We start from the raw sequence: 230,686 nt of genomic DNA on the forward strand, positions 1-230,686 counted from the left end.
ATTATGACCTCTAACTTAGGCTCGGACATTATCCAAGAGCAAGCAGGTTCAAATGACTATGCGACCTTAAAAGAAAAAGTGATGGGCGTTTTAGTGAGTCAGTTCCGTCCAGAGTTTATTAACCGTATTGATGAAACGGTAGTATTCCATCCACTTGCCAATGAGCACATTAAAGAAATCGCTGATATTCAATTAAGTAAGCTTCGTGAGCGTCTAACTGAAAAAGGCTATCTGCTTGAAGTGACCGATGCTGCCCTAGAGGGCATTGCTGCAAGTGGCTTTGATCCGGTTTATGGGGCAAGGCCTTTAAAACGCGCTATTCAACATACCATTGAAAACCCGTTGGCGCAGCGCTTATTAGCTGGAGATTATCAGCCAGGTGCCATCATTCATATTGATGCCGATGAAAATGGATTGGTTTTTTCAAATCGCTAAATTAACCGCACGTAAAAAAGCCGCATCAATTTGATGCGGCTTTGTTTTTATCAATATATTTTATACTTTAAAAGTTAACAGCATATCGTTCACTTTACGTGAGCCCTCAACAAGGCCCGCAGCATCTTTTGCTACGTTGTAGCTTAGCTTTAAGTTTTCTTCGCTGTGTCCTTTGATGCTGTCTACATTGGTACGAATATCAACACTGACCACTTGTTGCTCTTCCGCAGCAGTTGAAATCTCTGTTGCAAGGCTAGAGATCTCATCAATTTGTGCAAAAATGCTCGCAAGCTCGGTTTGTGTATGTGTAGTCGTGCTTACACAGCTATCAGCTTGCTCTTTAGTTGATTGCATTACTTTTGACCAACTGAATAAAGTATCTTGAATTTCTTTGATTGAGCTGTGAATTTGTGACGTAGCATTTTGAGTTCGAGATGAAAGAGCTCGTACCTCATCGGCTACCACAGCAAAGCCTCGGCCATGCTCGCCAGCACGGGCCGCTTCTATCGCTGCATTAAGTGCTAATAAGTTGGTTTGCTCTGCAATACCTTCAATCTCACTCATAACTTGGCCAATTTTATCCGCCTCACTAGCAAGGGAGTTAGCTGTTGTAGCAGCTTGTTCAACTTGATTTGCAAGTGCAGACACCATACCGCTGTTATCTTCTATGTGCAGCTTAATGTCATTACAACTTTGATAAGTCGTATTAACTTTCTCTGCTGTGTGGTGTGTATTTGCAGATATTTCACCAATAGTTGCACTCATCTGCGTCATTGCTGTTGCAATATCGCCCAAGCGTTGACCTTGGGCTGCAATCCCTTGCTCAGTCAACGAAGACTGCCTATCTAAGTTTGTAGCAATATCTTTAAATGAATAGGTCGAATCTTTAATACGGCCAAGAACCGTACGCAGTTTTGCTGATAACATTTGCTGATTATAGGCTGCAACGCTAAATGGATGAGCACCTGAATACACATAACGAGACACAGAGTCAAACTCAGCACGCTGTTTTTTAAGCTCTGTTGGGGTCACGATTAGCTCGTCATAATTAAGAGCAACAAGAAATACTGTAACCATAAAAGAGATCGCCGCAATGACTGTTGATGTCATCAAGCCAAGCGCAACAATAGCCGCAGCCGCAATAACAACAGAAATGAGTTGTCGCAATGAGATATTTTCACGAAAAGATGAAATAGATTTACCATTATTTATTTTTTCGTATAGTGCCATGGCACGTGTTTTGAGCTCTTCTGATGGTTTTGTACGCACTGATTGATAGCCAACTAATTGCCCGTGTTCATAAATAGGGGTTACAAAGGCATCAACCCAATAATATCGACCATCTTTACAGCGGTTTTTCACCATGCCTCGCCATGAGTGACCCTGTTTGAGCTTTTCCCACATCTCCTTAAATGCAGCTTTTGGCATATCTGGGTGTCTAACCATGTTGTGATTCTTACCCAGCAGCTCTTCCTCGCTATAGCCTGCTATGGTGCAAAACTCTTTGTTTACGTAGGTGATTACCCCACGTAAATCGGTTGTTGAGACAAGCTCTTGATGTTCAGAGTAGGTTACTTCCTGATTGATTGTTTCTTGACCACGACGCATTTTAGTCCTTGAAATGTACTTTTTTACTATGTGCGGATTATAGTCTCAGAAAAATGTAAGGGAAGAGTAACTATGTTAATTAAGTGAAACTTTGAATTATTTCATATAAATATTGATCTAGAACAATGTCTTGTCTGAAAACATGTGTTTGTGGCTTAACCAAAAGGTCGTAATTGAAATAAATTTTATTGGCATGAGGTCTCATTATTGATTAGCGAAACAATTTCGCATCAATGAAGTGCTATCAAAGCAATTGTATTATAGTTATCTGAATGGCAAGATGATGACTAAGTGATGGAGTTGTCAGGGTATCGACATTAATTACAGTTGCATGGATAGAGATTCTAATTTTTCTCTTGAGAATTTATATTCTGCCCCCATACACTTGGGATTAAAGCCACGTGGCTCGAGGAAGCATTTTTGATAAAACATGATTTAAACAAAACGCTACAAGCGTTATCGGCACACTATCCAACCGCAATTAATGGGATTAAACGTGGCATCGAGCGAGAAGCATTAAGGATCAAACCTAACGGTGTTATTTCAAAGAAGGGGCATCCGCAAGGAGTAGGGTGCGCACTGACCAATGATCATATAACTACAGATTTTTCAGAATCTTTATTAGAGTTTATTACGCCAGTCAGTACCTCACCTGAGCAAACATTAGCGCAGCTTAAAGATTTACAGAAGTTTACCTTGTCTCAAATGGGTGACGAATTGTTATGGCCTATTAGTATGCCATGCTTTATTGATAACCAAGATGACATTGTGCTGGCGCAATTTGGTGACTCAAATATCGGTCGCATGAAAACACTCTACCGTGAAGGGCTTAAAAATCGTTATGGTAGTATGATGCAAGCCATTGCAGGTGTGCATTTTAATATTTCCTTCCCTGACACGTTATGGCAGGGACTACATGAGCTAAGTGATAGCACAAAGGACTTAGCAGATTTTATATCTGATGGTTACTTAGGTTTAATTCGTAATTTTAAACGCGAACTTTGGTTAATTAGCTATTTATTTGGTGCCTCCCCTGCGTTATGTCACTCTTTTCTTCAAGGGCGTCAAACTGAGCTGCCATTTAAAAAGTTAGGTAAAGGTACACTTTACTTAGAGGTTGGCACCGCTTTACGTCTTGGTGATTTGGGCTATACAAACAGCGCACAATCTTCTTTACGTGTGATGTACAACTCGTTAGATGAGTACGTTGTTGGTTTAAAAGAAGCCATTAATACACCATCAAATATTTATAATCATATTGATGATTACACCAGCGAAACACCAAAACAGTTGAATAAAAACATTCTCCAAATCGAAAATGAATTCTACTCACCGATTAGGCCTAAACGAAATGCTGCCAGTGGAGAAACCCCTACGGATGCTTTGCTACGAGGTGGAATTGAATACATTGAAGTACGTGCCTTAGATGTCAATCCATTTAGTGAAACGGGTATCGACTTACAACAGATCCACTTTTTAGATGTATTTTTAACTTATTGCTTATTAAGTGATTCCCCTGCGATGGACTGGCAGGAGCAAAGTCTCAGTACTAAAAACCTTGATGCCGTAGTAAACGAGGGACGTAGTCCTGATTTGCAACTGTTAAAGCAAGGTGAGTCAGTAAGCTTGACGACGTGGGCAACGTCAATATTCGATAAACTAAAGTCGGTGGCGCACTATATGGATGCTGCCTATGGCGTAAGTTATTACAGTGAAACAGTGGCAACGCTTGCGGCCTGGGTTAGTGAGCCAAATAAAACATTTTCAGGACGATACATTGATATATTAGCAAACACTAACCAAGATAATGGTGAGTTTGCATTAACACTTGCACAGCAATATAAGCAAAGTCACCTAGGCGCTGATTATCAATTTTACGATGAGGCTTTTTTAACTGAGCAAGCATCTAAGTCGGTAACAAAAGAACGCGAAGTAAAAGCAGAAGATAATCTGTCTTTCACTGCATTTTTAGATGATTACTTTGCAAAGGTGAAGTAAATTTTAGACATAAAAAAACGCAGCCTAGGGAGAGGCTGCGTCAAAGATTCTTCAGGGATGAAACAATGCTATACTGCTGCATTCATAAGTTCAGACTGACCCACTAAAAAAAAGTTCAGCGAGATACATAAAAAAATGAAAAAAAGTTTAATTATTTTATCGCTGGCCGCATCTTTGGCTGGTTGTGCTACAGCTCCTCCTGAGCAACCCCATGATATTTGTAAGATTTTCGAAGAAAAGCCTGATTGGTATTATGATGCTCGCGATGCTCAAGAAAAGTGGGGATCGCCAAAACATGTATTAATGAGCATGATGTATCAGGAAAGCTCGTTTCGTCATGATGCAACACCACCTATGGAATACTTTCTGTGGATCATCCCAATTGGTCGTGTAAGCTCAGCCTATGGTTACTCACAAGCAAAAACACCAACATGGTCAGACTATATTCGTGAAACTAATAACAGTGGTGCAGATAGAGATGATTTCGATGATGCCATCGATTTTATGGCGTGGTTTGTTTATAAAACACATAAAGTAAATGGTGTTTCAAAGTGGGACGCTTACGCGCAGTACCTTAATTATCATGAAGGGTGGGGCGGTTATAAACGTGGTACGTATAAAAAGAAAAAATGGTTGATGAGTGTGGCAAATAAAGTTAAGCATCGAGCAAGTCGTTATGGTGCACAACTTAGAAAATGCGAAGATGAGTTGGATAAAAACTGGTTTGAGCGCTTGTTTAGTTAGCAGTTATTTAGTTAAAAACCCACAAAAATGTGGGTTTTTTAATGATAAATTATTTGCCAGGAAATTGGTGAATGTGTACATCCCGTTGCGGAAACGGAATAGTGATATCCGCTGCATCAAAAGCAATTTTTACTTTTTCATACAAGCCAAAATACACTGGCCAGTAATTCTCTGAGTTAACCCACGCCCATACCAGCATACCAATATGACTATCGCCATGTTGACTAACATGTACCACCGGCTTTTTCGCATCTTGATCTTTTAGTACTAATTCATAGTCATTCAACACACCCATAAGCACTTCTCGCGCCTTATGAACATCATCGCCATAACTAATACCAAACTCTATATCAACACGGCGTGTAGGCTCTGCAAATTTGTTTTTGACACAGCCATTAGATAAAGCGCCATTTGGAATGATTATTTTTTCATTATCATAAGTAAGTAGCACAGTGACAAAAATTTGAATCTCAACAACTTTCCCCATATAACCTTGTGCTTCAATAACATCACCGACTTTAAACGGTTTAAAGAATAAAATCAGAACACCACCTGCAAAATTAGCTAAACTACCTTGCAGTGCCATACCAACGGCTAAGCCTGCAGCACCTAACATAGCGATGAATGAGGTGGTTTCGATGCCAATCATAGAGGCAACAGAAATCAGCAAGAGTATTTTTAAAATGACTGAAATAAATGACACTAAAAAGTGTGTGAGCCCAGCTTCAAATTTTACTCTGTTCATTGATTTTTCGGCCATGTTGGCGATGCGGCCAATCAACCACCACCCTATAACCAAGACTAAAATAGCTAAAATAAATTTTGGCCCATATAACATGAGTAATTCGATAGCTTGGTTATATACTTTTTCGATTGAAATATTGTCTATTGTTGCTCCATGTAAATAAACTTAACCGGACACAATACTAGACGAATTAACATGAAAGTGTGTTCTTTAGCAGAAAAATGTGAAACTTCAGAGGCGCTAATATGCGTAAGAAAAAAGGAGTAGCAAGCTACTCCTTTTCTTATTCTTGAATACGTTTACTGGGGATTACTTTAACCAGTTTTACCATATTTTCTTTAACTTCTAATACTTCGATAGGGTAGCCAGCAATACGCAAACTTAAGTTAGCATCTGGAATATCTTCAAGGTATTCTACAATTAAACCACTTAAAGTTTTTGGCCCATCTATAGGGAGCTCCCAGTTCATTTCTTTATTTAAGTCACGAATATTAGCGCCACCATCGACAAGTACAGAACCATCGTCTTGCTCTGTTACTTCTTCACTTGGCGTACGGGTTTGCGTTGTTGTGAAATCTCCAACCACTTCTTCTAAGATATCTTCAAGTGTCACGAGACCTTGAATATCACCATATTCATCTACAACTAGACCAATTCGCTCTTTTGATTGTTGGAATTTTAAAAGTTGTGTATTGAGTGATGTCCCTTCAGGAATAAAGTAAATCTCACGAACGGCACGTAATAGTGAAGGCTTATCAAATTGCTCTTTTGTTAACAGGCGCAGTGCATCACGCGAATGAATGAAGCCTACTGCATCGTCAATTTGGTCTCTATAAAGCAGTACACGCGTGTGTTGTGCATGTGTTAATTGGCGACTGATAAGCTTCCAATCATCATTGATATCAATTGCAACAATCTCATTTCGTGGGATCATGATATCTTCTACGGTGACTTGCTCTAAATCTAAAATAGATGTCAGCATGCTTTGATGGCGAGCAGGAAGCAGGGCCCCTGATTCATTTACCACCGTTTTTAGCTCTTCTTTGCTTAGGCTGTGCTCTTCAATTTGTGCCGTGGTAATGCCAAATAGGCGCAACATACCATTGGTCATCCAGTTAACGATAACGACAAACGGAAATAGTATTTTTAATAGCCCTTTAAGGATGATAGAGCTTGGAAAAGCGACCTTCTCAGGATAGAGCGCTGCGAGTGTTTTAGGGGTCACTTCAGCAAAAATAAGCACAACAAGCGTTAATACGCCGGTGGCAATAGCAATACCCAAGTCACCATACAGGCGAATTCCTATAATCGTAGCGACTTGAGCCGCTGCGATATTAACGAGGTTATTTCCGATTAAGATCAGACCAATTAGTCTATCAGGACGGCTTAACAGTTTACTGACGCGTTTCGCTGCACGGTGATCTTCTTTTGCTAAATGGCGCAAGCGAATACGGTTAATTGACATAATTCCAGTTTCAGAACCAGAAAAATAAGCAGAAATAAGTATCAATAATCCCAATACAATAAACAGGGTACTAGTCGATATGTCGTCCAACGATGGATCCTTTTTTTATAAACCAATGCATATTAAGCTAGAGACAGCTTGCTGAGTCAAGTTAAAACTTATTTAGTATCACTTCTTGTATGAAACGGCTGCCAAAATAAGCAAGTGATAAGATAAATGCGGCTATCATGATCGAAAATACCACAGGCTTCCCTCGCCAACCTTTACGCAGGTGACCGATAGTCACAACGGTAAAAATAACCCAAGCAAGTAAAGAGAGAATTGTTTTATGAATAAACTCACTAGCAAACATACCATCAAGGAAAATAAAGCCAGATAGCAGGGCAAAGGTGAGTAAAATCGTCCCTAAAGTAAGTAATTGATACAGCTGACGCTCAACCACCATTAAAGGGGGTAAGTGGCTGTGCACTATCGCTAAATCTTTACGCTTTAGGCGTTTATCAATAAAGTAAAACTGAATGGCATAAAGAGTCGATATAATGAGCACGCAGTAAGCTAATAAAGACAGGGAAATATGTGTAACCAGCCCTAGCTCGACATCAATTGTATGCAAAATAACGTGGTGAGGAATAAACAAGCTGGCTAAGGTAAGTATTGCCGCAAACCCATATACAACGGGGAGTAACAGTGTCGCTGGAAACTTTAAAGAAACTGCTGTGACAGAGACAACAATAACCCAACATGTCAGTAGGGCAACATTCACAATACTTAAATCTTGACCATCTGCACGAAACACAGAGTTAACCAATAGCAGCATATGAGCAAGGATAGCAACCGTGCTTAAAATGACCGTGAGTTTCTGGCTCGGACCTTGTTTGTGAAAAAGGCGTGATAGCACGTGTGACGTTGCTAACACATAAAACAAACTAGCAATAATAGTTAAACTAATAATCATCGTGTTTTGGCCATTTAATTTATATCGATAAATCCTTGTCTCTTTGATGCCATTGTATTTTATAGTAAGGAAAAAGCATAGAGTTTGTAAAAAGAAACTCAAACAGCACACTTGAACACTGTATTGTCGACCACCATTTACGGTATACTGTTAAGAATTGAAATTTTAATTTCTCCTGTTTTGGGCTTTATATCAATCTAAGAAACAGGCGAAACACGTTTTATCGGAACCTTTACATGTTTGAGAATCTCCAAGAACGCTTAGGTAAAACCTTAAAAAATATCAGTGGTCGTGGACGCCTAACTGAAGACAATATTAAAGATACATTACGTGAAGTCCGCATGGCATTTTTGGAAGCGGATGTTGCACTGCCTGTTGTTCGTGAGTTTGTTAAGCAAGTTAAAGAACGTGCGGTGGGTGTTGAAGTCACTAAAAGCTTAAGCCCTGGCCAAGTTTTTATCAAAATTGTCCGCGAAGAGCTTGAAAAAGCCATGGGCGAAGCGAATGAAGAGCTTAGCCTTAATGCGCAGCCGCCAGCTGTTGTAATGATGGCAGGCCTGCAAGGTGCGGGTAAAACGACGAGTGTCGGTAAACTAGCTAAATTTTTAAAAGAGCGTAAAAAGAAATCGGTACTTGTTGTGAGTGCTGACGTTTATCGTCCAGCGGCAATTAAACAGCTTGAAACACTTGCAGATGAAGTCGGCGTTGAGTTCTTCCCGAGTGATATTTCGCAAAAGCCGGTTGATATCGCAAATAATGCTATCTCTCATGCGAAGAAGAAATTTATCGATGTCGTGTTAGTCGATACCGCGGGTCGTTTGCATGTTGATAACGACATGATGGATGAAATCAAAGCACTTCATAGCGCGATTAACCCAATCGAAACTTTATTTGTTGTTGATGCAATGACAGGTCAAGATGCTGCAAATACAGCAAAAGCATTTGACGAAGCGCTTCCTTTAAGTGGTGTGATCTTAACGAAAACGGATGGTGATGCTCGTGGTGGTGCTGCACTATCAATTCGTCATATCACGGGTAAGCCAATTAAGTTCATGGGTGTGGGTGAGCGTACCGATGCACTTGAACCATTCCACCCTGACCGTATTGCTTCTCGTATCCTAGGTATGGGTGATGTACTTTCATTAATCGAAGAAGTCGAAATGAAAGTTGATAAAGAGAAAGCGGCTAAAGTTGCTGAGAAAGTCTTTAAAGGTGATGGATTTACACTTGATGACTTTGCAGAGCAGCTTCGTCAGATGAAAAACATGGGCGGTATGATGTCAATGCTCGATAAATTGCCGGGTATGCAAAACTTACCTGATGCAGTTAAGGGGCAAATGGGTGATAAAACGTTTGTACAAATGGAAGCGATTATTAACTCAATGACTGCGAAAGAGCGTGCGCGCCCTGAAATCATCAAAGGCTCTCGTAAAAAACGTATTGCAGCAGGCTCTGGTACACAGGTGCAAGAAATCAATAAATTGCTTAAGCAATTTACGCAGATGCAAAAAATGATGAAGAAAATGAAAGGTAAAGGCGGCATGAAGAAAATGATGCGTGGCATGAAAGGCATGTTACCGCCAGGTATGATGGGCGGAGGCCCTAAGTTTTAATACCACCTTTATAGTGCTTATCTTAAAGAAGGAGCAAATAGCTCCTTTTTTAATGGATAAATTATGCGTAATCACTATGCAAAGTTAAGATCGCTAGCGCAGATCAGTGTTTAATCAACTAAACTTACATTTTGCATCACTTCTTACTTGCAATGTTGCAAAAAACTCGTACAATTCCCCAGCTTCCCGTATTGGGGAGTAAATCTTATTAATGAAAACAGTCAATCTATTTAGAGGACGGTATGGTAACTATTCGTTTGCAACGTGGTGGCGCTAAAAAACGCCCTTTCTATCAAATTGTGGTTGCGGATAGCCGTTTCTCGCGTGACGGTCGCTTCATCGAGAAAGTAGGTTTCTTTAACCCAATCGCTTCTGGTCAGGAAGAAAAAGTACGTTTAGATTTATCTCGTGTTGAACACTGGGTAGGTCAAGGCGCATCTCTTTCAGATCGCGTAGCTAAATTAGTTAAAGACGCTCGTAAAGCGGCTTAATAGGCGTAAGTGTAACCATGAGTCAAGAGAACACCTCGATAATCGTTGTAGGAAAGCTCGGTGCCCCCTATGGTATAAAGGGCTGGCTTAAGGTGCATTCATTTACTGATGATCCCGAAGGGATCTTCGATTTCAGCCCATGGTTGATAGGGCAACAAGGTAAATGGCAGACCTTAGAAGTGGTCGACTGGCGTCGCCACAACAAAGGCTTTATCGCTAAAGTTGCGCAAGTAAACGACCGAGATGAAGCAATGGCGTTGACCAATGTTGAAATCTCTGTAGATGCAGCGCAGCTACCAGAATTACCGCAAGGTGAATTCTATTGGCGAGATCTCATCGGCATGTCTGTTGTAACTGATAAAGGTTATAATTTAGGCACGGTTGATGACCTAATGGAGACAGGGTCAAATGATGTTTTGGTTGTGAAAGCAAACAAAAAAGATGCATTTGGCCAAGCTGAACGTTTAATTCCATTTTTAACAGACTCTGTTATTAAAGAAGTTAAACACGAGGCGAGAGAAATTACCGTAGACTGGGATCCTGGGTTTTAATGTCACAAACGAGTTCATTGTGGGTAGGGGTGATAAGCCTTTTCCCGAACATGTTTGACGCTATTACCAATGAAGGGGTAACTGGTCGCGCAGTTAAAAATGGTCTAATCGACTTTAACTGCTGGAATCCACGTGACTATGCTACTGATAAGCATAGAACTGTGGACGATCGTCCTTATGGGGGCGGTCCTGGTATGTTAATGATGGTTGAACCATTGAAACAAGCCATTCTTGACGCAAAAAAAGCGGCAGGTGATGGTGCTAAAGTAATTTATATGTCCCCGCAAGGGCGCAAATTAGATCAGCAAGGGGCGAGCGAACTCGCAAGCTCTAAAAAACTGATTTTGATTGCCGGTCGCTATGAAGGTATAGATGAGCGAATCATAGAATCATATGTTGACGAAGAATGGTCAATAGGTGATTTTATTCTGAGTGGTGGTGAGCTACCCGCCATGACATTAATTGATGCAGTCGCACGATTAGTGCCAGGGGTGCTAGGTCACAACCAATCAGCAGAGCAAGATTCATTTTCGGATGGATTGCTTGATTGCCCTCATTATACACGGCCAGAAACATTGGATGATAAACAGGTGCCTGCTGTATTACTCAGCGGAAACCACCAAGAGATAGCAAAATGGCGCTTAAAGCAGTCATTAGGTAGAACTTGGTTACGTCGTCCTGACTTGTTGCATAACCTAGCTCTGACTGAGGAGCAAGCGGCACTTCTTGCAGAATTCAAGCAAGAGTACCAACAAGCTTGTGGCTAGAAGACAGTTACACCTAGGAAAGTGAGAAATATAATGGCAAAAGTAAACCAAAATATTATTAAAGCGCTTGAAGAAGAGCAGCTTAAAACAGACGTACCAGCATTCGGCGCTGGTGATACAGTAGTTGTACAGGTACGTGTAAAAGAAGGTAACAAAGAGCGTCTACAGGCCTTTGAAGGTGTTGTAATCGCTAAGCGTAATCGTGGTCTTCACTCAGCATTCACAGTTCGTAAAATTTCGAGCGGTGAAGGTGTTGAGCGTGTATTCCAAACGCACAGCCCTCTTATCGACAGCGTAACAGTTAAGCGTCGCGGTGCAGTTCGCCGTGCTAAGCTTTACTATCTACGTGAGCGTTCTGGTAAATCTGCACGTATTAGAGAAAAACTTAACTAATACGCGCTGTTTATCAACGCAAAAAAACGGGTTGCAGCCTTCGGGTTGCAACCCGTTTTGGTTTTTTAAAAAAGCAACTCTCTATAAACTTATCCTTTATACCAATCCGCAATAATACTTAATCATTTTGTGGGATTAAATCTGTCGCTAACGGCGTTAAAAATTTTTGATTTAGAACAACTAAATAACGAAATTTTTGCCTTATTATCAACGAGGTTTTATTGCCTCAAATAGACCACTTAATTAAGCGTATTGGTATTATTTCACCCTTCTTTGCACTTTATCCTGTCATACATTGATGACTCAAGTTTCCTCTATTTGTTAGCTCCTTAGGGCTTTGTACTTTGCAGCTTATGCTGTTACTATAATCTGTATTGTAAGCTTTACTTTTTTGTATATATATATTTACGTTTGGGGTTTGAGGTGTAGTAACGTGGCGACAGTGAATGAATTAGCTGATTTAAGAGCAGGAATAGATGAGTGTGATGCACAATTAGTGGCATTGCTAGCAAAGCGTAATAGCATTACAGAAAAAATAGGGGCAATTAAGCAACAAATCGGCGCTCCGTTACATGCCCCAGATCGTGAAGCTGATTTGTTGGCAGCACGTCGCCAAGAAGCGGTTAACCAAGGTGTTAACCCAGAGTTAGTTGAAGATATTTTGCGTCGTATGATGCGTGAAGCGTACCAAAATCAACAAGGAAATTTAGCCTGCTCGGCTCCTCAATTATCACCTATAGTCATTGTTGGCGGAAAAGGAGCGATGGGGCAATTATTCGCACAGCAATTTATTCGCTCAGGTTATGAAGTGCGTATTTTAGATAAAGAGCAGCAAGCAGAGAGTGAAGCTATCTTGGCAGGGGCTAAGCTTGTACTTGTCAGTGTGCCAATCAATGCATTAGAACAGGTTGTTGCAGCTTTGCCTAAGCTTGATGATGACTGTTTGCTTGTGGATATTACGTCAGTGAAGCAAAAACCATTAAACGCACTCATGGCGGCACATAATGGCCCTGTTGTAGGCTTACATCCGATGTTTGGCCCCGACATTTCTCACTGGGTTAAGCAGACAGTTGTTGTTTGTGAGGGACGTAATCATGAGGTTGCACAGGGCTTGTTAGCCCAGTTGCAAGTGTGGGGTTGTCAAGTTGTCGAAATGGAAGCAAAAAAACACGATGAAGCGATGCAAATCATTCAAGTCATGCGCCACTTAACAACTTTTGTCTATGGTCAATTCTTAGCGAAGCAAAGTCATACACTTGCAGAGCTTCGTAGCTGTTCTTCTCCTATTTATCAATTAGAGCTGATGATGGTAGGGCGGCTTTTTGCTCAGTCACCAGAGCTTTACTCGGATATTATGTTAGCGCAATTTGATGATGTGGAAGATTTACTTGCTAATTATCAAGCGACCTTTGCCGACACGCTAGAAAAACTAAAAACGGGTAATAAAGCTGCTTTGATAGAGGGCTTTGCGGATGCCAAAGAGTATTTTAGTGATGCTACCGTACACTTCTTAACGCAAAGTCGCAGTCTGCTAAATAAAGCCAATGATGCCAAGGTACTTGATTGATCATTGCTTTAAGAGCATTAAAGAAGCGAGTCTATACTCGCTTTTTTTAATTAATTTTATGTGGCTACTCTTTATAGACGAGCAAGACTAAGCGTTTAGTGCTCCAAAGTCTTAGGTGATTAATTACAATCTTAGCTTAAAGTTAGTTTATTTTTTCATTGCGAAGAGATTTTTATCCGCAGGGTACTTACTTTGCTTGTTAGTTGCTGATCATCTGGTACAATCAGTGAGTTGATCGCTTTTTGCGATAGAAGTAGGTGCTAACTCAAGTGGAAATTGAATGAGAATTTTTAAAGCGAAAAGTCCAGCAGGTTTTGCTGAAGAATACATTGTTGAATCTATTTGGAATGGTGACTTTCCGCCTGGCTCAATTCTTCCTGCTGAACGCGAACTTTCAGAACTAATTGGTGTTACCCGCACAACGCTTCGTGAAGTGCTACAACGTTTAGCACGAGATGGTTGGTTAACAATCCAACATGGTAAACCAACGCGTGTAAATAATTTCTGGGAAACATCAGGGCTGAATATTCTTGAAACGTTAGCACGGCTTGATGAAGACAAAATGCCTGAGTTAACCGACCAATTACTGTCTGCACGTACCAATATTAGCGCCATTTATACGCGTGCAGCGATCAAGCTTGCACCTGAACGCGTAATCGAAATTTTATCGCAAAGTGAGCAGCTTGAAGACAGTGCGCAAGCGTTTGCTGACTACGACTACAAAGTACACCATGAGTTAGCTATTGCGGGAAATAATCGCATTTATGTACTGATTTTAAACGGCTTTAAAGGCTTCTATTCAAAAATTGGTTGCCATTATTTTTCTGATTCACGTACCCGTGAATTAGCGCGTCAGTTTTATAAAGACTTAACTTTACTGGCAGAGCGTCGTGAACATGACGGTGCGATTTCTATGATGCGTAAATACGGTCATCAAACAGGTGAAATCTGGCAGCAGATCCGTGGCGATATGCCAGAAGATATAATGGATTAATATTTGTAAAGTATTAACTGTCACCTGAAAACCCAGCTTTATGCTGGGTTTCTTATTTTTACCCAAAATCTACTAAGGTATTGAAAGTTTGGTTTATTTCTGCACTTTATTGAGTAGATAGAAGTTGACTTCAAGTTGCTCAGCCATCAATTTAACCGAATCAATTTTTTCGATTGCATATATCGCTTTTTTCGATTGTTCATTTGTCTGTAACCTCTTTAAACTATCTTGCTAATTATCAGTGCTTACCCTTGGTTTTTGATTTTTCGTAACCATATACTAGTAAGTATTGCGTAGGCAATTGGAAATAAACTCAAATATTTGGAGATAAAAATGGGTGTATTAGTTGGCCGTCAGGCACCAGACTTTACTGCAGCAGCTGTTCTTGGTAACGGTGAAATCGTTGAAAACTTTAACCTAAAAGAAACTATCAAAGGTAAAAAAGCAGTTATCTTCTTTTACCCGTTAGACTTCACTTTCGTATGTCCTTCAGAGCTAATCGCTTTCGACAAACGTTTTGAAGAATTCCAAAAGCGTGGCGTTGAAGTAATCGGTGTTTCTATCGATTCACAATTCTCACACAACGCATGGCGTAACACTGCCGTTGCTGACGGTGGTATTGGTCAAGTGAAATATGCACTTGTTGCAGACGTTAAACACGAAATCTGTCAAGCATATGACGTTGAGCACCCAGAAGCCGGTGTTGCTTTCCGTGGTTCTTTCCTAATCGACGAAGAAGGTAATGTACGTCACCAAGTAGTTAACGACCTTCCACTAGGCCGTAACATCGACGAAATGATCCGTATGGTTGACGCACTCGCATTCCACAGCGAGCACGGTGAAGTATGTCCTGCTGGTTGGACTGAAGGCAAAAAAGGTATGGACGCAAGCCCTGAAGGCGTTGCTAAGTTCCTTTCTGAAAACGAAGGCGACCTATAATTTAGGCCTGAGTTAAAGAGTTAAAAAACCCGCCAGTTGGCGGGTTTTTGTTTTTAAGTCTTGATTAGTTTAATTAAAACGCATCGTTAACTTAGTGTAGAAGTAACGGCCACGTGGATTATGTACACTTGATACATAGCCATATAAGTCGCCATCACCATCACCAATTGCGAATGGTGGATCTTCATCAAATACATTATTAACGCCCACAGAGACCTTTAATTTATCTGAGAAGTTATAAGCGGTCTGTAAATCGACTAATGTTTGTGAGTCAACCATACGCGAAGTATTGCTGTCAAAATCAAGGTCACCATCGAAGTTAATATCTGGAGTGTCCTCAAACTCGCCAATGTAACTAACGTTTACATTCGTATTAAAGTCGCCCATCTCCCAGTTTGTGCTGAAAATCCAGCGATGTTCAGGGTAACGGTACTCGCCAGTGTAATCACGACCATCTTTTTTGAACTCATCTTGGTAGGCCCACTCTAGATTGAATTTCAAGAATCCATAGTCATTCATTGCATGCGTATAGTTTGCCGATACATCTACACCTGAGACTTCTTGCGAAGAGACATTCTCAAATGTGCTGTGTACTTTTTGAATAACACCTAGACTCAAACCATCCTGAGGCGCAAGTCGAACACATACAGTACTGTTTTGGTCATTACAATTCTCATTGTAAATAGGGCCGAACTCTTGCTCGTCAATCTTATTATCTTGAGTGATACTCCAGATATCCACACCAAAACCAAACTCAGCCGTTGGCGCCCAAATAAAGCCGACGTTCCACGACTCAGATTCCTCAGCTTCAAGATTTGGATTACCTGCAAATTGAATGTTGTAATCAAGCGCATCGCAATCTTGTCCAGTTGCTTGGCATCGGTAGGTATCTACAAAGAACTGGCTTTCTTCTGAAGGTCCCAAGCCTATTTGTGCAAGCGATGGCGCTCTAAACCCTTGTGCCCAAGAACCTCGAACGGTAATAGAGTCTGTTGGAGCCCAGCGAACTGCTACTTTAGGGTTTGTAGTCGAACCAAAGTCACTGTAATCATCGTAACGACCAGCAAGTTGTAGCTCTAGATTGTCGGCAAGTGGAATTGAAAACTCGATATAGGCAGCATATTGATCACGTTCAGCAGCCGCTGAAACAGATTCAGTACCAAAAATTAACCCGCGTTGGAATTGATCATCTGGAATGTCGCTAACATCTTCTTCGCGGTACTCAATACCGGCAGCCATCATCACAACATCATCGCCAAAGCTGAATGCTTCACCAGTGATGTTTGCATCAAATGATGTCATATGTGATTCACCACGGCGCACTAGGCTTGTTGTGATACGATCAATAACATCTTGACTATTATAGGTGCCGCCGAATGGGTTGTAGTTACCCGCGTCGATTTCTTGTTGTAAAAAGTCAGTACGTACCCAGCCTTGGCTTCTGTCGCCAGTTTGCATTGATTTGCTACGGCCTTTTTGTACCGCCGCTTCCCAGCTCCAGTCACTAATTTCACCTTTGAGTCCGGCAACAAAGCGTAGTGTATCTGATTCAATGTCCCACTGACGCGCTCCTGCATCCACTGTACGGTAACGACCAATATCAATATCTTGACCAAAAGGATTATTCGGATGACTTGCTGGAACTGTCAGTCCTGCGTCTTCATCAAGTGGAGTAGGCGCCCCAGCTGCTTGTGATGAATTGTGTTGAACCGCCACTTCTAAGAAAGCTGAAATTCCATTATCGAAGTTATATTCAAATTGTGAAATAGCACCCACTCGCTCAGATGCCGGCGTAATATAACCATATGGGCCATAGTCGAATAAACAATTACCATCTTCTTTAGCTCTGTCTGGAGGACAAGATGGATCAATTGTTTTTTCGCCATCTACATAAAAGTAACCTGGAAAACCGCGTGATGAGCGAAAATCCATACCACCATAGGGTTCTTGGTTTGCAGTACCTAATCGCCCCATTTCATCTGATGATAAAGCTGTGTTATTGAAGTAATCAATAATGATAGATGCACTACTTTTTTCAGTGCTCGTACCCCACACTAGACTGGCTGTTTTTTCTTCATAATTAGGCCCGTCTGTACCGCCATAACCTAGGTTAACTTCTAGCCCATTTATATCTTTCTTTAGGATGATATTAACGACACCAGCTACAGCATCGGAGCCATAAATAGCCGATGCCCCATCTTTTAAAATATCGATTCGCTCAATAGCTGATACAGGGATTGAGTTAATATCAACAAATGAGTTAGTGATGCTTTCAGCAAATGCACTAATAGACACTCGGCGGCCATTTATTAACACAAGCGTGGCATCAGAGCCTAATCCACGTAAACTCACTGCAGCAGCCCCGTTCGCTGTAGAGTCTTGGTTATTACCACGGGTAGAAAATGTACCATTACCGGCTACGGGCATACGTTCTAAAAGTTGTTGTAAGTTGTCGTAGCCCATATTATCAATGTCTGCACGACTGATAGATTGCACCGGCGAAGGGCCTTCAATATCAGAGCGTTTAATGCGAGAACCTGTTACTTCAATACGTTCGACCTTTTCAGCTCCATCTGTTTGAGCTGCAACAGACATAAAGCTTGTGCCTGCTAACGCTGCAATGGTAAATGCATAAAGTGGTCGTTGCATAAAGTGATGGGAGTTCTTCATAAAATTCAATCCTTGTTTCAATGTGAGAATATTGTGAATAAATATCACGAAAAAGATTGATACCATGTAAATGGCGTGTTTTCAAATAGCAAAAAGGTATGGGTTTTTAAGCTGATAATGGTTTTTTGGAGAGTGAAGTGTGTGTTTTCAAGGGGTACAAGCCTAACAAAAAAGTTAGGCTTTAATATTATTTTTAAGCTTTGTGCTTCATTAGGCGCTCTTTTTCACGAGCCCAATCTTTATTTTTTCCGTCTTCACGTTTGTCGTGCATCTTTTTACCTTTAGCAAGGTGGAACTCCAACTTCACCCAGCATTTTTTCCAGTACATAGCCGTTGCGATCAGTGAGTAACCTTCACGCTCTGTTGCACCGATAAGACGATCGATCTCACGCTTATTTAAAAGTAACTTACGATACCGAAGTGGATCGCAAATCACGTGTGTTGAAGCACTATTGAGAGGCTGAATTTGACTGCCAAGTAAAAATGCTTCGCCGTTTTTAATATGAATATAAGTCTCAGAGATGTTTACTTTACCTGCTCGGATACTTTTTACTTCCCAGCCTTGTAGTTCAACCCCTGCTTCAAACTTATCGTGTAAAAAATACTCATGGCGCGCTTTTTTGTTCAGCGCGATGGTATTACTTGTCGATTTAGATGATTTTTTCTTAGCCATAGTGTCCCATATTATACGTAAATACAGCGTTTTTACATCGCTTTTTTAAGGCTTTGCGTAAATTATACTAGTACGAAAATTTGGGGAAATAGCTAAAGCTTGCTAAAATTCGTCGACACAGTTGGGAGTGAATATGCCACAAATAGAAAAAAGTGCGCTGGTAATGTACAGCAGCAAAGAAATGTTTGATTTAGTCAACGATGTAGATGCTTACCCAGAGTTTTTGCCACATTGCTCAGATGCAAAAATTGTTTCAAAACAGCCCTCTGGTATGACAGCCAGCTTAGAGATTTCTAAAGCGGGTTTAAAAAAGTGGTTCACGACTGAAAACACCTTTATAGATGATCATACTGTGTCATTACAACTAGTTGATGGCCCATTTAAATCCCTAAAAGGGAAGTGGCACTTTTTACCTTTAGATGACAAAGCCTGTAAAGTGCAACTACATCTAGAGTTTGAGTTTGCAAGTAAACTTATTGAGCTTGCATTTGGCAAGGTATTTAATGAAGTTGCGAAGAATATGGTGAATGCCTTCACTCAGCGTGCTAAAGCGGTTTATGGAGCTCGTTTATGATCAGTGTAGAAGTTGTATTTGCATTACCGACAACAGCAACCAGTTTACTCGTTGAAGTGCCAACAGGCACAACGGCTGAGCAGGCAGTTATTAAGTCTGGAATTATCGACAAGTGCCCAGAAATAGATGCAAGTAATCTGACCCTAGGTATTTGGAATCGAACGTGTAAATTGACGCAAGAAGTTAAACAAGGCGACCGAATTGAAATCTATCGTCCCTTGATTGCTGACCCTAAGGATGCCCGCAGACGCCGAGCAGAAAAAGCGAAGGAAGAGGGGCGTGCGAATAAAATAACGGGTGGACGGCCTAAATAAAAAAGGTAGCACCTAGCTACCTTTTCTTGTCTTAGAACTTATTCTTGTTCTAGAGGGGTATTGAACTCGCTTGGTTGATCGTAATCACCTGAAATTGAAACCAGCTTGTCGTTCTCAAAGTTTACAGTGAGCGATTTTCGCTGCTCATTATCACGACCGATGTTAAATACATAAAGGTAATGCCAAGTGCTTTTATCAAAAGAGTCTTCTGCCACGGGTTTACCTAGGACATAAACCACTTGCTCACGAGTCATGTTTACGCGTAGCTTATCAACATCAGACTGCTCTAAAAAGTTACCTTGGGGAATGTTGATACGATAAACCCAGCTAGAACATCCTGCTGTAACAGTTAAAGCAAGGGAAAGTACGAGCCAAAAAGAAAAAGTTTTAAACGACTGCATTATTTGTTTGAATCCTTATTTTTTATACTTTGCATGATACCGATTAGTCACAGAAGGTAAAACCCTTTTCAACAATTGTTTTTGCTGAGATTGACGTTTACGAGGCACAAATTTGACCACAGACACGACAAAAAGTTTACCTGAATCAATAAAAAAGCGCGAGAGTATGGATGCTGTGTGGCATTTGTATATCGTTCAGACGCGTTTAGGGCATTGGTACACAGGAATAAGTACTGATGTTGAAAAACGTTTTGCCGCACACGAGGCTGGTAAAGGAGCTAAGAACTTAAAAGGCAAAGGGCCTTTAACGCTAGTATACCAACAAAAGGTTGGCACCCGCAGTGAGGCAAGTAAGTTAGAGGCACGTGTGAAAAAGTTAACCAAAATACAAAAAAAGCAGTTTGTATTGTGTACTCAACTCCCTGTTAAGTAAGTCACAAACTCCGCTATTTTTAAAATGGTTTGCTCATAAAGGTGAAAGTCGATATGTTCTAGCGTGTCTGTTACTTGATGATGATGTTTATCATCACCCATGCCGAAATAAATAAAAGGAATATCAGCTTTGGCAAATGCGTAGTGATCACTTGCTTTACGCCAGTTAATGTTAGTGCCAAGTAATCTATTGAGTCGTGCTGATGAACTGCTTACTATAAATGTTAATTCCTTATCAGAGAGCAAAGTTAACGCTTTTTTATACTGACTACCAGACTGCCTATCTAAATACACATAAATGCGTGGTTTGTGTTTATTAACCACTAACATATCAAGGTTTATACTTAGTTTGATATCACTTAAATTAAGTGTGGAGACAAGATATTTACTGCCGTGTAAACCGTTTTCTTCAGCATCCGTAGCGACAAAAACTAAGTTGTACTGTCGAGTTTGATGCGCTAAATGATGTGCTAAGTACAACAGCGCAGCTACGCCGCTGGCATTATCGTTCGCTCCTGGGTAATAGCGGCTTCCTGTTGGCCCTAGGTGATCATAGTGAGCGGTGAAAATGATCATTTTGCAATCAGTGCATGCTGTTTTCTGCGTGGCGATTATATTAACGCCTGAGCGTTTTTGGTTAAAAGGAACATCATACTCAAAGGGTTGTTTACGTACGTTGTAGTTTAGTTCTAAGAAGCGCTCACTAATAAACTCACCCGCATGTTTTGCACCAAGCGTATTTGTTTTCCTGCCATAAAATTGACTGGATGTAAGTGCTGTAATGTCCTTTTCGAGTGCGGTTTGTGCATTCGCATATGCATGACCAGTCAGAATAAGTAACAGACTACTAGTAGTGAGTAAGCTTAGCTGTGTGAGAGCGAATAGCTTGTAATTTGCTTTCATAGCGTTTTTTATCATGATCGAAATCAGCTTTGTTATTAGCGGATATTAAGTACTTTCTGGCAAGTTTTAAATCCCCTAATTGGTAGTAGGTTTTGGCAAGACCAAAGTCAGAATCATGAAGTTTAATGTTTAAGCTGCGTGCTTTTTTATAGTGTTTGAGTGCATCTTGATAGCGCGCTGCGGCATATGCATCGTTACCTAATGAAATATGATAGTAAGGATTGGATTGGCGCTTTTTATCTAGCCTAGTGAGAATGTCTTCTCCCTCTTTTTCACGGTTAGTGAGTTTGTAGATAAGTGCTAAGTTGCCAAGTGCGGTATGATTGTTCACATCAAGATCAATCGCATGCAGGTAAGCAGCTTCAGCCTGTTTAAAGTGATTAGTTAAACGCAACAGTACCCCTAAGTTACCCCAAGCACCTGAATATTTTGGGTCGACTTTAATCGCTCCAGTAAAATAACTGTAAGCTAAATCGTAGCTCTCATTGAGCATAGCGGCAGCGCCTTTGTTATTATAAAACATTGCAGTAATGCGCGCTTTATCAATGTAACTGGTTTTAAATGATTCTTGACGGCTATTAGGGTCAAAATCAATGACTAAAGCGCGCTCTTGCGGGTAAATGACCCTTAGATTCGTGAGCTGTTTGCCTCTTTCTTTCACTCTTAGGTTAATGTGTCCAGTGAGTAAATTAAACCCATTATTCAAAGCCCAATACTCAGGGATGTGTACTTTTTGAAATTGTCCATATAAACCCAAATGCTCAGCGAGACTATATGCGAGTATAGAAAGCGATAAACAGTTCGCATTTAAGTCGTTATAGGCTTGCGCTGCGGTAAGGGTCGCGCCTGACTGATAAGAGAGGGATTCATCGCCATTATCGAGTAAAAACTGCATCAGTCGCTTTGCACTGCGGATAGAGCGTTGACCCTCAGGAAAGCTCATGTCGAGGCGTTCTTTTATAGTGGGCGTTAATGTAAAGATATCTTTTTGGCTTTCGATCTCCAAAATGTTGAAATCTTCAATCTGGGTAAGGGCGTTGGGGGGTGAAAGAGGTTTATCAGCAGTACTATTGCACGCACTTAAAAAGCAAAGGTTTAATACAAGAATAAACGTTGTTGTTTTCATCTGACCCTCTTAAATTCACGGCCTAAATCACTTTAAGTATAGGCGGTGAATCAAAAAGGGTCAGTGTTAACTGTTACAAAACGTGTCAGCGTTTGTCAAAAGTAGCCACTAAATCATCCAGAGTTTGTGCGCTGGTTGCTAAATCTTTTATCGCTTGTTCAGTATCTATTTGTTCACGCATAACATTGTCACTAATATCGCTAATCTGTTCAATATTACGACCAACATCAGCGACGACGTTGCTTTGCTCCTCGGTGGCGGTCGCAATCAAGGTGGCCATATCATTTATTTCGTTTGCAGCATCATTAATTGCATTGAGTAACTCAACAGAGCTCTGCATCGCATCCACACTTAATTGAGCTTGTGATTTCGAGTGATTGATATGCTCAACCACTAAATCAGACGTATTCGTCAGATCGCTGATCATTGTTTGAATTTCATTAGTCGATTGCGATGTTCTGCTTGCTAGTGCTCTCACTTCATCGGCTACAACAGCGAATCCGCGACCATGTTCACCTGCCCGGGCTGATTCAATTGCCGCATTAAGTGCCAGTAAGTTCGTTTGCTCAGAAATTCCTCTGATGGCATCAACAATGTTTGCAATAGCTTGCGTTTTACCTGCCAATTCGTTCACTTGCACCGTTATATTATCTATATCAGCCGCAAGCTCAGTGATCGCTTGCTGGCTTTGTGTGACCTGAACATGGCTTTGTTCAGTATTTTGTTTACTGCTTTCAGTGAGCTTTGCTGTATTTGCTGCGCTTGATGCAATTTCTTGCACTGTTGCACCCATTTCGTTAATTGCAGCCGCAACGGAAATAGTTTGCTCTTTCTGATTATCCAATGCGTCTGAATTTTTCTGGGTTTGTTTAAATACATGACTTGCGCTTTGTCTGATCTCTCGACTTTCTTGCGCTACTTGGCCAATCGCTGTTTCGATTTTGGTCATAAATTGATTAAAGCCAGCACTCAAATTTGCAAGCTCTGGTTGCTCTGAGCTAGGTAATCGATAGGCTAAATTTGCATCACCAGAGCCTAACCGAGTAAATAACTCTGCCATTTTTGATAAAGGAGATGACAATGTTCTAGCTAGTAGTAAACCTGCAAAACTGGCAACGAATGCGATGACAATTGCAAAGCTGATAATTTGCCATGTCAATGTATCAATACTTGCAAAGACTTCACGCTTAGGCACTTGTGCAACAACAAACAGGTCTGTGTTTTTTATTGGGCTTGCAGCAACCAGCGTTTCTTCTCCCTTGATGCTGACTTCCTTAAGAGTAAACTCTTCACCAGTTAATAGTGTGCTTGTAATACCTGATTCATAAAGCGTATCAAGTTTTGCTTTGGCTACTTTACTGGCGTCTTTGTGCAGCTTTATCAAGCCATGTTTGTCAACAACAAAGACAAAACCGGTTTTCTCTATTTGAAACTTTTGCAGCATTGCTTGCATGTCATCAATACTTTTAGCAAGACCTGCCAAACCTAAGCCATTAGTTTGTTGGTGGTTTACAAACATTTTTACGTCTGTAGGTGATTCTTGGTAAATACTGATAGAAAAAGGGTTTTTTGACTGTTTAAACGCAAAAAACCAACCATCTTGCTCTTTAGTAAGTACTCTTAAAAAACCATCTTGATTCCAATATTGCGCTGTTTCACGGTTTGCCCATGAAGCTGTCGCAAGATCGTATTGTGCAACTAAGCGATTCAACTCTTTAAGTAAAATCGTATCATCAGTATCACTAGAGCGTGCCCAGTCGATAACAAACGCGTTACTTGAAAGCTGCTCAGCGGCACTGATCATTTGGTTTATATCGTGGCTAATATAATTATCAATTGCTTGTAACTTGCTTGGTAGCTCAGACTCGATCATTCGTTGTTCAATGATTTGTTTAGCACTATAAATTGCGGTTACGCCAATTAACGCAGCAACAATGAGTGCAATAGAGCTACCTAGTAGAGTGATTTTTTTAGTAATGGTAAGGTGATTTAACGCCATGAAAGTGTCTTAGGTTACAACATTAAGGTAGTTATTTTAGCATAGACTTTTCAGATGACGAATTAAACTAGGACCAAAAAAGCCCAAAGCATATGCAATTGGGCTTGGTTTCTAACAAGCGAAACTTACTTTCTAGGGTTAAACTATTTTCTTCATTGCCGACATGTAACCACGTAATTTACTGCCAACAATTTCAACAGGGTGCTCACGCAGGGCCTTGTTCACCGCGATTAAAGTTTGGTTGTCCACCTGATTTGATGAATCACCTAAACCTTTACCAATCACATCAGTGTCGATATCTTTCATAAAATCTTGTAGTAAAGGCAAACATGCGTGGTTGTATAGGTAGCAACCATATTCAGCTGTATCTGAAATTGTTCTGTTCATTTCGAAAAGCTTTTTACGCGCAATCGTGTTAGCGATCAGTGGCGTTTCGTGTAATGACTCATAGTAAGCTGATTCGTCGATAATGCCAGCAGCAGTCATGGTTTCAAACGCAAGTTCAACGCCTGCTTTAACCATAGCAACCATCAAGATACCTTGGTCGAAGAAAGTTTGCTCGTTAATTTCTTCATCGGTATTTTGCTGTTTTTCGAATGCGGTTTCGGCAGTTTCAGCACGCCATGCAAGAAGCTTTGCATCATCTTCAGCCCAATCAGCCATCATACCGCGAGAGAATTCGCCGCTGATGATATCGTCCATATGCTTATTATAAAGTGGACGCATAATTGTTTTAAGTTGTTCGCTTAATTCAAATGCTTTAACTTTTGCTGGGTTTGATAAGCGGTCAAGCATGTTAGTCACACCGCCATACTTAAGTGCTTCAGTGATCACTTCCCAACCGTATTGGATTAACTTTGACGCGTAACTTGCATCAATACCTTTTTCGACCATTTTATCAAAGCAAAGTAGTGAGCCAGTTTGTAACATGCCACATAGAATCGTTTGCTCGCCCATTAAGTCAGACTTAACTTCTGCAATGAATGATGATTTTAGTACACCAGCACGATGACCACCGGTACCAGCTGCATACGCTTTCGCTTGCGCTAGGCCATGACCTTGAGGGTCGTTTTCTGGGTGAACGGCAATGAGTGTTGGTACGCCAAAGCCACGTTTATATTCTTCACGCACTTCTGAACCAGGGCATTTAGGCGCAACCATGATAACAGTTAAGTCTTCGCGAATTTGCATGCCTTCTTCAACGATATTAAAGCCATGTGAATAGGCAAGCGTTGCACCTTGTTTCATCAGCGGCATGATGGCATTAACAACAGATGTATGTTGTTTATCAGGAGTTAGGTTTAATACTACATCAGCCGTTGGAATAAGCTCTTCATATGTGCCTACAGTGAAGCCGTTTTCAGATGCGTTTAAGAAAGATTGACGACGCTCAGCAATCGCTGACTCACGCAGTGTGTAAGAAACATCTAAACCAGAATCACGTAAATTTAAACCTTGGTTAAGGCCTTGTGCACCACAGCCGACAATAACGAGTTTTTTCCCTTTTAAAGCGTCTACGCCATCAGCAAATTCTGATGGGTCCATAAATTCACATTGCGCTAATTGCGCTAACTGCTCTCTCAAAGGAAGAGTATTAAAATAATTCGCCATTGTTAGTGTCCTATAAATACAAGTTTTTCAAAAAACAAAGAATAAAAGTGTGTGCTCTTTGTATGGCTTAACAGTATGCAATTTTATCTCTTGCGTAAAATGATATATTTGAATTAAAGTGTTTCATAAAATGAAATGGTAGTCACAATGGATCACAAACATCTTAATTACTTCTTAGCCTTAGCTAAAACGCTCCACTTTGCTAGAGCCAGTGAGCTTTGCCATATTAGTGCTCCTACTTTAAGCCGTAATATCAAGCAACTTGAAGATGAAGTAGGCGCAGTATTATTTAATCGTGATAACCGCACGGTTAAGCTAACTCAAGAGGGAAAAGCATTTTGTGATTATGCCAATGCTACGCTTGCCAGTTGGCACCGATTCAAAGCTGATATCCAAGAGCCACAGCAACATATATACGGTAATGTCAGTATTTATTGTTCTGTTACTGCCTCATATAGCTTTTTGCATCAAATTCTTGAAAAGCTTCGGATGCAGCATCCTTATATCGAAATTACACTCAATACAGGTGACCCCGCGCTCGCCATAAATCGTGTATTGGATGGCCATGAAGCCATGGCGATTGCAGCAAAACCAGTTAAATTACCAGGGCAAATAGCCTTTACCAGTATCGGGTATTCTCCTTTGGTACTTATTGGACCTAAAATAGCCTGTCCTATCAGTGAACAACTTAAAGATTTAGAAACAATTCATTGGTCTAATTTAGAATTCATTGTTGCTGAACAAGGATTATCTAGGCAGCGATTAGAGCAGTGGTGGCGAAAGAAAAATATTCATGGTCGTATTTACGCCCATGTAGCAGGTCATGAAGCCATGGTGTCGATGGTAAGTTTGGGTTTAGGTGTTGCTATGGTACCTAAAATTGTACTTGATAATAGCCCGTTAAAAGAAAAGGTTCAGGTTATTAGTGACGCTGAAAAAGATATTCCAGGCTTTGAAATTGGCTTAGCAGTGCTTAAGAAGGAGCGGCATGATCCCGCATTAAATGCTATTTGGGAAATTGCGCAGTCGTTACTAACTTATTAAGCATGATTGGTCATCGTTTTAATAGCAGGAATAAGCCGTTTTTATAGAATTGATATGGAAACTTGACAGCGATGTCATTTTGCATCTAGTGTTAATAAAAGGTTAAAACCCATTTTAGAAACACACAATTCAAAGGAAAGACGATGAAAACCCACTCTATTAAACTGCTTGCTCTGCAAGTTGCTCTTATCGCCTCTGCTAATGCATTAACGATTGTTGATGACCCGAATAACCCAAACGGCTATTTGCTATCTCGTGCAGAACTAAATGCGGCTCGTGATGCTAAAGCATCCGATCCCATGTATCAGACTTGGGCAAAAGCGCTTGAAACGAGGGATAATAGTATTGTTGAAGCTATTACACCTAACAATGCAAGCAACCCTGAAAACGTGAAACGTGTTGAACGAGTCTTTGGTCAGCAAGAGTGGGATTTTCTGACGGGAATGGCTGCGCCAGAGTATACTTATACACGTTTTTTGCGGGCAATTGGTAAGTTCCCTGCTTTTTGTGGTGAATACACCGATGGCCGAGATTCTGATGCCATTTGTAAAAAGTCTATCATCACGGCATTTGCACACTTTGCACAAGAAACCGGTGGTCATATCGCCAAAGATAATATCTCTGATAACCCATTACAACTCGAAGAATGGCAACAGGCTTTAGTACATGTCCGCGAAATGGGGTGGTCAGAAGGGCAGGCCGGTTATACAACAGGGTGTGGTCAAAATGATTGGCAAAATCGCCGTTGGCCATGCGCAGAAGGACAAGGTTATTTCGGCCGCGGTGCGAAGCAGCTTTCGTATCATTTTAATTATGGTGCATTTTCGGAAGTGATGTTTAATGGTGATGCAACTGTGCTACTTAACAACCCAAGCTTAGTGGCAGATTCTTGGCTTAATCTTGCTTCAGCAATTTGGTTTTTCTTGACACCTCAAGCACCTAAACCGGCGATGCTACACGTTATTGATAGAACTTGGGTGCCATCACAAAAAGAGCTCAGTGCGGGGATCGGATACGGTTTTGGCACAACAATTAATGTAATAAATGGGGGAATTGAATGTGGCGAGCAAAACCGCACCAAAGGACAGCCAGTAAATCGCATTCGCTATTGGGAAGGTCTATCGAATTACTATTATATCCCGATTGAAACAGATGAAGAGAACACCTGCTGGCAGCAAACTCCTTTTGGTAGTTTAAACCTTAATGATTCGACCGATGTTCTCTACACAAACTGGGAAGCAGACTGGGCATATTACAGCGACAGACCAGGAGGCCAATCATTTGAGTGTAAGTTAGTTGGTTATCAAACTGCCTATTCAGCATTGGTCCCTGGTGATTATGAAAAGTGCGTAACAAACTTTTATCAATCTCATGTAAACTGGCCTCAAGTAACAGTCGTCGACACGCTAACACCACCAGAGGGCAATCCTCCGGTAGGTGGTGTTGCAGCATGGGATAGTACAAAGGTATATGTTAAAGACGACAAAGTAAGTTTTAACAATGTCATATATGTCGCTAAGTGGTGGACTCAAGGTGACTCGCCAGAAACAGCTAATGGACCTTGGTCAGCTGTAAACTAATTTCAAACCATTCAATAAAACCTAAGGCGGTTGATATAATTGTTATCAGCCGCCTATGAATCCCCAATTATTTAACTTTTGGCTAAACTGACGCGGTGATTTTTCACGTCATTTTCTTAAATTAGCAGATCTCATCTTTTTTACTTAGAGTTTTTGGGTTATTTTGTTCCGCAAAAATAGTCATAAAAACAATCCTTTTGTATTGTTTTTTGTTAATGGTTTCCGTGTTTTTTACTGGGATTTAGCGATTATTGCAGATTTTTTATTGATTTTTTTCAATGTGTTGCTAACGTAAATCAAAATAATAAAAATACTGATGGCATGGACACATGATTCTGTCAGCTCACGTTGAGCATTCGCTGAGCTATTCAAGTAGCTGTTTGAAGCGCGCTATTCCCTTAATGGTTAAATACAAAATGCCTATTACACCGCTTAATTATGCGTTGTGGTATTGCTATGTAAGTGGCAGAAATAAAGCGCTTAATGAAGAACTTGATAATATTATTCGCACATTCAGTACATGCGACCAAGAGCGAGCCAAGTATCTTTTTAATAAATATTTATCTCAAGATGATCTGTCTTTGTTCTATCAACTATCGAATGATTTTAATGGTGTTGTAAGTAATGTTCAGCAAGGCATAAACGACACGCTTGTTCACTCTATTCAGTTTAATCAAACACTCCAAGAGTGCCGAGAGCAACTCAATGATATAAATTTAAGTGATGGAGATAGCTTTGATAATGTGTTGGACTGTGTAGAGCGACTAAGTGGTGAGTCAGCCGCTTTACAAAACCGCGCACAGGATTTTCAAAACCAGTTAGCACAAGCCTATGCAGAAATATCCGAATTAAAGCAGGAGCTTAGTCTTTCGAAAAATAAAGCAGAAAAAGATACGCTGACAGGCCTTTATAATCGAGGCAAGTTTGATGAAGACATTTCTCGATTCTGCCAAGCGGTTCATTTGGCTGGTCTTGCGGTGTTGGTGATGGTTGATATTGATCATTTTAAGCAATTTAATGATACATTCGGACACCAAAAGGGAGACCAAGTTCTGAGAGCTGTAGCGAGTAAATTACTCAAACACGTGTCAAGTGTAGGGCAGGTTTATCGCTTTGGTGGGGAAGAGTTTTGCTTTACTGCACATTTTGCAAGTGTCAGTGATATGACTAACTTTACTCAACAGCTGCGCATCGCGATATCGAAGTTACAAGTCAAGAAACCTAAATCGACTAATGTGTTAAGTAAGATAACGGCAAGTTTTGGTATTGCTATTAAGTCTAAGAATAGTCAACCAGAACAACTGATTGCTAAAGCTGACCAAGCTCTTTATCTTGCCAAAGAGCATGGAAGAAACCGTCTTGAGATTGTTGAAGAGTAACAAACTTAGCTGATATATGTATCAAAATTGTGAATACTTGTAACCTATAAAAGACAGCCTATTCACACCTTGATACCATAGACTAACTGGAAATTGCCTGTGGTCGTAACAAACATGAAAACGATAACGATCAATAATTGGGTAATGATGTGCATCTTGATTTTTATATCGATGAATCAAGTCTGTGCTGAAGACTCAACCCGCACAGAACGAGAAAGTCGTTCAGCATCTCAAGAAGTTGAAGCCAATAAGTGGTATTTGGGTGTCAATACAGGAGCTGGGGTGATCACAAACCCGCTGTATGGAGGTGATAATCTACCGCTTATACTCTTACCTGAAATTGCTTATTACGGTGAAAAGTGGTTTTTTGATAATGGTCGACTTGGTTATGCTTTTCATGAAACGTCATCTCATGTTTTTAATGTAGTGGCGGAGTTTAACCCTGAAACGCGCTTTTTTATTGATTTTCACCCTAGTAATGTTTTTGCGCTGCAAACTTCGAGTAGTTTTGTCAATTCCACAGAAAAGAATGAATTGAATGCTGAGCGTATCTCTGTGAACGATATCAGTAAGCGTCGTTGGGCATTAGATGCAGGCTTAAGTTACCATTACATTCATAATAACCATATATTCTCGCTACAAGCATTAGCAGATGTATCCAATGTATATAAAGGCACAAGAAGTGCAGTTCAGTGGCAGACACTCCAGCAAATAGGTCAGTTAGAACTGACTCCAAGTTTAGGCGTTTGGTATAAATCCGCGAAGTTAAACGATTACTTTTATGGCTTATCGGCGAAAGAAACCTTACATGGGAAAATTGGTGTTGGCAGTAGTTGGCAACCTTATGCTAAAATCGACGCCCGTTGGCCCTTGAGTGAGGGCAACTCACTTCGTTTTCATTTAGCATATTACGATTACTCGGGCGTAGATGACAGTCCGCTTTTTGAACACACGTATTCGATGACTGCTTTTATAGGATTCAATCATATTTTTTAATATGAAGTTTTTTGTTTTTAGTCTGGGTGTGTTTGTTGCTGTTTTTTGGGGATTCCCGAGCCATGCACAAGCATCTCTCTTCGATGTATCACCTAAAGTGTGTGTTGTTTTTCAACAGCACGAATTTTGCGATCTTGAACTAAAAATAAGTTGGCAGTTAACACACCCTCAAGATGTATGTTTGTATCAGAATGATCAACAAGTTCAGTGCTGGCAGAACATGCAAAAAGGCCGTTTTAGCTATAAAGCGCGGGTTCAGGTTGAAACAATATACTCCTTAGTCAATCCGCACACGGGGAGCAAAGTTGCGACAGCAAAAGTTGAAGTGCAGAGCACAGAAGCAAAAACGACAAGACGAAGATTACGCTCTCCGTGGAGCTTTTTTTAATTCAGGAGCAACCAATGACAAAGATTTTACTTGTTGAAGATGATCTCGGTTTACAACAGTTAACACGAGACTACCTTCAGCACAATGGGTTGGATGTTGCGGTCCTTGAACGCGGCGATGAAGTTTTCGAATACCTAGAAAATAACCCTGTTGATTTAATGATTCTTGATGTCATGTTACCAGGCAAAGATGGCTTTAGTGTGTGCCGTCAAGTACGCGATAAGTTTAACTTGCCAATTCTTATGTTAACCGCGAAAGGTGAAGATTTTGATCAGGTCATCGGTCTGGAGCTTGGTGCTGATGACTATGTAATCAAACCGGCAGAACCGCGTGTACTACTTGCAAGAATCAATGCGTTACTGCGCCGTGGGCATGCAACGACTAAAGCCCCTGAAGAAATCACATTTGGTGATTTATCAATTGATAAAACGAGTCGCATTGTTACACTTAAAGGCAATGAGATTACACTTACATCACATGAATTTGAATTATTGTGGCTTTTAGCTTCAAATGCAGGTGAAGTGCTAAGCCGTGAGCATGTCCATCAACATATGATTGGACGTCAATATGATGGTTTAGATCGCACTGTTGATGTTCGGGTATCAAGAATCCGCAAGAAGTTAGGTGATAACAGTGATAAACCATACCGTATTAAAACAGTTTGGGGACAGGGATACTTATTCGTATCAGATGCTTGGGAAATCTAGCTGTTAATGGGGAAGCTGTTTGCGAGTTTATATCTTTATATAATCGTTTCTCTGTTTCTTGTCAGTGGGGTCATCGAACAACTGTGGCCCTATGAAGATTCCCAACAGCAAATCGCACTCGATAAAGAATTTGGTAAATCGCTCTGGTTATTAAGCCAAACTAAAGACGGCTTATCGAAGTTACAAGATGAATTTGATAGTGAAATTATCGACAGGAATGACTTAGCACTTCCTGATGATTTAAAAGCCGATTTAGCTTCTCACCATTATTTGTACCTATTTAACCAACAACAAGAGGTTATTTGGTACATAACACTCAACGATCAGCAATTACTTCATATTGGCCCATTGACTGTATCGAACCCAAGCTTTAGCTCTGTCTGGCCTTATTTTTTACTATTAATGGTTGTCGGTGTTCCTGTAGGCTTATGGAGTTTTTTACTGTGGAGAGATTTTAATAAGCTGACCCTTGCTTGTGAGGCTGTAGGTGGTGCGCAAGATTTTGAATTACATGATGCTTCAAAGTCTTTTTTCTTACCGATCACCGATACATTATCTGCCATGCAAGAGCGTATTCAATACTTATTAGCAGCACAGCAGGAGCTAACCTCATCAGTTTCTCATGAATTCAGAACGCCGCTAGCGCGTTTGAAATTCGCAATAGCAATGCTTGAAGAACAAGTAGAAAATGAGCAGTCTTTTACCTATTTAGATAATATGCATGCAGATATTGTTGAACTTGAAGCGTTAGTGTCAGAAATGCTTGAGTACGCACGTCTAGAATCCCACAAGCCTAATCTTATCAACCGCTCATGTGATTTAACTATGCTAGTTTCAAGTGTGGTTAATAAACTTGAGTTTGCGACAGATATAGACGTGCAAATAAAGGCACCGCTTAGCTTAATTTATAAGTGTGATGAGCACTTTATGGCTCGCTGTATTCAAAACTTATTAGGTAATGCGCAAAAGTATGCTGCACATACAATTATCGTTTCCCTTGAAGAGCATAATAAAGAGCTTGTCATGACTGTTGAGGACGATGGACCTGGCATTGCTAAAAGTGAGTGGGAGAGTGTGTTTAAACCATTCACGCGTTTAGATAAAAGTAGAGATAAGAAAACAGGTGGCTTTGGCTTAGGGCTGGCGATTGTTGCTAAAATTATAAGCTGGCATCGTGGTACGTATGAAGTGAGTGACTCTGAATTGGGCGGTGCAAAGTTTACCATCCGCTTATTTAATACAGAAGATTATTGAGTTTCTGATAAAGCATACTGTTTAATAGTAAAGCTGTAACGCTGATAGTGATAGGTTAAATCGTTTAAAGTAATTAACTATTTTATGACCTATTTAGACATAAAAAAAGCGCCTTGAGGCGCTTTTTTTGAGGTTAAAACCAAAAATAAACAAGTAGCAAATTAATAGACCGCCAGTCAGCAAAAAAGTTCTCAAAAATAAAATTATTTATTGTCTAAAAGGGGCATCAACATTTGCTCTAACCCGTTTAGTTTTACTTCATACATCATTGCCAGCTGAGCGCCAAGCTGACCTGCTGGAAAGCCCTGTTGCTTAAACCACACTAAATAAGGTTCAGGCAATAGTAAAAGAGGGCGTCCAGCGTACTTGCCGAATGGCATTTTCGTATTAATGGCTTGTTTAAGTTGAGCTGTATCCATCTTTATCTCAAACAATTGTTAAAGCTAAATGATACGGTAAAAAGGAGAGAGAAAATAGGCTGTGACGGGCAAGAAACAGCCTATTTAGTGAGGGAGGTAGGCCCCCACAATAGCGTAGCGTTTATTTCGCTAATGACGAAATAAAGTTAATGTAATTGGTGACGACTTTTTTTCGAAAAACCAAGTTCTTTTAATCTACTAACAATACTTGGGTCATCAATTCGAGCGGGGGTTTTACCCTCTCGTAGAAAGTGATCATGTGGCACTTGATAAACATCGAGCATTTTATTAAACAATACAGTTCTAATGTCTGTTGCGCTCATGCCATTTTGCTGTAACTCATCCAGTCGACGTTGTATGTCAATAAGTTTCCCCGAACAAGCATCATCTGCGTTTACTTTTAACGCACTGGTAAACTTATCTTTCATCTTAAACAACCTCAATTAGCTTAACAGTAATCGCACAAACGAAATCGTAAACAGAATTAATAAACTTTTTTGTGCTAAAAATAGATACTTAGCAAAGTATCATATGGCGAGTTTACTCTTTTTTTTGATTGGATGGCTAATCTGGATGTAAAGCTTTGTAAATAAGCTTGACCTACTTTAGGTACGCCTATTGAAGTGTACTAAAAATAGCAATAGCAAGTCGCTGAATATAATGAAAATAATTCTCAGTACCAAATATGGGCCCTGAGAATTATTTTTTTACATTATGAGAAAAGTTTTTGTTTTACGTGCTCGGCAAAGCCGCTCCCCGCTTCTAGATAAAAGTTATAGGTAGAATCTACACCCATATCTTCTAACTCTTTTTGCTGGTCAGGGTAATTTGCAATAGCCGTTACTTGGCCTTGGTATCCAGACGCTTTTAGCTGCTCTAGGGCAAAAATATTCTGCATGTGCTTTGGCATCGCAAGCATAACCATGCCAACATGAGAGTGATTTACCCGTTGCCAAAAGTCAGGGTCTGTGGCGTCAGCTAAAAGAACGCGGCGTCCTCGTTTAATGTGCTTATCCACCACATCAGGTTTAATATCAATGCCAGCAACGAGGTTTGGATGTGTTTGACTAATTGTTTCGTACGCCCCTGTACCAATACGGCCCATACCAAAAATAACGATTTTGGTATCGTTTAAGTTCACCGGTAACTCTTCGGTTAAGCGGCTATTACTTTCAAATTTAAGTAGCCAGTGCTCAATCTTGACATAAATTTCGTTAGAGCGTTTATTTAAAGGAGATGCCAAAATAAAAGTAATTGATACGGCAATCGCCATAACCGCGAGCCATTCGGAGGTGATCATATTACTGCTAGCAGCAACGGCACAAACGATTAAACCAAACTCACTATAGTTAGCAAGGCTAAATGCGCTAAGCAGTGAAGTACGTGCACGTAATTTGAAGGCGTTAGTTAAAACATAATAGAGCGCAACTTTAATTGGTAACACTAAAATAATCACCATCGCCACCAATACAGCATGCGCGGTAAGCTCCGCGTTTAAACCTATGTTTAGGAAGAAGCCAACAAGCAAGATATCTTTCAGATTTAGTAATGATTTTGATAGCTCACCCGCTTTTTTATGGGGAGCAAACATCATCCCTATGATAAGCGCGCCTAAATCGCCTTTGAGTCCAGCAAATTCAAAGGCTTGATAACCTAAAACCAGCGCAAAGAAAAAGCCAAATAAAGGCAGTAATTCACCATGCTTAGAGCGATTTAAAATCCAAAACATAATAGGGCGCAGAACCGGAAGCCCTATTAATAATGCTAATGCCCAAATATTAGGTGCTTTACCTGTACTAATCGCTAAGAAAATAACTGCGAATATATCCTGCATTACCAAGATACCTATTGCAATTTTGCCATGTAGACTAGACATTTCTCCGCGTTCTTCAAGGACTTTAACGGCAAACACAGTACTCGAAAAGCTAAATGCAAAACCAACCAAGAGTGCACTTTGCCAAGTCAGTTCGCTGAAAAGAGGAAGTGCGAATGCGCCAAGCAACAGCATAAAACCGCTAAAGAGGGTGCTGCTCAGTACAATATGCATTGACGCTGGTGCCCATACTTGTGGTTTTATAAGGTTAGAAACTTTTAATTTTAAACCAATACTAAACAGCAGTAAGGTTACGCCTAAGCTCGCTAGTGTGTTGAGTAATTCAGTGGTTTTATAGCCATATAAGTTGAGGGCAAACCCTGCTAATAAAAAACCAATTAAAGGAGGAAGCTTTAGCTGATAGACAGCAAAGCCGCACACGAACGCCGTAGCAAAGTATATAAGTTCCATAATTCTTCTTTTGACTTCATTTGTTAGGAGTGTAGCGAAATATTCACTAATGGAAAACAATATCGAATATAAAGAGTCTAAAAAATGAACACTTACGCACTATTTATTGATTAATGCGCTAAAAGCATCATTTTTTCGCTGACATTAGCTTTTAATTGTGGTTAAGATGCAACAACAAAGGAATTTAAGCCAACTAGAAAAGAGACGGCTTAAGGAGAAAAGATGTTTAAGAAAATCCTTGCATCAGTAGGTATTGGTGCAGCAAAGGTGGACACTGTACTGGAAACAGAGCACTTACAACCAGGCCAAAAATTTAATGCAGTTATCGTTATTAAAGGCGGCGATGTAGAGCAAGATATTACTGGCTTAGACTTAGCATTAATGACGCGTGTTAAAGTTGAAGGTGAAGATGGTGAGTATTTTACAAATCATGTGATCGAAAAATGGCGTATCACGGATGTCGGCACGATTGCAGCGGGCGAAGAGAGGCATATTCCGTTTGAAGCACGCCTACATTCAGAGACCCCAATCACGGAAATTAACGCTGGCTATAATCAATCACATGTTTGGTTAGAAACGGGTCTTGATATTGATATGGCGCTTGATCCAACGGATCGTGACTCATTACATATTTATCCGAATGATGCTGTTAGCACGTTTATGCACGCAATGGATAAATTAGGTTTTAACCTAGTCAAGGCAGATGTTGAAAAGGGTTATCTACGCGCACCTACGTTTCAATCTCACTCAGGTTGCTATCAGGAACTTGAGTATCGTCCAGATAGCCGAAGCCTTTTTGGTTTACAAGAAGTTGAGCTGTCGTTTGTGCCTGAAGCTCATAAAACGCATGTGTTAATTGAATTAGACCGTGCTTTTAGAGGGGATGGTTATGTTGATTTAACGATAGAACATGATCACGTAAACCTGTCGCAATTATGTGACCAATTAGAGCGGTTATTCGCTTAGGGCTTAATCGAATAGGTACACTTTAAACCCAGCTACGGCTGGGTTTTTTGTCTTGCAAAAAGGAATCTTATGTTTTCTGTTAAGAGTTACACTGAACTCAGTAAAGATGAGTTATTCGCGATTTTACGAGCACGGGTTGAGGTGTTTGTTGTAGAGCAAACCTGTGCTTATCCAGAGATTGACGAGGTTGATAACCATGACCTGACTCAGCATCTCTTTGTGTTCAAAGAACAACAGCTAGCTGCCTACGCTCGGTGTTATGACAAAAATGAGCAGTTCAGTGCATTTGGTCGTGTACTTGTTGCTAAGCAATTTAGGGGACAAGGGTTGGCAAGCAAACTTGTGCAAATGGCTATAGAGACATGTCAGCAACGCTGGCCAGAGAAAGCTATTTTGATAGGCGCTCAATGTTATTTAACGGGCTTTTATCAACAGTTTGGCTTTAAAAATGTCGGTGATGATTACTTAGAAGACGGCATTCCACATCAGGATATGTGTTTGAAGTAGCCCAAAGCAAAGGGCTACTTCAAGTAACCTCTCAGCTTAACAGCGAGTTTGCAAATACCAGTGCAATGGCCAATGGACAAATGAATTTGATATACCATGGCCACACTTTCCAGAAGAAGCTATGTGCAGCTTCTGGGCAGCCTTGTTGAATTTCTTTTAATAAAGATGCACGGTGCCAAATCCAACCTACAAATATACAACACATTAATCCTAAAATTGGTTGGCCAATCTTAGTGGTTAGTGTGATCACAAAGCCAAACAATGTGCCTAAGTTGAAAACAATCGTAAAGCTGACAAGGGCAATAATACCGCCAATTAACCATGTCGCTTGCACACGTTTTAGAGCGAAGCGCTCAACTGCATAAGAGACGGGTGCTTCCAACATTGAAATAGATGAAGTTAACGCTGCAATACTCATTAAAGCAAAAAAGGCAAAGCCAACGAAAATACCCACATCCCCCATGCTGGTGAAAAGTGCAGGCAGCACTTGAAACACTAACGTATCTTCAGACAGTAGTACGCCTTCAGCAGAGAAAATCTGTACGCCTTGTGCCTGAGCAACATACATCGCAGGAATAATCAATAAACCGGCTACAAAGGCAATAAACACATCGATCAAAGTAACATAAGCACCTAGGGATACGAGATTCTCTTTTTTGCTAATGTATGAGCCATAGATGATCATCACACTGGTGCCCAAAGATAACGAGAAAAATGCTTGTCCAAGGGCATTAACTAACAGCTCTGGGTTTAAAATAGATGAAAAGTCAGGCACTAAGTAGGCTTTTAAACCTTCAATTGCGCCATCTTGGGTCATCACGTAAATGATAAGCATAAATAAAATGCCTAATAGAGCAGGCATCAGGCGCTTTGACCATTTCTCAATGCCGTTTTCAACACCTTTAGAAATAATAGCAACGGTCAAAATAATAAACGCAGCAGTAAAAATTAGGTTTCTTGATAGTGACTGCTCACCTAACCAAGTAATTGCAGGCTCTTGAGCAGTTAATTGTGCTACGGGCTCTAATGTTGCACTGAGCATCCAGCCCGCTACGATGGCATAAAAGCTTAAAATTAAACCAGCACAAATAATACCGCCAAAGCCGACTACAAAAGCAAATTTTTTCTGCCATGGCTGGTTTGTCACTTTTCTAAGGGAACTGACAGCATTGGCTTGGCCATGACGGCCTATAACAAGCTCTGCCATTAATGCTGGGTAAGCTAGGCAAAATGCAAGTACTAAGTAAGCAACTAAAAATGCTGCGCCGCCATTACTTGCTGTTTGTGTAGGGAAACCCCAAATATTTCCTAAGCCAACAGCGGAGCCTGCTGCGGCCATAATAAATCCAAAGCGGGAGCTGAACTCCCCACGTGATGCGCTCATATTATTGTTACTTCTCTATTTGTGACGGCGCTGACAATCTACTTCAATTAACACTAAATAAAAAGGGTTAATAGTGGGCATTTTTACTTGTAATCGCCTCGAATCTGCTGCCAGCATATATTTCGTTCAATTAGCTAATACAATACGTAACAATTAACACAATTGAAACATATTCAAAGGCTTTTATTTTGAATACTGAGGGTAAAGCATGCGCCACCAAGAGACTGGCTTTTTGATACGCTGACAGTGCCATGATGCCAATCAGCCACTTTTGCAACAATCGCGAGGCCTAAGCCATAGCTTTCACCGTCACGATTTCGGTGACTTTGTTCTTGAAAGAACGGACTGAATATTTTCCCCCAGTTTTTTTTATGCACTCCTGGGCCATCATCTTCTACTTTAATAGTAACGAAGCCTTGGTTGTAGGAGACTGATAAAACTATTTCGCAGCGTGCAAAGTCACATGCATTACTTAATAGGTTTACAATCGCACGTGCTAACCAATCTAAGTCGGCACATATATGTCCTTGTTTTATGTCGTGAATGATGCGTAATGAACGTTGCTCAAGCTTAGGGTGAACTTGTTGAATCAAGCTGAGTAAGTAGCTTTCTAAGTCAGATTCGCTAAAGGTTAGTTTATTTGCTTTTTGCTCTAAGGTAGCAAAAGCAAGATAACTTTTTAGCATTGACTCCATTTGATCTAAATCTTGCTCCATTCGAGATAAGTACTCAAGACGTTTTTCCTCATTAGTACAATCTTGCGCGGCTTCTAAACCGAAGCGTAAGCACGCAACAGGGGTTCTTATATCATGCGATAAACTCGACGCCATTAGCTTGTTTTCATCAAGTAGTTTCTCAATTTGATTCGCCATGCGATTAAAGGTGAGCTCGACATCTTTAATATAGGTAAAATGAGATGGTTTAATGCGGGTAGCTAAATCACCTTTAGCGAAGCGTTGCGCGGCATCATTAAGGATGCTGAGACGTTTTGCAAGTGGAGCAATAATAAAGCCCATAAAAACACATAACCCAGCATAGAAGAGTAGGGTAAGGAGAACATCATTCCCTTGCTCATGTAAATGCGCTTTCTCTAGACGCATTTTAAGATGGTGTGAGCCAAGTGCCTGCTCGCTGTAGAGTAAGTAGTATCCTTGTTGATCTTCGAGTATTAAGCCTGTAGGCATTGTAATTTGCGAAAGCAGAGAGTGAGGAAGTGCTAATGCTTGAGTTGAGCGATACTCTAGTTGCACGTTGAAATCTTGCTCTAGCTGCTTGATTGCATTCTCGCGTTTATCCGCAGGCAGTACCGACAACTGTTTAGTAAACCCTTTAATCATTTGGGTTTGGCTATGAAAAGTATCTTGCGGCTGATGGGTTTGCTGACTAAATGCGTCAATTAACCAGCCCAATATGATTATTGATAGCAGTGCACTGCCCAGTAATGAAATATAAAACTTTTTCACGCGTTATATCATCTATTGCCACGCTGTCGCGACGAGCAAGTAGCCACGTCCCCAGATTGTTTTAATTTTTTCAGGGTGTTGGGGATCATCATTAAATTTTTTGCGTAGTGACGAAATAAGCACATCGACACTTCTGTCTAACCCATCATATTCTCTGCCTTTTGTTGCTTTGAACACGGCATCGCGCGACACAACCTGACCTGCATTACTGGCCAAGTAATGCAGCAATAGGTATTCCGCACTTGAAATATGCACTTCTTGATCGGCAAAAAAAACAGTGCGTGATTCGGTGTCTATAGTAAGTTTGCCAACAGTTATGTTGGGATTTTCTAAGCGCGACTCTTTGTTATCTGTATTTGCACGTAAGGCCGTTTTTATGCGGGCTAAGAGTGCTCGTGGTCGTACAGGTTTCATCATGTAATCACTTGCACCGACTTCAAGGCCAATTACTTCGTCCATTTCATCGTCTCTGGCTGTGAGCATAATAATAGGCGCTTGGTAAAACTGTCTTAACTCTCGACACACACTAATACCATCTTGACCAGGCAGCATGATATCTAATAAAACTAAGTCCGGTGGTGTCGCTCTGACTTGCTCAATGACTTGGTCACCACGTTGACAAATTGTTGTTTTATAGCCTTGCTCAGTTAAGTATTCTGCGACCCACTTAGCCAGTGAAATATCATCTTCTACTAGCAGAATCGTGCCATAATGTTCCATTTTTTACTCCAAACAGTTAAAACAGTCGCCAACGGCGTTTCTTTTGGCGATTTTGGTACACCCACTGCACTTGTATTTCAGTGGTGTCAACGACCTTGCCATTGTTACTATTGACCAATTCAAAGTTGACCGTTATTGCAGAGTCAAACTGATAGCGAAAAAAGCCCGTTTTTTGCATAAGCCAACACTGCATAATATGTTTACTTTGACCATCACGTAAGCAGTAATTACCCTTTGGCTGGTGCCAAGATATTTCCACATCAGCATAGCAATTTCGTCCCTCACGAAGGGCAACACAGGTATCAGGTAGTGATACTAGGCTTGTCTCTTCATTAGGCTGCTCTTGCGCTTTGACGCTGATTATAGGGAGCGCTAATAAAAAATAGTATTTAAAAAACATAGCGCAGGCCTACCTTGGCTTTGTGCTGATATTCTTGGGAGACAATAGGACTGTGATGAATATCATCAGAAAACCATGTTGATAGCCAGCCAGTTAAAAATACCCAGTTTTGGTTTATTGGGTATTCAGCATGAAACTCAAAGATAAGACTGTAGGATGTGCTCGGGGTGTAAACAGGTCTGTTTGAATTAGCTTCAGAAGGAGTAATACCGAAGTAATAGTTAGTAAAATCTTCAGAATAAGCACTTAGCCCGATACCTGAGCGAAACTCCCAATTACGCCAAGGAATTATCTGACTAAAGAAGCTGTTCATTACCCAGCCATTATGGGCGCCTGAAATATCATGTAAATACTCAAAGGAGATCTGCGAATTATCAAAGCGTCTTGATAAGCGCAGTCCAACATCAAAGTCATAATTTCTGCTTTTAATACCGGCAAGCTCTTCAATTACGTCTTCTTCGTAAAAAGCTAAGCCGGTTTCATCGAAGCCAGATTGAATATTTGTACCAACTAGGTCAAGTCCCCATTCGAACTTATCAATCACGCTGTAGCCAATGGTCAGCCCACCACTTAATTGGCTTTGATCATAATCAAGGTAAAAGTGTTCGTAGGAAAGGGCAAGGTGAATGTCTGGTTCAAAGCCATCATTGTAAGAGTCCATACCGACTAAATAAGAGTCTTCGATATAATAGCCAGCCCCAACTCCCCAATCCCATGCAAAACCTTGGCTGGGTTCTAACGTATTATCAGCGTAGTAACGATTACTTGCATAAGAAGATGTTGCCAATAAAGATAAGCAAAAAAATAATATGGCGCGGCTGGTTTGCAAGTGTGTTGTCCTTGTTACAAATAAGTGAAGTCATCATTATATACGCAATTAGTATATTGTTAAGGAGTTCCCAAAATCTGTAAAAAAGTGTAGTCGAGTCGTAAAGGTGTTAGGGAAGTGTAGCTTGAAGAAAGAAGTAGGTGTTTGCACTTTTGTTAAGTGCAAACACCAACCTTTTTATTGAACTTTAATTTTATCGATTAAGATACTGGTGAGGTAATACTGCATCATAGGCGTAAGAGCACTGATTTCAGTACGGTTACATGGGCCTTGCTCTTTTGTTAAAGCACTCATGCGAGAAATTGTTTGATACTGAGGTATCACAATATCGGTATTATTTATACGCGACATACGCGCTTGTTCCGTATTATGTTCATTAACAAAGCTGGCAACTTCTAGTTCGTTCTTGATCAATTGCTGTTGCTCAAAGCTATAGATGAGCGGCTCACGGTGAAAGCTAGCACTGTCTATAGATGACTTCGCAAACCAGACAACATCGCCTGTTTTTTTATGGGTTAGGCGCATACTTACCTGTGCTTGAATGGTGGCACATTGTTGAGTTGGGAATTGCTCTGCTACTTGGTCAAAAAGTGGCAATGGTTTTTCAGGTATCACTAATTGGTATTCGGTATCGTCAACAAGCTCTAAATCAAGCTGGTGGATAGACAATGTGTAATCTGCTTGGCCATTTTGGACAACTTTTAATTGTTTTTCATTTAATGCTTCTGTTAATTGCGCATATAAAGTGTCTGTTACGCTTGTTTTATCAGCAACGATTGCAACGGTTTGGTTTGCATTTACTGTATGCGCAGGGAGTTGTACCGATTTAACTTTTGGGGCTGCATGTTCAGTTTTATATTCAATTTGAAAACGTTGGCTTTTAAGCGACGGTTTTTCTGGCATCGCTAATAAAGGCGCTGGCTCTGGTTTAAGGGCGCAACCAGCTGAAATAATTGTAAAAAGCAGTACTACAAGTAAGCGCATAAAGAAAAGTCTACCCATAAAAAAGTTAATATTGTGCGTATTGTACGTTAGTCGAAGCAAAAGTTCATGATATTATGTAATGAGAAACTTCCGAAACAGACTAAAACAATAACGAATGAAGTACACGCTCACTTTTATAATCTTTCTATTTTCTTCTTTTTTTCTCCTTCTTTTCAGTGGGTATGCTTCAGGTAGTGACTCAAATTGGCAGCCCTTCGTTAGCGAGTACAATAAATACCTAAGAGGAAAGTTAAGAGCCAAAGGAATTCCCGGTGGCTCTTTGGCAATTGTTAAAGTGGGTGAGGAAGACTTTGTCCAAGGCATTGGCCGAACTAAAATATCAAAAGGGCGAAAAGTAGATAAACACACACGATTTCGCTTGGCTTCAGTTTCTAAAACATTTGCAGGGTCATTGACATCAAAGCTTGCGACTCAGGGAGAGTTCAATATTGACGATCCGATCAGTAAGTTCATTCCTGAATTTAATAATACTGTCTATAAAGATGATTTAAAAATTTATCATATTCTGAGCCATTCAAGCGGTTTAGTGCCAAATGCTTACGACAATTTAATAGAATCAAGAATGAGTTACCCAGACATTGTTAAACAGCTTCTAACTGTTGAACCTATTTGCAAACCGGGTGAGTGTTATGGCTATCAAAATGTGATGTTCAGTCTCATTGATTCAATTATTTATAAAACAACTCAAATGGATTATGCCCATTGGATAGCTGAATATATTTTTGCACCATTAAAAATGACGGATGCGAGCGTAGGCTACGAAGGTATGGTGCGTGACAATAATTATGCTCATCCTCATGTAAGAGGAAGAAAGCGTTGGTACACCTCTCGCTTAAAAAAGAATTACTACAAGGTAGCAGCCGCTGCGGGGGTTAATGCCAGCGCTAGTGATATGGCTATTTGGTTAAATGCGCAGCTAGGCCAGTACCCTGATGTTTTGCCGCTGGATGCGCTTATAAAACAAACGCGACCATACACCCATACAAAAAAAGAAACACGGCGTCGGGTATGGCGAGGGCATGTAAAAGATGCCTATTACGGCCTTGGTTGGCGAGTATATGATTACGATGGAGAAGTACTTTTTTACCATAGTGGTTGGGTACAAGGCTACCGCAGTGACTTAGTCGTTTTTCCACATTTAAATATTGGTTTTAGTCTAGTACTTAATGCGGAAACAGGGTTAATTAATGAGCTAACAACCGAATTTATAAATCGCACACTGAAATATGCGCGAGAAAGTGAGTCGAGCTAGTTATATATTTAGTCTAGGCATTAAAAAAGCCAGCAAGCTGGCTTTTTTATAGAATTGGCTTTCAATCTTAACCGCGAGGTAATTGAATCTTTTTCTCTTCACTTTGACGGTAAAGAACAATGGTATGGCCAATTGTTTGAAGTTTTACAGCACCGGTCTCGCGAACAATTGCATCGAAAATTAATACTTTTGTTTCACGTTCATCCGTTGGTACTTTTACTTTAATAAGCTCGTGGATATCTAGGGCGCTTTCAATTTCAACTAAAACGCCTTCGGTTAAACCGTTTGCGCCAAGTAATACCACAGGCTTTAAACTGTGTGCTTGACCTTTTAAAAACTGCTTTTGTTTGTTCGATAATTTCATGATGTTACAAATTTTGCTGAATATGGCTTGAATTAAGGGTATTCTAACGCCATCTAGAGAATATTACTAATTAGTTACGTATTAATTTTATGGCAAATAAAAAACATTCAGCTAGTTCTAAGCGATGGCTGAAGGAACATTTTGACGATCCTTATGTTCACGAAGCGCAGAAGAAAGGTTGGCGCTCTCGTGCGGTATTCAAATTAGATGAAATTCAAAATAAAGATAAATTAATTAAACCAGCCATGACTGTGGTTGATTTAGGTGCTGCTCCAGGAAGTTGGTCACAGTATCTTGCTGAAAAGGTGGGTGATAAAGGCCAAGTTGTTGCCTGTGACATCTTGCCAATGGATTCGTTAGCAGGCGTAGACTTTTTGCAAGGTGACTTTCGAGAAGAAGCGGTATTAGATGCGCTATTAACGCGCATTGATGGGAAAAATGTGGATGTTGTATTTTCTGACATGGCCCCCAATATGAGTGGTAATACATCGGTTGATCAGGCCGGAAGCATGTATCTAGTTGAGCTTGCATTAGATATGTGTCACCAAGTTTTGAAGAAAAATGGTGCTTTTTGTGTGAAAGTTTTCCAAGGTGAAGGGTTTGATCAATACTTACAGGACGTACGTAATAGCTTTAAAGCGGTCAAGATCAGAAAGCCTGATGCATCGCGTGCCCGTTCTCGGGAAGTTTATATAGTGGCGACGGGATACAAACTGTAGTACAGTTGTGCTGCGTTAAGTTGAATTTATATTAATTGGATACAAGAGGTTAACCCCTTGAGCGATATGGCGAAAAATCTAATACTCTGGCTGGTCATTGCTGTTGTGCTAATGTCAGTCTTTCAGAGCTTTAATGGTGGCGATCAAGCTGATCGCCAAACAAGTTATACCCAGTTTGTTAGCGATGCACGTAGCGGCGCTATTCAAGAGGTTTCTATTGAAAGTAACTCAGGTACGATTACCGGCACCAAAACCAATGGTGAGCGCTTTCAAACTATCATGCCGATGTACGATAAAGATATTTTAAATGATCTTTTGAAAAGCAATGTGAATGTAAAGGGTGTAAAACCTGAAGAGCAATCTTTCCTCGCCAGCATTTTAATCTCTTGGTTCCCAATGCTGCTGCTAATTGGTGTATGGATATTCTTCATGCGTCAAATGCAAGGTGGTGGCGGTAAAGGTGCGATGTCTTTCGGTAAGAGTAAAGCGCGCCTAATGAGCGAAGACCAAGTTAAAACAACCTTTGCTGATGTTGCTGGCTGTGATGAAGCAAAAGAGGACGTTACTGAGCTTGTTGATTTCTTACGTGATCCATCTAAATTCCAAAAATTAGGTGGTAGCATTCCTAAAGGTGTGCTCATGGTAGGTCCACCTGGTACGGGTAAAACGTTACTTGCCAAAGCCGTTGCAGGTGAAGCCAAAGTGCCGTTTTTCACAATCTCAGGTTCTGATTTCGTAGAAATGTTCGTTGGTGTGGGTGCATCACGTGTACGTGACATGTTCGAGCAAGCTAAAAAAGCAGCGCCTTGTATCATCTTTATTGATGAAATCGATGCAGTAGGTCGTAAACGTGGCGCTGGCATGGGTGGTGGTCACGATGAGCGTGAGCAAACACTCAACCAAATGCTCGTAGAAATGGACGGCTTTGAAGGTAATGAAGGTATTATCGTTATTGCCGCGACTAACCGTCCTGATGTTCTTGACCCTGCATTATTACGTCCTGGTCGTTTTGACCGTCAAGTCGTGGTTGGGTTACCTGATATTCGTGGTCGTGAGCAAATTCTTAAAGTGCATATGCGCAAAGTACCATTGGGTGACAACGTAGAAGCAGCAGTTATTGCACGCGGTACACCTGGTTTCTCGGGGGCTGACCTTGCTAACTTAGTAAACGAAGCTGCATTATATGCAGCGCGTGGTAACAAGCGTGTTGTCAGCATGGCTGAATTCGATGCCGCCAAAGACAAAATCATGATGGGCGCAGAACGCAAGACCATGGTGATGAGTGAGCAAGAGAAAGAAATGACTGCTTACCATGAAGCGGGTCACGCGATTGTTGGTCGTATGGTGCCTGAACACGATCCAGTCTATAAAGTGTCTATTATCCCTCGTGGTCGTGCATTGGGTGTAACAATGTACCTACCTGAGCAAGACCGTGTTAGCCACTCTAAAGAGCTTTTAGAGTCAATGATTTCGAGCTTGTATGGTGGTCGTATTGCTGAGGCACTTATATACGGTGAAGATAAAGTGACGACAGGTGCAAGTAACGACATCGAACGTGCCACGGACATCGCTCGTAAAATGGTGACGCAGTGGGGCTTGAGTGAAAAGCTTGGTCCATTACTTTACGCTGAAGACCAAAACGAAATGTACATGGGTGGTGGCGGAAGCCGCTCGATGAGCATGTCGGATGAAACAGCAAAGGTTATTGATAGTGAAGTGCGCTTGTTCTCTGATCGTAACTATGAACGCGCTGAACAAATCTTAAAAGATAATATTGATATCTTACATGCGATGAAAGATGCATTGATGAAATATGAAACCATTGATGCAGGTCAAATAGACGATCTCATGGCGCGTAAGCCAGTCCGCGAACCGCGTGATATGCATGATCGCAGACCAGAAGAGAAGAAAAGTACAGAAAAGCCGGCTGAGCCAGCCTCAGAAGAGCCGAAAAATGATGATTCAGCTAAAAAGGATGAAACAAGCCTTGATGATAAAGCGGAATAATCGTTAAAATAGTACAAGCAAAAGCCCCGAATGCCGGGGCTTTTTTGTAGACAAATTTTAAAATACCGACCCGCAATCAGACTTCATTAGCGAAGAGGTATAACTGTTTACTGAAAACATTTTTAGCCATTGCTATACATGTCGTAAAGGTGATAAATGACCGTTCTTAATTTACCCCGAGGTCGCACTTTACACCTCGATTCCCCAGTTGTGATGGGAATTTTAAATGTCACACCCGATTCATTTTCAGACGGCGGCAGCTATTGTCAATTAGACAGCGCTGTCAATCAAGCTAGCAGATTACTAGAGCACGGTGCCTTAATTATTGATATTGGTGGTGAGTCAACCCGTCCTGGCGCACCAGATGTTTCGTTAGAGGATGAGTTAGCGAGAGTTATTCCACTTGTAAAAGCGCTTCGTGAACACAGTGATTGTGTTATTTCAATTGATACCAGCAAAAGTGAAGTTATGCGCCAAGCTATTGAAGCAGGCGCAGATATTATAAATGATGTACGTGCTCTTCAAGAGCCTGGTGCCATTGAGGTGCTTGCTCAGTATCCAGATGTGGCAGTGTGCTTAATGCATATGCAAGGGCAGCCTCGCACAATGCAAGTGGCCCCGCAATATGATGACTTGTTTGCTGATATAAACAGCTTTTTTGCTGCGCGTATTGAAGCGTGTGAGCAAGCGGGTATTCAGCGAGAGCGAATTATACTAGATCCAGGTTTTGGGTTTGGAAAATCATTGGCACATAACTATCAAATCCTCGACAAATTCGATGATTTTAATCAATTCAAACTACCTGTTTTAGCGGGCTTATCTCGAAAGTCTATGATAGGTAATTTACTAAATAGAGACACAGATGAACGCCTAGCAGGTAGCCTTGCCGGCGCACTTATTGCCGCGCAAAATGGCGCAAAGATCATCCGTGTTCATGATGTATTAGAAACTGTAGATGCCTTAACCGTTTGGCAGGCGTGTAATAAAGGATTTTTAAATGAGTAAAACAAGAAAATATTTTGGCACGGATGGTGTACGCGGTATGGTTGGGGAATATCCAATCACACCTGAGTTTGCCCTAAAGCTAGGTTGGGCTGCAGGACGAGTTTTATCAAAGATTGGCACCAAAAAAGTGATCATTGGTAAAGATACGCGCATCTCAGGTTATATGTTAGAAACGTCTCTTGAGGCAGGCTTAATTGCCGCAGGTATTGATGTGGTTCTACTCGGGCCGATGCCGACTCCTGCGGTTGCATACCTTACACAAACGTTCCGTGCTGAAGCGGGTATTGTTATTAGTGCTTCTCATAACCCTTATCATGATAATGGTATTAAATTCTTTTCAAGTCGGGGTTTAAAACTCCCTGATGATGTGGAGCTAGAAATTGAAGCCATGATGGATGAGCCGATGACGTGTGTTGCATCCGATAAACTCGGAAAAGCACGCCGCTTAGAAACGGCCGATGGTCGTTATATTGAGTTCTGTAAGAGCCAATTCCCGCAAGGGTTATCACTTGAAGGTTTAAAAATAGTCCTCGATTGTGCCAACGGTGCTACCTACCACATTGCACCATCGGTGATGAGAGAACTAGGTGCAGAAGTGATTTGTCATGCATGCGAGCCGAATGGAGTAAATATTAACCTTGAATGTGGTGCCACTCATGTTGAGACACTCAAACGCAAAGTGCTTGAACACAATGCTGATGTAGGGATTGCCTATGATGGTGATGGCGACCGTGTCATGATGGTGGACCATAACGGCCGTGTATTTGACGGTGATGATATTGTTTATATTATTGCTTGCCAAGCTGCAAATGATGACATGCTAGGTGGTGGTGTTGTTGGTACTGTCATGTCTAATATGGGGCTTGAAAATGCACTTAAGTCACGCGGTATTGATTTTGCCAGAAGCAAAGTTGGTGATCGTTATGTAATGGAGCTGTTACAAGAGAAAGGGTGGAAAATAGGTGGCGAAAGTTCAGGCCATGTATTGAACCTTGATTTAATTAGTACAGGCGATGGCATTATTTCGAGCTTACAAGTGCTTGCAGCAATGGTCGCGCAAAATAAAACATTACAAGACCTAGGTGCGGGTTTCACAAAATACCCAATGAAAATGATTAATGTTCGTTACCCTCAAGGAACCGATCCTACTCAAGCTCAGGCGGTGATTGACTGTGTGGCTGAGGTTGAAGAAAAACTTGGTAACACTGGACGTGTATTACTTCGTAAGTCAGGCACTGAACCCGTTGTGCGTGTTATGGTCGAAGCTGACCAAGAGAAAATTGTACTCGATAATGCACAGAAAATCGCTCAAGTTGTCGAATCTGTGAGCAAACAAACCGAGGTATAACAATAACCTCTTGTAACTTTGGGCAAGTCGAGTTAGTATCTTGCCCGCTTTCTAATGTGGAGTGGAATTATGGCAACACGTAAGCCAATGGTTGCAGGTAATTGGAAAATGAACGGTTCATTAGAGCTCGTTGAACAGTTATCTCAGGCAATTAAAAACGTTCAATCGGATGAACTGGATATTGTGGTTTTTCCACCATTCCCATTGATGAGTAGTTTGCTACAACGTGATGTGCTTGTTGGCTCACAGACTGTATCTGAGAATCAAGCAGGTGCATTTACAGGTGAAGTCGATGCGCAGCTTATAAAAGATTTAGGCGCCACATACACATTGGTTGGTCACTCAGAACGTCGAAGCATTTACGGTGAGTCAGACCAAATTGTTGCAGAAAAATTCGCTCGTGCGCAAGAAGTAGGCTTAACACCTATATTATGTGTTGGTGAAAGTGAGCAACAACGCGAAGCAAATGAAACCGAATTAGTGGTTGCAGCACAAATTGATGCTGTAATTGATAAATTAGGTGTAGCAGCACTGAAGAATTCTGTGGTAGCATACGAGCCCGTTTGGGCCATTGGTACAGGTAAAACTGCTTCACCTGAGCAAGCTCAAGCTGTGCATAAATTTATCCGCGAAAAAGTCGCTTCACTAGATAGCGATTTAGCCGCGCAGCTAACCATCTTATATGGTGGTAGCGTGAATGAAAAAAATAGCGAATTATTATTTGCACAACCAGATATAGATGGCGGCCTTATTGGCGGCGCAAGTCTAAAAGCAGACTCATTCACTGCAATCTGTGAGAGTGCAAAAGGGACCGTATAAGATGTACGAAATTTTATTAGTAGTTTATTTAATCGTTGCTTTAGCGCTTGTAGGTATGGTTTTAATCCAACAAGGTAAAGGCGCAGACATGGGCTCATCATTCGGTGCAGGCGCTTCTGCTACTGTGTTTGGTTCATCTGGTGCTGGTAACTTTATGACTAAAACAACGACAATTCTTGCCACAGTATTCTTTGTGTTAAGTATTGTTCTAGGTAACCTTACAGCCGGTCAAATTAAAAAGACTGACGAATGGGAAAACCTAGAAGCTGCGCCAGCTGTTGAAACAGTAACACCAGCACAAGATGATGTGCCTGTTACTGAAGAGAAAAGCTCTGACGTACCAAACTAATTAGCGTTGCTAAATTAGGTTAAGCAGTTACTTTCCTCAAGTAATAATAACGCTTAACAACATACAAAAACTGTATGCGGATGTGGTGGAATTGGTAGACACGCCATCTTGAGGGGGTGGTGGCTTAGGCCGTGGGGGTTCAAGTCCCCCCATCCGCACCAAATTTGAAAAGCCGTTACTTAACAGTAACGGCTTTTTTCGTTTTTTCACTCTTTCTACTCGTCTTGTGCATTTATGTGGCAAAAGCTTTTCCTGTGTTTATATTCATTGAAAAAGAAAAATTCTATTTGAACTTTCCTTTTTTGTACTCTCGGTTAGTATTTTACTGATAGGTGAATAATACCAATCCGCAATAATACTTAATCATTTTGAGGGATTAACCTGTCGCTACCGGCGTTAAAAATTTCTGATTTAGAACAACTAAATAACGAAATTTTTGCCTTGCTATCAACGAGGTTTTATTGCCTCAAAATAGACCACTTAATTAAGCGAATTGGTATAACATGACGATAGTGATTTATTTAAGTGCGATAGAGGGATACGCAGAACAAGACCTGAGCGTACGCCCTTACTTTTGGTTGCAGTTACCAACGTAGATACACATTTTACCTCCCATATATTTCAACTGCTACAAAGCATTTATGCATATCAATCGTGAAGACAATACACGCTGATTAGCAAGATAATTACTTCTAGTTGTAGATGTGAGCCTAACTGAATTGGTTGAGTTCATCATCGGAGATACAAAGCGCAAATATGACACCTTATTTTAAGGTCGGTTATAGCTTGATTGTTAGTTGTCTATCCAGCCTAGTGATTTACTTACTCTTTAAGCTGTTTGCTGACATGTTTTCTCTTTTGCTTGGAAGACAAAGTCAATCAGATCCAATTCAGCCTTTCACTATCATTATCTTTGTCACCTTAGCTTTTTTAGCTATTTTTGATTTTGGGAAAACTATTTTGGAGGAAGAGATCCTCATGCATAAAGCTATTTTTCGCTACAGCTCAACCAGACGAACAATCACACGATTTTGATTGCAGTCTCAATAGAGGCATTACTTACTATGTTTAAGGCTGCTCTAGGACAAGTTGAGTACGTAATACCTGCGGTTCTAATGATGTTCGCAGTTGTCGGTTTATTATTAACATTGGCGGTCTATGTCTACTTAGGCGCAAAGCCAGAAGATGTATTAATGCAAGGTTCAACGCCTCAATACAAAGCAATAAGAGTGGAATTTTTGGTTGTAAACGGGCTTAGATACAGTCATTAATTGTTATGAAGTTTATTTTTGTTTATACAAACTAACTGATTTGTCGTGGTATTTGTTTAAAGCCCATTTATAGCCTTATTTCTAATAGAAGAAGCTGAATATTACCTGAATTTTAAGCTGAATGTTAGATGAATGAGGTGTTGGGCTTAGCCTCTGTGGGTATGAAATTAGCGTTTGTTTAGCCTCTATTGATAAACAGCCTCTGTCTATTTTTTTGGAGCTCATAAATAAGCTAAGCAAATAGCAACAACCTTTCTAGAAAAACTCCTTTAGACTTCTTCCGTGTTAACAAACCTGCTCAAAGGATATGGGTGAATGATGAAAAAATGCATGTTAGTTCTTTTCATTTTCAGCACTTTTTACAGTGTAGCCTCCGATGATGTGAGTTTAACATTGGAAGGATACATAAAAGCAAAGTGCGGTTTTACAATGCAAGAAAATGATTTGCAGTTTCCACATAATGGTTTGGTTAGCACTGAGTTAGTTATTAACTGTAACTCACCAATGAGGATGTCATTGCACTCTGAGCATGGCGGATTACTTCATTTACAGGGCAGGAAAGTCAACGGGTACAGGGTAAGCTTGTCAGTTGCAGGGCTATCGCTAAGTGAATCATTTTTAGCGCGAAATCTTGTCGATTCACACACTCTGAATATTGACCAAATCTTGTTTAAGAAGACGATGAATTTACAGTTAGAGTTAACAGAGCCACTTATATATGCAGGTGAGTATAAGGATATCTTGCGTATAGAAATGACCCCAGCTGCCAGTTCTGGCGGAATTTGGTAAGTCATTAAGAAATAATGCTTAAATAACATGGATAAGGAATAAACTAATGAAAAAATTAATCACACTTTCAGCAATCGCTGTTCTTACTTCTGGTACTGCTTTAGCGGAAAACCTAAACGTTGGTGGTGCAGTTGAGTCAATTTGTGAAGTTAGCAATGTAAACACAACAACCTATTTTCCTGCATTAGCAAAAGATCAAACAAAAACAATTGGCTTTGATTTGCAGTGTAACGATGCTGACGGCGCAACAATGTCTTTAACGACAGCCGAAGGTCACTTACAAAACGCAGACCGCGAAGACCAAGGGGTAGGGTACACAGCTGAATTAAATGCGAACCCATTCGCTTTTACACTTGTTGCTGAAAATGGTCATAACGACCAAAGCGTTGAGCAAAGCCAGCCAGGTTCTTTTGCTCTAGCTGCCGGTGGTGTTGCAGGCACAATCGAGTTAACTATTACGCAAAACCCAGTTTTCTCTGGTACTTATGCTGATACGTTAATGTTAGCTATTACAGCTAACTAAACTTGATGAAAAAAAGAGCAGCTTATACTGCTCTTTTTTATGGGAGATCATATGCGCTTTTTAATCATATTTTTGACTTGTTTTTGGTCATTACATAGTTATGCATTCCAAGTTCAGCCCATGGTTGCTGAGTTAAAGCCTTCAGGTTCAAATTCACAGCAAAGAATTCGGGTTATGAATAATTCAAATGAACCATTAACTATTGAGCTCACAGCGTTTGATTTAGAAATCAACAAGGCGGGCGATGAAGAGCTGAAGCTTAACGAGGAAGATTTTTTGATTATTCCTATGACGACAATCGTTCAGCCTGGAAAAACTCAATCTGTATTGGTTCGCTATATTGGTGATCCCGCTATATCAGTATCAAAGTCGTATCGTATAGCTGTTGATCAAGTTCCTGTCGATATTAATGAAATTAAACAATCTGGTGTTGGTATGTCGGTAAGTTTTAGAACACTGTTTAATGTCGTACCAGAACAAGCAACGGCTAAGTTATTAGTTAAAGAAAAGCAGTTGCAACAAGCGGGTGTTTGGAAAATATTACTTGAAAATGAAGGTGACAAATTTATACGCCTTTCCCAAGCAAAGTGGCTTTTTAAAAATCAAGAAGAGCAGCTTTTATTAGAAGGTGAAGAGCTCAGTAAAGCCTTGAGTGGCAAGCTATTATTACCGCACTCTGAGCGTGAGGTAACTATAAAAGTGCCGGCTAAGTTTTCACCGCAAAATAGTCAGTTAGAGGTGCTATTCTAATGCGCTGGTGTTTGGTTGCTTATTTATTTATGTCGCTATCTTGTTTTGCTATAGAAGTCACCCCCATGGTGCTTACTTTAGATCCAACGATGACCTCGCAACCAGCATATAGCAGGGTAAGGAATACGTTAAACCGTGATTTAGCGTTTGAAATAGAAGTGTACGAGGTTGACTTTTCAAAGCAGCAGCCTCAATTCCATTATCTTGACGAGCCACCGATCTGGGTGTTTCCACCCACGATTTACCTTAAGAAAAATGAACAGCAACGCATTCAGTTTCGCTGGAACGGTGATACCCCTAAAACAGATAAAACATATCAAGTTACTTTGGTTGAACAAGTTGTGTCTGGGCAAACAAGCGAGGTGTCGCAGTTAACAATGTTATTAAACGTGAATATGATTGTGCACGTGCATCAACAAGCGTTTGAGGCTAATTTAGTCGTTGAGAATATCGACTGTCTTGAAAAACAATGTAGTTTTGATGTTCGTAATGTTGGCGATGGGGCCTCACGTTTAAGTGAGTATGAAATCATTATTAGTTCCAAGGATAAGCCGCAACTAACTTTTGATAAACAGCAACTAAAAGCATTGGGCTACGATGTTTTCTTTGCGCCTTCTGCCATCTCTCATGTTTCTATTCCAATATTAAAAGAAGGACATGTCGATTTAACTTCTCCTACAGTCACTTTGAAAAAGTAATATGCGTGCCTATATTTGCTTTGTTTTCTTCGTTTTGGCTGCACCTATATATGGGCAGATCAACCCTACATCAGAGCCTATTGAATTAACGGTTGATACACGGATTAATAAAAACGCGATTGGCAGCATTACATTGATTGTTACACCAAAGGATAAGTTAGTTTTGAAGTGGCCTGAGATTGAGCCGCATTTTGCGCCAATGTTATTCGCGCAAAGCCTAGAAAATATTGCCAACCAAGCTAACTCACAGCAGCTTATTGATGTTGATAAGTTAGAAAAGATAGGTATTGAAGTGGCGTTCTCTATGCTCGATTTTAGTTTAGATATAACTGTGCCACTTTTAATGACAAAGCCTAAAAGCCTAAGTGTGATGTCCTATCGTCAAGGCTTAAAACCCACAAAACCAGCCTCCGTGAGCGGCTATTTAAATCTACGCTCAAGCTATTTGTATCAACTAGATAAAGAACGAGATTTAACGCAAAGGCAACTGACTGTAAGACCCGAAGGAGTTATAAACTTCCACAGTTGGGTACTAGAGAACGAAGCCGAATATGAGTCAAATGATAAAAAAAGTAACTTTAAACGTCTTGGGACACGTTTAATTCATGACTTACCTGAGCAAGGGATGCGCGTTTCTATTGGTGATAACTATAGTTCTGGAAGTTATTTTCAATCCACTACTAGAATGCTAGGGCTATCGCTTGCTCATGATTTCTCTCTTGTATCTGACAGGCCGATTCGGCCAAGTGCATCACAAAGCTTTACGCTTGAGTCTCCCTCATCAGTTGACGTGCTTGTGGATGATCGTTTAGTACAACGTTTGAATTTAGCTGCAGGTATTTACTCATTGAACGATATCCCTCTTGACGAAGGTAATAACAATATTGTGCTGCGAATAACGGATAGCGCAGGTGTGGTTCGACTGGTTAATTTTACAGTGACCACAGGTCTAGATTTGTTTGCACAAGGGCAACTGGAATATGAGGTCCATTTAGGTTTTCCAAGCTCACTACGAGATAAATTAACTTATGCTTGGGAAAAACCACTACTGTCTTCGTATTTAGATTATGGCGTGACGCCAAGTTGGACTATAGGTATGTCGGCACAAGGTAATGAAGATGCTCAGCAAATTGGTTTAAAACAAATCTATGCCACACCACTAGGTCAATTAGCTTTTGAAAATACCTTAAGTTTAAATGATGGCTATGCCTATCGCCTAGTTTATAGCACGTTTAATGACCCATCATATAATGGCGTAGACTTTACATTGGGCTATGAATACACAAATCGAGATTATCGTAGGCAAAGTTTTTCTGGATTACAAAGTGACGGGTTAAGCCAAAGAGAGCATTTTATTCAAGCTAACCTTAATATTGTGTCCGAAATGAGAATGCAAACATCCTTGTACTCCACGTTTTCACGACGTCATGATCAAGCACAGTTTGATAAATCAGCAGGTCTTGTGCTCTCTTCAGAGCTATTTAACCATCAATGGCGTTATTCACTTGGCGGGCAGTGGGAAGATATAAATGCACAGTCGCAATGGGGGTTTAGTGCCTCTATTACTTATAAGTTTTCAAATACGCGACGAGTGAAGCTTAGCCATCAATCTAAACGTGATAAGACTCGCTTTGAGTTTAATCAAGATGGTAATCAACGATATGTAGGCGCATTGAGCGTTCGCTCTGGACTTGAAAGGAATGAGCTAAACGAAGCTATTTTTGATCTAAATACCCAATACAATGCTAACCGTTTTCTAGCAAGCTTTGATCACGGAACGTATTACAAACAGTTAAACTCGCGTACAGCCTATCATCAAAGCCGCTTAAGTGGTGCAGCAAGTCTTGCATTTGCAAATACAAGTTGGACTGTTGGAAAGCCAATTGAAGATAGTTTTGCCTTAGTATCTGCCCATAGTAGTTTATCCGGCAAAAAGATCAGTTTAGGTAGAACAGAATCGCAGTACAGAGCAAGTAATGCTGACTTTAATACAATATTACTCAGTGATATCAACGCTTACGATAATTCCACAGTAACCCTAGATGTTGATGATTTAGAACCTGGCTATGATATTGGGGCGGGTGCAATCACATTTTATCCTTCATACAAGAGCGGCCATGTTGTGACCGTTGGCACCGATGCAAATATTTCTATCATTGCAACGCTGAAAACAACTGAAAACGAGCCTTTGGCATTACAAGTGGGTACTGCAAAATGTATTGATGAAGAAGCAGCAAAGCCTCTTACATTCTTTACCAGTAAAAGCGGACGTTTTGCTTTAACAGGTCTTAAACCTTGTCAGTACCAGATTTCTTTGAAAAGCGTCACTCACAAAACGCTTTTAATCGACGTGATAAAGGGTCAACAATTACAAAGAAAAGGGGTTATTTATGTTCAGTAAAATGCGTTTAGCTAAAAAATCGATACTAATTTTCTTTCTCATGCCTTTATCCAGTTGGGCAACATGTGATGCGACAATAGAAAGTATTCAGCAAGGTGTTGATAATCTCTCTGGGTATCATTCCTTACAACGAACGGACGCAGAAAAACAGCTCACACTTTATACGACAGCCACTGATGATTGCACACTTTATGTAGCTCTAAGTAGTGAAAATAACTTCCAATTTATCGGGCAACATCAACATATTCCTTATCATATTGCCTCTTCAAGTTCGCTATTGAGTGGTCAAGTAAGCAGATTAGCCGTTGAAGACGGTCAAACTAGCTTTGCGCTTACTATAGCGGCTGGTACACCCGTCAAAGCAGGTCAGTATCGTGATCGGCTAACATTACAATTAATGAATGAAAATAATGAGGTGTTGGATGATTACGAACTCAACGTTGACGTGAACATACCTGCCAATGTGTCCTTATCATTGTTAGGTTTCAGTAGTTCACATAACGTTGTTAATCTTGGAGAGTTAGTTGCGAATAAAGAATACACGATGTTACCCACACTGAAAGTGGTTACAAACGCAGATGTCGCTATAAAAGTTGATTCCGAGAATAAAGGGAAGTTAATACACACTCTCTACCAAAGTCGCTTTGCTATTGACTATTCCTTGATAATGAATGGAAGAAATATCGATCTTAAACAGCGCTCAGTAAAAACATTTTCGTTTTCGGATCAAACTGTTTTTTTATTACCTCTAAAAATAAAGTTGGCCCAATTTCAAAATCAAGCTGCAGGTCATTATTCCGATACAGTTAGGTTCCAAATTAGTCCGCTGAACTACTAAATTTACTTAAGTTCTTTTCGCACCATTGCAGGGCTTTTTGCTTATTTTTAACATTTATCTTTTGGTAGATTTTATGTAAATGAACACGCACAGTTGCTTCACTGATGAACAACGAATCTGCAATTTGTGGGGAGCTTGCACCACCCCAAAGTAAATTAAGAACTTTAATCTCTTTAAAAGTGAGGTTATTAGATTGCAAAGTCGTTTTTTCTTCAGATGCAAGTAATTCCCTCATCCACGTGTCAGACACTGTTCGTGGAAACCATAAATCCCCTTTTCCAATCGCTTCTAGGCCTTGTTTGAAAATATGTTCCTCAGTACCTTGATAAAATAAACCTTTTAATTTTGGCCACTCTTTGAGGGAGGTTACATCAGCATCGTAAGGAATATTAAAAATCACTAGATTAGTGTAACCACGTGCGTTCATAAATTGAGCTATCATTTCTTGTGTTGTAAGTATATTGAGGGAGTCAAAATTTATAAGTAATGTTTCACTTTCATCAGCAACACAATAAGATAGAGAACACACAGAGTAAGACTTGTTGTTTTTTCTATTAACGAGATTATCCATATCCACACCAGTATTATTAATTACCGTAAAAATATAGTTTTAATGAATGGTTTTCAACTATTAGATTGAGACATTGCGATAGTTAAAAAGTACTGGTGTTTAGCTGTTTTAGACATTTTTAGTAATAAAAATATAAATTTTTTTCTAAATCGAGAGGTAAAATATTCCTTTATTTCTTCAAAGACTGCCTTAAAACCTTGAACTGTTAAGCAATTACTCTATTATTAATGTTGGTGATATTTTTTCTCTACACTATTCATTAAATCTATTCATATAAGCGTTTATTTTAGTTTAGTTTTCTAATGCGTTATGTTTAGTTGCTTCATCTGAACATGAAACAAAAAGAGGTTTTTTTATACACTTTTTCATTAATTTTAAAAAAATTATACATGTTTTCACAAAACTGACATATAATATCCCTCCAAGGGAAAGATGCTTAACGCTAAGCATCTTTTTTTATGCCTAAAATTCACAGGCAAAAAACACACACGGTATCCTTTGGAGTTTAAATGAAATTACGTCATCTCTCACAAATAAGTGTCGCGATATTCGCCGCCTTATCTACATCAGCATTAGCTGAACAAGAAAAAACCACCGCTAAACAAGATGCTTTCGAAAAAATAGAAGTAACAGCGCGTAAGCGTACCGAAAGTATTTTTGAATCACCCACAGCGGTTACGTCAATAGGTGAAAACCTTATTGATAAAGCGAATATGAGTAATTTGGAAGACATTGGTAAGTATGTGCCAAATTTGAATATTACGCGTTATGGTGTCGGTAATGCAGCACATGCTTCTGTATTTATCCGTGGCATAGGTTTGCAAGATCATGTGATCACCACAGATCCTGGTGTCGGTGTTTACCTCGACGGTGTTTATTTAGGTCGTCAAATGGGCTCAAACCTGTCACTACCTAATGTTGATCGTGTTGAAGTGTTACGTGGCCCACAAGGTACGTTATATGGGCGCAACACGCTTGGTGGCGCGGTAAACATTATTACTAAGCAACCAGGTGATGAAGGTATCATTACAACAACAGCTAAAGTAGGTAGCCGTGGTCGTTTGGCAGGTGATGTTTATTTCAACAACAGCTTAACTGATACACTTAGTATGTCGGCAAGTGTGTCATATAAACAGCGTGATGGTGTTGGTGAAGCTATTAATCTTGCCAATCCAGAAAAAGAGATCGGGGAAGAGCAAGAGTTAAGTGGCCGTATGGCACTTAAGTGGCAGGCTAGCAATGACTTATCGTTAACTTTCTCTTTAGATGGGGTTGATAACGAGTCAGGCCAATCACCTTACACTATTGAGCTTACAAGCCCGCTGGATGCAAGCGATCCATTTAACGGCGATTTCCCGTTATTGACAGCAGACATGCTACCAAGCGATCCGGATGATTTGGCAACGACTGTAGCAGGTATCGAGTCAACCGCTTATTCCGGTTGGGGTACGTCACTGATTGCTGACTGGGATATCAACAATACCTATACTGCTAAGTTTATTACAAGTTATCGTACATCAGAGTACGAAGGGGGTCTTGATGATGACGCAGTCGCGCTCAACTTATCAGAGTTCCCTGAAGAGGGGGGTGCAGATCAGTATTCATTTGAAATCCAGTTGAATGGTAGCTTCGACAATATGGACTTCGTTTCAGGGTTATATTTCTTTAATGAAGACGGCTTCACCAGCTCTGGTCCATTTGTATTTAGCCCATTTAACACGCCCAACGGGCTATTGAATGACGGTGTTACCCCATCATTTGGCGACTATGGCTTTTTTGATATTAACCAAGAAACAAACTCGTATGCAGCGTACATCAATGCAAGCTATGATCTTACTAATGAGCTGACAGTAGGGGGGGGTCTTCGTTATTCAAAAGATAAAAAAGAGGCTGATGCACTTTTCCCTTCATTCCCATCACGTAAGTTCGTGAGCGCAGATTTTGATGCTGTAACATGGGATATCAACGCCTCGTATCAGCTGTCAAATGACATGAACTTGTATGGTCAAATTCAAAAAGGCTATCAAACAGGCGGTTTTCCTCCTCGTCCATTTGGCGGCCCAGATCAATTTGTATCATTTGATGAAACCAAAGCAATTAACTATGAAGTGGGTCTAAAAGGACAAGTACACGAAAATATCTCAATGATGCTAGCTGTATTTGTAACTGATTACACAGATTTAGCGCTACCATTTTCAGATCCAACAGCCGGTGGCGGATTTGTCACGATTGTTGAAAATGCCGGTGAGTCTAAAGCACAGGGTATTGAACTAGAAACAACCATAGCCATCACTGATGATTTTACTCTGCGCAGTGCCATTGGTTATCTTGATTCAGAGATCACAGAAGTGGATGATGGCGTAATGGGGATCGGTAAAGGTGACTCTCCAGCTTTGACTCCTCGATGGACCGTGATGCTTGCGCCTTCTTACTTCATGGATTTAAGCAATGGCGGTACATTGGCTATTAACGCGAATTACTCATATCGCAGCGATATGCAGGGTCAATCTGTGTTTAATCAAAGCGAACACATTGAGTCACGTGAACTTGTAGGTTTCAATATTTCTTACTTAAACCCATACGGTGACTTTGAAGTAACCTTGTATGGCGAAAACGTATTGAATGAAGTTTATGATGTAGGTCGATTGCAGCAATCGGGCTTTGTCGGTGTGATGCGTAGCAATGACCGTAGTGAGTTTGGTCTTAAATTCAAAAAAGACTTTGAACTATAGTCTAACCAGTAAAGTAAAAGGGTAAGCAGTTGCTTACCCTTTTTTATTAATTATTACTTTCTTGCTCACGTTTTTCACGTGCTTCTCTAAGCTCTTCAGCAAGTTCTCTTGCTTTTTGCTTGGTTTTTTCTGATAGCTCGCCAGCAGCTTCTTTGCTCTCAATCCATGCGTCGATGGCAATTTCTTTACCATCATCATACATGTTTAATCCCATCTTTTTACTTTCTTCCAGAAGCTCTTGTAAAGATTCATCATTAAACTCATTGGTGGTATCTTTTACTTCATCCCACGCATCGTTTAGTGCTTGTTTTACTTCTTCTTTTGCTTCGGCAGCGTCCTTTTTAGCTTCGTTGGCATCTTCGCAACCTGTTAAGGCTACACAACCTAATAAAACTAAGCTTGCTAATTTATTCATATTTTCCTCTAATGGTTCATGAACATTCAAATAAGTATAAGCAATTAAAAATGAACATAGCTAGAACAAAGCGTCTGAGTTTTAGGTTAATGGATGAAAATGATGCCCAGCTACTTTATGAGCTTGATAACGACCCTGATGTTATGAAGTACTTAACACGAGGCAAGACCTCCTCGCTGCAATCGATCAAAGACGTATTTATTCCGCGTTTGAATGCCTATCGTAATGAACAAAAAGGATGGGGGTTGTGGCAAGTGAATATCACTCAAAGTAATACGTTTATAGGGTGGGTGCTAGTGAGACCCATGGGCTTTTTTGAACAGCCTGATTATAGTGACCTAGAGATTGGTTGGCGATTTAAACAAATAAGCTGGGGCAAAGGTTACGCATCAGAAGCTGCACTTGCTGTTGCACACTCAGTAAGCCAGTTTAAAGAGGTCAAATCCCTGTCTGCAACAGCATTAAAGGATAACCTAGGTTCAATAAACGTAATGAAAAAACTGGGCCTTAGTTTTGTAAAAGAATACCAACATAGTGATGAACACGGCGAGTTACCCGCGGTGCTTTATTCATGCTCAAAAGAGCAATTAACGCCTTTGAACGCAACTCATTGATTTGCATGCTCTGGCATGTATTAATGCTTAAAATAAAATCAAAAAAGGAAGTGTCATGCCAAATTTAACTAAGTATGCGGCTGGGTTATGTGTAGCTACCGTGTTGTTTTTTCACACATCGTTGTTTGCTAAGCAAGCAGCGGTTGCCATGCCTGACAGCTACAGCAGTGATACTGCACGCGCCATTTTAGAGCAAGGGGGAAATGCCGTAGATGCCGCCATTGCTGCTCAGTTTGTACTAGCTATTACTCTACCAGAGGCAGGAAATATTGGCGGCGGCGGCTTTATGCTGATCCAAAAAGAGGGCAAAGGGGACTTTATCGACTACCGTGAAACAGCCCCTGCTGGGGCTCATCGTGATATGTATCTTGATGAAAAAGGTAATGTGATTGATAACATGTCTGTGTATGGTATTCACGCAAGTGGCGTTCCCGGTAGTGTGGCGGGTATGTGGTTAGCACACCAGAAGCATGGCACACTAGAATGGAAAACCTTAGTTGAGCCTGCACTAAAGCTCGCTGAAGACGGGTTTATTGTTCATCCAAAGCTGGCAGGGAGTATCGAGCGCTATATTGCACGCATGGCGAAAAAATCGGTTAAGGTTAATTTTGCTGATTATTTTGCTGATGCAAAAGCCGATAAGCTTTTTAAACAACCAGAATTAGCGGCAACCTTAAAGCGCATTCGTGACCAAGGTAAAGCCGGCTTTTATGAGGGGGAAACGGCTAAAATTATTGCAAGCTTTATGAAGCAACATGGCGGGATCATTACCGAGCAAGATTTAAAAGCGTATCAAGCAAAGTCTCGCACACCTATAAAAGGCAAATGGCGTGACTTTGAAGTATTAACCTCGCCGCCACCAAGTTCTGGTGGTATTGCTATTTTGCAATGGTTGAAAATGTATGACCTTGCCAAACCTAAAGAGCCGCTTGCGCATAACTCAACCACTTATGTACACATACTTTCTGAGGTAGGTAAACGTGTGTTTGCTGACCGTGCAGAGTACTTAGGTGATCCTGACTTTTATGATGTACCAAAAACAGCTTTATTAGCCGATAGTTACCTTGCAAAACGTGCAAGTACCATTCGCCCTGATGCAATTTCCACGACCGAGAATATCAAACCAGGGCTTCATGAAAGTGAGCAAACCACGCATTTTTCTATTATGGACAAGTGGGGAAATGCGGTTGCGAATACCACGACAATAAATTTAAGTTTTGGTAGCGGTGTTGTTGTCTCAGGGGCCGGGTTTATTTTGAATGACGAAATGGACGACTTTAGCGCCAAACCTGGGGTGATGAATGTGTTTGGTGCTCTAGGCGGAGAAGCAAACGAGATCCAGCCTCATAAACGTATGCTAAGCTCAATGACACCAACAATGCTATTAAAAGATAACAAAGTTAAAATGGTCACAGGCTCTCCTGGTGGTACAACTATTATTAGTTCAGTTTACGAGTCTATTTTAAATGCTGTTGAGTTTAATATGCCCGCAGAGCAAGTCGTAAATAGCCCGCGATTCCATCATCAATTATGGCCAAAAAATGTCATTAGACATCATAGCGGTTTTGAGCCAAGTGTAGTAAAAGCGCTTGAGAAAATGGGCTATACACTCAATGAACGCCGTTTTGGTGATATGCATGTCATTATTAACAAAGAAGGTAAGCTAGATGCTGCCTCTGAAGCATCTGGTCGCGGTAAGGCCATGGTGTTTTAGCTTGTTTCATGGTTTGCAGTAAACAGTAAAAAAGCACCCTCGGGTGCTTTTTTACTTGAGCTTGACTTGCTTAACCAATAGCTGGAATAAGTCCCGCCATTTGTGCGCCTTGAGCACTGATAATCAATACACCAAATAATGCAGCTAACACTAAACCTATATTTCCGCCCTTAACTTGATAACCCGTATTAGAGTGACTGCAACGTTGTTTATAAACCATAGCAACAGGTAAAAATACGGCTAAGATCACTAATGCAATGGCGGCATAGCCTAGCGCCATAATAAAACCTTGAGGATAAAATAAGGCAAACCCCAAAGGCGGTAAAAAGGTAATTAATGCGGTTTTAATTCTATCTTTACTGCCGTCACCTTTTTTGAAGGTGTCTGCAAAAAAATCAAATAGACCTAAGCTTACCCCAAGAAAAGAGGTCGCCAGTGCTAAGTCTGCAAAAATGTTAACAGCCGTTGCTACATGAGGGCTGTGTGCGATGCCTGCAACACTACTTACAAACCCAGGCAATCCCTGACTTTGCAATAAATCGCTTTGACTCATCATTCCTTGGCTTAAAAGTTGCCAGAAAATATAAATAACAAGAGGCAGAGCAGCACCTGCAATCATTACTTTACGCAGTGTTTTAATATCTAAGCCTACGTATTTCACAATGGACGGAATAGAGCCATGAAAACCGAATGAGGTAAACACCACAGGAATGGCCGATAGAATCAGTCCTTGCTCAAGCGGCATTTCGAGTAAATGCTGACCATGAACATAAGGGGTAAGCATATAAAACAAGCTCGCTAACACACATACTTTGATGGTAAAAAGCACGCGATTAAGCTTATCGACCTTACTGGTGCCAAGCGTGACAACTGTGCCAATCACAATCGCTAATACGACCGAGCCAACTTGTGGTGCTAAAGACATTGATAGACCATTGTTGAGTTTCTCTTGTAGTTGCGCACCGCCGCCTGCGATATACGCGGCACATAACGCATAGAATAAAAACATCACTGAAAAATTAGCCACCCACTGTCCTCGCTTGCCAAGCCAAGACTTTGCGAGTGTATTGAGTGTGGCGTCTCTGTCGGCATACTGATGCAACTCAAGCATAAGTAGTGCGGTGTAGGTCATTAAAGCCCATGTAATGAGTATGAGTGATAACGCTGTTGTGAAACCAAGCCCTGCGGAGGCGATGGGCAATGCCAGCATCCCTGCACCTATGGTGGTGCCAGCAACAATTAACATGCTGCCGATTGTTTTATTTTTAAGCACTTCTTGCCCCTTAAACTTCGTGAGAGGCAAGCAAGATATAACTTGTTTCATAAAACTTAAATAGTTTTGTTATAAATCAAAGAAATTAAATGTAACTTATGATTTACAAGTGCAAACCTAGTGTGAGTTAGTGGCTGAATTTTATTCGATAAAGTTTATCAACACGTATTGACAAAACCATTATTTAGTCGGATTCTTAATGTTCTTCAATTTACTTTTGATAATTATGATGCAGCCAAATAACCGACCAAATAATTGTAATACGCACATGCTAATGTCAGTCGTGTGGTCAGTTATGCTCTGCGGTTAATAAAGTAAATATTACTAACCGCGTTCAAAGCGGTTGGTTATTCTCTCTAATTTTCTTCCGCTTTTTTCGCCTCTTAAAGGAATAAGCGTGTGCCAGTAAAAGCCTCATATTTTTTCATGGTGGTTATTTGGTCTACAACTCCATTGGGTATTGTTTGGAGTAGTGAAACTGTTGCTCCTACCTTAGCGGTTCTATTACGAATGCTGGTGGGGTTAGTGTTGGCTGCTTTCGTGGTTGCCGTGGCTAATATTCGTGTGCCTTGGCACCGTCGTGCGTTATTTTTGTATGGCTATTCGAGTATCGGTATTTTTGGCGGTATGCTACTTAGCTACATGGCAGCTAAAACTGTTCCATCTGGGTTAATTTCTTTGATGTTTGGTTTGGCGCCTATTTTATCTGGGCTACTAGCCCAAAAAATCCTTAACGAACCTAAATTCAGTGGCATAAAACTCGCCTCCTTAGGGTGTGCATTAATAGGGCTGTTTTTAGTCAGTCAGCGTCACATTCAGGGGGGCGTAGAGCAGTTAAGTGGTCTGTTATATGTATTCATGGCGGTATGCTTTTTTAGCTTAAGTGGTGTAATGATCAAGCGGGTTAAAATAGCGATTCATCCGATGGCGACAACGTTTGGTGCTTTAGTTTTTGTAACCCCTTTGTTTTTTATTACATGGTTAGTTGTTGATGGGCAGTTTAATAGCCATATGTGGAGCGCAAAATCGTTGTATTCAATTATGTATTTGGGTGTCTTTGGGTCGCTCATTGGCGCATTAGCTTATTTTCATGTATTGCAAAAGTTAAACGCTAGTACGGTGGCACTAACCACCCTTATTACGCCTAGCTTTGCAATTGCCATTGGTGGAATACTCAATAACGAAACAATAGATCACGCACTTATTGTCGGTGCAACCATTATTATGTTGAGCCTTGCTTGTTTTCAGTTTGGAGATAAGTGGCTAAAACGCATTAAGCGTGTAAAGCCAGTAGGCTTGGGTTAGGAGAGTGATAGCCGAATAACGGCTATCACATTTTTGCGATTTGAATAACTAAACGACGGTTTTTATTACGGTCTAAAATGTTGTCATTACTGGCAACATGACGTTTTTCGCCATAGCCTTCGGTATCGACTTTGCTTTCATCGATACCCAAAGCAACAATGTACTCTTTAATCGCTTTGGCACGCTTTTTAGACAGCTCAAGGTTGTTCCAACGACCGCCATAACTGTCTGTGTATGATGAAATTGAAATAGAAGCAATGCCGGTATCGTGTTTTAGGTACTCGGCAATTTTCTCTAATCGTTTTTGTGAGGCTTTAGTTAGCTTACTGGTATTTGGTTCGTAGTTCATAACCGTGAACGAAATATCTTCAAAGCTGTATGGCAACATAGAATCGCGGCATTGTAAAAACGCCCAATAAGCTTGCTTAAAGTTAACACTTGATAGGCCAACGGCAATTTTGTCGGCAGTATTTTGCCAATCTTGGTAGTAAAAGGTAGGTTGGTAGCCTTTTTCAAGCTCTGTTAGCATTTCCCATGCTGTTTTATTTCCCAGCTCGCCATCAAATTTACGCAACAGCTTCATATTTGCAATATCGCGGGCAGGCAATCCTGCTCGCCAACGAGGCGGAACTGCTTTTAAACCTGCAATACTGTAATTATCTGGGCGTACCACCATATCAAGATTAAAATTTACATCTTTATTTTTACTGGCAGCTGTACTGAAAATGGCTTCGCCATAATAGGGAACTTCATGATTTAGTTGGCATTCAAGGCGCGACGTTTTAACCATTTGCCAGTTTGAGGTATCGGCAGTTGCTGCATACTCACGCATAGCACCAGTAGCATGCACACTGGCGAGCAAGGTTAAAAGGCCTAAATTTAAAGAAAGTAATGAAGGCTTCATCACAGGTATTCTCCAACTGATCATCAATGCCAACTATTTGGCATTTTGTTGCTTTAACACCCCAAAAGCTGACTTAATGGGGGAATCGGTAAGTATAAAGCAAGTACTGTGCCTAAAAACGCGGTGAGAATCTGCTATTTCATCATATTTGCTCTAGCAGAGCCCCCTTGGTTTTTGACATAATAACCAGCTTACACAGGCAAACCAAGAAGACTATGGAAAATACTGAACAAACTCTTTTCGCAAAACGCTTTCGTGGCTTTTTTCCCGTTGTTATCGATGTTGAAACGGCAGGTTTTAATAAAGACACCGATGCGCTATTAGAAATCGCCGCCTCGATTTTAAAGATGGATGACGATGGCGTATTAAGTATTGACCATACCTTACACTTTCATGTTGCGCCTTTTGAAGGAGCAAATATTGAACAGGCTGCTATCGAATTTAATGGTATTGAGCCATTTTCTGCATTACGTGGTGCTGTGCCTGAAGAAGAAGCAATAAAAGAAATTTGTAAAGCTGTTCGCAAGGCGCAAAAGGCCGCGGGTTGCCAGCGTTCAGTTGTTGTTGCGCATAATGCGGCATTTGACCATGGCTTTTTAAATGCTGCTACTGAGCGATGTAAAATTAAGCGCACCCCATTTCATCCATTTGTGAGCTTTGATACGACCTCATTGGCAGGGTTAGCACTGGGTCAAACTGTGTTAGCGAAAGCATGCCGCGCAGCGGGTATTGAGTTTGACAATAAACAAGCTCACTCAGCTCTTTACGATACAGAGCGTACCGCAGAGTTATTTTGTTTAATCGTCAACCGCTGGCAACAACTAGGTGGTTGGCCGTTACCAGAGCAAGCCGATACGGCCGAACAAGAGACTAAAACGTCTGAGTAATTTTACCTTCTAAATAGCGCATCAAACTAGGTGGGTAAATACGTGAAAACTGTTTACTCTCCTGGGCTATTTTTAGCTCGACACCTGGGTGCATAAGCTCATTGACCTTTAAACGACTTGTGGCCAGTAAGCGGGCAATTTTAAGCTTTACCAATTGTTTCTTTTTCTTTGTATTAGCCGTCTTTATTTTAATTTGTTGCTCACTTGCCGTTATTTTATTGATGTAGTGTTCGCGTTGAGCGGCATCAGGTATTTTATTGGCTTTTTTACGAGCTTGTTGAAGGGCACTGGCCTTAGTTGCCAGTAACTTTTCAAAATCACTGATTTGTTGTTGTTTTTGCCTTAAGTCATGCCAATACTGAGCGATGAAAACACGGGTTTTTGTACCCGAGGGCGCGCCCAGTTCACCTGTTTCAATACGCATAGCATCTAAAATGTTACCACCAATAATTTTACCGCGGGGGTTATTTGCCTTACCAACACGAATAAGCCTGCGAGCACTTAAATCGCAATGTAATGCTTGACGTTCGATAAACAGATCTTGAGAACTTTTTATATGACAGTATTGCGCGTAACCGATTGAAATTGTGCGTGTAGCCTCAATATTGCACGTAAAGGCTTCGTTATTTTCACGCTTGCGACCTATTGCCCCTAACATAATAGTGATTTCGCTTTTACTCTCAATGGTAGCTGACTCCACAAAGCCCAATATGGTGATATCGCCCGTCGCTTTAACACGCATACCATCTTTAACGTCACCACTTATGATGACGCTGCCATCAAAATCAACGTGACCTGTGCTAACATCAACATGATGAAAACATAAAACATCATCGACGCGCATACCACGAGGAAGCGCAACAGGCACACCTTTAGAGTCAGCAATCAACATATTACTGTTGATAGGGTCAATACGGGTGCCTTCAAAGGGCTCAAGCGGGAAGTCTTTACCCGCAGAGGCTGGTAACACATCACCACAAACAGTGAAACCATTCTCACCAGCGGTCGCTGGAATACGCTGCATAAGCGGCGTACCAGGGTTTACTGTAATAATAGCGCCTAAATCACGCATATCGACCTTTCCACCAGACTTAGCTTGTGGGCTCAATACTCTATCTTGTGCGGTAGGGCATAGCCGAACGAATTTTGCATCGTTGCCATCTTTAGGCATACGACCATGGGCAACAATTGCACTGTAATGTGCACCTGCAGGTTGCTTAAATTGCTGCCCTAAAAAGGTATCAAGAGCACGTAGGCTTACCCCCTTTTCTACACCTGCATCGGCCAAAGCGGCTTGGGCATCGTCCATGCTGATTATTTTTCCACCTTTGGCCGTTGTTAAACTGGCTTCTGCAACCATATTCTTTTCATCAACACTAATTGCTATTGACGCGTCTACCGCTTTGGCAATGACAAGTGAGTGAGTGTTATGTTGGCTACTTGGTGTGAATAACTTGCCTATATTTGCGTCTATTAGCTCAAACTCAGCATAAGAAGATTGTTCGAACAGCTCTAAAAGCTGCGAACTGGTCACCGGAAAACCAGCATCACGCGGGTGCTCAAGCAAAGAGACGTATCCACTTTGCTCATCGAACGTAAACATCGACATTTGGGGAGTCCTGAAAAAAGGCCTGTTATTATTATTGTTCGTTGCTACGGAATTATTTTTTTATATGAGGTAACAACAGGCCTATTTGAGCACAACTTTAGTATTATGTTAAGAACTTGTATGCGTCAAATGTGAAATTTTGTATAAAAACTGACTTTTCCTGTTGGATTTTTCATCATTCAAAGCTGCCTAGCAAAAATATCCTGATTAATGCCTTGAGTATAAACAGATTACTCAGTTATACTGCACCTACACTCTGAATGAGATATCAAATTCAGGGGCTGATTAGGATTCGACGGAATTCAAGACGCCCGAGGTGCATGTCGAGGTGCGGTTGGCCTCGTAAAAAAGCCGCAATCTAAAGTAATCGCAAACGACGATAACTACGCTCTAGCGGCATAATAGCCCGCTAGCACTTCTCCGGCGCATTCTTGTGGGCCCGGTTCTGAAGTGTCACCCTACACAAGATCGCGATGGAAACCCTGGCCGGGGTTGAAGCGCTAAAACTAAGCGGCCTCGCCTTTGCAGATCGTGTTCGTCCGAGCTGTAAAGGTTAACTAAAAGACGATACTAAGCATGTAGTACCAAAGGTCGAGGCTTTTCGGACGGGGGTTCAAATCCCCCCAGCTCCACCAAATATGAAAAAGGCTGCTCTCAGAGCGGCCTTTTTTATTACATAAAATCCTCTAAAATTAATGGTTTAGAGGCTCTACCTATAAACATCACACAACTAACTGCACAGCATCGATGATGGGTTTATTTTCAATATCAATGGTGTCGATTATTTGTTTGTGTAGGCGCTTTTTGTGCTCGGCAAAAATAGCGCGTTTTTTATCGAACTGGCTGGCAAATTCAAGGGCGGTATTAAATAAGCTGTCGCTGTCTGCGCAGGCTTGTTCGATTATATGATCTTTTGCAAGTTCGCCTGCGGTTACTCGGCGGCCTGTGAGCATCATTTCGTTAAAACGATAGTGTGGAATGGCTTTTTTAATAAAGGCTAGCATGCCTGGTAAAAACGGAATTGATAAATCTACTTCTGGAAAGCAGAAAAAACCACGGTTGCTTTGCATAAATCTAAAATCACACGCGCAGGCTAAAATAGCGCCGTTGCCAAACGCATGCCCATTGATGGCGGCAATTACTGGCATCGGAAATAGTAATAAACGCTTAAATACTGCGTCCATTGCATGCATAAAATCACTCACTTCGTCTAGCTTTTGCGCTTTTAAAGCGGGCATTAGCCAGTCTGTGTCTATGCCTAGGCTCCATGATTTTTCATCATTTGAAGTAATAACCAGTGCTTTGTGTGCAGGGTTGGCTTCAATGTCATTTAAGCAGTTTAAAAATGCCTTTGCAAAAGCAGGGTTGTGACGATTTTCACCTGCGGCCATGGTGAGTATGGCTACAGAGCCTTGTGTTTTGACGTTCATTAATTCCATGCAGGATGCTTTCTATTTTATCTTTGAGTGTGCTTAGTTATATACCATCAGCAGATGAAAATAAACCTCTAGTCCGACCAGTTGCATGCTTTTAAACTGATTACCTTTTAGTCTAAAGAGGTGTTTAAACAGTCGTTTAACTTTGCCGAGCATGTTAGTTTTGAATCAAATAACATGATAAAGCGACGTAATGGAATTAATGAGTTGGGAATTATTAGGTGGTGAGTTATTAAGTCCGATCAGCACAATTGTATTGATTGTTGTAGCCGGCTTTACATCGATGATCTCCGCTGCGTTTGGTGCGGGTGGTGGGTTAATGTTGCTAGTGATTATGGCGTCAATGCTACCTATGGGGGTGGTGATCCCTGTACATGGGTTAGTGCAGCTTGGTTCTAACGCCAATCGCTTTTTGTTTACCTTTAAGCATATTGATGCGGCGATGTTTATATACTTTTCATTAGGCGGTGTACTGGGCGCATTAGTGGCATCGTCTATTGTGACATCGATCCCGCTAGAGCTAATGAAGATTGTTGTGGCTGTGTTTGTGTTGTATTTACTTTGGGGCGTAACCCCAAAACTGAGAGAAACATCAAAACTATGGCGAGTGTTTGCAGGGCTTTGGACAAGCTTTACTTCGATGTTTGTGGGGGCAAGTGGCCCATTGGTTGGTAGCTGCTTATACGTGAATAATTACGATAAGCTTAAGTTTACAGCCACTTTTTCAAGCTGTATGACGGTTCAGCACACGCTAAAAGCGATTTTATACGGTGCAGTGGGCTTTGCATTTTGGCAATGGCTACCTTTGGTGATATTAATGATTTTAAGCGGTGCAATAGGCACATGGCTTGGCCTAAAATTATTGCACCGCATTTCATCCGACAAATTTAAAAAGATTTTTCGTTTAGTGTTAACTGTGCTTTCCCTGCAACTTGCTTGGCAAGGAATAAGCTACGCACTTAATTAAAAGCAGGTAATTCGCTTAATGGTTTATCGCCATTAAATAGCTCAAAAACCTGTGAGTTTTTAGACTCTTTCGTCGCGATATAGACTAACGCGTCGGCAACGTCTTCGCGATTAATAACAGCATCTTGACGCGTCGCTGGTCGGGTTGTTGTGAACACTCCTGTGGCCTTATCATCCAGTAACGTACCTGGTCTTATAATGGTGTGATTTAGCCCACTTTGTATGAGGTGTTGATCAGCCATATGCTTAGCTACTAAATAGGGCTTAATGCTGCTTTCGATGTTGTCTGGTGCATCTGCGCCAATTGAGCTCACCATAATAAAATGGTTCACTTTGGCATCTACTGCATAATTTATAGCTTTAACTGCGGCCCATAAATCAATGAGTAGTGTTTTGTCTGCACCCGTTGCGCCACCTGAGCCGGCGCTGAAAATCACTTGCTCTATTCCCTCAAAAGCACGACTAAAGTCGTTTTCAAGGTCTTGTTCAACAATGGTTAAATTATTGTGCTCAATATCGGCTAGCTTGTTTTTATCACGAACCAGTGCCACCACATCATTGCCTTCGCTCAGCATTTTTTGAGTGGTCATTTTACCGATTTGCCCACTTGCACCTATGATTAAGGTTTTCATTTCAAACTCCTTCTATCTATTGGGTAATTTTCGTCGTTAACTAAAGACCTTGGGGTATCTATTTATTTTTAAAGGGGGTAAATCAAACTTTGAATTAAAAAGTGAATTTTGGCATAGTCTAAACTAGGCACATGGATATTTTAAAAAGGACTCTAAGTGAAAACATTTTCAAAAGCCTTAGTATTACTAACGGCCATTTTTAGCTATTCAATCTCGGCAAAGCCCCTTATTTCACCTTACCCAAACAGTGAACTTGAAAGCTCAATTAATTTAGCAGGCGAGCAAACTAAATTGGTGAGCCAATTTGATATGACCCAAAAAACAGCAAATCGCTTTAGTTATACTGAGCATATTGGTGATGTTAGTCATAATTTATATGAAATTAAGAATGTGGCTACCCTTAAAGTGATTGAAAACTATAAAGCAGCGCTCGTAGCAGATGGCTTTAAAATAGCTTACTCATGTGAACTTGAATTATGTGGTACAAGCAGCGATTTTGCTGACACAGTGAGCTATTTCAACCCGTATAATTACCACCGTAAACCTTATTATATTTATGCAACGAAAGGTGAAGCCCCTGACTTTGCAGTGACGGTTTTTGCTGGTCAATATCAGAATAAAACCCGTGTTATGGTTTCTTCCGTGGCAGTAAAAGAGATTGAAACAGGGTTAATTAAAGCGGATGCAGCTGGCTTTGCAAAACAGCAAAATAACAACCTAGCTAAAGCAGCAAAAGATGATGAAAGAGGCTCTAAAGACCACCCATTATTAAGCCGTTACCCTGGTAGTTATATCGAATCATATGAACAGATTGACTATGAAGAGTTTTCGTTGACAGTTGGTGCATTCGATACAAATACTAAACAATTACCCGTTGAAAAAGTGACAGGGGATATTACCCGCATTACCTATGTAATTAGGCAAGTATCAACACTTAAAATTTACCACAATTATGTATCTGCATTGATAAAAGAAGGGTTTGAAACGGTGTTTAGTTGTGAGCACCAAACCTGTGGCAAGGGCAGAAAAGCAATACAAGCGCTCGGCGATCATATAGCAATAAAACAGGTGTACAACTATCACCGTCAGCCCCGTTATCAGCTAATGAAAAGTACAGTCGAGAATCAAACAACGTATGTCGGTTTTTTTGTTGGTAACTACCAAGGTAACACGCGTGTTCAACTTGTTGTCATTCGAACAGAGCCATTACAAGAGGGTCTAGTTAAAACCAACCCCGATCAGGTATTAAAACAACTAGAGCAAAAAGGGAAAGCGGCTATTTATGGTATTTTCTTTGATTACGACAAAGCAGATATCAAGCCTGAGTCAGCGGAATCATTAAAAGTGATTGCTGATGTTTTAGATAAAAATAAACGTTTAAACCTGTACGTGGTTGGTCACACCGATGATAAAGGCAGCCCTGAGTATAACTTAACGCTGTCATCCAAGCGTGCCAAAGCCGTTGTTAAAGCACTTGTGGCTCAATACGGTATTAAAGAATCGCGTTTAACAGGCTACGGTGTAGGGCCCTATGCACCTGCCGCAACGAACAAAAACGACTTAGGTCGTCAGCTTAATAGGCGAGTAGAGCTTGTTGAACGATTAACGAATTAAACATGGCAGGGGCTTGTAAGCCCCTTGTTAAATTTTATTGCGAATAAGGTCACGCACTATAAAGCGAGCAGGGTGAATCGCTTGGCTTACTCGCTCGCTAAATGGTCTTGGTTCATCATTCAAGCAGGCAATTAAATGCTCGGCACATAAAGGAGCGCTACAGAGTCCTCTCGCCCCAAATCCTGTGAGTATATGCAGCCCTTGCTGAGGCTTTTCTAAGGTTAGGTATTGATAGCGTTTACCTAACCTTAAATTAGCAAAAGCGCTGGTATAGTCACTTTGCTCTGCCCATTCACCAGCCATGGGCAGATGATCGATAAAGGTACATCTTACCGCGGCTTTTGCTGCGGTTATCTCACCTAAGGAGTTGGCAAACTCGCTGCTTGGGTAAAAGCTAAGTAATTGCTCGCGGTTTGTTTGGTTGTCTTGCTGTTTTACTTCGCGGCTTTTCGAGTTTTTTTCAAATGTCGCTCCCATGCAGTGATGGCCTTGATATTCAGGTGTAAAATAGCCTTTGTGACAGAGTACGGTTTTTAAGCGCTTCGATGACGTACTAGCTTGAACATGGGAAACTTGCCCTCGAACGCCTACAACGGGTAATGCTTGAGTTTGGCTAAATTGGTCGCTGTGCTCACCCGCACAATTAATCACATCACTAAATGGGCCAAATGTTTGCTCCTTGGTATGTAAAAGCCAACCTGCGGCGGTTTTTTCGAGCTGTTTAATATGGCAATTAAAATGACTGTTAATCGTGCTTAGTGAGTTGGCCGCATTAAATAGTGCTGTTACCAGTGCAGGTGGGTTGACCCAGCCGCCTTTTTCAAAAAATACACCTGAATAGCCTGTGTCAACACCAGCAATTTCATCACCTTCGCAGGCGCTAACATTACGCATTAGTTCAGTTGGCCAGAGCTCTTTATTGGCAAGGTTTTGATGCTTATCGGCAAGGCCTTGTTTTACTGCATGTTGTAACACACCACACCATTGGTGAGGGTAGTCAAAGCCAGCATCAAGTAATTGCTGATAAAGGCGCATAGCATATAAAAAGCTATGGGCAAACATTTCGCTATGCGGTGAGTTCTTGGCTTGTAGGTGCGGGTAAACAGCGCCCTGAACATTATGTGAAGCGCCCATGGCAAGTGCTTCATCTTGGCAAAATAATGAGGTACTAATCCCTCTTTTAGCCAGTGAATACAGTACGCTGCTACTGGCTATACCGCCGCCAATAACAGCCACATTGTTTAACTTGCTCGTCTGGTGAGAAAAATAAGCAGGAGCAGATTGTTGCTCATTTGGCTTTGCTAATTCGCCAATGAGCATTTCACGTTTTTTACCATAGCCCTTCGCTTTGCCTATAGTAAAGCCAGCCTCTATTAAACCTCGTCTTACAAATCCTGCTGCGGTGAAGGTGGCAAGGGTGGCTTTACTGCGCGAAATAGTGCGCATTTTATTAAATAGGCTCTGTTGCCACATATCGGGGTTTTTACTGGGGGCAAAGCCATCTAGGTACCAAGCATCAATGATGCCTTCACTTGTATAGCTCATAGCATCAATGCTGTCTTGTACATCGCCAAAGTAGAGATCAAGTACAACACGGCCATTAGCAAACTCGAGCCTGTGACATCCCGCTAAATTGATAGGGTAGTTTGCAATAAGTTGTTCACTATAAAGGGCTAGTGTAGGCCATGCCTTGAGTGCATCAGCAAGATCATCACGTTTAATTGGATATTTTTCAAACGAGATAAAATGTAAGCGTTTAACGGAGTTATTTAGATTAAGGTCGTGTTGATTTTGAACTTCTTGCTCTGCATGCTGCCTATCAAGGTGAGCAGCAAAATGCTGCCATGTGTTTAAAAAGTTAAGCCCTGTACCAAAGCCCGTTTCGGCAATCACAAAGTGGTTGCGGTCATGATTTTGTAATCGTTGCGAGATATTGTTTTGTTGATAAAACACATAATGCGATTCAGCTAAGCCATCGTCATTGGAGAAATAAACATCGCCAAATTCATCGGCGACGGGTGTACCAAGGTGATTAAAATGAATATTTGCGTTTTTGATCATGACTTAACTAAATAACAACGAATTTTTTTTCATTATTTTACGTGTTTTCTTTGAAATAGTCTGGCGTTATTTATAAGCTACACATTCAGAGTACATGTGTACGCTAGAAAGCTGACCACTTCGAGAGTAATTTCAGCGTAAAATAGAACATAATTTAGTATATAGCTAAGGTAATTACCCATGAGAAGAGCCGTTATTACGGGCATCGGTGTTGTATCAAGCATCGGTAACAACAAAGAAGAAGTATTAGAATCATTAAAACAGGGTCGCAGTGGTATTGCGTTCAACCAAGAATTTGCTGATTACAACCTACGTAGTAATGTATCTGGCAAAATCGATATTGATGTTAAAGAATTTGTTGATCGTAAAGCAATGCGTTTTATGGGCGATGCGGCTGCATATGCCTATATCTCAATGGCACAAGCAATTGCAGATGCTGGCCTTAACGAAGAGCAAGTTTCGAACGAGCGCACAGGTTTATTAGTGGGTTCAGGTGGTGGTTCATCTAAATGGCAAGTAGAAGCGGCAGACATCCTACGTGAAAAAGGTGTAAAACGTGTAGGCCCGTACATGGTTCCACGTACAATGGCGAGCACCACCTCGGCGTGTCTGGCAACACCATTTAAAATTAAAGGTGTTAACTATTCAATTAGCTCTGCATGTGCGACATCTGCACACTGTATTGGTCATGCGGTTGAGCAAATTCAACTAGGTAAGCAAGACGTTATTTTTGCAGGTGGTGGTGAAGAACTGCACTGGACACTGGCAATGGAATTCGATGCAATGGGTGCATTGTCAACGAAATACAACGAAACACCAGAAAAAGCATCGCGTACGTACGATGCAAACCGTGATGGCTTTGTTATCTCTGGCGGTGGCGGTATCGTTGTTGTTGAAGAACTTGAACATGCGCTTGCTCGTGGTGCGCACATCTATGCAGAGATCACAGGTTATGGTGCAACGTCTGATGGTTACGACATGGTAGCACCATCAGGTGAAGGTGCTGTACGTTGTATGAAGCAAGCGATGCAAGGTATCGAAGGCGGTATTGATTATTTAAATACACACGGTACTTCAACACCTGTAGGTGATGTAAAAGAGTTAGGCGCAATCCAAGAAGTATTTGGTGGTAACTCTCCAATGATCAGTGCAACCAAAGCAATGACTGGTCACGCATTAGGTGCGGCCGGTGTTCATGAAGCGATTTTCTCACTACTTATGCTTGAAAATAACTTTGTAGCACCTTCAATTAATATTGATGAGTTAGATGAACAAGCACAAGGCTTAAACATCGTGACAGAGCGTCAAGATGTAGAATTAAATACTGTTATGTCTAACAGTTTTGGTTTTGGTGGAACGAACGCCACGCTTGTTATGAGCAAATACAAAGGTTAATTTTATCTTGTTTGTATGAAAGCCGAGCTTTTGCTCGGCTTTTTTGTTTTAAGCACGTCAGTTTTTTATAGATAACGGCAAAATCCTCAGAGCTGTTAACTATCCGAAAGCTGATTATTTAGTTACAATAGCGCCACTTTTCTGCTTCTCGGACACACAGATGAAAATTCTTGCAGATCAAAATATGCCATTGGTTGAGCAGTACTTTGCTGATTTTGGTGATGTTGAGCGATTTGATGGCCGTAACCTAAAGCCTGAGCAACTTAAAGGGGTTGATATACTTTTAACGCGTTCTGTTACAAACGTAGATAAAGCCTTATTAACTCAAGCAGATAAATTAAAATTTGTGGGTACAGCAACCATAGGTGTTGATCATATTGATACTGAATTACTTGCTGAGCGAAATATTGCCTTTAGCAGTGCACCTGGTTGTAATGCCGTGGCGGTTGCAGAGTACGTAATTAGTAGCCTATATGCTTTAAGCCAAGAAAATGCCAGCTCTTTGCAAGGTAAAACGCTTGGAATTGTAGGTGTTGGCAGCATTGGTAGTTGTTTACGCGATAAGCTAAGTCAGTTAGGAATGACACTTCTATTATGTGATCCGCCAAAGCACGAAGCAGGTGAACTCCCCAACCATACTGATTTAGACACTCTATTAGCTAATGCCGATATTGTTAGTTTTCATGTTCCTTTAGTGAAACACGGCCCACATAAAACATTGCATATGCTAGATAAAGCACGCCTGAGCGCACTTAAGCCAGGTATGACCATTATTAATGCAAGCCGTGGCGATGTGATTGATAATCAAGCGTTACTTGACGTGTTTGAACAAGGTGCAAAATTAGACTGTGTACTTGATGTATGGGAAAACGAACCCACTATATTGACCCCTCTGCTTGATCACGTGCGCTTTGCCAGCGTACACATTGCAGGGCATACACAGGAAGGAAAAGCGCGCGGTACGCAAATGCTTTACCAAAAAGTCTGTGAACTAGAAGGGGTTGCTGCACTTAAATCGTTAGAAGATTTTCTACCAGAACCTATTTGTCATGCCGTCACACTAGGCGAAACATTTTGCTTGGATGATATCGGCCGACTGGTGCATTTAATTTATGATGTGCGTCGTGATGATGGTATCTTGCGCAGCAAGCTTAGTAGTGAGGGCTTTGATAGTTTACGTAAAAATTATCCGCCACGACGTGAGTTTAATACTTTGTCGGTGGCCGCAAACAGTGCGTGTGAAGCTACATTAGCTGCACTGGGATTTAGAATTAATGAATAGAGCATCTGCTTTATTCTCATGAGGAAAACACATGTCGCAAAAATTTAATGTTGCAGTTTTAGGTGCCACAGGTTTAGTGGGTCGCCAAATTATCGATACGTTAGAAGATCGTAAGTTCCCAGTTGACCAATTATTTTTACTTGCAAGCAGCCGTAGCGCAGGTGAAGAAATTCAATTTCGCGGTGAAGCGATTGAAGTACTTGATGTAGAGGGGTTTGACTTTAGCCAAGCACACATTGGTTTATTCTCAGCTGGTGGCAGTGTCTCTGAAAAGTATGCACCAATAGCTGCAGAAGCAGGGTGTGTTGTTATCGATAACACATCGCACTTTAGAAACGATTTTGATGTACCCCTTGTTATTCCTGAAGTGAACGCATCAAGCTTAGCTGATTTTAGAAACCGTAATATTATTGCCAACCCAAATTGCTCGACCATTCAAATGCTAGTGGCATTGAAACCAATTTATGATGCCTACGGTATTGATCGTATCAATGTGTCTACCTACCAAGCCGTGTCAGGTGCAGGTAAAGAAGCGGTTGATGAGCTGGCAAAACAAACAGCAAACTTAATGAATGCACGCCCTATGGATAATGCTGTTTTTCCTAAACAGATTGCGTTTAACGTTATTCCTCAAATCGATAGTTTTGAAGACAATGGCTACACGCGTGAAGAAATGAAAATGGTAAACGAAACACAGAAAATCCTTGGTGATAGCAGTGTTGTTGTTAACCCTACGTGTGTGCGTGTGCCAGTATTTTTTGGCCACAGTGAAGCAATTAACATTGAAACGCGTATGCCGGTTGATTTAGAACATGTAAAACAGTTACTACATGATGCCGAGGGGGTTGAGCTTATTGATGATTTAGCCGATTACCCAACAGCGGTCTCTGATGCAAGCGGCAACGATACTGTTTACGTAGGTCGTCTGCGTGCAGATATTTCTCATCCGCACGGACTAAATATGTGGGTTGTGAGTGATAACACTCGTAAAGGCGCAGCCACAAATAGTGTGCAAATTGCAGAAGAGCTAATTGCAAACTATCTTTAAATCTGATGATTTAGGCTGAATTAAAAACGGAGAAAGCGGCGAGTTGCCGCTTTTTTTGTGAATTCACTGCCAAATTATTGCCGCATACGCCGTAAAAGCGTATAAACTTAACCATAACAATAAAAATATATCTCAGCCGCGATTATTTAAGCTATTTACTATCAATGTGTTGCAATAGATATTGTAGCCCAACTGGTTTATAGTTTGCAGCTGGAATAGAGTTTGCAAGAAAACATAATTAAGAATTCAATTCTGCAAGAATTACTCAATGTTTAAGCAACGACAGTTGCTGCGTTAACATTTAAAACACGAAAGGATCAGCATGCGCGGTTTAGCTACACTCTTTTTATTAGCGTCTGCATTGGTGATAACACCAACTTACTCTAATGAAGGCACCACTCTTAAAGGCCCCAAAGGTGTCGATTATGGTGCGCAGGGGCGCTCAATTGGTCCAATTAAGCCGACCGATACTTTATGGCGTATTGCGGCTAAAGTTCGCCCTGATAACTCAGTGAGTATCTATCAAGTCATGCAGGCTCTGTATGAGAAAAACCCATCATCGTTTCTTGATCAAAACCTTAATCACATGCGTGATGGCGCCTATCTTAAAATCCCTACAATTGCGGAAATGCGAGCTGTTAACGCAACGCTTGCAAAAGCACGTTCTGAGCAAGACGATGAATTATGGGAAAGAAAGAAAAATGGCACGTTAACGACAGCACAAATTAATGAATCTCAAAAGAAAGTAACGCAAGCCCGTAAAGTTGATGTTGATGAAGCTAAACAAGAGTTAAAGCAAGAAATTAACACCATTAAAGCTGAGCAGGGTACGCAACTGGTTGAGTTGCAAAAGCAATTTAAGTCCTCTGTAGAAAATGTTGAAGAGATTTTAGAAGAGAACAATAAGTTAAAAAACCAACTTACGGGTATTTCTAAAGAGCTTGAAACTGTTCGTAATCAGCTGGGCCAAGATAGCGAAATTCAAAAGCAACTTAAAGAGCTGATTGATAAGCAAAACGAAATAATTGAGCAGCAAAGAGCAAAAAAGATTGAACAGGACAGTGGGATTAACTTTTCGTCTCTTTTGAGCAACCCATTTGTTCTGGGCGCATTAATGTTTATTCCTGCATTACTGGTTATTGGCGGCGTGATTATGTTTTTGAAAAAACGCAACCGCAGTGAACCAGAGTCGACAGATGACGATGAGTTTTTGCCGCAGAGCCCAAGCTTCTCTTCCGAAGAAGAGCTAGATCCTATAATTGACTCTGATCCGCTTGTACCTGAGCCTGAGCAAGATAGCGATGATCTCAGTGTTCGTCTAGATGATGACGATTTAGAGCAAGATATGCTGCCTGATGATGACATTATTTTTGATGACAGCATAGATGATGCCTTTGATGAAGACGATGACAATGTTTTAAATCAAGACGAGCTTGAAGGACTCTTGAGTGACGATATTGTCTTTAATGATGATACGCCAGAACAAGCGATTGAAGATGATGAACTTGATTCATTCTTACAGCAAGACTTTGACCAATCTGATGATGACGGCTTAGGCGATGAAATTGATCTCGATAGCGAAGCATCAGGTGCAGACACCTCTGGTGATATTTTAAGCGCCGATGATATTGATAATTTATTTGAAAACGATGACAGCCTTGATGATTCGCTTGAATCAAGCTCTTCAAATGATGAAATGGCCGCCTTAAGTGAAGAACTTGCCGAAGAAGACTTTGATATCGATAGCTTGATTGATGAGCAACAAGACGCAGCAGATGATACACAAGCAAGTATTGATAACGATGATATTGATGATCTACTCGACGAACCTTCAACTGAGCCTGATGCGGAACTGATCGATGAAGACGATTTCGATATAGATAGTTTAATCGATGAAGCACAAACAGACGACTCTGAACCAGCACCTGTTGAAGAAGGTGATCTTGTTGATGTAGATGAAGCAGAGGATGCCTTTGACCTAGATGATATTGACTCACTTATCGACGAAGCCGCAGAAGAGCAAAACGATGAACAAGCTCCAGTTGAACCAGACGCTGATGCACTCGTTGATGAAGATGAAATAGAGGACGACTTTGACCTAGATGATATTGACTCACTTATCGACGAAGCCGCAGAAGAGCAAAACGATGAACAAGCTCCAGTTGAACCAGACGCTGATGCACTCGTTGATGAAGATGAAATAGAGGACGACTTTGACCTAGATGACATTGACTCACTTATCGACGAAGCCGCAGAAGAGCAAAACGATGAACAAGCTCCAGTTGAGCCAGACGCTGCTGCACTCGTTGATGAAGATGAAATAGAGGACGACTTTGACCTAGATGATATCGACTCTCTTATCGACGAAGCCGCAGAAGAGCAAAACGATAAACAAGCTCCAGTTGAACCAGACGCGGATGCACTCGTTGATGAAGATGATATTGAGGAAGGCTTTGATTTAGATGATATTGACTCACTTATCGACGAAGCCGCAGAAGAGCAAAACGATGAACAAGCTCCAGTTGAACCAGACGCTGATTCACTCGTTGATGAAGACGAGATTGATGATGCACTCGATGTCGATGATATTGACTCACTCATCGATGAAACCGCACAAGAGCAAGCGGATGAGCCAGCACAGGTTGAGCTAGATGCGGATGCACTTGTTGATGAAGACGAGATTGATGATGCACTCGATGTCGATGATATTGACTCACTTATCGATGAAGCCGCAGAAGAACAAAGCGATGAGCCTGCATACGTTGAGCCAGACGCGGATGCACTTGTTGATGAAAATGAGATTGATGACGCACTTGATGTCGATGATATTGACTCACTCACCGATGAAGCCGCAGAAGAGCAAGCAGATGAGCCAGATGCGGATACATTTGTTGATGAAGACGAGCTTGATGTCGATGATATTGACTCACTTATCGATGAAGCTGAAGAGCAAGCGGATGAGCCAGCACACGTTGAGCCAGATGCAGATGCACTTGTTGATGAAGACGAGCTTGATGTCGATGACATTGACTCACTTATCGATGAAGCCGCAGAAGAGCAAGCGGATGAGCCAGCACACGTTGAGCCAGATGCGGATGCACTTGTTGATGAAGACGACATTGATGATGTACTCGATGTCGATGATATTGACTCGCTTACCGATGAGGATGAATTAGATGATTCACTCAATGGTGATGACGAATTAGCGCTTGATGATATTGATGAGCTAATACAAGAGGCAAATGAATTAAAGCAAGATACGCAAGCACAAATTTCAGAACTCTCTGATTCAGAGCCCTTATCTGAGCATGATGAAAATCTCACTGACTCACTCGAAGATCTTGCTGATGCAGAACAAGCAATTGATGATGCCCGCGTAGAGGAGCTTGCATCGGAGTTAAACGATGATGCAGACATTGACGAAGTTGATATTGATGAAGCTATCAATACTGACTTTAGTGAAAACAGTGATGACTTGCTAGATGATGACGACAGTTTAGATGAATATGATGATCCATCATTAAAGAGTGTTGATGAGCTTCTTAGCGAAATTGGGGAAGAGGAAGAGTATGTCGCTGCACCAGACTGGTCAATAGATGAGCCAAATGAAGATTTTGAAGAAGTAGAAATCGATCTTGGCGATGATCCGCTCGCTGAAGAAGAGCCTGTCGATGACGTTGATTTAGACGCTGACGATGAGCCATTATCACAAGATATGGTTACCCCAAGCCAAGAGTTGGAAGAGTATCCAGAGCTTGAATTTGATGAATTAGAAGCAGACGAGATTGCCGACGAAACAACCAATGAAACAGAGTTAACCCCGAGTCAAGCAGAGCAAGACTTAGCAGACTCTCTTGCCACGGCGAGTGTCGATCAGCTAGACGATGACTTTGACGATGAGATTCTCATCGACAATGAGTTTACAGAGGATGACTTACTCGACTCTGATGACGAGAACACACAAGAAGATGATAACCTACTTGACTTAGGTACTGAGCACGAACAGGAGCAGACACTAGCTGATAAAGAGCCAGCTTCAACGGATGACTTCAGTGATATTTCAGATGATGATATCGACGATGATTTCATGGCTGATCTTACGCAAACAGACTTTGATGCGTTATTGAATGAACTTGCCGAACCTGATGATAGCCATGTTGCCGATGCCAGTGAATTTGATGTTGATTTTAATGCGCTTCTAAATGAAGACCTACAAATTGACGACTTAAATAATGATGAGCTAGAAGCTACAGAACCTGACAGCACTTCAACAGAGACTACGGCCAGTGATGAGTTTGTGGATATTGATTCATTGCTAGAGCAAAGTGATGATGAAGCGCTTGATTACGAGCCTTATGACGATGTGGATATGGATGTCGGCTTAAGTGACTTTGATGACTTACTAGCAGGTGATAACCCAACAGACGTTGATGCAGAGAGCGGTGGTTATTCTGCCAAGCTTGATTTAGCAAGAGCATATATTGAAATTGACGATTTTGATTCAGCTTTACAGGCTATTGAAGATGTCATCAACAACGGCCCAGATGAAGTGCAAGCAGAGGCACAGTCGCTAAAGGCGAAGCTTAACGGGTAAAGTCATTTTTGACTAGAAAAACGAGCTATTTGAAGTGACCCCCACTCGTTGGATAATCCAATTACTGGGGGTCTTTTTATATCCAAACTCATCGTGCTTCATATGCTGAAAAAATTGACTTTTGCCTAGTTCATCACTTGCTTCTTACAGTACAGAATCTAATTGTCATTCATAAATAATGCTGCTAACTTGTTAAAATTAAAAAGTTAGTGCTATTTTTCGGCCTTAAGTAATTGGAAATTTGGCTTAGTGTTATGACGTAAGTTTGGTATTTATTTAATGACACCTACTGGCAGGTAAGCATTAATAATGACTGTGATTTAATGTGTATTCAAGGAAGCAGAATGAAAAAAGTAGGAAAAATCAGTAACAGCCGAAGAGATTTACTAAAAAAAGCGACCGCAATGGCAACCATTGCAGTCGCTGGTACTGTTGTTGGAAATGCTCAGGCGCAAACAAATGGCACACCTGTTAATGCAAGTAAAATAGAGCCTAAATATTTACCTATACCAAAACAGGTTCCTGCAACCGAAGGTGTCTTACCTCTTTCAGGAGGAGCTGGACTTTATTATTGGGACACAGGTGGCGAGGGTCCTGTTATTATTCTCTCACACCCTGGTAGGGGGAGTGCATTAACTTGGCCTTATCAACAACCTGTTTTTGCAAAAGCTGGCTTTAGAACAGTTACCTACTCTAGGAGAGGTTATTTTGGCTCACCCGCTGGCTCAAAAGATGATACAGGCAATTATGCTGATGATCTTAATGCATTAGTTGAGTTTTTAAGCATAGAGAAATTTCATATTCTGGGTTTGGCCGCAGGAGGCTTCGCCGTTTCGGATTCTGTTGTTTCTTACCCTGAAAAACTACTCAGTATGACAATCGTTTGCAGCTTATTCGGCTTATGGGATAAAAATATAGATGAACGGTTAGACTTTATTCTGCCTAAAGCTTTTTCTGACTTGCCGCCCGAATTTAAAGAGCTAGGAGCTTCTTACCGCTGGGCCCACCCTGATGGCGTTAGAGAATGGGTTGAAATGGCCAAAAAATCGAGAGGAGATGGAGTTTGGCATGGGCAAGAAGCTAAGAGTAAAATCACATGGGAAAAAATTAGAAACGCTAATATACCTACCTTTTTTATTACAGGGGGAGCTGATTTATATCAACCGCCTTCTATGATGCGAGCAGCTGCTCGAGAAGTTCCTCATAGTGAAACGCTTATCGTCCCAGAGGCTGGGCATGCTGTTCAGTGGGAACAACCTGAATTATTTAATAATGCCGTGCTCGACTTTATAAAAAAGCATAGTTAAGCATTTTTAGCATATCGTTTGCTGAGTGATATTTAACAAACCAATTCCGGCAGGTGTTAGGCGCCGCTTCAGAGTTTAGCTAGAGGCGGAGACGCCCTGAATAAAGGAAGTTGTATTAAGGAAGATGTAATGAAATATCTAATAACTCTCGTATTATTTTTGTCGATGAACCTAAGCGCTAAAGGAGACGAGCTCTACTATAAAGCCTACGATCAAAAGGGGTTTAAGATGACGATTGAAGAAATAGAAAGAGGCTCAAATTTTTCTATTTTAGAGGTTGATATTATTGATACGGATGCTCAAGGTGCGTTCTCTATAATTGCTGCGGCAACTTCAATTGGAACAGAGCTGGAAAAAAGCCATTTCACTGTGATAAAGGAATATAAAAAGGGCAAGCTTTATTATTACAAAATGTTTTTTACTTCGGATATTAGTAAGGATCCATCGTTGGTATTTCCCAATGAGATGAGCGAAGAGCGGCTAAATACCCATAAGGAAATCGGTTATTTATCGATAGAAGATTTTAAAGCGCCCCCTGCAGGTGAAAAATTAAATGAATAAGGCAAAAAATTCGAACAATCAAATTCAATTTCATTCATCGAGTCTGATTGTTCGAGTTAGCGTCATTCAGCGAATGCTTAATTATTTCCTATCTTCTAAACGGCGAGCTTTGAAGTCAGAATCAGCTTTCCACTTTGGCCAATCACCGTTATTGGCAAGCTTGGCAGCAATATCAACAATCAGTTCAATATCTTGCTCAACGCCACCCATTGACCATTGTGGCGAATAGTCATCTGCTTCTTTATGGTATTTATGAGCAATGTAGTCTGGATCAGTATCACCTAGGCTCATAAACAACAAGCTAGGCACACCTTGTTTAGCTAAAGAGAAGTGGTCTGAGCGGAAAAACAGACCGTTTTGTGGTCTTGGGTCCATTTTGACGTGGCGGCCTTGTGCTTTGGCTGCATCAGCTAGGTAGTCTTCCATTTCAGACATGCCTTTGCCGTATTGTAAAATGTAATCAACGCCATCAAGCACATTCATGCCATCAATGTTTAGTAGTGCCACCATGTGTTTTGTAGGCACAATCTCACCGGTAGCAAACTGCTCAGAGCCAATTAAGCCAGTTTCTTCTGCGGTGAAGTTGGCGAAGATAATAGAGCGTTTAAATGGCTTTTTCTTGTGCATTTCACTAAGAATGCGAGCAATTTCAATTGTCGCTGCGCTCCCAGATGCATTATCAACAGCACCATTGTAAATCTTCAGACCATCATCAGTTTGCTTGGTACCAAAATGATCCCAATGTGCACCAATAACAATGTACTCTTCAGGGGTTTGACTACCAGTGAGTGTAGCAACCACATTATGAGATTTTGCTTGTGAAATATCACTTTTAAGCGTCAGTTCGGCCTTAGCTTTTAAATCAACGGGTCGAAAGTCTGCTTTTAATGCGTTAGCTTTTTCAGTTTGATAATCAAAACCTGCTTGCGCGAATATTTCATTGGCAGCTTGTTCATCAATCCAACCCATAACAGGAACGTCTGAGGCATTTTTATCTTGGTCGATTAAGGTATATTTACTGCCGGTATTAGAGCTCTCTACAACGCCCCAAGGGTAAGCAGCAGGGGCTGTTTCGTGGACGATGAAAACAGCTTTTGCACCTTGACGTGCGCCTTCTTCGTATTTGTAAGTCCAACGACCATAATAGGTCATCGCATTACCAGTGAATAGTGTCTCATCTTGAGTAGCAAAACCTGGATCATTAACAAGTACTATGATTGTTTTGCCTTTGACATCAATATCAGCAAAGTCATTCCAGTTGTATTCTGGCGCTTTAATACCGTAGCCAACAAACACAACATCAGAACCATCGATGTTTATCTCAGGGTTAATTTGCTGCGTACGGGCGGTAAAATCACTACCCGCATTAAAGCTTAAATCACCCACTTTCAATGTCATGTTTTGATCAGGCGTGAGTTTGGCCATAGTAACAGGTTGCAAAAACTCGCCTTTGTAGCTACCTGTAAGGCCAAGCTTTTTGTATTCATTTGCTAGGTAGTTAATTGTTAGTGTTTCGCCTTCAGTGAGTGGTCCACGACCTAAAAATTCATCAGAAGCAAGTGTTTTAATATGTGAACGTACATTATCAATGCTCACAGTTTCATTGTTTATTACGCTTTCACTGGTATTTGATGCAGGCTCTGAGCAGCCCGCTAAACCAATTGCAAAGGCTAGGCTTGCGTATTTTAAGTGGGTTATCATCATTTTGTCTGGTTTATTGAACATATCCTCACTATATTAGCAGGGAGTGAGGCTGTCCACAAAGACGCTTTCAATAACTAATTATTCAGGATAAAGGGGTAGTCATGCACTTTTCATCCTTTCAATTTTACTACTATTGGGCTCTGCATCAATCTTCTTTCCAGAAATGAATCGTTTTAAGATACCTCGTGTTTTCTTAAAGCGAGGTCTTTCAACTTGAGCGCTATTGTGAAACTTGCCGCCTGTTAATTGTGCTGAGTGGCGATTGCTAGCTATGTTAGAAATTTTATATTGCCACTAAAGTTACACTGTTTAGTGTCGTTTTCATGGTTTACATCAAAAGTAAACCATATAGTGCAATTTTTTTTTTTGCGTTACACTGGCTAGGTAATCGGAGGGGTCGATGAAATTATCACAAAGAAAGCGATTAGATATTTTAAATGCTGCAGAAACTCTTTTTTTCAACAAGGGTTTGAGCATACCAGTATGGATCAGGTAGCGAGTGTAGCTGGGGTTTCGAAGCGAACGGTTTACAACCACTTTGAGAATAAGGATGTGTTGTTTCAGGCTATTTTAGTCTTTATGTTTGAAAAAGTACGTAAAGACAATGCTGTGCTCTTTAATAGCGATAAACCTGTCAATGAGCAGCTTACACAAATAGCCGAACAAGAAGTTGCTTTATTAACTTCTAAGGCGTTTTTAAAAGTAGCAAAAGTTGCCTTTATGCAGATGTTACAGCAACCTGACTTGGCCAAATCACTTGCTAACAATAGTATGGGGTGTATGCAAGATTTAGTGACGTTTTTAGAACAAGCCACGCTTGCTCAAAAACTACAAGTTGAAGATGCAGAGTTTGCAGCTAAACAGTTTGTCTACCAATTAAAGTCATTAATTTTTTATCCGTTACTTTATGGGTTTGAGCAACAAGACAGTAAAGCTAACACAGAGATCATTAGGCAAACGGTTAAAATGTTTTTAGCCCGATACCAAGTTTAAGGACTGCAAATGAAAACAGGGATTGTCGTACTCGGTGCACCTAATGACGCGGATGGCAGCTTATCGGTAATTGCAAAAAGTCGTTGTGATAAAGCATTCGAGGTGTATTTAAATAACCCAGATAGCTATATTTTATGTACTGGGGGGTACGGTAGTTTTAATCTCAGTGCTCACCCACATGGTTATTTAACGCAGCGATATTTAATGAGCTTAGGGGTTGCTGAAAAAGTTTTTTTAGATAATGCACCCAGCCGGTTTACGTTAGAAGATGCGACACTTGCAAAACCTATTTTAGGAGCAGCGGGCATTCAAAAGTTAATTTTAGTCAGTTCAGAGTTTCACATTGAGCGTGTTGGGTATGTTTTTAAGCACGTGTTTCCTTCTATGATTTTGCAGACTGTGTCGGCTATAACGCCCATCTCTGAAGCTGAACTTGTTAAGCTATACGCTCATGAGCAGTCTGCAATGCTCAGAGAAGAAGAGAATATTAAGCAACTAAAAAACCGCGAATTATAAAATATCGCGGCTTTTTTAGTTTTATATATTAGCGTATTATTTTACTTCTTTACCAGCTGCTTGTTGGTCAGCATGATAGCTGGAGCGAACAAACGGGCCGCAGGCTGCATGCGTAAAGCCAATCTCATCTGCATAGTCTTTTAAGGCATCAAACTCTGCTGGCGGCACGTAACGCTTTACTGCTAGGTGGTGTTTAGATGGTTGTAGGTATTGACCTACAGTTAGCATATCAACGTTATTTTCGCGAAGGTCGCGTAGCACTTCTTCAATTTCGCTAATTTCTTCACCTAAACCTACCATCAAGCCAGATTTCGTTTTCACATTAGGGTGTGCTTCTTTAAAACGGCGTAATAGCTCTAGTGACCATTTATAGTCAGCCCCTGGACGAGCAAGCTTGTATAAACGCGGTGCAGTCTCTAGGTTATGATTAAATACATCAGGGGGTGTTTCAATTAAGATATCAAGCGCACGGTCCATACGGCCACGGAAATCAGGCACAAGGATTTCAATTGTGATCGCAGGGTTATGCTTGCGAATCTCGCGGATACAATCAGCAAAGTGTTGTGCGCCACCATCGCGTAAATCATCACGATCAACTGATGTGATTACAACGTAGCTTAGCTTCATATCTTTGATAGTCAGTGCCAGTTTCTCTGGCTCTGCAGCATCTGGCTTTAATGGACGGCCGTGGGCAACATCACAGAATGGACAGCGACGTGTACAAATTGCACCTAGAATCATAAAGGTCGCAGTACCGTGGTTGAAACATTCAGATAGGTTAGGGCACGATGCTTCTTCACATACTGAGTGTAAACCATGCTTACGCATAGCTTGTTTAATGCCATCAATACGTTCGGTTGATTTTGGTAAGCGAATTTTTAGCCATTCTGGCTTACGCAACATCTCGTTTTTTTCAGTTGGTAAAACTTTAACTGGGATCAGTGCCATTTTCTCTGCATCACGCAGTTTTACGCCTGGTTCCATTTTGACTGGTTTATTCATTCGTTTTCAAACCCTTCAGTGTGCTTAACCACAGTAGCATTAAGCTTTTTAATCATGTGTTTTACAAGCCCTGCACCTGCTTGCTCGAGGTTTTGTGGGCCATTTAGGTCAGTTGTTTGCACCATGTTCATACCTGCATAGCCGCATGGATTGATCCGTAAAAAAGGTGCTAAATCCATGTTTACATTCAGTGCTAAACCGTGAAAAGAGCAGCCGCGACGGACACGAAGACCAAGTGAGGCTACTTTACTATCGTTTACGTAGACACCCGGTGCATCGGCTTTGGCGTAAGCATCAATATCATAATCTTTAAGCGTATCTATAATACACTCTTCTAACCAAGTGACGAGTTCACGCACACCAATATTTAAACGACGTAAATTAAACAGCACGTACATCATTTGTTGGCCTGGTCCGTGATAGGTAACTTGGCCACCACGATCCACTTGAATAACTTCAATATCACCCGTGTTTAGCAAGTGTTCTGCTTTACCAGCTTGGCCTTGTGTAAATACTGGTTCGTGTTCTACTAACCAGATTTCATCCGCGGTATGTTCATCACGAGTATCAGTAAAAGATTGCATTTTTTGCCAAATAGGCATGTAACGCTGACGACCTAACTGACGAACGATTAATTCTCTTTCGCTCACGACTTACTCCGTAATCAGCCTATAGCATATGACGTACGTCATCGATGTTGCTGATCACGTTATAGATTTCTTCAATGTGCTCTTTGCTTGTGACCGTTGCAACAAGCGTTACTGATTCGTAATTACCTTTGCTGCTTGGCTTTACTTTAGGTGCGTAATCACCTGGTGCAATAGGTTGCAGCTTTTCTAAGACTTGATCTGTCAAGTTTACATTTGCTAAGCCCATGATTTTAAATGTAAATGGGCAAGGGAAGTCTAAATACTCATCAAACTTAGTATTTTTAACAGGTTGAACCACGACGGTGACTCCTCAAACAGTGAGTGTGCTTAATAGAGATTTTCTCGGCCATTTCTTGGCGTTAAGCAAACTAGGTTATGACGCACTCGACCCAGCGCGACTGATATGGGGCGCATTCTATCATTTTTCAGGCAAAAAAAAACGCCTTGCGATGCAAGGCGTTTATAATCTTTTATTCGTTATTACATTATTTGTAAACGTAGGTAATCATAAATTTTGCTAAAGAAGCTACCTTCTGCTACTTCCTCTAGTGTAACTAGTGGATATTGCGCGATTTCTTCACCTTCAAGCTGTAAAAATAAAGTACCTACTTTTGTCCCTTTTTCAAGCGGTGCTTCTAAGGTTTTATCAAGCTCAAAGTTTGCTTTTAAATTTTTACGTTGACCACGAGGGATCGTAATCGGTGTATCTTCTAAAATGCCCAAAGATACATTTTCTTTGTTACCCATCCAAATACGTTGCTCAGCGAAGCTATCGCCAGCTTTGTACGGTGTAATTGTTTCGAAAAAGCGAAAGCCGTAGTTAAGTAGTTTTTTACTTTCAACTTTACGTGCGCGCTCACTTTCTGCGCCCATAATTACTGCAATTAAGCGCATATCGTCTTTAGTCGCAGAGCTGACTAAACTATAACCCGCTTCTGATGTGTGGCCTGTTTTGATGCCATCAACATTCATGCTCTCATCCCATAACAATGAGTTACGGTTATATTGTTTAATGCCATTATAAGTGAATGATTTTTTAGCATACACTTCGTATTCATCAGGCACGTCACGAATAAGTGCAGCGCCCAGTGTCGCCATATCGCGTGGAGTTGTGAAATGCTCAGTTGTATCTAAACCGTGGCTGTTGATAAAGTGGCTATTAGTCATACCTAATTTTTCAGCATGAGCATTCATTAAATCAGCAAATGCACTTTCACTGCCAGCAATATGCTCGGCCATTGCCACACAGGCATCGTTACCAGATTGAATGATGATGCCATGGTTAAGGTCATCAACACTGATCTGTTTACCTACTTCGATAAACATTTTTGATGATTCAGGGAAGTTCTTTGCCCACGCTTTTTCACTCACTGTAACCATATCGGTAGGTGATATGTTACCTGCTTTAATTTCAGTACCAATTACATAACTGGTCATCATTTTGGTTAAACTTGCAGGCGCCAATTTGGTATCGGCTTCGCCTTCTGCGATCACTTTACCGGTGGTGAAATCAACCAAGAAGTAACCTTTCGCATTAACTTGAGGTGGGGCAGGGATGATTTGGGCTGTTGCAGAGAAAACGCTAGCAGTGCAAACAAGGCCACAAACGCCACTTAAGATTTTATATTTTATAGATTTCATCATACTCATTAATGGTTAAAGTTAAACATGTCGCGTTAACCTATTCTAAAGGTCTTACTCACTGTAAAGCAAGAACGCGTTCTGAAATTGGTTTTGTTTTAATTTGTTCAAGACAGTGTGTGCTTCAGCAGCATCTTTGATTGGACCGAGTCGCAAACGATAAATTCCGTCTTTTTCAACAATATTTGTTGGTACATGGTATTGCTGACGCAATTGAAACGCGAGAGCTTCGACGTTAGCAAGTGTACTGCCTGCAGCAACCTGTATGTAACTTAAACGTGGGGCAGAATCGGCAAGTGTAATTGCTTCAACCTTAACACGCGCTGTACCTTTTGTGTAATAGCCTAGCTTGTAAGCGGCTGCATAAGACAGGTCAATTAGCCTGTCATCATGAAAAGGGCCGCGGTCATTTACTCGAACGATGACAGATTTACCATTATCTAGATTAGTCACACGGGCAAAACTGGGTAAAGGCAGTGTTTTATGAGCGGCAGACATAGCAAACATATCGTATATTTCGCCGTTAGAGGTGTGATAATTATGAAATTTTCGACCGTACCAAGAGGCAATGCCTTCCTCAGAATAACCGGTTTCGTCAAGCATCGGTGTGTAGCGTTTACCAAGCACTTCATAAGGACGACCCGCACTTGCACTTTTTACAACTGGTGTGACGACGGCATCTTGCATTTCAAGCTCTGTCGGTTTACGCAGCGGAGCAGCATCATGTTCCATTGCATACCTGCCTCGTTGTGAAGAGGAGCTACATGCTGTAAGTAACACACACATTAAAACAATAAATAGAAGATTTACTCGGTTTATCATTATTTTAAAAGCATCCTTTTATCGGTAGCGATGGACATAATAATGCCAAATCCGGCCATCAGGGTTACCATCGATGTGCCACCGTAACTAATTAATGGTAAGGGAACACCCACAACAGGAAGTAAGCCCGATACCATGCCAATATTTACAAATACATAAACAAAAAAGGTTAACGTGAGTGCTCCAGCTAGAAGTTTACCAAATGCATCTTGAGCATTAACAGCAATATAGAGTCCGCGACCTATGATAAATAGGTACATGCAAAGCAGTAAGCACACGCCAAAAAGACCAAACTCTTCACTGAGTACTGAAAAAATAAAGTCAGTGTGCCTTTCTGGTAAAAATTCGAGTTGTGATTGTGTACCTTGCAACCAACCTTTTCCTTCTATACCACCAGAACCAATAGCTATTTTTGACTGAATTATGTGGTAGCCAGAACCAAGAGGGTCACTTTCAGGATCTAAAAACGTGAGTACCCGCTGGCGTTGGTAGTCGTGCATTCCATAATGCCAAAATGGCCATGCTGCGAGCGCGATGGTTGCACTAAAAAAACCAATCAAGCGCCAACTTAAACCAGACAAAAACAACACAAAGATGCCAGAACTGGCGATTAAAATCGAGGTACCTAAGTCAGGTTGCTCTTTTATTAAGACGGTTGGTACCATCACGATTGCAAAGCCAATAATCAGGTGGATGACTCTCGGTGGTAAGTGGTTACGCCCGATATACCATGCAACCATCATAGGAACGGCTATTTTCATTAATTCAGACGGTTGAAATCGAGTTACGCCCAAATCAAGCCAACGTTGAGCTCCTTTTGAGCTAACGCCGAATAGCAAAACACCAACCAGCATTAAAAGCCCCACACAGTAAAGGGGTATAACCATGCTTTTTAATGTGTTAGGTGAAAATTGAGCAAGAATAAACATACCTAGCACAGCGCCAAACATGCGAGTTGCATGGCGAACCATCATTGCTGAATCTTGGCCACTGGCGCTGTACACAATAGCAAGACTCGCTACCATCATAGCCATTAGGGCAATGAGCAGTGGTAAATCGAGGTGAAGGCGCTGCCAAATAGAGCGCTTTTTATTTAATGGGATCATGGCGCATCACTTTGAGCTGTTTGAATAGGGTTAGCTGAGAAGTAGTAATCCATTAATTGACGGGCGATTGGTGCACCAACTGTACTACCACCACCAGTATTTTCTACGACCACAGAAACAACAATCTGCGGGTCATTATAAGGTGCAAAGCCAATATAAATCGCGTTGTCGCGTTGTCGCTCTTTTAATGATTTAGCATCATAACGTTCACCTTGTGCAATACTAACAACTTGTGCAGTTCCCGTTTTACCAGCAGGGTCATAGGTCGCCCCTTTAAATGCTTTATGGGCTGTCCCTGTGACTTTATGCACCGTGTTGTGCATCGCATCAAGTGCAATTTGCCAGTGATGTGGATTTTTAAGTACTACGGGAGGCTTTTCTTCATTATTGATTTGCGTTACTTCGTTTTCTTTTTTGGCTACTTGCACAAGGTGAGGAGGGTGGTCCAAACCACGGTTCACCAAAATGTTAGTTGCATTGGCTATTTGCATCGGAGTGGCGGTCCAATATCCTTGTCCGATACCCACTGAGATTGTATCGCCTCGCCACCACGATTCTCTGAAACGGGCTTCTTTCCATTCTTTGGATGGCATAATTGCCGTTGTTTCTTCATGAATATCAATACCAGAGAGCTCGCCAAAGCCAAACTGAGTCATAAAGTCACTGATTTTAGTGATGCCTAGTCGATAAGCTACATCGTAAAAGTAGGTATCACATGACTCTTCAATGGCTTTGTAAACATCGACATGACCATGGCCCCAACGCCTCCAGTCACGCCATTTGTGCTCAACATTAGGTATTTGAAAAAAGCCGGGATCCCAAATTTGTGTTTGCTCGGTAACCAGCCCTTCTTCCAATGCTAAAATAGCCATGTGCGGCTTCACTGTTGATGCAGGGGCATATCGGCCTTGTGTTGTACGATTTATAAGTGGTCGATCAGGGTTTAGTAATTCTTTGTAATCTTTGCTACTGATACCATGAACAAACAAGTTAGGGTCGTAGCTTGGATTTGAGTATAGCGCCAATACTCCGCCATCTTTGGCATCAAGCACAACAACCGCACCACGCATATCTTTTAAGGCATGCTGGGCAATTTGTTGTAAACCTATATCGAGGGTAAGCACTAAATCATGGCCAGGCTCTGGAGGGGTAAGGCTTAAAGTACGAATTACTCGACCACGGTTATTTACTTCAACACGTTGTGAGCCAACCATGCCATGCAGAAGTTCTTCATAATACTTTTCGATACCCAGCTTACCGATATCATGGGTGGCACGGTAGTTAGTCGCCTGATCCTCCGCTTCGAGTTTTGTAAGCTCTTTTTTATTAAGCTTAGCAACATAACCTAGGGCATGAGTTAATGTGTCACCATATGGGTAGTAGCGAGCTAGGCGAGCTTCAATACTAAACCCTGGGAATTTATGCTGATTTACCGAAAACTTTGCTACTTCGGTTTCATTTAATCGTGATTTGAGTACTTGGCTTTTAAAGCGACGGTTATGCTTTATATCATCTAAAAAGTCAGCTTTTTGTTGTTCACTGATATCGATAATCTGTTGAACAGCTGTGAGCGCTTTATCGAGGTCGTCGACATCTTCAGGGATCACCTCAAGATTGTAAACTGGTTTGTTTTCTGCCAGTAATACTCCATTTCGGTCATAGATAAGGCCACGGTTGGGCGCAATCGGAATGACTTTAATACGATTATCGTTCGAACGAGTTTGGTAATCTTGGTGATCAATGACCTGTATGTTATATAAATTTGATAATAAGACACCAATTAGCAGGGTAACAAACACAAAACCCACAAATGCTCGACGAGCAAATAAGTTTGCTTCAGCCGAGTGGTCTCGAATCGTGGGTCTGTGTTTTCGCATTGGTTTTACTACTCGCGATGATAAGGGTGGTTGTTATTCAAGCTCCAGCCACGGTAAAGGCTTTCGGCAACAATAATACGCACTAAAGGGTGCGGTAGTGTTAGGTTTGATAGTGACCACTTTTGTTCAGAGGCTGCGATACATTCAGGTGCTAAGCCTTCAGGGCCGCCAATTAACAAGCTAACATCACGTCCATCAAGTTGCCACTTCTCCATACTCTTAGCGAGTTGATGCGTATCCATTGGTTTACCGGTTACTTCCAAAGTAACAATACGGTTACCCTTTGGAATAGCCGCCAAGGTTTTTTCACCTTCGAGTTGTAAAATACGTTTGATATCCGCATTTTTACCACGCTTTCCTGCTGGTATCTCAACAAGTTCAAGTGGCATATCACGCGGAAAACGGCGTTGATACTCTGTAAATCCGGTTTCAACCCATGCTGGCATTTTTGTGCCAACAGCAATCAATTGTATCTTCAAAATGCGTACCTATGTTCTTGCTAAGGGTTAACCCCAAAGTTTCTCTAGATCATAGAAGTCACGTGTTTGATCTTGCATTACGTGTACAACAACATCACCTAGGTCAACAAGTACCCATTCGCCTTCGTTTTGGCCTTCATAACCAAGCGGCTCTTCACCCGCGTGACGCGCCTCTTTGGCAACGTGATCGGCAATTGATTGTACGTGACGCTTAGAGTTACCAGAGCACACTAACATATAGTCAGTAATATCAGATTTACCACGAACATCGAGTTGTACCACATCACGAGCTTTCATATCGTCGATTTTATCAAGGGCAAAGGCGAGTAGTTGTTTAGAATCCAAAGTGTTTTCTCAAAATTAAATTATCGTAATTTGTTATTTTATCACGCAACCGTTATTTATTCATCTGTTTGGTAAAGATGATGCTGCGCGATATATTGACCGACGCTGTGTGGTAAAAGTTCCGTCATGTCATCATCTAAAAGTATTTTTTTTCTGATTTTACTGGATGCGGCATCAACTTGTAAGCCATTTAAAAAGAACAGCTTACCAGCAGGATTATGCGCTAGTTGGTGAAGGTCACCCGTTTCAGCATGTGTTTTATAATCAGCCAGTTCACCCATTACTTGGCAGGATTGCCCTGGGCGTTGATACACCACAATATGACATAGCTTGACAATTTCTTGCCATTTAAACCATTTATCTAAGTTATTGAATGAATCCATGCCAATTAAAAACATAATCGGTGTAGAGGGGTTTTCTGCACGCAGCTCTTGCAAGCTCAACAGTGAATAGGACGCACCTTCTCGATTAAGTTCTCGGTAATCAATGGCAAAATGTGGATTGTTTTCAATCGCGAGTTTGAGCATATTAATGCGGTGCTCATCGCTTATACCTGGCTTAGCTTTGTGAGCAGGTATTGCGCAGGGCATAAAATAAAGCGTGTCTAAGCTGCATTGCTGAACACATTGCTCAGCCATATTAATATGACCTAAATGGATTGGGTCAAATGTGCCACCAAAAATAGCAATCATCAATCACCACGCTTAGTCGAATGCTGGATGGCAAGGTAGTGCCATTTCGACAGGCTGACAAAACACTAAACATATATGTGTTAATGCTTGATAAGGTGCAACTAGATTCCCTTGCTTATAAGCGGCATCAAACTGCGCTAGGTGTTTAGTGATTTGTTCAAGGGCTTTAATATTAAGGCGGTTTAGGGCTTGTTGAGTCGTTGCTTGTTGGTTTTTCCAAATATTAAACTGTTTGTATAAATCAGCCATATTGACACCATTTAAGCGCCCGTGTTGCATTGCCAACAAACTTGCTGCTTCTTTATTAATAGCCCAAAAGATACTCATGGCTTCCGTGTTGTCATCAGCAAGTTTACTCATAATTTTAACGACTTGTTCAGACTGACCTTGTAAAAGAGCATTGCTTAAATCGAAAATATCAAACTTAGATTGATTAAGTAGTCCTTGCATCACCGCTTGTTGATCAACTAAATCACTACCATACAGTAGCGATAGTTTTTCAAGTTCTTGATGACAAGCAAGCAGGTTACCTTCAGTGGCATCAATTAAGCTTTGTTTTGCATTGTTGTGCAGATTTAGGTTTAAACTGTCGCATTGGTCATCAAGCCAGCGACTCAAGTGATTCCCTGTTAGTGGGTAGCAAGGTACAAATACACCTTGTTTATCAAGTGCTTTAAACCACGCGCTACGTTGAATGTCTTGACTGGCTTTAGCACCTTTTAACACTAAAATAGTGTCTGGATTGACAAGCTCTACGAGCTGTTTAAATATTTGGCTACCTTGCGTACCAGGTTTTTGCTCGTTTAAGTCAAACTCGATTAAAGTACGCGCACTAAATAACGACATACTTTGATATTGGGCAATGATTTCTTGCCAATCAAAGCCTGGCATTAGTGTAAATTTAATAACTTCATCAAAGCCTTGCTGTTTAGCTGCTTGACGAATTTGCATGACGCACTGTGTAATTTGATAGGGCTCTTCACCAAACACCATGTAAAAAGGCGCAAGGCCTTTTTTTAACTGGCTAGGTAGCTGGTTTGCATAGCAACGCATTACAGTTGTGACAACTCTCGTACAATTCGACGACTTGCTTGCTTACGAATTTCGCTTAATAACAAGTCAAGCTCTTTGGCCTTTGCAAGCGCATTATCAGGGTCGTCTTGGTAATTACGATACAGCTCGAAGTTTTGGTTAATAGCTGGCTGACCAGGTCGTTTAAGTGTGTAACTAACACTGTAGGCTAATTCATATTCTGCAACTTGACCATTATCGAATAACGATAAGATCTGACGCTCTAAGCGATCTCTATGAATTGTTAGCTCCGGCAATAGTCGATCGCTATGCTGAAGTTCAACCTTACTGGCAATCAACTCTTTTTCGACTAGCTCGAATAAGGCCGATTTCTCATCATCACCCACCAGTGAAATGACGTTTAAATCGTCAGGTAAGTTTGAGGCTTTCTTTAAATGAAAGCCGCAACTTGTTAGTAATACACAGACTAGCACAAGGGCTAGTCTGTTTTTAAGTGCGTGAAGCGTTGCCATCTTAGTTGGCAACCACGTTAAGCAGCTTACCAGGTACGTAAATAACCTTACGAACTGTTACGCCATCTGTGAACTTAGTTACGTTCTCTTCAGCAAATGCTAGGGCTTCAACTTGCTCTTTGGTTGCATCGGCAGGCACTGTTAACTTAGCACGTAGTTTGCCGTTCACTTGTACAATGATGAGTTTCTCATCTTCAACAAGTGCAGATTCATCAACGGTAGGCCATGCCGCGTCTAAAATGTCGCCTTCTTTGCCAAGGTCTTGCCATAATTGGTGACACATATGCGGCGTGATAGGCGCAAGCATGATAAGCAATGCCTCAAGCGCTTCGTTAGCAATTGCCACATCTTGCTTATCAGCAAGTGGTGCTTTAAGCAACTTGTTCGAGATTTCCATGATTGCGGCGATAGCTGTGTTGAATGTTTGACGACGTTCAACGTCATCAGTGACTTTCGCAATGGCTTTATGTAGTTCACGACGAAGTACTTTTTGGTCGCTATTTAATGCAGATTTATCAAGTGCTTGATAGCCCACCGTTGCTACATCAACGGCGTATTTCCAAATACGTTTTAAGAAACGCATTGCACCTTCAACACCTGAGTCAGACCATTCTAGGGTTTGCTCTGGTGGCGCAGTGAACATCATGAATAAACGCACTGTATCTGCACCGTACTGGGCAATAACTTGTTGCGGGTCGATACCGTTATTTTTCGATTTCGACATTTTGCTCATGCCTGCAGAGAATACCGGCTCGCCATCTTCTTTGTGCCACGCTTTAACAACACGACCTTTGTCGTCTGTTTCAGTTTGTACGTCTGTTGGTGAAATCCAGATATCACCGCCTTTCTCATCTTTACGATAGAACGTATCAGCTAATACCATGCCTTGACATAGTAAGCGCTCAAATGGCTCATCTGAGTTTACTAAGCCAAAGTCACGTAATAACTTGTGGAAGAAACGTGAGTAAAGTAAGTGCAAGATCGCATGCTCAATACCTCCGATGTATTGGTTTACTGGTAACCAGTAATTTGCAGCACCAGGCTCAATCATGCCTTCGTCAAAACGTGGGCTACAGTAACGCGCGTAGTACCATGATGATTCCATAAAGGTATCGAAGGTATCTGTTTCGTGGAATGCAGGCGCGCCATTTACAGTTGTTTTAGCCCACTCAGGGTCAGCTTTGATTGGTGAAGTCACACCATTCATCACCACGTCTTCAGGTAAGCGAACTGGTAGCATGTCTTCAGCTGCAGCAAGCTCATCACCATTTTCGTCGCTAAGCATTGGGATTGGAGAACCCCAGTAACGTTGACGGCTAACACCCCAGTCACGTAGACGGAAGTTAACTTTACGCTCACCTACACCTAGCGCTTCTAGTTTATCTGCAACGGCATTAAACGCCGCTTCAAACTCAAGACCATCAAACTCACCAGAGTTAACTAACACGCCTTTTTCAGTAAATGCTTGGTTGTCTAAATCAACTGTTTCTTCAGAGCCAGCTGCTGGTGCGATAACTTGGTTGATCTCAAGGCCATAAGCTGATGCGAATTCAAAGTCACGTTGGTCGTGTGCAGGAACAGCCATTACAGCGCCTGAGCCGTAATCCATTAATACAAAGTTAGCAACCCAAATAGGTACTTGCTTACCCGTTAATGGGTGAATCGCATAAAAGCCCGTTGCAATGCCTTTTTTGTCCATGGTAGCCATGTCTGCTTCAGCGATTTTCGTGTTTTTACACTCATCAACAAACATTGCTACAGCGTCACTGTTTTTAGCTGCTTCTTGTGCAATTGGGTGACCGGCTGCAACAGCAACATATGTCACACCCATAAAGGTATCAGGGCGCGTTGTATAAACACTGAATGTATCGTCGTTATCAGCACGCTTGAATTCGATTTCTAAACCTTCAGAACGACCAATCCAGTTACGCTGCATGGTTTTAACTTGCTCAGGCCAGTGATCAAGTTTGTCTAAATCGTCTAATAGCTCTTGTGCATAATCAGTGATTTTGATGAACCATTGTGGAATTTCTTTTTGCTCAACAATGGCACCAGAACGCCAACCTCGACCATCAATTACTTGTTCGTTCGCAAGTACTGTTTGGTCAACTGGATCCCAGTTTACTGTTGACATCTTTTTGTATACTAAGCCTTTTTCGTAAAGCTTAGTGAAGAACCATTGTTCCCACTTGTAGTATTCTGGGTGGCATGTAGCGATTTCACGATCCCAATCATAACCAAAGCCCAATTGCTTTAATTGGTCACGCATGTAATCGATGTTTTCATACGTCCACTTTGCAGGTGCAGTGTTGTTTTTGATTGCTGCATTTTCAGCGGGTAGGCCAAACGCATCCCAACCCATAGGTTGCATTACGTTTTTGCCTTGCAAGCGTTGGAAGCGAGATACTACGTCACCAATGGTGTAGTTACGAACGTGACCCATGTGGAGTCGGCCGCTTGGGTATGGGAACATAGATAGGCAGTAATACTTTTCTTTGCTCTCATCTTCAGTGACTTTGAATACTTGGTTTTCTTCCCAGTAGGCTTGTACTTTTGACTCTATGTCTTGCGGGTTATATTGCTCTTGCATCTACGATTCCAGACTTCTTGCAGATTAATAAAAAATTGTCGATAAGGATAACTCAAAATACACGCTAATCACAGCGGCAAATAAGGGCTTTTATGAAATTCTCACTTTCAGGGCAGGTTAACCTATACTTGACTATAGTAAGTACTGATTTTTCATCATTTTTGAAGGAGTAAACGATGGCAGATTATAAATCATGGCTTAAAGACTTAAGCGAATGGCTGAAGGATGTTAAAGACAACGAGCTAAAAGATGCGATGGATAAGTTTGTTGAATCAGAGCAAGCACTCAAAGACTTAGGACAAGAAAAGCTTCATCAATATCGTGACTATCTAAAGCGCGATATCGATCACATCAAAGAAAATGATCAACACTATGATTCTTTAGCTTGGATGGAATTAAAAGAGTCCCTTTGGTACGAGTTATCGCATATCGAAGACAAAACACAACTTGAATGGCATGCACTAAATCAAGATTTTAAACACAATGGCGTCTATCAGCAGGGAGAATGGATAGCCATGGGCACATTAGTATGTAAAAATTGCCAGCATAGTTACGATGTTTACCACGCTACGCAAATTACCCCGTGTATTGAGTGTGGTGGTATTTACTTTAGCCGTAAGGCATTACAACCTTAATCAGTGACGCAGGCTTGGGCTGGGCGTTACCTATAATGCCCAGCTAACGCTGGGAAATAAGAAGTTAGAATGACAAAAAAACTGATCCCTCTACCTGTTAGCGCATTGGCACCTGAAATTGCCGACAATCATGTAGCCACTTGCATGAAAAACCCTTATCCAGAAACACTCACGTTTATTGGTCAACAACGAGCTCAAAGTGCGCTTGATTTTTCATTAGGTATGGAGTTACCTGGTTACAATGTGTATGTGATGGGGGAAGCCGCACTTGGCCGCTTTACTCTCGTTAAAGACAAATTAACAACTCATTCTAAAGAGCGCCCAACGCCTAATGAGTGGCTGTATGTTAATAATTATGATGATCATCGCGAACCAATAGCAATGTTTATGCAAGCAGGGCAGAGCAAGCAATTAGCTGATGATATAGATTCATTTATTGATGAAGTACTTGATACTTTTCCTGCTGCATTTGACAATCCAGGTTATCAGCGCAAGAAGAAATCAATCGACCGTGAATTTACCGATACTTACGATGCCGCAATCACTGCCGTGGAAATTGCAGCCCTTGAGCAAAGTGTGGCGTTGATTGAAGAAAACGGCGTTGTTGGTTTTGCGCCTTTAGTTAATGGCAAACAGCTCAGTGATACAGAATTTTCATCCCTTGATGAACCACTTCGAGACGAGTTTTATGAGGTCATTGAAAAGCTTGAAGATGCGTTAATAGAAGCGCTAATTGAGCTACCACGCTGGAAACGTGAATCCTCAGAAAAATTACGTAACTTAAAAAAATCAACGGCAGAGCTTGCTACTAAACCCTTGATTAAAGCACTTGAGCATAAATATGCTACACATATTGGTGTTCTGCGTTACTTAAAAGACATTCGCGAAGAAATCATCGATGCTGTACTTGAGTGGCTTGACGATGATGACAACGATGAAAACAAAGAAGACTTTGACCGTAAAGGCATGCTAACTGACTTCTTTGCGCCAAACATTCTGGTGGAGTACAAAGAAGGTGATGCTGCCCCTGTGGTGTATGAACCGAATCCAACCTTCGGCAATATTTTCGGCAAAATTGAGTATGCAACCTCACAAGGTTCGCTTATCACCAGTTACCGTTCAATCCAACCAGGAGCACTGCACCGTGCGAATGGTGGCTATTTGATTATGGATGCCGAGAAAGTCATGGCTAACCCACAAGTATGGGATGGGCTTAAACTGTCTTTAAAAACGCATCAAATCAAAAACGACTTGCCCTATCAAGACAGCTCAGTAGGAAGTAGCTTTACGTTACGCCCGCAGCTTATTCCTCTTGATGTAAAAATAGTGCTTTTAGGCTCACGAGACCTTTATTACACCATTGGTGAGTATGACGAAGAGTTTGCTGAGCTGTTTCGTGTACTGGCTGACTTTGATTATTACTTGCCAAGTAGCGATAAACTGCAATATCAGTTCATTACCAAGGTGACTGAATACTGTCAGCAAACATTACATTGCACGACAAACGAAGCCGCTATGGCGCGTTTGCTTAAGTTTAGCTACCGCCAAGCAGAGCATCATAACAAGCTCTCTGCGCGTTTTGCTGATGTACTAGAATTAGTGGCAGAAGCAAGCTTCTATGCAAAGCAGGATGGCCAAACTGTAATAGATGCTCATCATATTGATGAGGCGATTGTTGGCAAGCAATACCGCACAGGGCAAATCTCTGAGACCATGCTAAGTGACATCAAAGAGGGGCAAATTTTAATTGCCACTGAAGGTCATGCTGTGGGTAAAGTGAATGGTTTAACTGTGCTGCACATTGGTGATACTTCATTTGGTACACCAGCACGCATTACAGCCACTGTTTATGCAGGTGCTGATGGCGTGATTGACGTTGAACGCGAAGCAGAACTGGGTAAAGCAATTCACTCCAAAGGGGTGATGCTATTAACCGGTTACTTAGGTAATAAATACGCTCAGCAATTTAGTTTGACGCTCAGTGCTAATATCGCAATCGAACAAAGTTATGGCTATATCGACGGTGATAGCGCGTCACTGGCGGAGTTGTGTGCGCTTATATCAGCAATAACGAATCTACCTATTAGCCAATCAATTGCATTAACTGGCTCTATCAACCAACACGGGGACGTGCAATCAATTGGTGGTGTAAACGAGAAAATAGAGGGCTTCTTTAAGTTATGTAAAATGCGAGGCTTAACTGGCGAGCAAGGGGTGATCATCCCTAAATCAAACCAAGTGAATTTAGTGCTTGATAATGAAGTGCTCGACGCTGTCGAAAAAGGTCGTTTTAATATTTATGCCGTTGAAACAGTAGATCAAGCGTTGAGTCTATTAATGGAAAAAGAAGCTGGCGAAATGACCGAGCAAGGCTACCCTGATGGCTCTATCAATGCATTAGCACTTGCAAGACTGGCAAATATTGCAGATATCGTTAATGGCGATAATGATGATGAGAAGGACGCAGAATGATTAATTTAATACTTTTACTGATTATTGGTATTTTTTGTTTCTTAATTTTTAAAAATAGCAAAAAGGCTAAGCTGCAAGCCCTTGAAAATGAAAAACTCGCTGCTGATTTTTTAGCAACCAATAGTCAAGCTGATGATGTACACGAAACAGCTTCAGGTTTGCAATACAAAATAGAGCAAAGTGCAGGGAATGACGAAAAACCCAATGCGACTAGCAAAGTTAAAGTGCATTACCATGGCACGCTTATGGATGGCAGCGTATTTGATAGTTCAGTAGTACGTAACTCGCCAATTAGCTTTGGTTTAAACCAAGTGATTGCCGGTTGGACTGAGGGGTTACAGTTAATGAGCGAAGGGGATAAATTCACCTTTTATATTCCGCCGCAGCTTGCTTACGGGCGTAAGCGCGTTGGTAGTATTCCAGCTGGCTCATTACTGATATTTGATGTCGAGTTGATAAAGATAGAATCTTAAAACACAAAAAAAGGCTTCATCATGAAGCCTTTTTTAATGGTTACTTTTTGAATCTTACAATCACGCCAGCAGCACTGAGTAATATCACCACAACCCATACTGGCAAATTGCCGTATTGGCTATAAATACTATCGCCTTTGATGAGCGTAATTGTTGCCTCGAGTACATCGGCTTTAAATTGCGGCATAGCTAATTGTGATTTAGCGATGGGGTCGTAAACAGCGCTAATACCATTATTCGTCACTCGAATCAGCGGGCGCTGTAATTCAAGGGAACGCATACGCGCTATTTGCATATGCTGATGCGGGCCATGTGAGTCACCAAACCACGCATCGTTACTAACCGTGAATAAAATATCAGATTCACTGCGGTAATTGCCACGAACTAAACTAGCAAAAGCAATCTCATAACAGATTGCAGGTAAAATATTTAAGCCATTTGCCCGTAAATTGTTTTGCACTTCATCGCCGCGGGTAAAAGATGACATAGGCAAATCAAACAATGGCGCGATTGGGCGCAGTAACTCTTGGAATGGCACAAATTCACCAATCGGCAATAACTGATGCTTTTGATAGCGGTTTTTAGCTAAATACTGATAGTGGCCTTCGCTATCTTCCAGCTCTTTTTTACCAAGCACAATTAGCGTATTAAAAATGTTACGGGTGTCGTATTGGTAATCAACGATACCTGTAATAAGTGCCGTATTGTTAAATGTGGCAGCGCTATCAAGACCTGTTAAATACTCACTGGCCAATGCTTCGAGCTCTGGGACTGCGGCTTCAGGCCAAACTATTAAATCAGCATTCCAATGCAGGCGGGTCATGTCTTGGTATTTACTCATGGTATTCCAAAATTCTGACGGCTCAAAGCGTAAGTGCTGTTTAATATTACCTTGTACGAGAACTGTTTTGATTGTTTTATCTTGATACTTTGTAGGGCTGCTATTTGCGATAAAATATAAGCCTGTAAGTATTACGACAGAAATAATTAACGGTTTAATATCTTTGTTTATCAAGCGATAAAGCGAAAAGGCAATGAATACGCAAATAAGCGTGATACCAAACTCACCAATCACGGGTGCTAAAAAATTCAGCGGGCTGTCTGTTTGGGTGTAACCAAAGCTCAGCCAAGGAAAACCGGTAAGCAAAGTACCGCGTAAATATTCTGTAATAGCAACGGTAGCAAGTAACCAACAAATAAAGCTATAGGGGCCGTTAGCAAGACGTGTAGCGAGCCAAGCGGCTAATGCAGGATACAGGGCTAAATATGCGCACAGTAAAACCATAAGCGAAATAGAGGCAATCAGTGGCATGCCGCCAAAAGTCGCTATAGAAACATGCACCCAGCTAATACCTGCACCAAACCAGCCCAAACCAAAGATAAAGCCATATTTGGCACTTTGCTTTGCTGCGGTCTTACCACTTGCAAGGGGGTTAATGCAGTAGAGAAGGGCACCGAGTGATATAAAAGCAATATACCAAAGATTAAAGGGGGCGTAGCTAAGGGTCAAAAAGAGGCCCGCAATAAGTGCGAGCCAGGCTTTTTTATCTTTTGCAAGAAGGCTTAGGTTAGTTAGCAGTTTCTTCACTGTCGTTATCATCAGCCTTAGGAATAGTTACTTGCAATTGCAGGATGCGACGATTGTCCGCATTGGTGACTTTAAACTGTAAACCATCAATATCAATGGTTTCACCACGGCTTGGCATATGGCCAAACGCATGCAGTACAGTACCACCAATAGTATCTGCATCTGAGGTACTGTAACCTGTTTTAAAGTATTCGTTAAAGTCGTCGACCGGTGTCAGTGCTTGCACGGCATAAACATGCTTTGCAACTTGACGAATATCTTGTTGGTCTTCGCTTTCATCGTGCTCATCTTCAATTTCACCAACGATGATTTCGAGAATATCTTCAATAGTTACAAGACCAGATACACCGCCATATTCATCGATTACAATGGCCATGTGGTAACGCTGTTGACGAAACTCGTTAAGGAGCGTGTCAACACGTTTACTCTCTGGCACCACAACGGCTGGTCGTAAATAATCACGTAAAGAAGGTAGTTGCTCATCTTTGTTGATGATCAATGGTAATAGGTCTTTAGCTAATAAAATACCTTCAACATGGTCTTTATCTTCGCATACGACAGGAAAGCGTGAGTGCGTAGAATCGACCATCATAGGTAATAGCTGTTCTAGAGGTGTATCGACTTCTAGGGTGACCATTTGTGAGCGCGGTATCATTATATCGCGCACTTTTAGCTCTGATACACCCAGTACCCCTTCAATCATATCCTTTGTTTCAGGGTCGATAAGGTCGCGTTCTTGCGCATCGGCAATTACTTCTACCAGCTCTTCTCTATTCTGGGGTTCCCCTTGCAACATTTGGGCTATACGGCCCAACCAAGTTTTGCCAGAAGAACCCTGGCTAGTTTGCGAGTTGTCGTCGCTCATTGCGTCTAATTGCTCCGTTAATTTAAATATCGTCTCGATATGGGTCAGCGATGTTCAGATCGGCAAGTAACTGCTTTTCTATGCTTTCCATTTCAAGTGCATCTTCGTCCTTTATATGGTCAAATCCAAGTAAATGCAAGCATCCATGAATCACCATATGGGCAAAATGGTCGTGAAAGACCTTTTCTTGTTCAATTGACTCGGCTAAAACAATCGCCGGACAAATGATTAAGTCACCGACTAAAGGTAACTCAATGCCAGGTGGTGCTTCAAACGGAAACGATAAGACATTAGTCGGCTTGTCTTTACCACGGTAGTCATTATTAAGCTGTTGACTTTGCGCCTCATCACTTATCACAATAGTCAGTTCAGCGTCTTCACGATAATTGCTAAGGGCTTTATCAGCCCAAAGCTGGAATTGTTCAAAGCTGGGTAAGTTGTCAAACTCACAGGCTATTTGTAGGTCTAATTCGGTCACGAGTTTGCTTCTTGTTGGTTTGCTTGTGATTCTTTAATACGTTGCTTTTCAGCTCGCTTTAAACGCTCAGCTTCATCATTACGCTCGTAGGCTTCTACAATACGAGCTACGACAGGGTGACGCACAACATCATGAGATTGGAAGAAGTTAAAACTAATTGCTTCAACACCATTGAGTACCTCAATTGCATGGCGTAAGCCTGAGCGCGCTCCGCGCGGTAAATCGACCTGGGTGATATCACCAGTAATTACCGCTTTCGAATTAAAACCAATACGGGTTAAGAACATTTTCATTTGTTCTGCTGTGGTGTTTTGGCTTTCATCTAGAATGATAAAGGCATCATTCAATGTACGACCACGCATATATGCAAGTGGGGCAACCTCTATGATGTTCTTTTCAATGAGCTTTTCAACGCGCTCAAAACCAAGCATTTCAAATAATGCATCGTAAAGAGGGCGCAAATAAGGGTCGATTTTTTGACTCAAATCACCTGGTAAGAAACCGAGTTTTTCACCTGCTTCAACGGCAGGGCGCGTAAGTAGAATGCGACGAATTTCTTGGCGCTCAAGGGCATCAACAGCGGCTGCAACGGCGAGGTAAGTTTTACCTGTACCAGCAGGGCCAATACCAAAGGTAATGTCGTGATGCAAAATATTTGCAATGTACACGCCTTGGTTGTCGTTTCGCGGTTTAATTACGCCACGGCGAGTTTTAATAACCATGTCTTTGCCATAAACGCCTGGATTTTCATCTTGCTCGAGGGCATTTGATTCGCTAATTGCTAAATGAACCGCTTCAGGTTCTATCTCACCAATTTGACCACGTACAGGTTGAGTATCAACATAAAGGTTTTTTAAGATTTCTACACTCGCTGCAGCACAGTGAAGCTTACCAGTGACTCGGAAAAAATTATCGCGATGAGCAATTTCTACACCTAATCGGCGCTCAATTTGTTTGATATTTTCGTCAAACGGACCACATAAAGATGAAAGGCGTTTATTGTCGGCGGGTTCTAAATAAATCTCTAAAGTTTTTAATTGATTACTCAAAATAGCTTCCTATTGATGGGTGCAGGCCATGCCTGCACCAAATTTTCCCCTACGGGACGAAAGTAGCAACGCCAATTTCGTTAGGGGCTTGTGCAGCTTCAGCCTCGGCTGCCTTACTTAAAATAGATGATGGCGCCACGTCACGGCGTAAGTTCATCCCTGATTCTGTACGAATTAATTCACCACGTAAAGAATTTGGCAATGCTTCAGTAATACGTACATCAACGAATTGACCGATCACAGAGTGTGGGCCTTCAAAATTTACAACTCGGTTGTTTTCGGTACGGCCACGTAATTCCATTGGGTTCTTCTTAGAAGGACCTTCAACTAAAATACGTTGTTCGGTATCAAACATTTGGCGGCTGATTTGCTGCGCCATTTGCGTAATACGATTTTGTAACAGGTATAAACGTTCTTTTTTCTCTTGCTCTGATACATCATCTGGTAAATCAGCAGCAGGCGTACCAGGGCGCGCACTGTAGATAAAGCTAAAGCTCATATCAAAACCGATATCATTGATAAGGTTCATGGTTGCTTCAAAGTCAGCTTTACTTTCGCCTGGGAAACCAATGATGAAATCTGATGACATACTTAGATTAGGGCGAATTTTACGTAACTTACGAATCGTTGATTTGTACTCGAGTGCAGTATGGCCACGTTTCATAAGGTTTAAAATACGGTCTGAACCACTTTGCACTGGTAAGTGCAGGTGATCAACAAGTTCAGGTACATCAGCATAGGCGTCAATGATATCTGGCGTAAATTCTACAGGGTGTGAAGTGGTGTAACGAATACGGTCAATACCGTCAATCGCTGCCACATAACGTAATAGATCAGAGAAGTAACAAATTTCACCGTCGTGAGTTTCACCGCGATAGGCATTTACGTTTTGACCAAGTAGGTTCACTTCGCGAACACCTTGCTCTGCAAGTTGTGCAACTTCAAGTAATACGTCATCAAGTGGACGGCTTACTTCTTCACCTCGCGTATAAGGTACTACGCAGAATGTACAGTATTTAGAACAACCTTCCATAATAGATACAAACGCAGTAGGGCCTTCCGCTTTTGGTTCAGGTAGGCGGTCAAACTTCTCAATCTCAGGGAATGAAACATCAACTACCGAGCTGCTGTCGCCACTTTGTACTTGCTTAATCATTTCTGGTAAGCGGTGTAATGTTTGCGGGCCAAATATTACATCAACAAACGGCGCACGTTGACGAATTGAATCACCCTCTTGCGATGCAACACAGCCACCAACACCAATGATTAATTCAGGCTTATCATCTTTTAATAGTTTCCAACGGCCAAGCTGATGGAATACTTTTTCTTGTGCTTTTTCACGGATTGAACAGGTATTGAGTAAGATCACGTCAGCATCTTCAGCTTCTTCAGTTAACTGATAGCCGTTAGTCGCATCTAGTAGATCAGCCATCTTCTGAGAGTCGTACTCGTTCATCTGACAACCCCAGGTTTTAATATGCAGCTTTTTACTCATTGAAATATAGCCTCGTTTTCAATTCGGTAGTGACACAAAAATGTGTTAGAAACAGGATTAAGTGGCAAGTATGCCGACTTAAAGGACGCGTATTTTAGCTGGATACCCGCACAGATCCAAGTATAGTTTTTATCTTTGTGGTGTGAAATCAAACAAGTCACTGTTTTGAAATTCTTAAGCAGTAAATGCACTGACACTGATTATTGAATTACGTTACAATTTGCTGCGTATTTAAATAGCCAAATGAGCGAATATTAAATGAATAAAAATAAGGTAATTGTTGTCGGTGGTGGCATGGTCGGTGCTGCTATAGCGATAAAACTGGCTAAACAGGGGAGGGATGTCACAGTTATTGAAAAGCACCTTATCGATGCTGATCATATTCTTAGCTCAGATAGGGTTGATATTCGCATTTCGGCTATTAATCGCTTTTCAGAGAATTTACTCGATGACCTTGGTGCCATGCCGTTACTAAGACAAAATCGCATTGCGCCTTATCAACAACTAGAGGCCTACCAGCAACAAGGCGAAAATTTATTGTTTGATTGCCATGAGATTGGCGAAACGCATTTAGGTCATTTAATCGAAAATAATTTAATTCAAGCCAGTCTTTGGCAGCAATTCGCCAAGTACGACATCGAAGTGATAGAGCAATTATCAGCCATTACGAATATTACTCACACGGCTGATTCAATCACCTTACAGTATGGCGATACTCAATATACTGCCGATTTAGTTGTTGCAGCAGATGGTGGACAGTCACAATTGCGAACTAAAGCTGGCTTGGGTGTAACGGGTTGGCAATATGCTCAGCACTGCATGGGTGTGTTAATTAAATTAGATGCCCCGCAGCAAGTAAAAACGTGGCAACAATTTACGCCAACCGGACCCGTGGCGTTTTTACCGATGCAGGCGCCTTATGCTAATTTAATTTGTTATCACGATGCTGCGGTTTTAAAGCAGTGGCAAAAATTGTCGAATGAGCAACTTAAAGCAACGCTCATTGCGCATTTCCCTGAACTACCGGGCGACTTTGAGTTGCTTGAGCAGGCTGTTTTTCCACTTGCACGCCAACATGCCAATGATTATTCGCACGGCCGTTTAGTTTTAGTCGGTGACTCGGCGCACACAATTAACCCGCTCGCTGGACAAGGTGTGAACTTAGGCTTTCAAGATGTTGTAGCACTGGCAGATATTTTGGCAGATCAACCTGATGTTGGTCAGCAAGCGTTACTCAAACGCTACGAGAAAAAACGCCGTCATGCTAATTTGCTAATGATGAGTATGATGGATGTCTGTTACTTTGGTTTTTCAAACGAGATAAAACCACTGAGTTGGGTGCGCAGTAAGTTCTTAAAGCTTGCTAATAACACAGGACCTGCAAAGAACTGGGTTTTAAAGTATGCGATCAGCGGGACATTAAGTTAACCACATAGTGATAGAGACTAAACACGGGTTAATGAAAATTAGCCCGTTTTTTTTGTGCTAAATAAAAATGAATTAAATTTTGGAGAAATTAGAAATTAGAAATTAGAAATTAGAAATTAGAAATTAGAAATTAGAAATTAGAAATTAGAAATTAGAAATTAGAAATTAGAAATTAGAAATTAGAAATTAGAAAGGGAAGTAGTTGGCTGGGATACCAGGATTTGAACCTGGGAATGGCAGGATCAAAACCTGCTGCCTTACCGCTTGGCGATATCCCAACGCTAAACTTGAAGAGTTTTAGTTCTACTTAAGAACATGGTGCGGAAGGAGAGACTTGAACTCTCACAACCGAAGTTACTGGAACCTAAATCCAGCGCGTCTACCAATTCCGCCACTCCCGCATCATAGGATTTGCTATTTTTAACTCTTAGCTAGAGATATTCTTCAACACTCTCTTGGTAGAGAAAGTGGCTGGGATACCAGGATTTGAACCTGGGAATGGCAGGATCAAAACCTGCTGCCTTACCGCTTGGCGATATCCCAACAAAGAATAAGTTGATAGTTTTGGTTCTTATCAAGAACATGGTGCGGAAGGAGAGACTTGAACTCTCACAACCGAAGTTACTGGAACCTAAATCCAGCGCGTCTACCAATTCCGCCACTCCCGCATCATTCGTACATAAAGTACTGGTAGTTATTTTAGACTCTTCATTGAGTATTCTTTGTCACTTTGAGAAAGTGGCTGGGATACCAGGATTTGAACCTGGGAATGGCAGGATCAAAACCTGCTGCCTTACCGCTTGGCGATATCCCAACAAAGAATAAGTTGATAATTTTGGTTCTTATCGAGAACATGGTGCGGAAGGAGAGACTTGAACTCTCACAACCGAAGTTACTGGAACCTAAATCCAGCGCGTCTACCAATTCCGCCACTCCCGCACATCTTTCGCGTTCGTAGTAAAGGAACCTAAATCCAGCGTCTTAATCAAGACATCGGCCAATTCCACCACACCCGCATTATTCGTACATAAAGTACTGGTAGTTATTTTAAACTCTTCATTGAGTGCAGTTTAACTCCTGCAGAGCCATTCTAAAGAAAGAATGGTGGCTAAGACGGGATTTGAACCTGTGACCCCATCATTATGAGTGATGTGCTCTAACCAACTGAGCTACTTAGCCATTGTGGCTGGGATACCAGGATTTGAACCTGGGAATGGCAGGATCAAAACCTGCTGCCTTACCGCTTGGCGATATCCCAACAAAAGCTTGATAGTTTTAGTTCATATCAAGAACATGGTGCGGAAGGAGAGACTTGAACTCTCACAACCGAAGTTACTGGAACCTAAATCCAGCGCGTCTACCAATTCCGCCACTCCCGCATACCTTTTGCGTTTGCAGTAAGGGAACCAAAATCCAGCGTCTTAATCAAGACATCGGCCAATTCCACTACTGTCGCATTATTCGTACTTAAAGTACTGGTAGTTATTTTTAACTCTTCATTGAGCAACAAAAAGAATGGTGGCTAAGACGGGATTTGAACCTGTGACCCCATCATTATGAGTGATGTGCTCTAACCAACTGAGCTACTTAGCCATCTTTTTTGTTAACACTTCATCGCTGAGTGCGGGGCGTATTATGCTGATATGACCTAAATCCGTCAACACCTTTTTTGCAAAAAAACACTTAACAGGGTTTGTTTGCATTAAAATTAAGCTAACAGGTTAAATTTTACTTAAATTGCTGTTTTTTTGTCGGTCAAAGACAACTCTAAAAGTCTGTTACGTATTATTGTAAATAAAAGCTCATTTTTAATCTGTTTGATTTTCATACAAAAATTAAGTTTATAAATTTAAAAACTATTTTGTTGGTAGTTTTTCTAACTCATAAATGCATTTACAGCTATACAGAGTAGAAGAGTAGGGAGATAAAATGGCGCTATTGCAGTACTAAAAATTGCATGCGTATCGTGATGTAAACCCAGAAAATAAAAAAGGCTCGTAATTACGAGCCTTTTAAATAGAGTTGCTTAAGAACTTATACGTTAAATAAGAAGTTCATGACATCACCGTCTTTAACGATATACTCTTTACCTTCTTGACGCATTTTACCTGCTTCTTTTGCACCGCTTTCGCCTTTGAACTCAATGTAATCGTCAAAAGCGATTGTTTGAGCACGGATAAAGCCACGTTCAAAGTCTGTGTGGATTTTACCAGCAGCTTGTGGTGCCGTCGCACCTACTGGAATGGTCCATGCGCGTACTTCTTTTACACCTGCTGTAAAGTAAGTCTGTAATTTAAGTAGCTCGTAACCACCACGGATCACTAAGTTAAGGCCTGGCTCTTCTAAACCTAGGTCAGCCATAAATTCTAATTTATCTTCTTCTTCTAGTTCAGATAACTCAGATTCGATAGCAGCACAAACAGGAATAACAACCGCGTCTTCAGCTGCGGCAATTTCACGTACTTTATCTAGGTAAGGGTTATTTTCAAAACCATCTTCTGCTACATTCGCAATGTACATCGTTGGTTTGATTGTTAAAAAGTTAAGCGTTTTAATTGCCGCTTTTTCTTCTTTAGTGAGTTCTAAAGAACGTAATGTTAAACCTTCATCCAGATGCGCTTTTACTTTCTCAAGTACAGCGTTTTGCTCTTTCGCGTCTTTATCGCCGCCTTTTGCTTTCTTGGCATTACGAACAAGCGCTTTATCTGCGCTATCCATATCTGCAAGTACTAATTCGGTGTTAATAACATCAATATCGTCAGCTGGATCGATAGTACCAGCAACATGGACGATATTTTCGTCTTCAAAACAACGAACAACATGACCAATTGCATCTGTTTCACGAATATTCGCAAGGAACTGATTACCTAGACCTTCACCTTTTGAAGCGCCTTTTACAAGGCCTGCAATATCAACGAACTCCATCGTTGTTGGTAAAATGCGTTGTGGATTGACGATTTCAGCAAGCGCATTTAAGCGCGCATCAGGAACTGGCACCACACCCGTATTTGGTTCAATAGTACAGAAAGGGAAGTTAGCGGCTTCGATTCCCGCTTTAGTTAGTGCATTAAATAATGTTGATTTACCAACGTTTGGCAAGCCAACGATGCCACATTTAAAACCCATAGTAAGATACCTTGTGTAATTTCATTAAAACGGATTAAGGTTTAAATGAATGTAGTCTGTTTTGTGCTTTTAACACACCATCTTTTGCAAGAATTTCCATGCAACGAACTGCTTCGTCGATTGCGGCATCCATTTTTTCTTGATCGTCTTTCGCAGCTTTGCCTAGCACCCAACCTGTTACCATTTCTCGGTGACCAGGGTGTCCAATGCCAATACGAAGGCGCATAAAATCTTTTTGGTTTGCCATTTTCGCAATAATGTCTTTTAAACCATTGTGACCACCGTGGCCGCCACCTTTTTTTAGTTTAGCAATGCCTGGTTCTAAGTCCATTTCGTCGTGAGCAACGAGAATGTTTTCAACAGGAATTTTAAAGAAATTAGCGAGACTACTCACCGACTTACCACTTAAATTCATATAAGTTGTAGGGATCAGTAGTTTAAATTCTTGGCCTTGAATAATCACTTTGCCAGTGAGGCCGTGATATTTAGGATCATGTTTGAGAGTGCAGTTGTAACGTGCAGCGAGTTCTTCGATGAACCAAGCACCTGCATTATGGCGTGTGTTTGCGTATTCGGGGCCTGGATTAGCCAGGCCCACAAGCATTTGAATAGAATTCAAGGTGTGTACACCTTAAAAATTATTCTGCAGCGTCTTCTGAAGCTTCTTCAGCAGGAGCAGCTTTGTTAGCTTTAACAGTAACAACTGACTGATCGTGATCTGCACCTTTAGCAAGCTCAACAGATGAAACACCTGAAGGAAGTTTAAGGTCAGAAAGGTGGATTGAATCACCAGCTACTAAGTCTGCAACGTTAACTTCAACGAACTCAGGAAGTGACTTAGGAAGACACGTGATTTCGATTTCAGTTAATTGGTGAACAACAGTGTTACCTGCTTTAGTTACTTTCTCTTCACCGATGAAGTGTACTGGCACTTTAGTGTGAAGTTTGTGAGAAGCATCTACACGTTGGAAGTCTAAGTGAGTGATCTTAGGCTTGAACGGGTGACGTTGAATATCTTTAAGGATAGCTTCAACTGACTCGCCACCGATGTTTAAAGTAAGGATGTGCGTGTAGAAACCTTCGTCTTCTTGCGCTTTGATCATATCTTTGTGTGCAAGAACGATAGATGCAGCTTCTTTGTCAGCACCGTAAAGGATTGCAGGAACTTTATCTTCACGGCGTAGGCGGCGGCTCGCACCAGTACCTGTTTCTGTACGTAATTCTGCATTGTATGTATAAGTTGACATAATGTCTCCAATAATTAATAGTCGTAGGGCCTTTGCGACCAAGGTCCCTAGCCAAAAGGCGCGCTATCATACCACCCCTTTTAGGGAAAATAAATAACGGCTACAAAAAAAGCACCAAATGGTGCTTTTTTCAATATCATGTGCTGTTGATTAATGCTCAAACATCGCAGAGATTGATTCTTCGTTGCTGATACGACGAATTGTTTCAGCAAGCATATCTGCAAGCGTAAGTACTTTGATATTATCAAGTGCTTTAAGCTCGTCAGTAAGTGGTATTGAGTCAGTAACAATCACTTCGTCAATAACTGATTCACGAATGTTCTGTGCTGCATTACCTGAAAGAACTGGGTGGGTTGCATAAGCAAAAACACGTTTTGCACCATGCTCTTTAAGCGCAGCTGCTGCTTTACATAATGTACCGCCTGTATCAATCATGTCATCAACGATGATGCAGTCACGACCTTCAACGTCACCAATAATATGCATTACTTGTGATACGTTTGCTTGTGGGCGACGCTTATCGATGATAGCAAGGTCAGTGTCATTTAATAGCTTCGCGATTGCACGAGCACGAACAACACCACCGATATCAGGAGAAACAACCACGACGTCTTCGAAGTCGCGCTCTTTCATGTCTTCTAATAGCACAGGGCTACCGAACACGTTATCAACCGGTACGTCGAAGAAACCTTGGATTTGTTCTGCGTGTAGGTCAACAGTTAATACGCGGTCAACACCAACACTTGATAAGAAATCTGCAACTACTTTAGCTGTGATTGGTACACGAGCAGAGCGCACACGGCGGTCCTGACGCGAATAACCAAAATAAGGAATAACTGCGGTAATACGTCCAGCAGACGCACGACGTAGGGCATCAACCATAACGATAAGTTCCATCAGGTTATCGTTAGTGGGGTTACAGGTTGATTGAACAATGAAAACGTCAGAACCACGAACATTTTCATTAATTTGAACACTGATCTCACCGTCACTAAAACGGCCAACAACAGCATCGCCTAATTCAATATACAAACGTTTTGCAACTTTTTGAGCTAGCTCAGGTGTTGCGTTACCAGCGAAGAGCTTCATGTCAGGCACGGTAGGGTTCCTCAGGCACTGAATTTTGGGACTAACAGGCTATGGTAGGCACCAAAGCAGGTTAACATTTACTTGTACGTTACTTCATTTCAAAGTGAGCATTTAAAGCTGTATGAGCAGGAGAAATTGTAGCACTACTTGCAACAAAACCCGTCCATTTTTCTGGTAATTCGGCTAAAACTTGCTGTGCTTGTGCCTCGGTTGAAAACTCAGCAAAGCAGCAAGCGCCTGTACCAGTCATCTTTGACGGGGCGTATTTTAGCAACCACTGCAGGGCTTTTTTCAACCTCGGGGCAGAGCTTTTTAACTAAAGGCTCACAATCATTGCGTAAATTTTCTGTTTGCCAGTCTGCTTTTAGTTTCGGTGTATCGCGTTTTAAATCGGGGTGAGTAAAAATTTTTGCGGTGCTTACATGCTCCCCAGGGTGGATCACACAATACCAACGCTTTGGTAACTCGACGTTATGAAGTTGCTCACCAATGCCGTGCGCAATGGCGGTGTGGCCATTAATAAACACAGGGACATCAGCGCCTAAGGTCACGCCTAAATTTGCTAACTCGTGTAAAGATAAATGACAGTTCCATAATTTATTAAGCGCGAGCAAAGTTGTTGCGGCATCGGAAGAGCCACCCCCAACACCGCCGCCCATTGGCAAACGTTTTAATAGCTTTATTATAGCGCCTTGTTGGCAATCACAGTGTTGTTGTAATAAACGGGCTGCTTTATATATAAGGTTATCTGCAAGCTCAATACCGTCTGTATCACCGGTTACTGTAATGTTTGGCTCGTTGTTAACAGTAAATGTTAAGTCATCACCAAACTCTAAAAAGGTAAATAAGGTTTCTAACTCATGGTAGCCGTCATCACGGCGCGCATTTATATGAAGAAATAAATTAAGTTTTGCAGGCGCTATTAACGTTAGCGGGGCGGTTGATACTTGCGTCATGATTAATTTAACTGCCAATCATTAAGTTGAATTTTTATACGGATTTTTTGGTTTTTGAGGCTTAGCTTAACAGGAAGCCAATAGCCATCTTGTTTAATGTAATCTGAATAGGTTATTTGCCACTGTTGGCCATTGTGTGCTTGCCAAATCAGATTTTTTAATCGGCCTTGCTCATCATAACTGGCTTGGTCGTTTTCGACAGTGCCTTTTAGCCACTTTGCGGCGTTATCTAATGGAATCGAAAAGCCAGTTAAACGGTATAACAACATAGCCGCATCGCGATCGGTATAAACATCACCGTCATATTCAAGTTCGGCCCCTTGGGCATTTTGTTTTAAAGACAAAATACGAGTGCCAATAAAACTGGTGAGTACCATGTCACTGTATAGCTCATCATGTTGCCAGTTTAAATTAGCAGATTGGCGCTGCTCTGTGCTAATAAATGCCATTTTTCCCTGTACTTGCCACTGAGCTTGTTGTTCTAAACGGCTTTTCCAGTCAGGATAAATGTAATCAACGGTTGACATTTTTTGCGCACAACCGCTGATAAATAAAAAAAACATGAATAAAATCAAATATTGTTTAATCAAATGACGTTCCTTACTTTCCATATTCCGCTGATTTTTGGTAAAATTAACGCCTTTACAGCTGGGCTTAGCAATATTTGGTACATATGACCATCGTAGCACTTGGTATAAATCACAAAACCGCATCCGTAGAATTACGTGAAAAAGTCGCGTTTTCACCTGAGCAAATGGCTGAGGCGTTACAGCAATTAAGCGGTCATGCGCATTTTAATGAAGCGGTTATTGTTTCGACCTGCAACAGAACCGAAATCTATTGTAGCCTTGCTGAGCGTAATTCCCAAACCTTGTTACGTTGGTTAGCAGGTTTTCATGGTTTGGATGAACATGAACTGAGCAATAATACTTATTACTACGAAGGTGATAAAGCGATTAACCATTTAATGCGAGTGTCGTGTGGTCTTGATTCTTTGGTGCTCGGTGAGCCGCAAATTCTGGGGCAAATTAAACAAGCTTACCATAACGCGAAAACACACGATGCTATTGGCGTAACCTTCGATCGTTTGTTCCAAAAAACCTTTTCGGTAGCGAAACAAGTTCGAACTGAAACGGACATTGGTGCCAGTGCAGTTTCGGTTGCCTATGCCGCTGTTAATCTAGCCAAACATATTTACGGCAAACTCGATAAAACCAATGTACTGCTTATTGGTGCGGGTGAAACTATAGAGCTTGTTGCAAAGCATTTATATCAAAATGACCCGCAAAAAATAACCGTAGCGAACCGCACCATTGAACGAGCGAAGAGCTTAGCGAGCGAAGTTAATGCAGATGTGATCGCGTTGGCTCAGCTACCGGAGCGGTTACATGATGCAGATATTGTTATAAGTTCCACCGCCAGCACGTTACCAATTATTGGTAAGGGTGTCGTGGAGCAAGCCCTAAAAATGCGCCGCCACAAACCTATGCTATTTATTGATATTGCGGTTCCACGTGACATTGAAAGCCAAGTAGGTGAGCTTGATGCCGCTTATTTATATTCAGTTGATGACTTACAAGCCATAGTAAGCGAGAATATCGCGGCTCGTGAGCAAGCTGCCGAACAGGCACAAGACATTATCAGTGCACGTACGAATGAGTTCGTTATGTGGCTGCGTTCACTGGATTCAGTGGATTTAATTCGTCATTATCGTAATGACGTCCAAGATATAAAATCTGAACTTGTTGAAAAGGCGCTTAGCCAGTTGCAAACAGGTAAAGAGGCAGAAAAAGTGATACTCGAGTTGGCAAATAAACTGACCAACCGCTTGATGCACGCACCTACCCGTGCCATTCAAGATGCAGCAAAAAATGGCGAAGCTGCTGAGTTAAGTCAATTAAAGAAAATGTTAGGTATTGATCAGGAATAGTCGTTAAATGAAAGAGTCTGTTTATAGAAAATTAGAAACCTTAGTTGAGCGTTATGAGGAAGTGCAAGCGCTACTAAGCGACCCCTCTGTGATCAGCGATCAAAATCGCTTTCGTACCTTATCTAAAGAGTATTCAGAGTTAGAAGAAATTGTTAAAGCGTTTTTAGCGTATCAGCAAGCACAGGATGATGTAGCGACAGCTGAAGAAATGCTAAAAGATTCAGACCCTGATATGCGTGAAATGGCGCAAGAAGAATATAAAGAAGCAAAAGCACAAATAACGGCATTAGAAGACGAAATCCAAATTCTGATGCTGCCAAAGGACCCTAAAGACAATAATAATGTCTACCTAGAGGTTCGTGCGGGTACCGGTGGTGACGAAGCCGCTATCTTCGCTGGTGACTTATTCCGTATGTACAGCCGCTACGCTGAAACCAAAAAGTGGAAAGTAGAAGTAGTAAGTACTAACGAAGGTGAGCATGGCGGTTATAAAGAAGTAATTGCGCATATCTCGGGTGAAGGTGTATATGGTCAGCTTAAATTTGAATCAGGTGCACACCGTGTACAACGTGTACCAGAGACTGAATCGCAAGGCCGTGTTCACACATCAGCCTGTACTGTAGCAGTCATGGCCGAGATTCCTGAAGCGGAAGCAATTGAGATTAACCCCGCGGATATTAAAGTGGATACCTTTCGTGCATCGGGTGCCGGTGGTCAGCACGTCAATAAAACTGACTCAGCAATCCGTATCACACATATTCCAACAGGTGTGGTTGTAGAGTGTCAGGATGAACGTTCACAGCATAAAAACCGTGCTAAAGCGATGTCAGTACTTGGCGCTCGCTTGCAACAAGCTGAAGACGAAAAACGCCAAGCTGCAGAGGCATCTGAGCGTCGTAACTTAGTTGGTAGTGGTGACCGTTCTGAGCGCATTCGTACTTATAACTACCCGCAAGGCCGTATTACCGATCATCGTATTAACTTAACTCTCTATCGTTTGAATGAAGTGGTTGCAGGTGATTTAGGCAGTGTAATCGAACCACTTATGCAAGAACATCAAGCTGACTTACTCGCTGCGATGGGCGATGAATAATCGTGCCACAAAGCATAGAGCAAGCACTGGTTGCTGCGACGGCGTTACTAACGCCTAGCAGCGACAGTGCGAAATTAGACGCCCAAGTCCTGTTATTATCCATCCTGAATAAACCGCGTAGTTACTTATTCACTTGGCCAGAAAAACACCTTACCGAACAGCAACAGCTCGATTTTGAACAGGCATGCCAACGCCGCTTAAAGGGTGAACCTGTCGCGCATATTGTCGGTTTTCGTGAATTTTGGAGCCTTCCACTTAAGGTAAACCCAACAACCTTGATTCCACGACCTGATACCGAAACGTTAGTTGAATACGCTTTAGGTCTTGAGCTGCCCGCTGATGCAAATGTGCTTGATTTGGGCACAGGTACAGGCGCTATAGCACTTGCGCTGGCCAGCGAAATGCCAAATTGGCAGGTGACAGGGGTAGATAGAGTGGCTGATGCCGTCGCATTAGCCCAAGAAAACCAACAGCGACTCGATATTAACAATGTCACTTTTGCTTTGAGCAATTGGTTTAGTGCGGTTAAAAAAGAAAAGTTTGACCTAATTGTCAGCAACCCCCCCTATATCGAACACGATGATGAGCACTTAAGCCAAGGTGATGTGCGTTTTGAGCCATTATCAGCATTAGTAGCCGATGACGACGGCATGGCTGATATTAAACAAATTATTACTATCGCGCGTGACTATTTGACAACAAATGGCTATCTTTTAATTGAACATGGTTACCAACAAAGTGTGAAAGTCCAAGAATTTTTTGCACAAATGTCGTATAGCCATATACTTACAGTAAAAGATCTTGGCGGTAATGACCGTGTAACGTTAGCGCAGTGGGCTCATAAATAATAAGCTTTGCTGGGCACACATAGCCTTTGAGGATCCCAAACAATGGATGAATTTTTGTTTTCGGATGAAGCACTTGATGAAGTCAGTGAGGTGGTTCAAGGTAGTTGGAAAGTCATCGTTGTTGATGATGAGCCAGAAGTACATGCCGTAACAAAGCTTGCGCTCAGTGACTTTGAATTCCAAGACAAACGCCTTGAGTTTATCAGTGCCTATTCAGGAGAAGAAGCCAAGCAAGTTATTGAACAGCACCCTGATGCAGCTATAGTTTTACTTGATGTTGTTATGGAAACGGATGATGCGGGGCTTAAAGTCGCTAAATATATCCGTGAAACTGCGAAGAATAATCATATTCGTATTATCTTGAGAACGGGTCAACCAGGCCAAGCACCTGAACGACAAGTTATTGTTAATTATGATATTAATGATTACAAATCGAAAACTGAGCTGACCGCACAAAAATTGTTTACGGTGGTGATGTCAAGCTTACGCTCTTATCGCGATATTTTATCGATTGAGCAATCACGTCAGGGTCTCGAAAAAATAATTAAAGCATCACGCGATATTTTTTCTACCCATTCGCTAGAGCACTTTATTGAAGGTGTAATGCAGCAACTTACATCTTTGTTAGGCACTGTTGAGCAAGCTATGTATGCGACAAGCTTAGTTGCGAGTAACCCTCTTGATAATCAAAAAAAACTGGTGGTTTTTTCCGGTCGGGGGGAGTTTGAGCGCAGCGAAGGTAAAGCAATTGAAGAAGTGCTCAATGATGAACAGCTCAATGCCTGCCAACAAGCTCTAAGAGATAAAACGATTGTCTATCGTGATAATTATTTATTTGCCTATTGCAGCAGTGAGTTTAACCATAATTCTATGTTGTTTATCTCGGGTATCCCTAAACATTTAACTGATACACAACGCCATTTGATTGAAATTTTTTCGCAAAATGTTCAATTGGCGTATGAGAATGTACAGCTTCAAGCTGAAATTGAGGCGACACAACAAGAGCTTGTGTTTAGACTCAGTGAAGCTCTAGAGCAGCGTTCAACTGAAACGGGTAACCATGTAAAACGTGTTTCGCATATCTGTTATGAGCTGGCGATGGGATATGGATTATCTAAACGCGAAGCTGAACTTATTCGCTTAGCTGCACCGCTGCATGATGTGGGTAAAGTAGGTATTCCTGATGCCATTTTAAATAAACCTGGCCCGCTAACAGACGAAGAGTGGGCTATTATGCAGCAACATGCTGAAAAAGGTCATTTAATCCTAAAGGGCTCGAATCGTGACATCGTTAATACTGGGGCCATAATTGCGCTATCTCATCATGAACGTTGGGATGGAACAGGTTACCCTAAGGGCTTGAAAGGTGAAGAGATTCCTATTGCTGGGCGTATTGCCGCATTAGCCGATGTGTATGATGCACTACGTCATAAACGCTGCTACAAAGAGGCGTGGTCACTTGAAGATGTTGTAAAGGAAATTAATGCACAACAGGGCAAACAATTTGACCCTAAGTTAATAGAAGTGTTTAATCAACGCGTTAAAGAAATAGAAGACGTACTCGTACGTTATCCAGATTAATTAAACAAAGTAGTATTGGGGCATATGGATTATTTAGCAGTAAAACATACTCACATGTTATTTGCCGTGTTGAGTATTGTACTATTTTACGTTCGTTCTTTTTCACGTTTAAAAACGGGCGCACTTGCAAAAAATAAAGTGGTGTTCATTGGAAGTCATAGCATTGATACATTGCTGCTTGTTTCTGCAGTTGCGTTAATCGTGATGGCAGGATTTAACCCATTAGAGCAATCATGGTTATTAGAAAAAATTATACTTGTTATTGCTTATATCGTACTAGGTGTTGTGGCTGCAAAGCAAAGCGCACAGACTGCGAAAGTGGTATTGCTTGCTATAACCACCTTCATTTTATTAGCAATTGGTTATTTAGCTTCGGCTAAAACTGCACTTCTTCTCTAAGAATCTCTGAGCGGTATTTTGATGGCGAGTGCCGTCGTACCGCTTTTTTATATCTCATCGTTCAGTATTGGTAACTTAGGGCAAAAGTAGGTAAACTAGCACCTCGTTTTTGAAAGAGATGTTGCAGTATAAATGACCACCCCTTGGTTTGAAGATCAAAATGAATCCTATCAAGATGAGGCCTACGATGCATTTTCTTCTAAAGTGCTTTATCGTTGTATTGATGCTGAATTAAAGTGGGATACACAAGTAGATCTAACTGCTTGTTATGAACTACTCAATGAATTTGAGCATACGGTTTCAGTACTTTGTGTTGAACATAAAGAGCCTCATGAACGCTTAGATAAACTCTTGGATATCTTTTATCAACAATGGCTTTTCAGTGCTTCTAGCTTGAAAGTACCCGAATACACCTTAAATAGCTTTAGCTATACGGTTACGATGCGCAGTGGTACGCAAACAACATTGGCTATTTTACTGTGTCACTTATTACAACATGCTAACTTGGATGCTTCAGTGACCTTAAGTCAAGGTGAAGTGCAGGTGCATGTTGCCATAAGTGATGAAGAAGGGTATCTCATAGAGCCAAGCACAGGCCAGCAAAGTTGGTATATCATTCCTGAAAATGCCAGTGAAGAGAATGGCGATGAGCAAGAGCCGCTTGAACTGGTGTTTGATGAAGAGATATATAAGCTTTACTTAGCTCAGCAAAAATGGTCATTCATTAGCGAAAGTAAATTTGGTCATGCGCTACACTGCGTTGACATGCTGATGGAATTATTAGGCGATGATCCTTATGAGCGTCGTGACCGTGGCTATCTACTTAATCAGTTAGATTGCCCTAAAATGGCCAGAGATGATCTACAGTATTTTGTTAATGAATGCCCAGATGATCCCGCTATCGATATTATTCAGCACCAGATTGCTGAAATAGAAGACAACAATAATACACACCACTAGTTTTAAGGAACACTTATGACTGACGCCCACAGTGCGCTAATTACCAATGACGCAGTCGTACTTGGTTTACTCGCCGTTATTTTAGGGTTTGTTTTTAGAACCTCGCATAGTAACAATGCAGCATGCCAGAAATTTTATAAATACGTCCCCGCTTTACTGCTTTGCTACTTCTTACCATCATTATTAAATACCTTTGGAATTGTTGATGGTCATTCATCAAACGTTTACTACGTGGCATCCCGCTATTTACTTCCAGCCTGTTTAATTTTATTAACCATCAGTATCGACTTAAAGGCTATTTTAAACTTAGGCCCGAAAGCGTTGATCATGTTTTTAACGGGGACCATGGGTATCGTTATTGGCGGACCTCTTGCCATTTTAGTGATGAGCGCCGTTTATCCTGAAGCGGTTGGCGGACATGGTCCTGATGCCGTATGGCGTGGCATGACAACCATTGCGGGCAGCTGGATTGGTGGCGGTGCTAACCAAGCCTCTATGAAAGAGATGTTCGAAGTAGGCGGTGATATATTCTCGGCTATGGTGACTGTTGATGTCATTGTGGCGAACTTATGGATGGCTGTATTACTACTCATGGCGGCTAATCATAAAGCGATTGATGCTAAAACAGGGGCTGATACCCGTGCAATTGAAGATCTAAAAGAGCGCGTAGAAAAGTATCACGCTGAGCATGCACGTATGCCAACGCTCAATGATTATATGACGATTATTGCCATAGCCTTTGGTATTACAGGTCTTGCGCATTTTTGTGCTGACTTTTTAGGCCCGTACTTCGGTGCTAACTTCCCTTGGGCACAGGAGTATAGTTTAAATAGCAAGTTCTTTTGGTTAATCGTGATCTCGACCACTATCGGGATTAGTTTATCGTTTACTAAAGTACGCCATATTGAAGCATTTGGCGCCTCAAAGGTTGCATCAAGCTTTTTATATATTCTTGTGGCTTCGATTGGCTTACATATGAATATTACCGCTATTTTCGACTCGCCTATGTACTTTGTACTAGGTGTGATTTGGATGCTAACACATGCAAGCTTGATGTTGATTGTGGCTAAATTAATCAAAGCACCGCTGTTTTATATGGCTGTGGGTTCACAAGCTAATGTTGGTGGTGCTGCATCAGCACCTGTGGTTGCCTCTGCGTTCCATCCATCGCTGGCACCCGTTGGTGTGTTACTTGCGGTTTTGGGCTATGGTGTAGGTACTTACATGGCTTATATTTGTGGTTTAATGCTACAAGCTGTTTCACCTTAAGGAATAGAAATGAACAACCAGTTAATTAAAATTAACGAGATTGAATTAGCAAACAACAAACCATTTGTGTTGTTTGGTGGTATGAATGTACTTGAATCACGTGATTTAGCAATGCGTATTGCGGAGCATTATGTTGAAGTAACTTCAAAGCTGAACATTCCATATGTATTTAAAGCCTCTTTTGATAAAGCGAATCGCTCGTCAATTAATTCATATCGTGGTCCAGGTATGGAAGAGGGCTTAAAAATCTTTGAAGAGATTAAATCTTCTTTTAATGTGCCACTTATTACTGATGTACACGAACCACATCAAGCAGCACCAGTTGCTGAGGTGGTTGATATTATTCAGTTGCCAGCATTCCTTGCCCGCCAAACTGACCTAGTAGTTGCTATGGCAAAAACAGGTGCCATTATCAATGTGAAAAAACCACAGTTTTTAGCACCGCACGAAATGCGCCATATCATTAAGAAATTTAATGATGCAGGTAATAACAATGTTGCATTATGCGAGCGCGGCACTAGCTTTGGTTATAACAACCTAGTGGTTGATATGCTAGGTATGGATGATATGAAGCCAATGGCACCAGTTATTTTTGATGCTACGCATGCATTGCAACGCCCAGGTGGTCGTGCTGACTCGGCGGATGGGCGTCGCGCTCAGGCGGCAGAGCTTGCGCGTAGTGGCATGGCACTAGGCCTTGCGGGTCTTTTCATTGAAGCGCACCCTAATCCAAATGAAGCAAAATGTGATGGCCCTTGTGCACTTGCATTAAGTAAGCTAGAAGGCTACTTAACACAAATGAAAGCTGTGGATGAGCTTATTAAAAGCTTTGCACCATTAGATACCAGTGCCAATGACCTGTAATATTTAATTAGTTGATGAGAAGGCGACTATGGTCGCCTTTTTTTATTTGTGTCGCTATAATCGATGCATAAGAAAAACTAATTCTAAGCTTGGTGTTTATGTCTCGTCGTTTACCTCCATTAAATGCATTAAAAGCATTCGAAGCTGCTGCACGCCACTTAAGCTTCACCAAAGCTGCGGAAGAGCTTTATGTAACCCAAGCTGCCGTTAGTCATCAAATTAAAACCCTTGAAGAACATTTGGGTTTAAAACTCTTCCTGCGTAAAAATCGCTCTTTACTATTAACCGAAGAAGGCCAGGGCTATTTTTTAGATATTAAAGAGATTTTTACTCAACTAATTGATGCTACAGAAAAACTACTAGCAAGAGGAGCTAAAGGCTCTTTAACGGTAAGTTTGACACCAAGTTTTGCAATTCAATGGTTGGTACCAAGGCTTAGTTTATTTAATGAGTTACATCCTGAGATAGATGTACGGATTAAAGCACAGGATCAGGACGAGAATTCTCTGTCGGATGATGTCGATATTGCCATCTACTATGGCCGTGGCCATTGGAGTGGGGTGCAAACTTATAAGCTTCATACTGAATACCTTGTGCCTCTATGTAGCCCTTTGCTGTTAACCGGTCCTAAACCACTTGATCAACCAAGTGACTTGGCGAATCACACATTGCTTCATGATACGACTCGTAAAAATTGGAAAACGTGGATGAAAACGGCGGGTGTGCGTAATGTGCAAGTTAATCAGGGCCCGATCTTTAGTCATTCATCAATGGTTTTACAGGCAGCGGTTCATGGTCAAGGTGTGGCAATAGGTAATAGCGTGCTTGCTAAACCTGATATTGATGCAGGGCGTTTGGTTATTCCATTTAGTCACGCTATGGTCAGTAAAAATGCCTACTATTTAGTTATAAGAGAGTCTCAAACAGAGCTAGGCAAAATAGTTTCATTTAAAGATTGGATGCTGAGTCTAGTTGAACAAGAACAAGAGTATTAACATGTTGCAGTGGTTTAAAAGCACAGGTAATAGAGCCTGTGCACAATTTATATTTGCTCATGGTGCCGGTGCAGGCAGCGATAGCGAGTTTATGCAAACAATGGCGAAGCTCATTAGTCAGCAAGGTATTGATGTGGCGTTATTTGATTTCCAATACATGCAAATTGCCAAAGAGACTGGCAAACGCAGACCGCCAGATCGAGCCCCCAAGCTGCTTGCATATTTTGCAGAAGTTTTAGCTGAGCGTCAGTCTGAATTGCCGCTATTTATTGGCGGCAAATCGATGGGGGGCAGAATGGCTTCAATGTTGTGTACTGAACAGAACATTCCAAAAGTCGCTGGTGTTGTGGCTTTTGGGTATCCGTTTCACCCACCGGGTAAACCTGAAAAACGTCGCACAGACCATTTTGCAGATGTACCATGTCCGTTTTTAGTGCTGCAGGGGGAGCGAGACACGTTTGGTAACCAGCAAGAACTCGCTGAGCTTGAAGTGGTTAACCCGCCAGAAATCAAATTTCTCAAAGATGGCGACCACTCATTAAAGCCACGTAAAAAAAGTGGTATTACAGAACAAGAAAACTTACAACTAGCTGCGGATTATGCAGCACAGTTTATTATGAATTTAGTGGCAGGAGATGAGCAATGATCAAACTCTATTTAATGATTGGCAGCTTATTTTGCATGCTTTCGGTGATGCTTGGTGCCTTCGCTGCGCATGGTTTAAAAAGCCGTGTTTCAGAATACGCAACTGGGATTTTTAAAACGGCTGCTGAGTATCAAATGGTCCATGGTCTTGCTTTAATTGCCATTGCGATATTAATAAAGTGGGGCATCAACTTAAATTGGGCTGGTGGCTTTTTTATCGCGGGTACAGTGTTATTTAGCGGTAGTTTGTATTTACTCGCATTAACGGGCATGAAATGGCTGGGCCCTATCACCCCGATTGGCGGCGTTTGTTTTATTATTGGTTGGGCTATTTTGTTAGTTCAAGCCGCACGATATAAGTTTTAAGGGTTATCTATGTCGAGTGTAGTTATTTATTGTCGCAGTGGTTTTGAAAATGATGCCGCTGCTGAAATTACTTTTCAAGCTGCTGAACAAGGATTTGCAGGTTACGTAAAAACGAAACCAAATACAGGGATTGTTGTTTACGAATGTTTTGATGCGAGCCACGGCGATGAAATCATTAAAAAAGTAGATTTCAAAAATATGGTTTTCGCGCGTCAATGGTTTACTGGCATCTTAGTGGATAATATGCCACTTGAAGATCGTGTTAGTGCCATTGTTGATGCTGCCGTTGATTTTCCTGAATGTGGAGACTTACGCGTAGAAACACCCGATACCAATGAGGGGAAAGAGCTATCTAAATTTTGTAAGAAGATATCTACTCCCCTTAAAAAAACACTTGAAAAGCGCTCGAAGGTGACACGCCAGTTGGCAGATAAAAAGCCCGTTATGCATGTTGCGTTTTTAACAAATGATTCTGCTTACGTTGGTTATTCATATACATTCAATAACTCGCCCTTTTTTATGGGGATACCACGTTTACGTATGCCAAGTGATGCACCAAGCCGTTCTACACTCAAGTTAGATGAAGCGTTTAATGTATTTATTCCACCTCATGAAGCTGAGGATCGTGTGCAAGCGGGGATGCGAGGTGTTGATTTAGGTGCTTGCCCAGGTGGTTGGACTTATCAATTGGTACGTCGCGGCATGTTTGTGAGTGCTATCGATAATGGGCCAATGAATGATGAACTAATGGAAACGGGACAAGTTAAGCATTTCCGTGTTGATGGTTTTAAGTATCGTCCCGAAAAGCGGAATATTAGCTGGTTAGTTTGCGATATGGTGGAAAAGCCAGTAAAAGTTACTAATCTTATGATTGATTGGGCGGTAAATGCCTACGCAAAAGAGCTTATTTTTAATCTGAAATTACCAATGAAAAAGCGCTTTGACAGTGTCTATGAATGCTTGAAGTTGATTAAAGAAGAGCTTGAAAAATACGGCGTAAGTTATGAACTCCAAGCGAAGCATCTGTATCATGATCGTGAAGAAGTGACTGTACATTTAAATGTCATTAAGGTGCCGCAAAGCTTATACAGTTAAAGAGAGGACAGAAAATGGGTAATAAACGATTAACGCTCTGCTTGTATGCTTTATTTCCCATTTTCTTAACAGCCTGTGGCGGCGGCGGCGGTGATAGTGATACGCCAACTACCCCAGCTCCCACAACCAATCAATCTCCTCAGGTTTCAATTTCGGGAGAGCAAAACCTCCAAGAAGGGCAAATAAGTTCCCTTAGCGCAACAGCCACAGACTCAGATGGCACTATTGCAAATTACAGCTGGTCACAAACACAAGGGCCAACCAGCATTTTCACTTTTAACGCTGCTGTACTTAACTTTACTGCGCCAGATGTTGAAAGTGATACGACGATTACTTTTCAGGTGATGGTAACTGATAATGATGGGGCCTCGGCCTCGGCAAATTATACGATTAATATTCAAAATGATACCAATGCGGCACCTATAATTAGTAGTGAACCGATAGCTGATATTACTGAATTGAGTGAAGTATCAATCCAAGTAAGTGCTGTAGATAGTGATGGCAGTATTGTATCGATTGAATGGCAGCAGCTGCGTGGCCCTGTTATTAACTTTACACAAACTGGCCAGATAATCAATTTTACAGCACCAGAAGTACCAAGCACGAGTGAAGTGGAGTTTTTAGTTACAGCAACGGATGACAGGGGAGCATCGTCTGAGCTGCCGATCACTTTTATGATTGTGAATGTTAATAAAGCCCCAATCCTTAACGATACTAACTTTGTCTCAGAGTTTAACCAAAGCAGTGAGTTCACACTTAACGTTCAAGATCCAGATAATGACGAGCTGACGGTGAGTTTTGCATCAGACCTTGATGGTGCTACGATAACAGTTGTTGATGCAGCGAGTTTTACTTACCAATATACACCTGCGATTAACCGTATTTCGCAGGCACCCATTAGCGTGAGTGTGTCGGATGGCATCGCCACTAGACAAGCAACGATCAATGTAGCAATTATAGATAACACTGCTGCGACAATTATCAATGTTAATCCGCAAAATAACAGCCAAGCTGTGAGCGTAAACGCAAGTTTATCGATTGATTTTTCTGATGTGATGAAAACCAGCAGCTTATCAGTGAATGAAACGGCAGGGGGGTGTGTAGGCTCGTTGCAATTATCGGATGATGATTTTAGTTCTTGCTTGGCAATTTCCTCTTTGAATTTGTCCGGTCCAGAGTCAGATACCAATACCTATTTTAATGGCGTGACGTTTTCACCAGCACTACAGCAAAATAGAACGTATAAATTGCGAGTAACAGAAGATTTAGTCAATTTTGATGATACTGCCATCAATGCGCAAGAAATAACTGAATTTAGCACTGGCAGTGGTGACTTAGTAATTACGGAGGTGGTTGCAATTCGCTTTGGAACAGATGCTCCTTGGTTTGAAGTCTACAATGGCACTGGCAGTGACATCAATTTAGCCGATTATAAGGTTAGAACAAAGAGCCGAAATTCGAGTGATGGAAGCATAACCTCATCAACCATTTTTAACCTACCTAATCAATTAATAGAGGTTGGTGAGTATGCGATTATCCATAGTCGCTTTGGCGACGAACTTTTCTATGATGCAGCAGAGCAAAATAAATACATCGCATTTATTGGTGAAGCGGGCTCTACGATTCGCCCATATTGGTTTGTGAATGGTTTTATTGAACTTCTTTCGGGTGATGAAACAACCACCATCGATTTTGTCAGATTTGGCAATGATACCACAGAGCCTACTTCGCCAGCGCATTGGTCAACTGGCGCAGCCCCAAGTATAAATAATATAACAGGCTCAAGTATTAAGCGTGATAAAGACAGTACCGATACAGATACCCCTTCAGATTGGATTTATAGCCTCTTCACAACACCTGCTGGTGCTAATGATTTAACCTGTGAAGACGACCTTGATCAAGACGGTATACCCGATTGCGCGGAGCTGCCTGGCTCAAGCTTTGCGGGACTTCCACTATATGATTGGGGAGCGAGAGTTAATCAAAAAGATCTTTTTGTTGAAGTAGACTATATGGACAGTAGTGATGCAGGCATTATTCCGCAAAGGATAGCCCTTGAAAAAGTTATCTCGTCATTTGCTGCTGAGAATATTGTTGTTCACTTTGATGTTGGGGACTTGTATCACCAAGCAACAGGTATGTCAGTTGAAAATTATGATTTAGGTGGCGGTGAACAAGTTATATTCCGCCCCTATACGCCTTATAATTTCAATGCAGGTGTAGAAGGTTTGTTCCATTATAAAATGGCTAATTTTGATATGCGCCGCAAACCGATTTTTCATTATATGTTGATGGCAAGTAGCCTTAATGAGGATGGAAGTGTTGGTCCTGCGGGGCTGGCTGAAGTAAATGGCAACGATTTAATGATAACATTTGGTAACTGGGGCCTATCACTTGATAATGAAGCTTCACGTAATCTGACTTACAACTATCAAGCTTCAACGATAATGCATGAACTCGGACATAACCTTGGTTTAGAGCATGGTGGCAATAACAGTATTAACTACAAGCCAAACCATTTAAGTATTATGAACTACTTATACCAACTTCGGGGCTTGCCAACCATCGGCAATAACGAAGGAGATCGCTACTACTCAAGCCGATACAGAACAAACCCAAATTGTGGTGTAGAAACGTCTGAGTTGGTAAACGGTCCATTGGGTTCACCTGAGAGTTTTGTTATGTCTTTTTCGCATGGTTTAGGTGCACCTTTGGATGAAACCTCCATCGAGGAAGCAAATGGTTTGGGTTACCCAGGCTCTGTTGCTGTCGATTATAATTGTAATCTTAACCTGACAGAAACACTTAGTCAGGATACCAATGACGATGCAAGCACGAGTGTATTAAACGATGTTGATGAGTGGTCATTAATAGATCTTCGTTTTTACAGTTATTTTTCTGGTAATCGATTTGGTTTAGATTTCACAGAGTTAAACACTGTGAATAACGCAAACACATCTATTCGTCAGCGGATTATTAAAGAAGAAGCGCCGCCATTATTTATACTCGATGAAATTCAAGCTGTGCGAAAAGCGGCTGCTGAGCAATGAAGAGGCTGATTTTTGCAATTATCTTGGTGAGTTTGCAAGCGTGTGGTCCTGCAAATAATTCGCACTGGCAGATGACAACACGCTTGAATTATAACGGTTATCCAGTTAACTGGCAGGCTGAGCGTATCAAAGGTTGTGATACGTGTGAGATAAAAAAAGAGCGACTCTACGAGCCTGATGGTGTTACAGAGCTAAGTACTATCTATCAGCAAGGACAGTGGCGAGCGCAGAACAGAAAGGCCCATAAAGCGAGACTCGTTTTTGAAATGGGGGCCCAATTTTTGTTGGTTCGCAGTCGAGAAGATGGCTTAATACAGTTAGAAAATAAGCACGCCGACATTAAAATTATCACTAAGCTTGAGCAGCCTTTTGAGGTGACTATGGGGCGGAGTCGTTATGAGGCAGTAATAACAAAGTTTGAAGAGCCACGGGCTGATTTTGCGCTGTCAGAGCCTTTATCTGTAAAGTTGCATTACAGTGTTTTAAAAAGCCAGTAGGTTTCATACCCACTGGCTTTTTAATGCGGATTAATGGCGATATTTGCTGCGGTAATTTTCCACCCACAAGCGCGTGCCACCGCACACAGCGACAGGCATAACAATTAAGTTAACAAAAGGAATGGCGGTCAGAATCATGACCGCTAAGCCAAAGCCGTAAGAGAGTGTTTGCTTTTCTTTTAAATCATCCTTCATCTCTTTAAAGCTTACTTTATGATTGTCGAATGCATAATCTTCGTACTGAACCGCGTACATCCAGCAAGTAAAAAGTATCCAAAGCAATTGGCCGATAACAGGTAAAAGCCATAGTAAAATGAAAAACCCTATCGCTCTTGGTAGATAATAGCAAAGCTTTGTCCATTCTCGGCCAAGCATGCGTGGCACATCTTTCATGGTATCTAAAATGCCATCATCATTGACTTTTTGACCCGTTAAATACAGCTCGACTTTTTCACTGAGTACACCATTAAATGGCGCAGCAATAAAGTTAGTAATCACGGTAAAGAGCATGCTGTAACTAAATAAAATAACCAATACGGCAATCGGCCACATTAACCACTCTAACCAACTTAGCCATTCTGGAAGTAGTGAATTCATATAAGCGAAGCCGTCAGTTAGCCAGCCATATAAAAAAAATAATGAACTACCAAAGAGCACAATATTGATTAATAAAGGAATAAGTACAAAACGTTTTAGCCCTTTTTGGCTAATAAGTTTAAAGCCAGAAAAAAAGTATTCCATACCTTGAGTAAACTGCACGAGATAACCTCACATAATTACTTATTGTCAGCAGTATAAGATTTTCAACGTGTTTGAACAGCTCTTTTCCGTAACAAAGTGTTTTTAAGTTATGCTGTGTTGAACTAAGCGGTACGGTGCGGGGTCTGAAAGTACCTATAAAAACGAATAATGAAAACAGCACTAGAGGATCCGCTGAGGATCCTATACTATTGTTAACATAATTAACAAAAACGACATCTTGAAAATGGGAGTTTTATGCAGTTAGTCGATTTAAATCCACATGATCCTGACGTAGTAAACGTGTTTTCCGATATAGACCGACTTATAAACTCTTTATATCCAGTCGCCACAGCTCAATCGTTAAGCGTTGAAGAGCTCGCTGAGCCAAATGTATATGCGATAGGGTTAAAAAATGATGATGGTATTGTGGCGTGTGGCGCAATTGTGATGCAAGAGGGAAATCCGCCATATGGTGAGATTCGTCGTTTATACGTAAAACCAAGCTATCGAGGAAAGGGCTTATCCCGCCGTATTATGCAAATTTTATTGCATCATGCCGGTGAGCAACAAATTCCACTTATTCGACTTGAAACAGGCCCTAAACAAACAGAATCAATTAATTTGTATGAAAACTTAGGCTTTAGTCGATGTGGTCCATTTGGTAATTACAGCGAAAATCCACAAAGTTTATTTATGGAATTAGGCCTTAATCAATAATTCTTTACTGCTACTTATCATTTTAACCCACTGCTAAGGCTTACCTTAAGTGGGTTTGCCATTTAATTTACACATCAAAAATCACTCGTTACGAGTAAAAATTCTTGTTGGACTTGAATCACTATTTTTCTTTTAATGCGCGGCAACAACCCTTGCCGATTTCGGCACTACTAAAATAAAAGAGAAAGATAGATGAAAGAGACAACATCACTAGAACAAGCTCGCACGAGTTACAATGTTCGTCATTGGAGCCAAGGTTTCTTTGGTATTAATGATCAAGGTGATGTGTATGTTGCGCCAAAGGCCCATGCCCCAGAGCAAACCATTGCACTAATCGATATCGCACAGCAATTACAAGACAAAGGCTTAAGCTTGCCTGCGCTGGTTCGTTTTCCACAAATTTTACATCATCGTGTACATAGCTTATGCCAGGCATTTAACACGGCAATTGAAAATTATGGTTATCCGAAAGACTATTTGCTTGTTTACCCAATTAAAGTAAACCAACAACGTGAAGTTGTTGAAGAAATTGTTGCAAGCCAAGCTGGTATTGAAAAGAAACAATTGGGCTTAGAAGCCGGCAGTAAACCTGAGCTATTAACTGTATTAGCAATGGCTGAAAAAACCAGTGCGGTGATTGTATGTAATGGCTACAAAGACCAAGAATACATTCGCTTAGCACTGATTGGCGAAAAGCTAGGCCACAAGGTTTACATTGTTCTTGAAAAACTGTCTGAGCTTGACATGGTGCTTAGCCAAGCAAAAGAGTTAAACGTAAAACCGCGCATTGGTATTCGCGTACGTTTAGCGTCGCAAGGTAAGGGCAAGTGGCAAGCAAGTGGTGGCGAAAAATCAAAATTTGGCTTATCGGCATCGCAAGTATTGAGTGTAGTTAATCGCTTAAAAGCGTCTGATCAACTCGATTTGATCCAGCTTGTACACTTTCACCTTGGCTCGCAAATGGCCAACATCCGCGATGTCCGCTTAGGTGTCAGTGAAGCTGCGCGTTTTTACTGTGAGTTACGTAAATTAGGCGCACAAATTGATTGCTTAGATGTGGGTGGTGGTTTAGCAGTAGATTATGACGGTACACGCAGCCAGTCTCATAACTCAATGAACTACAGCCTAAGTGAATACGCTAATAACATCGTATACACCATTGGTGATACCTGTAAGTTATATGAGCAGCCAATGCCACGCATTATTTCTGAATCAGGTCGGGCGTTAACAGCGCACCATGCTGTATTGATTTCGAATGTGATTGGCACTGAAAGCTATGTACCAGAAGACATTCAAGCGCCAGCCGCTGATGCACCTCTGTTATTAAAAAATATGTGGACATCATGGCAGCAGTTAAGTGATGACAATGACGACCGTGCATTAATTGAAATTTATCACGATAGCCAAGGCGATTTAGCCGAAGCACATAATCAGTTTGCACTTGGTTTACTTGATTTAACAGAGCGAGCATGGGCGGAGCAAGTTAACTTACGTGTATGTTATGAACTTAACAAACATATGGATAACAAAAACCGTTTTCATCGCCCGATTATTGATGAATTAAATGCGCGTTTAGCAGATAAGTTTTTTGTGAACTTTTCACTGTTTCAGTCATTACCGGATGCATGGGGTATTGACCAAGTGTTTCCTGTTCTACCATTAAGTGGTTTAACGCAAGCACCACAGAAACGCGCCGTGTTACTTGATATTACTTGCGACTCAGACGGTGCGATGGAGCACTATGTAGACGGTCAAGGCATTGAAAGCACATTACCTGTGCCAGCATTTAGCGAAGAAAAACCTTATTTAATGGGCTTTTTCTTAGTCGGTGCTTACCAAGAAATTTTAGGAGATATGCACAACCTATTTGGTGACACACACAGTGCAATTATAAAAATGGATGAGCAAGGTCAGGCGCAAATCACTGAAATTAACGAAGGTGATACCGTTGCAGACATGATGCGTTACGTACATTTAGATGTAGAAAGCTTCCAGCAATCTTACGCCCAGCTGGTGGCGGCAAAATTGCCAGAAACAGAGCAGCAAAGCGTATTAGATGAGCTGCAAACTGGCTTAAATGGTTACACTTATTTAGAAGAGTTATAAGCAATGTCGACATTGTTTGACCACACAGATCATTCGTTATACTCAAACGGCATGACGTTTTTACGTCAGCCGATGGTGCAAAACATCACAGCAATCGATGCGGATGTGGTGGTGTTAGGTTTACCATTTGATTTGGCAACCTCAGGTCGTCCAGGTGCACGTTTAGGGCCAGATGCAATTCGCCGTGCTTCAGTGCACCTCGCATGGGAAGAAACCAAGTACCCGTGGACGTTCCCGTTGTTCGAGCGTTTGAAATTAGCAGATGTCGGTGATTTTACTTACCCAGTAGGCGACCCAGAGTATTTTACCGCGCAATTAGAATTAGCGGCTGAGCAAATTCTTCGCCAAGGTAAAACATTATTGGGTTTAGGTGGCGACCACTTTGTGACTTTGCCACTACTACGTGCCCATGCTAAGCAACACGGTAAAATGGCATTAGTTCATTTTGACGCGCATACAGACACTTACAGCAATGGCTCACGTTATGATCACGGCACCATGTTTTATCATGCGCCGATGGAAGGATTGATTGATGTTGATCACAGCATTCAAATCGGTATTCGTACTGATTTTGATCAGAGCAAACACGAGTTTGCGGTGATTGATGCAATGGCAGCCAATGATTTACCTGCACAAGATATCGCAGAGCAAATCAAAGCACGCGTGGGTGACTTACCTGTGTATTTAACCTTTGATATTGACTGCCTTGATCCAGCATTCGCGCCAGGGACAGGTACACCAGTGTGTGGTGGCTTAACCAGCGATAAAGTACTTAAAGTACTTCGTGCATTGAAAGGCATTAATATGGTCGGTATGGATGTAGTTGAAGTATCACCATCGTATGATCAAAGTGAACTTACAGCGATTGCTGCAGCGACCATTGCCAATGAGCTATTACACTTATGGGCTTTAAAGCATAAATACTAAATGAGAGAGACAAAGAGCGCCATTAGGCGCTCTTTTTTTATATTGGATGAAGCAATTAAGCGCTTCGTACATCAACCTTGAGTTTAAGCTTTTGCCCAGGTTGAATGTATTTTTGCCCTGCTAATGAGTTCCATTTAACAATATCTTCTACAGACACATTAAACTTGGCAGCAATGCGTGCTAACGAATCACCGCGACGCACTTTATAGGTAATGGTGCGCTCTTTGATTTGTGTAGTAGCAAGTTGTGATTTTTCCTGTTTATACACAGTGAGCTTTTGACCAACACGCAATACAGCGTCTTTTTTCAGTTTATTCCATGTTGCAAGCTCTGCAATGGTCACATCGTACTCGCGGCTGATATCCCATAAGGTATCGCCACTGGCGACTTTATGGCTAAGTTTTTTACGTGTCGCTTTATTCGCAGCCATTCGCACAGACTTAGGTAAGTGCTGACTATTGATTTCACCGTCACTGAGTGGCACAAGTAACTGCTGGCCAACACGAATAGTATTTGATGAAAGTTTATTCAGCGTTTTTATCGCGCTTGCGCTCGTTGAAAACTTTTTCGCTATCACTGATAAACTATCACCACGGGCAACCACATATTGCTGCCAACGTAGGCGATCTTTTTGCTCTGTTTTTGCTAGTTTCTCAGTAAAAGACTCAACTTTATCTGATGGCAGTAATAAAAAGTGTGGACCGTTTGGATCCGTCGCCCAGCGATTAAAGCCTGGGTTTAAGCGGTACAGCTCAGTTAAGCTAATATCAGCCATATCAGCGGCAAGTGCTAAATCAATTTGGCTACCGATATTAACGGCTTCAACTACTTGCGCGTTGATAATCGGTTGCCACTTCACACCAAATTCGTCACTACGCTTTACAAGATCAGACAGAGCCAAGAGCTTTGGTACATACGACGTGGTTTCTCGTGGCAGGTCTAATGACCAAAAATCTGTGGGTAAGTGTTTTTTGCGGTTCTTTTTAATAGCACGAAGTAAACGACCTTCACCTGAGTTATAGGCGGCAATGGCATTTAACCAATCACCTTCTAAGGTCTTGTGTAAATATGATAAGTAATCAAGCGCTGCACGCGTCGATTGCACAATGTCACGACGACCGTCGTACCACCAGTTTTGTTTTAAATCGAAACGCTCACCGGTTTGTGGCATAAATTGCCAGATACCAGAGGCACTGCGGTGTGAATAACCAAAGGGGTCAAAGGCACTTTCAACAATGGGTAAAAGCGCTATCTCAATTGGCATTTCACGCTTTTCAACTTCTTCCACAATGAAGTAAAGGTATGGCTCTGCGCGTTTTGCAATGCGGTCAAGGTATGCTTGATGACGTGCATAGTAATTACGCTCAGCAACTACAGGACGGTTTTGTGGCACATCAATAGATAGCTGATAACGAATACGTTCCCATACATCGTCAAAAACTGGTGGTGGTGCATCAATATCAGTTAACTGTTGGTATTGTGCGTTGATCATCAATGCATCATTGACATCACTTGGACTGGCACCACCCAGTTGCTGCTCAACATCATTATTAGCAATGTTAGGTTGTGCAGTATCAGAAGTTGTTAGTTGACAACCACTTAAAGCCAGCGCGAGTGTAAAAACTAGAGGAGATCTATACATATATACCCATACATCAGGTAAAAAAACTCGGCGAATATTACCTGCTCTGAGAACATATTGCCACTTTATGACCAGTTTATGTCAGCTTATTGTTGCAAGATGCTGATCTAAATCTATAAAATTGTAACTGAAGTCATGCTTGTTTTTTAAAAATTATCTTTCCAAGCCCTGAGACCTGCAAAGCGTTGCCAAGGTTCATCAAGATTCAAATTATTTTTTAGCTCATTGGGAAGCTCATCAGTGATATTAGGCAAGTGGCTACGTAAGAATGGGTTTATTTGTTTTTCTACACTTAACTTAGTTGGTAAGCTTATTTCACCGTTGGCGCGCAGCGAATCTACTTTATCACTGTAGTTGAGTAGGTATTCATTGTTTGGTTCAACGGCTTTTGCAAAGGCTAAGTTGGCTTGCGTGTATTCATGAGTGCAGTAGATTTTACATTCATCCGGCAGGGCTCTTAATTTACATAAAGAGCGCCACATTTGCTCGGCACTACCTTCAAATAACCGCCCACAACCTGCACTAAACAGCGTATCGCCAGTAAAGCTTAGCTCATCATGTAAGTAACAAATGTGATCCAGAGTGTGGCCAGGAGTTGCAAGTACGGTAAAGGTGTAATTATATACGGTGACTTTATCTGCTTCTAACACACCATGATTAATGCCCTTGAACGGACTGTGCTTAGGACCATAAACGGGAATGCTCGGGTATGCTTTTACCAGCGCAGCCACGCCGTCAGTGTGGTCATAATGGTGGTGGGTAATTAAAATCCCTGCGAGTGTTAAGTTTTGTTCACTTAGATAGTTTAAAACAGGCTCAGCTTGACCTGGGTCAACCACCCATGCTGTTTGTTCACTTTCATTTGTGATACACCAAATATAATTATCAGAAAAGGCTTTAATTGCTTTGACTTGCACCATGTTTAATTGCTCTATAAAGTGACAGTTAAGATACAGTATAACGAGCTCAGAAAATGAAACCAGCCCTTAGTTTTCAAGAAGGTCCTAAGCCTTACTCATGGCAGCAGTTCCCTCATGGTGACTATTTACGTGCTGAAATAGAGCGTAAGCTAGTTCCGTGGCTGCCACGCATGTTCGGTTATCACATGTTAAAGCTTGGTAATTTAAGTGGTGAAATAGCAACCAGTGAAAGCCCTATTAAGCATCAAGTTTGCGTCGCAGAGCAGGGCTTATTTACTGGGGTTATTGCCGATGTGGACGAGTTACCTTTTTATGAGCACAGTGTTGATGCCTGCATATTATCGCACTGCTTAGAATATCATTCTGATCCACACCATATATTACGCGAAGCACATCGTACATTGATCCCAGGTGGCTATATTGTGATCACAGGCTTTAACCCGTTTAGCTTGTGTGGGTTGGCGCAGTTATTGCCCTTTAGTCGCCAAAAGCTCCCTTGGACAGGGCGCTTTTTTACGCCGTCTCGTGTAAAAGATTGGCTGAATCTTTTAGGTTTTGAGATTATTTCTGATGAGCGTTTTATCCATTCTTCTCTTGCCAGAGGTAACCGCCTATCGCGCTTTGCTGCGTGGCGCAGTTTTGGACAACAATATTTAAAACCAATGGGCAGTGTTTATATGCTGGTGGCTCGAAAACGTGTGGCTCCGCTTACACCAATAAAACCTAAATGGCATGCAAGGCCCCAATTTTCGCCAGTAAAAGGAGCGGGGCTAAGACAAACATCAAAGCAGCACTGTGAGCGGGATAGCTAAATAGCGCTGTTTACTATCCGCTTTATTTGGGTACTGACCTGCACGAATATTTAATTGAATAGAAGGGTGCAACAGCTTTGGTACGGTCAAGGTTGCATCGCGGCCTTCACGTGTCGCAATAAAGCTTTGCTTATCTCCTTTTAAATGAATATTTTGCTCACGCTGTTCTTTCACTGTAGTTTTGTTCGCAAGGGGGCGACCCTCTGGTTGGTAGTCATGACACATCCAAAGTAGGGTATCGTCAGGTAAGGCTAAAATTCGTTGTAGTGAATCATATAGCTCAGCGGCACTGCCACCTGGGAAGTCGCAGCGGGCTGTGCCGCTGTCTGGCATAAAAAAGGTGTCTCCGACAAATACATTGCCATCAATGTGGTAACACACACTATCAGGGGTGTGGCCAGGCGTGGCAATCACATCTACCGTGTATTCACCTAACCGAAATTGTGCTTTATCAGCAAATAAGGCATCAAAAGGTTCGCCATTGCATGGCATATCTAAATTATAAAGTTGGCTAAAGTGCTTTTGAACTTGTGTGATCCCTTCGCCAGTGCCAAGTTTGCATGGATGTGTGTCTTGTAATTGCTGCTTTATATAACTTGCGGCGGTGATATGGTCTGCATGGGCATGAGTTTCAAGTAGCCACTGTAATGTGAGTTGCTCAGTCTTTATGTAGCTGGTGATCTCATTGGCTGTAGCAAAACTTAACTCACCACTTGGCATATCAAAATCAGCGGGTGCATCAATCAGCATGCAATCTTTAGTGCTTTCACAACTGACTAAGTAACACAGAGTAGCGCTTTGTAGATGAAAAAAAGAGTGAATGCGCAAAGCCATAAAAAGTCCTTAGTTATATGTTATAGCTAAATCTTATATCATATAACAAAAATATAAAACGGCCTGCGCAAAGTTTATTTTAAGGCATTTTTAATTACCGTCGTAACCTGTGTCTTCAAGTAATTCATTGCTGCCAGCAGCTTCGCGGGCAAGGTCGTCAACAATTTCATTATACTTATTGCCGCTATGGCCTTTTACCCAGCGCCATTCTACGCTGTGCTGTTGGCATGCTGTATCGAGTCGTTTCCATAAATCGACATTCTTCACAGGTTTTTTAGCTGCGGTTTTCCAGCCGCGTTTTTTCCAGTTTTCGACCCATGATTCAATACCTTGTTTTACATATTGACTATCGGTGGTCAGAATGACGTGACAAGGGCGGGTGAGAGTTTCAAGTGCGACTATGGCTGCGAGCATTTCCATCCGATTATTGGTTGTTAAGGTATAGCCTTTACTTAATTGCTTTTCGTGACCATTATATCGCATCACGATGCCATACCCCCCAGGCCCTGGATTACCTAAACATGATCCATCGGTGTAAATCTCTACGGTTTTCTGCACTGTTTTACCTTGATATTGTGTACAATAAAGTGATGATAGAACGATACCAGAGTCAGGCTTAAGACGATATGGCACATAGACAAATAGTTTTAGATACAGAAACCACGGGTATTGACCCAAAACAAGGCCACCGCATTATTGAAATTGGTTGTGTTGAGCTTGTTAATCGCCGCCTAACTGGCAACAACTTTCATGTATACATTAATCCACAACGTGAAATTGAAGAAGAAGCGATTGACGTTCACGGTATTACCAATGAATTTTTGTGTGATAAACCCTTGTACCACCAAATTGCCCATGAGTTTTTAGAGTATATTCGTGGTGCGGAACTTGTGATTCATAACGCAGCGTTCGATATCGGCCATATGGACAATGAGTTTGCATTGTTAAATCAAGGTTTTCCAAATACTGCCGATGTATGTAGTGTACTGGATACTTTGAAAATGGCGCGTGACTTGCACCCAGGTCAAAAGAATAACCTTGATGCACTTTGTCGTCGTTATGATATCGATAACTCAAAACGTACCTTACACGGCGCACTACTGGATTCTGAGATCCTAGCGGATGTTTACTTAGCAATGACAGGGGGTCAAGTTAAGTTAAATTTAAATCAGAATAAAGATGAAGGGTCTGAGCAACAAACTGGAGGGATTCGACGTTTAAGTGCTGACAGAGCCCCTTTAGTTGTATTAAAAGCTACAGAGCAAGAGCATGCCGCTCATGAACAGCGTTTAGACTTGGTCGCTAAAGGTGGTGAGTGTTTATGGCGGGCAGAATAGGGTAATAAAATGAAAAAACAATTTCTAGCGGGATTGCTATGTGTACTGCCCCTAACGGGCATAAGCGCGGAACAAGATAAAATTACGCCACTTGAACGGGATGGGATTCAAAATGAGATCCCCCTGCTAGAAAATCGTTTTCGCATTGATCATAAAGTCGAAAAGATTACTTTACTCTTCTTTCGTAAAAGAGGAACCCCTGCAGTTGTCTTAGTTAGGCCTGATGGTAGTAAGTACCACGTTAACGAATCATTGAACAATGATGATTTGGAGTGGCATGATGAGATGACCTATGACCTAATCACCATTTCAAAACCAATGCCAGGACCTTGGCAGGTTGTTGGTAGTATTTTACCTGATAGTCGTATTATTGTGTTGGGGGAAATTGAATTAAGCGTTGATCCTCTTCCTCCGATGCTGTTTCGTGGTGAAACAATAAAACTGACAGGACGTGTACTCAATGATGGCGAGCCAATAGAAGTCGGGCAATTCAGGGATGTTATTAGCCTGCACGTCGATTTTGTAAGTACAAATAATAGTGACTATGCAAACTTTGGAGCGGGGACGCAAAGTATAACCGACTTTAAAGATGATGGACGCGGCTTTGATGAGCGGCCTCTTGATGGCGTCTTTACGGGTGAATTTCAGTTATCTTTCCCGGCTGGAGAATGGCAACCAGAACTATATATAGAAACACCTATTTTTAAACGTACCGTAGTACAGAAACCTATTGTTATTCATGAACCGCCATTTAGCTACGACATGGCGCTTGCTGAGCAAGAAACGGATGACCATTTGCTCACTATAACCCTCAATCCTGAGCTAATTAAACCTGAAACGGTATTGCTTCAAGGAAAAATCTATTACCCAAATAATGAAGAGCAGATGTTCTCAATGGACGCAAAGCCGTCTCAAACTCGACAGCTCACGATTAAAAATTATGACTGGGGGCGATACAGTGTTGAGCTATCAGTATTTGGTAGCAATATAAATGATCGAGAATTTATGGCTACATTGCCCACCTATAAATTTGAGATTGATAGGCCAATTGAAGTTGTACCAGAAATTGTTCGCCCTGAAATTGATTTAGAAGCACAAGCAGAGCAACAACGAATCCTCGAAGAAGAACAAAGAGCATCAACGATGTTGATGATAACGTTAATTGTTGTTGGAAATTTAACCGTCTTGTTGTTAGGCTGGCTAGCAATTCGAGTTTTTGTACAAAAGAAACCGCTTAAATTTAAATTTTCTTTACCATTTTTAAAGAAAAAAAACCAAACGAGTAATGACGAACAGGCAGCCGGTGAAAAAGAAGTTGGCAAAAATGGCTCAAAAAATGATAAATCAGGTGAAATTTTAAACCTTTCGATGTCAGATGACTAAAAAACCTGTAAAAAAACAAAAAAGCCCTTGACGAACCAGAGGGTGATTCGTATTATTCACGCCGCTGTCAGGGGAGACTCTCTCAGCAACGAAAATGTGGAGTGGTAGTTCAGTTGGTTAGAATACCGGCCTGTCACGCCGGGGGTCGCGGGTTCGAGTCCCGTCCACTCCGCCAATTTTCGACAATTTGTAAGTATGCGCTGGAGTGGTAGTTCAGTTGGTTAGAATACCGGCCTGTCACGCCGGGGGTCGCGGGTTCGAGTCCCGTCCACTCCGCCAATTACTTACACAACTTATGGTTGTAAAACATTTTCCTTTGCGGAGTGGTAGTTCAGTTGGTTAGAATACCGGCCTGTCACGCCGGGGGTCGCGGGTTCGAGTCCCGTCCACTCCGCCAATAGGAAAAATAAATAGCATTTAGATACTGCGGAGTGGTAGTTCAGTTGGTTAGAATACCGGCCTGTCACGCCGGGGGTCGCGGGTTCGAGTCCCGTCCACTCCGCCACTATTTAAACGCTGTTTTATTACAAAATTTGTATCGCGGAGTGGTAGTTCAGTTGGTTAGAATACCGGCCTGTCACGCCGGGGGTCGCGGGTTCGAGTCCCGTCCACTCCGCCAACAAATTAAGTAATAGCAATGATATCTCTGCGGAGTGGTAGTTCAGTTGGTTAGAATACCGGCCTGTCACGCCGGGGGTCGCGGGTTCGAGTCCCGTCCACTCCGCCATTTGATATCATAAACAAATTAAGTGCATTACCCCATGCACATACCACTGCGGAGTGGTAGTTCAGTTGGTTAGAATACCGGCCTGTCACGCCGGGGGTCGCGGGTTCGAGTCCCGTCCACTCCGCCATTTGTTTTCCTCAAGCAAATGATTAAACAAGTCTATATTTCAATGTGTTCTCTTTTATACTGACGACGTATCTCGTATCTCGTATCTCGTATTGAGCTAAACAAAGGCCCTGTGTGGCTTGAGTTTCTCGGTATCTTATTGGTTGTAATTGGTGCTGGTCTCATCATGTTTGAGAGTAAACTGACAAGACAGCATTAATGTGCTGTAGAACCTGACGCCTGTTAGTTGGCGTCAGATTCTCGGGGAATCAAATGAGCAAACTGTTGCTGGTGGATTTGTTCATATAAGGTTGCAGCATAACTTTGTGCATCATGTAAGCGGCGAGTGCTAATGTGCTTTCGCAAATCGTTTAGGGCTGCTGTGGCTGGTTCATAGCCTTGACTACTTGCCAGCGTTAACCACACTGCACCGTGAAAAACGCTCTGGGGCACCCCTTGCCCTTTGATAAAAAATAGCCCCATATAAAACTGCGCTCTTTGATTCGCTGCCATCGCTGCAAGGCGCATCCATTTGGCTGCTAAAGGGGGCTGATCATTTTTTAAGTAATACAAGGCTTTATTTAGTACATTTTCAACAGAGTCTGTACTTATTGCGGGCTCCCCACCAGTGTCTGGTTGAGTAATGAAGGCAAGTACATTATCGAGTTGTTGTTCTAAATCTAAGCCAACAGGTGTTTTATCAGACATAGTTTAGTTATTTTCTTGAAATAAAAGACCTTATTAGTTTAGAACATTGCAAGGTAAAATGTCCTCTAATTAAGTTAAAATATGATAAAATTAGCCAATTAATCTTAACTTAAAGTTCAACATGTTCGACAGACTCTTCAAATTAAACGATAACGACACCACTATTCGCCGCGAGACCATTGCGGGTATTACAACTTTCATCACCATGGTCTACATCGTATTTGTAAACCCTGCGATGTTAGCTGAAGCGGGTATGGATCAAGGGGCCGCGTTTGTTGCCACTTGTATTGCTGCTGCGATTGGCTGTTTTATTATGGGATTATGGGCTAATTATCCATTAGCTCTTGCGCCAGGGATGGGTCTGAATGCATTTTTCACCTATGGTGTTGTGCTAGGGATGGGCTATAGCTGGCAAGCTGCACTCGGTGCTGTTTTTATGTCAGGCTGTATTTTCCTTTTCTTAAGTTTATTCAAAGTCCGGGAGTGGATTATTGATGCGATTCCTTTAGTTTTAAAGCGTGCAATTGCAACGGGCATTGGGGCATTTTTAGCGCTTATTGCATTGAAGAATGCGGGGATTATCGTGGCAAGTCCTGCAACACTTGTACAGTTAGGGGATATAACGGCTCCGGGACCTTTACTCGCTATTTTTAGCTTTTTTGTGATTGCTGCGCTTTTATATCGCGATATGAAAAGCGGTGTACTTATCAGTATTTTATTAGTCACTGCCATTGCGCTAGGTTTAGATTTAGTTGAATACCAAGGCGTTATGTCTTTGCCTCCGTCAATCGCACCGACCTTTATGCAACTTGATTTTGCCGCTGCGTTTGAAATTTCAATGTTAACGGTTGTTTTTGCATTTTTGTTTGTAGATTTGTTCGATACATCGGGCACACTTGTTGCCGTTACACAAAAAGCGGGCCTTGCCGATGAACAAGGTAAGATGCCACGTTTAGGCCGTGCATTAAGTGCAGATAGCACTGCGACTATCGCAGGGTCAATGCTAGGCACATCAACAACCACGTCGTATATTGAATCAGTTTCAGGTGTCTCTGTTGGTGGTCGTACGGGGTTAACTGCGGTTGTTGTGGGTATTTGCTTCTTATTAATGATGTTCTTTGCACCGCTTGCTGCGATGATCCCTGCCTATGCAACAGCAGGAGCGATTTTATATGTTGCAGTGTTGATGATGCAAAATTTAAAGCTGGTTAATTGGGATGACATGACCGATGCGATCCCTGTCAGTGTTGTACTATTGATGACCCCATTAACTTTTTCTATCGCGCACGGTATTGCACTTGGTTTTATTTCATATACTGCGGTGAAATTAGTATGTGGTAAAAAAGATGAAATCAGTGTGAGTGTATGGATTTTGACTGCATTATTTATTATTAAGTTTGCGTTTTTATCTTAAAATATGACTCAACCCAAAGGCACAAAGAAAAAGTGGCTTACCACTTTTTCTTTGGTGCAAACAAAACATCTAAATCGTCTTGCTCTTGTTCTGCTTTTTTCTTCAGTGACGTTGCATTTGACGCTTTTAATTCAGTGCTAATTGCTTCTAAATAACCTTCCACTTCATTACGCTTTGCATTTGTGTATTCGTCGCTGTAACTAATTGAAGAGAGCGTCGCAAGGGCTTTTTCGAAATATTGTCTTGCAGAGCCAATCATGTTCGCTGAACGAGCAGAAATTCCTCGTTTGATTTGACTCTCTACGTTAATTCTCAGTTGCAGCTTTTCGAGGCGTTTATCTTCGGCAACAAATATTTGGCTATCAACTTTTCCTTTTCCATGCTCAGAGCGAAGTACAGAGCGTAATTTTTTTATACCTTGAATGAGTGATATTAGCTGTTTGTCATTATCTGGTAGCACTAATGACTCTGAGTTATTTCCATCAATTGGTGCACTTAATCGTTCTTTAGATTCATTAAGGCGGTTTTTTAATTCTTTTGAGGTAGGTGATAATTGCACCATTGATGCTAGAGCATCGTAGACTCGACGTTGAATAATACGCAAAAGATTTTCAGACATAGGAATATTTGTACTATTGATAAGTACATCTTCAGCTTCTTCAATAATCTTTTTTTGTTTGGCTAATTCTTTTCGGCGTTCAGCTTCTTGTTTTTCTTTATGCTGTTGAACCGCACTGACCCAAAGAGCAATGACAATCAAAGCAACAATGAGCATAATGATGATAGAAACGATCATAGCTAAATCTCAGTTTTCACTATCTAATTTTTTTATCTTACATTAAAAATATTACATCTGGGTAGTTTTGCGCATACTAATGTGTAATAAAGTTATAATAACTAGTTATTTTTTACTAACTCAAGACTAAGTTAGCATGTTTATTGAGTATTTTCAGATGAATCATCTCTATCGAGTTAACGTTGGATGTGTTAGCCTTAGACAGAATTGCTATAAAAAGTCAGATTGAAAACAAAAAAATTATAATGTGAGTAAATATTACTTGGCATCCTGCTTAGCAGCCTTTATAAATAAAGAATAACAACATTTACAATGCAGCCATGAAACTACAACAACTCAGATACATCGTCGAAGTCCAAAATCATAAACTGAATGTCTCAGCGACAGCTGAAAGCTTATTTACATCCCAGCCAGGGATCTCTAAACAGGTTCGTATGCTAGAAGACGAGCTTGGCGTACAGATTTTCGGTCGAAGTGGTAAGCATTTAACGCATGTCACTAGTGCAGGTCATGAGATAATTAATATTTCCCGCGAAATACTATCGAAAGTTGAGGGGATTAAAGCGGTTGCCAATGAACATACTTTGCCTGATCAAGGAAAGTTAAATATTGCGACTACTCATACGCAAGCACGTTATGCATTACCTAATGTTATTCAAGGCTTCATGAAAAAGTACCCAGCAGTGTCTTTGCACATGCATCAAGGTACACCACAACAAATTTCGGACGCTGCGGCTCGTGGTGATGCTGATTTTGCAATTGCCACAGAAGCACTTCATTTATACTCTGATTTAGTCATGCTGCCGTGTTATCACTGGAATCGTAGTATCGTCGTGGCAAAAACACACCCCCTTGCGCAAAAAGCTGATAACCTTACGGTTGCTGATGTTGCTAAATACCCACTTATTACTTACGTATTTGGTTTTACTGGCCGCTCAGAGTTAGATAAGGCATTCAATGCCCATGGGCTCGAGCCACATATTGTATTTACTGCAACAGATGCTGATGTGATTAAAACCTATGTACGTTTAGGGTTGGGTGTGGGCGTTGTCGCATCGATGGCGATTGATCAAGTAACAGACACTGATTTAGTGTGCATTGACGCTAGCCACCTGTTTGAAGCCAGCACCACCAAGATTGGCTTTAGAAAAGGCAGTTTTTTACGCAGCTACATGTATGACTTTATCGAGCGTTTTGCACCACACTTAACGAAAGAACTCGTTGAGCGAGCAAGCTTATTACGTAACCAAGAAGATGTTGATAAGCTTTTCGAAAACATTGAGTTACCAGTAAAATAAACAATAAAAAAGCCGCTTTAGCGGCTTTTTTATTGTGCTGAAATTAACACTCGATGATATTAACTGCTAAGCCACCGCGCGCGGTTTCTTTGTATTTTGTTTTCATATCATTACCTGTGTCGAGCATGGTTTTTATTACTTTATCTAGGGTTACTTTTTGCTCGCCAGAACCACGCATTGCAAGGCGTGATGCATTAATCGCTTTAATTGAACCCATTGCATTACGTTCAATACACGGCACTTGCACAAGGCCACCTACAGGGTCACAGGTTAGACCTAGATTATGTTCCATACCGATTTCAGCAGCGTTTTCAACTTGAACAACGTTACCACCCATGATTTCAGTGAGTGCCCCCGCTGCCATTGAGCAAGCAACGCCCACTTCACCTTGGCAACCTACTTCAGCACCCGAAATTGACGCGTTCTTTTTATACAAAATACCAATGGCTGCTGCTGTTAATAAATAACGAGTCGCAATATCACGGTCTACTTCTTTGATGAAAGTGTGATAATACATTAATACCGCTGGCAAAATACCTGCAGCACCGTTGGTTGGTGCAGTAACAACACGGCCGCCGGCAGCGTTTTCTTCGTTTACTGCAAGGGCAAATAAATCAACCCAATCCATAGCACGTAATGGGTCGTTGTTTACCTCAATATTTAACTTAAGGTGTAAACTTGGTGCGCGACGTTTTACTTTTAAACCGCCTGGTAAAATACCTTCTGTGCGCATGCCACGTTCAATACAGGCTTTCATTACTTGCCAAATATTAAACAGCTCATCTTTGATGTCTTTTTCGCTACGCAGGGTTTTCTCGTTGTGCATCATAAGTGTTGATACACTAAAGCCTGATTCACGACATAGTTCTAACAACTCTTTAGCCGTATTAAACGGATAAGGAGCAGGGTTTTCTTCGCGTATTTCGAGTGCTTTTTGTTTTTCGTTTTCGAACTCTTCATCACTTACGATAAAACCACCACCGATTGAGTAATACACTTTACTAAATAACTTTTCGCCATTTTGGCTAGCAATGATTTCCATCGCATTTGAGTGCTTTGGTAGTGTTTTACGACGATGGAATACAATTGCACCTTGCTTAGGGAAATTGGCTTTATGACGTTGGTTTAAGTAAATAACCTGCTCTTTTTCGATTTTCGCGAGGATATCGTCGACCAAATCAGCATCAATGGTTTCTGGATCATAACCGGCAAGACCTAAGATCACGGCTTTACCTGAGCCGTGACCAATTCCTGTTTGACCTAATGAGCCAAACAGCTCAACTTTAATATCGGTAACGTTTGCAAGTAAGTTTTTTTCTTCTAATTCGTTTACAAATAAACGCGAAGCGCGCATTGGGCCAACAGTGTGAGATGACGATGGGCCAATACCAATACTAAACATATCGAATGCACTGATCATAATTTGCTACTCATTTTCCTTTTAACGGCATACTACCTGCCTTTGAACGGTGCCACATGATAACGTTTAAACGTGTCTGTGTAACCCTAAAAGCAGGATAATTAAACTGGTAGGGCGAGCTGTTTGATAAAGTTATTAATAATGCTGGCTGTTGCCCCCCACAGCAGACCGTGCGGAGTCATCAAGCCTTGCAACATAATGGTTTTACCATTTCGCTCAAAGGGGAGAGGTTGCCAGTTTTGTTGATTACTCAAATAAGACAAGGGCATTAAAAAACTGGCAGCAACTTCGTTAGGGTCCGCTTGCCATGTTGTGCCTTCGCTAAGTGTACAAACAAAGGGCTCAATCGTAAAACCGGTTAAGGTCGCATATTGGTGCAACTTACCATGGACTGTCACTTGATGTTTGGCAATGCTGAGCTCTTCATTAAGCTCTCGAAGAGCAGTGTGCAGCAGAGATTCATCTTGCTCTTCATACTTACCTCCGGGCAGGCAAATCTCCCCAGGGTGATGAAGTAAATAACTTGGTCGCTTGCACAGCAACAAATGCGCTTTGTCATTCACATCGAGCAGAGGCAGCATCACGGCACTGGCACGCTTTTCGGCATTAAAGCGAATGGTAGCAGGGCGCTCTGTGGTTTGACTTAAACTAAAACGGGCAATTAGTTGCTGACTATTCAATGTTGTTACTTCAACTTTTACTTTAATAAGGGCAGTATTTTATTTACTTTATCGTAAGTTTCTTGGTACTCCAAGTCGACCTTTGAATCAGCCACAATGCCGCCGCCAGCCCAGCAATAAACTGCACCTTTGTGACACACTAAAGTGCGAATTGTGATACTGGTATCCATGTTGCCACAGGCACTTAAATAGCCAATTGAGCCGCAGTACACACTACGGCGATGTGGTTCGAGCTCTTCAATAATTTCCATAGCACGAATTTTCGGTGCTCCGGTAATTGAACCACCCGGGAAAGCGGCATGAATTTGGTCAATAGCATCTTTGCCATCCGCTAATTCTGCGCGCACAGTACTTACTAAATGATGTACAGCTGGAAAGCTTTCAATGGCAAATAGCGAAGGTACTGTGACACTACCTGGACGAGCCACTTTGCCTAAATCGTTGCGCAGCAGATCAACAATCATGACATTTTCTGCGCGGTCTTTTTCTGATTGTTGTAAGCGAGTTGCCTGCGCTTGGTCTTGTTCAGAGTCAGCCAAACGAGGGAGTGTGCCTTTAATTGGCTTGGTTTCTATTTGGCCTTGATTAATAGAAATAAAACGCTCAGGTGAGATAGATAAAATAGCGCAATCTGGGTGATTTATATAGCTTGAAAACGGTGCTTTATTCGCTTCTCGGAGTTGTTTATATGCTTGCCATGTTGAACCTGAAAATTCAGCTTTAAAACGCTGCGCAAGGTTGATCTGATAACAGTCACCACTTTTTAAATAAGCCTGAATTTTCTCGAACTTTTCGCTGTAGCTGGCTTTACTCATATTTGACTGCCAGTTGCTTTGTAGCACGAACTCTGCACTTGCTGGCGTTTCGTTTAGGTGCTGCTGGTATAGCGCTAAGCGATTTTGATTTGGCTGACAAACGTAAAACCAGCTTTGTTGTTGCTTATCGAAAATAAGGGCATCTGGATAAAGACCGACAGCCATTTGCGGCATGTTAATGTCGTTTTCGGCAGTACTTGGCATGGTTTCAATTACACGACCTAAGTCATAACCAAAATAACCAAGCCAACCGCCCGTAAAAGGCAGATTGTTAGGGTTTGCTGTGTGATTAAATTCCTGAAGGCCTGCTTTCATCAAACTAAAACAATCACTTAATTGCGCTTTGCCGTCGACAAAGCATGTATTTTCGCGCACCTCTAATTGCCTTAATGGCGCGATGGCAATGATATCGAAGCGGCTATTTATATGCTCGCTATTGGCTGAATCGAGCAATACAGCATAGGGCAAATGAGCAAAATGACTAAATAGCGCGATGCAGTCACCGCTTAAATCTAATTTAATGCACAAATTTTCATCGTTTATCATCTACATTGCCCTGAATAACTAGCCCGAAACGGGCGAGGAGGGTATCATAAGTTAAATTTGATTGGCAGCGTTATGATTTCCTTTATAGTGATGCCATGACTAACCCGTAGAGTAAATCTTCGTCACCGGTTTACTCAGGATCACGTACAGCGCTACGTGATAAAAACTTAAGGAACCCGTAATGAGCACAATTCGTCAGCAAGACTTCATTGATAGCATTGAAGATGCATTGCAATACATTTCTTTTTATCACCCTCTCGATTTCGTACAAGCCTTAGAAAAAGCTTACAACAAAGAGCAAAGCAAAGCGGCAAAAGATGCCATTGCGCAAATTTTAATTAACTCTCGTATGTCTGCTGAAGGTAAACGTCCACTATGTCAAGATACAGGTATCATTACCTGCTTCGTAAAAGTAGGTATGGATGTTAAGTGGGATAAAACAGACATGACTGTACAGCAAATGGTTGATGAAGGTACACGTCGCGCATACTTGAACCCAGACAACCCGTTACGTGCATCAATTGTTGCAGACCCAGCTGGTACGCGTAAAAACACCAAAGACAATACTCCTTCAGTTGTTCACATCGACTTAGTGCCAGGCGCTGAAGTTGAAGTAATGGTAGCTGCGAAGGGCGGCGGCTCAGAAAATAAAACGAAAATGGTTATGCTTAACCCATCTGATGATGTGGCTGCATGGGTTGAAAAAACATTACCAACGATGGGGGCGGGCTGGTGTCCACCTGGCATGCTAGGTATAGGTATTGGTGGTACGGCTGAAAAAGCAGCGGTACTAGCGAAAGAATCATTAATGGATCCGGTTGATATTCACGAGCTTATTGAGCGCGGCGCCGAAACAACTGAAGAAAAAATGCGTATCGATATTTTCGAACGCGCTAATAAATTAGGTATTGGTGCACAAGGCCTAGGTGGTTTAACAACTGTGGTTGATGTAAAAATCAAAACGGCACCGACTCACGCAGCATCAAAACCAGTGGTAATGATCCCTAACTGTGCAGCAACACGTCACGTTCACTTCACGTTAGATGGTTCAGGCCCTGCTGAACTTAAAGCACCGAAACTAGAAGATTGGCCAGAAGTTACGTTCGAAGTAGGTGAAGGTACACGTCGTGTTGACTTAAACACACTGACTAAAGAAGACACACAAGAATGGAAGATGGGTGAAACTGTACTTCTGTCTGGTACTATTTTAACGGGTCGTGATGCCGCGCATAAGCGTTTACAAGATATGATCCAATCAGGTGAAGGTTTACCTGAAGGCGTTGATTTCGATAACAAGTTTATCTACTACGTTGGCCCTGTAGATGCAGTGGGTGATGAAGCGGTAGGTCCTGCTGGCCCAACAACAGCAACGCGTATGGATAAATTCACTGATATGATGTTAGAAAACACAGGCATCATCGGTATGATTGGTAAAGCTGAGCGTGGCCCTGCAACGGTTGAATCAATCAAAAACAATAAGTCTATTTACTTAATGGCGGTAGGTGGTGCGGCTTACCTTGTATCTAAAGCAATCAAGAAAGCACGTGTTGTTGCATTCGAAGATTTAGGTATGGAAGCAATTTACGAGTTTGAAGTAGAAGATATGCCAGTAACGGTTGCTGTGGATAGTGAAGGTGCCAATGCGCACACGCAAGGCCCTGCTATTTGGAAAGCAAAAATTGAAGAACTTGATGGCAAATTAAAATAACCATCTTGCAACGCTTTTAATAAAAACGGCGCACCTGCGCCGTTTTTTTTCAGCTCTGACCAGTCTCAGTTATTTTCTCAACATATCTTTAAAAAGCAGATTCTTCTTGGCTTTATTGCTACATTCTTCTTGTCACTTTTTCTTTACGCTATACTTTACCTTTACGTTCACGTAATAAAGTTGCTGATGTAAATAGTTTATTTTGAATTAACAATGCTTAATATTTGCTTTGGTAGGTATATTTTTCCCTTAAAGCGTTATTTTTTGAGTGATTGTTTCAACGTGGGAACTTTGCTTAGTTTTATCATCTCATTTAGTGGCAAGGGAGCATTCGAAGTGATAGAGTCTCGGCAATTTCAGCGCTCACACCCTTTGGGGTAAGAAAATTTCGGAGTATTTAACTGTGGCTGTATTTAATAAAGTCGACTTTGATAACCACGAGCAAGTGGTGTTTTGTTCAGATAAAGAATCAGGCCTTAAGGCGATTATTGCGGTTCATAATACCAAGTTAGGTCCAGCTGTTGGTGGTTGTAGAATGTGGGACTACGCAACGGATGAAGCTGCCGTAACAGATGCACTTCGTTTATCAAAAGGTATGACGTATAAAAATGCTGTGGCACGTTTACCATTTGGTGGCGGTAAGTCAGTAATTATCGGTAATGCAAAAGAAATTAAATCAGAGCAGCTTTTCCGTGCATTTGGTCGCCAATTAGAGCGTTTAAGTGGTAGCTACTATTCCGCTGAAGACGTAAACATCACCTGTGATGATGTGGCTATCATGAACAAAGAAACTAACTATGTACTAGGCCTTGAAGGCAAAAGTGGTAACCCATCACCATTCACAGCCTATGGTACGTTCTTAGGTATTAAAGCCGCTTTACAACACCAACGTGGTCATCAAGATCTTGCTGGTATCAAAGTAGCAGTGCAGGGCTTAGGTGCAGTAGCATACGGTCTTTGTAAGCATTTGCACGAAGCGGGTGCAACGTTATTTGTAACAGATATTAACGAGCAAGCTGTTGAGCGTGTTGTAAATGACTTCAATGCAACGGCTGTGGGTATTGATGAAATCTACGACTTAGATGTTGATGTGTATGCACCATGTGCACTAGGCGCAACGGTAAATGACACGACTATCCCGCGTTTAAAAGCAACAATTATTGCAGGTTGTGCGAATAACCAATTAGCAGAGTCTCGTCACGGAGAAATTATCCGTGAAAAAGGTATCTTATATGCACCAGATTACGTAATTAACGCAGGTGGTATTATCAACGTTTACTACGAAACTGCACCAGAAGGTTATAGTGCAGAAGCATCAACTAAACACGTTGAAGGCATTTTTGATACGCTAACTGAAATCTTTGCTCGCTCTGAAAAAGAGCAAAAATCGACGCATTTAATTGCCGATGAACTAGCATTAGAAATCATCGAAAACGGTTTATAATTTAGTAAATCGACTAAATTTATAGTTAAAAAAAGGTGCGCAAGTCGCACCTTTTTTGTCTCTGTTATTTATCGCATCAAGGTGACGAAGTAATGCTTGCTAGGTACACTCGGTTTTTAAATCTCGAGGACGCCTAATGAAAACTCTATCTTGTGAAGTCACCCCAATTGATCTTAATACTTGGCCTCGTAAACAGCATTTCGCTTTCTTTAAAGAATTTTCTCTGCCTTTTTTTAATGTGTGTGTGTCGCTCGACATGGCGGCTCTTTACAACAAGTGCAAAGCAGAGCCGTATTCGTTCTTTCACAGCTATGTCTACCTAACGCTTGAAGCATGTCATGACTATGCGCCAATGCGTCAACGTATAGTTGATTCTCTACCTGTGCAGTTGTCATCGGTAAGAGGAAGTGTGGTCGAGCTTGCAGAAGATGAAACATTCCGCTTTAGTTATTTTGAAAAACACGCCTCGATTGAAGACTTCTCAAAACACGCCATTGCAGTGGGTAAAACAAGTAAAGCAAAACCATTTTTCTCTGATGCATTTGCTGCAACAGAAGGGCAACCTGATCTTATCCATATATCAGTGCTACCGTGGTTAAATTTTACTGGTTTTTCTCATGCTGTGAGTGAAGGTCATGGTCTTGGCATTCCTAAATTTGTATTTGGTCAGTTTGACTTACAAACTGGCAAGATGCCGCTATCAATCGATGTGCATCACGCGTTGATGGATGGCTTACATGTCGCACGTTTTGTAAAACTACTGCAAGAAAAAATTAATGATTTTTGTAAATGATTGTTGCTAATTGTGATTAAACTGAGTAAAAATTAGCACTTAGGTAGTATTTGCTCAGTTGGTTGAATTTTCGCTTATTCTGCAAAACTATACACAGTAATAATGATAATAAATATCAAGGTTTTATTTTATGGCGCGGGTAATCTGCTGTGTGTTGTTATTTTTAAGTTTTGGGCTTATAGCCAAACCGGCACGGCTGTCATTAACAGATTACTTCACTGAAACATGGAGCACTCGCTCTGGCCTACCGCATAACAGTATCAATAGTGTTAGCCAAACAAAAGATGGTTATATTTGGGTGGCAACGTGGGAAGGCTTAGCACGTTTTAACGGACGAGAATTTAAACTTTTTACCCGCACAGAACTTCCAGGTTTACCTGACTCAGGTCTACGCAGTTTGATTGCCACAGAGAACGGAGATTTGTACATAGTCGGTGCTCGTGGAGGAATTGCGAAAAGGTCGCAAGGTCATTGGCAGGCACTCCCAGCTTCATCAACAATGGTAAATCATGCCCTTATTACAAAAAGTGGAGAGCTTTGGCTCGCTTTAGAGGGGCAAGGTATACTTTACCGCTCATCTGAACAAGCGCCTGAACAACAGCTACTAGATAAGCTAAGTGTGTATCGATTATTACAAGATAATGATGGTGTTATCTGGGCAGCAACAAGTGATGGCTTATATAAAATTATCAATAAAAAAGTCAGTAAAGTTAGCTCAAATTCAGGTTTACCTGATACATCCGTTTTTACTTTATTACTTACCCAATCAGGTGATTTAGTTGTAGGAACTGAGAGTGGAGCCTGGAAAAAGCAACACGATGTATTTGTTTCCATAAATGATATTTTAAACAATGAATCAATATCGAGTTTGCTTGAAGATGCAAAAGGGGACTTATGGTTTGGCACCATTAATAAAGGTGTTTTTAGGTTAAGTGAGCGAGGGCTCGAGAACCTAGATGCGGATGATGGATTGCCTAACAACCGGATCTTATCTCTTTGGCAAGATCGTGAAAAAAGTATCTGGGTTGGTACTAATGCAGGACTGTTTAGATTACGAGAAGCGCCATTTACCAACTGGAGTCAAAGTCGGGGGTTGGCATCTGATTATGTCAGAACAGTTCTTTCCCACTCCGATGGCAGTGTATGGGTTGGAAGCAGTAATGGGCTCAACCGCATTGAGAAGGGTGAAATTAGCACTTTAAGACAAGCTTATGAACGTGATCCTTTATCGGTGTTGAGTTTAACCGAAGATAAAAAAGGTGATGTTTGGTTAGGCACGTATACAGCCGGCTTAATGAAAGTCGTTAATAGTAAAATTTACCCTGTAAAAAATAGAAAAAACGGTTTAATCAGCAATGAAGTTCGTTCGTTACTTTTTGATTCTGAAAATAATTTATGGATAGGTACTGCCAGTGGTTTAACAAAGTTAAGCGAAGATGGGCAAGTGTATTCTTATACATCAGAAAATGGTTTAGCGGGTGACTTTATTATAGCCTTGGCGGAGGACACTCAAGGTCGATTATGGATTGGTACCGGAGTCGGTGTGTCAATTTATACACCGTCTGAGGACCGTTTTGCCACTATCACTTTTCCAGAATACTTTAGCACTGAATATGCGTTTGGCTTTTATGTAGACGATACCGATATGTGGTTAGCCACTGACAGAGGGTTGGTTCGTTATAATATGCTAAACGACACAATGGCACTATTTGGTCGTCAAGAAGGGCTACCTGTCGATAAATTATTTCAGATAGTTGAGCAAGGTGGCTCACTTTGGTTGACAAGTAATAGAGGTATTATTCAGGTAAACAAGGCGCAATTAGTCGCATTTTTAGATGAGCCTGACCGCGTTAATCCACTTACTGTGTCCATGCAACTCTATGATGAAGGTGATGGCATGCTGAGCGCTCAAGCTAATGGAGGCTCAACACCTGCAGCAACACTTCACTCTGATGGGCAAATATGGATTGCTACCGCCCGTGGTGTTGCTGTCGCGACGCCTGAGCGGCTAAAAGAAGCCAGTACACGTCAATTATCCACCGTCATTGAAAGCTTTGATGTGGATGGCAGAGCGGTTACATTGCCACCAAGTAATGAAGTGCTTAACTTGTCGCCAGGTATTTCTCGGGTGTCTTTTAATTATGCGGGGCTGAGCTTTATTATGCCTCAGCGACTTAACTATCAGACCCAACTGAGCGGTTACAATGAACAGTGGGTTGATAGAGGGCGCTTGGCTATTACTGAATACACGAATTTAGCGCCAGGTGAGTATACCTTTAAAGTGCGTGCCGGCTATCCCAACAGCGATTGGCAAGATAACGAGCAAGTTTTACGCTTTAGAATAGCCCCTTATTTTTGGCAGAAGACAAGCTTCAAACTTTTAATCGTTTTTGCCTTTATTCTAATAGCTTACAGTATTTATAAATTTCGTTTATACCACTATAAACGGATTGAAATAGAGTTAACCGAAAAAGTAGAGCAACAAATGCATGACTTGAAAAAGCAAGCGGATGCATTTGCACATTTGGCTAATCATGATCAGTTAACTCAGTTGCCTAATCGACGCGCTTTCGACGTTTGTTTGTCACAAAGTTTTGATAAATTTAGAAAAGAGAATAAATTCTTCTCTATTGCGATCATGGATATTGATCATTTCAAGTCAATTAACGACAATTTTTCTCATCTAATAGGTGATAAAGTAATTTGTGAAATAGCACGCTTACTCACTTTAAATTGTACCCATATAGGTCAAGCTGCTCGCTGGGGTGGCGAGGAATTTACGCTCTTATTCCCAGAAAAAACAGCAAAAGAGGCGGCACGAGTATGTGATGTTATTCGCCTTGAGATTGCAAACTATGATTTCTCGCATATCGCCAGTGGTTTGTCTGTTACGGTTAGCTTTGGTTTAGCTGACAGCCAAAGTGCAAGTGATTACGATCGGCTTTTAGCACAAGCTGATAAGGCATTATATTGCGCCAAATCCGCAGGACGAAATCAGGTTGTTATTTACCGCAATGAATAATTAGTTCCTCAATCAGTTATTGATTACAAAATAAAATGTTTTATTTTTGTACACGTTTTCGGCTTCAAGGTGGTGTTATTAAAGGTACATTACTTACGTTAATGTTTACATAAAAATATAAAATTAACAATTTATTCACTTTTGATCTACATTTTTGTTCCCCGTATGGGGTTTTATAAAAGGGAACAAAAAGATGAATAAAAATTTACTAACACTTGCGGTTACGACTGGACTTGGTTTTTCTTCTATAGCGTTTGCCGGTGTGCATAACCATGAAACGTTTGAATTTTCAGACCAAGCAGTAGAACAACTGAATCTTAATTCATTATTAATTATGGATGACCAAACATTTGTATTTAATAATGACCTATTAAATGAGGACTGGGATAACTACTTCGCGTCGTATGCCCCTGAACTTCAAAGTAAACAAGCTTTTATACTACACTGGGCTGGCTATTATAGTATTAACCCAAAAGTGATTTTGGCACTGATTGAACAGCAAAGTGAGGGACTCTCTGATCCTTCGGTTGAATTAGAAAGCGTGTTTAAAAATATCTCTGACAAGCAAGGATTTGAGGAGCAGGTTAAAGACGTTGTATTTAAATTAAGTCAACGTTTCTATGCCTTTAAACACTGGCAAGAGCAAGCCGTAAAGCATGATAAAAACTCAAACTCCATAAAGCATTTAATTAGGCCTTCACAAGTGAGTACTGCCGCTACAGCTGCGCTTGCCAGCATGATGAGTAAGCAGCACAATCTGCATGCTCAGGCAAATGATTCTTTAACTCGCTTCTTAGATATATTCGAGCAACTATCACCCGATCAGTCTCTTATTTTGAACACAGACCAAGTTACGTTTTCAGGGGAAGAGCAGTCGGTTCAAGCCACATTTACTATGAACTTACCTTGGTCTCAAGGGTATTATTGGTATAGTGGTGGAGCGCATTCAAACACTGGCTCAGGTTATCCTTATTCTTCATTAGACTTTAACAATGGTTCTGGTGGATGGGGAAGCAATACGCCTTGGGTTCAAGCCGCACATGGTGGGGTCATCACTCGTTTTTCGTCATGTAATATACGGGTAACGCACTCAAGTGGCTTTGCAACTAATTATTACCACATGTCTAACTTACAATATAATAATGGTGACACTGTGCAGCCAGGAACGTTGCTAGGTCGTTATGCGAATAGTTATAACCAAGCACTGTGCGAAGGCGGACAATCGTCTGGTCCACACGTACACTTCACTTTATTACAAAATGGTCAGCAAGTTTCATTACATAACCGTTATATCAGTAATTACCGTATTGATGTTGGTAATAGTAACTATGATTCAAATTGTAATAACTTTTATTTTGAGCGCAATGGACGTAGAACCTGTGCTTGGCAACCCTTATACCGTTAATGATGGTAAAAGCCGTGTTTAACACGGCTTTTAATGTTCAATTAATTTATCAAGTATTGATCTTTTCTTGTTTGCACACATTTAACTACTAAGACCGTTTTTTAGGCGATGGTAATGCTTAACCTATTTTTGTTACTTTCCTTAGTTATTTTTATTGTGTGTTATTGGCGCTGGGATGATATTAGAAATCATTTTTGGCAAAAAAAATACCATCGTTTTGCTCTTAACTCACAGCAAAAGAATTTGTTGCTAAAGTACATGCCCATCTACCAAAGAATGACCGACGCCGATCGTGAAAAGCTGGAACGACATATCGTTTGGTTTTTAAATGAAAAACGTTTTATTGGTTGTGATGGCTTAAAACTTAACGAATCTATGAAGCTGATAGTTGCTGCTGATGCGTGTTTGTTAGTGCTCAATAAACCCTGGCCTTTGTACCGTAATGTAAGAGAAGTTTTATTGTACCCTAGTGCTTATTATGCGCCCGAGACTTCGCGAGATGGTGCAGGTTTAGTAAGTTATCACAACGCTGTTCGTCAAGGAGAGTCATGGCCTGGAGGTACATTAGTGCTTAGCTGGCATGATGTACTAGAGGGGAATCGCCTGCCAAGCGATGGTCATAATTTAGTGTTTCATGAATTTGCCCATCAACTAGACCAAGAAACGGGTAAAACCACAGGTACACCGCTGCTTGCCAGTAATGAAGATTACCAAAAATGGGCAAAAGTATTTAGTCGCGCGTTTAATCAACTCAAAACCCATTTAGCTTACGGTATGCCACATGTTATTCATAGTTATGGCGCGACCAATGAAGCTGAGTTTTTTGCTGTCATCACCGAAACCTTTTTAGAAAAACCCGCTGAACTGAGACAATTTGATCCTGAAATTTATCACTTGCTAGTTGGCTATTATCAGTTTGATCCCATTGCGTGGCATTAGTCGACTATTTACGTCTGTTTAACACGAATCACTGGAATCTTGCTATGCTATTTGGTGCAATCTTAAAAGTGTGCAAAAACAATAAAAAGTGAGATTTCAATGAAGAAAATGCTTCATACAGCCCTAGCTGTATCGATTTCACTTGCTCTAACTGGGCAAGTAGTGGCGGCAGAGCAATCAAATGATGACAAATGGCAGGTGGACGCACCAAAAGGCCAATTCCTAGACGCTAAAATTAGTGTTGAGCAGGGCACGTGGATGAATGTGGATATTAGCCCTGATGGTAAAACTCTGGTGTTTGACCTACTTGGCGATATTTATACCATGCCAATGTCGGGTGGTACTGCAACGCAATTAACCAGTGATATTGCATGGCAAATGCAACCACGCTTTAGCCCTGATGGTAAGCACATTGCGTTTACTTCAGACCAAGGTGGTGGCGATAACATATGGGTTATGGATTTAAACGGTGAAAACCAGAAAGCAGTAACGAACGAAACATTTCGTTTGTTAAATAGCCCTGCTTGGAGCCCTGATGGTGACTACTTAGTTGCGCGTAAGCATTTTACTGCAAGCCGCTCTTTAGGGGCTGGTGAAGTATGGCTTTACCACAAAGCGGGTGGTAAAGGTGTACAGCTAACTGCACGCGAAAATGACCAAAAAGACTTAGGTGAACCAATGTTCTCACCGGATGGTCGTTATGTGTATTTCTCGCATGATGCAACGCCGGGTAAAACATTCCATTACTCTAAAGACTCTGTAGCGGGTATTTATAAAATTAAACGCTATGACCGTGAAACCGGTGAGATTGAAACAATTATTGATGGTATGGGTGGGGCTATTCGACCTACACCTTCACCAGATGGTAAAAAGCTTGCGTATATCAAGCGTGATGACTTCCAAACTAGCTTGTATTTATATGATCTGCACACCGGTGAGCATACAAAGCTTTATGGTGAGCTTGAGCGTGATATGCAAGAGACATGGGCTATTCATGGCGTATACCCAACAATTGCTTGGACACCAGATAACGAACAACTGGTCTTTTGGGCGGGTGGGTCAATCCATAAACTAGATGTCGATGATAAGTCTGTCTCGGCTATTCCATTTAAAGTTGAAACTAATAAGCAAATTCAAAAAGCCGTGCGCTTTACACAGAATATTGATAGCGACAATTTTGATGTGAAAATGCTGCGCAATGTACAAATCTCACCGGATGGTGAAACGGCTATTTTTGAAGCGCTAGGTCATATTTATAAACGTGATTTAGAGTCTGGCAAAGTGAAGCGCTTGACTAAGCAAGACGATCACTTTGAATTATTTCCGCAGTTCTCACGTGATGGTAAGAAGATTGTTTACACCACATGGGATGATAACGAACAGGGCTCAATCCGTGTTGTATCTGCGCGCAGTGGCCGTGGCGATACGATTACTAAAGAACCAGGTAAATATGTAGAGCCAACATTTAGCCCAGATGGTAAAACGGTTGTTTATCGTAAAGCGTCTGGCGGCAGTATCCTTAACCCGACATGGTCATTAGAGCCTGGTATTTACTCAGTAAGTGCTAAAGGCGGTGATTCAACACTTATCACTAAATCAGGTTATCAGCCGCAATTTGGTGCAGCGAACGACCGTATATATGTGATGAGTCCTTGGCCAAAGCCAACATTAAGTGTTGTTGAACTTGAATCAAAGCAAGTTCGTAAACTTTATGAATCAGAGCATGCAACAGAGTTTAGAGTATCACCGAATGGTCAATACTTAGCGTTTGCAGAGCGTTTTAAAGTATTTGTTACGCCATTTGTTGAGCGCGGCAAAACCATTAATATTGGCCCGAAAGATAGCCAATTCCCAATTGAGCAGCTTTCTGTTCGCGCGGGTGAGAACATCAGCTGGAGTGGCACAAGCGATAAACTTTATTGGAGCTTAGGCCCTGAGTTATATCATGCAAGTCTAGCGGGTTTATTTGATATTAACCAAAATGAAGAGACTGATTTTAAAGTTAAAAGCGGCGACAACATCGGTTTTACAAAAACCATGGCGGAGCCTAACTCAGTCTTTGCGTTCACTGGCGCGCGCATTATCACCATGAACGGTGAGCAGGTTATTGAAAACGGCGTTATTGTAACTGATGGTAAGCATATTAAAGCGGTTGGCAGTAAAGACAGTGTTGCTATTCCTAAAGGTGCTGAGGTAATTGATGTAACCGGCAAGACGATTATGCCAGGGATTGTTGATGCGCATGCGCATGGCTCGCAAGGTAGCGATGAGATCATTCCACAGCAAAACTGGAAGAACTTAGCAGGTTTAGCGTTAGGTGTAACAACGATTCACGATCCATCAAACGACACCACTGAGATTTTTGCTGCAAGCGAAATGCAAAAAGCAGGCATGATTGTCGGCCCTCGTATTTTCTCCACAGGTACCATTTTATATGGTGCGAATATGCCAGGTTACACGTCGCATATTGATTCGTTAGAAGATGCCAAATTCCACCTTGAGCGCTTAAAGAAAGTGGGCGCGTTTAGTGTTAAATCCTATAACCAACCACGCCGTGAACAGCGCCAGCAAGTGATTGAGGCAGGTCGTGAACTTGAAATGATGGTTGTGCCAGAGGGCGGTTCATTACTGCAGCACAACTTAACCATGGTGGTTGATGGTCATACGGGTATTGAGCACTCAATTCCTGTTGCCAATATCTATGATGATATTCGCCAGCTTTGGTCACAAAGTGATGTAGGTTACACACCGACACTGGGTGTCGCATACGGTGGTATTTGGGGTGAAAATTATTGGTACGATAAGACCGATGTGTGGAATCACCCACGCTTAAGTAAGTTTGTGCCAAAGAATCAGCTTTTACCTCGCTCAATGCGTCGTGTTAAGGCGCCCGATCATCACTATAACCACTTTAACAATGCCCGTGTTGCCAAAGAGCTGCAAGACTTAGGTGTTTTAGTGAACCTAGGTGCTCACGGCCAACGTGAAGGTTTAGCCGCACATTGGGAAATTTGGATGTTTGCGCAAGGTGGTATGACACCACTTGAAGCAATTCGTGCAGCAACCTTAGATCCTGCTAAATACATTGGCCTTGATAAAAATATCGGTTCACTTGAGGCGGGTAAGCTTGCCGATTTAATCGTTATTGACGGTAACCCGCTAACGAATATTCGTGATACAGATAAAATCGATTACACCATGATTAATGGTCGTTTATTTGATGCAGCAACCATGAACGAAGTGGGTGAAAAAAAACGCGAAAAGTTATATTTTGAAAAAATCTAACATAGCGAAAATCTAAACTGAAAGCGGCCATAGTGCCGCTTTTTTTATTGTTTATTCATTGTTTTAAATGAGGAAACTGTTTAATTCCTACCAGTTTTGCTTGGCAGATCATACCCTCAATGAGCGTCATCAAATAGTGGCTGTACGAGCCCAACTGCGAACTTTCCATGTTATTACACGCTGATAAACGCTGTTTTATTAACTGCTGCACTGCCATTTTATGCTCTTTGCAGGCTTGATTAATTGGGTTGGCAGGATCAGCAAATTCGGCTGCAGTGTTAATAAATAAACAGCCATTAAAATCACCTAATTCAGTCACCTCAGAATTAAACCACGCTTCATGGCAGCTGATCAAAGCGACTTTAAATTCTTCAATAGTTGTTTGCTTGCTGGTGGCTTGCGTTAACCAATTTAAAAACCTGTTATGTCGCTCACTAAGGCACGCTAGTAATAGTTCATCTTTACTTACGAAATGGTGGTACATGGTTTTTTTAGCGACACCCGCGACACTAATAATCTCGTTTATTCCCACACTATGAATGCCTTTTTGATAAAAAAGTGACAGGGCGGTCAAAATAATATGTGTTCGTTTATCCATAACAAGATCTCAATTGGCGACTAATGATAGCTTGACAGAAGTAGACCGACTTGTCTACCATTTGCCGAGTAGACAAATCGGTCTACTTTTAGGAGGCGTTATGGAAAATAAGGTGAGTAAAGCGGCTATCGCAGGTGTAATTGCTTGTATGGCAATTTTTGTGTTGGCCTATTTACAGCAATTAGGAAATTACGGTATTTGGTTGATGGCACCATTTGGTGCAACTGCGGTGTTGGTATTTGGTGTACCACACAGCCCGCTTGCGAAAGCGAAAAATGTCATCGGAGGGCACCTTTTGACTGCATTAATTGGCGTTGTATTTGTAAATTATGTCGGTGTAGGGCCTGTTGAAATTGCTATCGCCACAGGGCTGGCAATCAGTCTCATGATGTTGACAGACACAATACATCCCGCGGCAGGGGCAAATCCAATTTTGATTATGCAATCTTTGCAAAGTTGGGATTTCTTAGTAATGCCTGTATTGATTGGCACTATTTTTATTGTGCTATTTGGTTATTTTAGTCAATGGCTATTAAATATTCAGCTGGATGAATATAAAAAAACCACTAACGAGTAGTGGTTTTTAAAATTATTAAGTGTAAGTAAATTACACAACACCACGTGGTAAACGACAATCGTGGTCTTTTTCAGCTAGGTTAACGATCCAAAGTTCTTCAGCTTTGTAACCATCATCGTTTGCTTTAACAACAGTGAATGATGCTTTTTTTGCTGTTTTAGCTGGCGCAGCGGTTTTAGTTTTGGTTTTTTTCGCTGGGGCTTTTGGTGCTTCTTCTGCCTTAGGCTCAGCTGTTTTACCAGAAGTAAGCTCTTCAGTCAGCGCTGCAACATCGGCTAGGCGCAAGTTTTTGCCACCATCGATGCTATACCAACCAGGTTTTGTAGTAATTTCAGGTTTCTTACCATTCGCTGCTTCGTATGCTGCTTCGAAGGCATTTAACACTTCTGTTTTGTCTAGTTTGCTCATCAGAGACCCTATACGTTGTAAACACAGATTAAGAATATATATTTATACCTATTTTCAGCTTACTTTTCAATTTTTTGCGATTTTCCTTCCATTTTTCGCTCATAACCGCCAAAATTTGCACAAAATAGAGGGTTGGAGAACGGTTTTATATGCAACGCAAACAATTTACTCAATTACTAAATGACATTCTTAAGCCTGAATTAATCGCTGATTTCTGCCCCAACGGTTTACAAGTTGAAGGCGCGAGCGAGGTAAAAAAAATAGTAACGGGTGTAACAGCAAGCCAAGCATTGATTGATGCAGCGATAGCCGAAAATGCAGATACAATTTTGGTACATCACGGCTACTTTTGGAAAGGGGAGTCGCAGTCAATTACGGGTATGAAAAAACGCCGTATTGCAGCGCTTTTAAAGAATGATATTAATTTATATGGCTATCATTTGCCGCTAGATATACACCCCGACATTGGTAATAACGCGCAATTGGCAAAGTTACTCGATATTGAGTTTACTGCTGGGCTTGAATCCGGTCCTAATAGTGTGCCAGTAAAAGGGCGTTTAAAAACACCATTAACGGGTGAAGAATTTGCCGACAAAATTGCCCAAGTACTCAATCGCGCACCGTTAACAAGCTTAGTTAGAGAAGAGAAAATTGACACTATTGCTTGGTGTACTGGTGGTGGGCAAGGGTATATTGATTTAGCTGCCTCGCAGGATATTGATGCTTATTTGACAGGTGAAGCATCTGAACAAACGATTCACAGCTCACGTGAACAAGGTATCGATTTTTTTGCAGCAGGTCACCATGCGACAGAGCGCTATGGCATTAAAGCTCTGGGTGAGTTATTAGCTGAGCAGCATGGTTTTGATGTCACCTTTATTGATATCGATAACCCTGTCTGATTCTATGGAGACTACTGCGCCTTTGCATCAAAGCAGTGGCGCATATTTCACGGGCCAATGGACTGAACCAGCAAGGGAGCATAAAAGCCCATGTAACCATGTCAGTTACATGAGCTTTTATTAACGGCCGTTATTTTGTTTACAGGTATTTAAAAAGTGGCGATAAACAGGGTTATCTTTCATATTTTTTTTCATTGCTAAATACATCGGGCGTGTTAACCCTAACGCACCTAACGGAATCGATTTAATAAGCCCTTGGCTTTCATAAGGGGTCACTAACCAATCGGGCAAAGCCGCAACCCCCATACCAGCACTCACCAACTGGAAAATCAATAAGCCTTGGTCAACCGTTTTCAGCGTGCCATCGAATCGTGCATTTTGGATAAAATGTTTAAAGATATCTTGGCGTTCACGTGGAATGGGGTAAGAAATTATCGTTTCGTTTTTTAAATCCAGTGCGGTGACATAGGCTTTTTTGGCCAGTTCATGATCAGGTGAAACAATCAGTTTTAACTTAAAGTCGAATAAGTGTGCGTATTCTAATTTGTCTGGCTCACGGATATCAGAGGTGAGTACTAAGTCCAGTTCATCATTGATTAGATCAGGAATAGCGTCATAACTAAAGCCTCTTTCATAATCGACTTTAATATCTGGCCAAAAGTTGTTGAACTCTTTTATAGTCGGTAATAGCCAGTGAAAGCAAGCATGGCATTCGACACTTAAGCGCAGGTTTGAAATTGGCTGATTAAGGCTTTCTTTTAAACGGCATTTTGTCGCTTCAACACGCGGTAAAACTTCGTTTGCTAACTCCAGTAACAGCATACCTTGTGGCGTGAAGCGCACAGGCTGCGTTTTACGCTCGAAAAGTTGACAGTCTAATTTATTCTCAAGATCTTTAATTTGATGCGATAAAGCCGATTGCGTTAGAAACAACTCTCGGGCTGTATTGACCAAAGATCCTGTTTCTTTAAGGGTTGCTATGGTTTTTAAGTGTTTAATATCGATCATCTTTAAAAAATCTCATGAAAAATGTGAGTCAAACTCAGATTATGGACATAGTACGCCTACAATTATGTTTTTTCAACGTCTAGACGTCTAAAGTTTCAGAGGAATTTTACCTCATATTTACAATATACTTTTATTAATCAAATTGACAGCGTTGTCATTTATATTTTACTTAAATTATTTTTTAAATCCATGAAATTACCTCAAGTTGAAACTGAGAAAGCATCAGTTGAATTAGGTTTATCTCATCGCTAATGTTTTAGACATCTAAACAGCTAAATGGAATGGGTATGGCACAATTACATAATTTAGGCTTTCCTCGAATAGGAAAGAAACGTGAGTTAAAGTTCGCAATAGAATCTTATTGGGCAGGAAAAATAAACCAGCAAGTATTACTCGAACGAGGTAAGTCTATTCGACAAGAAAACTGGGCACTACAAGCTAATGCCGGTATTGACTTACTGCCTGTAGGTGACTTTGCTTGGTATGATCATGTTTTGAATACATCACTTTTGGTGGGAGCAATTCCAAAGCGCCACTATAGTGAGGAAGGTAACGTTGACTTAGATACACTTTTTAGAATTGCTAGAGGGCAAGCGCCTACTGGATGTCAATGTGCGGCAAGTGAGATGACAAAATGGTTTAATACAAATTATCACTATATTGTTCCTGAGTTATCGGAAGATCAAACATTCGCACTGACTTGGACTGAACTATTTGAGCATGTGCAAGAAGCTCATCAATTAGCCCACAAGGTGAAGCCTGTGTTGGTTGGCCCTGTGACTTATTTACATTTGGCTAAGCCTGCAGGAAAGCCGTTTGATACGTTATCATTACTAGAAAAGCTTTTACCTGTCTATCAACAGGTATTAGCTAAGCTTGCGAAGCTGGGTGTTGAGTGGGTTCAAATAGATGAGCCTGTTCTTGCCTTAGAATTAAACTATGGCCAGCGAAAAGCACTTAAAACAAGTTTTGCGACGCTTTCAGGACAAGGTGTGAAGTTACTACTTGCCAGTTATTTTGACTCAGTAAATGATTATGTTGCCGATATAGCTAATTACCCTGTAGACGGTGTGCATTTTGATTGTGTTGCAGGAAATAACGATATATCAAAGCTTGATACCTTAATCACACAGCAACAGGTACTTTCACTGGGTATTATTGACGGTCGTAATATATGGCGCAGTGATTTAACGCAAAAGTATTCTGTATTGCACGCGTTAGCTAAAAAAAGAGGCGATAACCTGTGGCTTGCGCCATCTTGTTCGTTGCTTCATACACCTGTCGATTTAGACCAAGAGCAGCAATTAGATAGTGAAATAAAATCGTGGCTTGCTTTTGCCAAACAAAAAGGCGAAGAGTTACAACTATTGCGTAATGCGCTTAACACAGGGCAAACACAGTTGCTGTATGATTACAGTGAGCCAGTTAAGAAACGTTTAATATCAGCAAGAGTTAATAATCAAGATGTACAAAACCGTCTGAGTACACTAACTAACAAAGATGCTAAACGGTCTAGTCCATTCTCAGTTAGAATAGCCAAACAGCAAAGCGCACTTGGGCTACCTTTACTACCGACCACCACGATAGGATCTTTCCCGCAAACTCAATCGATACGTAAAGCACGTAAAGAATTTAAAGCGGGGGTTTTGCCTGCTGCTGAGTATCGTCAGCAGATGGAAGCAGAAATTCGCTATGCTGTTGAAGAGCAAGAGGCGTTACAGCTCGATGTTTTGGTGCATGGTGAGGCAGAGCGTAACGATATGGTTGAGTACTTTGCGGAGTTTTTGCAAGGCTTTGCATTCACCCAATTTGGGTGGGTACAAAGTTATGGCACGCGTTGTGTAAAACCCCCGATTATTTGGGGCGATGTGTCGAGAGAGCAATCTATGACAGTTGAATGGGCGCGTTATGCACAATCTCTAACAACGAAGAAAATGAAAGGCATGCTAACGGGTCCAGTGACTATTCTATTTTGGTCATTTATCCGTGATGATTTAGATAAACCTACCATTGCTAAGCAGATAGCATTAGCGCTTCGTGATGAAGTTGTCGATTTAGAGCAAGCTGGTATAAAGATAATTCAAATCGATGAGCCCGCTTTTAGAGAAGGTATGCCATTAAAATCAAGTGACTGGCAATCGTACTTGGACTGGGCTGCTTATGCATTTCGTGTTTGTGCATCGAAAGTGGCAGATGAAACACAAATTCATACTCATATGTGTTATGCGGAGTTTAACGACATCATAGCGGGTATTGCAGACATGGATGCAGATGTCATCACGATAGAAACATCTCGTTCAAATATGGAGCTATTAAAAGCATTTGAGGATTTTGATTATCCGAATGATATCGGGCCAGGGGTGTATGATATTCACAGCCCAAATATCCCCGATATTGCTTGGATTAAGAACTTAATTCACAAAGCGGCTAAAAAAGTGCCAGTAGAGAGGCTCTGGGTCAACCCTGACTGCGGTCTAAAAACCCGCGGTTGGGAAGAAACACGCTTAGCATTACAAAATATGGTTACTGCCGCTAAAGAGTTACGCCGAGAGTTAGGCTAACCTCATAAACATACTAAGCCTAAGTAACTCTTAGGCTTTAAAGACCATTTAGAATTATTTTTTCAGCTTCACTGGCTGGCATAGGTTTGGCCTTTAAAAAGCCTTGGCCAAACTTACATTGTGTTTGTTTTAAAATGTTTAATTGTTGCTCTGTTTCAATTCCCTCTGCCACTACATCCAGTTTTAATGATTGGGCTAATGAAAGAATAGCGTCAACAAGTGGGTTATGCTCTTTCCTTAAATGATCAATAAAGCTTTTATCAATTTTTAAAATATGAATCGGCAGTTGATGTAAATAACCAAGTGCAGAGTAACCTGTACCAAAATCATCTAAACATAGTTTGACTTCAAGCGGAGCAAGGCCTTCTATTATTTTTGTTGCCAACTCTAGGTTACCAATTAAGCCTGACTCTGTTATTTCTAAACATAAAGAGCCCAGTGGTAATTGATACTTTTTATATAAGTCATGTATCTGACTCACAAAGTCGAGGCTTGCAAAATGCCTAGATGACACATTGACAGTGACACGTAAAAAAGGTGTTCCTTGTTTATGCCAAGCGAATATCTGCTTTGCGGCAAGTTCTAATAAGTGTAAATCAAGATTAATAATCTGCCCTGTGTCCTCAGCGATCGGAATAAAATCATTGGGGGCCACTAAACCTTTGCTAGGGTGATGCCATCTAACAAGCGCTTCAAAACCAACAACTTCATTACTTTGAATAGTAAAAATAGGCTGGTAGTAAAGTTCAAAGTCGTTATGCTCAATGCCATGTTGTAAATCATTTTCAATATCTGCATGTGACTTTAATTTTTTGCGCATTGTGTTATTGAAAAATTTGACTTGTCCGCGACCTGAAGATTTTGCTTCGTACATAGCTGCATCAGCATGTTGCAGTAACTTATAAGCCTTGTCTTTTTCACTTGTACAAAATGCAACACCGATACTCGTTGAAGCTTGCAATAGGTGACCATCGATATTGAGAGGCTCTGCAAGTGCCAGTTGGATACGTGCAAGTGCATCATCAATTTGTTGTTTGTCAGTGATGTTTTCCATAAAAATAGCAAATTCGTCACCACCCAAGCGTGCGAATGTATCTGTATTTCTAATTGTTCCTTGTATTAGCTCACAAATTTTGACTAAAAAATGATCGCCAACCTCATGACCGAGCGAATCGTTAATACTCTTAAAGCGATCGAAGTCTAAATAAAGTAGGGCATGTTGACTTTGTTCATCAGAACGAGCCAAGCGTAAGATCCCGTGTTTAACTCGTTCGATAAGTAATGAGCGGTTTGCCAAGCCTGTGAGCTCGTCGTGCAGCGCTTTATGTTCCAGTTCTTGGCGCGAAAGTTGACGGTCAATTGCCATACTTATTTGTCGGCTTACATAAGTCAGAAGAGCACGATCATGTTCACTGTAATGGTAATATTCACTATAGCTTTGAACTGCAATTACGCCACTGATACGCTCATTAACCTTAAAAGGCACACCGAGCCAAGATTCTGCTTGTCTGCCGACCATTTTAAAATGGCCTGCCTTTATATGCTTTGCAAATTCTTCTTTATTAAATAACAGAGACTGGTCTGTTGTTAAAAGGTAATACGAGGCGGTGTCCTTGAGTAATTCTTTGGAAATCTTTTTATGTGCGTTTGAACGAACACCTTCTTCAATAATATAGACTAAATCAAGTACATCTAGTTGTTTGTCATACAGGCCAATAAAGAAGTTATCAGCTCGCAGTAAAGAGGTAATAATACAGTGGAGCGATTCAAAAAAGCTGTCTAGCTCGCTTGATTGATAGGTTAAATTTGCAATTTGCAACATACTATTTTCAAGCTTTTGAGCATCATTTAGCTGTTTTACTGTTTGTTGTAAATTTTCAACGGTGCGAACTTGATTTATTTTTGCACTCAGTAAATGAGCAACAGTTGAGAGCACCTCTAAATGTGCATCTGTATAGTAATGTTTTTGTGGGTGCTCGCAATCAATCACCCCTAAGACCTTTTCTTTATAAACAAGGGGCACACATAACTCAGAAAGAGCAGGGCGGGCATCCGCTATATAACGACTATCTTGAGTGACATCGCCAACCATTAGAGGGAGTCCTGACGATGCGACATAACCGGTGATCCCTTGATCAAAATCGATTTCAGTTCTGTCTATGTGGTAGGTATCTGAAGAACTTGCTGTTCCCATTGAAGCAACTTCTTTTAATGTACGTGTTTCATCATCAGCTAAATAGATAACACACTCAATAAAGCCAAGACGTTTTACAACCTGAGATGTTACGTAATCCAGTAATTCTTCAAGTGTATCAAGCTGCATCAATGAAGATGAAAACTGATTTATTATACGTAGTTGGTCTGTTTTGACCTCAAGTGCAAAAGCGGTATCTAACCTGTTAGACATAAAAAGAAAACTGACTCAAATTAGCTGTTAATTTATTAACTTAACCTACTATTTATATATCCACAAAGTTATTTTTAAAAAAAACCTTAACTGGTGTAAACTAGTCACCTGAATATGCGCTTGAGTAAATAAGCGAGGTTATTTACTCATAGTTTACGCTATCCCTCTAACTTTAGCCGTGGAAACCAGCAATGTCAGATTTAAATTCGATGCAAACTTTAACAATCACTCGCCCAGACGATTGGCACATACACTTGCGTGATGGTGATCAACTTACCGATACCGTTCGTGATGCTAGCCGTTATATGGGGCGTGCGATTATTATGCCTAATCTTGTTCCTCCGGCAACCTGTACAGACAGTGCATTATCTTATTATGAGCGAATTAAAGCCGCTGGTCCGCAAGGTAATTTTGAGCCTTTAATGGTGCTTTACCTTACAGATAAAACAACCCCTGAAGAAATTAAAAAAGCCAAAGCGACAGGTAAAATTGTTGCGGCTAAATTATACCCTGCAGGCGCGACAACAAACTCAGATTCAGGTGTGACCTCTATTAAAAATATTTATCCGGTGCTTGAAGCTATGCAAGAAGTGGGCATGTTGCTACTTATACATGGCGAAGTAACCGATTCATCAATTGATATTTTTGACCGTGAAAAAGTATTTCTAGAAACAATCTTAGCTGATGTAGTCACTGACTTTCCAACACTTAGAATTGTTCTTGAACATATCACTACAAAAGATGCTGTCGAGTTTGTTAACAATGCCCCTGAGAATGTAGCTGCAACAATTACAGCGCATCATTTGCTTTATAACCGTAATCATATGTTAGCCGGTGGTATCCGCCCACATTACTATTGCTTACCAATTTTAAAGCGAAATATTCATCAGCAGGCGCTAATTGAAGCTGCTACAAGTGGAAGTAAAAAATTCTTTTTAGGCACAGACTCTGCACCGCACTATAAAGACAAAAAAGAAGCGGCGTGTGGCTGTGCGGGCGCATATACAGCTCATGCTGCCATTGAATTATATGCTGAAGCGTTTGAAGAGGCGGGCGCTTTGGACAAGCTTGAAGGCTTTGCGAGCCATTTTGGTCCGGATTTTTACGGGCTGGAGCGAAATAAAGACACCATTACACTAGTAAGAGAAAGTTGGACGGTGCCTGCAAGCTATAAGCTAGGTGATTCACAAGTGGTACCAATCAAAGCCGAAGCGCAAATGGATTGGCTAGTTAAGTAGCTTATAAAGCAACCTGCTTCAAAGCCCACTTTTTTTAGTGGGCTTTTTCATTATATTTTAATTGCTTATAAATACTATCGTCATATATTTTTGCTGTGGCAGTTGACCTCAAAATAATTTTCGATTAATAGAGCTAAAATAAAATTAATGTGTTAGTCTGTAGTTGCTTTGAGTTTTTGCGTATTGAATTTACGGATAATGTGCGGCTTGTACGGTTACCGGTTTGGTTATTGGTTCTTCCTGTACTTTACCCCAAGTTTATTGGGCATTCACTCAGGGAGGATAGAGCCATTACGGCTGAATTTTTAATTATTGACTTACAGGAAAATTTAGTATGTCAAACACGGTTACTGGTAAAGTTAAGTTCTTTAACGAAGCTAAAGGCTTTGGTTTCATTGAACAAGAAAATGGTCCTGATGTATTTGTACACTTCAGCGCTATTACAGGTACAGGCTTCCGCACGCTTAGCGAAGGCCAACAAGTATCTTTCGGCATCAAACAAGGTCAAAAAGGCCCTGAAGCTGAGAATGTAGAAGTAGCATAAGTAATTATGTGAACCTGAATATATTTTGGTGAGGCAGTTTCTGTTTCACCAAAATTCCTTCTCCATTTAAGACTAAAGAAACGTCCCGAATTAGATTTCCTCCTAAAGGCTTATTGAAGTAAGTTTTCCTCAGTATTTATCCTGTAACTAGCTAACTATTCCTTAAAAACCTACTTTCTATAATTAAAGTATTATATGCTGTATTGGCAGTTTTTATAAAAATACATTTACTGTTGTATTGGGAATAATAGTGCGATGCGTGAAACGTTCTACGTTTGATTGCATTTATTTCACCAATCGTAAAATAACCCGCTAAACTTAGTTAAACTTAAAACAGAAAAAATCTGAGTTTAGTGACAGTTGTTTGATGAATTATAATGAAGGTTTACTAATTGATGAGCATAGGAAATGATATTTTGCTAGTAGATGATCACCCAATGGTGGCTACTGCAATTAAAATGGTGCTAGCAAAATCAACTCTCGTAAACGAAGTTCAGGCTGTTGCAAGTCAAAAGGAAGCGTTACAGTTTCTAAAAACCAATAATATTGCACTCGCAATTTTGGATATTGAACTTGAAGACTCAGATGGATTTAGCCTCTACAAGCGTGCTGTAAGTAATGGCTTTGCCGGTAAAGTGCTCTTTTTATCCGCAAAACACGATAAGCATATTATTCGCACAGCTGCTAAATTGGGGGCTCAAGGGTTTGTAAACAAGGCTGAAAGCCTTGAGGATATATCCGCTGCAGTAGAAATGATTTTACGAGGTTATACATTTTTCCCGCAAGAGCATCTAATTGCTTCTGAGAAAGATATCGATGAACTACTGACAGAACGAGAGTTGGCTGTCATGAACTATCTATTGCAAGGATTGTCGAACAAAGATATAGGGGAAAAGCTTTTCATAAGCAACAAAACGGTAAGTACTTATAAAGCAAAAATATTTGAAAAGCTTGAAGTTGACTCAATTATTTCATTAGCAAAGCTTGTAAAAGACCGCGCAATTTTTTAGCTATCCAACCTAAATTATGAAGTTTAATCAATACACCCACCCAAGTGGATAGCCTGATATTGTTCGCAAGCTGTCCAGTTTTGCTCACTGAGTGCATAAAAATTCTTCAAAAGAGATTTTTTAGACGATTTAAAAGATTTTTTTTTTCAAGTTAAACAGCCCTTTTCTGTTTTTACAAAATGTTACATTTATGTTTAAGTAAAAATACAAACAAGACCCAATGTTTACCAGTAAAGGGCTATAGAACTTTACTACGAACACCTCTGTTATTTTTTTGTTAATTCGTTGTTTTGGCTATTTTCCCTTCAACGACGAGTAACCAATTTTTTCCGATGAAACCCGAACATCAAGTTGACAGAGCTAGATGCATTTAGCATTATTGGAGGGTTGATATCTATTAAAAGATATCAGGGTTGTCCTCTTCGGAGGATAATTAAATTATAAAAGTAACATTACTTAATTGGTTGGGAACTATGTCTGTTAAAATCAGAAAGAGTCTTGTAGCATCTGCGTTGGTTGGCGCATTTGCATTTGCAAGCAGCAATGTGATTGCAGATCCTTTGAAAGATGTGCAAGATGCAGGTCAACAAATTCAAAAGGCTGCTGTTAAGTCTCAAACTAAAATTGACAATATCTATGGTCAAACTCAAGAGCTAATCGCTGAGTACCGTAGCATTGTTGATGAAACTGAGCTTATGAAAGTGTACAACGATCACGTAGCACGTTTGGTCGCTGACCAAAACGCATCTATCGAATCGTTTGACCGTCAAATCGCGACAATCGATAACACGAAACAAAACGTTGTGCCTTTGATGTATCGCATGATCGATACGCTTGAGCAATTCATCAAAGCGGACGTTCCGTTCAATCTTGAAAACCGTCTTGCACGTGTTGAAAGACTTCGTGACATCATGGCATCAGCGTCAGTGACTACATCTGAAAAATTCCGCCAAGTGCTAGAAGCATACACAGTTGAAGCTGCATACAGCTCAGCAGTAACTGCTTCTCAAGGTACACTTGAAGTTGATGGCAAAAGCATCAACGTTGACTTTGGTCGTTTAGGTCGTATCACATACGTAGCTCAGTCTTTTGACCTTAAGCATGCGTGGGTGTGGGATAACAATACAAAACAGTGGAAAGAATTAGGTGAAGAATACCTTAAACCTGTTAAAGAAGTTATCCGTATGGCGCGTAAACAAGCGACATTAGAACTTGTTAAACTACCAATCTTTGGCGCGGAGTAATCAATAATGAAGAAACTATTTAAAGGTTTTGCTGTTGCAGCAGTACTATCTGTTTCTGCAGGTACCGCGCTTAATGCACACGCAAACACTGGTGCTTTAGACAAAATTCTTGAGCAAGTAAAGCAAGAACGTATCTCTGAAGGTAAATTAAATAAGCAACGTGAACAAGAGTTCCTTTCAGCTCGTGCTGACAAGCAAGCGTTACTTAATAAAGCGAAAAGCGAGCTAGCTGCTGAAAAAGCACGTGGCGACCGCTTATCTAAAGAATATGCGCAAAACGAAAATACTTTAGCAGAAAAAGAGCAAGAGCTTCTTAATGCACAAGGTACGTTGGGCGAAATGTTCGGTGTTGTACGCCGTTCAGCTGCAGATGCAATTGGTACTATCGAAGCATCACTTGTTTCTGCTGAAAAACCAGGACGTGCTGAAGTACTTCGTTCACTTGCAGCAGCTAAAGAGCTACCAACTGTTCGTGAATTAGAAGAGCTTTGGATTGCACTTCAAACTGAAATGACAGAATCAGCTAAAGTTTCAACTTTCGAAACTGAAGTTGCTGGTCTTGACGGTTCAGCTACAGTGAAAAAAGTAACACGTATCGGTAACTTTAACTTAGTAACTGACGACGGTTATTTAATTTACTCTCCAGAAACTAAATCAATTCAACCACTAGGTAAGCAACCTGATAGCTACATCCTTTCTGGTATTTCTGATTTAGAAAACACTTCTGCTGATAACTACACAGGCGTATTTGTTGACCCTACACGCGGCGCAATCTTACGTATCAACACGCAGAAAAAATCGCTTATGGAATACTACGAGCAAGGTGCTGAAGTAGGTTACATCATCACAGTATTATTACTTGTTGGTCTACTAATCTTCGTAGTACGTTTCATTGATCTTGCGCTTACTAGCACTAAGATTAAGAGCCAGCTTAAAAACCTTTCTACGCCGAATACAAACAACCCACTGGGTCGTATTCTTAAGGTTTATGCTGACAACAAGAATCAAGACGTTGAAAACCTTGAGCTTAAACTTGACGAAGCAATCTTACGTGAAACGCCTCGCATCGAAGCGGGTATCAACATCATCAAGATCTTGGCAGCAATCGCTCCATTACTAGGTCTACTAGGTACGGTAATCGGTATGATCCTTACGTTCCAAACAATCACATTGTTCGGTACAGGTGATCCGAAGATCATGGCTGGTAATATCTCTCTAGCACTTGTTACTACAGCGTTAGGTCTAATTGCAGCTCTACCACTTATTCTACTTCACTCAATTGTTGCGGGTCGTAGTAAGTCGGTTCTACATGTCCTTGATGAGCAAAGCGCTGGTATCATCGCAGCTCACGCGGAGAAGGAGAAAGCCTAATGCTAGTCCTGATGGAGATCTGGGAATCTATCAGGGATTTTGTTGGCACAGGCGGCCAGGTTTTATACGTGGTCGCGATAGCACTCTTTCTTATGTGGGTTTTAATGATTGAGCGCTATTGGTTCCTACTAGCTGAGTTTCCTCGTATGACGAAGAACATTGTAGCTCAGTGGGATGCCCGCCAAGACACTACGTCTTGGTACGCACACAGAATCCGTGAAGCATGGATTTCTGAAGCGTCTGAAAAATTAGATCAGCGTATGTTGTTGATTAAGACATTGGTAGCTATTTGTCCTTTAATCGGCTTATTAGGTACTGTAACGGGTATGATCGCGGTTTTCGAAACCATGGCTACCCAAGGTACTGGTAACGCACGTTTAATGGCATCAGGTATTTCAATGGCAACGATCCCAACAATGGCTGGAATGGTTGCGGCACTATCTGGAGTATTCTTCAGCTCACGCCTTGAGGCAAGAGCGAGAATGGCGAAAGCTAAACTTGTAGATAGCATGCCTCATCACTAGAGAGAGAATTAAATATGGCACGTAAACAACGTTTTCGTGAAGAAGAAGAAGCAGCGGTTGATATGACGCCAATGCTTGACATCGTATTTATCATGCTTATTTTCTTTATCGTAACTACATCGTTCGTTAAAGAGGCTGGTATCGAAGTCAATAAACCTAAAGCGGCCCAAGCTACGAAGCAGAAAAATGCTAACATTTTTGTTGCTATTCGTGCTGACGGTGCAATCTGGATTGATAAACAACAAGTTGATGTTGAACGTGTTTCAGCAAAGATTGAAAGTTTATTAGCAGAACAACCTACAGAAGTTGTAATTTTGCAAGCTGATAAAGAAGCAAAACACGGCGTAGTGGTTAAAGTTATGGACCAGATTAAAGCGACGGGTGATAACCTAAGAATTTCAATAGCTGGAGATCAGTAATGATTCGTTTTCTGTTTTCACTGATTGCAGGTGGGGCAGTTACTTTCGGCTTGTTCTACTTCATGGCGTACCTCATCTCCGGTGGAGCTGACCGTGCGACTGAACAAAAAGAGCAGATCGTAGTCGAAATTATGACGAATCCGCCTGAATCTAAGGTGCAGGAGAGGAAGCGTGTTCCGCCTCCGCCTCCACCACCGCCAAAGCAGCCGCCTAAACCGCAGCCGCCTCAGCCGGAAAACAGCAACCCTAACACTGGTGCATTGTCATTTAATATGCCAAGTATCGATGTGGGTGGCACGGCCGGTGGCCTAAGTGGTCCAGGTGCATTTGGACGTGACGGTGATGCGACACCTATCGTTCGTATTGAACCAAAATACCCAACGCAAGCAGCGCGTGATGGTAAAGAAGGTTGGGTTCAACTTTCATTCACTATCAATGAAGTGGGTGGGGTAGAAGACGTTGAGGTAATCGATGCCGATCCTAAACGTATCTTCGACCGCGAAGCTAAGCGTGCACTGCGTAAGTGGAAGTACCGTCCTAAAGTTATTGACGGAAAACCACAAAAGCAATTTGGTCTTCAAGTACAATTAGACTTTAAACTTAACCAAGGCAATTAAGGAGGCGAGTAATGAGAAATTTATCTAAAGTAACTGCACTTGCAATTCTTATGTCACTATCGGGTGCAGCTTTCACTGCACCGGCTTTAGCTGCGCCAGATTACGCGAAAATTGAAGCGCGTAAAAAAGCAAAAACTAAAGTGATGGGTGAGCGCGTTGGTAAAAAAGTTATTAAAGCGTTTGACTTGTACAATGAAGAAAAGCTTGATGAAGCGATTGCACTTCTTAAAGAAATTGATCCTTCGGATGAATTCGATAAGGCAACAGTCGACCGCTACTTAGGTCAAATGTATGCTCAGAAAGAGCAATACGACCTAGCGATCAAGCATATTTCAGCGGCAGTAAAGCCTGATGTTTTAAACTTTGCCGATCAAGAGCAAGGTCTTAAGCTACTAGGTGATATGTACGCGGGTACTGAGCAATACGCAAAAGCAAAAGATGCGTATTATGCTTGGATGGACTTCACAGGTGAGGAAGACGACAAAGTTTATACACGTATTGCGCAAGCAAATTACGAGTTAAAACAGTATAAAGACGTACTTCCTGCTGCAGACAAAGCAATCAAATTGGCAAAAGAACCTGCTAAAGCTTCTTACCAATTAAAGTTAGCGGCCTATTTTGAACTTAAACAGTACAAAAATATGGTTGGTGTAGCTGAAGAGATTGTTCGTGTTTGGCCTGAAGACAAAAAAGCTTGGGTTGGTTTAGGTAAATATTACCTACAAACCGAAGACTTCCAAAAAGGTCTAGCGACCATGGAAGTTGCCTATAAAAATGGCTATTTTGAAAATGAAGTCGAATACAAAGTACTTTCAAACTTTTATTCGTTAACAGAAATTCCTTATAAAGCAGCTGTGGTGCTTGAAAAGGCAATTAATGAAGAAAAAGTTAAACGTACTAAGCAAAATATCAGTGCTGTGGCGTCAAATTACCACCGTTCAAAAGATATTGAAAAAGCAGCTAAATACTATGAAGAAGCAGCTAAATTTGACGACGATGCAGAGCTTTACCGCAAAGCTGGTTCGTTACTTTTACAGTCGCAAAATTATAGTGCAGCCGTTATTCGTTTGAATAAGGCATTAGAGTTAGGTTCTGATAAAAAAGGAACAATCTACTCTGACTTAGCTGAAGCTTACTACTACCAAGAAAAGTACAAGCAAGCTTACAACGCTATTGTTAAAGCAATGGATGATCCGCGCACGCGTAAATTCGCGAAGAGCTGGTCAACTTTCATCAAAGATAAAGCCGCTCGTAACGGTGTAAAAATCTAATTGATGTTGTTTTAAACTAAAAAGCCCCTCTGGGGCTTTTTTTATGGAATTTTAAAATGCTAAGACAGATCGTATTGTTACTTGTTGCGAGTGTAATGTTGGTAGCTTGCTCTGAGCAATCTACAAAATTCCACACGTTTCAAGAAGGGCAACAAGAACTTCGTAATATTAATTATTTATTACTGAACACAGCAAACTCCTCAAAAGCAAGTGTTTGGCCTTTTTCTGAGCACTATTTAGAAGCGCGTCATCTTGCTTATCAAGGTTTAAAAAACACCCAATTAAACGAATCGCAGCAGGCCCAATTAAACTATTTAATCATTGCTGAGCGATATCCTGAGCGTTATTTTGTATGGCCTGTGCAACGGGATGTTGTGAGTCAAGCTAGCTCGCAAGGTGATTACTCAGCGCAGTCATTAGCTAGTTGGTTAGAGCTTGTAGAAACCCAGCTTATTACAGCAGAACAAAGTAATCTAAAGCTTAATAAAATCGAATTAAAGTTTTTACATGAAATGGTAAAATCTCATCTTGGTAATAATGATGAGAGTGTACAAACCGCGCTAAATAAGCTGGATCAATACTTAACTCAATATCAGCCGCGCAGCAAACTTGGTTTAGTTGGCTTAGCAAATGGTAAAGATTGGTATCAAAGTAAATTGAACTATTTTAGTGGTGAGACTAAAGCTCCATTAAATTGGCTTAGTGAGATACAAATGTCACTCAAACAACAGGTAAGTACTGATTTTGTGTTACCAGTGTCAGACTCGCATTCGACGCCATTAGTCATGAATTATTTTTCAGATAATCATCAACATAACGGTCTTGACTGGCAGTTAGAATTTGTCGACCCGCGACAAAGTAAACGCGAACTAACTCTCGCTGAGCAGTACTTTTGGCAGGTAATGATGGAAACAGATCTGGGCATTCATTATCACACGTGGAGTGAGCAGCAAGCGCGCGTGAATTTAATGAAGCGTTTAGGTGTCGAGCAAGCACAAGCTGAGTGGCTGATTGAGGATATTGTATTATATCCGGGTATGAGCTTTATTTTCGTAAGTAAAGAAGAAGGCACCGCGCTCTAAGGAGCGCAGCGTCTGCAGCGTTGAGTGGCAGGATCAGTAAGTAATCGCTCATCATCAATTTTTTCCTCACAATCACAGCAATAGCCATATTGACCAATGTCTATTTGACACAAGGCGGCTTCTAATTTTTCCAGTCGTGAGATGAGTATCTGATATTCAGGTCCTAAGTTATTTGCTGTAAGTTCAAGCCAATCTGAGGGAGGGGTATCCTTGAGTTGCGATAGCAGTTGCTGATGATAGCCTTGATCAGAATCTGCCAGCATATCAAGTAAACGTTGTCTTACCTGCGCAAGTTCAGCAGATAGCTTTGTTTGTATTTCAGTATTGTTCATCGCGGTATCTTCCAAGTGGGCAATACTGGCATTATCAAACAAAATGCGTTCGTTAATTATGATTTGTATCAATACTCGGCGCTTTGGCATACTTTCTTAGTACATCAGCGACTTCATCCTTGGCTTTTAAGCGTCTAATTTCATCAAAAAGGGCATTTGCTTGTGGGTACTGACGTTTCAAGTAACCTAGCCATTGCTTAGTACGTGAAGCAAAATATTTTTCACATTTGCTCTCATCTTGGTGCATGGAAGAGTGAATAATATGGTAAATAACATGCTCCCATTGCATTGGAGTATAGGTTTCACCATTCACATGGGCTTTAATTTGCTTTGCCAAGTCAGGCATAGCCAATGCGCCACGGCCTATCATTAAATCATTACACTGACTTCTGGTTTGACATAAGAGAGCATCTTCAATCTGCCAAATTTCGCCATTGGCGACAACCGAAATTGCTTTACCTTTTATTAAAGGTGGGATTTTCTCCCAATAGGCAGGCGGGTTATAGCCATCTCGTTTGGTTCTTGCGTGAATAGCTAAGCTTGAGGCGCCCGCGCTCACAACGGCATCAACAATTTCTTGGCTATTGCTATCATCATCAAAGCCTAGCCTTATTTTGGCACTCACCTGATGAGCAGGATCGACGGCCTCTCTAACCGCTTTAATAATGTTATGCATGTGCTCAGGATCTTTTAAAAGTACCGCGCCGCCTTTACTTTTATTTACCGTTTTTGCCGGACATCCAAAGTTTAAGTCTATCCCGTGCGAGCCAAGGCGGATCGCTTTGACTGCATTATCAGCTAAAGCATTCGCGACTTGCCCCAATAGTTGAATTCTGACCGGTGTGCCAGCACGTGTATAACCACCTGTTTTTAGCTCAGGGCAGTAGCGATGAAATACACGCTCTGGTAGTGTTGCGTCAACGACACGTACAAACTCTGTGACGCATAAATCGAATCCACCTAAGTTTGTTAGGAGTTGTCGCATCTTAAAATCGACAACGCCTTCCATCGGTGCTAAAACTAATTGCATGGATAAATTTTACTTAACAAAAAATGGATGCGTATTCTACCTGTTATTGCCACTATGATAAATCGTAATTTGTATTTGTAGAATGTCGATTAAATTAGAAAAGTATGAAAGTAATTTTTATTTGTCGGGTCTAATCTAATAACCGTTATGAAAAAGAGAGTCATCATATGAACACAATTAAGCAAAATTCAATCGCCTTAACACTAGGTGCCGTTGTTATTGGTGCGTCAAGCTTCGCAGCAAGTGACGCACACGCAAATCCATTTGAGTTTCAGCAAATGCAAGCAGGTTATCAGTTAGATGCTGCTGAGGGGAAGTGTGGCGAAGGGAAATGTGGCGGCGATAAAAAAGCTGGCAAAGAGGGTAAATGCGGCGAAGGCAAGTGTGGCGGCGATAAAAAAGCTGGCAAAGAAGGCAAATGCGGCGAAGGCAAATGTGGCGGCGATAAAAAAGCTGGTAAAGAAGGCAAATGCGGCGAAGGTAAATGTGGCGGCGATAAAAAAGCTGGCAAAGAAGGTAAGTGCGGCGAAGGCAAATGTGGCGGTGATAAAAAAGCTGGCAAAGAAGGTAAGTGCGGCGAAGGTAAATGTGGCGGCGATAAAAAAGCTGCAAAAGAAGGTAAGTGTGGCGAAGGTAAATGTGGTTCAAACCACTAAGCGTTCACTTAGCTTTTAAAAGGGCCATTTAGGCCCTTTTTAGTAGGAGGTAGTATGTCATTTGAAACAACATCTGTATTTGGGCAAATAGGATTAGGCCTGCGCCGAGAAATGCTTGATGAAATGTTAAAAGGTGTCCCTAAACCAATTGATTTTCTGGAGGTAGCACCTGAAAATTGGTTAAAGTTGGGTGGTCGGTTTGGAAAACAGTTTAAGCAATTAACTGAACGCAACGCGTTTGTTTGTCATGGTTTATCTTTGTCTATAGGTTCACCTGCTGAACTTGATGTAGAATTTGTGAAATCACTAAAGGCTTTTTTTAAAGAGCATAATATTCGCTTTTTTAGTGAGCATTTAAGTTATTGTTCAGGTGAAGGGCATATGTATGATTTAATGCCTATTCCATTTACAGAAGAAGCTATCAAACACGTTGTTGCGCGTATTAAACAAGTTCAGGATATCCTTGAGCAGCAGATTGCAATAGAAAATGTTTCATATTACGCTGCGCCAGGTCAAGAAATGACAGAGCTGGAGTTTACTAACGCCGTATTAGCAGAGTCTGATTGTAAGCTTTTAATTGATGTAAATAATATTTATGTTAACTCAATTAATCATGGTTATGATGCGGAGCAATTTTTAAAAGGTTTACCAAGTCAGCGAATTGCTTATGGGCACGTGGCAGGACATTACACAGAAGCTGAAGACTTGCTGGTTGATACACATGGTTCCCCTGTCATTGATCCTGTTTGGCAGCTGCTTGAAAAAGCGTATTCTTTTCACGGGGTGTTTCCAACTCTTCTTGAGCGGGATTTTAATATTCCACCGATGGCGGAGTTGCTAACAGAGCTAAGCACCATTGAAAAATTACAACTTTCAGCAAGTAAGGTGAAATACAGTGCCTAGTCATTTTATAGAAGTTCAGCAACAATTTATGGCCTATATTCGTGACCCAAAACACAATAAAAAGCCAATAAATATTGAAGGGCGTAGAATGGCGATTTATCGTGTTCTGTTTTTCAATAATGTTGAAGGTTTTGTAAGCTCTGCCTTTCCTGTTCTAAAGAGCCTGTATACACCAAGTGATTGGCAAAATATAATTCGCCTCTTTTTTAGTCAGCATAATTGTAAGTCTCCATATTTTCTTGATATTGCTGGTGAGTTTTTAGAGTTTATTGCTACAAGTTACTCAAAGCAGCCTACAGACCCTGATTTTATGTTAGAGTTGGCACATTATGAGTGGGTTGAATTGGATGTATCTGTTGCACAACCGCAGGAACACGAAACAGCTTTACAAACAAATCAGGTTACAAATGCGGGTTTGTTTTTAAGTAGTTTGGCACGTAATTTAAGTTATACGTACCCCGTTCATACAATCAGTGTAGACTACCAACCACAAAGCCCGCTTACGGAGCCATGTTATTTCGTTGTTTATCGAGATAGTGATGATGAGGTACAGTTTTTATCAACAAATGCGATGACAGCATTGTTATTAAGTATCATTGAAACGAAACCGGGTATAAATTTAAATTCGCTCTGCCAAGAAGTTGCTAAACACGCTCCTCAATTTAGTCAAGAACAGTTATACCAAGGCGCACTTAATACCTTAAGTGCAATGGCTGAACGTGGTGTGATCGTTACTAAATCATTGCTCTAAAATACCGCAAAAAGCCTTTATTGATAGGGATACATCGACTATCATGTGCGCCTTATTGTGTCGTGCTTAAATAAAGGTAGTAACTATGTCGAATGATAAAGACTTTAAAGATCCGTTCAATGCAACTTATTTTATTGCGTTTTTAGCCGTATTTGCAGGCATTGGCTGTCTAAACGCTATCCTTGGTTGGATCACTGCTTTATCTTAATTTGCGCAAGTAAATTTAAGACACTAGGCTGCATTATGCAGCCTTTTTTATTACTGTTGATACAGTTCAAGGATTAATTTTGGATCTTGCTACCGACTTTCTACGAAGGTGATGTTATACTCTCGAGCTTTGTTAGATAAAATTTTTGAGCAGTATAATTATGACTCAAGCAACTTCAACGCTCATTAAACAGAGCATTGCAACAATTGCTGATTACCCTAAACCGGGTATTATGTTTCGTGACGTAACAACCCTAATGGCAAACGCAGACGCGTTTAAAGCAACCATTGACAGCTTTATTTCAGCGTATAAAGATCAAGGTTTTACAAAAATAATTGGTACAGAATCTCGTGGTTTTATTTTTGGTGCACCACTTTCATATGCACTAGGTATTCCATTTATTCCAGTTCGTAAGCCAGGTAAACTTCCTCGTGAAGTCATTTCACAAAACTATCAATTAGAGTATGGTGAAGATACATTAGAGCTTCATACCGATGCTATAGTTGCTGGTGATAAAGTGTTATTAGTTGATGATTTACTTGCTACAGGTGGCACAATTGAAGCAACAGCAAAACTAGTTGCGAAACTGGGTGGTCATGCAACCGATGCTGCGTTTGTTGTATCTTTACCAGAGCTGGGTGGTGAGCAACGTGTTGCTGATATGGGCATCAAAATTTTAAAGTTGGTTGAATTCGAAGGCGAATAATTAATGAGTTATCAGGTTCTAGCAAGGAAATGGCGACCACAAACCTTTCACGAGTTAGTGGGGCAGTCTCATGTTAAGCAAGCATTGGTTAATGCATTAACACAAAATAGACTCCATCATGCTTATCTCTTTACTGGAACCCGTGGGGTGGGTAAAACAACCATCGCACGTATATTCGCAAAAAGCCTCAACTGCGATAAGGGTATCTCTGCAGAGCCGTGCGGGCAATGTTCAAGTTGTACTGACATTGAAGCCGGCCGTTATATTGATTTATTAGAAATCGATGCGGCTTCACGCACAAAGGTAGAAGATACCCGCGAAATTCTTGATAACGTGCAATACGCACCAACCCGAGGTCGGTATAAAGTTTACCTAATCGATGAAGTTCACATGCTGTCAAAGCATAGTTTCAATGCTTTGCTAAAAACACTGGAAGAGCCACCAGAGCATGTGAAGTTTTTATTAGCAACGACCGATCCGCAAAAATTACCAGTGACGATTTTATCGCGTTGTTTACAGTTTAATTTAAATGCGTTGTCGCAATCAGAAATTCATGAGCAGCTTGCCCATGTTTTACAACAAGAGCAACTCAGCTTTGATGATAAATCATTACAAGCACTTGCGAAAGCCGCTGATGGCAGCATGCGCGATGCGCTCAGCTTAACTGACCAAGCGGTGGCACAAACGAATGGCAATATAAGTTATCAAGCCGTACAGAGTATGCTTGGTTTAATGGATATACACTATAGCCAAACGATGTTAGCCGCAGTACTTTGCCAAGATGGGGATGCGCTGTTAGCTGAGATAAAAAACTTAGTCAGCCGTAATCCTAATTTTGTTGCTTTGCTTGATGATCTGATTGCACTTACTCATTTAATTCAGCTAGTACAGCTGGTGCCCAGCGCAGCAGCACTTGATGAGAGTAATCGTGAGTTTATAGAACAGGTTGCGCAAACAACGGATGCGCAGCAGATACAAGTTTATTACCAGCTACTTTTGAATGGTAAAAAAGATCTGCAATGGGCGCCGGATGCCAAACTAGGTTTTGAAATGATCATGCTGCGTTTGCTCGCATTCCAACCAACGCAATTTGCGCAAAGTCAAACACCAACAAATAGCCAACAGCAGGTTAAACCTAGCGGTGCAGGCGCATTGCGTGATATTTTGAAAAGATCATCGACGCAACGTGAACAAGCAGCTTCAGAGCAAGCACTTTTAGCACAAAGCTCTGCTAAGACAACGGCTGTACCTTCAGAGCCTCAGCCAACACAAGCTGAACCTGTTGAAGCAGAGCCTATTCAAGCTGCTACAGCAGAAATGGCGCAAAGCCCTAAGTCTGCTCAGAAAATTGAAGCAACAGCAGTAGAACAGCTAGATGCTAACCAGCAGCCCCAGCAATCCGCTACAACTGGATTGACCGCAGAAGTTAAAGCTGCGCCACAACAGCAAGAGCAAAGCTTCTCAGAGCAAGTACCTGCAGCTGAATACTCATCACCAGAGTATTCTTCGCAAGATTACATGATTGATCATGATGCGCAAATGGACCCATCACTTGCTGCGCAATACGATGATGTGATGAATAGCGCCTATGATCAGGGCTTTACTGCCAATGAAGTACCTGCGCCTCAGCAACAGCAAACAGCACCAGCACAATTACAACAGCAGCAAAGTCAGGCGCAGTCGGCCATTGCTCGTATTTTACAAGACCGCAATATTTCAGGTGCAGGGCGTTTAAGTGGTGCAGCAACGCAAACTAATGCTAAAGCAGAACCACAGCCTGAAGCGAAGCCCAAAGCAGAGCCGCCAGCGCAACAAAGCGCAGTTGCTACGAATCATCAACCTCAGCAGCGACAAGTGGCTGTTGAAGTAAAAAAGCCCAGCCCCCAGCTGACGGGGGAGAGCTATAATAAAGTAAAAAAAGTCGACTTTAGAGAAAAGCATCAAACAATCACCGAAAACTTAGCGCCTGAGTTGCTTGAGCAAATCAACCCACAAAAAGCGCCAGAGCCTGTGATTGAAGAAGCCAGTATTCCTGTACCTGATGATTTTGAAAGCCCGATCAGCAGTATTAAATTTGCACACGAACAAGATGAATGGGCGTATTTAATAAAACGTATGGGGCTAGGTGGTCGAATGCGACAATTTGCATTGCACTCGATTTTCACAAAGAATAATAATCAAATGCACATTGAAGTTGACTCATCACAGCGTCACTTAGACAGTGCAGTACTAAGGCAAAAGCTCAATGCTGCATTAAGTGAAATTTACGGTCATAATGTAGAACTGAGTATCGATTTTGCTGATGGTGTTATTGACTCTCCGTATTTGATCCAACAAAAGATTGATGCAGGTCGTCATCAACAAGCCATTGATGTAATAAATAGTGATGAAAACATAGTGCAATTTCAGCAGTTATTTAGCGCTATAATCGATGAAAACAGTATTCAGGCATTGTAATTAGTTACAATAGCCCTTATCTTCATGCCAATTAAAGTAGTTTTAGAAAGAGAGACAGTTATGTTTAAAGGTGGAATGGGTAACATGATGAAGCAAGCGCAGCAAATGCAAGAGCGCATGCAAAAAGCCCAAGACGAAATCGCTAACCTAGAAGTAGTAGGTGAAGCTGGTGCAGGCCTAGTGAAAGTAACTATGCTTGGTAACCACAATGTACGTCGTGTTGAATTAGATGAAAGCCTAATGGAAGACGACAAAGACATGATCGAAGATTTGCTTGCGGCAGCGTGTAATGATGCTGTACGCCGTGTTGCAGAAGAAACACAAGAGCGCATGAGCAAAGTAACTGGCGGTATGCAATTACCACCAGGTATGAAAATGCCTTTCTAAGTGACTCTATATGCAACTATCGCCTAGTTTAACACAGCTGATTGAAGCATTGAGATGCCAACCTGGCATTGGTCCTAAGTCGGCACAGCGCATTGCTTTTCATTTGCTTGAACGAGACCGTCAAGGTGGCAAGCAGCTTGGTCATGCATTGACTAAAGCTATGGATGAAGTAGGACATTGTCAGTCGTGTCGTACTTTTACAGAGCAACCCGTGTGCGATATCTGTTTAAGTGTTAAACGTCAAGATAGTGGTTTATTGTGTGTGGTAGAATCACCAACCGATGTGCTGGCTATTGAGCAAACCGGTCAATACCAAGGGCTTTACTTTGTATTAATGGGTCACTTGTCGCCAATTGATGGCATAGGACCAAAAGAGATTGGCCTTGATATTCTTGAAAGCAGGTTGCAACAAGGTGGCATTAATGAGGTGATCCTCGCAACCAACCCAAGTGTTGAAGGTGAAACCACAGCCCATTACATTGCAGAGCTTTGTCATAAGTACCAAGTAGGTGCATCTCGTATTGCTCATGGTGTCCCTGTTGGTGGTGAGCTCGACTTACTTGATGGTATGACACTGATGCATGCATTTAGCGGGCGACGCGCCGTAAACCAAAACTAAATGGTATTAAAAGCCTGCTCTATGCAGGCTTTTTTGTGTCTACATTCGATTTTACCCGTAAATTTAATTTTTTGCCTTGAAGTTCAAAAAGCCTGCCCCATATAAAGAGTCATAGTGCAGATAAGACACTTTGTTAATTGGAGATTTACACAATGACTGCAGCACAAAAAGAAACATTAGGCTTTCAAACAGAAGTCAAACAATTATTAAACCTGATGATTCACTCTCTTTACTCTAATAAAGAGATTTTCCTACGTGAGCTGGTATCAAACGCGTCAGATGCGGCAGATAAATTGCGTTTTCTAGCGCTTTCAAATGGCGATTTATACGAAAATGATGCGGATTTAAAAGTACGTATCAGTGCCGATAAAGACGCAAACACGGTAACCATTACTGATAACGGTATTGGTATGAGCCGTGAAGATGTGATCAATTCATTAGGTACGATTGCAAAATCTGGCACCGCAGAATTTTTCCAAAATCTAACAGGTGACCAAAGCAAAGATTCACAATTGATTGGTCAATTCGGCGTCGGTTTTTACTCAGCATTTATCGTGGCTGATAAAGTAACAGTGCGCACGCGTAAAGCGGGTGAAAGCCAAGGTATTGAATGGCAGTCAGCGGGCGAGGGCGAGTACACGTTACAAGAGATTGACAAGCCTGCGCGTGGTACGGAAATCATCCTTCATCTTCGTGAAGACGAAACAGAGTTTGCTGATGAATTCCGTTTACGTAGCATCGTAACTAAATACTCAGACCACATTTCTATTCCAGTTGAAATGTATAAAGCAGAAGTACCTGAATCTGAAGGGCCTGATGGTGAGAAAATTCCAGCACAGCCAGGTGAGTGGGAAGGTATTAACCGCGCGACTGCACTGTGGACTCGTGACAAGTCAGAAGTCACAGACGAAGAGTACAAAGAGTTTTATAAACACATTGGTCATGATTGGGAAGAGCCACTAAGCTGGGCACATAACAAGGTTGAAGGTAAAACAGAATACACGAGCTTGTTATACATCCCGAAAAAAGCACCTTTCGATTTGTGGAACCGTGAGCGTCAATCAGGTTTAAAACTGTATGTACAACGCGTTTTCATTATGGATGACGCTGAGCAATTCATGCCAAGCTACTTACGTTTTGTGAAAGGTTTACTTGATTCAAACGACTTACCACTAAACGTGTCGCGGGAAATCTTGCAAGACAACAAAGTAACGCAAGCAATCCGTAAAGGTTGTACATCGCGTGTACTTAAAATGCTTGAGCGAATGGCGAAAAACCGTGAAGAAGATTATCAATCTTTCTGGAACGAATTTGGTCAGGTGTTAAAAGAAGGCCCTGCAGAAGACATGGCAAACAAAGAAGCCATTGCTAAGCTACTGCGTTTCGCTTCTACACACACTGATGAAAGCACACAAAATGTATCGCTTGAACAATACATTGAGCGTATGAAGCCAGAGCAAGACAAAATCTACTATGTAGTTGCTGATTCATTCGCCGCAGCGAAGAGCTCACCGCACTTAGAGATTTTCCGTAAGAAAGGCATCGAAGTATTGCTATTAAGTGACCGTGTTGATGAGTGGATGATGAGCTACTTAACTGAGTTCAACGAAAAATCATTCCAGTCAATCACCCGTGGTGACTTAGATTTAGGCAACATGGATGATGAAGAAACCAAAAAAGCGCAAGAAGAGTCAGAAAAAGAAGTTGCTGGCCTAGTTGAGCGTATTAAAACAGCCCTAGGTGATAGCGTTAAAGACGTACGCTTTACGCACCGTCTAACTGACTCGCCAGCATGTGTTGTTGCTGATGAGCACGATATGAGCTCACAAATGCAAAAGTTAATGGAATCTGTTGGTCAGACAGTGCCTGAACAAAAGCCAATTTTTGAGCTTAACCCAGAGCATCAGCTTGTTAAACACCTTAATGTTGAACAAGATGAAGACAAGTTTGCTCAGTGGTCACACGTATTGCTTGATCAAGCGTTACTAGCAGAACGCGGTACTTTAAAAGACCCTGCTGGCTTTGTAACTCGCTTAAATAAACTTATGCTAGATATAAGCAAATAAGCGTTATAGCTGAATGAGTTGGGAAAGGGAGCAAGGCTCCCTTTTTTATTGCTGCTAATATAGGCAATTGGTATAAGTTACTTGAGGTATAGCCTCAGTTGTGGAAGAATTCAGGCTTTAAAAACAAAACTCCACTGATCGACCATTTTTAAGATTAGTATCACACAGAGGACAATGATATGCGCATTATTCTTTTGGGCGCGCCGGGTGCAGGTAAAGGTACTCAAGCTCAGTTTTTGATGGACAAATACGGTATTCCACAAATTTCTACGGGCGATATGCTGCGTGCAGCAATTAAAGAAGGTACACCACTTGGTCTTGAAGCTAAAAAAGTAATGGATGCAGGTCAATTAGTATCTGATGAAATTATCATCGGTCTAGTTAAAGAGCGCATTGCTAAGCCAGATTGCGAAAAAGGTTTTTTACTAGATGGTTTCCCTCGTACTATTCCTCAAGCAGATGCAATGAAAGAAAATGGCGTGGTAGTTGATCACGTTATCGAATTTGACGTTGCTGACGAAATCATCGTTGAGCGTATGGGCGGTCGTCGCGTACACCCAGGTTCTGGTCGTGTATACCATGTTGTTTACAACCCACCTAAAGTTGATGGTAAAGACGACATAACTGGTGAAGATCTAATCATTCGTGATGACGACACTGAAGAAACAGTGCGTAAGCGTTTAGGTATCTACCATGACCAAACTAAACCATTAGTTGATTACTACCAAGCTGAAGCAAAAGCAGGTAACACGCAGTACCATAAATTAGACGGTACACAAGCTGTTGAAACAGTAAGCCAACAACTTGGTGAGTTACTTGGTTAATCTTAGGATTAACTGAGCAATAAAAAACCGCCTTTTGGCGGTTTTTTATTGCTCAATGAGGCTTTAAAGCTTTTTTAAAGCCTCAATTGCACCACTGTAATCAGGCTCTTTCGATAAGTTATCAACAAGTTGTTTATAGACGATTTTGTGCTCGTCATTTAAAACAAATACGGCGCGGGTTAATAAACCCATATCTTTAATAATTAAACCATATTGCTCGCCGAAATTACGCCACACAGAGTCCGAAAGTGCCTTCACTTTGTCTATATTCTCCGCTTTACAAAAGCGCTTTTGCGCAAACGGTAAATCAGCACTTAAAGTCAGCATCGCGATACTAGGGTATTCGGCAGCTACTTTTTCATTAAAATGTTTAGTCTGAATACTACACACACCTGTATCTAGGCTTGGCACCACACTAATAAGTACCGCTTTGCCTTTGTAGTCATTTAGGGTGACTGGTGTAAAGCTATCATCTACTACTTTAAAATTAGGTGCTTGTTGACCAACTTCAACACCTTGACCTAGTAAAGTAACTGGTTTTGATTGAGCAGATACTTTACCCGCATCAAGGGTGTTTTCTGGTAACTCGCTTGCGTAACTAAATGTACACAGTGAGCCAATTGCAAATATCAATGGGCGTATCATAACTTCATTCCTTCAAATTAACGCATTTTACATCAGTGTATTATACTGAGTTAATAGCGCCAAGGTTTACAGTAATTTAAAATTGTAAATAAAGGGTAGTTTGATTAACATGTGTACGCAGCTCGATTTTTATTAATAATAACAATAATAAAGTTAGTTTTTTGTGTTTGTGACTAGTTAAAAAGTGCGGATTTAGAGAGAGTGTATGTCGACATCGGTATTAGTGTGTGATGATTCAAAATTAGCGCGTAGGCAATTAGCGCGCTCTTTACCAGATGATTGGGATATCAAAATTGAATTTGCAGAAAATGGAGTTCATTGCATCGAGCAAATCAAGGTACTCCAGCCAGAAATATTATTTCTGGATTTAAATATGCCTGAAATGGATGGCTATGAGGTTTTACAAGCCATTCAAGAGCAAGGGCTACATGTCCTGACTGTCGTCGTGTCTGGCGATATTCAACCTAATGCACATCAACGTGTCCTTGAGTTAGGGGCTATCGACTTTATTCAAAAGCCTTGTTCACCTGAAAAACTCGCAAGTATCATTGAGTATCATGGCATTAAAGATAAAGCCATGCGTGAGCGTCTAGCAAATAAGTTGGGTGAGCAGGTCGATCCTGATGTACGAGATATATATCAAGAACTCACAAATGTGGCGATGGGTCAGGCAGGCGACTTACTCGCGCGCTTACTCAATGTGTTTGTCAAGTTGCCTATTCCTAATGTGAATGTATTAGAAGTGAATGAGCTAGATATGGCACTTCGCTCTATTGATGCAAATGCTTCAACGTCTGGTGTTTGCCAAGGTTTTATTGGTGGGGGAGTATCAGGAGAAGCTCTGCTACTTTTGAATGATTCAAGCTTTAAAGAAATCGCCTCATTAATGAACTACGAAGGTGAGTTAAACAATAAAGTTGAGCTTGAATTGTTAATGGATGTCAGCAACATTTTAATTGGTGCTATTTTATCAGGGCTCTCTAAGCAGCTTGATATGCGCTTCAGCCAAGGCCATCCTGTTGTTCTAGGTCAGCATTGTGATGTCTCTGACTTAGTCAAAGCTAATAAATCTCGCTGGCAACGAACGCTGGCCATCGAGATCAGCTACGGCATTGAAAATCATAATATCAATTGTGATTTGATGTTGCTATTCACCGAGGACTCGTTGAAGACCTTAAAATATAAAGTAGCTTATTTACTAGAAGATTAAACTTATGCCAGCAGCCGACTTTAATATGAATGAACTCCATTGGTTAATGGATATGTTTAATACTGTTGATGTAGGCCTTGTGGTGCTCGACAGGGACTATAAAGTGTGTATTTGGAATGGCTTTATGGAGAACCATTCAGGGCTATTACCAAGTGCGGTGAAAGATAGAGATCTGTTCGATTTATTTCCATCAATTGATGAAAAGTGGTTTCGAAGTAAATCCGAGTCGGTATTTATTCTTAATAATCGCTCATTCACCATATGGGAACAGCAACCATATATTTTCCGCTTTAAGAACTACCGACCTATTACTGGCAAAGCGGATCATATGTATCAAAACGCGACTTTTATACCGCTAACCACGACGACAGGTGAAGTTTCTCATATTTGTATCATTATTTACGATGTTACCGACGAAGCTGTGAATAAAAAAGAGCTTGAAGAAGCAAACTCAAAACTTGAATTAATGAGCCGTACGGATGCATTAACACAACTGACAAACCGCGGGTTTTGGGAGCAAAAACTTCGCAAAGAATACATGCGTATTGTGCGAAGTGGTGGTTGCAGTACATTATTGATGTTCGATATTGATCATTTTAAAAACGTTAATGATGAACACGGACACAGCGGGGGCGATGAAGCGTTACGCCATGTTGCAGACTTGCTGCGTAAAACCCTACGAGAAACCGATTTAGCAGGTCGCTACGGTGGGGAAGAGTTCGCCATTACGCTACTGGATACCGACTATGATGGTGCCGTTATATTTGCAGAAAGGTTACGTGAGTTAATTGAGAACTCGTCAATCTACTACAAAGAACAGCAAATCAAATTAACGGTAAGCATTGGTTTTGCTTGTTTTGACGAAAAATTTGATCGTTATGAAAAATGGATTGAAGCGGCAGATAACGCGCTTTACCATTCAAAAGAAAATGGTCGAAACAAAGTAACAGCCTATTCAGATTTAAAAGACTAAAGGTGTTTAGCACTTTAGTCTTTTTAAGATTCAAACTATTCAGTAGCGTGTCTTGTATCACTTGCTGGGCACTCGCCTATTACAGAGATCTCACCAGTTGCTGACTCTTGTTCTAGTTTTACCTTAAAGCCCCATAATCTATAAAGATGTTTTAATACTTCATCTTTAGATTTAGCAAGGGGGATACTGTTATGAGGCACGTAACGCAATGTGAGTGAGCGATCGCCTCTTATATCAACATTATAAATTTGTATATTAGGCTCGTGATTACTTAGGTTGTATTGGGCTGAAAGCGTCTCTCTTACTTGGTGGTAACCTATTTCATCATGAATAGCTCCGACATTAAGCGTTGGTTCTTTTTCGTGATCGATAATGGTAAAGAGCTTAAAGTCACGAATAATTTTTGGTGATAAAAACTGGCTTATAAAGCTCTCGTCTTTAAAGTTTTGCATTGCAAAGTGGAGTGTTTCCAGCCAATCACTGCCAGCATATTCTGGAAACCACTTTTTATCCTCCTCGGTCGGGTTTTCACAAATGCGGCGAATATCAACCATCATGTTAAAACCAAGGGCATAAGGGTTAATCCCTGAATAATAATTACTGTTGTAGGGCGGTTGATACACTACATTGGTGTGGCTTTGTAAGAACTCGAGCATAAAGGCATCAGTGAGCTTACCTTCATCATATAGGTGGTTCAAAATGGTGTAATGCCAAAATGTTGCCCAGCCTTCATTCATCACTTGGGTTTGTTTTTGAGGGTAAAAATATTGCGAAATTTTACGCACAATACGAATGATTTCGCGCTGCCATGATTCAAGCAGCGGGGCATTTTTTTCTATAAAATACAGGATGTTTTCTTGCGGCTCTTCTGGGAAGCGGCGTTCGCGTTTTTTAGATTCTTGCTGTGAGGTTGGAATGGTACGCCACAGTTCATTAACTTGAGATTGCAAGTAATCTTCACGTTCTTGCTGGCGCTTTTGCTCTTCGTATAGCGAAATACGTTGTGGGCGTTTATAGCGGTCAACACCATAATTCATCAAGGCATGACATGAGTCGATGAGGTTTTCGACCTCGTTGATACCGTATTTCTCTTCGCACTTAGCAATATAATTTTTGGCAAATAATAAGTAATCAATAATTGAACTGGCATCAGTCCAAGTTTTAAAAAGGTAATTGCCTTTAAAAAATGAGTTGTGACCATAGCAAGCATGGGCCATCACCAAAGCTTGCATTGGTAGCGTGTTTTCTTCCATTAAATAGGCAATACACGGGTCTGAGTTAATTACAATCTCATAAGCGAGGCCCATTTGCCCACGTTTATAGTTTTGTTCGGTTTGAATGAACTTTTTACCATACGACCAGTGACTATAACCAATCGGCATACCCACACTCGAATAGGCATCCATCATCTGCTCAGCGGTTATTACCTCAATTTGATTCGGGTAAGTATCGAGCTTATAAATATTCGCTACCCGTTCAATCTCAGTTTGATATTCTGCTAATAAGTCAAATGTCCAATCAGGACCGTCGCTAATACGTTTATCGGCCATACTTTACCTCACTCGCAAGGCTATGCGGCGCCTTGTTGCTGACGATTCTTTTTAAATAATTCACGGAAAATAGGGTAAATGTCCTCAACGCCACGGATATGTTGCATTGCAAAATTGTCGTGGGTTTGCGCTATAGATTGATACTCACGCCATAAACTTTGATGAGCACGGGCGGTAATTTCAATATAGGCGTAATAGCGCACCGCCTTTAACAGTTTATTACGTAAAATTTCGCCACAGTTTGGCGAGTCATCGGCCCAGTTATCACCATCAGAGGCTTGTGCTGCGTAAATGTTCCACTCTTCAGGGTTATAACGCTCGGCGATGATCTCATTCATCAGTTTCAATGCACTTGATACTATAGTGCCACCCGTTTCCTGAGAATAGAAAAACTCCTGTTCATCCACTTCTTTGGCTTGAGTGTGGTGGCGAATATAGACAACCTCTATATTTTTGTAGCTTCGGGTTAAAAATTGATACAGCAAAATATAAAAGCGTTTTGCCATGTCTTTGGTCGCTTGATCCATCGAGCCTGACACATCCATTAAACAAAACATCACGGCTTTGCTTGTAGGGTGTGGTCGTTTTTCATAGTTACGAAAACGTAAGTCGTAATTATCAATAAAGGGCACTGCTTTAATACGACTTTGCAGCTCCTCGATTTGCCGTTCAAGTAAAGCAATGGCCGCCTTGTCTGGTTCTTCCTCTGCTTGTAGCAATGCTAGTTGACCCTCAAGCTCAGCAAGGTGGCGCTTTTTGCCTGCGGTCATTGCTACTCTACGAGCAAGTGAACCCTGCAGTGAACGAACAATATCAATATTACTGGGCATGCCATCATTACAAAAACCAGCACGATGGGTTTTCATTTGTACGAGTTTATCGAGCTGATTTTGTTGTAGATTAGGCAGTTCAAGATCTTCGAACAACAAGTCTAAGTATTCATCTTTAGAAATAGAGAACACAAAGTCATCCTGCCCCTCACCGGAATCACTCGCTTCACCTTCACCACTGCCACCCCCTTGGCCGCCTCCTTGCGGGCGCTTGATTTTGTCGCCCGTAGAAAATTGGTCATTACCTGGGTGGATCTGTTCACGATCGCCACCACGTCCTTGATGAAAAATAGGCTCACTAATATCACGTTGCGGAATAGAAATACTCTCGCCGCTGGTGGTATCGGTGACGCTGCGCTTATTAATGGCATCAGATACCGCTTCTTTAATCTGTTTTTTATAACGCCTGATGAACCGTTGACGATTCAAGGTACTTTTGTTTTTTCCATTCAGGCGTCGGTCAATAAAATGCGCCATAACAACCCCCTTAAAACAAACGTTTTTTACTGCGATTTTCTAACGCGTAAATACCATTCAGAAAGTAAACGTACTTGTTTTTGGGTATAGCCTTTCTCAACCATACGATTGACAAAGTCTTCGTGTTTTTTCTGATCTTCAGCCGAAGTTTTCGCATTGAAGGAAATAACCGGTAGGAGATCTTCAGTATTTGAGAACATTTTCTTCTCGATAACCGTGCGCAGTTTTTCGTAACTGGTCCAAAGTGGATTCTTGCCTTGGTTGTGTGCACGAGCACGCAGTACGAAATTGACTATTTCATTACGGAAATCTTTCGGATTTGAAATACCCGCAGGTTTTTCAATTTTCTCAAGCTCTGCGTTCAGTGCCGCACGGTCAAATAACTGGCCAGTATCAGGGTCACGGTATTCTTGATCTTGGATCCAGAAATCAGCATAAGTGACGTAGCGATCAAAGATGTTTTGCCCGTATTCAGAGTAAGATTCTAAATAGGCTGTTTGTAACTCTTTGCCAATAAACTCAACGTATTGTGGAATAAGGTAGCCTTTTAAGTGGCTTAAGTAACGTTCTTCAACATCGGCAGTAAATTGCTCACGCTCAATTTGCTGCTCAAGTACATAAAATAGATGTACAGGGTTTGCAGCCACTTCTGTGGTATCAAAGTTAAATACCCGCGATAGAATCTTAAATGCAAAGCGGGTAGAAAGCCCTGTCATGCCCTCGTCAACACCGGCATAGTCGCGGTACTCTTGATACGACTTAGCTTTCGGATCGGTGTCTTTTAAGCTTTCGCCATCATATACCCGCATTTTTGAATAAATACTTGAGTTTTCAGGCTCTTTCATTCGCGAAAGCGTGGTAAATTGCGCCAGTGTTTTTAATGTACCAGGTGCGCATGGTGCATCGTGTAATTCACTGTTTTCAAGCAGTTTATTATAAATTTTAACCTCTTCAGAAACACGTAAACAATAAGGTACTTTGACGATGTAAACACGGTCAAGGAATGCTTCATTGTTTTTATTGTTTTTGAATGTTTGCCACTCAGACTCATTTGAGTGAGCTAAAATCATGCCGTTAAACGGTAAGGCACTGATGCCTTCAGTCCCATTATAGTTACCTTCTTGGGTTGCAGTAAGAAGTGGGTGTAGCACCTTGATGGGTGCTTTAAACATTTCCACAAACTCCATTAAACCTTGATTTGCTAAACAAAGCGCACCCGAGTAGGCATATGCATCGGGGTCATTTTGTGCAAAGTGTTCAAGTTGGCGAATATCGACTTTACCAACGAGTGCTGAAATGTCCTGATTGTTTTCATCGCCAGGCTCTGTTTTAGCTATTGCGACTTGATTTAAAATTGATGGGTAGCGCTTAACCACTCTAAATTGGCTAATGTCACCGTTAAATTCACTTAAACGTTTTGCAGCCCATGGCGACATTACGGTTTTTAAATAACGTGGTTTAATTCCGTATTCTTTTTCTAAAAGCTCAGCGTCTTCATTTGGGTCAAATAATGCTAGAGGATGATCGTTAACAGGCGAGCCTTTAATTGAATAGATAGGTACTTGTTGCATCAAGTATTTAAGCTTTTCGGCGATTGATGATTTACCTCCACCCACCGGACCAAGTAGATAGAGAACTTGCTTGCACTCTTCTAAACCCTGAGCTGCGTGTTTTAAGTACGCAACGATTTGCTCAATTGCATCTTCCATCCCATAAAAATCGTGGAAGGCAGGGTAGCGTGCGACCACGCGATTTGAAAACAGCCTGCTTAAGCGGGCATCGGTTGATGTATCGATAATTTCAGGCTCACCGATAGCCATTAAAAGCCGCTCAGGCGCGCTGGCATAAGCTGATTTATCCTTCTTACAGATTTCGAGAAACTCCTCAATACTGTATTCTTCTTCTTGCGCTGCTTCGTATCGTGATTGGTAATGCTCAAAAATACTCATAGAGACCTCCGAAAACCCGCTAAAATGACGTGTAATTAGATTAAGAGAAAAGCAAAGGTTATTTAAAGCTTAGTCAGGATTTTGACTTTTTGCGCAAGAAAATTAAGAATTTAATTGAAAAAAGCTCATCTTGATTAGGGTTTTTGAGTGAGGGCTTGGCTGCGGCTTAGGAAGGGCGTGCACTAGCAATAAAAAAGACGCCGAAGCGCCTTTTTTGATTACTGTTTGTTACAGAAGATTAAGCGAAGTTAGCGTTCGCGAAGTCCCAGTTAACAAGTGCCCAGAAACCTTTTAAGTAATCTGGACGAACGTTACGGTAATCGATGTAATAAGCGTGTTCCCACAGATCCACAGTAAGGATTGGTGTTACACCTTCATCAGTTAACGGAGTTGCAGCATTTGATGTGTTTACGATATCAAGTGTGCCGTCAGCTAGTTTAACTAACCAAGTCCAGCTTGAACCAAAGTTGTTTACAGCTTTATCGTTTAATGCGTCTTTGAATGCTTCGAAAGAACCCCATTTAGCGTTGATCGCATCAGCGATAGCGCCAGTAGGCTCACCACCACCGTTTGGAGATAGGCTGTTCCAGTAGAAAGTGTGGTTCCAGATTTGTGCAGCATTGTTAAATACACCACCTTCTGAAGAACATACAATTTCTTCTAGAGATTTATTTTCGAATTCTGTGCCCGGGATCAGGCCATTTAGTTTCACAACATATGTGTTGTGGTGTTTACCGTGGTGAAACTCTAGCGTTTCTTTTGAAATATGTGGCTCTAATGCATCGATTGCGTATGGTAGTGACGGTAGTTCAAATGCCATTTTTTATCTCCATCTTCTTGGTTGATAGTCCACCTAGTTATAGGTAATAGCAAGCTAAACAGCGTACTCACCTATACCAAGTGGTATTATAGTGTTACTATAATTGTTGAGTATTTTACTCAAGTTTTAGCAAACAGCAATGCTATTGCTACGACTATTTAAAATTGTGGCTGTGTTTGCCATTCTAAGTAATATATCTGAGGCCACAGTGAATCTTTTTCAAGGCCAAAGTAGTAAGCCAATGTATTTTGAGGTTGTAAATGGAAACCATCGATAAAATTAAACAGCAAATTTCTGAAAATCCAATCCTTTTGTATATGAAAGGATCACCAAAATTACCTAACTGTGGTTTTTCTTCTCAAGCATCACAAGCACTAATGTCGTGTGGTGAACCATTTGCTTACGTTGACATCTTACTAAACCCTGATATCCGTGCAGAGTTACCTGCATACGCTAACTGGCCAACCTTCCCACAGCTTTGGGTTGAAGGCGAGCTTATCGGTGGTTGTGATATTATTATTGAGATGTTTCAGCGTGGTGAATTACAACCACTGATTGCAGAAACTGCTGCAAAGTACAAAGAAGAAGACGCTGAATAATCGAATTTAGTGTAGGAAAGAGCCGCATTTGCGGCTTTTTTTATAGCAATTTTATTAAGCAGGCAGCAAAACATGTACACTCAAACCACCTTGCTCACGGTTGTGTAGGCTAATTTGCCCGTGGTGTGCTTCGACTATTTCCCTGCAAAGTGCTAAACCTAGGCCACTGCCTGTCGCTTTGGTTGAGTAAAAGGGAATAAGCGCATTGGCCATTACGGCTTCACTCATGCCTTTGCCTTTATCACTCACTGTGATGTGGGTGCCGCTAGCTTCTTGTTGCACCGTTAAACTGACCTCTTCTGGGTTTGAGCCTGACTCATGGGCATTTTTTAACAGATTTATCAGCAGTTGTTCCAGGTGTGTATGATCGGCCTGAGTTGATACATCCTCATTAAGAGTCACATTGACCTGCCACTGATTTTTTAATTGCTCAATTAAGTTAGTCCAATTTATTGTGATTAATTGCGGGGTGGGCAGTTTGGCAAATTTACCATAACCTTGTACAAATTCATTTAAGTGCTTGATACGATCTTCTATTGTTGTAAACACTCGTTTTAAACGTGGCTCATCAACTTCTTTAGTGAGTAGTTGAGCACTATGTAGCATGGATGACATAGGACCAAGCGAGTTATTAAGTTCATGGCTAATAATGCGGATGACCTTTTTCCACACTTCGACTTCTTGACGACTGAGCTCTCTCGTTAATTGCTTAAAGACAAGTAATTGGTGAAATTGGTTGTTTAGTAATAATCGGCCGGTAGCCATATGCCAAGTTTGTGATTCTTGATCTACTCTATCTAAAGTGAATAATCCATCAATGCCTTTGTTGACGGCGCGTGTAAGTTGCTCAGAGCTGTGCGTAAGCAAGCTTTTGAGTGTTAATCCTTCAAGTGCTGATTTTTTTTCAAATAGGCTGCGTGCGCTGTGGTTGCTGTATACAATAAAGTCTTGATCGTTTACCAGCAATACCGCTTGCGGCGAGCTTTGTAATACTTTATCGAGCATTAATTCGCGTTGGTAAATCCATTGCTTTTCTTGGCGAAGTTGTTTGGCGGTTTGATTATAAAGGTGGCATAAATTGCCTAATTCGTCCTTGCCGTTATATGCAAGTAATGAAGCAAGTTCGCCATCTTTAAAATTCAGCAAGCCAGTTTCAAGGGCGGCCATGCCATTGACTAATGGCGCACTCAACTTATAAGCAAGAAAGCCAGATATAAAAGCACAAAGTAAAGAAGCGAGTACTATATTTGCCCAAGGTATAGCCAAAAAGTAGCTAGTGGCCAGTAGCGGCAGAACCGCTGCCATAATGCATAAAGCGATGAGTTTATAGCGGAGCATCAATATTCTATCTTAAATTTATCAAGTCTACGGTATAGAGCCTGTCTGCTAAGACCAAAATGGCGTGCTACCTTAGCAATTACACCTTGGTATTCTCGCATCGCTAGTTCAATGTCTTGTTTTGTTGGCTCCGTTTTGCTCTTCAGTGTATTTTCTTTTTCAACTTGTAAGCCAAAATCGGCAAGTTCAATGGTGCCTGTAGGTTTCAATACCGCTGCGCGCTTACAAGCATTTTCAAGTTCACGCACATTACCAGGCCAATTATGGGCGAGGAGGGCTTTTTCAGTGCTAAGTGACAGTGTGCGCTCAGGTAAAAAGTGTGCAACTAAGGCTAAAATGTCATCTGGGCGATGAGCTAAGCGTGGTAAATTTAACTCAATCACATTTAAGCGGTAGTAGAGGTCTTCACGAAATTGACCTGTTTTAATTGCGTGGCTTAAATCTTCATTGGTTGCTGAAATAACCCTAACATTCACTTTACGGGTTTGCGTTGAACCTAAACGTTCAAATTCGCCGGTTTGTAAAATGCGTAATAGTTTCATTTGCCCTGATAGCGGCAAGTTACCAATTTCGTCTAAGAATAAGGTGCCACCATCGGCCGCTTCAAAACGACCAATACGTTGTTTAGTAATGCCGGTATACGCGCCCGCTTCTGCACCAAATAGCTCAGCCTCTATAAGTTCGCTTGGTAGGGCTCCTGCATTCACAGTGATAAAAGGTTTATCAGCCAATAATGAATTTGCTTGAATTATTTGTGCAATCCGCTCTTTACCACTGCCGTTAGGGCCTGTGATCAAAACCGAAATATCCGACTTAGCAACCTGAATGGCAAGATTGACGATATGCTCCATGGCCGTACTTTTATAAACTAGGCCAACTAAATTGGCATTATGTACAGATGCTTCACGTTCTTGCTGGTGGCGGGCAAAGGTTTCGTTTTGTTGTTTTGCCTTACCCAGTTCTATCAGATTATTTACACAGGTAAGCAGCTTTGTATCGTCCCATGGTTTTGGTAAATAATCAGCAGCGCCTGCTTTGACGAGTTCAACGGCCGTGGAAAGCTCTGTCCAAGCGGTGATTAAAATGATCGGTAAATGAGGGTTAATCTCTCGTAAGGCATAAAAGAGTTCTTTGCCTTCTTCGCCTGAGGTTGTGTCGGCGGTAAAGTTCATATCTTGAATAACAAGTGCAATACGCTGGTACTGTACAGCCTGAGTTGCCTCAAAAGGGTTGCTTGCTGTAACAACCTCAAAATTATGAATTTCGAGTAATAATGACAACGCATCTAAGATAGCAGGGTTGTCATCAACGATAAGTATTTTTTCCATATTATTGTTTTAGTTATTTTCCTAATCAGGTGCAAGGTAAATGCTACACTGTTAATCCAGTGTAGCATAGGTTGGGAGAACTAAATTGTTCGGGTTGCAATGCTCGGTGAGATGTTCGCCGCACGTTTTGCTGGAGCTAGTACAGCCAATAAGCTCATAACAAACACACACAAAGCCGTACCAAGTACGTAACTAATCTCTAGTTGTGCAATAGAGAAGTGCTGCATAAGTAGCTGCCCTAAATAAACAGCAGCAATGATGCCAATGACTAAACCAACACTACAAATCATGGCGTTTTCAACTAAGAAGTAGCTGATGATGGCAGATTTTCTTGCACCTAATGCACGGCGAGTACCGATCTGTTTTGTACGTTTACTAATATTGAATAGAGTCAGGCCAAAAATACCCAGGGCAGTCACCAAGACTAAGATAGTAATAAGTACAATCAGCATACGCATCATTAATGTATCTTCTGCCATATATTGTTCTTTGTCTTCATCAAGGCCACGAATGCGAGAAATAACACGTTTGTTGTAGTTTTTTAACATGGCCTCTTCAACACGGTTCATTACAGATTGACGTTGGCCTGGTTCAGTTCTTACTACAAATCGTGCATTACTACCTGCTTTAATAAAAGGGAGCAATGCGACATTATCAGGGCGGCTATCTTTAAGCCATGGGCCTTTCATTAAATCAATCACGCCGATGATTTTCATTGGGATATCACCAAAATAAATGGTTTGCCCAAGGCCGTTGCCATCAGGGAATAATTCATCAAGCAGGGTTTTTGTCACAACAGTGACCTTTGAGAGCTCATCGTAATTGTCAGTGACAATCACCTCATCCTCTGTGTAGTTGCGCCCAGCAATGAGTTTCACACCATAAGTATTGAGACCATGCTCATCGATAAACATATAAGAAGTACGCGCTGATTTACCCTCTTCAGGCGCTGGCTTTAAACTAAAGTCTGATGATGAGCCACTGCCTGAAAGCGGTGTATTACTTGAATACGCAGCATCGACTACGCCAGGTATTTGGCGAAGCATGGCTTCATCGAGTTCATACTGTTGAGACAGTGATACGTCTTGACCAAACATCATTACATGGAATACGAAGATATCTTCTTCAGGGTAGCCGGTTTGTTGACTTAAATAACCAATTCTGTCTTGGATAATAAATGCAGCATTACTGACAATGGCTGTGGTAATGGCTATTTGTATAAGTAATAAGACTGCGCCAACCTTTGAGCGGCATAAGGCGTTAAAAATAGGTTTAATTTCAAACATGTTACTTTCCTTATTGGCTCTTCAGGTAAATAGCAGGGTTGGTTTTGCACACCAGCCAAGCAGGGTAAAGTCCAGCAATAACGCAGGTACTAATGGCTATAACAGGAGCGCTCAAAAGCATGCTTAAATCCATGGTTGCTAGGCTTTTATAATAGCTATAGCTTTGACGCACACCTAACAAGCCAACTTGAGCAAGAATGATCCCCAAAATACCGCCTAAAAATCCTAGCATGGCTACTTCGACGATGTGCTGGTAAAAAATTTGTCGTTTACTTGCGCCAAGAGCTCTTCGTACACCCACCTCTGAAGCTCTTCGTAAAAATTTCGCAAGCAGTAAACCAAGAATGTTCGCAAGGCATACAGCCAAAAACATAAAGCTAAGACCAACAAGAATCTCATTATCTTCACTGACTACATTGTTGTATTGCATCCACTCATTTACATCCCGTAGCTTGGCCTCTAGTTGCTTACGATTGAAGCGACCTAGCTTTTGCTGTTCTTGCATGTAAGCCATCAAGAAATCTTGGTAAGCCTGTTTTTCCTCAGGCGTTTTAAGTTCAACCCAAAATTGTAGCCACACTAACTCTGAATTTAACTTATCGTTGAATGTATTGGTTTTTTCGTGTTTCCATCCATTTGTGTTACCCCAGTTTTCCAGCTGGCGAGCTTTCATAAGGCTAAAAGGGAGGAATAGCTGCTCTGTTTTATTGAATGAGCCGTTATTTAAATCGTAATACTTAGTTGTAATATCCCAATCATCAATAACACCCACCACCTCGTAACTGGCATCGTCAAGGTAGATAATTTTTCCAATCGAATTTTCGCCGGCAAATAATTTGTCATTAAGTTCTTTGCTGATCACGACAACGGGTGCGGCATTTGCCTCTTGTTGCTCGCTCCAAACACCTCCATATAGAAATGACAAATTAAACATATCGAAAAAGTCAGGTGTAGTGAGGCGAGCTTGACCTATAAAGGGTTTTATTTTGTCTGAGTCTAAATAAACTGAAAAACCAGTGCGTACCATAGTTACACGTTTGCCACCTGCATCCGCTTTATTTAAATTCACAGCGTCTTGGTAGGTCAATTGTAAGGGGAGGTTGTCCTTAGTCCACCAAGTGCTGCCATCGTCCATAATTTGAAGCTGTACGCTGTAAAGTTGGCTGCTTTTTTCAGGGATCGGATCCGCCGACATCATGTGATAAACAGAGAGGCTTGTCATCGTGACACCAATACCAATAGCAATGGCTAGCACCATTAAAAAGCTCACTAATGGCGTGCGCTTAAAGCTACGCCAGCTTAAATCTAAATAATGAAGGAACATGACTATACCCCTGCCGCTTTTAAGTTTTGAGTGCCTTGATATAAGGTTAGATCTGCGAGTTGACCATCAACGACCTGAATGTTCCGAGGTGCTCTGCGAGCAAGTTCAGGATCGTGAGTAACCATCACAATAGTTGCACCATCACGATTTATTTGTTCAAGTAGTTCCATTACTTGGCGAGCCATTAAGCTATCAAGGTTACCCGTTGGCTCATCGGCAAGTAAAAAACGAGGTTCACCAGCAAGGGCTCTAGCAATAGCTACACGTTGCTGTTGTCCGCCAGAGAGCTGTTGAGGAAGGTGTTTTGCACGTGACGCTAGACCAACTTGCTCTAAACATTGCTCAATTCGGCGTTTACGCTCGGCTGCTTTAATCCCACGGTAACGAAGGGGTACTTCGATATTTTCGTATAGGTTCAAGTCAGGGATGAGGTTGAAACCTTGGAAAATAAAACCGATTTTTTGATTACGAAGGTCGGCACGTTGATTGTCATTGAGTTTACCGACATCAATTCCGTCTAATAGATATTGGCCCTCATTAAATGGCTCTAGCATTCCTGCAATGTTTAAAAACGTGGTTTTACCTGAGCCGCTTGGGCCTGTCACTGCAATAAATTCACCCTCATCTACTTGTAGGTTAAAATCACGAAGTGCATGAGTTTGTACCATTTCAGTTTGATACACTTTATTGATGTTATTCATTTTAAGCATAATTATAATTCCTTGTTGTTAACGTAAAACGAGTACCGGTGCTTGTTTATAACGGTCGTAGTTAGAGATGATTAATTGATCGCCAGCTTGAACGCCTTCTAAGAGCTCCACAGCGTTAATACTGCTAGCGCCTGTTTTTATATCGATTAAGTAAGCCATATCACCATCGATTCGATAAGCACGCGTCCCACCTTGTTGTAAAAAGGCGCCGCGCTTTACTTGTAAAACATTGTCGCGATTTTCTAAGAGAATGCGGGCTGTGAGACGTTGATTTTGGCGAATTCCAACCAGTTCATCATCAAATCGTACTCGTGTTGTCACTTCGCGGTTGTTTACTTCCGGAGATATAGCTGACAATGTTCCCGTCACATGACGAGCACCGAGCGTTAGTTCGACTTGCATCCCTAAACCTAATTCATTAGCATAACTTTCTGGCACTTGAAGTTCGGCTTCAAAGTTACTTAAGTCCACCAAAGTCATTAATGGTTGACTTTGAGTTACGGCCTCTTTTTGTTGCACAAGTAAATTCCCCACGATGCCGCTCACACTGGCTATGATAGTTAGGTCATTTACTTGGCGAAATAAATCATCAACGATAAGCTGCTGTCTTGCTAGGTCTCGCTCTGCGGCTTTTAACTCAAAGGCAAGGGTATCTTTTGCAAGCGCAACCTCTTGCTCAGCATGTTTATAAGAAAGTTTTGCTCTTGCTAAATCATCGACTGCTTTTTCTAAATCAATTTGGCTTATTAAGTTTTTCTTTATAGATAATTGGGCACGACGGTTTTCACGGTCCGCAGCATTAAGTTCAACCTGAGCAAGGTCGAGCGCTTTCGTTAAGCTTAATTTTTGTCTACGTGCTTCGAGTTGCTTGCGTTGAAGCTCACCATCAAGCCTTGCAAGTACAGATTGTTGCTGTTTTAGCTCATTTGTTAGCTCAGGGCTTTTTACAATTGCGATGACGTCATCTTTTTTTACGCTGTCACCTGCTTTTACTTTCAAATCCACAAAGCCGCGTTCAGGGCTGTATACTTTGGGCGCATTTGCAGCAACGATTTTGCCACTGGCGGCGACATCTCTAATGAGAGGTTGCTGAGTTACTTTGCTGATTTGTAGGCTTGCCTTCTCAACGGAAATACTGCCTTCGGTGTCCGCAAAAATACTGCCTATAGCAACCGAGCCAATTAATAATACACCGATAATTAGTGCAACTGGTTTTGCAAAGTTATTCTTCTTCGTCACCGAGATATCCTGAGCACTGGTATCTTTTATCATCATAGTTCCTTAATGTTCTCAACTAACATAATCATGAAACCCACTACTAGCATGGTGAGTGGCGATGCAATAAATAAACTAAAAGTGAACATGTCCTGTCCTTAAATCTGCTGATGTAATTTTATATACCAACAATATGCCAACTTTTATTTTATTGATTTATAAAGGTTTATTGATTCTATTGATGTTGTTTCAATGTCCGCGGACAGAAAAAGTGTCCGCAGCGGACACTTTTTAATAAGTGGGTTTACGTGCGCGTAAAGAGCAAGCTTTTAGGAGTGTAAGCGTAAATAGTTATCTAAAGAGTTACAGTAAGTGCCTAGCGAGTCTGGTTTATGTGAGTAGGTGATATCTAAATTCTGCATTATCATTCAAAAAGTGAATATTTATTCATTTCAGTTGTCAGTTTACGTTAACGTAAAGAGTGGTTTTTGAAATTTTTCTTTTACAAGTTGTTAAATATGACACCAGTGTCATAAAAAAATAACGGTGAAAATACGCCTAAATGTAAAAAATTAGCATAGAATTTACTAAGTGCATTTAAATGAGAAATATTCATGAATATGAATATGTATTCAAAACTCTATTGACTCAGAGATTATTTGGCGATAGTTTTGTTCGTCTGCTAGCCCTGTCACAAGAGACTAAAGGGCTGGTCGTTGTAGCAAGGGGAGGGGTCTATGTTATACGACTCAAAATTAGAAAAAGATAATTGTGGCTTTGGCTTGATAGCCCAAGTCAATGGACAAGCGAGTCACCGCTTGATCCGAACAGCAATCACAGGGCTTGATCGTATGGAGCACCGTGGCGGTATTTCTGCCGATGGTAAAACCGGTGATGGTTGTGGTTTATTAATGCAAAAACCCGATAGTTTCTTTCGTGCTATTGCTAGCGAACATGACTGGCACCTAGGAAAGAACTACGCCGTAGGCATGGTATTTTTGAATGCCGATCCTGTACTTGCGCAAACAGCTAAAGATGTGTTGAGTGAAGAACTCGAAAAAGAAACCTTGAGCATTCAAGGCTGGCGCGTTGTACCGACTGATGCGTCATGTTTAGGGCCAATTGCAAAAAAACAACTACCAGGCTTTGAACAAATTTTTGTTAGCGCCCCAGAAGGCTGGCGTCCGAAAGATTTAGAGCGCCGTTTATATGTTGCGCGTCGTCGTGCAGAAAAGCGCCTTGAAAACGATGAACATTTTTATATTGCCAGCTTATCTGGTTTGGTCACTGTCTATAAAGGCTTAATGATGCCAGTTGACTTACCTAACTTTTATTTAGATTTAGCTGACATTCGCATGACCAGTGCGATTTGTGTATTTCATCAACGTTTTTCTACCAATACACAACCTCGTTGGCCATTAGCGCAGCCATTCCGTTATTTAGCACACAATGGTGAAATTAATACCATTCAAGGTAACCGCCAGTGGGCCCGTGCCCGTGCGTATAAGTTTGCCTCACCACTTATCCCTGATTTGCAATCAGCTGCACCGTTCGTAAATGAAAGCGGTTCTGACTCTTCAAGCTTAGACAATATGCTTGAGTTGTTCTTAGCGGGTGGCATGGATTTATTCCGTGCAATGCGTATGCTTGTACCGCCTGCATGGCAAAAAAACCGTGCTATGGATGAAGACCTACGTGCATTCTACGACTTTAACTCAATGCATATGGAACCATGGGATGGCCCTGCTGGTATTGTCATGTCTGACGGTCGTTTTGCAGCCTGTAACCTTGATCGCAACGGTTTACGTCCAGCGCGTTATGTGATCACCCAAGATGGTTTTATAACACTCGCCTCAGAAGTGGGTATTTGGGACTATGCACCAGACGAAGTGGTTGAAAAAGGCCGTGTTGGCCCTGGCGAGCTGTTAGTTATTGATACTCATCAAGGTAAAATTTGGCATTCAGATGAAATTGACCAAGATCTTAAGTCACGTCATCCATACAAAGCATGGCTCGAAGCAAATGTTAAGCGTTTAATACCGTTCGAGCAGCTCTCTGAAAAAGATGCGGGTAATCGTTCATTTGATGACGAAACATTGCTTAAATATCAAAAGATGTTTGGTTTCACTAACGAAGAGCTTGATAGTGTTATTCGTGTGATGGGTGAAAACGGTCAAGAAGCGACAGGTTCAATGGGTGATGACACTCCATTTGCCGTACTGTCAGAAGGTCACCGCTCGTTATTTGATTACTTTAGACAGAAGTTTGCGCAAGTAACGAATCCACCGATTGACCCGCTTCGTGAAAATCACGTTATGTCACTGGCAACCTGTATTGGTAGTGAGCAAAACGTATTTAACGAAACCACTGGTCACGCTAAGCGTTTGCAGTTTGATACACCAATCTTGATGTATGCAGATATGCAGCAGTTACTTAATGCTGATGATAAATATTACAGCTACTGCAAAATTGATATCACTTACACAGTAGAAGAGGGGCTTGAAAGCGCTATCACACGTATTTGTGACGAAGCGCAAGAGAAAGCGGCTGCTGGTTGTGTGATGTTAGTGTTAAGCGACCGTAACTTCAGCGAAACACAGTTGCCTATTCCTGCTGCGATGGCGGTAGGCTCTATTCAGAAACGTTTAGTTGATAATAACTTGCGCTGTGAATCAAACATTATCATTGAATCAGGCAGTGTTCGCGATGCTCATCAATTCGCTGTATTACTCGGCTTTGGTGCAACAGCAATTTACCCATACCTTGCTTATGAATCACTGGTTGCTATGAGTGATAGTAAGGTGATCAATAAGACTTATTGTGAAGTAACGCTTGCGTATCGTAATGCGATAAACAAGGGTCTTTATAAAATCATGTCGAAAATGGGTATTAGCACTGTTGCATCATACCGCTGCTCGATGTTATTTGAAGCCGTTGGTTTGTCTGAGGCTATCGTCGAAACCTGTTTTAATGGTGTGGCAAGTCGTATTAAAGGGGCGTGTTTCACTGATTTTGATGACGATCAACGCAAGCTTCATAAATTGGCATTTAGTAAGCGTAAATTGTTAAGCCATGGCGGTTTATTGAAATATGTGCATGGCGGTGAGTATCACGCGTATAACCCAGATGTTATTCAAACGCTACAAAAAGCAGTGCGTTCTGGTGAATACAGTGATTATGTTGCCTATGCTGATTTAGTAAATAATCGTCCGATCACTAATTTGCGTGACATGTTGGCAGTAAAAGTGCCAGATGCAGGTATCAGTATTGATGATGTTGAACCGGCAACTGAGCTATATAAGCGTTTTGACTCGGCAGCAATGAGTATTGGTGCGTTATCGCCAGAAGCGCATGAAGCGTTAGCGATTGCAATGAACCGTTTAGGCGGTTGTTCAAACTCGGGTGAAGGTGGTGAAGATAAACTTCGTTACGGCACAGAGAAAAACTCGCGTATTAAGCAAGTTGCTTCAGGTCGTTTTGGTGTAACACCACATTATTTACGTAGCGCTGATGTAATTCAGATTAAAGTTGCGCAAGGTGCAAAACCAGGTGAGGGTGGTCAATTACCAGGTGAAAAAGTAACGCCGTATATTGCAAAGTTACGTTACTCAGTGCCTGGTGTGACCTTGATTTCGCCTCCGCCGCATCACGATATTTACTCGATTGAAGATTTAGCTCAGCTTATTTTCGATTTAAAACAAGTGAATCCAGATGCACTGATTTCTGTGAAATTAGTCTCTGAACCAGGGGTTGGTACGATTGCAACGGGCGTTGCTAAAGCGTATGCCGATTTAATCACCATTGCGGGTTATGACGGTGGCACAGGTGCAAGCCCGCTTACTTCTGTTAAGTATGCTGGTAGCCCGTGGGAGCTTGGCCTTGCTGAAACACAGCAAGCATTAGTTGAAAACGGTTTACGTCACCGTATTCGTCTGCAAACAGATGGTGGTCTCAAAACAGGCCTAGACATCATCAAAGCAGCTATTTTAGGTGCTGAGAGCTTTGGTTTTGGTACGGGTCCTATGGTGGCACTTGGTTGTAAATACTTACGTATTTGTCACTTAAACAACTGTGCGACCGGTGTTGCGACACAAGACGATACACTGCGCCAAAAGCACTATCATGGCTTGCCAGAAATGGCGATGAACTACTTTAAGTTTATTGCACAAGAAGCTCGCCAAATCATGGCAAGTTTAGGTGTAACACGCTTAACAGATTTAATTGGTCGTTTGGATTTACTTGAAGCGATTGAAGGCAAGACAGAGAAACAAAAGAAAGTGGATTTGTCGTCTGTGATTGCTGCGCCTAACAACCCAACAGGTGAAACCCTGTATTGTAGTGTGCCAAATAGCTCACACTACTTAGGTCAGCTAAATGAAACCTTGCTTGAAAAAGCCAAGCAAGCAATTGACGAAAAGTCGGGTACCTCATTAGTAAGCCGTATTTGTAATACCGACCGTTCTGTAGGCGCGATGTTATCAGGCTATATTGCCTCAAAACATGGCAACCAAGGCATGGCTGCTGACCCAGTTTCTATTGAGCTTCATGGTACAGCGGGTCAATCATTCGGTGTATGGAATGCGGGGGGGCTAGAAATGACCCTGGTTGGTGATGCCAATGACTATGTTGGTAAAGGCATGGCTGGCGGTAAGCTGGTAATTCGTCCGCCGCTCGGTTCATCGTTTGAAAGCCATAAGGCCACGATTGCAGGTAATACCTGTTTATATGGAGCAACAGGCGGTAAGTTATTTGCTGCTGGCTCTGCAGGTGAACGTTTTGCTGTTCGTAACTCAGGTGTGCAAGCTGTTGTAGAAGGCGTGGGTGATAACGGCTGTGAGTATATGACAGGCGGTGTGGTTTGCGTACTTGGCAAAGTGGGTATTAACTTTGGTGCGGGTATGACAGGGGGCTTTGCGTATATTCTTGATGAAGGCAAAGACTTTGAAAAACGCATTAACCCAGAGCTTGTTGAAATCGTTACGCTTGAGGGCTTAGCATCTCACCAAGAACATTTACGTGGTCTAATTGCTGAGCATCTAGAGCTGACTGGCTCAAACCGCGCTGAGCAGATTTTAGCTAACTTTGATTTATACATGCCGATGTTTAAATTGGTCAAGCCAAAATCTAGTGATGTAAAAAGTTTACTCGGACACCGAGCGCGCAGCAGCGCAGAGCTTCGTGTTCAGGCTCAGTAGGGGGTAGTATGAGCGAAAATGTATACCAGTTTATCGATGTACAACGTGTAGATCCGCGCAAAAAGCCAATTTCTGCACGTAAACAATCTTTCGTAGAAATATACGAGCCGTTTTCTGAAACACAAGTAAATTCACAAGCGGACCGTTGTTTAGATTGTGGTAACCCATATTGTGAATGGAAATGTCCAGTCCATAACTATATCCCACAGTGGTTAAAGTTAATTCGTACCGGTCGTATTTTAGAAGCAGCTGAGCTTTCTCATCGAACCAATAGTTTACCGGAGGTGTGTGGCCGGGTTTGTCCACAAGACCGCTTATGTGAGGGCTCATGCACACTTGATGAAGAGTTTGGTGCTGTTACTATCGGTAATATCGAAAAGTACATCACTGATACGGCCTTTAAGATGGGCTGGAAGCCAGACATGTCTTATGTCGTTTGGTCTGACAAAAAAGTGGCTATCATTGGTGCAGGCCCAGCAGGCTTAGGCTGTGCGGATATTTTAGTACGTAACGGCGTAAAACCCGTGGTGTTTGATCGTCATCCTGAAATTGGTGGTTTACTTACATTTGGTATTCCTTCATTCAAACTTGAAAAAGAAGTGATGCAAAAACGTCGTGAAATTTTCACTGAAATGGGTGTCGAGTTTAAGCTAAATACTGAAGTGGGTGTTGATATTACCCTTGATGAAATTTTGGCTGAATATGATGCCGTGTTTTTAGGCGTGGGTACTTATCAAAGTATGCGAGCAGGTTTTGAGAACGAAGACGCCGATGGTGTGTTTGATGCATTGCCTTTCTTAATCGGTAACACAAATCGTGTTATGGGTTATGCTGAGGATAAGCAAGCCTACATTGATATGGCTAACGAAAAAGTAGTCGTGCTTGGTGGCGGTGATACTGCGATGGACTGTGTAAGAACCTCAATCCGTCAAGGCGCAACGAAAGTAACCTGTGCGTATCGTCGTGATGAAGAAAATATGCCAGGTTCAAAACGCGAAGTTAAAAATGCCCGTGAAGAGGGCGTTGAGTTTACTTTTAACGTACAACCTAAAGGTATTGTTGTTGACGAACATGGTAAAGTCGCTGGCGTTAAGATGGTGAAAACACAACTTGGTGAGCCGGATGAAAATGGTCGTCGTCGTGCTGAAGAAGTTGCCGGTTCTGAACATGTTATTGAAGCCACCAAAGTGCTCATGGCGTTTGGTTTTAAACCTCATAAAATGGACTGGTTAGAACCTTATGGTGTTGAAATAAACCATTGGGGCGGCATTAACGCACCAGAAAAAGGCGAGTTTACGCATCAAACAACTAATCCGAAAATATTTGCTGGTGGTGACATCGTACGAGGCTCAGACTTAGTCGTGACTGCTATATTTGAAGGCCGTAATGCTGCTGAAGGTATTATGGATTACCTAGAGGTTTAATTAAGCTGTCTTAGTTAGTAAAAAAGCAAGCGCTTAGCTTGCTTTTTTACTTTAGGCTAGTTGTTTTATTTATTACGCTATTGGTCATTACCAACATCCAATCAAGGCATTCCTTACTTTCATTTTATGACGTTTTAGGAGTAAATAGGCTGTGCCAACTACAATAAGGTGGCTACCCATAAACAGCCAAATCATGGTCGATAATGCTTGGCTAAAGTAGCCTAAAATACCGCCCAATGCGATCATCAAAAAAGCAGACACATTTAGAACAGCTTGTAGCTGTAATTTAAATTTTAAGTGTTTCCAGCGACTAAATACCAGTAAAAGTAAAGCAACAATAGGCAAAGCAATCACCAATACTTCGACTAAATACAGCCAAACAGATATAAAAGGGCTTGCTGTATCCATAGACTGTGATGCACTTACTGGGGTTGATGTCATCGCTATTGAACCTGTCACAAATATAGCTAATTTGCGAAATATCATTATTTTAATGTCCAATTTATGAGCGCTTAAGCGCCCATTACTTCTCTTAACAAATTATGCATGTGCGCTTATTAACTCTTTCGCATTTGCTCTTGCTGTTTTGCTAATATTATCGCCACCCAGTAGACGTGCAATTTCGTCTATACGGCCATCTTTTGATAGTGTATTCATTTGCGTAAAGGTTTCGCCATGAGCAATTTCTTTGGCAACAAAAAACTGTTGATGTCCAGAGCTGGCAACTTGAGGTAAATGTGTAACGCATATAACCTGGGTTGATTTCCCAAGTTGGCGCAGCAGCTTTCCTACGGCGGATGCTGTCGGGCCTGAAATACCCACATCCACTTCATCAAAAATTAAAGTTGGCGTGGTCACGCGCTCTGCAATAATCACTTGAATAGCTAAACTAATACGCGATAATTCACCACCGGATGCAACTTTTGATAGAGCTTGTAAAGGTTGACCTGGGTTAGTCGATACCAAAAACGAGACTGTGTCAAAACCCATTGCGCTAGGTGTTTTGTCGGGTGTTTGTTGTATATCAATCGCAAACTTGCCATTTTCCATTGATAAATTAGCCATGCTATCGCTAATTAGCTGATTAAGTGTATCAGCATAACGATGGCGACTTTCACTTAATAATTGAGCCGCTTGCTTGTATTGTTCAAGCGCGTCGCTAATTTCGCTTTCAAGTGCGCCAAGGCGGTCGCTGTTATAACTAATTGATGCTAATTCTTCTGCGATTGATTGATGGAACTCAACAAGTTCTTCAGGCTTAATGTGATGCTTACGTGCCAAGTCCATGATGCCTGTTAAACGAGTTTCTACATCGTCTAAACGGGCTGGGTCTAGATCTGTCATGTCAACATAACCACGGATCTCTCGGCTAGCTTCTTCGACTTGCACTGCGGCTTCATTTAAAAGCGTGGCGATACCCGTGAGGCTCTCATCATACCCTGCAAGTTCAATAAATTGCTGTGCACTGTGCTGTAGCAGTGAGCATGCACTTTGTTCATCAGCTTCATATAAATGCTGTAATTCACGCTGGCATGATTCTAAAATAGTTTGACTGTGGCTTAATTTGTGATGCTCGGCTTCTATTTCTTCAAACTCACCAGGTAGTAAAGCAAACTCATCTAATTCGGCAACTTGATACTCAAGTAACTGCTTTTGCGCAGCTTGTTGCTGTTGTTGTTGCTCAAGCTGGTTAAACTCTTTTAATAATGCTTGATAGGCTTTGTAGCGCTCTTTAACATCAGCAAGCAATGTCGTGTGACCAGCATACGCATCGAGTAAATGCAGTTGATGATCAGATTTTAATAGATGCTGGTGGGCATGTTGACCATGAATCGATATTAAGTACTGGCCAAGCTCTTTGAGTTGTGCAGCAGTCACTGTGCTGCCATTGATGTAGCTTTTACTACGACCATTTTTGCAAATCACACGACGTAATAGACATTCGCCATCAGCATTCGATAACAAATGATGCTCTAGGAATTGCTGCGCTAAAGGAAGCGTTGAAATATCAAACTGCGCACAAATTTCTGCACGGTCAGTGCCAGGGCGAACGGCTGTTGCATCGGCTCGTTCACCTAAACACAATGAGAGTGCATCTATTGCAATTGATTTACCGGCACCTGTTTCACCGGTAATGGCTGTCATACCATGATGCCATTCCGTACTTAAACTACTCACAATGGCAAAGTTTTTAATTTCTAACCCAATTAACATACTGTTTATCCATCCAGCTAATTAACTGTTAATTTATACAGTGTTTTTGGGTTTTGCAAACTAAATTTGTATTTTAGGTTAATTCTGTGAGCTGTTCTTGTCGGTTTAAATCTTCAATCTCTTGGGGGGCAATACTTTGCTGGTGATCATCAATTGATTCTATAGAAGGGTAGAACTTGATAGTCTCAACCAATGAAGGGAATGTTTCTTGATAAAAGGTTTTATTAAACTCGATACCATTACGGGGCAGTTGCGCCATAAAATACTGTAAACGGTCTGCAAGTTGGTCGTGTTCAGCTTCACTCTGTAAACGACTTGCTTCTGCAATGACCGTATTGATAAATAGATCACTGATATATTCGAGCTGGTTCAAATTCTCTTCGTTATGTGCTTGCACGACGAAATAGTTACTTGTTATTTGATGTAAGCTGCCTATATTTTTAGGGCGAATGAGCTTGGCTTCACTAAATTCAATTAACTTGATTTTGAAGTCATTGTTGATTTCTTTTACGCGTTGATTGAAGCGCTTTTTTTCTGCTTCGATTGCTTTTTGACGATTACTTTCGATGATCCAGTAACAACCTAGCAAGGTGATCAGCAACAGTAGAGCAAGAAAAACGATATAGCCCATTTCGGATTAGATTCCTTAAATAATTACAGCTTTAAGTCTGAATATTTTGCGCTAATCACTTTGACTTGGCAATTATTTAAAGCAAAAAATGTGTTTTAAAATAACCGACTTCCCCAATTTAGTTTTTTTCTCAGAACATTGTAGTAAGAATAGTCTTTAGGGTGGATTAGCCGTAAACGTTTATCTGCTTTTTTTATCACCACTTCATCACCAGGTAATACTGCCAGCACCACATGACTGTCACAACTAACTTGTAAACTGTCTGTGTTTTCAAGGCTCAGTTTCAAACGAACTTCGTTATCGGCATCAACAACCAAAGGGCGACTTGAAAGAGTATGAGGAAACATAGGCACAAGTGATATTGCGTTCAGCTCAGGGGTTAAAATTGGCCCGCCTCCAGAAAGAGAGTATGCCGTCGATCCAGTAGGGGTTGACACGATTAAACCATCTGAACGCTGTGAAAAAACGAAATCGTTATTAATAAAGGCCTCAAACTCTATCATATGAGCGACTTTATCAGCATGAAGCACCGCTTCGTTTACGGCTGAATTTGCGCTTTTTAACTCAGCGTGGCGATACACTTCTACTTCTAACAGAAAGCGTTTTTCTTCAATATATTGCCCACTAAGAACTTGTTCTAAGCTGGCTTCAAAGCCTTCTGGGTTGAGGTCTGTTAGAAAGCCTAAATTGCCACGGTTAACGCCAATAACAGCAACATCAAAGCGTGCTAAAACTCTTGCCGCACCCAGCATATTTCCATCACCACCTACTACAATGGCTAAATCTGCCCGTTCGCCTAAATCGACTAGCTTGACTAATTGCTCACTGGGCACATCTTCAAGTTGTCTTCCTGTACGTTGTTCAACAAGCACTTCAAAACCTAATGCGAGCAAAAAAGTATGAAGGCGTTGTAGTGTGTTGGCTGCACCTGAGTGGTTTGGCTTGCCGATTAAGCCGATAGTTTTGAACGGAGAATCCATATTGTGTGCACTTAGCGATGTCATACGGATAGAGTACATTAAAAATTAAAGCTTTGAAAATACCTTGAAATAAACATGCTATGCCCAGATATTAACTGGCAAGAGATAAGATGTATGAATTTATGAAATTAAACCCTCGCGACCAACAAATTTTTTCAGCTGTGATGAGCCTCTACTGTAATGGTGAAGGCCAACCGGTAGCATCTACGCGCATTGCAAAACAAAAAGGCATGGCAGTGTGTTCTGCAACGATACGAAATGCAATGTCGAGACTCGAAAAAGAAGGGTTACTTTATTCTCCTCACACATCGGCAGGTCGGGTGCCAACGAATGCGGGCTTCGATTACTGGTTGTCGGAGTTTTTTGCATTGTCAGAAGTGGCAGCATATTGGCAGCCTGAACAATCTCAGTTAGTTGAGCTTGCACATGGTTTAAGTCAGCGTTACAAGGTGTGCTGTTGTGTTGGGTTACCTCAGGTCAGTTCGCAGTTAGTATTTCGAGTTGAAGTGTTAGATTTTGACGGCTCTAATTGGCTTATTCTATTAATAGACCGTGCAGGACAAAGTAACAATATATGCATTTCTAAGCCACAAGATGCCAGCGATACGGTTCGCTACCAATTTGCTACTTGGTTGAATACGGTGTTTAGTCAACAAACGCTTATGGAAGGTTTGTATCGTATGCAAGCGATGGCGAATACCGCTCCCCATAACTGCCATGACTCTTTAACGCAATGGACACGAGAGTTGAGTCAGAAGCTCGGTTCTGATAACAGCATAGTGGTCGGGGAAAATTATTTATATCGTCAAGTTGATTGCCAAACGAGCTTAAACATCGGGGTCTCGTTTTTGGACTATGTTGAAGATAAGCTGGCGTTCAGAAATGGCTTATCGGTATTAAATACCGAGCAATTACCTTTCACTGACTGTGATGAGTTAATGGTATTAAGTGTGCCGTACTTTAATAACCAACAATATCAAAGTAGATTTTGTGTTATTTGTCCAAAATCAGCACAAATTGAAGCAATCATCCAAGAATTTAAGTCAATCGGGTCACGTGCCTCTTGAATCTTTTGATTCTATCCCCATAATTACCGCAGTTGTAAAGAATTGGAGCATTTAAGCTATGTCAGAGCAGACAAAATCACCAGAGCAAGAAGTTGAATTAAACGAAGAATTTGAACAGATGCAAGCGGACGTTGATGCAGCTGTAGAAGCAGCAGAGCAAATGGAAGGCGAAGAAATGAGCCCTGAAGCAGAAATTGCATTACTGCATAGTGAACTTGAAGCTGCAAAACAGACTATTAATGATCAAAAAGACAGTGTTGTACGTGCTGCCGCAGACGTTGAGAACATGCGTCGTCGCGCTGCTCAAGATGTAGAAAAAGCACATAAATTTGCACTAGAGAAGTTTGCTAATGAGTTACTTCCAGTGATTGATAATTTAGAGCGTGCAATTGAATTTTCTGATAAAGAAAATGAAGAGCTTAAGCCTGTACTTGAAGGCATTGAGATGACAGTTAAGAGCTTTAATGACGCAGTTGCTAAGTTTGGTGTTGAAATTGTCAACCCACAGGGCGAGCAATTTAACCCAGAGTTCCATCAAGCGATGTCAATCCAGCCAAGTAACGATGTTGCACCTAATACGGTATTAGCTGTGATGCAAAAAGGTTACACACTAAACGGTCGTTTACTTCGCCCTGCGATGGTGATGGTATCGAAAGAAGCTGAATAAGCTTTAAAATATATAAAAAATGCCTGTTAATCACAGGCATTTTTTTTGATAAGTTACCAACCATTTAGCTCCTAGAATGATTAAATATTTAAGTCGATTGGTATCGTTTTCTGTGCCACAGCTGTACGAGTAAGATAAGTATCAGTGCACTGAACATCATCGCAGAAAATGGAATGGCACTTTGTGGATGAACAAACGCAAGGATAGGGCCGACTAAAGCACCACTGCCAAATCGAAGTGTACCAATCACCGCCGTTGCCGTACCTGACTTTTCTTCAAATTGCATCAATATTAATGAGTCTGCATTACTTGCTACAATACCTAAACTCATCATTAGTGGCGCTATTGCCGCAACGATAAAGTAAAGTGATAAATGCATCACACTGAATAACAGCAATGCCCCACCAGAAACAAAACCAATACCAAGGCCGATAAATAATAGCTTACGAGAACCTAAGCGTGGTACCAAACGGGTATTCATAAAGTTACCAAACATTAATGCTAAGACATTAAACGCAAACAGCACACCGAATAGCTGCTCATCAACGTTAAAAAAATCGAGGTAGACATAAGGTACTGATGTTAAAAAGCAGAAGAACGCAAACGAAGCAAACATCGAGCTGGCAATATCTGCTAATGCACTTTTACGTGAAAACACGGTTTTATAACTATTAAAAAATAGTGCAAAACCACGTTGTTGACTTTTAAAAATGGGGATATCTATTAAGTATATTTGTACTAAGGCTAAAATCGCAAAGCTGTATGACGCTAAAGCAATAAAAATCACTTGCCACGTTGAAATTCCCATGATCAAAGAACCCAAGGTTGGTGCGATAAGTGGTGCAACCATCATGATCATTGAAACATATGACATACCTTTGGCTGTATGCTCACGGTAGATATGGCGAATAATACCAGGAACAACCACTGTTGCAGCTGCACCTGTAAATGCTTGTATGGCTCTGAGCGTCCAAAACAACTCAATATCATCACAAAAAGCTAAGGCCAATGATGTTATTCCAAATAGCACTAACCCCACTTTTGCAAGTAGCCGCCTGCCCAGCTCATCTGCAATAGGCCCAAAAAATAACATACCTAAAGCATAGCCTGCCAAATAGATACTTAGAGATATCTGCACATTTGGCATCGTGGTCTGTAAATCGTTAGCAATAACAAGCATTGCAGGTAAATACAAATCAATCGCCAGTGGTGTAATAGCAACAATACTTGCGAGTAAAGGTAATAAAATGCGTTTATTTATCGAGTCAGGGGAAGGCATTGCATACTCATTAATCATTTAATAGGTCACTATTGTAGCAGCGTCGAACGCAGGGGTGAACTTAGTTTGCCTGCTAAGTAAAAGAATTAACTAAATAATAACAACTGAGTGGGTGATTGTTCATTTTCATATAAAATTAAGCAATGCTTTGCTATATTAATCAAAATTACACTAAGTATTTGAAGGATTAGTATGAAAAAGTTAGTTATGGCAGTGCTCGCTACGACTATTTTAGCTGGCTGTAAAACATCTCCAACGGGACGTACGCAAATTGCACTTTATTCAGACCAGCAAATGAGTCAAATGGGTCAAGCAAGCTTTGCAGAAATGAAAAAAACACAGCCGATTAACTCCGATCCTCGTGTAAATAATTACGTGAAATGTATTGCCAATGATGTCATTGCGGTACTACCTCAAGAATATGCTAACCAGTCATGGGAGGTGGTTGTATTTGAAGAGGACTCTGCAAATGCATTTGCATTACCAGGGGGTTACATAGGTGTGCATACCGGTTTATTAAAAGTCGCAACTAATCAAGATCAATTAGCGACGGTACTTGGCCACGAAGTCGCGCACGTTATCGCTGAGCACTCAAATGAACGTGTATCGCAAAACTCTCTTTTACAAACGGGCCTGCAAGTCGGTGGCGCAGCACTTGATATGGGTAATGTGCAGTATCGAGGTGAAATCATGCAAGCCTTGGGATTAGGAGCGCAATACGGTGTGGTACTACCATTTAGTCGCTCACATGAATCAGAGGCGGATATTGTTGGCTTAGATTTAATGGCAGAAGCGGGCTTTAACCCTGAGCAGTCGGTATCTTTATGGCAAAACATGAGTGCAGCAGGGGGCAGTGGTACACCAGAGTTTATGTCGACTCACCCGTCTCCTGGTAACCGTATTAAAGAGTTGCAAAAGCATATGCCAGATGCGTTAAAAGCCCAACAAACGGCTAGAGCAAAAGGCAAAACTCCTCAGTGTAAACTGTAATCGAAATAATTAAAAAAGCCTGCTGTTAATGATTACAGCAGGCTTTTGTTATTCTGTAATTGCTAGCTAATTAAAACGTCCACTCAACGTGCAGCTGTGGGACTGATTCAGTTGTATTTGTACCTAACTTGTTGTGCCAGTATTGCCACTCAAGGCCCAACAGTAGGGTGTTTTCTTTCATGCTCATTGCATGACCTAAATCCCACGTGATGATTGGCTGTGCTAATATCCACGCTTTAACGTCTTCGCCAAATTCATTTTCACGCTCAGCAATGTATTCAACATGGCCCGTTACGTTGAACTTTTGTGAGCCGATAGTAAATGGGTAGCCCCATGCAACATCAATCATCCAGCTGTTTGTTTCAGTCGGTGCACCACCACGTGCTGCGCCTTCACTGTCATCAATGTAAGCGGTAAACAAAGTAGATAAAAAACTAAACCCAGGTGCTTGCCAGCTAAGTTTTACACCAGGTAAATACTTTAGAACTTTTGAGTCACCTGCAGCGTTAAAACCTGCCGTTAAACCCACATCACTGATTGCGCCATAGGAAAAGTCACTACCTGATATTTTTGATAAACTGAAGGTTGAATACCACTCACCATAAAAATCTTTATCTTGATAGCCGTCTTGTAAGCCATCATCACTGTAGTCGATAAAAAAGAAGTTATCGCCGTAGTCATAGCCTGATGCATGCTGTAGCGATACCACAGTGGTATTTGATTCGGCTAGTGTGAACGGGTTTTTTTGATCGCCGTTATTAATGTGTAATTGTGTAGAGCTCCAGTTAGCGGCATAGCTCGAAGTACTTACTGCACAAAGCGCAGCAAAAGAAAGGATCTTTTTCAAGTTCATATCTCAATTTTGATGGTGTAAAGGGGTTATATACCCAAGCCACCTCAAGATGCAGAATTCAGCGTTTCACAGGCGCTTAATATCAAGGCGTTACTTTGCAAGAATGGCAGTCCCTTTTAAGAAGTAACAACGATGAGAGTGAGTGCCTGTGAAGCGCCCAAAGGGTTGGTTTAAAAGCGATTTATACTGCGTTATTGATTTTAACAATAGAACCACTATTACTTGCAATCAATGCCTTGCCTAAATTGCTTTTAATTCCAACTGAAACTCGCACTTTGAGGTGGTTTGGGTATATACAAGAGGATTATAGCAGATACGCCCATATTTGGGCGTATCGAGAGAAAAATTATTTAACTTATGCTTTATTTCGGCGTAAGCAAATGACTGCTATCGCAGTGAAAGCAAGAATAAAGCAGTAGTAAGATGAGGTAGATACTTGCCATGGGCTAATTTTGAAAGTAGCGCCGAGTAAAAGCGCTTGTGCGCCATACGGTAGCGAACCTTGTGTTACGCAAGCAAAAATATCAAGTAAGCTAGCTGAGCGCTTTCCTGTAATGTCGCCATCATCCGCTAATTTTTTAGCAATCGGGCCTGCTACAATGATTGATACTGTATTATTGGCAATACATAAGTTACTAGTCATAACGAGAGCAGCAATCCCTAATTGATCCGCAACTTTACGGTGCCACTTTGCAATGATTTTAGTGATTGCTTGAATTTTGTTAGCAATGTAATCAAGGCCACCATTAATGCGGATAAACTCAGAAAGACCACCAATAAACATCGATAGCAAGAAAATTTCCTGCATATCTGTGAAGCCTTTATAGATATCTTTAACAAAACTTGCACCTTCATAGCTGCCAGTAAAGCCCCATGAGTGCAGCGAAGATAATACCGCTAAACAGCACCACAAAGACATTAAAGCCCATAACTGCTAGCACTAAGATAAAGGCATAAGGTAACACTAATAAAATGTCGAAGTCTTGCGTCTCTACAGCTTCTGCAGCAGGCGTTAAGAAGAATAATAAACCGATAGTTAATGCCGCAGCGGGTAAGGCGATTTTTAAGTTCTCACGGAATTTATCTTTCATTTCACAGCCTTGCGTGCGGGTTGCAGCAATGGTTGTGTCAGAGATGATTGATAAGTTATCACCAAACATGGCACCCGATACAATCGTACCAGCCATCAGTGATGGATCAATCCCCGTTTTTTGCGCAACTGCATAAGCAATCGGGCCAATGGCACCGATAGTCCCCATTGAAGTACCCATCGCAGTCGATACAACTGCAGCAATTAAAAATAACCCGGGGAGTAATAAAGCAGGTGGAATAAGTGATAAGCCTGCATTAACAACTGCATCGACACCACCCGTTGCACCGGCAACGGCAGAAAACGCACCGGCAAGCAGATAAATCAAACACATAGTGATGATGTTGCTATGGCCAGCACCTTTAATAAATGTTTCAACACTGTGGTTGATGGTATTTTTATTTAAAATAAATGCCAGCATGATGGCAGGTAAAATAGCCACTGGAGCAGGCAATTGATAGAAGGCGTAATCGACACCTTGAGATTGTAAGTATAAGCCAGCGCCTAAAAATAAGCCGACAAACACCAAAAGCGGCAGCAAAGACAGTTTTGCTTTTGTTTTATTAAATGATGGCTGCATCATATTCCTCGTTAGATAACCAATAACACAGCCAAACACTTCTTTTAGCTGTATTTAGTTGCCCGCATTATGAAAAGACAATGCTGTGCAACAGCGCCCGCAAGCCAAAGACCAAATCGGCGCAAAGGAAGAAGTTTAAATGTATAGATGGCTAAATGCAAAGACTATCTGTTATTATTGTTGTTATTTAATAAAATCTAAAATTAGCTCTGTATTTTTTATAAGCTAACCTGACTATTACATGAGTTTTCGATAAAATCCAGCCAGCTAAGAAGAATAGATAAGGTAATTATATGAACCGCATAGGTGTATTTGGCGCAAATGGCCGCATGGGACTTGCACTTTTAGAAGCCGTCTCAAAAAAAGATGACGCAACATTAACCGGCGCGTACGTGCGTAATACTTCGCCACTTATAGA

Annotated in this window: 202 protein-coding genes, 18 tRNA genes, 1 other RNA gene and 3 pseudogenes (2 of these 224 running past the window's edge); 126 read left to right on the forward strand and 98 right to left on the reverse strand. The window is 41.3% G+C overall.

All coding sequences use genetic code 11. From position 1 onward, the window contains the following. Window positions 1-435, forward strand: the 3' end of a protein-coding gene (gene clpB, locus L0Z67_RS05740) for an ATP-dependent chaperone ClpB (protein WP_130151258.1). The gene continues 2,142 nt to the left of window position 1, outside the view; 435 of the gene's 2,577 nt are visible here — the last part of the coding sequence; its start codon lies beyond the left edge, outside the window; it ends in the stop codon at window positions 433-435. Between the two features lie 60 nt (window positions 436-495). On the opposite strand, the gene L0Z67_RS05745 is transcribed toward clpB, so the two are convergent. Beyond that, window positions 496-2,043 carry a methyl-accepting chemotaxis protein gene (locus L0Z67_RS05745; RefSeq protein WP_405128570.1) on the reverse strand — a complete coding sequence of 516 codons (1,548 nt, stop codon included), beginning with the start codon at window positions 2,041-2,043 and terminating at the stop codon, window positions 496-498. A 420-nt stretch (window positions 2,044-2,463) separates the two neighbouring features. Between L0Z67_RS05745 and gshA the strand changes: the two genes are divergently transcribed. Both gshA and L0Z67_RS05755 read left to right on the forward strand, forming a co-directional pair. After that, a complete protein-coding gene (gshA, locus tag L0Z67_RS05750; protein WP_405128571.1) occupies window positions 2,464-4,041 on the forward strand; it encodes a glutamate--cysteine ligase in 1,578 nt (525 codons plus the stop codon). Window positions 4,042-4,176: 135 nt separating this feature from the next. After that, entirely contained in the window at window positions 4,177-4,785 is a 609-nt protein-coding gene (locus L0Z67_RS05755) for a transglycosylase SLT domain-containing protein (protein ID WP_062570531.1), read from the forward strand. A 49-nt stretch (window positions 4,786-4,834) separates the two neighbouring features. On the opposite strand, the gene L0Z67_RS05760 is transcribed toward L0Z67_RS05755, so the two are convergent. The 3 genes from L0Z67_RS05760 to L0Z67_RS05770 form a co-directional block, all read right to left on the reverse strand. Further along, window positions 4,835-5,674, reverse strand: coding sequence for a mechanosensitive ion channel family protein (locus L0Z67_RS05760; protein WP_405128710.1), 840 nt, complete (start codon window positions 5,672-5,674; stop codon window positions 4,835-4,837). A 139-nt stretch (window positions 5,675-5,813) separates the two neighbouring features. Continuing rightward, a complete protein-coding gene (locus L0Z67_RS05765; RefSeq protein WP_083515358.1) occupies window positions 5,814-7,085 on the reverse strand; it encodes an HlyC/CorC family transporter in 1,272 nt (423 codons plus the stop codon). Window positions 7,086-7,146: 61 nt separating this feature from the next. Further along, window positions 7,147-7,950, reverse strand: coding sequence for an inner membrane protein YpjD (locus L0Z67_RS05770; RefSeq protein ID WP_062570534.1), 804 nt, complete (start codon window positions 7,948-7,950; stop codon window positions 7,147-7,149). Between the two features lie 236 nt (window positions 7,951-8,186). Here L0Z67_RS05770 and ffh point away from each other — a divergent pair, with 236 nt between their 5' ends. The 8 genes from ffh to L0Z67_RS05810 all read left to right on the forward strand — a co-directional run bounded on the left by ffh (window position 8,187) and on the right by L0Z67_RS05810 (window position 15,265). After that, window positions 8,187-9,563 carry a signal recognition particle protein gene (ffh, locus tag L0Z67_RS05775; RefSeq protein ID WP_062570535.1) on the forward strand — a complete coding sequence of 459 codons (1,377 nt, stop codon included), beginning with the start codon at window positions 8,187-8,189 and terminating at the stop codon, window positions 9,561-9,563. 242 nt (window positions 9,564-9,805) lie between these two features. Then, window positions 9,806-10,054 carry a 30S ribosomal protein S16 gene (gene rpsP / locus L0Z67_RS05780; protein WP_036967110.1) on the forward strand — a complete coding sequence of 83 codons (249 nt, stop codon included), beginning with the start codon at window positions 9,806-9,808 and terminating at the stop codon, window positions 10,052-10,054. 17 nt (window positions 10,055-10,071) lie between these two features. Further along, window positions 10,072-10,605, forward strand: coding sequence for a ribosome maturation factor RimM (gene rimM / locus L0Z67_RS05785; RefSeq protein WP_062570536.1), 534 nt, complete (start codon window positions 10,072-10,074; stop codon window positions 10,603-10,605). Next, a complete protein-coding gene (gene trmD, locus L0Z67_RS05790; RefSeq protein WP_062570537.1) occupies window positions 10,605-11,372 on the forward strand; it encodes a tRNA (guanosine(37)-N1)-methyltransferase TrmD in 768 nt (255 codons plus the stop codon). The genes rimM and trmD overlap by 1 nt, the downstream gene beginning before the upstream one ends. 33 nt (window positions 11,373-11,405) lie before the next feature. Beyond that, window positions 11,406-11,765 carry a 50S ribosomal protein L19 gene (gene rplS / locus L0Z67_RS05795; protein ID WP_004587324.1) on the forward strand — a complete coding sequence of 120 codons (360 nt, stop codon included), beginning with the start codon at window positions 11,406-11,408 and terminating at the stop codon, window positions 11,763-11,765. 433 nt (window positions 11,766-12,198) lie between these two features. Then, the gene (gene tyrA / locus L0Z67_RS05800) at window positions 12,199-13,332 is read left to right on the forward strand and encodes a bifunctional chorismate mutase/prephenate dehydrogenase (protein WP_405128572.1); all 1,134 of its coding nucleotides are present in this window, start codon (window positions 12,199-12,201) and stop codon (window positions 13,330-13,332) included. A 280-nt stretch (window positions 13,333-13,612) separates the two neighbouring features. Further along, on the forward strand, window positions 13,613-14,326 hold the full coding sequence (gene fadR, locus L0Z67_RS05805; RefSeq protein WP_062570539.1) for a fatty acid metabolism transcriptional regulator FadR: 714 nt from the start codon (window positions 13,613-13,615) through the stop codon (window positions 14,324-14,326). A gap of 333 nt (window positions 14,327-14,659) precedes the next feature. Then, a complete protein-coding gene (locus L0Z67_RS05810) occupies window positions 14,660-15,265 on the forward strand; it encodes a peroxiredoxin C (protein ID WP_054551729.1) in 606 nt (201 codons plus the stop codon). 69 nt (window positions 15,266-15,334) lie between these two features. On the opposite strand, the gene L0Z67_RS05815 is transcribed toward L0Z67_RS05810, so the two are convergent. Both L0Z67_RS05815 and smpB read right to left on the reverse strand, forming a co-directional pair. After that, window positions 15,335-17,935: a TonB-dependent receptor gene (locus L0Z67_RS05815; RefSeq protein ID WP_405128573.1), complete on the reverse strand. Its 2,601-nt coding sequence runs from the start codon at window positions 17,933-17,935 to the stop codon at window positions 15,335-15,337. Between the two features lie 193 nt (window positions 17,936-18,128). Beyond that, window positions 18,129-18,608 (reverse strand): SsrA-binding protein SmpB, encoded by a 480-nt coding sequence (gene smpB / locus L0Z67_RS05820; protein ID WP_062570541.1) that lies wholly within the window; start codon window positions 18,606-18,608, stop codon window positions 18,129-18,131. A 133-nt stretch (window positions 18,609-18,741) separates the two neighbouring features. Here smpB and L0Z67_RS05825 point away from each other — a divergent pair, with 133 nt between their 5' ends. Further along, window positions 18,742-19,182 (forward strand): type II toxin-antitoxin system RatA family toxin, encoded by a 441-nt coding sequence (locus L0Z67_RS05825; protein ID WP_062570542.1) that lies wholly within the window; start codon window positions 18,742-18,744, stop codon window positions 19,180-19,182. Then, a complete protein-coding gene (locus tag L0Z67_RS05830) occupies window positions 19,179-19,496 on the forward strand; it encodes an RnfH family protein (protein ID WP_062570543.1) in 318 nt (105 codons plus the stop codon). Before L0Z67_RS05825 ends, L0Z67_RS05830 begins: the two co-directional genes overlap by 4 nt. Window positions 19,497-19,534: 38 nt before the next feature. Here L0Z67_RS05830 and L0Z67_RS05835 read toward each other — a convergent pair whose 3' ends face one another. Further along, window positions 19,535-19,897 carry an outer membrane protein assembly factor BamE gene (locus tag L0Z67_RS05835; RefSeq protein WP_062570544.1) on the reverse strand — a complete coding sequence of 121 codons (363 nt, stop codon included), beginning with the start codon at window positions 19,895-19,897 and terminating at the stop codon, window positions 19,535-19,537. 112 nt (window positions 19,898-20,009) lie between these two features. On the opposite strand from L0Z67_RS05835, the gene L0Z67_RS05840 reads away from it, so the two are divergent. After that, the gene (locus L0Z67_RS05840; RefSeq protein ID WP_062570545.1) at window positions 20,010-20,330 is read left to right on the forward strand and encodes a GIY-YIG nuclease family protein; all 321 of its coding nucleotides are present in this window, start codon (window positions 20,010-20,012) and stop codon (window positions 20,328-20,330) included. On the opposite strand, the gene L0Z67_RS05845 is transcribed toward L0Z67_RS05840, so the two are convergent. The 4 genes from L0Z67_RS05845 to ilvC all read right to left on the reverse strand — a co-directional run bounded on the left by L0Z67_RS05845 (window position 20,312) and on the right by ilvC (window position 25,968). After that, window positions 20,312-21,232, reverse strand: coding sequence for a M20/M25/M40 family metallo-hydrolase (locus L0Z67_RS05845; RefSeq protein ID WP_062570546.1), 921 nt, complete (start codon window positions 21,230-21,232; stop codon window positions 20,312-20,314). The genes L0Z67_RS05840 and L0Z67_RS05845 overlap by 19 nt on opposite strands. Then, window positions 21,177-22,358 (reverse strand): tetratricopeptide repeat protein, encoded by a 1,182-nt coding sequence (locus L0Z67_RS05850; protein WP_062570547.1) that lies wholly within the window; start codon window positions 22,356-22,358, stop codon window positions 21,177-21,179. Before L0Z67_RS05850 ends, L0Z67_RS05845 begins: the two co-directional genes overlap by 56 nt. A gap of 85 nt (window positions 22,359-22,443) precedes the next feature. Continuing rightward, entirely contained in the window at window positions 22,444-24,357 is a 1,914-nt protein-coding gene (locus tag L0Z67_RS05855; protein WP_405128574.1) for a methyl-accepting chemotaxis protein, read from the reverse strand. 138 nt (window positions 24,358-24,495) lie between these two features. Then, window positions 24,496-25,968 carry a ketol-acid reductoisomerase gene (gene ilvC, locus L0Z67_RS05860; protein WP_062570549.1) on the reverse strand — a complete coding sequence of 491 codons (1,473 nt, stop codon included), beginning with the start codon at window positions 25,966-25,968 and terminating at the stop codon, window positions 24,496-24,498. A 147-nt stretch (window positions 25,969-26,115) separates the two neighbouring features. Here ilvC and ilvY point away from each other — a divergent pair, with 147 nt between their 5' ends. The 7 genes from ilvY to L0Z67_RS05895 all read left to right on the forward strand — a co-directional run bounded on the left by ilvY (window position 26,116) and on the right by L0Z67_RS05895 (window position 33,316). Further along, window positions 26,116-27,012, forward strand: a complete 897-nt coding sequence (gene ilvY, locus L0Z67_RS05865; protein ID WP_062570550.1) for an HTH-type transcriptional activator IlvY — start codon at window positions 26,116-26,118, stop codon at window positions 27,010-27,012. 143 nt (window positions 27,013-27,155) lie between these two features. Beyond that, window positions 27,156-28,592 carry a chitinase gene (locus tag L0Z67_RS05870; RefSeq protein WP_157066237.1) on the forward strand — a complete coding sequence of 479 codons (1,437 nt, stop codon included), beginning with the start codon at window positions 27,156-27,158 and terminating at the stop codon, window positions 28,590-28,592. A 329-nt stretch (window positions 28,593-28,921) separates the two neighbouring features. After that, window positions 28,922-29,971 (forward strand): GGDEF domain-containing protein, encoded by a 1,050-nt coding sequence (locus L0Z67_RS05875; RefSeq protein ID WP_405128575.1) that lies wholly within the window; start codon window positions 28,922-28,924, stop codon window positions 29,969-29,971. A 114-nt stretch (window positions 29,972-30,085) separates the two neighbouring features. Beyond that, the gene (locus L0Z67_RS05880) at window positions 30,086-30,967 is read left to right on the forward strand and encodes a MipA/OmpV family protein (protein ID WP_228074438.1); all 882 of its coding nucleotides are present in this window, start codon (window positions 30,086-30,088) and stop codon (window positions 30,965-30,967) included. A gap of 1 nt (window position 30,968) precedes the next feature. Beyond that, window positions 30,969-31,355 carry a DUF3019 domain-containing protein gene (locus L0Z67_RS05885; RefSeq protein WP_062570553.1) on the forward strand — a complete coding sequence of 129 codons (387 nt, stop codon included), beginning with the start codon at window positions 30,969-30,971 and terminating at the stop codon, window positions 31,353-31,355. 14 nt (window positions 31,356-31,369) lie between these two features. Next, on the forward strand, window positions 31,370-32,062 hold the full coding sequence (locus L0Z67_RS05890) for a response regulator (RefSeq protein WP_062570554.1): 693 nt from the start codon (window positions 31,370-31,372) through the stop codon (window positions 32,060-32,062). Window positions 32,063-32,068: 6 nt separating this feature from the next. After that, window positions 32,069-33,316: an ATP-binding protein gene (locus tag L0Z67_RS05895; protein WP_405128576.1), complete on the forward strand. Its 1,248-nt coding sequence runs from the start codon at window positions 32,069-32,071 to the stop codon at window positions 33,314-33,316. A 203-nt stretch (window positions 33,317-33,519) separates the two neighbouring features. On the opposite strand, the gene L0Z67_RS05900 is transcribed toward L0Z67_RS05895, so the two are convergent. The 3 genes from L0Z67_RS05900 to L0Z67_RS05910 all read right to left on the reverse strand — a co-directional run bounded on the left by L0Z67_RS05900 (window position 33,520) and on the right by L0Z67_RS05910 (window position 36,019). Next, window positions 33,520-33,735 (reverse strand): DUF3820 family protein, encoded by a 216-nt coding sequence (locus L0Z67_RS05900; RefSeq protein ID WP_062570556.1) that lies wholly within the window; start codon window positions 33,733-33,735, stop codon window positions 33,520-33,522. A gap of 146 nt (window positions 33,736-33,881) precedes the next feature. Further along, complete coding sequence (locus tag L0Z67_RS05905; RefSeq protein ID WP_062570557.1) at window positions 33,882-34,163, reverse strand: hypothetical protein; 282 nt, start codon at window positions 34,161-34,163, stop codon at window positions 33,882-33,884. Between the two features lie 284 nt (window positions 34,164-34,447). Beyond that, window positions 34,448-36,019: a cation:proton antiporter family protein gene (locus L0Z67_RS05910; RefSeq protein WP_193988584.1), complete on the reverse strand. Its 1,572-nt coding sequence runs from the start codon at window positions 36,017-36,019 to the stop codon at window positions 34,448-34,450. Between the two features lie 222 nt (window positions 36,020-36,241). Here L0Z67_RS05910 and L0Z67_RS05915 point away from each other — a divergent pair, with 222 nt between their 5' ends. Next, on the forward strand, window positions 36,242-36,985 hold the full coding sequence (locus L0Z67_RS05915) for a sporulation protein (RefSeq protein ID WP_062570559.1): 744 nt from the start codon (window positions 36,242-36,244) through the stop codon (window positions 36,983-36,985). A gap of 69 nt (window positions 36,986-37,054) precedes the next feature. Then, window positions 37,055-37,492, forward strand: coding sequence for a GNAT family N-acetyltransferase (locus L0Z67_RS05920; protein WP_193988585.1), 438 nt, complete (start codon window positions 37,055-37,057; stop codon window positions 37,490-37,492). A 31-nt stretch (window positions 37,493-37,523) separates the two neighbouring features. On the opposite strand, the gene L0Z67_RS05925 is transcribed toward L0Z67_RS05920, so the two are convergent. The 6 genes from L0Z67_RS05925 to L0Z67_RS05950 form a co-directional block, all read right to left on the reverse strand. After that, window positions 37,524-38,876, reverse strand: a complete 1,353-nt coding sequence (locus L0Z67_RS05925; protein WP_405128577.1) for a sodium-dependent transporter — start codon at window positions 38,874-38,876, stop codon at window positions 37,524-37,526. Between the two features lie 173 nt (window positions 38,877-39,049). Continuing rightward, the gene (locus L0Z67_RS05930; protein WP_405128578.1) at window positions 39,050-40,339 is read right to left on the reverse strand and encodes an ATP-binding protein; all 1,290 of its coding nucleotides are present in this window, start codon (window positions 40,337-40,339) and stop codon (window positions 39,050-39,052) included. 12 nt (window positions 40,340-40,351) lie between these two features. Then, complete coding sequence (locus tag L0Z67_RS05935; protein WP_193988587.1) at window positions 40,352-41,059, reverse strand: response regulator transcription factor; 708 nt, start codon at window positions 41,057-41,059, stop codon at window positions 40,352-40,354. Window positions 41,060-41,075: 16 nt separating this feature from the next. Next, complete coding sequence (locus L0Z67_RS05940; RefSeq protein WP_193988588.1) at window positions 41,076-41,459, reverse strand: DUF3019 domain-containing protein; 384 nt, start codon at window positions 41,457-41,459, stop codon at window positions 41,076-41,078. After that, on the reverse strand, window positions 41,449-42,288 hold the full coding sequence (locus L0Z67_RS05945) for a MipA/OmpV family protein (protein ID WP_062570565.1): 840 nt from the start codon (window positions 42,286-42,288) through the stop codon (window positions 41,449-41,451). The genes L0Z67_RS05940 and L0Z67_RS05945 overlap by 11 nt, the downstream gene beginning before the upstream one ends. Before the next feature lie 177 nt (window positions 42,289-42,465). Continuing rightward, window positions 42,466-43,272: a hypothetical protein gene (locus L0Z67_RS05950; RefSeq protein WP_062570566.1), complete on the reverse strand. Its 807-nt coding sequence runs from the start codon at window positions 43,270-43,272 to the stop codon at window positions 42,466-42,468. 115 nt (window positions 43,273-43,387) lie between these two features. On the opposite strand from L0Z67_RS05950, the gene L0Z67_RS05955 reads away from it, so the two are divergent. Then, entirely contained in the window at window positions 43,388-44,545 is a 1,158-nt protein-coding gene (locus L0Z67_RS05955; RefSeq protein ID WP_193988589.1) for a serine hydrolase, read from the forward strand. A gap of 67 nt (window positions 44,546-44,612) precedes the next feature. On the opposite strand, the gene yhbY is transcribed toward L0Z67_RS05955, so the two are convergent. Beyond that, window positions 44,613-44,909, reverse strand: coding sequence for a ribosome assembly RNA-binding protein YhbY (gene yhbY / locus L0Z67_RS05960; RefSeq protein ID WP_062570568.1), 297 nt, complete (start codon window positions 44,907-44,909; stop codon window positions 44,613-44,615). A gap of 89 nt (window positions 44,910-44,998) precedes the next feature. Between yhbY and rlmE the strand changes: the two genes are divergently transcribed. The 14 genes and pseudogenes from rlmE to L0Z67_RS06030 all read left to right on the forward strand — a co-directional run bounded on the left by rlmE (window position 44,999) and on the right by L0Z67_RS06030 (window position 58,426). Then, complete coding sequence (gene rlmE / locus L0Z67_RS05965; RefSeq protein WP_062570569.1) at window positions 44,999-45,628, forward strand: 23S rRNA (uridine(2552)-2'-O)-methyltransferase RlmE; 630 nt, start codon at window positions 44,999-45,001, stop codon at window positions 45,626-45,628. A 57-nt stretch (window positions 45,629-45,685) separates the two neighbouring features. Further along, window positions 45,686-47,635, forward strand: a complete 1,950-nt coding sequence (gene ftsH, locus L0Z67_RS05970) for an ATP-dependent zinc metalloprotease FtsH (RefSeq protein WP_405128579.1) — start codon at window positions 45,686-45,688, stop codon at window positions 47,633-47,635. A 156-nt stretch (window positions 47,636-47,791) separates the two neighbouring features. Next, window positions 47,792-48,640 carry a dihydropteroate synthase gene (folP, locus tag L0Z67_RS05975; protein WP_193988592.1) on the forward strand — a complete coding sequence of 283 codons (849 nt, stop codon included), beginning with the start codon at window positions 47,792-47,794 and terminating at the stop codon, window positions 48,638-48,640. Continuing rightward, a complete protein-coding gene (gene glmM, locus L0Z67_RS05980; protein WP_062570572.1) occupies window positions 48,633-49,988 on the forward strand; it encodes a phosphoglucosamine mutase in 1,356 nt (451 codons plus the stop codon). Before folP ends, glmM begins: the two co-directional genes overlap by 8 nt. 69 nt (window positions 49,989-50,057) lie before the next feature. After that, window positions 50,058-50,807, forward strand: a complete 750-nt coding sequence (gene tpiA / locus L0Z67_RS05985; protein ID WP_062570573.1) for a triose-phosphate isomerase — start codon at window positions 50,058-50,060, stop codon at window positions 50,805-50,807. A 1-nt stretch (window position 50,808) separates the two neighbouring features. Then, complete coding sequence (gene secG / locus L0Z67_RS05990; RefSeq protein WP_062570574.1) at window positions 50,809-51,156, forward strand: preprotein translocase subunit SecG; 348 nt, start codon at window positions 50,809-50,811, stop codon at window positions 51,154-51,156. A 76-nt stretch (window positions 51,157-51,232) separates the two neighbouring features. Next, a tRNA-Leu gene (locus L0Z67_RS05995) sits at window positions 51,233-51,317 on the forward strand. Window positions 51,318-51,848: 531 nt separating this feature from the next. Next, window positions 51,849-52,427: pseudogene (locus tag L0Z67_RS06000) on the forward strand (general glycosylation pathway protein); the annotation flags it as partial. 429 nt (window positions 52,428-52,856) lie between these two features. After that, window positions 52,857-53,216 carry a hypothetical protein gene (locus tag L0Z67_RS06005; RefSeq protein WP_228074440.1) on the forward strand — a complete coding sequence of 120 codons (360 nt, stop codon included), beginning with the start codon at window positions 52,857-52,859 and terminating at the stop codon, window positions 53,214-53,216. 46 nt (window positions 53,217-53,262) lie between these two features. After that, a complete protein-coding gene (locus tag L0Z67_RS06010; protein ID WP_062570576.1) occupies window positions 53,263-53,739 on the forward strand; it encodes a hypothetical protein in 477 nt (158 codons plus the stop codon). Window positions 53,740-53,790: 51 nt separating this feature from the next. Continuing rightward, on the forward strand, window positions 53,791-54,489 hold the full coding sequence (locus tag L0Z67_RS06015; RefSeq protein WP_062570803.1) for a molecular chaperone: 699 nt from the start codon (window positions 53,791-53,793) through the stop codon (window positions 54,487-54,489). After that, window positions 54,489-55,187 carry a hypothetical protein gene (locus tag L0Z67_RS06020; protein WP_062570577.1) on the forward strand — a complete coding sequence of 233 codons (699 nt, stop codon included), beginning with the start codon at window positions 54,489-54,491 and terminating at the stop codon, window positions 55,185-55,187. The genes L0Z67_RS06015 and L0Z67_RS06020 overlap by 1 nt, the downstream gene beginning before the upstream one ends. Window position 55,188: 1 nt before the next feature. After that, complete coding sequence (locus tag L0Z67_RS06025) at window positions 55,189-57,588, forward strand: fimbria/pilus outer membrane usher protein (protein ID WP_405128580.1); 2,400 nt, start codon at window positions 55,189-55,191, stop codon at window positions 57,586-57,588. Next, the gene (locus tag L0Z67_RS06030) at window positions 57,578-58,426 is read left to right on the forward strand and encodes a hypothetical protein (protein ID WP_193988596.1); all 849 of its coding nucleotides are present in this window, start codon (window positions 57,578-57,580) and stop codon (window positions 58,424-58,426) included. The genes L0Z67_RS06025 and L0Z67_RS06030 overlap by 11 nt, the downstream gene beginning before the upstream one ends. On the opposite strand, the gene L0Z67_RS06035 is transcribed toward L0Z67_RS06030, so the two are convergent. Further along, the gene (locus tag L0Z67_RS06035) at window positions 58,407-58,997 is read right to left on the reverse strand and encodes a LuxR C-terminal-related transcriptional regulator (RefSeq protein ID WP_083515360.1); all 591 of its coding nucleotides are present in this window, start codon (window positions 58,995-58,997) and stop codon (window positions 58,407-58,409) included. The two genes, L0Z67_RS06030 and L0Z67_RS06035, sit on opposite strands and share 20 nt — an antisense overlap. Before the next feature lie 509 nt (window positions 58,998-59,506). Here L0Z67_RS06035 and L0Z67_RS06040 point away from each other — a divergent pair. Continuing rightward, window positions 59,507-61,729 carry a TonB-dependent receptor gene (locus tag L0Z67_RS06040; RefSeq protein ID WP_193988597.1) on the forward strand — a complete coding sequence of 741 codons (2,223 nt, stop codon included), beginning with the start codon at window positions 59,507-59,509 and terminating at the stop codon, window positions 61,727-61,729. A 46-nt stretch (window positions 61,730-61,775) separates the two neighbouring features. On the opposite strand, the gene L0Z67_RS06045 is transcribed toward L0Z67_RS06040, so the two are convergent. Next, window positions 61,776-62,144 (reverse strand): hypothetical protein, encoded by a 369-nt coding sequence (locus L0Z67_RS06045; protein WP_062570582.1) that lies wholly within the window; start codon window positions 62,142-62,144, stop codon window positions 61,776-61,778. Window positions 62,145-62,194: 50 nt separating this feature from the next. Between L0Z67_RS06045 and L0Z67_RS06050 the strand changes: the two genes are divergently transcribed. Together L0Z67_RS06050 and ggt are read left to right on the forward strand one after the other, a co-directional pair. Beyond that, window positions 62,195-62,758, forward strand: coding sequence for a GNAT family N-acetyltransferase (locus L0Z67_RS06050; RefSeq protein WP_237115052.1), 564 nt, complete (start codon window positions 62,195-62,197; stop codon window positions 62,756-62,758). A gap of 55 nt (window positions 62,759-62,813) precedes the next feature. Further along, window positions 62,814-64,472, forward strand: coding sequence for a gamma-glutamyltransferase (gene ggt, locus L0Z67_RS06055; protein ID WP_405128581.1), 1,659 nt, complete (start codon window positions 62,814-62,816; stop codon window positions 64,470-64,472). 70 nt (window positions 64,473-64,542) lie between these two features. On the opposite strand, the gene L0Z67_RS06060 is transcribed toward ggt, so the two are convergent. Next, on the reverse strand, window positions 64,543-65,745 hold the full coding sequence (locus tag L0Z67_RS06060; protein ID WP_405128582.1) for an aromatic amino acid transport family protein: 1,203 nt from the start codon (window positions 65,743-65,745) through the stop codon (window positions 64,543-64,545). A gap of 399 nt (window positions 65,746-66,144) precedes the next feature. On the opposite strand from L0Z67_RS06060, the gene L0Z67_RS06065 reads away from it, so the two are divergent. Further along, window positions 66,145-67,050: a DMT family transporter gene (locus L0Z67_RS06065; RefSeq protein ID WP_405128583.1), complete on the forward strand. Its 906-nt coding sequence runs from the start codon at window positions 66,145-66,147 to the stop codon at window positions 67,048-67,050. A gap of 25 nt (window positions 67,051-67,075) precedes the next feature. On the opposite strand, the gene L0Z67_RS06070 is transcribed toward L0Z67_RS06065, so the two are convergent. Beyond that, window positions 67,076-67,954, reverse strand: coding sequence for an OmpA family protein (locus tag L0Z67_RS06070; protein WP_237115243.1), 879 nt, complete (start codon window positions 67,952-67,954; stop codon window positions 67,076-67,078). Between the two features lie 215 nt (window positions 67,955-68,169). Between L0Z67_RS06070 and rnt the strand changes: the two genes are divergently transcribed. Then, entirely contained in the window at window positions 68,170-68,841 is a 672-nt protein-coding gene (gene rnt / locus L0Z67_RS06075; RefSeq protein ID WP_193988600.1) for a ribonuclease T, read from the forward strand. Here the strand turns inward: rnt and L0Z67_RS06080 are convergent. Next, window positions 68,825-70,450 carry a DUF342 domain-containing protein gene (locus tag L0Z67_RS06080; RefSeq protein WP_405128584.1) on the reverse strand — a complete coding sequence of 542 codons (1,626 nt, stop codon included), beginning with the start codon at window positions 70,448-70,450 and terminating at the stop codon, window positions 68,825-68,827. The genes rnt and L0Z67_RS06080 overlap by 17 nt on opposite strands. A gap of 277 nt (window positions 70,451-70,727) precedes the next feature. On the opposite strand from L0Z67_RS06080, the gene ssrA reads away from it, so the two are divergent. Further along, window positions 70,728-71,085: a transfer-messenger RNA gene (gene ssrA, locus L0Z67_RS06085) on the forward strand. A gap of 87 nt (window positions 71,086-71,172) precedes the next feature. On the opposite strand, the gene L0Z67_RS06090 is transcribed toward ssrA, so the two are convergent. Continuing rightward, a complete protein-coding gene (locus tag L0Z67_RS06090; protein WP_062570629.1) occupies window positions 71,173-71,889 on the reverse strand; it encodes an enoyl-CoA hydratase/isomerase family protein in 717 nt (238 codons plus the stop codon). 199 nt (window positions 71,890-72,088) lie between these two features. Here L0Z67_RS06090 and L0Z67_RS06095 point away from each other — a divergent pair, with 199 nt between their 5' ends. Further along, entirely contained in the window at window positions 72,089-72,853 is a 765-nt protein-coding gene (locus tag L0Z67_RS06095; RefSeq protein ID WP_193988940.1) for a sulfite exporter TauE/SafE family protein, read from the forward strand. Here the strand turns inward: L0Z67_RS06095 and L0Z67_RS06100 are convergent. Continuing rightward, on the reverse strand, window positions 72,846-73,484 hold the full coding sequence (locus tag L0Z67_RS06100; RefSeq protein ID WP_405128585.1) for an SDR family oxidoreductase: 639 nt from the start codon (window positions 73,482-73,484) through the stop codon (window positions 72,846-72,848). The genes L0Z67_RS06095 and L0Z67_RS06100 overlap by 8 nt on opposite strands. Before the next feature lie 156 nt (window positions 73,485-73,640). Here L0Z67_RS06100 and L0Z67_RS06105 point away from each other — a divergent pair, with 156 nt between their 5' ends. Beyond that, the gene (locus L0Z67_RS06105) at window positions 73,641-75,098 is read left to right on the forward strand and encodes an OmpA family protein (protein ID WP_405128586.1); all 1,458 of its coding nucleotides are present in this window, start codon (window positions 73,641-73,643) and stop codon (window positions 75,096-75,098) included. Between the two features lie 27 nt (window positions 75,099-75,125). On the opposite strand, the gene mnmC is transcribed toward L0Z67_RS06105, so the two are convergent. Continuing rightward, on the reverse strand, window positions 75,126-77,159 hold the full coding sequence (gene mnmC / locus L0Z67_RS06110; protein ID WP_405128587.1) for a bifunctional tRNA (5-methylaminomethyl-2-thiouridine)(34)-methyltransferase MnmD/FAD-dependent 5-carboxymethylaminomethyl-2-thiouridine(34) oxidoreductase MnmC: 2,034 nt from the start codon (window positions 77,157-77,159) through the stop codon (window positions 75,126-75,128). Window positions 77,160-77,339: 180 nt separating this feature from the next. Here mnmC and fabB point away from each other — a divergent pair, with 180 nt between their 5' ends. The 6 genes from fabB (at window position 77,340) to L0Z67_RS06140 (ending at window position 87,346) form a co-directional block, all read left to right on the forward strand. Next, on the forward strand, window positions 77,340-78,554 hold the full coding sequence (gene fabB / locus L0Z67_RS06115) for a beta-ketoacyl-ACP synthase I (RefSeq protein ID WP_062570633.1): 1,215 nt from the start codon (window positions 77,340-77,342) through the stop codon (window positions 78,552-78,554). A gap of 160 nt (window positions 78,555-78,714) precedes the next feature. Continuing rightward, window positions 78,715-79,836, forward strand: coding sequence for a 4-phosphoerythronate dehydrogenase (locus tag L0Z67_RS06120; protein WP_237115076.1), 1,122 nt, complete (start codon window positions 78,715-78,717; stop codon window positions 79,834-79,836). 31 nt (window positions 79,837-79,867) lie between these two features. Then, entirely contained in the window at window positions 79,868-80,884 is a 1,017-nt protein-coding gene (locus L0Z67_RS06125; RefSeq protein WP_062570635.1) for an aspartate-semialdehyde dehydrogenase, read from the forward strand. A gap of 322 nt (window positions 80,885-81,206) precedes the next feature. Further along, window positions 81,207-85,478 carry a FimV/HubP family polar landmark protein gene (locus L0Z67_RS06130; protein ID WP_405128588.1) on the forward strand — a complete coding sequence of 1,424 codons (4,272 nt, stop codon included), beginning with the start codon at window positions 81,207-81,209 and terminating at the stop codon, window positions 85,476-85,478. A gap of 344 nt (window positions 85,479-85,822) precedes the next feature. Continuing rightward, entirely contained in the window at window positions 85,823-86,785 is a 963-nt protein-coding gene (locus L0Z67_RS06135; protein WP_405128589.1) for an alpha/beta fold hydrolase, read from the forward strand. Window positions 86,786-86,914: 129 nt separating this feature from the next. Continuing rightward, window positions 86,915-87,346 (forward strand): hypothetical protein, encoded by a 432-nt coding sequence (locus L0Z67_RS06140; protein WP_062570638.1) that lies wholly within the window; start codon window positions 86,915-86,917, stop codon window positions 87,344-87,346. 81 nt (window positions 87,347-87,427) lie between these two features. On the opposite strand, the gene L0Z67_RS06145 is transcribed toward L0Z67_RS06140, so the two are convergent. Beyond that, entirely contained in the window at window positions 87,428-89,050 is a 1,623-nt protein-coding gene (locus L0Z67_RS06145; RefSeq protein ID WP_083515372.1) for a M28 family metallopeptidase, read from the reverse strand. 483 nt (window positions 89,051-89,533) lie between these two features. Between L0Z67_RS06145 and L0Z67_RS06150 the strand changes: the two genes are divergently transcribed. Both L0Z67_RS06150 and L0Z67_RS06155 read left to right on the forward strand, forming a co-directional pair. After that, complete coding sequence (locus tag L0Z67_RS06150) at window positions 89,534-90,043, forward strand: TetR/AcrR family transcriptional regulator (protein WP_405128590.1); 510 nt, start codon at window positions 89,534-89,536, stop codon at window positions 90,041-90,043. 9 nt (window positions 90,044-90,052) lie between these two features. Then, window positions 90,053-90,559 carry a YdcF family protein gene (locus tag L0Z67_RS06155; RefSeq protein ID WP_405128591.1) on the forward strand — a complete coding sequence of 169 codons (507 nt, stop codon included), beginning with the start codon at window positions 90,053-90,055 and terminating at the stop codon, window positions 90,557-90,559. Window positions 90,560-90,595: 36 nt separating this feature from the next. Here L0Z67_RS06155 and lipA read toward each other — a convergent pair whose 3' ends face one another. The 13 genes from lipA to leuS all read right to left on the reverse strand — a co-directional run bounded on the left by lipA (window position 90,596) and on the right by leuS (window position 103,307). After that, window positions 90,596-91,561: a lipoyl synthase gene (gene lipA / locus L0Z67_RS06160; RefSeq protein WP_193988618.1), complete on the reverse strand. Its 966-nt coding sequence runs from the start codon at window positions 91,559-91,561 to the stop codon at window positions 90,596-90,598. Beyond that, window positions 91,558-92,211, reverse strand: coding sequence for a lipoyl(octanoyl) transferase LipB (gene lipB / locus L0Z67_RS06165; protein WP_083515365.1), 654 nt, complete (start codon window positions 92,209-92,211; stop codon window positions 91,558-91,560). The genes lipA and lipB overlap by 4 nt, the downstream gene beginning before the upstream one ends. A gap of 19 nt (window positions 92,212-92,230) precedes the next feature. After that, window positions 92,231-92,509 (reverse strand): DUF493 family protein YbeD, encoded by a 279-nt coding sequence (gene ybeD / locus L0Z67_RS06170; protein WP_062570642.1) that lies wholly within the window; start codon window positions 92,507-92,509, stop codon window positions 92,231-92,233. 182 nt (window positions 92,510-92,691) lie between these two features. Next, complete coding sequence (locus L0Z67_RS06175) at window positions 92,692-93,852, reverse strand: serine hydrolase (RefSeq protein ID WP_062570808.1); 1,161 nt, start codon at window positions 93,850-93,852, stop codon at window positions 92,692-92,694. A 54-nt stretch (window positions 93,853-93,906) separates the two neighbouring features. Continuing rightward, window positions 93,907-94,674 carry a septal ring lytic transglycosylase RlpA family protein gene (locus L0Z67_RS06180; RefSeq protein ID WP_062570643.1) on the reverse strand — a complete coding sequence of 256 codons (768 nt, stop codon included), beginning with the start codon at window positions 94,672-94,674 and terminating at the stop codon, window positions 93,907-93,909. Further along, window positions 94,674-95,780 carry a rod shape-determining protein RodA gene (rodA, locus tag L0Z67_RS06185; protein ID WP_062570644.1) on the reverse strand — a complete coding sequence of 369 codons (1,107 nt, stop codon included), beginning with the start codon at window positions 95,778-95,780 and terminating at the stop codon, window positions 94,674-94,676. Before rodA ends, L0Z67_RS06180 begins: the two co-directional genes overlap by 1 nt. Then, the gene (gene mrdA, locus L0Z67_RS06190; protein ID WP_062570645.1) at window positions 95,777-97,657 is read right to left on the reverse strand and encodes a penicillin-binding protein 2; all 1,881 of its coding nucleotides are present in this window, start codon (window positions 97,655-97,657) and stop codon (window positions 95,777-95,779) included. Before mrdA ends, rodA begins: the two co-directional genes overlap by 4 nt. An 8-nt stretch (window positions 97,658-97,665) precedes the next feature. Further along, window positions 97,666-98,136, reverse strand: a complete 471-nt coding sequence (gene rlmH, locus L0Z67_RS06195) for a 23S rRNA (pseudouridine(1915)-N(3))-methyltransferase RlmH (protein WP_062570646.1) — start codon at window positions 98,134-98,136, stop codon at window positions 97,666-97,668. A gap of 27 nt (window positions 98,137-98,163) precedes the next feature. Next, a complete protein-coding gene (gene rsfS / locus L0Z67_RS06200) occupies window positions 98,164-98,481 on the reverse strand; it encodes a ribosome silencing factor (protein ID WP_062570647.1) in 318 nt (105 codons plus the stop codon). A gap of 56 nt (window positions 98,482-98,537) precedes the next feature. Then, window positions 98,538-99,173: a nicotinate-nucleotide adenylyltransferase gene (nadD, locus tag L0Z67_RS06205; protein ID WP_405128592.1), complete on the reverse strand. Its 636-nt coding sequence runs from the start codon at window positions 99,171-99,173 to the stop codon at window positions 98,538-98,540. Window positions 99,174-99,185: 12 nt separating this feature from the next. Next, on the reverse strand, window positions 99,186-100,226 hold the full coding sequence (gene holA / locus L0Z67_RS06210; RefSeq protein WP_405128593.1) for a DNA polymerase III subunit delta: 1,041 nt from the start codon (window positions 100,224-100,226) through the stop codon (window positions 99,186-99,188). Continuing rightward, entirely contained in the window at window positions 100,226-100,717 is a 492-nt protein-coding gene (lptE, locus tag L0Z67_RS06215; RefSeq protein WP_062570650.1) for an LPS assembly lipoprotein LptE, read from the reverse strand. Before lptE ends, holA begins: the two co-directional genes overlap by 1 nt. A 1-nt stretch (window position 100,718) precedes the next feature. Beyond that, window positions 100,719-103,307, reverse strand: a complete 2,589-nt coding sequence (leuS, locus tag L0Z67_RS06220) for a leucine--tRNA ligase (protein WP_405128594.1) — start codon at window positions 103,305-103,307, stop codon at window positions 100,719-100,721. A gap of 176 nt (window positions 103,308-103,483) precedes the next feature. Between leuS and L0Z67_RS06225 the strand changes: the two genes are divergently transcribed. The 3 genes from L0Z67_RS06225 (at window position 103,484) to L0Z67_RS06235 (ending at window position 106,887) form a co-directional block, all read left to right on the forward strand. Further along, window positions 103,484-103,942, forward strand: a complete 459-nt coding sequence (locus L0Z67_RS06225; RefSeq protein ID WP_062570652.1) for a zinc ribbon-containing protein — start codon at window positions 103,484-103,486, stop codon at window positions 103,940-103,942. Window positions 103,943-104,011: 69 nt separating this feature from the next. Continuing rightward, window positions 104,012-106,414, forward strand: coding sequence for a Lon protease family protein (locus L0Z67_RS06230; protein WP_062570653.1), 2,403 nt, complete (start codon window positions 104,012-104,014; stop codon window positions 106,412-106,414). Beyond that, window positions 106,411-106,887, forward strand: a complete 477-nt coding sequence (locus L0Z67_RS06235) for an FKBP-type peptidyl-prolyl cis-trans isomerase (protein WP_237115086.1) — start codon at window positions 106,411-106,413, stop codon at window positions 106,885-106,887. The genes L0Z67_RS06230 and L0Z67_RS06235 overlap by 4 nt, the downstream gene beginning before the upstream one ends. Before the next feature lie 40 nt (window positions 106,888-106,927). Here L0Z67_RS06235 and lnt read toward each other — a convergent pair whose 3' ends face one another. From lnt to miaB, 5 genes are read right to left on the reverse strand one after another with little or no spacing between them, the layout of a single operon-like run. Next, a complete protein-coding gene (gene lnt / locus L0Z67_RS06240; RefSeq protein WP_209438193.1) occupies window positions 106,928-108,475 on the reverse strand; it encodes an apolipoprotein N-acyltransferase in 1,548 nt (515 codons plus the stop codon). Further along, window positions 108,456-109,340 carry a CNNM family magnesium/cobalt transport protein CorC gene (gene corC / locus L0Z67_RS06245; protein ID WP_062570656.1) on the reverse strand — a complete coding sequence of 295 codons (885 nt, stop codon included), beginning with the start codon at window positions 109,338-109,340 and terminating at the stop codon, window positions 108,456-108,458. Before corC ends, lnt begins: the two co-directional genes overlap by 20 nt. 22 nt (window positions 109,341-109,362) lie before the next feature. Beyond that, window positions 109,363-109,818, reverse strand: a complete 456-nt coding sequence (ybeY, locus tag L0Z67_RS06250) for an rRNA maturation RNase YbeY (RefSeq protein ID WP_405128595.1) — start codon at window positions 109,816-109,818, stop codon at window positions 109,363-109,365. Next, on the reverse strand, window positions 109,815-110,867 hold the full coding sequence (locus L0Z67_RS06255) for a PhoH family protein (protein WP_062570658.1): 1,053 nt from the start codon (window positions 110,865-110,867) through the stop codon (window positions 109,815-109,817). The genes ybeY and L0Z67_RS06255 overlap by 4 nt, the downstream gene beginning before the upstream one ends. Window positions 110,868-110,916: 49 nt before the next feature. Then, on the reverse strand, window positions 110,917-112,362 hold the full coding sequence (gene miaB, locus L0Z67_RS06260; protein ID WP_405128596.1) for a tRNA (N6-isopentenyl adenosine(37)-C2)-methylthiotransferase MiaB: 1,446 nt from the start codon (window positions 112,360-112,362) through the stop codon (window positions 110,917-110,919). 258 nt (window positions 112,363-112,620) lie between these two features. Here miaB and L0Z67_RS06265 point away from each other — a divergent pair, with 258 nt between their 5' ends. Then, window positions 112,621-113,790 (forward strand): FAD-dependent oxidoreductase, encoded by a 1,170-nt coding sequence (locus L0Z67_RS06265; protein ID WP_405128597.1) that lies wholly within the window; start codon window positions 112,621-112,623, stop codon window positions 113,788-113,790. A 203-nt stretch (window positions 113,791-113,993) separates the two neighbouring features. On the opposite strand, the gene L0Z67_RS06270 is transcribed toward L0Z67_RS06265, so the two are convergent. The 16 genes and pseudogenes from L0Z67_RS06270 to lolB all read right to left on the reverse strand — a co-directional run bounded on the left by L0Z67_RS06270 (window position 113,994) and on the right by lolB (window position 120,798). Next, a tRNA-Gln gene (locus L0Z67_RS06270) sits at window positions 113,994-114,068 on the reverse strand. Between the two features lie 38 nt (window positions 114,069-114,106). Continuing rightward, window positions 114,107-114,191, reverse strand: a tRNA-Leu gene (locus L0Z67_RS06275). A gap of 67 nt (window positions 114,192-114,258) precedes the next feature. Continuing rightward, window positions 114,259-114,333 (reverse strand) — tRNA-Gln (locus tag L0Z67_RS06280). A gap of 40 nt (window positions 114,334-114,373) precedes the next feature. Continuing rightward, window positions 114,374-114,458: transfer RNA gene (locus L0Z67_RS06285), tRNA-Leu, on the reverse strand. 71 nt (window positions 114,459-114,529) lie between these two features. After that, window positions 114,530-114,604: transfer RNA gene (locus L0Z67_RS06290), tRNA-Gln, on the reverse strand. Window positions 114,605-114,644: 40 nt separating this feature from the next. Further along, window positions 114,645-114,729, reverse strand: a tRNA-Leu gene (locus L0Z67_RS06295). A gap of 163 nt (window positions 114,730-114,892) precedes the next feature. Beyond that, window positions 114,893-114,969: transfer RNA gene (locus L0Z67_RS06300), tRNA-Met, on the reverse strand. A gap of 4 nt (window positions 114,970-114,973) precedes the next feature. Beyond that, a tRNA-Gln gene (locus tag L0Z67_RS06305) sits at window positions 114,974-115,048 on the reverse strand. A 36-nt stretch (window positions 115,049-115,084) separates the two neighbouring features. Continuing rightward, window positions 115,085-115,169: transfer RNA gene (locus L0Z67_RS06310), tRNA-Leu, on the reverse strand. A gap of 137 nt (window positions 115,170-115,306) precedes the next feature. Beyond that, window positions 115,307-115,383: transfer RNA gene (locus L0Z67_RS06315), tRNA-Met, on the reverse strand. Between the two features lie 441 nt (window positions 115,384-115,824). Beyond that, window positions 115,825-116,916, reverse strand: coding sequence for a redox-regulated ATPase YchF (gene ychF, locus L0Z67_RS06320; RefSeq protein ID WP_062570661.1), 1,092 nt, complete (start codon window positions 116,914-116,916; stop codon window positions 115,825-115,827). Window positions 116,917-116,950: 34 nt separating this feature from the next. Beyond that, window positions 116,951-117,535 carry an aminoacyl-tRNA hydrolase gene (gene pth / locus L0Z67_RS06325; protein ID WP_062570662.1) on the reverse strand — a complete coding sequence of 195 codons (585 nt, stop codon included), beginning with the start codon at window positions 117,533-117,535 and terminating at the stop codon, window positions 116,951-116,953. Window positions 117,536-117,554: 19 nt separating this feature from the next. Then, the gene (locus tag L0Z67_RS06330; protein WP_062570663.1) at window positions 117,555-118,163 is read right to left on the reverse strand and encodes a 50S ribosomal protein L25/general stress protein Ctc; all 609 of its coding nucleotides are present in this window, start codon (window positions 118,161-118,163) and stop codon (window positions 117,555-117,557) included. Window positions 118,164-118,313: 150 nt separating this feature from the next. After that, window positions 118,314-119,261: a ribose-phosphate pyrophosphokinase gene (locus L0Z67_RS06335; RefSeq protein ID WP_062570664.1), complete on the reverse strand. Its 948-nt coding sequence runs from the start codon at window positions 119,259-119,261 to the stop codon at window positions 118,314-118,316. A gap of 79 nt (window positions 119,262-119,340) precedes the next feature. Beyond that, window positions 119,341-120,208: pseudogene (ispE, locus tag L0Z67_RS06340) on the reverse strand (4-(cytidine 5'-diphospho)-2-C-methyl-D-erythritol kinase). 2 nt (window positions 120,209-120,210) lie between these two features. Then, on the reverse strand, window positions 120,211-120,798 hold the full coding sequence (lolB, locus tag L0Z67_RS06345; protein WP_083515373.1) for a lipoprotein insertase outer membrane protein LolB: 588 nt from the start codon (window positions 120,796-120,798) through the stop codon (window positions 120,211-120,213). Between the two features lie 83 nt (window positions 120,799-120,881). On the opposite strand from lolB, the gene hemA reads away from it, so the two are divergent. The 14 genes from hemA (at window position 120,882) to L0Z67_RS06415 (ending at window position 135,800) form a co-directional block, all read left to right on the forward strand. After that, entirely contained in the window at window positions 120,882-122,138 is a 1,257-nt protein-coding gene (gene hemA / locus L0Z67_RS06350) for a glutamyl-tRNA reductase (RefSeq protein WP_062570667.1), read from the forward strand. Window positions 122,139-122,145: 7 nt separating this feature from the next. After that, the gene (gene prfA, locus L0Z67_RS06355) at window positions 122,146-123,231 is read left to right on the forward strand and encodes a peptide chain release factor 1 (protein ID WP_062570668.1); all 1,086 of its coding nucleotides are present in this window, start codon (window positions 122,146-122,148) and stop codon (window positions 123,229-123,231) included. Window positions 123,232-123,233: 2 nt separating this feature from the next. Continuing rightward, complete coding sequence (gene prmC, locus L0Z67_RS06360) at window positions 123,234-124,079, forward strand: peptide chain release factor N(5)-glutamine methyltransferase (RefSeq protein WP_237115091.1); 846 nt, start codon at window positions 123,234-123,236, stop codon at window positions 124,077-124,079. 42 nt (window positions 124,080-124,121) lie between these two features. Continuing rightward, complete coding sequence (locus tag L0Z67_RS06365; RefSeq protein ID WP_193988629.1) at window positions 124,122-125,660, forward strand: response regulator; 1,539 nt, start codon at window positions 124,122-124,124, stop codon at window positions 125,658-125,660. 24 nt (window positions 125,661-125,684) lie between these two features. Beyond that, complete coding sequence (locus L0Z67_RS06370) at window positions 125,685-126,059, forward strand: SirB2 family protein (RefSeq protein WP_062570671.1); 375 nt, start codon at window positions 125,685-125,687, stop codon at window positions 126,057-126,059. 132 nt (window positions 126,060-126,191) lie between these two features. Further along, complete coding sequence (locus L0Z67_RS06375) at window positions 126,192-127,019, forward strand: tetratricopeptide repeat protein (RefSeq protein ID WP_062570672.1); 828 nt, start codon at window positions 126,192-126,194, stop codon at window positions 127,017-127,019. Window positions 127,020-127,034: 15 nt separating this feature from the next. Further along, a complete protein-coding gene (locus tag L0Z67_RS06380) occupies window positions 127,035-128,288 on the forward strand; it encodes a DUF819 domain-containing protein (protein ID WP_193988630.1) in 1,254 nt (417 codons plus the stop codon). A gap of 9 nt (window positions 128,289-128,297) precedes the next feature. Then, window positions 128,298-129,152 (forward strand): 3-deoxy-8-phosphooctulonate synthase, encoded by an 855-nt coding sequence (kdsA, locus tag L0Z67_RS06385; RefSeq protein WP_405128598.1) that lies wholly within the window; start codon window positions 128,298-128,300, stop codon window positions 129,150-129,152. A 98-nt stretch (window positions 129,153-129,250) separates the two neighbouring features. Then, window positions 129,251-130,147, forward strand: coding sequence for a transcriptional regulator GcvA (locus L0Z67_RS06390; RefSeq protein ID WP_062570675.1), 897 nt, complete (start codon window positions 129,251-129,253; stop codon window positions 130,145-130,147). A gap of 1 nt (window position 130,148) precedes the next feature. Further along, window positions 130,149-130,793, forward strand: a complete 645-nt coding sequence (locus tag L0Z67_RS06395; RefSeq protein ID WP_062570676.1) for an alpha/beta family hydrolase — start codon at window positions 130,149-130,151, stop codon at window positions 130,791-130,793. Continuing rightward, a complete protein-coding gene (locus tag L0Z67_RS06400) occupies window positions 130,790-131,158 on the forward strand; it encodes a DUF423 domain-containing protein (RefSeq protein WP_062570677.1) in 369 nt (122 codons plus the stop codon). Before L0Z67_RS06395 ends, L0Z67_RS06400 begins: the two co-directional genes overlap by 4 nt. A gap of 9 nt (window positions 131,159-131,167) precedes the next feature. Further along, a complete protein-coding gene (gene rlmM / locus L0Z67_RS06405) occupies window positions 131,168-132,253 on the forward strand; it encodes a 23S rRNA (cytidine(2498)-2'-O)-methyltransferase RlmM (RefSeq protein ID WP_062570678.1) in 1,086 nt (361 codons plus the stop codon). A gap of 14 nt (window positions 132,254-132,267) precedes the next feature. Continuing rightward, entirely contained in the window at window positions 132,268-135,303 is a 3,036-nt protein-coding gene (locus L0Z67_RS06410) for a PKD domain-containing protein (protein WP_405128599.1), read from the forward strand. Continuing rightward, window positions 135,300-135,800 carry a hypothetical protein gene (locus tag L0Z67_RS06415; protein ID WP_062570680.1) on the forward strand — a complete coding sequence of 167 codons (501 nt, stop codon included), beginning with the start codon at window positions 135,300-135,302 and terminating at the stop codon, window positions 135,798-135,800. The genes L0Z67_RS06410 and L0Z67_RS06415 overlap by 4 nt, the downstream gene beginning before the upstream one ends. A 30-nt stretch (window positions 135,801-135,830) precedes the next feature. Here the strand turns inward: L0Z67_RS06415 and cysZ are convergent, their stop codons facing one another. Continuing rightward, window positions 135,831-136,541 (reverse strand): sulfate transporter CysZ, encoded by a 711-nt coding sequence (cysZ, locus tag L0Z67_RS06420; RefSeq protein ID WP_193988942.1) that lies wholly within the window; start codon window positions 136,539-136,541, stop codon window positions 135,831-135,833. A 255-nt stretch (window positions 136,542-136,796) separates the two neighbouring features. Here cysZ and L0Z67_RS06425 point away from each other — a divergent pair, with 255 nt between their 5' ends. The 3 genes from L0Z67_RS06425 (at window position 136,797) to speB (ending at window position 140,291) form a co-directional block, all read left to right on the forward strand. Continuing rightward, window positions 136,797-137,258 carry a GNAT family N-acetyltransferase gene (locus L0Z67_RS06425; protein WP_062570682.1) on the forward strand — a complete coding sequence of 154 codons (462 nt, stop codon included), beginning with the start codon at window positions 136,797-136,799 and terminating at the stop codon, window positions 137,256-137,258. A 192-nt stretch (window positions 137,259-137,450) separates the two neighbouring features. Further along, window positions 137,451-139,364 carry a biosynthetic arginine decarboxylase gene (gene speA, locus L0Z67_RS06430; protein ID WP_193988634.1) on the forward strand — a complete coding sequence of 638 codons (1,914 nt, stop codon included), beginning with the start codon at window positions 137,451-137,453 and terminating at the stop codon, window positions 139,362-139,364. A 3-nt stretch (window positions 139,365-139,367) separates the two neighbouring features. Next, window positions 139,368-140,291 (forward strand): agmatinase, encoded by a 924-nt coding sequence (gene speB / locus L0Z67_RS06435; protein ID WP_405128600.1) that lies wholly within the window; start codon window positions 139,368-139,370, stop codon window positions 140,289-140,291. Between the two features lie 55 nt (window positions 140,292-140,346). Here speB and L0Z67_RS06440 read toward each other — a convergent pair whose 3' ends face one another. Continuing rightward, the gene (locus tag L0Z67_RS06440; protein ID WP_237115095.1) at window positions 140,347-141,933 is read right to left on the reverse strand and encodes a LysM peptidoglycan-binding domain-containing protein; all 1,587 of its coding nucleotides are present in this window, start codon (window positions 141,931-141,933) and stop codon (window positions 140,347-140,349) included. 146 nt (window positions 141,934-142,079) lie between these two features. Then, window positions 142,080-142,853, reverse strand: a complete 774-nt coding sequence (gloB, locus tag L0Z67_RS06445) for a hydroxyacylglutathione hydrolase (RefSeq protein ID WP_405128601.1) — start codon at window positions 142,851-142,853, stop codon at window positions 142,080-142,082. 53 nt (window positions 142,854-142,906) lie between these two features. Between gloB and L0Z67_RS06450 the strand changes: the two genes are divergently transcribed. Then, window positions 142,907-143,665 (forward strand): class I SAM-dependent methyltransferase, encoded by a 759-nt coding sequence (locus L0Z67_RS06450; protein ID WP_062570687.1) that lies wholly within the window; start codon window positions 142,907-142,909, stop codon window positions 143,663-143,665. Here L0Z67_RS06450 and L0Z67_RS06455 read toward each other — a convergent pair. Both L0Z67_RS06455 and rnhA read right to left on the reverse strand, forming a co-directional pair. Beyond that, window positions 143,636-144,499 carry an MBL fold metallo-hydrolase gene (locus L0Z67_RS06455; RefSeq protein WP_405128602.1) on the reverse strand — a complete coding sequence of 288 codons (864 nt, stop codon included), beginning with the start codon at window positions 144,497-144,499 and terminating at the stop codon, window positions 143,636-143,638. The two genes, L0Z67_RS06450 and L0Z67_RS06455, sit on opposite strands and share 30 nt — an antisense overlap. 90 nt (window positions 144,500-144,589) lie before the next feature. Then, on the reverse strand, window positions 144,590-145,057 hold the full coding sequence (gene rnhA, locus L0Z67_RS06460; RefSeq protein WP_062570689.1) for a ribonuclease HI: 468 nt from the start codon (window positions 145,055-145,057) through the stop codon (window positions 144,590-144,592). Between the two features lie 68 nt (window positions 145,058-145,125). Between rnhA and dnaQ the strand changes: the two genes are divergently transcribed. From dnaQ to L0Z67_RS06505, 9 genes are all read left to right on the forward strand, one after another. Further along, window positions 145,126-145,836 carry a DNA polymerase III subunit epsilon gene (dnaQ, locus tag L0Z67_RS06465; RefSeq protein ID WP_405128603.1) on the forward strand — a complete coding sequence of 237 codons (711 nt, stop codon included), beginning with the start codon at window positions 145,126-145,128 and terminating at the stop codon, window positions 145,834-145,836. 9 nt (window positions 145,837-145,845) lie between these two features. Continuing rightward, a complete protein-coding gene (locus L0Z67_RS06470; RefSeq protein ID WP_405128604.1) occupies window positions 145,846-147,219 on the forward strand; it encodes a TIGR03503 family protein in 1,374 nt (457 codons plus the stop codon). A gap of 98 nt (window positions 147,220-147,317) precedes the next feature. Further along, window positions 147,318-147,394, forward strand: a tRNA-Asp gene (locus tag L0Z67_RS06475). Window positions 147,395-147,421: 27 nt separating this feature from the next. Next, window positions 147,422-147,498 (forward strand) — tRNA-Asp (locus tag L0Z67_RS06480). A 41-nt stretch (window positions 147,499-147,539) separates the two neighbouring features. Next, window positions 147,540-147,616, forward strand: a tRNA-Asp gene (locus tag L0Z67_RS06485). A gap of 31 nt (window positions 147,617-147,647) precedes the next feature. Continuing rightward, window positions 147,648-147,724: transfer RNA gene (locus L0Z67_RS06490), tRNA-Asp, on the forward strand. Window positions 147,725-147,761: 37 nt separating this feature from the next. After that, window positions 147,762-147,838: transfer RNA gene (locus L0Z67_RS06495), tRNA-Asp, on the forward strand. A 31-nt stretch (window positions 147,839-147,869) separates the two neighbouring features. Then, a tRNA-Asp gene (locus L0Z67_RS06500) sits at window positions 147,870-147,946 on the forward strand. A 50-nt stretch (window positions 147,947-147,996) separates the two neighbouring features. Then, window positions 147,997-148,073 (forward strand) — tRNA-Asp (locus L0Z67_RS06505). Between the two features lie 221 nt (window positions 148,074-148,294). Here L0Z67_RS06505 and L0Z67_RS06510 read toward each other — a convergent pair. Next, entirely contained in the window at window positions 148,295-148,759 is a 465-nt protein-coding gene (locus tag L0Z67_RS06510) for a sel1 repeat family protein (protein WP_062570692.1), read from the reverse strand. Window positions 148,760-148,880: 121 nt separating this feature from the next. Between L0Z67_RS06510 and L0Z67_RS06515 the strand changes: the two genes are divergently transcribed. Further along, window positions 148,881-150,173 (forward strand): NCS2 family permease, encoded by a 1,293-nt coding sequence (locus L0Z67_RS06515; protein WP_405128605.1) that lies wholly within the window; start codon window positions 148,881-148,883, stop codon window positions 150,171-150,173. A 37-nt stretch (window positions 150,174-150,210) separates the two neighbouring features. Here L0Z67_RS06515 and L0Z67_RS06520 read toward each other — a convergent pair whose 3' ends face one another. Next, complete coding sequence (locus L0Z67_RS06520) at window positions 150,211-150,969, reverse strand: hypothetical protein (protein WP_237119385.1); 759 nt, start codon at window positions 150,967-150,969, stop codon at window positions 150,211-150,213. A 320-nt stretch (window positions 150,970-151,289) separates the two neighbouring features. Between L0Z67_RS06520 and cysB the strand changes: the two genes are divergently transcribed. Next, window positions 151,290-152,267, forward strand: coding sequence for an HTH-type transcriptional regulator CysB (gene cysB, locus L0Z67_RS06525; protein WP_062570695.1), 978 nt, complete (start codon window positions 151,290-151,292; stop codon window positions 152,265-152,267). A 43-nt stretch (window positions 152,268-152,310) separates the two neighbouring features. Here the strand turns inward: cysB and L0Z67_RS06530 are convergent, their stop codons facing one another. The 3 genes from L0Z67_RS06530 to pabB all read right to left on the reverse strand — a co-directional run bounded on the left by L0Z67_RS06530 (window position 152,311) and on the right by pabB (window position 155,728). Continuing rightward, window positions 152,311-153,687 carry an L-serine ammonia-lyase gene (locus L0Z67_RS06530; protein ID WP_237119384.1) on the reverse strand — a complete coding sequence of 459 codons (1,377 nt, stop codon included), beginning with the start codon at window positions 153,685-153,687 and terminating at the stop codon, window positions 152,311-152,313. Window positions 153,688-153,788: 101 nt separating this feature from the next. Continuing rightward, complete coding sequence (locus L0Z67_RS06535; protein ID WP_371353360.1) at window positions 153,789-154,367, reverse strand: CoA pyrophosphatase; 579 nt, start codon at window positions 154,365-154,367, stop codon at window positions 153,789-153,791. Between the two features lie 17 nt (window positions 154,368-154,384). After that, window positions 154,385-155,728 (reverse strand): aminodeoxychorismate synthase component I, encoded by a 1,344-nt coding sequence (pabB, locus tag L0Z67_RS06540; protein ID WP_405128606.1) that lies wholly within the window; start codon window positions 155,726-155,728, stop codon window positions 154,385-154,387. Between the two features lie 181 nt (window positions 155,729-155,909). On the opposite strand from pabB, the gene L0Z67_RS06545 reads away from it, so the two are divergent. The 7 genes from L0Z67_RS06545 (at window position 155,910) to L0Z67_RS06575 (ending at window position 168,324) form a co-directional block, all read left to right on the forward strand. Then, a complete protein-coding gene (locus L0Z67_RS06545) occupies window positions 155,910-157,436 on the forward strand; it encodes a fumarate hydratase (RefSeq protein ID WP_405128607.1) in 1,527 nt (508 codons plus the stop codon). Between the two features lie 403 nt (window positions 157,437-157,839). Next, window positions 157,840-158,880 (forward strand): Glu/Leu/Phe/Val dehydrogenase, encoded by a 1,041-nt coding sequence (locus L0Z67_RS06550; RefSeq protein WP_062570699.1) that lies wholly within the window; start codon window positions 157,840-157,842, stop codon window positions 158,878-158,880. Window positions 158,881-159,016: 136 nt separating this feature from the next. Continuing rightward, complete coding sequence (locus L0Z67_RS06555) at window positions 159,017-159,673, forward strand: CatA-like O-acetyltransferase (protein WP_237127621.1); 657 nt, start codon at window positions 159,017-159,019, stop codon at window positions 159,671-159,673. Window positions 159,674-159,803: 130 nt separating this feature from the next. Next, window positions 159,804-162,695, forward strand: a complete 2,892-nt coding sequence (locus L0Z67_RS06560) for a two-component regulator propeller domain-containing protein (RefSeq protein WP_405128608.1) — start codon at window positions 159,804-159,806, stop codon at window positions 162,693-162,695. A gap of 193 nt (window positions 162,696-162,888) precedes the next feature. Then, window positions 162,889-164,100: an elastinolytic metalloprotease pseudoalterin gene (locus L0Z67_RS06565; RefSeq protein WP_405128609.1), complete on the forward strand. Its 1,212-nt coding sequence runs from the start codon at window positions 162,889-162,891 to the stop codon at window positions 164,098-164,100. 114 nt (window positions 164,101-164,214) lie between these two features. Further along, complete coding sequence (locus tag L0Z67_RS06570; protein ID WP_193988645.1) at window positions 164,215-165,039, forward strand: M90 family metallopeptidase; 825 nt, start codon at window positions 164,215-164,217, stop codon at window positions 165,037-165,039. A 99-nt stretch (window positions 165,040-165,138) separates the two neighbouring features. Then, window positions 165,139-168,324, forward strand: a complete 3,186-nt coding sequence (locus L0Z67_RS06575; RefSeq protein ID WP_405128610.1) for an amidohydrolase family protein — start codon at window positions 165,139-165,141, stop codon at window positions 168,322-168,324. 55 nt (window positions 168,325-168,379) lie between these two features. Here L0Z67_RS06575 and L0Z67_RS06580 read toward each other — a convergent pair whose 3' ends face one another. Continuing rightward, complete coding sequence (locus L0Z67_RS06580; protein WP_405128611.1) at window positions 168,380-168,922, reverse strand: TetR/AcrR family transcriptional regulator; 543 nt, start codon at window positions 168,920-168,922, stop codon at window positions 168,380-168,382. 100 nt (window positions 168,923-169,022) lie between these two features. Between L0Z67_RS06580 and L0Z67_RS06585 the strand changes: the two genes are divergently transcribed. Next, window positions 169,023-169,499: an HPP family protein gene (locus L0Z67_RS06585; protein WP_062570706.1), complete on the forward strand. Its 477-nt coding sequence runs from the start codon at window positions 169,023-169,025 to the stop codon at window positions 169,497-169,499. 30 nt (window positions 169,500-169,529) lie between these two features. On the opposite strand, the gene L0Z67_RS06590 is transcribed toward L0Z67_RS06585, so the two are convergent. Then, the gene (locus L0Z67_RS06590; RefSeq protein WP_062570707.1) at window positions 169,530-169,907 is read right to left on the reverse strand and encodes a hypothetical protein; all 378 of its coding nucleotides are present in this window, start codon (window positions 169,905-169,907) and stop codon (window positions 169,530-169,532) included. A 149-nt stretch (window positions 169,908-170,056) separates the two neighbouring features. Between L0Z67_RS06590 and L0Z67_RS06595 the strand changes: the two genes are divergently transcribed. Next, window positions 170,057-170,809 (forward strand): Nif3-like dinuclear metal center hexameric protein, encoded by a 753-nt coding sequence (locus L0Z67_RS06595; RefSeq protein ID WP_062570708.1) that lies wholly within the window; start codon window positions 170,057-170,059, stop codon window positions 170,807-170,809. A 120-nt stretch (window positions 170,810-170,929) separates the two neighbouring features. Here the strand turns inward: L0Z67_RS06595 and L0Z67_RS06600 are convergent, their stop codons facing one another. Then, window positions 170,930-171,817, reverse strand: a complete 888-nt coding sequence (locus tag L0Z67_RS06600) for a LysR substrate-binding domain-containing protein (protein WP_062570709.1) — start codon at window positions 171,815-171,817, stop codon at window positions 170,930-170,932. Between the two features lie 287 nt (window positions 171,818-172,104). Between L0Z67_RS06600 and metE the strand changes: the two genes are divergently transcribed. Next, window positions 172,105-174,378, forward strand: coding sequence for a 5-methyltetrahydropteroyltriglutamate--homocysteine S-methyltransferase (metE, locus tag L0Z67_RS06605; protein ID WP_405128612.1), 2,274 nt, complete (start codon window positions 172,105-172,107; stop codon window positions 174,376-174,378). 37 nt (window positions 174,379-174,415) lie between these two features. Here metE and L0Z67_RS06610 read toward each other — a convergent pair whose 3' ends face one another. After that, window positions 174,416-176,785 carry an EAL domain-containing protein gene (locus L0Z67_RS06610; protein WP_062570711.1) on the reverse strand — a complete coding sequence of 790 codons (2,370 nt, stop codon included), beginning with the start codon at window positions 176,783-176,785 and terminating at the stop codon, window positions 174,416-174,418. A gap of 191 nt (window positions 176,786-176,976) precedes the next feature. Here L0Z67_RS06610 and pyrC point away from each other — a divergent pair, with 191 nt between their 5' ends. The 10 genes from pyrC to L0Z67_RS06660 all read left to right on the forward strand — a co-directional run bounded on the left by pyrC (window position 176,977) and on the right by L0Z67_RS06660 (window position 186,105). Further along, complete coding sequence (pyrC, locus tag L0Z67_RS06615; protein ID WP_062570712.1) at window positions 176,977-178,023, forward strand: dihydroorotase; 1,047 nt, start codon at window positions 176,977-176,979, stop codon at window positions 178,021-178,023. Window positions 178,024-178,357: 334 nt separating this feature from the next. Further along, a complete protein-coding gene (locus L0Z67_RS06620; protein ID WP_036967526.1) occupies window positions 178,358-178,567 on the forward strand; it encodes a cold-shock protein in 210 nt (69 codons plus the stop codon). Window positions 178,568-178,962: 395 nt separating this feature from the next. Further along, on the forward strand, window positions 178,963-179,577 hold the full coding sequence (locus tag L0Z67_RS06625) for a response regulator transcription factor (protein WP_062570713.1): 615 nt from the start codon (window positions 178,963-178,965) through the stop codon (window positions 179,575-179,577). Window positions 179,578-180,050: 473 nt separating this feature from the next. After that, complete coding sequence (locus L0Z67_RS06630) at window positions 180,051-180,821, forward strand: DUF3450 domain-containing protein (RefSeq protein ID WP_062570714.1); 771 nt, start codon at window positions 180,051-180,053, stop codon at window positions 180,819-180,821. Window positions 180,822-180,827: 6 nt separating this feature from the next. Next, window positions 180,828-182,192 carry a MotA/TolQ/ExbB proton channel family protein gene (locus L0Z67_RS06635; protein ID WP_062570715.1) on the forward strand — a complete coding sequence of 455 codons (1,365 nt, stop codon included), beginning with the start codon at window positions 180,828-180,830 and terminating at the stop codon, window positions 182,190-182,192. Next, window positions 182,192-182,716: a MotA/TolQ/ExbB proton channel family protein gene (locus L0Z67_RS06640; protein ID WP_062570716.1), complete on the forward strand. Its 525-nt coding sequence runs from the start codon at window positions 182,192-182,194 to the stop codon at window positions 182,714-182,716. Before L0Z67_RS06635 ends, L0Z67_RS06640 begins: the two co-directional genes overlap by 1 nt. Before the next feature lie 14 nt (window positions 182,717-182,730). Beyond that, on the forward strand, window positions 182,731-183,135 hold the full coding sequence (locus L0Z67_RS06645) for a biopolymer transporter ExbD (protein WP_058585247.1): 405 nt from the start codon (window positions 182,731-182,733) through the stop codon (window positions 183,133-183,135). Further along, window positions 183,135-183,752, forward strand: a complete 618-nt coding sequence (locus tag L0Z67_RS06650; protein ID WP_062570717.1) for an energy transducer TonB — start codon at window positions 183,135-183,137, stop codon at window positions 183,750-183,752. The genes L0Z67_RS06645 and L0Z67_RS06650 overlap by 1 nt, the downstream gene beginning before the upstream one ends. A gap of 11 nt (window positions 183,753-183,763) precedes the next feature. Beyond that, window positions 183,764-185,023, forward strand: coding sequence for a tetratricopeptide repeat protein (locus L0Z67_RS06655; protein WP_062570718.1), 1,260 nt, complete (start codon window positions 183,764-183,766; stop codon window positions 185,021-185,023). Between the two features lie 56 nt (window positions 185,024-185,079). Further along, complete coding sequence (locus tag L0Z67_RS06660; RefSeq protein WP_237115106.1) at window positions 185,080-186,105, forward strand: hypothetical protein; 1,026 nt, start codon at window positions 185,080-185,082, stop codon at window positions 186,103-186,105. Here the strand turns inward: L0Z67_RS06660 and L0Z67_RS06665 are convergent. Further along, window positions 186,102-186,437, reverse strand: coding sequence for a TraR/DksA C4-type zinc finger protein (locus L0Z67_RS06665; protein WP_062570809.1), 336 nt, complete (start codon window positions 186,435-186,437; stop codon window positions 186,102-186,104). The two genes, L0Z67_RS06660 and L0Z67_RS06665, sit on opposite strands and share 4 nt — an antisense overlap. A 52-nt stretch (window positions 186,438-186,489) precedes the next feature. Continuing rightward, window positions 186,490-187,467, reverse strand: coding sequence for a tRNA-dihydrouridine synthase (locus L0Z67_RS06670; RefSeq protein ID WP_405128613.1), 978 nt, complete (start codon window positions 187,465-187,467; stop codon window positions 186,490-186,492). 167 nt (window positions 187,468-187,634) lie between these two features. Between L0Z67_RS06670 and L0Z67_RS06675 the strand changes: the two genes are divergently transcribed. The 10 genes from L0Z67_RS06675 to adk all read left to right on the forward strand — a co-directional run bounded on the left by L0Z67_RS06675 (window position 187,635) and on the right by adk (window position 197,044). After that, complete coding sequence (locus L0Z67_RS06675) at window positions 187,635-188,123, forward strand: hypothetical protein (RefSeq protein ID WP_062570721.1); 489 nt, start codon at window positions 187,635-187,637, stop codon at window positions 188,121-188,123. Window positions 188,124-188,177: 54 nt separating this feature from the next. Beyond that, window positions 188,178-189,026, forward strand: a complete 849-nt coding sequence (locus L0Z67_RS06680) for a DUF692 domain-containing protein (RefSeq protein ID WP_062570722.1) — start codon at window positions 188,178-188,180, stop codon at window positions 189,024-189,026. Beyond that, a complete protein-coding gene (locus L0Z67_RS06685) occupies window positions 189,019-189,777 on the forward strand; it encodes a DUF2063 domain-containing protein (protein ID WP_405128614.1) in 759 nt (252 codons plus the stop codon). Before L0Z67_RS06680 ends, L0Z67_RS06685 begins: the two co-directional genes overlap by 8 nt. Before the next feature lie 85 nt (window positions 189,778-189,862). After that, window positions 189,863-189,985, forward strand: a complete 123-nt coding sequence (locus tag L0Z67_RS06690; protein ID WP_256213662.1) for a hypothetical protein — start codon at window positions 189,863-189,865, stop codon at window positions 189,983-189,985. 160 nt (window positions 189,986-190,145) lie between these two features. Next, on the forward strand, window positions 190,146-190,691 hold the full coding sequence (apt, locus tag L0Z67_RS06695) for an adenine phosphoribosyltransferase (RefSeq protein ID WP_062570723.1): 546 nt from the start codon (window positions 190,146-190,148) through the stop codon (window positions 190,689-190,691). 3 nt (window positions 190,692-190,694) lie between these two features. Further along, window positions 190,695-193,148 carry a DNA polymerase III subunit gamma/tau gene (gene dnaX / locus L0Z67_RS06700; RefSeq protein WP_405128615.1) on the forward strand — a complete coding sequence of 818 codons (2,454 nt, stop codon included), beginning with the start codon at window positions 190,695-190,697 and terminating at the stop codon, window positions 193,146-193,148. Between the two features lie 60 nt (window positions 193,149-193,208). Next, window positions 193,209-193,535: a YbaB/EbfC family nucleoid-associated protein gene (locus tag L0Z67_RS06705; protein ID WP_016707773.1), complete on the forward strand. Its 327-nt coding sequence runs from the start codon at window positions 193,209-193,211 to the stop codon at window positions 193,533-193,535. Window positions 193,536-193,545: 10 nt separating this feature from the next. Continuing rightward, window positions 193,546-194,154 carry a recombination mediator RecR gene (recR, locus tag L0Z67_RS06710; protein ID WP_062570725.1) on the forward strand — a complete coding sequence of 203 codons (609 nt, stop codon included), beginning with the start codon at window positions 193,546-193,548 and terminating at the stop codon, window positions 194,152-194,154. A 152-nt stretch (window positions 194,155-194,306) separates the two neighbouring features. Beyond that, window positions 194,307-196,220 carry a molecular chaperone HtpG gene (htpG, locus tag L0Z67_RS06715; protein ID WP_062570729.1) on the forward strand — a complete coding sequence of 638 codons (1,914 nt, stop codon included), beginning with the start codon at window positions 194,307-194,309 and terminating at the stop codon, window positions 196,218-196,220. Between the two features lie 179 nt (window positions 196,221-196,399). Continuing rightward, window positions 196,400-197,044, forward strand: a complete 645-nt coding sequence (adk, locus tag L0Z67_RS06720; RefSeq protein WP_058585238.1) for an adenylate kinase — start codon at window positions 196,400-196,402, stop codon at window positions 197,042-197,044. A 63-nt stretch (window positions 197,045-197,107) separates the two neighbouring features. Here adk and tpx read toward each other — a convergent pair whose 3' ends face one another. Continuing rightward, window positions 197,108-197,689 carry a thiol peroxidase gene (gene tpx, locus L0Z67_RS06725; protein ID WP_237115109.1) on the reverse strand — a complete coding sequence of 194 codons (582 nt, stop codon included), beginning with the start codon at window positions 197,687-197,689 and terminating at the stop codon, window positions 197,108-197,110. Window positions 197,690-197,894: 205 nt separating this feature from the next. On the opposite strand from tpx, the gene L0Z67_RS06730 reads away from it, so the two are divergent. Both L0Z67_RS06730 and L0Z67_RS06735 read left to right on the forward strand, forming a co-directional pair. Beyond that, complete coding sequence (locus L0Z67_RS06730) at window positions 197,895-198,899, forward strand: response regulator (RefSeq protein WP_062570731.1); 1,005 nt, start codon at window positions 197,895-197,897, stop codon at window positions 198,897-198,899. A gap of 4 nt (window positions 198,900-198,903) precedes the next feature. After that, on the forward strand, window positions 198,904-199,872 hold the full coding sequence (locus L0Z67_RS06735) for a diguanylate cyclase (protein WP_130151412.1): 969 nt from the start codon (window positions 198,904-198,906) through the stop codon (window positions 199,870-199,872). 35 nt (window positions 199,873-199,907) lie between these two features. Here the strand turns inward: L0Z67_RS06735 and L0Z67_RS06740 are convergent, their stop codons facing one another. The 4 genes from L0Z67_RS06740 to L0Z67_RS06755 form a co-directional block, all read right to left on the reverse strand. After that, the gene (locus L0Z67_RS06740) at window positions 199,908-201,422 is read right to left on the reverse strand and encodes a SpoVR family protein (protein WP_062570733.1); all 1,515 of its coding nucleotides are present in this window, start codon (window positions 201,420-201,422) and stop codon (window positions 199,908-199,910) included. A 20-nt stretch (window positions 201,423-201,442) separates the two neighbouring features. Continuing rightward, window positions 201,443-202,729: a YeaH/YhbH family protein gene (locus tag L0Z67_RS06745; protein WP_130151414.1), complete on the reverse strand. Its 1,287-nt coding sequence runs from the start codon at window positions 202,727-202,729 to the stop codon at window positions 201,443-201,445. 26 nt (window positions 202,730-202,755) lie between these two features. Further along, window positions 202,756-204,678 (reverse strand): PrkA family serine protein kinase, encoded by a 1,923-nt coding sequence (locus tag L0Z67_RS06750; protein ID WP_237127611.1) that lies wholly within the window; start codon window positions 204,676-204,678, stop codon window positions 202,756-202,758. Window positions 204,679-204,916: 238 nt separating this feature from the next. Continuing rightward, window positions 204,917-205,498 (reverse strand): superoxide dismutase, encoded by a 582-nt coding sequence (locus L0Z67_RS06755; protein WP_036967613.1) that lies wholly within the window; start codon window positions 205,496-205,498, stop codon window positions 204,917-204,919. A 260-nt stretch (window positions 205,499-205,758) separates the two neighbouring features. Here L0Z67_RS06755 and L0Z67_RS06760 point away from each other — a divergent pair, with 260 nt between their 5' ends. Next, the gene (locus tag L0Z67_RS06760) at window positions 205,759-206,097 is read left to right on the forward strand and encodes a Grx4 family monothiol glutaredoxin (RefSeq protein ID WP_062570736.1); all 339 of its coding nucleotides are present in this window, start codon (window positions 205,759-205,761) and stop codon (window positions 206,095-206,097) included. A 54-nt stretch (window positions 206,098-206,151) separates the two neighbouring features. Here the strand turns inward: L0Z67_RS06760 and L0Z67_RS06765 are convergent, their stop codons facing one another. The 6 genes from L0Z67_RS06765 to L0Z67_RS06790 all read right to left on the reverse strand — a co-directional run bounded on the left by L0Z67_RS06765 (window position 206,152) and on the right by L0Z67_RS06790 (window position 213,355). Then, complete coding sequence (locus tag L0Z67_RS06765) at window positions 206,152-207,435, reverse strand: PAS domain-containing sensor histidine kinase (protein WP_193988659.1); 1,284 nt, start codon at window positions 207,433-207,435, stop codon at window positions 206,152-206,154. Then, complete coding sequence (locus tag L0Z67_RS06770) at window positions 207,435-208,763, reverse strand: sigma-54 dependent transcriptional regulator (RefSeq protein ID WP_193988660.1); 1,329 nt, start codon at window positions 208,761-208,763, stop codon at window positions 207,435-207,437. The genes L0Z67_RS06765 and L0Z67_RS06770 overlap by 1 nt, the downstream gene beginning before the upstream one ends. 80 nt (window positions 208,764-208,843) lie before the next feature. Continuing rightward, window positions 208,844-210,049: an ABC transporter permease gene (locus L0Z67_RS06775; protein WP_062570739.1), complete on the reverse strand. Its 1,206-nt coding sequence runs from the start codon at window positions 210,047-210,049 to the stop codon at window positions 208,844-208,846. Window positions 210,050-210,059: 10 nt separating this feature from the next. Then, entirely contained in the window at window positions 210,060-211,373 is a 1,314-nt protein-coding gene (locus tag L0Z67_RS06780) for an ABC transporter permease (RefSeq protein WP_062570740.1), read from the reverse strand. Between the two features lie 2 nt (window positions 211,374-211,375). After that, a complete protein-coding gene (locus tag L0Z67_RS06785) occupies window positions 211,376-212,083 on the reverse strand; it encodes an ABC transporter ATP-binding protein (RefSeq protein WP_062570741.1) in 708 nt (235 codons plus the stop codon). Between the two features lie 18 nt (window positions 212,084-212,101). After that, window positions 212,102-213,355: an efflux RND transporter periplasmic adaptor subunit gene (locus tag L0Z67_RS06790; RefSeq protein ID WP_062570742.1), complete on the reverse strand. Its 1,254-nt coding sequence runs from the start codon at window positions 213,353-213,355 to the stop codon at window positions 212,102-212,104. Window positions 213,356-214,035: 680 nt separating this feature from the next. Between L0Z67_RS06790 and gltB the strand changes: the two genes are divergently transcribed. Then, window positions 214,036-218,493 carry a glutamate synthase large subunit gene (gene gltB, locus L0Z67_RS06795; protein WP_062570743.1) on the forward strand — a complete coding sequence of 1,486 codons (4,458 nt, stop codon included), beginning with the start codon at window positions 214,036-214,038 and terminating at the stop codon, window positions 218,491-218,493. Window positions 218,494-218,501: 8 nt separating this feature from the next. Continuing rightward, a complete protein-coding gene (locus L0Z67_RS06800; protein ID WP_062570744.1) occupies window positions 218,502-219,917 on the forward strand; it encodes an FAD-dependent oxidoreductase in 1,416 nt (471 codons plus the stop codon). A gap of 87 nt (window positions 219,918-220,004) precedes the next feature. On the opposite strand, the gene L0Z67_RS06805 is transcribed toward L0Z67_RS06800, so the two are convergent. From L0Z67_RS06805 to nadK, 4 genes are all read right to left on the reverse strand, one after another. Then, the gene (locus L0Z67_RS06805; protein WP_237115114.1) at window positions 220,005-220,403 is read right to left on the reverse strand and encodes a hypothetical protein; all 399 of its coding nucleotides are present in this window, start codon (window positions 220,401-220,403) and stop codon (window positions 220,005-220,007) included. 54 nt (window positions 220,404-220,457) lie between these two features. Beyond that, the gene (gene recN / locus L0Z67_RS06810; RefSeq protein WP_193988663.1) at window positions 220,458-222,131 is read right to left on the reverse strand and encodes a DNA repair protein RecN; all 1,674 of its coding nucleotides are present in this window, start codon (window positions 222,129-222,131) and stop codon (window positions 220,458-220,460) included. A gap of 73 nt (window positions 222,132-222,204) precedes the next feature. Next, window positions 222,205-222,762, reverse strand: coding sequence for a hypothetical protein (locus tag L0Z67_RS06815; RefSeq protein ID WP_193988664.1), 558 nt, complete (start codon window positions 222,760-222,762; stop codon window positions 222,205-222,207). A gap of 95 nt (window positions 222,763-222,857) precedes the next feature. Next, window positions 222,858-223,742, reverse strand: a complete 885-nt coding sequence (gene nadK, locus L0Z67_RS06820) for an NAD(+) kinase (RefSeq protein ID WP_062570748.1) — start codon at window positions 223,740-223,742, stop codon at window positions 222,858-222,860. A 122-nt stretch (window positions 223,743-223,864) separates the two neighbouring features. On the opposite strand from nadK, the gene L0Z67_RS06825 reads away from it, so the two are divergent. Next, window positions 223,865-224,809: an HrcA family transcriptional regulator gene (locus L0Z67_RS06825; RefSeq protein ID WP_157066246.1), complete on the forward strand. Its 945-nt coding sequence runs from the start codon at window positions 223,865-223,867 to the stop codon at window positions 224,807-224,809. Between the two features lie 58 nt (window positions 224,810-224,867). Beyond that, window positions 224,868-225,476, forward strand: a complete 609-nt coding sequence (gene grpE / locus L0Z67_RS06830) for a nucleotide exchange factor GrpE (RefSeq protein WP_062570750.1) — start codon at window positions 224,868-224,870, stop codon at window positions 225,474-225,476. An 88-nt stretch (window positions 225,477-225,564) separates the two neighbouring features. Here grpE and L0Z67_RS06835 read toward each other — a convergent pair whose 3' ends face one another. Next, window positions 225,565-226,773, reverse strand: coding sequence for a Bcr/CflA family efflux MFS transporter (locus L0Z67_RS06835; RefSeq protein WP_405128616.1), 1,209 nt, complete (start codon window positions 226,771-226,773; stop codon window positions 225,565-225,567). A 174-nt stretch (window positions 226,774-226,947) separates the two neighbouring features. Between L0Z67_RS06835 and L0Z67_RS06840 the strand changes: the two genes are divergently transcribed. Continuing rightward, on the forward strand, window positions 226,948-227,745 hold the full coding sequence (locus tag L0Z67_RS06840; protein WP_062570751.1) for a M48 family metallopeptidase: 798 nt from the start codon (window positions 226,948-226,950) through the stop codon (window positions 227,743-227,745). 70 nt (window positions 227,746-227,815) lie between these two features. Here the strand turns inward: L0Z67_RS06840 and L0Z67_RS06845 are convergent, their stop codons facing one another. Both L0Z67_RS06845 and L0Z67_RS06850 read right to left on the reverse strand, forming a co-directional pair. Continuing rightward, a complete protein-coding gene (locus L0Z67_RS06845; protein WP_193988665.1) occupies window positions 227,816-228,598 on the reverse strand; it encodes a nucleoside-binding protein in 783 nt (260 codons plus the stop codon). A 355-nt stretch (window positions 228,599-228,953) separates the two neighbouring features. Next, a pseudogene (locus L0Z67_RS06850) lies at window positions 228,954-230,268 on the reverse strand (Na+/H+ antiporter NhaC family protein). Between the two features lie 293 nt (window positions 230,269-230,561). Here L0Z67_RS06850 and dapB point away from each other — a divergent pair. After that, window positions 230,562-230,686, forward strand: partial view of a 4-hydroxy-tetrahydrodipicolinate reductase gene (gene dapB, locus L0Z67_RS06855; protein WP_193988666.1) — the beginning only. Its footprint extends 673 nt past the window's final position; only the first 125 of its 798 coding nucleotides appear in the window; it begins with the start codon at window positions 230,562-230,564; its stop codon lies off the right edge, out of view.

It is taken from the genome of Pseudoalteromonas sp. PB2-1 (assembly GCF_045040605.1).
GTDB lineage: Bacteria > Pseudomonadota > Gammaproteobacteria > Enterobacterales > Alteromonadaceae > Pseudoalteromonas > Pseudoalteromonas arabiensis.

Excerpts from the sequence above, each read along its gene's own strand:
- L0Z67_RS05745 (WP_405128570.1), bottom strand. The coding sequence starts at position 2,043 with ATGCGTCGTGGTCAAGAAACAATCAATCAGGAAGTAACCTACTCTGAA.
- L0Z67_RS05755 (WP_062570531.1), top strand. The coding sequence starts at position 4,177 with ATGAAAAAAAGTTTAATTATTTTATCGCTGGCCGCATCTTTGGCTGGT.
- L0Z67_RS05770 (WP_062570534.1), bottom strand. The coding sequence starts at position 7,950 with ATGATTATTAGTTTAACTATTATTGCTAGTTTGTTTTATGTGTTAGCA.
- ffh (WP_062570535.1), top strand. The coding sequence starts at position 8,187 with ATGTTTGAGAATCTCCAAGAACGCTTAGGTAAAACCTTAAAAAATATC.
- rpsP (WP_036967110.1), top strand. The coding sequence starts at position 9,806 with ATGGTAACTATTCGTTTGCAACGTGGTGGCGCTAAAAAACGCCCTTTC.
- rimM (WP_062570536.1), top strand. The coding sequence starts at position 10,072 with ATGAGTCAAGAGAACACCTCGATAATCGTTGTAGGAAAGCTCGGTGCC.
- trmD (WP_062570537.1), top strand. The coding sequence starts at position 10,605 with ATGTCACAAACGAGTTCATTGTGGGTAGGGGTGATAAGCCTTTTCCCG.
- rplS (WP_004587324.1), top strand. The coding sequence starts at position 11,406 with ATGGCAAAAGTAAACCAAAATATTATTAAAGCGCTTGAAGAAGAGCAG.
- fadR (WP_062570539.1), top strand. The coding sequence starts at position 13,613 with ATGAGAATTTTTAAAGCGAAAAGTCCAGCAGGTTTTGCTGAAGAATAC.
- L0Z67_RS05810 (WP_054551729.1), top strand. The coding sequence starts at position 14,660 with ATGGGTGTATTAGTTGGCCGTCAGGCACCAGACTTTACTGCAGCAGCT.
- L0Z67_RS05815 (WP_405128573.1), bottom strand. The coding sequence starts at position 17,935 with ATGAAGAACTCCCATCACTTTATGCAACGACCACTTTATGCATTTACC.
- smpB (WP_062570541.1), bottom strand. The coding sequence starts at position 18,608 with ATGGCTAAGAAAAAATCATCTAAATCGACAAGTAATACCATCGCGCTG.
- L0Z67_RS05825 (WP_062570542.1), top strand. The coding sequence starts at position 18,742 with ATGCCACAAATAGAAAAAAGTGCGCTGGTAATGTACAGCAGCAAAGAA.
- L0Z67_RS05830 (WP_062570543.1), top strand. The coding sequence starts at position 19,179 with ATGATCAGTGTAGAAGTTGTATTTGCATTACCGACAACAGCAACCAGT.
- L0Z67_RS05835 (WP_062570544.1), bottom strand. The coding sequence starts at position 19,897 with ATGCAGTCGTTTAAAACTTTTTCTTTTTGGCTCGTACTTTCCCTTGCT.
- L0Z67_RS05845 (WP_062570546.1), bottom strand. The coding sequence starts at position 21,232 with ATGAAAGCAAATTACAAGCTATTCGCTCTCACACAGCTAAGCTTACTC.
- L0Z67_RS05850 (WP_062570547.1), bottom strand. The coding sequence starts at position 22,358 with ATGAAAACAACAACGTTTATTCTTGTATTAAACCTTTGCTTTTTAAGT.
- L0Z67_RS05855 (WP_405128574.1), bottom strand. The coding sequence starts at position 24,357 with ATGGCGTTAAATCACCTTACCATTACTAAAAAAATCACTCTACTAGGT.
- ilvC (WP_062570549.1), bottom strand. The coding sequence starts at position 25,968 with ATGGCGAATTATTTTAATACTCTTCCTTTGAGAGAGCAGTTAGCGCAA.
- ilvY (WP_062570550.1), top strand. The coding sequence starts at position 26,116 with ATGGATCACAAACATCTTAATTACTTCTTAGCCTTAGCTAAAACGCTC.
- L0Z67_RS05870 (WP_157066237.1), top strand. The coding sequence starts at position 27,156 with ATGAAAACCCACTCTATTAAACTGCTTGCTCTGCAAGTTGCTCTTATC.
- L0Z67_RS05875 (WP_405128575.1), top strand. The coding sequence starts at position 28,922 with ATGATTCTGTCAGCTCACGTTGAGCATTCGCTGAGCTATTCAAGTAGC.
- L0Z67_RS05880 (WP_228074438.1), top strand. The coding sequence starts at position 30,086 with ATGAAAACGATAACGATCAATAATTGGGTAATGATGTGCATCTTGATT.
- L0Z67_RS05885 (WP_062570553.1), top strand. The coding sequence starts at position 30,969 with ATGAAGTTTTTTGTTTTTAGTCTGGGTGTGTTTGTTGCTGTTTTTTGG.
- L0Z67_RS05890 (WP_062570554.1), top strand. The coding sequence starts at position 31,370 with ATGACAAAGATTTTACTTGTTGAAGATGATCTCGGTTTACAACAGTTA.
- L0Z67_RS05895 (WP_405128576.1), top strand. The coding sequence starts at position 32,069 with ATGGGGAAGCTGTTTGCGAGTTTATATCTTTATATAATCGTTTCTCTG.
- L0Z67_RS05900 (WP_062570556.1), bottom strand. The coding sequence starts at position 33,735 with ATGGATACAGCTCAACTTAAACAAGCCATTAATACGAAAATGCCATTC.
- L0Z67_RS05905 (WP_062570557.1), bottom strand. The coding sequence starts at position 34,163 with ATGAAAGATAAGTTTACCAGTGCGTTAAAAGTAAACGCAGATGATGCT.
- L0Z67_RS05910 (WP_193988584.1), bottom strand. The coding sequence starts at position 36,019 with ATGGAACTTATATACTTTGCTACGGCGTTCGTGTGCGGCTTTGCTGTC.
- L0Z67_RS05915 (WP_062570559.1), top strand. The coding sequence starts at position 36,242 with ATGTTTAAGAAAATCCTTGCATCAGTAGGTATTGGTGCAGCAAAGGTG.
- L0Z67_RS05920 (WP_193988585.1), top strand. The coding sequence starts at position 37,055 with ATGTTTTCTGTTAAGAGTTACACTGAACTCAGTAAAGATGAGTTATTC.
- L0Z67_RS05925 (WP_405128577.1), bottom strand. The coding sequence starts at position 38,876 with ATGAGCGCATCACGTGGGGAGTTCAGCTCCCGCTTTGGATTTATTATG.
- L0Z67_RS05935 (WP_193988587.1), bottom strand. The coding sequence starts at position 41,059 with ATGGAACATTATGGCACGATTCTGCTAGTAGAAGATGATATTTCACTG.
- L0Z67_RS05940 (WP_193988588.1), bottom strand. The coding sequence starts at position 41,459 with ATGTTTTTTAAATACTATTTTTTATTAGCGCTCCCTATAATCAGCGTC.
- L0Z67_RS05950 (WP_062570566.1), bottom strand. The coding sequence starts at position 43,272 with ATGCGCTTACTTGTAGTACTGCTTTTTACAATTATTTCAGCTGGTTGC.
- L0Z67_RS05955 (WP_193988589.1), top strand. The coding sequence starts at position 43,388 with ATGAAGTACACGCTCACTTTTATAATCTTTCTATTTTCTTCTTTTTTT.
- yhbY (WP_062570568.1), bottom strand. The coding sequence starts at position 44,909 with ATGAAATTATCGAACAAACAAAAGCAGTTTTTAAAAGGTCAAGCACAC.
- rlmE (WP_062570569.1), top strand. The coding sequence starts at position 44,999 with ATGGCAAATAAAAAACATTCAGCTAGTTCTAAGCGATGGCTGAAGGAA.
- folP (WP_193988592.1), top strand. The coding sequence starts at position 47,792 with ATGACCGTTCTTAATTTACCCCGAGGTCGCACTTTACACCTCGATTCC.
- glmM (WP_062570572.1), top strand. The coding sequence starts at position 48,633 with ATGAGTAAAACAAGAAAATATTTTGGCACGGATGGTGTACGCGGTATG.
- tpiA (WP_062570573.1), top strand. The coding sequence starts at position 50,058 with ATGGCAACACGTAAGCCAATGGTTGCAGGTAATTGGAAAATGAACGGT.
- secG (WP_062570574.1), top strand. The coding sequence starts at position 50,809 with ATGTACGAAATTTTATTAGTAGTTTATTTAATCGTTGCTTTAGCGCTT.
- L0Z67_RS06005 (WP_228074440.1), top strand. The coding sequence starts at position 52,857 with ATGCAAGAAAATGATTTGCAGTTTCCACATAATGGTTTGGTTAGCACT.
- L0Z67_RS06010 (WP_062570576.1), top strand. The coding sequence starts at position 53,263 with ATGAAAAAATTAATCACACTTTCAGCAATCGCTGTTCTTACTTCTGGT.
- L0Z67_RS06015 (WP_062570803.1), top strand. The coding sequence starts at position 53,791 with ATGCGCTTTTTAATCATATTTTTGACTTGTTTTTGGTCATTACATAGT.
- L0Z67_RS06020 (WP_062570577.1), top strand. The coding sequence starts at position 54,489 with ATGCGCTGGTGTTTGGTTGCTTATTTATTTATGTCGCTATCTTGTTTT.
- L0Z67_RS06025 (WP_405128580.1), top strand. The coding sequence starts at position 55,189 with ATGCGTGCCTATATTTGCTTTGTTTTCTTCGTTTTGGCTGCACCTATA.
- L0Z67_RS06030 (WP_193988596.1), top strand. The coding sequence starts at position 57,578 with ATGTTCAGTAAAATGCGTTTAGCTAAAAAATCGATACTAATTTTCTTT.
- L0Z67_RS06035 (WP_083515360.1), bottom strand. The coding sequence starts at position 58,997 with ATGGATAATCTCGTTAATAGAAAAAACAACAAGTCTTACTCTGTGTGT.
- L0Z67_RS06040 (WP_193988597.1), top strand. The coding sequence starts at position 59,507 with ATGAAATTACGTCATCTCTCACAAATAAGTGTCGCGATATTCGCCGCC.
- L0Z67_RS06045 (WP_062570582.1), bottom strand. The coding sequence starts at position 62,144 with ATGAATAAATTAGCAAGCTTAGTTTTATTAGGTTGTGTAGCCTTAACA.
- L0Z67_RS06050 (WP_237115052.1), top strand. The coding sequence starts at position 62,195 with ATGAACATAGCTAGAACAAAGCGTCTGAGTTTTAGGTTAATGGATGAA.
- ggt (WP_405128581.1), top strand. The coding sequence starts at position 62,814 with ATGCCAAATTTAACTAAGTATGCGGCTGGGTTATGTGTAGCTACCGTG.
- L0Z67_RS06070 (WP_237115243.1), bottom strand. The coding sequence starts at position 67,954 with ATGAAGCCTTCATTACTTTCTTTAAATTTAGGCCTTTTAACCTTGCTC.
- rnt (WP_193988600.1), top strand. The coding sequence starts at position 68,170 with ATGGAAAATACTGAACAAACTCTTTTCGCAAAACGCTTTCGTGGCTTT.
- L0Z67_RS06080 (WP_405128584.1), bottom strand. The coding sequence starts at position 70,450 with ATGTCGATGTTTACGTTCGATGAGCAAAGTGGATACGTCTCTTTGCTT.
- L0Z67_RS06090 (WP_062570629.1), bottom strand. The coding sequence starts at position 71,889 with ATGGAATTAATGAACGTCAAAACACAAGGCTCTGTAGCCATACTCACC.
- L0Z67_RS06095 (WP_193988940.1), top strand. The coding sequence starts at position 72,089 with ATGAGTTGGGAATTATTAGGTGGTGAGTTATTAAGTCCGATCAGCACA.
- L0Z67_RS06100 (WP_405128585.1), bottom strand. The coding sequence starts at position 73,484 with ATGAAAACCTTAATCATAGGTGCAAGTGGGCAAATCGGTAAAATGACC.
- mnmC (WP_405128587.1), bottom strand. The coding sequence starts at position 77,159 with ATGATCAAAAACGCAAATATTCATTTTAATCACCTTGGTACACCCGTC.
- fabB (WP_062570633.1), top strand. The coding sequence starts at position 77,340 with ATGAGAAGAGCCGTTATTACGGGCATCGGTGTTGTATCAAGCATCGGT.
- L0Z67_RS06120 (WP_237115076.1), top strand. The coding sequence starts at position 78,715 with ATGAAAATTCTTGCAGATCAAAATATGCCATTGGTTGAGCAGTACTTT.
- L0Z67_RS06125 (WP_062570635.1), top strand. The coding sequence starts at position 79,868 with ATGTCGCAAAAATTTAATGTTGCAGTTTTAGGTGCCACAGGTTTAGTG.
- L0Z67_RS06130 (WP_405128588.1), top strand. The coding sequence starts at position 81,207 with ATGCGCGGTTTAGCTACACTCTTTTTATTAGCGTCTGCATTGGTGATA.
- L0Z67_RS06135 (WP_405128589.1), top strand. The coding sequence starts at position 85,823 with ATGAAAAAAGTAGGAAAAATCAGTAACAGCCGAAGAGATTTACTAAAA.
- L0Z67_RS06140 (WP_062570638.1), top strand. The coding sequence starts at position 86,915 with ATGAAATATCTAATAACTCTCGTATTATTTTTGTCGATGAACCTAAGC.
- L0Z67_RS06145 (WP_083515372.1), bottom strand. The coding sequence starts at position 89,050 with ATGATGATAACCCACTTAAAATACGCAAGCCTAGCCTTTGCAATTGGT.
- L0Z67_RS06150 (WP_405128590.1), top strand. The coding sequence starts at position 89,534 with ATGGATCAGGTAGCGAGTGTAGCTGGGGTTTCGAAGCGAACGGTTTAC.
- L0Z67_RS06155 (WP_405128591.1), top strand. The coding sequence starts at position 90,053 with ATGAAAACAGGGATTGTCGTACTCGGTGCACCTAATGACGCGGATGGC.
- lipA (WP_193988618.1), bottom strand. The coding sequence starts at position 91,561 with ATGAATAAACCAGTCAAAATGGAACCAGGCGTAAAACTGCGTGATGCA.
- L0Z67_RS06175 (WP_062570808.1), bottom strand. The coding sequence starts at position 93,852 with ATGAAATCTATAAAATATAAAATCTTAAGTGGCGTTTGTGGCCTTGTT.
- L0Z67_RS06180 (WP_062570643.1), bottom strand. The coding sequence starts at position 94,674 with ATGATAAACCGAGTAAATCTTCTATTTATTGTTTTAATGTGTGTGTTA.
- rodA (WP_062570644.1), bottom strand. The coding sequence starts at position 95,780 with ATGATCCCATTAAATAAAAAGCGCTCTATTTGGCAGCGCCTTCACCTC.
- mrdA (WP_062570645.1), bottom strand. The coding sequence starts at position 97,657 with ATGCGAAAACACAGACCCACGATTCGAGACCACTCGGCTGAAGCAAAC.
- nadD (WP_405128592.1), bottom strand. The coding sequence starts at position 99,173 with ATGATTGCTATTTTTGGTGGCACATTTGACCCAATCCATTTAGGTCAT.
- holA (WP_405128593.1), bottom strand. The coding sequence starts at position 100,226 with ATGCGTTGCTATGCAAACCAGCTACCTAGCCAGTTAAAAAAAGGCCTT.
- lptE (WP_062570650.1), bottom strand. The coding sequence starts at position 100,717 with ATGGCAACGCTTCACGCACTTAAAAACAGACTAGCCCTTGTGCTAGTC.
- leuS (WP_405128594.1), bottom strand. The coding sequence starts at position 103,307 with ATGCAAGAGCAATATAACCCGCAAGACATAGAGTCAAAAGTACAAGCC.
- L0Z67_RS06225 (WP_062570652.1), top strand. The coding sequence starts at position 103,484 with ATGGCAGATTATAAATCATGGCTTAAAGACTTAAGCGAATGGCTGAAG.
- L0Z67_RS06230 (WP_062570653.1), top strand. The coding sequence starts at position 104,012 with ATGACAAAAAAACTGATCCCTCTACCTGTTAGCGCATTGGCACCTGAA.
- L0Z67_RS06235 (WP_237115086.1), top strand. The coding sequence starts at position 106,411 with ATGATTAATTTAATACTTTTACTGATTATTGGTATTTTTTGTTTCTTA.
- corC (WP_062570656.1), bottom strand. The coding sequence starts at position 109,340 with ATGAGCGACGACAACTCGCAAACTAGCCAGGGTTCTTCTGGCAAAACT.
- miaB (WP_405128596.1), bottom strand. The coding sequence starts at position 112,362 with ATGAGTAAAAAGCTGCATATTAAAACCTGGGGTTGTCAGATGAACGAG.
- L0Z67_RS06265 (WP_405128597.1), top strand. The coding sequence starts at position 112,621 with ATGAATAAAAATAAGGTAATTGTTGTCGGTGGTGGCATGGTCGGTGCT.
- ychF (WP_062570661.1), bottom strand. The coding sequence starts at position 116,916 with ATGGGTTTTAAATGTGGCATCGTTGGCTTGCCAAACGTTGGTAAATCA.
- L0Z67_RS06330 (WP_062570663.1), bottom strand. The coding sequence starts at position 118,163 with ATGTCAACTTATACATACAATGCAGAATTACGTACAGAAACAGGTACT.
- hemA (WP_062570667.1), top strand. The coding sequence starts at position 120,882 with ATGACCATCGTAGCACTTGGTATAAATCACAAAACCGCATCCGTAGAA.
- prfA (WP_062570668.1), top strand. The coding sequence starts at position 122,146 with ATGAAAGAGTCTGTTTATAGAAAATTAGAAACCTTAGTTGAGCGTTAT.
- L0Z67_RS06365 (WP_193988629.1), top strand. The coding sequence starts at position 124,122 with ATGGATGAATTTTTGTTTTCGGATGAAGCACTTGATGAAGTCAGTGAG.
- L0Z67_RS06370 (WP_062570671.1), top strand. The coding sequence starts at position 125,685 with ATGGATTATTTAGCAGTAAAACATACTCACATGTTATTTGCCGTGTTG.
- L0Z67_RS06375 (WP_062570672.1), top strand. The coding sequence starts at position 126,192 with ATGACCACCCCTTGGTTTGAAGATCAAAATGAATCCTATCAAGATGAG.
- L0Z67_RS06380 (WP_193988630.1), top strand. The coding sequence starts at position 127,035 with ATGACTGACGCCCACAGTGCGCTAATTACCAATGACGCAGTCGTACTT.
- kdsA (WP_405128598.1), top strand. The coding sequence starts at position 128,298 with ATGAACAACCAGTTAATTAAAATTAACGAGATTGAATTAGCAAACAAC.
- L0Z67_RS06390 (WP_062570675.1), top strand. The coding sequence starts at position 129,251 with ATGTCTCGTCGTTTACCTCCATTAAATGCATTAAAAGCATTCGAAGCT.
- L0Z67_RS06395 (WP_062570676.1), top strand. The coding sequence starts at position 130,149 with ATGTTGCAGTGGTTTAAAAGCACAGGTAATAGAGCCTGTGCACAATTT.
- L0Z67_RS06400 (WP_062570677.1), top strand. The coding sequence starts at position 130,790 with ATGATCAAACTCTATTTAATGATTGGCAGCTTATTTTGCATGCTTTCG.
- rlmM (WP_062570678.1), top strand. The coding sequence starts at position 131,168 with ATGTCGAGTGTAGTTATTTATTGTCGCAGTGGTTTTGAAAATGATGCC.
- L0Z67_RS06410 (WP_405128599.1), top strand. The coding sequence starts at position 132,268 with ATGGGTAATAAACGATTAACGCTCTGCTTGTATGCTTTATTTCCCATT.
- L0Z67_RS06415 (WP_062570680.1), top strand. The coding sequence starts at position 135,300 with ATGAAGAGGCTGATTTTTGCAATTATCTTGGTGAGTTTGCAAGCGTGT.
- cysZ (WP_193988942.1), bottom strand. The coding sequence starts at position 136,541 with ATGGAATACTTTTTTTCTGGCTTTAAACTTATTAGCCAAAAAGGGCTA.
- L0Z67_RS06425 (WP_062570682.1), top strand. The coding sequence starts at position 136,797 with ATGCAGTTAGTCGATTTAAATCCACATGATCCTGACGTAGTAAACGTG.
- speA (WP_193988634.1), top strand. The coding sequence starts at position 137,451 with ATGAAAGAGACAACATCACTAGAACAAGCTCGCACGAGTTACAATGTT.
- speB (WP_405128600.1), top strand. The coding sequence starts at position 139,368 with ATGTCGACATTGTTTGACCACACAGATCATTCGTTATACTCAAACGGC.
- L0Z67_RS06440 (WP_237115095.1), bottom strand. The coding sequence starts at position 141,933 with ATGTATAGATCTCCTCTAGTTTTTACACTCGCGCTGGCTTTAAGTGGT.
- gloB (WP_405128601.1), bottom strand. The coding sequence starts at position 142,853 with ATGGTGCAAGTCAAAGCAATTAAAGCCTTTTCTGATAATTATATTTGG.
- L0Z67_RS06450 (WP_062570687.1), top strand. The coding sequence starts at position 142,907 with ATGAAACCAGCCCTTAGTTTTCAAGAAGGTCCTAAGCCTTACTCATGG.
- L0Z67_RS06455 (WP_405128602.1), bottom strand. The coding sequence starts at position 144,499 with ATGGCTTTGCGCATTCACTCTTTTTTTCATCTACAAAGCGCTACTCTG.
- dnaQ (WP_405128603.1), top strand. The coding sequence starts at position 145,126 with ATGGCACATAGACAAATAGTTTTAGATACAGAAACCACGGGTATTGAC.
- L0Z67_RS06470 (WP_405128604.1), top strand. The coding sequence starts at position 145,846 with ATGAAAAAACAATTTCTAGCGGGATTGCTATGTGTACTGCCCCTAACG.
- L0Z67_RS06510 (WP_062570692.1), bottom strand. The coding sequence starts at position 148,759 with ATGTCTGATAAAACACCTGTTGGCTTAGATTTAGAACAACAACTCGAT.
- L0Z67_RS06515 (WP_405128605.1), top strand. The coding sequence starts at position 148,881 with ATGTTCGACAGACTCTTCAAATTAAACGATAACGACACCACTATTCGC.
- L0Z67_RS06520 (WP_237119385.1), bottom strand. The coding sequence starts at position 150,969 with ATGATCGTTTCTATCATCATTATGCTCATTGTTGCTTTGATTGTCATT.
- cysB (WP_062570695.1), top strand. The coding sequence starts at position 151,290 with ATGAAACTACAACAACTCAGATACATCGTCGAAGTCCAAAATCATAAA.
- L0Z67_RS06530 (WP_237119384.1), bottom strand. The coding sequence starts at position 153,687 with ATGATCAGTGCATTCGATATGTTTAGTATTGGTATTGGCCCATCGTCA.
- pabB (WP_405128606.1), bottom strand. The coding sequence starts at position 155,728 with ATGATAAACGATGAAAATTTGTGCATTAAATTAGATTTAAGCGGTGAC.
- L0Z67_RS06545 (WP_405128607.1), top strand. The coding sequence starts at position 155,910 with ATGAGCACAATTCGTCAGCAAGACTTCATTGATAGCATTGAAGATGCA.
- L0Z67_RS06555 (WP_237127621.1), top strand. The coding sequence starts at position 159,017 with ATGAAAACTCTATCTTGTGAAGTCACCCCAATTGATCTTAATACTTGG.
- L0Z67_RS06560 (WP_405128608.1), top strand. The coding sequence starts at position 159,804 with ATGGCGCGGGTAATCTGCTGTGTGTTGTTATTTTTAAGTTTTGGGCTT.
- L0Z67_RS06565 (WP_405128609.1), top strand. The coding sequence starts at position 162,889 with ATGAATAAAAATTTACTAACACTTGCGGTTACGACTGGACTTGGTTTT.
- L0Z67_RS06570 (WP_193988645.1), top strand. The coding sequence starts at position 164,215 with ATGCTTAACCTATTTTTGTTACTTTCCTTAGTTATTTTTATTGTGTGT.
- L0Z67_RS06575 (WP_405128610.1), top strand. The coding sequence starts at position 165,139 with ATGAAGAAAATGCTTCATACAGCCCTAGCTGTATCGATTTCACTTGCT.
- L0Z67_RS06580 (WP_405128611.1), bottom strand. The coding sequence starts at position 168,922 with ATGGATAAACGAACACATATTATTTTGACCGCCCTGTCACTTTTTTAT.
- L0Z67_RS06585 (WP_062570706.1), top strand. The coding sequence starts at position 169,023 with ATGGAAAATAAGGTGAGTAAAGCGGCTATCGCAGGTGTAATTGCTTGT.
- L0Z67_RS06590 (WP_062570707.1), bottom strand. The coding sequence starts at position 169,907 with ATGAGCAAACTAGACAAAACAGAAGTGTTAAATGCCTTCGAAGCAGCA.
- L0Z67_RS06595 (WP_062570708.1), top strand. The coding sequence starts at position 170,057 with ATGCAACGCAAACAATTTACTCAATTACTAAATGACATTCTTAAGCCT.
- L0Z67_RS06600 (WP_062570709.1), bottom strand. The coding sequence starts at position 171,817 with ATGATCGATATTAAACACTTAAAAACCATAGCAACCCTTAAAGAAACA.
- metE (WP_405128612.1), top strand. The coding sequence starts at position 172,105 with ATGGCACAATTACATAATTTAGGCTTTCCTCGAATAGGAAAGAAACGT.
- L0Z67_RS06610 (WP_062570711.1), bottom strand. The coding sequence starts at position 176,785 with ATGTCTAACAGGTTAGATACCGCTTTTGCACTTGAGGTCAAAACAGAC.
- pyrC (WP_062570712.1), top strand. The coding sequence starts at position 176,977 with ATGTCAGATTTAAATTCGATGCAAACTTTAACAATCACTCGCCCAGAC.
- L0Z67_RS06620 (WP_036967526.1), top strand. The coding sequence starts at position 178,358 with ATGTCAAACACGGTTACTGGTAAAGTTAAGTTCTTTAACGAAGCTAAA.
- L0Z67_RS06625 (WP_062570713.1), top strand. The coding sequence starts at position 178,963 with ATGAGCATAGGAAATGATATTTTGCTAGTAGATGATCACCCAATGGTG.
- L0Z67_RS06630 (WP_062570714.1), top strand. The coding sequence starts at position 180,051 with ATGTCTGTTAAAATCAGAAAGAGTCTTGTAGCATCTGCGTTGGTTGGC.
- L0Z67_RS06635 (WP_062570715.1), top strand. The coding sequence starts at position 180,828 with ATGAAGAAACTATTTAAAGGTTTTGCTGTTGCAGCAGTACTATCTGTT.
- L0Z67_RS06640 (WP_062570716.1), top strand. The coding sequence starts at position 182,192 with ATGCTAGTCCTGATGGAGATCTGGGAATCTATCAGGGATTTTGTTGGC.
- L0Z67_RS06645 (WP_058585247.1), top strand. The coding sequence starts at position 182,731 with ATGGCACGTAAACAACGTTTTCGTGAAGAAGAAGAAGCAGCGGTTGAT.
- L0Z67_RS06650 (WP_062570717.1), top strand. The coding sequence starts at position 183,135 with ATGATTCGTTTTCTGTTTTCACTGATTGCAGGTGGGGCAGTTACTTTC.
- L0Z67_RS06655 (WP_062570718.1), top strand. The coding sequence starts at position 183,764 with ATGAGAAATTTATCTAAAGTAACTGCACTTGCAATTCTTATGTCACTA.
- L0Z67_RS06660 (WP_237115106.1), top strand. The coding sequence starts at position 185,080 with ATGCTAAGACAGATCGTATTGTTACTTGTTGCGAGTGTAATGTTGGTA.
- L0Z67_RS06665 (WP_062570809.1), bottom strand. The coding sequence starts at position 186,437 with ATGAACAATACTGAAATACAAACAAAGCTATCTGCTGAACTTGCGCAG.
- L0Z67_RS06670 (WP_405128613.1), bottom strand. The coding sequence starts at position 187,467 with ATGCAATTAGTTTTAGCACCGATGGAAGGCGTTGTCGATTTTAAGATG.
- L0Z67_RS06675 (WP_062570721.1), top strand. The coding sequence starts at position 187,635 with ATGAACACAATTAAGCAAAATTCAATCGCCTTAACACTAGGTGCCGTT.
- L0Z67_RS06680 (WP_062570722.1), top strand. The coding sequence starts at position 188,178 with ATGTCATTTGAAACAACATCTGTATTTGGGCAAATAGGATTAGGCCTG.
- L0Z67_RS06690 (WP_256213662.1), top strand. The coding sequence starts at position 189,863 with ATGTCGAATGATAAAGACTTTAAAGATCCGTTCAATGCAACTTATTTT.
- apt (WP_062570723.1), top strand. The coding sequence starts at position 190,146 with ATGACTCAAGCAACTTCAACGCTCATTAAACAGAGCATTGCAACAATT.
- dnaX (WP_405128615.1), top strand. The coding sequence starts at position 190,695 with ATGAGTTATCAGGTTCTAGCAAGGAAATGGCGACCACAAACCTTTCAC.
- L0Z67_RS06705 (WP_016707773.1), top strand. The coding sequence starts at position 193,209 with ATGTTTAAAGGTGGAATGGGTAACATGATGAAGCAAGCGCAGCAAATG.
- recR (WP_062570725.1), top strand. The coding sequence starts at position 193,546 with ATGCAACTATCGCCTAGTTTAACACAGCTGATTGAAGCATTGAGATGC.
- htpG (WP_062570729.1), top strand. The coding sequence starts at position 194,307 with ATGACTGCAGCACAAAAAGAAACATTAGGCTTTCAAACAGAAGTCAAA.
- adk (WP_058585238.1), top strand. The coding sequence starts at position 196,400 with ATGCGCATTATTCTTTTGGGCGCGCCGGGTGCAGGTAAAGGTACTCAA.
- tpx (WP_237115109.1), bottom strand. The coding sequence starts at position 197,689 with ATGATACGCCCATTGATATTTGCAATTGGCTCACTGTGTACATTTAGT.
- L0Z67_RS06730 (WP_062570731.1), top strand. The coding sequence starts at position 197,895 with ATGTCGACATCGGTATTAGTGTGTGATGATTCAAAATTAGCGCGTAGG.
- L0Z67_RS06735 (WP_130151412.1), top strand. The coding sequence starts at position 198,904 with ATGCCAGCAGCCGACTTTAATATGAATGAACTCCATTGGTTAATGGAT.
- L0Z67_RS06740 (WP_062570733.1), bottom strand. The coding sequence starts at position 201,422 with ATGGCCGATAAACGTATTAGCGACGGTCCTGATTGGACATTTGACTTA.
- L0Z67_RS06745 (WP_130151414.1), bottom strand. The coding sequence starts at position 202,729 with ATGGCGCATTTTATTGACCGACGCCTGAATGGAAAAAACAAAAGTACC.
- L0Z67_RS06750 (WP_237127611.1), bottom strand. The coding sequence starts at position 204,678 with ATGAGTATTTTTGAGCATTACCAATCACGATACGAAGCAGCGCAAGAA.
- L0Z67_RS06755 (WP_036967613.1), bottom strand. The coding sequence starts at position 205,498 with ATGGCATTTGAACTACCGTCACTACCATACGCAATCGATGCATTAGAG.
- L0Z67_RS06760 (WP_062570736.1), top strand. The coding sequence starts at position 205,759 with ATGGAAACCATCGATAAAATTAAACAGCAAATTTCTGAAAATCCAATC.
- L0Z67_RS06765 (WP_193988659.1), bottom strand. The coding sequence starts at position 207,435 with ATGCTCCGCTATAAACTCATCGCTTTATGCATTATGGCAGCGGTTCTG.
- L0Z67_RS06770 (WP_193988660.1), bottom strand. The coding sequence starts at position 208,763 with ATGGAAAAAATACTTATCGTTGATGACAACCCTGCTATCTTAGATGCG.
- L0Z67_RS06775 (WP_062570739.1), bottom strand. The coding sequence starts at position 210,049 with ATGTTTGAAATTAAACCTATTTTTAACGCCTTATGCCGCTCAAAGGTT.
- L0Z67_RS06780 (WP_062570740.1), bottom strand. The coding sequence starts at position 211,373 with ATGTTCCTTCATTATTTAGATTTAAGCTGGCGTAGCTTTAAGCGCACG.
- L0Z67_RS06785 (WP_062570741.1), bottom strand. The coding sequence starts at position 212,083 with ATGCTTAAAATGAATAACATCAATAAAGTGTATCAAACTGAAATGGTA.
- L0Z67_RS06790 (WP_062570742.1), bottom strand. The coding sequence starts at position 213,355 with ATGATAAAAGATACCAGTGCTCAGGATATCTCGGTGACGAAGAAGAAT.
- gltB (WP_062570743.1), top strand. The coding sequence starts at position 214,036 with ATGTTATACGACTCAAAATTAGAAAAAGATAATTGTGGCTTTGGCTTG.
- L0Z67_RS06800 (WP_062570744.1), top strand. The coding sequence starts at position 218,502 with ATGAGCGAAAATGTATACCAGTTTATCGATGTACAACGTGTAGATCCG.
- L0Z67_RS06805 (WP_237115114.1), bottom strand. The coding sequence starts at position 220,403 with ATGATATTTCGCAAATTAGCTATATTTGTGACAGGTTCAATAGCGATG.
- recN (WP_193988663.1), bottom strand. The coding sequence starts at position 222,131 with ATGTTAATTGGGTTAGAAATTAAAAACTTTGCCATTGTGAGTAGTTTA.
- L0Z67_RS06815 (WP_193988664.1), bottom strand. The coding sequence starts at position 222,762 with ATGGGCTATATCGTTTTTCTTGCTCTACTGTTGCTGATCACCTTGCTA.
- nadK (WP_062570748.1), bottom strand. The coding sequence starts at position 223,742 with ATGGATTCTCCGTTCAAAACTATCGGCTTAATCGGCAAGCCAAACCAC.
- L0Z67_RS06825 (WP_157066246.1), top strand. The coding sequence starts at position 223,865 with ATGAAATTAAACCCTCGCGACCAACAAATTTTTTCAGCTGTGATGAGC.
- grpE (WP_062570750.1), top strand. The coding sequence starts at position 224,868 with ATGTCAGAGCAGACAAAATCACCAGAGCAAGAAGTTGAATTAAACGAA.
- L0Z67_RS06835 (WP_405128616.1), bottom strand. The coding sequence starts at position 226,773 with ATGATTAATGAGTATGCAATGCCTTCCCCTGACTCGATAAATAAACGC.
- L0Z67_RS06840 (WP_062570751.1), top strand. The coding sequence starts at position 226,948 with ATGAAAAAGTTAGTTATGGCAGTGCTCGCTACGACTATTTTAGCTGGC.
- L0Z67_RS06845 (WP_193988665.1), bottom strand. The coding sequence starts at position 228,598 with ATGAACTTGAAAAAGATCCTTTCTTTTGCTGCGCTTTGTGCAGTAAGT.